General features: G+C 72.2%; 229 protein-coding genes, 1 tRNA gene and 1 pseudogene (2 of these 231 running past the window's edge). 156 read left to right on the top strand and 75 right to left on the bottom strand.

Annotated features, from left to right (window positions below; translation table 11 throughout):
* On the top strand, window positions 1-1270 hold the 3' portion of the coding sequence (locus BLV76_RS20855) for a hypothetical protein (protein ID WP_090971779.1). 107 nt of this gene lie to the left of the window's left edge; 1270 of the gene's 1377 nt are visible here — the last part of the coding sequence; the start codon falls outside the window, past its left edge; the stop codon is at window positions 1268-1270.
* Here BLV76_RS20855 and BLV76_RS20850 read toward each other — a convergent pair.
* Window positions 1255-2493, bottom strand: a complete 1239-nt coding sequence (locus BLV76_RS20850; RefSeq protein WP_090971777.1) for an ornithine cyclodeaminase, nickel-pincer nucleotide-dependent — start codon at window positions 2491-2493, stop codon at window positions 1255-1257. The two genes, BLV76_RS20855 and BLV76_RS20850, sit on opposite strands and share 16 nt — an antisense overlap.
* A gap of 117 nt (window positions 2494-2610) precedes the next feature.
* Window positions 2611-3198 (bottom strand): hypothetical protein, encoded by a 588-nt coding sequence (locus BLV76_RS20845; protein WP_090971775.1) that lies wholly within the window; start codon window positions 3196-3198, stop codon window positions 2611-2613.
* A gap of 91 nt (window positions 3199-3289) precedes the next feature.
* Between BLV76_RS20845 and BLV76_RS20840 the strand changes: the two genes are divergently transcribed.
* From BLV76_RS20840 to BLV76_RS20820, 5 genes are all read left to right on the top strand, one after another.
* Entirely contained in the window at window positions 3290-4102 is an 813-nt protein-coding gene (locus BLV76_RS20840) for an alpha/beta hydrolase (protein WP_245734818.1), read from the top strand.
* Between the two features lie 9 nt (window positions 4103-4111).
* The gene (locus BLV76_RS20835; RefSeq protein WP_090971773.1) at window positions 4112-4888 is read left to right on the top strand and encodes a lysophospholipid acyltransferase family protein; all 777 of its coding nucleotides are present in this window, start codon (window positions 4112-4114) and stop codon (window positions 4886-4888) included.
* Window positions 4885-6024 carry a MacS family sensor histidine kinase gene (gene macS / locus BLV76_RS20830; protein WP_090973065.1) on the top strand — a complete coding sequence of 380 codons (1140 nt, stop codon included), beginning with the start codon at window positions 4885-4887 and terminating at the stop codon, window positions 6022-6024. The genes BLV76_RS20835 and macS overlap by 4 nt, the downstream gene beginning before the upstream one ends.
* A 5-nt stretch (window positions 6025-6029) precedes the next feature.
* Entirely contained in the window at window positions 6030-6548 is a 519-nt protein-coding gene (locus BLV76_RS20825) for a flavin reductase family protein (protein WP_090973063.1), read from the top strand.
* Between the two features lie 68 nt (window positions 6549-6616).
* Window positions 6617-7270 (top strand): response regulator, encoded by a 654-nt coding sequence (locus BLV76_RS20820; protein WP_245734816.1) that lies wholly within the window; start codon window positions 6617-6619, stop codon window positions 7268-7270.
* 58 nt (window positions 7271-7328) lie between these two features.
* Here the strand turns inward: BLV76_RS20820 and BLV76_RS20815 are convergent, their stop codons facing one another.
* From BLV76_RS20815 to BLV76_RS20805, 3 genes are read right to left on the bottom strand one after another with little or no spacing between them, the layout of a single operon-like run.
* Entirely contained in the window at window positions 7329-8567 is a 1239-nt protein-coding gene (locus tag BLV76_RS20815) for a hypothetical protein (protein WP_090971769.1), read from the bottom strand.
* A complete protein-coding gene (locus BLV76_RS20810) occupies window positions 8564-9181 on the bottom strand; it encodes a class F sortase (RefSeq protein ID WP_139306653.1) in 618 nt (205 codons plus the stop codon). Before BLV76_RS20810 ends, BLV76_RS20815 begins: the two co-directional genes overlap by 4 nt.
* A gap of 26 nt (window positions 9182-9207) precedes the next feature.
* Window positions 9208-10083 (bottom strand): DUF4397 domain-containing protein, encoded by an 876-nt coding sequence (locus BLV76_RS20805; protein WP_090971765.1) that lies wholly within the window; start codon window positions 10081-10083, stop codon window positions 9208-9210.
* Between the two features lie 170 nt (window positions 10084-10253).
* On the opposite strand from BLV76_RS20805, the gene BLV76_RS20800 reads away from it, so the two are divergent.
* The 6 genes from BLV76_RS20800 to BLV76_RS20775 all read left to right on the top strand — a co-directional run bounded on the left by BLV76_RS20800 (window position 10254) and on the right by BLV76_RS20775 (window position 14397).
* Window positions 10254-11150 carry an arylamine N-acetyltransferase family protein gene (locus BLV76_RS20800; protein WP_090971763.1) on the top strand — a complete coding sequence of 299 codons (897 nt, stop codon included), beginning with the start codon at window positions 10254-10256 and terminating at the stop codon, window positions 11148-11150.
* Complete coding sequence (locus BLV76_RS20795; RefSeq protein ID WP_090971761.1) at window positions 11147-11602, top strand: GNAT family N-acetyltransferase; 456 nt, start codon at window positions 11147-11149, stop codon at window positions 11600-11602. The genes BLV76_RS20800 and BLV76_RS20795 overlap by 4 nt, the downstream gene beginning before the upstream one ends.
* Window positions 11603-11661: 59 nt before the next feature.
* Window positions 11662-12555, top strand: a complete 894-nt coding sequence (locus tag BLV76_RS20790) for a coiled-coil domain-containing protein (protein ID WP_090971759.1) — start codon at window positions 11662-11664, stop codon at window positions 12553-12555.
* A 101-nt stretch (window positions 12556-12656) separates the two neighbouring features.
* Window positions 12657-13265, top strand: a complete 609-nt coding sequence (locus BLV76_RS20785; protein WP_090971757.1) for a sulfite oxidase-like oxidoreductase — start codon at window positions 12657-12659, stop codon at window positions 13263-13265.
* 13 nt (window positions 13266-13278) lie between these two features.
* Entirely contained in the window at window positions 13279-13989 is a 711-nt protein-coding gene (locus BLV76_RS20780) for an FAD-binding oxidoreductase (protein ID WP_245734814.1), read from the top strand.
* 21 nt (window positions 13990-14010) lie between these two features.
* Window positions 14011-14397 carry a cupin domain-containing protein gene (locus tag BLV76_RS20775; RefSeq protein WP_090971755.1) on the top strand — a complete coding sequence of 129 codons (387 nt, stop codon included), beginning with the start codon at window positions 14011-14013 and terminating at the stop codon, window positions 14395-14397.
* Window positions 14398-14434: 37 nt separating this feature from the next.
* On the opposite strand, the gene BLV76_RS20770 is transcribed toward BLV76_RS20775, so the two are convergent.
* The gene (locus tag BLV76_RS20770; protein WP_175539773.1) at window positions 14435-15667 is read right to left on the bottom strand and encodes an HNH endonuclease signature motif containing protein; all 1233 of its coding nucleotides are present in this window, start codon (window positions 15665-15667) and stop codon (window positions 14435-14437) included.
* A 335-nt stretch (window positions 15668-16002) separates the two neighbouring features.
* Between BLV76_RS20770 and BLV76_RS20765 the strand changes: the two genes are divergently transcribed.
* Window positions 16003-16950 carry a hypothetical protein gene (locus BLV76_RS20765; RefSeq protein ID WP_139306652.1) on the top strand — a complete coding sequence of 316 codons (948 nt, stop codon included), beginning with the start codon at window positions 16003-16005 and terminating at the stop codon, window positions 16948-16950.
* A gap of 22 nt (window positions 16951-16972) precedes the next feature.
* Here the strand turns inward: BLV76_RS20765 and glpK are convergent, their stop codons facing one another.
* Both glpK and BLV76_RS20755 read right to left on the bottom strand, forming a co-directional pair.
* Entirely contained in the window at window positions 16973-18442 is a 1470-nt protein-coding gene (gene glpK, locus BLV76_RS20760; protein WP_090971749.1) for a glycerol kinase GlpK, read from the bottom strand.
* Complete coding sequence (locus BLV76_RS20755) at window positions 18439-19290, bottom strand: DUF1028 domain-containing protein (RefSeq protein ID WP_090971747.1); 852 nt, start codon at window positions 19288-19290, stop codon at window positions 18439-18441. Before BLV76_RS20755 ends, glpK begins: the two co-directional genes overlap by 4 nt.
* A 60-nt stretch (window positions 19291-19350) precedes the next feature.
* On the opposite strand from BLV76_RS20755, the gene BLV76_RS20750 reads away from it, so the two are divergent.
* Window positions 19351-20580, top strand: coding sequence for an MFS transporter (locus tag BLV76_RS20750; protein ID WP_217630413.1), 1230 nt, complete (start codon window positions 19351-19353; stop codon window positions 20578-20580).
* Between the two features lie 58 nt (window positions 20581-20638).
* On the opposite strand, the gene BLV76_RS20745 is transcribed toward BLV76_RS20750, so the two are convergent.
* Window positions 20639-21835, bottom strand: coding sequence for a pyrophosphate--fructose-6-phosphate 1-phosphotransferase (locus tag BLV76_RS20745; RefSeq protein WP_217630412.1), 1197 nt, complete (start codon window positions 21833-21835; stop codon window positions 20639-20641).
* A gap of 158 nt (window positions 21836-21993) precedes the next feature.
* Between BLV76_RS20745 and BLV76_RS20740 the strand changes: the two genes are divergently transcribed.
* The 3 genes from BLV76_RS20740 (at window position 21994) to BLV76_RS20730 (ending at window position 26278) form a co-directional block, all read left to right on the top strand.
* Window positions 21994-23442 carry an APC family permease gene (locus BLV76_RS20740; RefSeq protein ID WP_090971743.1) on the top strand — a complete coding sequence of 483 codons (1449 nt, stop codon included), beginning with the start codon at window positions 21994-21996 and terminating at the stop codon, window positions 23440-23442.
* Window positions 23443-23503: 61 nt separating this feature from the next.
* Window positions 23504-24883, top strand: coding sequence for a metallophosphoesterase family protein (locus BLV76_RS20735; protein WP_139306651.1), 1380 nt, complete (start codon window positions 23504-23506; stop codon window positions 24881-24883).
* A gap of 57 nt (window positions 24884-24940) precedes the next feature.
* Window positions 24941-26278, top strand: a complete 1338-nt coding sequence (locus BLV76_RS20730) for a class II 3-deoxy-7-phosphoheptulonate synthase (RefSeq protein WP_090971740.1) — start codon at window positions 24941-24943, stop codon at window positions 26276-26278.
* Between the two features lie 15 nt (window positions 26279-26293).
* Here BLV76_RS20730 and BLV76_RS20725 read toward each other — a convergent pair whose 3' ends face one another.
* On the bottom strand, window positions 26294-27460 hold the full coding sequence (locus BLV76_RS20725; protein WP_090971738.1) for a hypothetical protein: 1167 nt from the start codon (window positions 27458-27460) through the stop codon (window positions 26294-26296).
* 65 nt (window positions 27461-27525) lie between these two features.
* On the opposite strand from BLV76_RS20725, the gene BLV76_RS20720 reads away from it, so the two are divergent.
* The gene (locus BLV76_RS20720; RefSeq protein WP_090971736.1) at window positions 27526-28527 is read left to right on the top strand and encodes a threonine aldolase family protein; all 1002 of its coding nucleotides are present in this window, start codon (window positions 27526-27528) and stop codon (window positions 28525-28527) included.
* Here the strand turns inward: BLV76_RS20720 and BLV76_RS20715 are convergent.
* From BLV76_RS20715 to BLV76_RS23490, 4 genes and pseudogenes are all read right to left on the bottom strand, one after another.
* A complete protein-coding gene (locus BLV76_RS20715; RefSeq protein WP_139306650.1) occupies window positions 28505-29719 on the bottom strand; it encodes an NADase-type glycan-binding domain-containing protein in 1215 nt (404 codons plus the stop codon). The two genes, BLV76_RS20720 and BLV76_RS20715, sit on opposite strands and share 23 nt — an antisense overlap.
* An 82-nt stretch (window positions 29720-29801) precedes the next feature.
* A complete protein-coding gene (locus BLV76_RS20710; RefSeq protein ID WP_090971732.1) occupies window positions 29802-30698 on the bottom strand; it encodes a DMT family transporter in 897 nt (298 codons plus the stop codon).
* Window positions 30699-30715: 17 nt separating this feature from the next.
* Complete coding sequence (locus tag BLV76_RS23495; protein ID WP_090973058.1) at window positions 30716-31771, bottom strand: Stk1 family PASTA domain-containing Ser/Thr kinase; 1056 nt, start codon at window positions 31769-31771, stop codon at window positions 30716-30718.
* Between the two features lie 204 nt (window positions 31772-31975).
* A pseudogene (locus tag BLV76_RS23490) lies at window positions 31976-32935 on the bottom strand (protein kinase domain-containing protein); the annotation flags it as partial.
* Between the two features lie 128 nt (window positions 32936-33063).
* Here BLV76_RS23490 and BLV76_RS20695 point away from each other — a divergent pair.
* Genes BLV76_RS20695 through BLV76_RS20685 form a run of 3 tightly spaced genes read left to right on the top strand, consistent with a single transcriptional unit; the run spans window position 33064 to window position 34407 of the window.
* Window positions 33064-33435, top strand: coding sequence for an Rv2175c family DNA-binding protein (locus tag BLV76_RS20695; protein WP_090971730.1), 372 nt, complete (start codon window positions 33064-33066; stop codon window positions 33433-33435).
* Entirely contained in the window at window positions 33435-33962 is a 528-nt protein-coding gene (locus BLV76_RS20690) for a guanyl-specific ribonuclease (RefSeq protein WP_090971728.1), read from the top strand. Before BLV76_RS20695 ends, BLV76_RS20690 begins: the two co-directional genes overlap by 1 nt.
* Window positions 33963-33972: 10 nt before the next feature.
* On the top strand, window positions 33973-34407 hold the full coding sequence (locus tag BLV76_RS20685) for a barstar family protein (RefSeq protein WP_090971726.1): 435 nt from the start codon (window positions 33973-33975) through the stop codon (window positions 34405-34407).
* Between the two features lie 53 nt (window positions 34408-34460).
* Here BLV76_RS20685 and BLV76_RS20680 read toward each other — a convergent pair whose 3' ends face one another.
* On the bottom strand, window positions 34461-35549 hold the full coding sequence (locus tag BLV76_RS20680) for a polyprenyl synthetase family protein (RefSeq protein WP_245734810.1): 1089 nt from the start codon (window positions 35547-35549) through the stop codon (window positions 34461-34463).
* Between the two features lie 64 nt (window positions 35550-35613).
* Here BLV76_RS20680 and metF point away from each other — a divergent pair, with 64 nt between their 5' ends.
* Together metF and BLV76_RS20670 are read left to right on the top strand one after the other, a co-directional pair.
* Window positions 35614-36516, top strand: a complete 903-nt coding sequence (gene metF / locus BLV76_RS20675; protein ID WP_217630411.1) for a methylenetetrahydrofolate reductase [NAD(P)H] — start codon at window positions 35614-35616, stop codon at window positions 36514-36516.
* Window positions 36517-36551: 35 nt separating this feature from the next.
* Window positions 36552-37163, top strand: coding sequence for an SIMPL domain-containing protein (locus tag BLV76_RS20670; RefSeq protein WP_090971723.1), 612 nt, complete (start codon window positions 36552-36554; stop codon window positions 37161-37163).
* A 22-nt stretch (window positions 37164-37185) separates the two neighbouring features.
* Here BLV76_RS20670 and BLV76_RS20665 read toward each other — a convergent pair whose 3' ends face one another.
* From BLV76_RS20665 to BLV76_RS20655, 3 genes are read right to left on the bottom strand one after another with little or no spacing between them, the layout of a single operon-like run.
* Entirely contained in the window at window positions 37186-38490 is a 1305-nt protein-coding gene (locus BLV76_RS20665; protein WP_090971722.1) for a phytoene desaturase family protein, read from the bottom strand.
* 20 nt (window positions 38491-38510) lie between these two features.
* Window positions 38511-39101 carry a DUF4126 domain-containing protein gene (locus BLV76_RS20660; protein ID WP_090971720.1) on the bottom strand — a complete coding sequence of 197 codons (591 nt, stop codon included), beginning with the start codon at window positions 39099-39101 and terminating at the stop codon, window positions 38511-38513.
* Between the two features lies 1 nt (window position 39102).
* Window positions 39103-39576 carry a YbaK/EbsC family protein gene (locus BLV76_RS20655; protein WP_090971718.1) on the bottom strand — a complete coding sequence of 158 codons (474 nt, stop codon included), beginning with the start codon at window positions 39574-39576 and terminating at the stop codon, window positions 39103-39105.
* 60 nt (window positions 39577-39636) lie between these two features.
* On the opposite strand from BLV76_RS20655, the gene BLV76_RS20650 reads away from it, so the two are divergent.
* The 7 genes from BLV76_RS20650 (at window position 39637) to BLV76_RS20620 (ending at window position 47490) form a co-directional block, all read left to right on the top strand.
* The gene (locus BLV76_RS20650; RefSeq protein ID WP_090971717.1) at window positions 39637-40104 is read left to right on the top strand and encodes a hypothetical protein; all 468 of its coding nucleotides are present in this window, start codon (window positions 39637-39639) and stop codon (window positions 40102-40104) included.
* Window positions 40105-40269: 165 nt separating this feature from the next.
* Window positions 40270-40602: a DUF6504 family protein gene (locus BLV76_RS20645; protein ID WP_090971715.1), complete on the top strand. Its 333-nt coding sequence runs from the start codon at window positions 40270-40272 to the stop codon at window positions 40600-40602.
* Window positions 40603-40612: 10 nt separating this feature from the next.
* Window positions 40613-41059 carry an SAV_6107 family HEPN domain-containing protein gene (locus BLV76_RS20640; protein WP_245734808.1) on the top strand — a complete coding sequence of 149 codons (447 nt, stop codon included), beginning with the start codon at window positions 40613-40615 and terminating at the stop codon, window positions 41057-41059.
* Between the two features lie 11 nt (window positions 41060-41070).
* Entirely contained in the window at window positions 41071-44925 is a 3855-nt protein-coding gene (locus BLV76_RS20635) for a DNA polymerase III subunit alpha (RefSeq protein WP_090971713.1), read from the top strand.
* 43 nt (window positions 44926-44968) lie between these two features.
* A complete protein-coding gene (locus BLV76_RS20630; RefSeq protein ID WP_090971712.1) occupies window positions 44969-45706 on the top strand; it encodes a class I SAM-dependent methyltransferase in 738 nt (245 codons plus the stop codon).
* Between the two features lie 33 nt (window positions 45707-45739).
* Window positions 45740-46921, top strand: coding sequence for a DNA polymerase IV (gene dinB, locus BLV76_RS20625; protein ID WP_090971710.1), 1182 nt, complete (start codon window positions 45740-45742; stop codon window positions 46919-46921).
* A 122-nt stretch (window positions 46922-47043) separates the two neighbouring features.
* The gene (locus tag BLV76_RS20620) at window positions 47044-47490 is read left to right on the top strand and encodes a DUF3040 domain-containing protein (protein ID WP_090971708.1); all 447 of its coding nucleotides are present in this window, start codon (window positions 47044-47046) and stop codon (window positions 47488-47490) included.
* 248 nt (window positions 47491-47738) lie between these two features.
* Here the strand turns inward: BLV76_RS20620 and BLV76_RS20615 are convergent, their stop codons facing one another.
* Genes BLV76_RS20615 through BLV76_RS20605 form a run of 3 tightly spaced genes read right to left on the bottom strand, consistent with a single transcriptional unit; the run spans window position 47739 to window position 52399 of the window.
* Window positions 47739-50111: a transglutaminase TgpA family protein gene (locus BLV76_RS20615; RefSeq protein ID WP_139306649.1), complete on the bottom strand. Its 2373-nt coding sequence runs from the start codon at window positions 50109-50111 to the stop codon at window positions 47739-47741.
* Complete coding sequence (locus BLV76_RS20610; RefSeq protein ID WP_090971704.1) at window positions 50108-51376, bottom strand: DUF58 domain-containing protein; 1269 nt, start codon at window positions 51374-51376, stop codon at window positions 50108-50110. Before BLV76_RS20610 ends, BLV76_RS20615 begins: the two co-directional genes overlap by 4 nt.
* A 9-nt stretch (window positions 51377-51385) precedes the next feature.
* Complete coding sequence (locus tag BLV76_RS20605; protein ID WP_175539772.1) at window positions 51386-52399, bottom strand: AAA family ATPase; 1014 nt, start codon at window positions 52397-52399, stop codon at window positions 51386-51388.
* Window positions 52400-52934: 535 nt separating this feature from the next.
* Between BLV76_RS20605 and mraZ the strand changes: the two genes are divergently transcribed.
* The 27 genes from mraZ (at window position 52935) to BLV76_RS20470 (ending at window position 82665) form a co-directional block, all read left to right on the top strand.
* On the top strand, window positions 52935-53363 hold the full coding sequence (gene mraZ / locus BLV76_RS20600) for a division/cell wall cluster transcriptional repressor MraZ (RefSeq protein WP_090971700.1): 429 nt from the start codon (window positions 52935-52937) through the stop codon (window positions 53361-53363).
* Window positions 53364-53640: 277 nt separating this feature from the next.
* Window positions 53641-53802 (top strand): hypothetical protein, encoded by a 162-nt coding sequence (locus tag BLV76_RS22725; protein WP_165355172.1) that lies wholly within the window; start codon window positions 53641-53643, stop codon window positions 53800-53802.
* Window positions 53803-53804: 2 nt separating this feature from the next.
* Window positions 53805-54794: a 16S rRNA (cytosine(1402)-N(4))-methyltransferase RsmH gene (gene rsmH, locus BLV76_RS20595; protein WP_090971698.1), complete on the top strand. Its 990-nt coding sequence runs from the start codon at window positions 53805-53807 to the stop codon at window positions 54792-54794.
* A complete protein-coding gene (gene ftsL / locus BLV76_RS20590; RefSeq protein ID WP_090971696.1) occupies window positions 54791-55396 on the top strand; it encodes a cell division protein FtsL in 606 nt (201 codons plus the stop codon). The genes rsmH and ftsL overlap by 4 nt, the downstream gene beginning before the upstream one ends.
* A gap of 98 nt (window positions 55397-55494) precedes the next feature.
* Window positions 55495-57261, top strand: coding sequence for a peptidoglycan D,D-transpeptidase FtsI family protein (locus BLV76_RS20585; protein WP_245734806.1), 1767 nt, complete (start codon window positions 55495-55497; stop codon window positions 57259-57261).
* A gap of 17 nt (window positions 57262-57278) precedes the next feature.
* Window positions 57279-58805, top strand: a complete 1527-nt coding sequence (locus tag BLV76_RS20580; RefSeq protein WP_175539771.1) for a UDP-N-acetylmuramoyl-L-alanyl-D-glutamate--2,6-diaminopimelate ligase — start codon at window positions 57279-57281, stop codon at window positions 58803-58805.
* A 5-nt stretch (window positions 58806-58810) separates the two neighbouring features.
* Window positions 58811-60214 carry a UDP-N-acetylmuramoyl-tripeptide--D-alanyl-D-alanine ligase gene (locus tag BLV76_RS20575; protein WP_245734965.1) on the top strand — a complete coding sequence of 468 codons (1404 nt, stop codon included), beginning with the start codon at window positions 58811-58813 and terminating at the stop codon, window positions 60212-60214.
* A complete protein-coding gene (gene mraY / locus BLV76_RS20570; protein ID WP_090971688.1) occupies window positions 60211-61323 on the top strand; it encodes a phospho-N-acetylmuramoyl-pentapeptide-transferase in 1113 nt (370 codons plus the stop codon). Before BLV76_RS20575 ends, mraY begins: the two co-directional genes overlap by 4 nt.
* 70 nt (window positions 61324-61393) lie before the next feature.
* Complete coding sequence (gene murD, locus BLV76_RS20565; protein ID WP_090971686.1) at window positions 61394-62857, top strand: UDP-N-acetylmuramoyl-L-alanine--D-glutamate ligase; 1464 nt, start codon at window positions 61394-61396, stop codon at window positions 62855-62857.
* A 36-nt stretch (window positions 62858-62893) separates the two neighbouring features.
* Complete coding sequence (ftsW, locus tag BLV76_RS20560) at window positions 62894-64183, top strand: putative lipid II flippase FtsW (RefSeq protein ID WP_090971684.1); 1290 nt, start codon at window positions 62894-62896, stop codon at window positions 64181-64183.
* Between the two features lie 23 nt (window positions 64184-64206).
* The gene (gene murG / locus BLV76_RS20555; protein WP_090971682.1) at window positions 64207-65289 is read left to right on the top strand and encodes an undecaprenyldiphospho-muramoylpentapeptide beta-N-acetylglucosaminyltransferase; all 1083 of its coding nucleotides are present in this window, start codon (window positions 64207-64209) and stop codon (window positions 65287-65289) included.
* Window positions 65286-66698 carry a UDP-N-acetylmuramate--L-alanine ligase gene (murC, locus tag BLV76_RS20550; protein ID WP_090971680.1) on the top strand — a complete coding sequence of 471 codons (1413 nt, stop codon included), beginning with the start codon at window positions 65286-65288 and terminating at the stop codon, window positions 66696-66698. The genes murG and murC overlap by 4 nt, the downstream gene beginning before the upstream one ends.
* Window positions 66699-67472 carry a cell division protein FtsQ/DivIB gene (locus tag BLV76_RS20545; protein WP_090971678.1) on the top strand — a complete coding sequence of 258 codons (774 nt, stop codon included), beginning with the start codon at window positions 66699-66701 and terminating at the stop codon, window positions 67470-67472.
* Between the two features lie 213 nt (window positions 67473-67685).
* Window positions 67686-68888: a cell division protein FtsZ gene (gene ftsZ / locus BLV76_RS20540; RefSeq protein WP_090971676.1), complete on the top strand. Its 1203-nt coding sequence runs from the start codon at window positions 67686-67688 to the stop codon at window positions 68886-68888.
* Window positions 68885-69577, top strand: coding sequence for a purine nucleoside phosphorylase YfiH/LACC1 family protein (locus tag BLV76_RS20535; protein ID WP_090971675.1), 693 nt, complete (start codon window positions 68885-68887; stop codon window positions 69575-69577). Before ftsZ ends, BLV76_RS20535 begins: the two co-directional genes overlap by 4 nt.
* Window positions 69574-70302 (top strand): YggS family pyridoxal phosphate-dependent enzyme, encoded by a 729-nt coding sequence (locus tag BLV76_RS20530; RefSeq protein WP_090971673.1) that lies wholly within the window; start codon window positions 69574-69576, stop codon window positions 70300-70302. The genes BLV76_RS20535 and BLV76_RS20530 overlap by 4 nt, the downstream gene beginning before the upstream one ends.
* Window positions 70303-70363: 61 nt before the next feature.
* Window positions 70364-70849, top strand: a complete 486-nt coding sequence (locus tag BLV76_RS20525) for a cell division protein SepF (RefSeq protein WP_090971671.1) — start codon at window positions 70364-70366, stop codon at window positions 70847-70849.
* 24 nt (window positions 70850-70873) lie between these two features.
* Window positions 70874-71167, top strand: a complete 294-nt coding sequence (locus tag BLV76_RS20520) for a YggT family protein (protein WP_090971669.1) — start codon at window positions 70874-70876, stop codon at window positions 71165-71167.
* Between the two features lie 123 nt (window positions 71168-71290).
* Window positions 71291-72058 (top strand): DivIVA domain-containing protein, encoded by a 768-nt coding sequence (locus BLV76_RS20515; protein WP_090971667.1) that lies wholly within the window; start codon window positions 71291-71293, stop codon window positions 72056-72058.
* Window positions 72059-72217: 159 nt separating this feature from the next.
* The gene (locus BLV76_RS22285; protein ID WP_139306648.1) at window positions 72218-73294 is read left to right on the top strand and encodes a TraR/DksA family transcriptional regulator; all 1077 of its coding nucleotides are present in this window, start codon (window positions 72218-72220) and stop codon (window positions 73292-73294) included.
* Window positions 73267-73866: a signal peptidase II gene (gene lspA, locus BLV76_RS20500; RefSeq protein WP_090971663.1), complete on the top strand. Its 600-nt coding sequence runs from the start codon at window positions 73267-73269 to the stop codon at window positions 73864-73866. The genes BLV76_RS22285 and lspA overlap by 28 nt, the downstream gene beginning before the upstream one ends.
* Window positions 73863-74801, top strand: a complete 939-nt coding sequence (locus BLV76_RS20495) for an RluA family pseudouridine synthase (RefSeq protein ID WP_090971661.1) — start codon at window positions 73863-73865, stop codon at window positions 74799-74801. The genes lspA and BLV76_RS20495 overlap by 4 nt, the downstream gene beginning before the upstream one ends.
* Window positions 74791-75537 carry a GNAT family N-acetyltransferase gene (locus tag BLV76_RS20490; protein WP_090971659.1) on the top strand — a complete coding sequence of 249 codons (747 nt, stop codon included), beginning with the start codon at window positions 74791-74793 and terminating at the stop codon, window positions 75535-75537. The genes BLV76_RS20495 and BLV76_RS20490 overlap by 11 nt, the downstream gene beginning before the upstream one ends.
* 136 nt (window positions 75538-75673) lie before the next feature.
* Window positions 75674-76648, top strand: a complete 975-nt coding sequence (locus tag BLV76_RS20485; RefSeq protein ID WP_090971657.1) for a DUF2332 domain-containing protein — start codon at window positions 75674-75676, stop codon at window positions 76646-76648.
* 148 nt (window positions 76649-76796) lie between these two features.
* Window positions 76797-80345: a DNA polymerase III subunit alpha gene (gene dnaE, locus BLV76_RS20480; protein ID WP_090971655.1), complete on the top strand. Its 3549-nt coding sequence runs from the start codon at window positions 76797-76799 to the stop codon at window positions 80343-80345.
* Window positions 80342-80860 carry a hypothetical protein gene (locus BLV76_RS20475; protein WP_090971654.1) on the top strand — a complete coding sequence of 173 codons (519 nt, stop codon included), beginning with the start codon at window positions 80342-80344 and terminating at the stop codon, window positions 80858-80860. The genes dnaE and BLV76_RS20475 overlap by 4 nt, the downstream gene beginning before the upstream one ends.
* Before the next feature lie 71 nt (window positions 80861-80931).
* A complete protein-coding gene (locus tag BLV76_RS20470) occupies window positions 80932-82665 on the top strand; it encodes a DUF3352 domain-containing protein (RefSeq protein ID WP_139306647.1) in 1734 nt (577 codons plus the stop codon).
* 18 nt (window positions 82666-82683) lie between these two features.
* Here BLV76_RS20470 and ybaK read toward each other — a convergent pair whose 3' ends face one another.
* Together ybaK and BLV76_RS20460 are read right to left on the bottom strand one after the other, a co-directional pair.
* The gene (gene ybaK / locus BLV76_RS20465) at window positions 82684-83199 is read right to left on the bottom strand and encodes a Cys-tRNA(Pro) deacylase (protein WP_090971650.1); all 516 of its coding nucleotides are present in this window, start codon (window positions 83197-83199) and stop codon (window positions 82684-82686) included.
* A gap of 8 nt (window positions 83200-83207) precedes the next feature.
* Window positions 83208-83873: an LON peptidase substrate-binding domain-containing protein gene (locus BLV76_RS20460; RefSeq protein ID WP_090971648.1), complete on the bottom strand. Its 666-nt coding sequence runs from the start codon at window positions 83871-83873 to the stop codon at window positions 83208-83210.
* A gap of 78 nt (window positions 83874-83951) precedes the next feature.
* On the opposite strand from BLV76_RS20460, the gene hisD reads away from it, so the two are divergent.
* From hisD to BLV76_RS20435, 5 genes are read left to right on the top strand one after another with little or no spacing between them, the layout of a single operon-like run.
* Window positions 83952-85286 (top strand): histidinol dehydrogenase, encoded by a 1335-nt coding sequence (gene hisD, locus BLV76_RS20455; RefSeq protein ID WP_217630410.1) that lies wholly within the window; start codon window positions 83952-83954, stop codon window positions 85284-85286.
* On the top strand, window positions 85283-86446 hold the full coding sequence (locus BLV76_RS20450) for a histidinol-phosphate transaminase (RefSeq protein ID WP_090971646.1): 1164 nt from the start codon (window positions 85283-85285) through the stop codon (window positions 86444-86446). Before hisD ends, BLV76_RS20450 begins: the two co-directional genes overlap by 4 nt.
* Window positions 86443-87051 carry an imidazoleglycerol-phosphate dehydratase HisB gene (gene hisB, locus BLV76_RS20445; protein WP_090971644.1) on the top strand — a complete coding sequence of 203 codons (609 nt, stop codon included), beginning with the start codon at window positions 86443-86445 and terminating at the stop codon, window positions 87049-87051. The genes BLV76_RS20450 and hisB overlap by 4 nt, the downstream gene beginning before the upstream one ends.
* A 32-nt stretch (window positions 87052-87083) precedes the next feature.
* Window positions 87084-87716: an imidazole glycerol phosphate synthase subunit HisH gene (hisH, locus tag BLV76_RS20440; protein ID WP_090971642.1), complete on the top strand. Its 633-nt coding sequence runs from the start codon at window positions 87084-87086 to the stop codon at window positions 87714-87716.
* A gap of 19 nt (window positions 87717-87735) precedes the next feature.
* Complete coding sequence (locus BLV76_RS20435) at window positions 87736-88368, top strand: hemerythrin domain-containing protein (RefSeq protein WP_090971640.1); 633 nt, start codon at window positions 87736-87738, stop codon at window positions 88366-88368.
* On the opposite strand, the gene BLV76_RS20430 is transcribed toward BLV76_RS20435, so the two are convergent.
* Window positions 88365-88865, bottom strand: coding sequence for a polyketide cyclase (locus BLV76_RS20430; protein WP_090971638.1), 501 nt, complete (start codon window positions 88863-88865; stop codon window positions 88365-88367). The genes BLV76_RS20435 and BLV76_RS20430 overlap by 4 nt on opposite strands.
* 114 nt (window positions 88866-88979) lie before the next feature.
* On the opposite strand from BLV76_RS20430, the gene BLV76_RS20425 reads away from it, so the two are divergent.
* From BLV76_RS20425 to BLV76_RS20385, 10 genes are all read left to right on the top strand, one after another.
* On the top strand, window positions 88980-90692 hold the full coding sequence (locus BLV76_RS20425; RefSeq protein WP_090971635.1) for an alkaline phosphatase family protein: 1713 nt from the start codon (window positions 88980-88982) through the stop codon (window positions 90690-90692).
* Window positions 90693-90756: 64 nt separating this feature from the next.
* Window positions 90757-91509: a bifunctional 1-(5-phosphoribosyl)-5-((5-phosphoribosylamino)methylideneamino)imidazole-4-carboxamide isomerase/phosphoribosylanthranilate isomerase PriA gene (gene priA / locus BLV76_RS20420; protein ID WP_090971633.1), complete on the top strand. Its 753-nt coding sequence runs from the start codon at window positions 90757-90759 to the stop codon at window positions 91507-91509.
* A 6-nt stretch (window positions 91510-91515) separates the two neighbouring features.
* Window positions 91516-91974, top strand: a complete 459-nt coding sequence (locus tag BLV76_RS20415; RefSeq protein WP_090971631.1) for an NUDIX hydrolase — start codon at window positions 91516-91518, stop codon at window positions 91972-91974.
* Complete coding sequence (gene hisF / locus BLV76_RS20410) at window positions 91971-92732, top strand: imidazole glycerol phosphate synthase subunit HisF (protein ID WP_090971629.1); 762 nt, start codon at window positions 91971-91973, stop codon at window positions 92730-92732. Before BLV76_RS20415 ends, hisF begins: the two co-directional genes overlap by 4 nt.
* Window positions 92733-92760: 28 nt before the next feature.
* The gene (locus tag BLV76_RS20405) at window positions 92761-93666 is read left to right on the top strand and encodes an ABC transporter substrate-binding protein (RefSeq protein WP_090971627.1); all 906 of its coding nucleotides are present in this window, start codon (window positions 92761-92763) and stop codon (window positions 93664-93666) included.
* A gap of 6 nt (window positions 93667-93672) precedes the next feature.
* Window positions 93673-94329: an ABC transporter permease subunit gene (locus tag BLV76_RS20400; RefSeq protein WP_245734804.1), complete on the top strand. Its 657-nt coding sequence runs from the start codon at window positions 93673-93675 to the stop codon at window positions 94327-94329.
* On the top strand, window positions 94329-94550 hold the full coding sequence (locus BLV76_RS23240) for a hypothetical protein (RefSeq protein ID WP_245734802.1): 222 nt from the start codon (window positions 94329-94331) through the stop codon (window positions 94548-94550). Before BLV76_RS20400 ends, BLV76_RS23240 begins: the two co-directional genes overlap by 1 nt.
* A 92-nt stretch (window positions 94551-94642) precedes the next feature.
* Window positions 94643-95350 carry an amino acid ABC transporter ATP-binding protein gene (locus BLV76_RS20395; RefSeq protein WP_342712307.1) on the top strand — a complete coding sequence of 236 codons (708 nt, stop codon included), beginning with the start codon at window positions 94643-94645 and terminating at the stop codon, window positions 95348-95350.
* A gap of 144 nt (window positions 95351-95494) precedes the next feature.
* The gene (locus BLV76_RS20390) at window positions 95495-97309 is read left to right on the top strand and encodes an ABC transporter ATP-binding protein (RefSeq protein ID WP_245734800.1); all 1815 of its coding nucleotides are present in this window, start codon (window positions 95495-95497) and stop codon (window positions 97307-97309) included.
* Window positions 97306-99126, top strand: coding sequence for an ABC transporter ATP-binding protein (locus BLV76_RS20385; RefSeq protein ID WP_090971625.1), 1821 nt, complete (start codon window positions 97306-97308; stop codon window positions 99124-99126). Before BLV76_RS20390 ends, BLV76_RS20385 begins: the two co-directional genes overlap by 4 nt.
* A gap of 47 nt (window positions 99127-99173) precedes the next feature.
* Here the strand turns inward: BLV76_RS20385 and BLV76_RS20380 are convergent, their stop codons facing one another.
* The gene (locus BLV76_RS20380; protein WP_175539770.1) at window positions 99174-99608 is read right to left on the bottom strand and encodes an SsgA family sporulation/cell division regulator; all 435 of its coding nucleotides are present in this window, start codon (window positions 99606-99608) and stop codon (window positions 99174-99176) included.
* 242 nt (window positions 99609-99850) lie between these two features.
* On the opposite strand from BLV76_RS20380, the gene BLV76_RS20375 reads away from it, so the two are divergent.
* From BLV76_RS20375 to BLV76_RS20365, 3 genes are all read left to right on the top strand, one after another.
* Complete coding sequence (locus BLV76_RS20375) at window positions 99851-100354, top strand: PGPGW domain-containing protein (RefSeq protein WP_090973046.1); 504 nt, start codon at window positions 99851-99853, stop codon at window positions 100352-100354.
* Window positions 100355-100422: 68 nt separating this feature from the next.
* A tRNA-Val gene (locus BLV76_RS20370) sits at window positions 100423-100494 on the top strand.
* An 82-nt stretch (window positions 100495-100576) separates the two neighbouring features.
* Window positions 100577-101254 (top strand): NUDIX domain-containing protein, encoded by a 678-nt coding sequence (locus tag BLV76_RS20365; protein ID WP_090971620.1) that lies wholly within the window; start codon window positions 100577-100579, stop codon window positions 101252-101254.
* Window positions 101255-101258: 4 nt separating this feature from the next.
* Here BLV76_RS20365 and BLV76_RS20360 read toward each other — a convergent pair whose 3' ends face one another.
* The 13 genes from BLV76_RS20360 to BLV76_RS20300 all read right to left on the bottom strand — a co-directional run bounded on the left by BLV76_RS20360 (window position 101259) and on the right by BLV76_RS20300 (window position 116014).
* Window positions 101259-104648 (bottom strand): error-prone DNA polymerase, encoded by a 3390-nt coding sequence (locus BLV76_RS20360; RefSeq protein ID WP_425433738.1) that lies wholly within the window; start codon window positions 104646-104648, stop codon window positions 101259-101261.
* Between the two features lie 222 nt (window positions 104649-104870).
* The gene (locus BLV76_RS20355; RefSeq protein ID WP_090971616.1) at window positions 104871-106448 is read right to left on the bottom strand and encodes a Y-family DNA polymerase; all 1578 of its coding nucleotides are present in this window, start codon (window positions 106446-106448) and stop codon (window positions 104871-104873) included.
* 7 nt (window positions 106449-106455) lie between these two features.
* On the bottom strand, window positions 106456-107121 hold the full coding sequence (locus BLV76_RS20350; RefSeq protein ID WP_090971614.1) for a hypothetical protein: 666 nt from the start codon (window positions 107119-107121) through the stop codon (window positions 106456-106458).
* Between the two features lie 61 nt (window positions 107122-107182).
* Window positions 107183-107785 (bottom strand): isopentenyl-diphosphate Delta-isomerase, encoded by a 603-nt coding sequence (gene idi, locus BLV76_RS20345; RefSeq protein ID WP_090971612.1) that lies wholly within the window; start codon window positions 107783-107785, stop codon window positions 107183-107185.
* Complete coding sequence (locus BLV76_RS20340) at window positions 107782-108639, bottom strand: phosphatase PAP2 family protein (protein WP_090971610.1); 858 nt, start codon at window positions 108637-108639, stop codon at window positions 107782-107784. The genes idi and BLV76_RS20340 overlap by 4 nt, the downstream gene beginning before the upstream one ends.
* Window positions 108636-109136 carry a glycosyl-4,4'-diaponeurosporenoate acyltransferase CrtO family protein gene (locus BLV76_RS20335; protein WP_090971608.1) on the bottom strand — a complete coding sequence of 167 codons (501 nt, stop codon included), beginning with the start codon at window positions 109134-109136 and terminating at the stop codon, window positions 108636-108638. The genes BLV76_RS20340 and BLV76_RS20335 overlap by 4 nt, the downstream gene beginning before the upstream one ends.
* Window positions 109136-110296: a glycosyltransferase family 2 protein gene (locus tag BLV76_RS20330; protein WP_090971606.1), complete on the bottom strand. Its 1161-nt coding sequence runs from the start codon at window positions 110294-110296 to the stop codon at window positions 109136-109138. Before BLV76_RS20330 ends, BLV76_RS20335 begins: the two co-directional genes overlap by 1 nt.
* Window positions 110293-111669: a cytochrome P450 gene (locus BLV76_RS20325; RefSeq protein WP_090971604.1), complete on the bottom strand. Its 1377-nt coding sequence runs from the start codon at window positions 111667-111669 to the stop codon at window positions 110293-110295. Before BLV76_RS20325 ends, BLV76_RS20330 begins: the two co-directional genes overlap by 4 nt.
* Window positions 111666-112037, bottom strand: coding sequence for a lycopene cyclase (locus BLV76_RS20320; protein ID WP_090971602.1), 372 nt, complete (start codon window positions 112035-112037; stop codon window positions 111666-111668). The genes BLV76_RS20325 and BLV76_RS20320 overlap by 4 nt, the downstream gene beginning before the upstream one ends.
* Window positions 112034-112399: a lycopene cyclase domain-containing protein gene (locus tag BLV76_RS20315; protein WP_090971601.1), complete on the bottom strand. Its 366-nt coding sequence runs from the start codon at window positions 112397-112399 to the stop codon at window positions 112034-112036. The genes BLV76_RS20320 and BLV76_RS20315 overlap by 4 nt, the downstream gene beginning before the upstream one ends.
* A complete protein-coding gene (gene crtI, locus BLV76_RS20310) occupies window positions 112396-114036 on the bottom strand; it encodes a phytoene desaturase family protein (RefSeq protein ID WP_217630409.1) in 1641 nt (546 codons plus the stop codon). The genes BLV76_RS20315 and crtI overlap by 4 nt, the downstream gene beginning before the upstream one ends.
* Window positions 114033-114917, bottom strand: a complete 885-nt coding sequence (locus BLV76_RS20305) for a phytoene/squalene synthase family protein (protein ID WP_090971599.1) — start codon at window positions 114915-114917, stop codon at window positions 114033-114035. Before BLV76_RS20305 ends, crtI begins: the two co-directional genes overlap by 4 nt.
* Window positions 114914-116014: a polyprenyl synthetase family protein gene (locus tag BLV76_RS20300; RefSeq protein WP_090971597.1), complete on the bottom strand. Its 1101-nt coding sequence runs from the start codon at window positions 116012-116014 to the stop codon at window positions 114914-114916. The genes BLV76_RS20305 and BLV76_RS20300 overlap by 4 nt, the downstream gene beginning before the upstream one ends.
* Before the next feature lie 127 nt (window positions 116015-116141).
* On the opposite strand from BLV76_RS20300, the gene BLV76_RS20295 reads away from it, so the two are divergent.
* The 5 genes from BLV76_RS20295 to BLV76_RS20275 all read left to right on the top strand — a co-directional run bounded on the left by BLV76_RS20295 (window position 116142) and on the right by BLV76_RS20275 (window position 122513).
* Complete coding sequence (locus BLV76_RS20295) at window positions 116142-116987, top strand: DICT sensory domain-containing protein (RefSeq protein ID WP_090971595.1); 846 nt, start codon at window positions 116142-116144, stop codon at window positions 116985-116987.
* A gap of 29 nt (window positions 116988-117016) precedes the next feature.
* Window positions 117017-118819: an ABC transporter ATP-binding protein gene (locus BLV76_RS20290; protein ID WP_090971594.1), complete on the top strand. Its 1803-nt coding sequence runs from the start codon at window positions 117017-117019 to the stop codon at window positions 118817-118819.
* Window positions 118820-118903: 84 nt separating this feature from the next.
* Window positions 118904-120895 carry a threonine--tRNA ligase gene (gene thrS / locus BLV76_RS20285; protein WP_090971592.1) on the top strand — a complete coding sequence of 664 codons (1992 nt, stop codon included), beginning with the start codon at window positions 118904-118906 and terminating at the stop codon, window positions 120893-120895.
* Window positions 120896-120902: 7 nt separating this feature from the next.
* The gene (locus tag BLV76_RS20280) at window positions 120903-121343 is read left to right on the top strand and encodes a hypothetical protein (protein ID WP_090971590.1); all 441 of its coding nucleotides are present in this window, start codon (window positions 120903-120905) and stop codon (window positions 121341-121343) included.
* 12 nt (window positions 121344-121355) lie between these two features.
* Window positions 121356-122513 carry a MalY/PatB family protein gene (locus tag BLV76_RS20275; protein ID WP_090971588.1) on the top strand — a complete coding sequence of 386 codons (1158 nt, stop codon included), beginning with the start codon at window positions 121356-121358 and terminating at the stop codon, window positions 122511-122513.
* Between the two features lie 507 nt (window positions 122514-123020).
* Here the strand turns inward: BLV76_RS20275 and BLV76_RS20270 are convergent.
* Window positions 123021-123422, bottom strand: coding sequence for a hypothetical protein (locus BLV76_RS20270; protein WP_090971586.1), 402 nt, complete (start codon window positions 123420-123422; stop codon window positions 123021-123023).
* A gap of 196 nt (window positions 123423-123618) precedes the next feature.
* On the opposite strand from BLV76_RS20270, the gene BLV76_RS20265 reads away from it, so the two are divergent.
* Entirely contained in the window at window positions 123619-124164 is a 546-nt protein-coding gene (locus BLV76_RS20265) for an HNH endonuclease signature motif containing protein (protein WP_090971584.1), read from the top strand.
* Window positions 124165-124202: 38 nt separating this feature from the next.
* Here the strand turns inward: BLV76_RS20265 and BLV76_RS23435 are convergent, their stop codons facing one another.
* The 3 genes from BLV76_RS23435 to BLV76_RS22930 are packed head-to-tail and all read right to left on the bottom strand — an operon-like array spanning window position 124203 to window position 125658.
* On the bottom strand, window positions 124203-124454 hold the full coding sequence (locus tag BLV76_RS23435; protein WP_090971582.1) for a hypothetical protein: 252 nt from the start codon (window positions 124452-124454) through the stop codon (window positions 124203-124205).
* Window positions 124455-124463: 9 nt separating this feature from the next.
* On the bottom strand, window positions 124464-125081 hold the full coding sequence (locus tag BLV76_RS22935) for a transposase (RefSeq protein ID WP_217630408.1): 618 nt from the start codon (window positions 125079-125081) through the stop codon (window positions 124464-124466).
* 25 nt (window positions 125082-125106) lie between these two features.
* Complete coding sequence (locus BLV76_RS22930) at window positions 125107-125658, bottom strand: IS110 family transposase (protein ID WP_217630407.1); 552 nt, start codon at window positions 125656-125658, stop codon at window positions 125107-125109.
* A 616-nt stretch (window positions 125659-126274) separates the two neighbouring features.
* On the opposite strand from BLV76_RS22930, the gene BLV76_RS20250 reads away from it, so the two are divergent.
* Entirely contained in the window at window positions 126275-126817 is a 543-nt protein-coding gene (locus tag BLV76_RS20250; RefSeq protein ID WP_090971580.1) for a P-loop nucleotide/nucleoside kinase family protein, read from the top strand.
* Window positions 126818-126831: 14 nt separating this feature from the next.
* Here the strand turns inward: BLV76_RS20250 and BLV76_RS20245 are convergent, their stop codons facing one another.
* Window positions 126832-127416 (bottom strand): LOG family protein, encoded by a 585-nt coding sequence (locus tag BLV76_RS20245; protein WP_217630406.1) that lies wholly within the window; start codon window positions 127414-127416, stop codon window positions 126832-126834.
* 62 nt (window positions 127417-127478) lie between these two features.
* On the opposite strand from BLV76_RS20245, the gene BLV76_RS20240 reads away from it, so the two are divergent.
* Window positions 127479-128801: a hypothetical protein gene (locus BLV76_RS20240; protein WP_090971578.1), complete on the top strand. Its 1323-nt coding sequence runs from the start codon at window positions 127479-127481 to the stop codon at window positions 128799-128801.
* Here BLV76_RS20240 and BLV76_RS20235 read toward each other — a convergent pair.
* Window positions 128783-129280 carry a GNAT family N-acetyltransferase gene (locus tag BLV76_RS20235; protein ID WP_090971576.1) on the bottom strand — a complete coding sequence of 166 codons (498 nt, stop codon included), beginning with the start codon at window positions 129278-129280 and terminating at the stop codon, window positions 128783-128785. The two genes, BLV76_RS20240 and BLV76_RS20235, sit on opposite strands and share 19 nt — an antisense overlap.
* A gap of 23 nt (window positions 129281-129303) precedes the next feature.
* Here BLV76_RS20235 and BLV76_RS20230 point away from each other — a divergent pair, with 23 nt between their 5' ends.
* Entirely contained in the window at window positions 129304-129801 is a 498-nt protein-coding gene (locus BLV76_RS20230) for an HIT family protein (RefSeq protein ID WP_090971574.1), read from the top strand.
* 12 nt (window positions 129802-129813) lie between these two features.
* On the opposite strand, the gene BLV76_RS20225 is transcribed toward BLV76_RS20230, so the two are convergent.
* Both BLV76_RS20225 and BLV76_RS23405 read right to left on the bottom strand, forming a co-directional pair.
* Window positions 129814-130956 (bottom strand): N(5)-(carboxyethyl)ornithine synthase, encoded by a 1143-nt coding sequence (locus BLV76_RS20225; protein ID WP_217630405.1) that lies wholly within the window; start codon window positions 130954-130956, stop codon window positions 129814-129816.
* Window positions 130953-131087, bottom strand: a complete 135-nt coding sequence (locus BLV76_RS23405) for a hypothetical protein (protein ID WP_281246175.1) — start codon at window positions 131085-131087, stop codon at window positions 130953-130955. The genes BLV76_RS20225 and BLV76_RS23405 overlap by 4 nt, the downstream gene beginning before the upstream one ends.
* A 71-nt stretch (window positions 131088-131158) precedes the next feature.
* On the opposite strand from BLV76_RS23405, the gene BLV76_RS20220 reads away from it, so the two are divergent.
* From BLV76_RS20220 to BLV76_RS20200, 5 genes are read left to right on the top strand one after another with little or no spacing between them, the layout of a single operon-like run.
* Window positions 131159-131959, top strand: coding sequence for an inositol monophosphatase family protein (locus BLV76_RS20220; RefSeq protein ID WP_175539769.1), 801 nt, complete (start codon window positions 131159-131161; stop codon window positions 131957-131959).
* A gap of 9 nt (window positions 131960-131968) precedes the next feature.
* A complete protein-coding gene (gene pgsA / locus BLV76_RS20215) occupies window positions 131969-132592 on the top strand; it encodes a phosphatidylinositol phosphate synthase (protein WP_090971572.1) in 624 nt (207 codons plus the stop codon).
* Window positions 132593-132646: 54 nt separating this feature from the next.
* The gene (gene pdxS, locus BLV76_RS20210; protein WP_090971570.1) at window positions 132647-133555 is read left to right on the top strand and encodes a pyridoxal 5'-phosphate synthase lyase subunit PdxS; all 909 of its coding nucleotides are present in this window, start codon (window positions 132647-132649) and stop codon (window positions 133553-133555) included.
* A gap of 48 nt (window positions 133556-133603) precedes the next feature.
* A complete protein-coding gene (gene pdxT, locus BLV76_RS20205) occupies window positions 133604-134212 on the top strand; it encodes a pyridoxal 5'-phosphate synthase glutaminase subunit PdxT (protein ID WP_090971568.1) in 609 nt (202 codons plus the stop codon).
* A 34-nt stretch (window positions 134213-134246) separates the two neighbouring features.
* Window positions 134247-135032, top strand: coding sequence for a YebC/PmpR family DNA-binding transcriptional regulator (locus tag BLV76_RS20200; protein WP_090971566.1), 786 nt, complete (start codon window positions 134247-134249; stop codon window positions 135030-135032).
* Between the two features lie 149 nt (window positions 135033-135181).
* On the opposite strand, the gene BLV76_RS20195 is transcribed toward BLV76_RS20200, so the two are convergent.
* Entirely contained in the window at window positions 135182-136180 is a 999-nt protein-coding gene (locus BLV76_RS20195; RefSeq protein ID WP_090971564.1) for a type IV toxin-antitoxin system AbiEi family antitoxin domain-containing protein, read from the bottom strand.
* 382 nt (window positions 136181-136562) lie between these two features.
* On the opposite strand from BLV76_RS20195, the gene ruvC reads away from it, so the two are divergent.
* From ruvC to BLV76_RS20165, 6 genes are all read left to right on the top strand, one after another.
* Window positions 136563-137114, top strand: coding sequence for a crossover junction endodeoxyribonuclease RuvC (gene ruvC / locus BLV76_RS20190; protein WP_090971562.1), 552 nt, complete (start codon window positions 136563-136565; stop codon window positions 137112-137114).
* Window positions 137111-137710 (top strand): Holliday junction branch migration protein RuvA, encoded by a 600-nt coding sequence (gene ruvA, locus BLV76_RS20185; protein WP_090971560.1) that lies wholly within the window; start codon window positions 137111-137113, stop codon window positions 137708-137710. The genes ruvC and ruvA overlap by 4 nt, the downstream gene beginning before the upstream one ends.
* A gap of 7 nt (window positions 137711-137717) precedes the next feature.
* Window positions 137718-138803, top strand: a complete 1086-nt coding sequence (gene ruvB / locus BLV76_RS20180; RefSeq protein ID WP_090971558.1) for a Holliday junction branch migration DNA helicase RuvB — start codon at window positions 137718-137720, stop codon at window positions 138801-138803.
* Between the two features lie 109 nt (window positions 138804-138912).
* Window positions 138913-139203, top strand: a complete 291-nt coding sequence (gene yajC, locus BLV76_RS20175) for a preprotein translocase subunit YajC (protein ID WP_090971556.1) — start codon at window positions 138913-138915, stop codon at window positions 139201-139203.
* Window positions 139196-139744: an adenine phosphoribosyltransferase gene (locus tag BLV76_RS20170; RefSeq protein ID WP_090971554.1), complete on the top strand. Its 549-nt coding sequence runs from the start codon at window positions 139196-139198 to the stop codon at window positions 139742-139744. The genes yajC and BLV76_RS20170 overlap by 8 nt, the downstream gene beginning before the upstream one ends.
* Window positions 139745-139773: 29 nt before the next feature.
* Window positions 139774-142056 carry a RelA/SpoT family protein gene (locus BLV76_RS20165; RefSeq protein WP_217630404.1) on the top strand — a complete coding sequence of 761 codons (2283 nt, stop codon included), beginning with the start codon at window positions 139774-139776 and terminating at the stop codon, window positions 142054-142056.
* Between the two features lie 206 nt (window positions 142057-142262).
* Here BLV76_RS20165 and BLV76_RS20160 read toward each other — a convergent pair whose 3' ends face one another.
* Window positions 142263-143525, bottom strand: a complete 1263-nt coding sequence (locus BLV76_RS20160) for a DUF349 domain-containing protein (RefSeq protein WP_090971552.1) — start codon at window positions 143523-143525, stop codon at window positions 142263-142265.
* A gap of 113 nt (window positions 143526-143638) precedes the next feature.
* Between BLV76_RS20160 and BLV76_RS20155 the strand changes: the two genes are divergently transcribed.
* The 24 genes from BLV76_RS20155 to BLV76_RS20040 all read left to right on the top strand — a co-directional run bounded on the left by BLV76_RS20155 (window position 143639) and on the right by BLV76_RS20040 (window position 169620).
* Entirely contained in the window at window positions 143639-144349 is a 711-nt protein-coding gene (locus BLV76_RS20155; RefSeq protein ID WP_090971550.1) for an MBL fold metallo-hydrolase, read from the top strand.
* An 11-nt stretch (window positions 144350-144360) separates the two neighbouring features.
* Window positions 144361-145713: a histidine--tRNA ligase gene (hisS, locus tag BLV76_RS20150; RefSeq protein ID WP_090971548.1), complete on the top strand. Its 1353-nt coding sequence runs from the start codon at window positions 144361-144363 to the stop codon at window positions 145711-145713.
* Complete coding sequence (gene aspS, locus BLV76_RS20145; protein WP_090971546.1) at window positions 145710-147518, top strand: aspartate--tRNA ligase; 1809 nt, start codon at window positions 145710-145712, stop codon at window positions 147516-147518. Before hisS ends, aspS begins: the two co-directional genes overlap by 4 nt.
* A 294-nt stretch (window positions 147519-147812) precedes the next feature.
* The gene (locus BLV76_RS20140) at window positions 147813-148847 is read left to right on the top strand and encodes an ABC transporter permease (RefSeq protein ID WP_090971544.1); all 1035 of its coding nucleotides are present in this window, start codon (window positions 147813-147815) and stop codon (window positions 148845-148847) included.
* An 80-nt stretch (window positions 148848-148927) separates the two neighbouring features.
* Complete coding sequence (locus tag BLV76_RS20135; RefSeq protein ID WP_090971542.1) at window positions 148928-150706, top strand: ABC transporter substrate-binding protein; 1779 nt, start codon at window positions 148928-148930, stop codon at window positions 150704-150706.
* Window positions 150707-150888: 182 nt separating this feature from the next.
* A complete protein-coding gene (locus BLV76_RS20130) occupies window positions 150889-151896 on the top strand; it encodes an ABC transporter permease (RefSeq protein ID WP_090971540.1) in 1008 nt (335 codons plus the stop codon).
* Window positions 151897-151907: 11 nt separating this feature from the next.
* Window positions 151908-152996, top strand: a complete 1089-nt coding sequence (locus BLV76_RS20125; protein WP_090971538.1) for an ABC transporter ATP-binding protein — start codon at window positions 151908-151910, stop codon at window positions 152994-152996.
* A 149-nt stretch (window positions 152997-153145) separates the two neighbouring features.
* The gene (locus BLV76_RS20120) at window positions 153146-154318 is read left to right on the top strand and encodes an ABC transporter ATP-binding protein (protein ID WP_090973034.1); all 1173 of its coding nucleotides are present in this window, start codon (window positions 153146-153148) and stop codon (window positions 154316-154318) included.
* 50 nt (window positions 154319-154368) lie between these two features.
* Window positions 154369-155739: a replication-associated recombination protein A gene (locus tag BLV76_RS20115; RefSeq protein WP_245734798.1), complete on the top strand. Its 1371-nt coding sequence runs from the start codon at window positions 154369-154371 to the stop codon at window positions 155737-155739.
* A gap of 47 nt (window positions 155740-155786) precedes the next feature.
* Window positions 155787-157517, top strand: coding sequence for an ABC transporter substrate-binding protein (locus tag BLV76_RS20110; protein ID WP_175539768.1), 1731 nt, complete (start codon window positions 155787-155789; stop codon window positions 157515-157517).
* A gap of 25 nt (window positions 157518-157542) precedes the next feature.
* A complete protein-coding gene (locus BLV76_RS20105) occupies window positions 157543-158064 on the top strand; it encodes a hypothetical protein (protein ID WP_090971532.1) in 522 nt (173 codons plus the stop codon).
* The gene (locus tag BLV76_RS20100; protein ID WP_090971530.1) at window positions 158064-158339 is read left to right on the top strand and encodes a DUF6167 family protein; all 276 of its coding nucleotides are present in this window, start codon (window positions 158064-158066) and stop codon (window positions 158337-158339) included. The genes BLV76_RS20105 and BLV76_RS20100 overlap by 1 nt, the downstream gene beginning before the upstream one ends.
* A complete protein-coding gene (gene alaS, locus BLV76_RS20095; protein WP_090971528.1) occupies window positions 158339-161041 on the top strand; it encodes an alanine--tRNA ligase in 2703 nt (900 codons plus the stop codon). The genes BLV76_RS20100 and alaS overlap by 1 nt, the downstream gene beginning before the upstream one ends.
* Window positions 161042-161051: 10 nt before the next feature.
* A complete protein-coding gene (gene ruvX, locus BLV76_RS20090; RefSeq protein WP_090973032.1) occupies window positions 161052-161519 on the top strand; it encodes a Holliday junction resolvase RuvX in 468 nt (155 codons plus the stop codon).
* Entirely contained in the window at window positions 161512-162696 is a 1185-nt protein-coding gene (mltG, locus tag BLV76_RS20085; RefSeq protein WP_090971526.1) for an endolytic transglycosylase MltG, read from the top strand. Before ruvX ends, mltG begins: the two co-directional genes overlap by 8 nt.
* A 10-nt stretch (window positions 162697-162706) precedes the next feature.
* Window positions 162707-163534, top strand: a complete 828-nt coding sequence (locus BLV76_RS20080; protein ID WP_090971524.1) for a shikimate dehydrogenase — start codon at window positions 162707-162709, stop codon at window positions 163532-163534.
* Window positions 163531-164259, top strand: coding sequence for a prepilin peptidase (locus BLV76_RS20075; RefSeq protein ID WP_090971522.1), 729 nt, complete (start codon window positions 163531-163533; stop codon window positions 164257-164259). Before BLV76_RS20080 ends, BLV76_RS20075 begins: the two co-directional genes overlap by 4 nt.
* Before the next feature lie 12 nt (window positions 164260-164271).
* Window positions 164272-165450: a chorismate synthase gene (aroC, locus tag BLV76_RS20070; RefSeq protein WP_090971520.1), complete on the top strand. Its 1179-nt coding sequence runs from the start codon at window positions 164272-164274 to the stop codon at window positions 165448-165450.
* Window positions 165447-165956 carry a shikimate kinase gene (locus BLV76_RS20065; protein WP_245734796.1) on the top strand — a complete coding sequence of 170 codons (510 nt, stop codon included), beginning with the start codon at window positions 165447-165449 and terminating at the stop codon, window positions 165954-165956. Before aroC ends, BLV76_RS20065 begins: the two co-directional genes overlap by 4 nt.
* The gene (gene aroB, locus BLV76_RS20060) at window positions 165953-167047 is read left to right on the top strand and encodes a 3-dehydroquinate synthase (RefSeq protein WP_090971518.1); all 1095 of its coding nucleotides are present in this window, start codon (window positions 165953-165955) and stop codon (window positions 167045-167047) included. The genes BLV76_RS20065 and aroB overlap by 4 nt, the downstream gene beginning before the upstream one ends.
* Entirely contained in the window at window positions 167044-167841 is a 798-nt protein-coding gene (locus BLV76_RS20055; protein WP_090971517.1) for a ribonuclease FAU-1 family protein, read from the top strand. Before aroB ends, BLV76_RS20055 begins: the two co-directional genes overlap by 4 nt.
* Entirely contained in the window at window positions 167838-168269 is a 432-nt protein-coding gene (locus tag BLV76_RS20050) for a type II 3-dehydroquinate dehydratase (RefSeq protein ID WP_090971515.1), read from the top strand. The genes BLV76_RS20055 and BLV76_RS20050 overlap by 4 nt, the downstream gene beginning before the upstream one ends.
* Complete coding sequence (locus BLV76_RS23235; protein ID WP_245734794.1) at window positions 168266-168781, top strand: hypothetical protein; 516 nt, start codon at window positions 168266-168268, stop codon at window positions 168779-168781. The genes BLV76_RS20050 and BLV76_RS23235 overlap by 4 nt, the downstream gene beginning before the upstream one ends.
* Complete coding sequence (locus tag BLV76_RS20040) at window positions 168778-169620, top strand: PhzF family phenazine biosynthesis protein (protein WP_090971513.1); 843 nt, start codon at window positions 168778-168780, stop codon at window positions 169618-169620. Before BLV76_RS23235 ends, BLV76_RS20040 begins: the two co-directional genes overlap by 4 nt.
* Here the strand turns inward: BLV76_RS20040 and BLV76_RS20035 are convergent.
* The gene (locus BLV76_RS20035; protein ID WP_090971511.1) at window positions 169617-170153 is read right to left on the bottom strand and encodes a GNAT family N-acetyltransferase; all 537 of its coding nucleotides are present in this window, start codon (window positions 170151-170153) and stop codon (window positions 169617-169619) included. The two genes, BLV76_RS20040 and BLV76_RS20035, sit on opposite strands and share 4 nt — an antisense overlap.
* 121 nt (window positions 170154-170274) lie before the next feature.
* Here BLV76_RS20035 and BLV76_RS20030 point away from each other — a divergent pair, with 121 nt between their 5' ends.
* Both BLV76_RS20030 and BLV76_RS20025 read left to right on the top strand, forming a co-directional pair.
* Entirely contained in the window at window positions 170275-170610 is a 336-nt protein-coding gene (locus BLV76_RS20030; RefSeq protein ID WP_090971509.1) for a hypothetical protein, read from the top strand.
* Window positions 170611-170677: 67 nt separating this feature from the next.
* On the top strand, window positions 170678-170878 hold the full coding sequence (locus tag BLV76_RS20025) for a hypothetical protein (protein WP_090971507.1): 201 nt from the start codon (window positions 170678-170680) through the stop codon (window positions 170876-170878).
* A 99-nt stretch (window positions 170879-170977) separates the two neighbouring features.
* On the opposite strand, the gene BLV76_RS20020 is transcribed toward BLV76_RS20025, so the two are convergent.
* The gene (locus tag BLV76_RS20020) at window positions 170978-171628 is read right to left on the bottom strand and encodes an SDR family oxidoreductase (protein ID WP_090973026.1); all 651 of its coding nucleotides are present in this window, start codon (window positions 171626-171628) and stop codon (window positions 170978-170980) included.
* An 18-nt stretch (window positions 171629-171646) separates the two neighbouring features.
* On the opposite strand from BLV76_RS20020, the gene BLV76_RS20015 reads away from it, so the two are divergent.
* From BLV76_RS20015 to BLV76_RS20000, 4 genes are all read left to right on the top strand, one after another.
* A complete protein-coding gene (locus BLV76_RS20015) occupies window positions 171647-172462 on the top strand; it encodes an aminoglycoside phosphotransferase family protein (protein WP_175539767.1) in 816 nt (271 codons plus the stop codon).
* 63 nt (window positions 172463-172525) lie between these two features.
* A complete protein-coding gene (gene efp / locus BLV76_RS20010) occupies window positions 172526-173089 on the top strand; it encodes an elongation factor P (protein ID WP_090971503.1) in 564 nt (187 codons plus the stop codon).
* A 6-nt stretch (window positions 173090-173095) separates the two neighbouring features.
* Complete coding sequence (gene nusB / locus BLV76_RS20005; protein WP_090971501.1) at window positions 173096-173506, top strand: transcription antitermination factor NusB; 411 nt, start codon at window positions 173096-173098, stop codon at window positions 173504-173506.
* Window positions 173507-173580: 74 nt separating this feature from the next.
* Window positions 173581-174402, top strand: coding sequence for a DUF1206 domain-containing protein (locus BLV76_RS20000; protein WP_090971499.1), 822 nt, complete (start codon window positions 173581-173583; stop codon window positions 174400-174402).
* Between the two features lie 18 nt (window positions 174403-174420).
* Here the strand turns inward: BLV76_RS20000 and BLV76_RS19995 are convergent, their stop codons facing one another.
* Together BLV76_RS19995 and BLV76_RS19990 are read right to left on the bottom strand one after the other, a co-directional pair.
* Window positions 174421-175125 carry a TetR/AcrR family transcriptional regulator gene (locus BLV76_RS19995; protein ID WP_090971497.1) on the bottom strand — a complete coding sequence of 235 codons (705 nt, stop codon included), beginning with the start codon at window positions 175123-175125 and terminating at the stop codon, window positions 174421-174423.
* A gap of 10 nt (window positions 175126-175135) precedes the next feature.
* Window positions 175136-176671: an ATP-dependent DNA ligase gene (locus tag BLV76_RS19990; protein WP_090971495.1), complete on the bottom strand. Its 1536-nt coding sequence runs from the start codon at window positions 176669-176671 to the stop codon at window positions 175136-175138.
* Window positions 176672-176731: 60 nt separating this feature from the next.
* Here BLV76_RS19990 and BLV76_RS19985 point away from each other — a divergent pair, with 60 nt between their 5' ends.
* From BLV76_RS19985 to BLV76_RS19960, 6 genes are all read left to right on the top strand, one after another.
* On the top strand, window positions 176732-177358 hold the full coding sequence (locus tag BLV76_RS19985; RefSeq protein WP_245734792.1) for an FMN-binding negative transcriptional regulator: 627 nt from the start codon (window positions 176732-176734) through the stop codon (window positions 177356-177358).
* Window positions 177355-177975, top strand: coding sequence for a hypothetical protein (locus tag BLV76_RS19980; protein WP_090971493.1), 621 nt, complete (start codon window positions 177355-177357; stop codon window positions 177973-177975). The genes BLV76_RS19985 and BLV76_RS19980 overlap by 4 nt, the downstream gene beginning before the upstream one ends.
* 255 nt (window positions 177976-178230) lie before the next feature.
* On the top strand, window positions 178231-179586 hold the full coding sequence (locus BLV76_RS23230; RefSeq protein ID WP_090971491.1) for a sensor histidine kinase: 1356 nt from the start codon (window positions 178231-178233) through the stop codon (window positions 179584-179586).
* Window positions 179486-180109 (top strand): response regulator, encoded by a 624-nt coding sequence (locus BLV76_RS19970; RefSeq protein WP_342712414.1) that lies wholly within the window; start codon window positions 179486-179488, stop codon window positions 180107-180109. Before BLV76_RS23230 ends, BLV76_RS19970 begins: the two co-directional genes overlap by 101 nt.
* A gap of 125 nt (window positions 180110-180234) precedes the next feature.
* Complete coding sequence (locus BLV76_RS19965; protein ID WP_090971487.1) at window positions 180235-181452, top strand: serine hydrolase domain-containing protein; 1218 nt, start codon at window positions 180235-180237, stop codon at window positions 181450-181452.
* A gap of 232 nt (window positions 181453-181684) precedes the next feature.
* A complete protein-coding gene (locus tag BLV76_RS19960) occupies window positions 181685-182044 on the top strand; it encodes an iron chaperone (RefSeq protein WP_090971485.1) in 360 nt (119 codons plus the stop codon).
* A gap of 39 nt (window positions 182045-182083) precedes the next feature.
* Here the strand turns inward: BLV76_RS19960 and BLV76_RS19955 are convergent, their stop codons facing one another.
* A complete protein-coding gene (locus BLV76_RS19955; RefSeq protein WP_090971483.1) occupies window positions 182084-183211 on the bottom strand; it encodes a CDP-glycerol glycerophosphotransferase family protein in 1128 nt (375 codons plus the stop codon).
* 121 nt (window positions 183212-183332) lie between these two features.
* On the opposite strand from BLV76_RS19955, the gene BLV76_RS19950 reads away from it, so the two are divergent.
* Window positions 183333-184547 (top strand): FAD-dependent monooxygenase, encoded by a 1215-nt coding sequence (locus BLV76_RS19950; protein ID WP_175539766.1) that lies wholly within the window; start codon window positions 183333-183335, stop codon window positions 184545-184547.
* Between the two features lie 16 nt (window positions 184548-184563).
* On the opposite strand, the gene BLV76_RS19945 is transcribed toward BLV76_RS19950, so the two are convergent.
* Genes BLV76_RS19945 through BLV76_RS23395 form a run of 3 tightly spaced genes read right to left on the bottom strand, consistent with a single transcriptional unit; the run spans window position 184564 to window position 188049 of the window.
* Window positions 184564-186132 carry an AbgT family transporter gene (locus BLV76_RS19945; RefSeq protein ID WP_217630402.1) on the bottom strand — a complete coding sequence of 523 codons (1569 nt, stop codon included), beginning with the start codon at window positions 186130-186132 and terminating at the stop codon, window positions 184564-184566.
* Entirely contained in the window at window positions 186107-186742 is a 636-nt protein-coding gene (locus BLV76_RS23400) for a CocE/NonD family hydrolase (protein ID WP_217630401.1), read from the bottom strand. Before BLV76_RS23400 ends, BLV76_RS19945 begins: the two co-directional genes overlap by 26 nt.
* Window positions 186739-188049 (bottom strand): CocE/NonD family hydrolase, encoded by a 1311-nt coding sequence (locus tag BLV76_RS23395; RefSeq protein WP_217630400.1) that lies wholly within the window; start codon window positions 188047-188049, stop codon window positions 186739-186741. Before BLV76_RS23395 ends, BLV76_RS23400 begins: the two co-directional genes overlap by 4 nt.
* A gap of 78 nt (window positions 188050-188127) precedes the next feature.
* Here BLV76_RS23395 and BLV76_RS19935 point away from each other — a divergent pair, with 78 nt between their 5' ends.
* Window positions 188128-189195: an ArsR/SmtB family transcription factor gene (locus tag BLV76_RS19935; protein WP_139306645.1), complete on the top strand. Its 1068-nt coding sequence runs from the start codon at window positions 188128-188130 to the stop codon at window positions 189193-189195.
* A gap of 178 nt (window positions 189196-189373) precedes the next feature.
* A complete protein-coding gene (locus BLV76_RS23390; protein WP_281246174.1) occupies window positions 189374-190201 on the top strand; it encodes a resuscitation-promoting factor in 828 nt (275 codons plus the stop codon).
* 21 nt (window positions 190202-190222) lie between these two features.
* Here the strand turns inward: BLV76_RS23390 and pepN are convergent, their stop codons facing one another.
* The 3 genes from pepN to BLV76_RS19915 all read right to left on the bottom strand — a co-directional run bounded on the left by pepN (window position 190223) and on the right by BLV76_RS19915 (window position 194046).
* Window positions 190223-192655, bottom strand: coding sequence for an aminopeptidase N (gene pepN, locus BLV76_RS19925; protein WP_090971477.1), 2433 nt, complete (start codon window positions 192653-192655; stop codon window positions 190223-190225).
* A 105-nt stretch (window positions 192656-192760) separates the two neighbouring features.
* Window positions 192761-193114, bottom strand: coding sequence for a YciI family protein (locus tag BLV76_RS19920; protein WP_090971475.1), 354 nt, complete (start codon window positions 193112-193114; stop codon window positions 192761-192763).
* Window positions 193115-193179: 65 nt separating this feature from the next.
* The gene (locus BLV76_RS19915; protein WP_090971473.1) at window positions 193180-194046 is read right to left on the bottom strand and encodes a tryptophan 2,3-dioxygenase; all 867 of its coding nucleotides are present in this window, start codon (window positions 194044-194046) and stop codon (window positions 193180-193182) included.
* A gap of 41 nt (window positions 194047-194087) precedes the next feature.
* On the opposite strand from BLV76_RS19915, the gene BLV76_RS22720 reads away from it, so the two are divergent.
* Window positions 194088-195029: a DNA-3-methyladenine glycosylase family protein gene (locus BLV76_RS22720; protein WP_090971471.1), complete on the top strand. Its 942-nt coding sequence runs from the start codon at window positions 194088-194090 to the stop codon at window positions 195027-195029.
* A 4-nt stretch (window positions 195030-195033) separates the two neighbouring features.
* On the opposite strand, the gene BLV76_RS19905 is transcribed toward BLV76_RS22720, so the two are convergent.
* The 4 genes from BLV76_RS19905 to BLV76_RS19890 are packed head-to-tail and all read right to left on the bottom strand — an operon-like array spanning window position 195034 to window position 197985.
* The gene (locus BLV76_RS19905; protein ID WP_090971469.1) at window positions 195034-195246 is read right to left on the bottom strand and encodes a hypothetical protein; all 213 of its coding nucleotides are present in this window, start codon (window positions 195244-195246) and stop codon (window positions 195034-195036) included.
* 6 nt (window positions 195247-195252) lie between these two features.
* On the bottom strand, window positions 195253-196482 hold the full coding sequence (locus BLV76_RS19900) for an MFS transporter (RefSeq protein ID WP_175539765.1): 1230 nt from the start codon (window positions 196480-196482) through the stop codon (window positions 195253-195255).
* Complete coding sequence (locus BLV76_RS19895; protein ID WP_245734789.1) at window positions 196479-197723, bottom strand: phospholipase D-like domain-containing protein; 1245 nt, start codon at window positions 197721-197723, stop codon at window positions 196479-196481. The genes BLV76_RS19900 and BLV76_RS19895 overlap by 4 nt, the downstream gene beginning before the upstream one ends.
* 37 nt (window positions 197724-197760) lie before the next feature.
* Entirely contained in the window at window positions 197761-197985 is a 225-nt protein-coding gene (locus tag BLV76_RS19890) for a hypothetical protein (RefSeq protein WP_090971466.1), read from the bottom strand.
* 59 nt (window positions 197986-198044) lie between these two features.
* Between BLV76_RS19890 and BLV76_RS19885 the strand changes: the two genes are divergently transcribed.
* Complete coding sequence (locus tag BLV76_RS19885) at window positions 198045-198629, top strand: dihydrofolate reductase family protein (RefSeq protein WP_090971465.1); 585 nt, start codon at window positions 198045-198047, stop codon at window positions 198627-198629.
* Here BLV76_RS19885 and BLV76_RS19880 read toward each other — a convergent pair.
* On the bottom strand, window positions 198607-198807 hold the full coding sequence (locus tag BLV76_RS19880) for a hypothetical protein (protein WP_090971463.1): 201 nt from the start codon (window positions 198805-198807) through the stop codon (window positions 198607-198609). The genes BLV76_RS19885 and BLV76_RS19880 overlap by 23 nt on opposite strands.
* Window positions 198808-198863: 56 nt before the next feature.
* Window positions 198864-199667, bottom strand: coding sequence for an aminoglycoside phosphotransferase/kinase family protein (locus tag BLV76_RS19875; protein ID WP_217630399.1), 804 nt, complete (start codon window positions 199665-199667; stop codon window positions 198864-198866).
* 166 nt (window positions 199668-199833) lie between these two features.
* Here BLV76_RS19875 and uvrB point away from each other — a divergent pair, with 166 nt between their 5' ends.
* Complete coding sequence (uvrB, locus tag BLV76_RS19870; protein WP_090971461.1) at window positions 199834-201963, top strand: excinuclease ABC subunit UvrB; 2130 nt, start codon at window positions 199834-199836, stop codon at window positions 201961-201963.
* 114 nt (window positions 201964-202077) lie between these two features.
* On the opposite strand, the gene BLV76_RS19865 is transcribed toward uvrB, so the two are convergent.
* Window positions 202078-202608 (bottom strand): DUF1707 SHOCT-like domain-containing protein, encoded by a 531-nt coding sequence (locus tag BLV76_RS19865; protein ID WP_090971459.1) that lies wholly within the window; start codon window positions 202606-202608, stop codon window positions 202078-202080.
* 73 nt (window positions 202609-202681) lie between these two features.
* Between BLV76_RS19865 and BLV76_RS19860 the strand changes: the two genes are divergently transcribed.
* On the top strand, window positions 202682-203245 hold the full coding sequence (locus BLV76_RS19860) for a hemerythrin domain-containing protein (RefSeq protein ID WP_090971456.1): 564 nt from the start codon (window positions 202682-202684) through the stop codon (window positions 203243-203245).
* Between the two features lie 16 nt (window positions 203246-203261).
* Window positions 203262-203627, top strand: a complete 366-nt coding sequence (locus BLV76_RS19855) for an MmcQ/YjbR family DNA-binding protein (RefSeq protein WP_090971454.1) — start codon at window positions 203262-203264, stop codon at window positions 203625-203627.
* Window positions 203628-203631: 4 nt separating this feature from the next.
* On the opposite strand, the gene BLV76_RS19850 is transcribed toward BLV76_RS19855, so the two are convergent.
* Window positions 203632-204288, bottom strand: a complete 657-nt coding sequence (locus tag BLV76_RS19850) for a potassium channel family protein (protein WP_245734787.1) — start codon at window positions 204286-204288, stop codon at window positions 203632-203634.
* 63 nt (window positions 204289-204351) lie between these two features.
* Here BLV76_RS19850 and BLV76_RS19845 point away from each other — a divergent pair, with 63 nt between their 5' ends.
* From BLV76_RS19845 to BLV76_RS19820, 6 genes are read left to right on the top strand one after another with little or no spacing between them, the layout of a single operon-like run.
* A complete protein-coding gene (locus tag BLV76_RS19845; protein ID WP_139306643.1) occupies window positions 204352-204855 on the top strand; it encodes a hypothetical protein in 504 nt (167 codons plus the stop codon).
* A complete protein-coding gene (locus BLV76_RS19840; RefSeq protein WP_090971451.1) occupies window positions 204852-205376 on the top strand; it encodes a hypothetical protein in 525 nt (174 codons plus the stop codon). Before BLV76_RS19845 ends, BLV76_RS19840 begins: the two co-directional genes overlap by 4 nt.
* A gap of 56 nt (window positions 205377-205432) precedes the next feature.
* A complete protein-coding gene (locus BLV76_RS19835) occupies window positions 205433-206404 on the top strand; it encodes an NAD(P)/FAD-dependent oxidoreductase (protein WP_090971450.1) in 972 nt (323 codons plus the stop codon).
* 56 nt (window positions 206405-206460) lie between these two features.
* A complete protein-coding gene (locus BLV76_RS19830; protein ID WP_090971448.1) occupies window positions 206461-207726 on the top strand; it encodes a glycosyltransferase family 4 protein in 1266 nt (421 codons plus the stop codon).
* Window positions 207713-208459, top strand: a complete 747-nt coding sequence (locus BLV76_RS19825) for a class I SAM-dependent methyltransferase (RefSeq protein WP_090971446.1) — start codon at window positions 207713-207715, stop codon at window positions 208457-208459. Before BLV76_RS19830 ends, BLV76_RS19825 begins: the two co-directional genes overlap by 14 nt.
* On the top strand, window positions 208456-209550 hold the full coding sequence (locus BLV76_RS19820) for a prenyltransferase/squalene oxidase repeat-containing protein (RefSeq protein WP_090971444.1): 1095 nt from the start codon (window positions 208456-208458) through the stop codon (window positions 209548-209550). Before BLV76_RS19825 ends, BLV76_RS19820 begins: the two co-directional genes overlap by 4 nt.
* Here the strand turns inward: BLV76_RS19820 and BLV76_RS19815 are convergent.
* On the bottom strand, window positions 209500-210156 hold the full coding sequence (locus tag BLV76_RS19815; protein WP_090971442.1) for a class I SAM-dependent methyltransferase: 657 nt from the start codon (window positions 210154-210156) through the stop codon (window positions 209500-209502). The two genes, BLV76_RS19820 and BLV76_RS19815, sit on opposite strands and share 51 nt — an antisense overlap.
* A 63-nt stretch (window positions 210157-210219) precedes the next feature.
* Between BLV76_RS19815 and BLV76_RS19810 the strand changes: the two genes are divergently transcribed.
* Together BLV76_RS19810 and BLV76_RS19805 are read left to right on the top strand one after the other, a co-directional pair.
* Window positions 210220-210822 carry a DUF1349 domain-containing protein gene (locus BLV76_RS19810; RefSeq protein WP_090971440.1) on the top strand — a complete coding sequence of 201 codons (603 nt, stop codon included), beginning with the start codon at window positions 210220-210222 and terminating at the stop codon, window positions 210820-210822.
* Between the two features lie 100 nt (window positions 210823-210922).
* Window positions 210923-211261, top strand: a complete 339-nt coding sequence (locus BLV76_RS19805; RefSeq protein WP_090971438.1) for a VOC family protein — start codon at window positions 210923-210925, stop codon at window positions 211259-211261.
* A gap of 10 nt (window positions 211262-211271) precedes the next feature.
* On the opposite strand, the gene BLV76_RS19800 is transcribed toward BLV76_RS19805, so the two are convergent.
* The gene (locus BLV76_RS19800) at window positions 211272-212573 is read right to left on the bottom strand and encodes an alpha/beta hydrolase (protein ID WP_090971436.1); all 1302 of its coding nucleotides are present in this window, start codon (window positions 212571-212573) and stop codon (window positions 211272-211274) included.
* Between the two features lie 38 nt (window positions 212574-212611).
* Between BLV76_RS19800 and BLV76_RS19795 the strand changes: the two genes are divergently transcribed.
* From BLV76_RS19795 to BLV76_RS19785, 3 genes are all read left to right on the top strand, one after another.
* Window positions 212612-213502 (top strand): aminoglycoside phosphotransferase family protein, encoded by an 891-nt coding sequence (locus tag BLV76_RS19795; protein WP_217630398.1) that lies wholly within the window; start codon window positions 212612-212614, stop codon window positions 213500-213502.
* An 87-nt stretch (window positions 213503-213589) separates the two neighbouring features.
* Window positions 213590-214123, top strand: a complete 534-nt coding sequence (locus BLV76_RS19790; RefSeq protein ID WP_090971432.1) for a SigE family RNA polymerase sigma factor — start codon at window positions 213590-213592, stop codon at window positions 214121-214123.
* Window positions 214116-215297: a hypothetical protein gene (locus tag BLV76_RS19785; protein ID WP_090971430.1), complete on the top strand. Its 1182-nt coding sequence runs from the start codon at window positions 214116-214118 to the stop codon at window positions 215295-215297. The genes BLV76_RS19790 and BLV76_RS19785 overlap by 8 nt, the downstream gene beginning before the upstream one ends.
* A 10-nt stretch (window positions 215298-215307) precedes the next feature.
* Here BLV76_RS19785 and BLV76_RS19780 read toward each other — a convergent pair whose 3' ends face one another.
* Complete coding sequence (locus BLV76_RS19780) at window positions 215308-215901, bottom strand: DUF6518 family protein (protein ID WP_139306642.1); 594 nt, start codon at window positions 215899-215901, stop codon at window positions 215308-215310.
* A gap of 153 nt (window positions 215902-216054) precedes the next feature.
* On the opposite strand from BLV76_RS19780, the gene BLV76_RS19775 reads away from it, so the two are divergent.
* Window positions 216055-217077 carry a MerR family transcriptional regulator gene (locus BLV76_RS19775; RefSeq protein WP_090971426.1) on the top strand — a complete coding sequence of 341 codons (1023 nt, stop codon included), beginning with the start codon at window positions 216055-216057 and terminating at the stop codon, window positions 217075-217077.
* Window positions 217078-217081: 4 nt separating this feature from the next.
* On the opposite strand, the gene BLV76_RS19770 is transcribed toward BLV76_RS19775, so the two are convergent.
* A complete protein-coding gene (locus BLV76_RS19770) occupies window positions 217082-217873 on the bottom strand; it encodes a DNA/RNA non-specific endonuclease (protein ID WP_090971424.1) in 792 nt (263 codons plus the stop codon).
* 34 nt (window positions 217874-217907) lie between these two features.
* On the opposite strand from BLV76_RS19770, the gene BLV76_RS19765 reads away from it, so the two are divergent.
* Together BLV76_RS19765 and BLV76_RS19760 are read left to right on the top strand one after the other, a co-directional pair.
* A complete protein-coding gene (locus BLV76_RS19765) occupies window positions 217908-218693 on the top strand; it encodes an LLM class flavin-dependent oxidoreductase (RefSeq protein ID WP_090971422.1) in 786 nt (261 codons plus the stop codon).
* Window positions 218694-218746: 53 nt separating this feature from the next.
* Window positions 218747-219256: a hypothetical protein gene (locus BLV76_RS19760; protein WP_090971421.1), complete on the top strand. Its 510-nt coding sequence runs from the start codon at window positions 218747-218749 to the stop codon at window positions 219254-219256.
* On the opposite strand, the gene BLV76_RS19755 is transcribed toward BLV76_RS19760, so the two are convergent.
* From BLV76_RS19755 to BLV76_RS19745, 3 genes are all read right to left on the bottom strand, one after another.
* Window positions 219250-219564 (bottom strand): hypothetical protein, encoded by a 315-nt coding sequence (locus BLV76_RS19755; protein WP_139306641.1) that lies wholly within the window; start codon window positions 219562-219564, stop codon window positions 219250-219252. The two genes, BLV76_RS19760 and BLV76_RS19755, sit on opposite strands and share 7 nt — an antisense overlap.
* A 121-nt stretch (window positions 219565-219685) precedes the next feature.
* The gene (locus BLV76_RS19750; RefSeq protein ID WP_139306640.1) at window positions 219686-221125 is read right to left on the bottom strand and encodes an HNH endonuclease signature motif containing protein; all 1440 of its coding nucleotides are present in this window, start codon (window positions 221123-221125) and stop codon (window positions 219686-219688) included.
* Between the two features lie 194 nt (window positions 221126-221319).
* Complete coding sequence (locus BLV76_RS19745) at window positions 221320-222075, bottom strand: dienelactone hydrolase family protein (protein ID WP_245734785.1); 756 nt, start codon at window positions 222073-222075, stop codon at window positions 221320-221322.
* A gap of 54 nt (window positions 222076-222129) precedes the next feature.
* On the opposite strand from BLV76_RS19745, the gene BLV76_RS19740 reads away from it, so the two are divergent.
* Window positions 222130-222825, top strand: coding sequence for a sulfotransferase family protein (locus tag BLV76_RS19740; RefSeq protein ID WP_175539503.1), 696 nt, complete (start codon window positions 222130-222132; stop codon window positions 222823-222825).
* On the opposite strand, the gene BLV76_RS19735 is transcribed toward BLV76_RS19740, so the two are convergent.
* Entirely contained in the window at window positions 222819-223460 is a 642-nt protein-coding gene (locus BLV76_RS19735) for a sulfotransferase family 2 domain-containing protein (RefSeq protein ID WP_090971412.1), read from the bottom strand. The two genes, BLV76_RS19740 and BLV76_RS19735, sit on opposite strands and share 7 nt — an antisense overlap.
* Before the next feature lie 54 nt (window positions 223461-223514).
* Between BLV76_RS19735 and abc-f the strand changes: the two genes are divergently transcribed.
* Both abc-f and BLV76_RS19725 read left to right on the top strand, forming a co-directional pair.
* The gene (gene abc-f / locus BLV76_RS19730; RefSeq protein ID WP_090973008.1) at window positions 223515-225152 is read left to right on the top strand and encodes a ribosomal protection-like ABC-F family protein; all 1638 of its coding nucleotides are present in this window, start codon (window positions 223515-223517) and stop codon (window positions 225150-225152) included.
* Window positions 225152-225571 carry the 5' portion of a cytochrome b/b6 domain-containing protein gene (locus tag BLV76_RS19725; protein WP_090971410.1) on the top strand. 147 nt of this gene lie beyond the right edge of the window, so 420 of the gene's 567 nt are visible here — the first part of the coding sequence; it begins with the start codon at window positions 225152-225154; its stop codon lies off the right edge, out of view. The genes abc-f and BLV76_RS19725 overlap by 1 nt, the downstream gene beginning before the upstream one ends.

The following is a 225571-nucleotide window of genomic DNA, read 5'->3' as shown; positions in this document are numbered from 1 at the left end:
CGCGCTCGCCGCCGCCACCGCGTGCTGCCTGGTCGTCGTGCTCCGGGCGCAGGCCCCGACGACCGCGACGGGGGGCACGCCCGGGGCCGTGCCCCTCCGCGACCGGCTCGTCATCGTCCTCGTGGTCCTGTCGGCCACCTCCTGCGGGATCCAGGTCGGGTCACGGCTCCTCGACGGCGTGGCGCCCCTCGGCGTCGCTGCCGGCTACGGCGCGCTCGCCTGGTGGGCCGTCCGGGCGAAGTCCGTCGGCCCGCTGGCGCTGCTCGCGGTCGTGCACGCGACCGCGCTGGTCGTGGGCGTGCACGCACTCGACGTACGCATCGACGTGGCGGAGTTCGTCAACGGCGGGATCCGCGCGCTGCTCGACGGCGCGAGCCCCTACGGGATCACGATCCCCGACGTCTACTCGCCCGAGGAGTCGCTCGCCTACTTCGGCCCGGGCGTGGTCGTCGACGGCCGGGTCCTCTACGGCTACCCCTACCTGCCGACGCCGCTCCTGCTCGACGTGCCCGGCTACCTGCTGGGCGACGTGAGGTACGTCCACGTGGCCGCCCTCGTCGGGTGCGCGGTCGTGGCGCGCGCCGTGGCGTCGGACGCGCTCGGCCGGGCGCTGGCGGTCGCGGTCCTGACCGCACCCACCTCCATGGTCGTCGTGCTCGCGCACGCGGTCGAGCCCGTGATGGCGCTCCTGCTCTGCCTCGGCGCCGTCGGCCTGCTCCGGGGCTCACGGGCCGTCGGTGTGCTGCTGGGCCTCTACCTCGCCTCGAAGCAGTACCTCGTCGTGGTGCTGCCTGCCCTGTGGGTGGTCCGCAGGGCGGTCGGTTGGCGCCGGGTCGTGGAGGCGTGCGCGGTGGCAGCCGTCGTGATCGGCGCCTTCCTCCTGTGGGATCCGCGCGGCTTCGTGCGGTCGGCGCTGCTCCTCCAGCTCCGCCAGCCCTTCCGTGACGACGCCGTCTCCCTGCTGCCGCTGGTGGCGGGCGTGGCCGGCCCGCTCCCGGGATGGCTGCTCGCCACCGTTCCCCTGGCCGTCGGTGGCGCCGTGTCGGTGCTGCTCGTACGACGACTGCGTCCGGGTGCCACGACGTTCCTGCTCGCCTGCTCGCTCCCGCTGACCTGCACCGTGCTGGTGTCGAAGCAGTCGTTCGCCAACTACTTCGTGCTGCTGGGCACGGGGCTCCTGCTCGCGGCCGTGACCTGGGCCGTCGACGACCCGGTCGCCGACGAACCGGACCGGCTCGGCGCCCGGGACGTTCCTCAGCCGCGTCGGTAGTCCGGCACCAGCTCGAGGGCGAGCTGCTCCAGGAAGAGGCCCACGTCGGTCACGATCCCGCGGCCGTGGCTGGTGCCGCGGTCGGCCAGCTTGGTCACGGTGGCCGGGTTGAGGTCGACGCACACCAGGGGCACGGTCGCGGGAAGGATGTTGCTCGTCGCGACCGAGTGCAGCTGGGTCGCCAGCATCAGGCAGTAGCCCACGTCGTGGATCTCGGCCCGCATCGCGCGCTGTCCCTCGATCACGTCGGTGTGGACGTCGGGCAGCGGCCCGTCGTCGCGCACGGAGCCGACGAGGACGTAGCGCCTCTCGTGGGTCACGAGCGCGTGCATGATGCCGCTGGTGAGCGTGCCGTCGGCGACGGCGGCACCGATCGAGCCGGACCGGCGGACCGTGTTGAGCGCCCGCACGTGGTGCTCGTGGCCGTGCTCGACTCCCTGGGCGGTGTTCATGTCGATGCCGAGGGCCGTGCCGTAGAGCGCCGACTCGATGTCGTGGGTCGCGAGGGCGTTGCCGGCGAAGAGGACGTCGACGAACCCGGCCTCGATCAAGGCCACCATCGCCGGCACCGCGCCGGTGTGGACGATCCCCGGACCGCCGACCCACAGGACCCGCCGGCCTCCCGCGCGGGCCTGCCGCATCGAGTCGGCGACCTGGCGCACGAGCACGGTCTGGGGCCGCTCGGTCGCCGAGTCACCGGACGTCGGGAAGGCCTCGGCGCGCTGGTCGGGTGCTGGCACGGTCACCCGGACACCCGAGGCGCCGACCACGACCTGCATCCCGGTGCGCACGTCCGACATGGGGACGGTGCGCACGCGCGGCTGGTCGGTGTCGGAGCCCGCGACCATCAGGCCGCAGTCCATCTCGGGGTTCTCGACGTCGAACCAGCGCCCCTCGAGGCGGACCCTGGTCTCGAGGTTGGTGGTCGAGTAGAAGCCGTCGGGGAGCACGCCGTCGCGGGGGGCAGCGACGAGGACCGCGTCACCGGTCGTGAGCTGGTTGACGCCGCGGGTCTGGAGCCGCATCAGCAGGCGCTGGAGGCACTCGTCGTCCTCGGCCTCGATCGAGATCCGCGCGCTGCTGGGGTCGTGGGTCTCGTGACCGACGTCGAACTTCTCGATCACGTAGTCGCCGCCGTAGTCGCGGATGTCGTCCAGGATGCGCGACAGGATCCCGCTGTCCATCAGGTGCCCCGTGACCTCGACCGTCTCCTTCGCACCCACGCGCCGACCCTATCCAAGCCCTGCATCCAAGCCCTGCATCCAAGCCCTGCGCGACCCACTGCGCGGGTGCCGGCGGAGTCGCCGGGCGCGTCCCACGCCCGGTGAGCTCGCTCGTCCTCAGACGCGGGAGCCGTCGTCCCAGGGGTCACGCGGTGAGCGGGGCATCTCGAGGACGAGGTAGAGGAAGCCACCGACGAACCAGAGGACCAGGAGCCACCCGACCAGCGGGTTGACGTAGATCGAGAACAGCGCGATCACGAGTGCCAGCACGGGCGCGAGGAAGATGCCGGACCAGGCCAGGCCGCGCTGCCAGGTCTGCGGGACCGGGAACGGCGGGGCCGGCGGGGGCTTGAACCGCTCCGACTCCGCGACCGCGCGCTGGCGGACCTCGACCTCGTCGTCGTCGAGCAGCCGGTCGGGCAGCTCGCCGGTCAGGTCGGCGGGGAGGTCGGCCGGGCGGTCGGTGGGGTCTGCCGAGCGGTCGGCCGTGCGATCGGTCGGGCGGTCGGTCGGGAGGTCGCTCGCACGCTCGTCACCGACCTCGGGTCCGGACGTGGTCAGGCTCTCCGCAGCCGGGTCCGGACCGGTGTCCACGGCGGGTCGCGTCGGGGTGCGCTCGTCGGGCAGCACGGCGCGCTCGCCGTAGTTCTCGACGATCTCGCGCCACGCCAGCTCGGTGCTGCTCTCGTCCTCCGGGCGGCTCACGCCACCACGGTAGCCCTCGGGTGGTGCACGTGTCCGGACCCGCGTCCCGACCAGCGGTCAGGGAGGGCTGGGGTGGTGCACACTGTCGCCTGTGAAGATCCCCTTCCTCGGTGCCCCCGCGGCGCCCCTCGACCCGGCCCTCGTCGCGCCGATGTCCACGGCGGCGCGGCCCGAGCTGACCGGCGGGAGGCGCGTCGGCGTGCTCGTGCAGCACGGCTTCACCGGCAACCCGGTCTCGATGCGGCCGTGGGCCGAGGACCTCGCGGCACGCGGGTACGCCGTCGAGATGCCGCTGCTGCCCGGCCACGGCACGCGGTGGCAGGACATGAACCGGACGTCGTGGGCCGACTGGGTCGCCACCGTCGACCGGGCCGTCGAGACGCTCGTCGCGGAGAACGACGTCGTGGTGGCGGTAGGCCTGTCGATGGGCGGGGCGCTGTGCCTGCGGATGGCGGCCGACCGGGGCGACGACCTGGCCGGCCTGGTCCTGGTCAACCCCGCCGTCGACACGTTGCGCAAGGACGTGAAGCTGTTGCCGGCGCTCCAGCACGTCGTCCCGGCGATGCCCGGGATCGCGAACGACATCAAGAAGCCGGGCGCCGACGAGCACGGCTACCCGATGACCCCGCTGAAGGCTGCCGCGTCGATGTTCGCGGGCTACGCCGAGCTGCGGAAGGACCTGCCGCGGATCACCATCCCGGTGCTCTACTTCCGCTCGGCCGAGGACCACGTCGTCGACATCTCCAGCTCGCGTGCGCTCAACGCAGGGCTGTCGTCGAAGGACTTCGAGGAGCGGGTGCTCGAGGACAGCTTCCACGTCGCCACCCTCGACAACGACGCCCCGCGCATCTTCGCCGAGGCGGCGGAGTTCATCGAGCGGGTCACCGGCCAGCAGCAGGGCTAGGCTCAGTCCGTGCTCTATTGGTTCCTGAAGTGGATCGCCCTCGGGCCGGTGCTCCGCCTGGTCTTCCGGCCCAAGGCATTCGGCGTCGACAACGTCCCGGAGACGGGGCCGGCGATCCTGGCGAGCAACCACCTGTCCTACGCCGACTGGCTCTTCATGCCGCTCACCCTCCAGCGCCGGGTGACGTTCGTGGCGAAGGCGGAGTACTTCACGAGCCCGGGCATCAAGGGCTGGTTCCAGAAGAAGTTCTTCACCGGCGCCGGCCAGGTGCCGATCGACCGCTCCGGCGCCAACGCCGCCGAGGGAGCGATGAAGTCGGCGATGCGGATCCTCGGCGAGGGCGACCTGTTCGGGATCTATCCCGAGGGCACCCGCTCGCACGACGGCAAGCTCTACCGCGGCAAGACCGGTGTCGCCCGGCTCGCGCTCGAGTCGGGTGCCCCGGTGGTGCCGTGCGCCGTGGTCGGCACCGACGTGGTCGCCCCCAACGGCAAGGTCTACGGCAGCTGGACCCGCCCGGTGGTGCGCTTCGGCCCGCCGCTCGACTTCTCCCGCTACGCCGGGATGGAGAACGACCGCTACATCCTGCGCTCGATCACCGACGAGATCATGTACGAGATCATGCGCCTGTCCGGCCAGGAGTACGTCGACCTCTACGCCAGCAAGGCCAAGGAGCTCGACAAGGAGGCGCGCGAGGCCGCCAAGCAGGAGGCGGCGAGGCAGGCCGCTGCCGAGCAGGCCGCGGCCGACGAGGCCGGCGACGACCGGGAGCAGAAGGCGTCCTGAGCACCTCGCCGTCCCCGCGCGCGGACTCCGCCCTCGCCGTCGAGGACCGCCTCTACTCCGCCCTCGCCATCGTGCGGGTCGTGGTGACCATCAACATGGTCGGGCTCAACGCCTACCGGCGGGACAACTTCTCCCACCCCGACGTCGCCCTCGCCCTCGTCGCCGGCCTCGTCGCCTGGACCGGCGTGGCCATCTGGCTCTACCGCGACCACGCACGTCGTACGCCGTCACTGCTGGTGGCCGACCTCGCGATCGTGCTGGCCGCCATGGCCGCGACGCCGTGGCTGAAGTCCGAGCACTTCAACGCCACCATCCCGGGCTTCTGGGTGATGGGCGCGCTGCTGGCGTGGGCGATCCACTGGCACTGGCGCGGCGGCCTGGTGGCGGCGGCGCTGATCTCGGCGGCCGACCTGCTGCCGCGCGCCGAGGTCGACCAGGGCAACTACGGCAACGTCTTCCTGATCCTGATCGGCGGACCGGTCGTCGGCTTCATGTGCGAGTCGCTCCAGCGGATGGCGCGCGAGCGCGACGCGGCCGAGCGCGCGGCGGCGGCTGCCGAGGAACGGACCCGGCTGGCCCGGGCCGTGCACGACGGGGTGCTCCAGGTGCTCGCGATGACGCAGCGCCGCGGCGCGGCGGCCGGTGGCGAGTGGGCCGACCTCGGTCGCCTCGCGGGCGAGCAGGAGCGCAGCCTGCGCTCGCTGATCCGCCAGCAGGACACCGTGCCGACCGGGGCGGGCGCGCAGGTCGACCTCGCCGGGGCGCTCGAGGCGATGGCGAGTGCCCATCCGGTCCGCGTCGAGGTGGCCACCCCCGGCGGGGCGGTGCTCGTCGACGCACGGGTGGCGCAGGAGACCGTCGCCGCGGTCCGCGCCTGCCTCGACAACGTCCTCACGCACGTCGGGCCCGACGCGAACGCCTGGGTGCTCGCGCAGGCCGCTCCGGACTCGATCACCGTGTCGGTCCGCGACGACGGGCCCGGCATCGAGGCCGGGCGGCTCGAGCAGGCCGCGGCCGAGGGCCGGCTGGGCGTCGCGTCGTCGATCCGCGGCCGGGTCGAGGAGCTCGGCGGCACCGCCGTGATGGAGAGTGGGTCGTGGGGCACCGAGTGGGAGCTCACCGTCCCGCTAGCGTGAGCCCGGTGACGATCCACACGACGCACCCGTTCCTCGAGCCCGAGGGCGACCGTGACCCCGTACGACGACTCCGCGGGCGCCTCGGCAGCACGGTCTCGCTGTGGACTGCCGGGGTCGACGAGGGTGGTCGCGCGGGCCTGACGGTCTCGTCCTGGCTGGTCGCCGGCGGCGAGCCCGGGCGGGTGCTCGCGCTGCTCGACCCCGACGCCGACCTCACCGACGTGCTCCTCGAGACCGGGCGCGGCGTGCTGCAGCTGCTCTCGTGGGCCGAGCGCGACCTCGCCGACGCCTTCGCCGGCACGGCCCCGGCGCCGGGAGGCCCGTGGCGGATGGCGACGTGGACACCCACCGACCACGGCCCGCGGCTCGCGCAGGCCGGCACGTGGGCGAGCCTGGAGGTCGAGACGGACGTCGAGGTCGGCTGGTCCCGGCTGGTGACCTGCCGGCTGGTCGAGGTCGTGGTGGGCGACGAGCGCGACCCGCTGGTGCACCGGCGGGGTCGCTACCAGCCGCCGGCGGGGTAGGCGGACTACGATCCCCCCAGCTCGTGGGACACGCTCGGGCGAACGGGGGACTGGCGATGGTGCGGTTGATGGTGGTGGACGACCACCCGATGTGGCGTGACGCGGTCGAGCGCGACCTGCAGGCGGCCGGGCACGACGTCGTCGCGGTGGCGTCCAACGGGCGCGAGGCGATGGCCAGGTTCCCCGCCGCCGCCCCGCAGGTCGTGGTGCTCGACCTCCAGCTGCCCGACCACAGCGGCGTGCAGGTCACGACCATGATGCTGGAGCACGACCCGACCGCCCGGGTCCTGATCCTGTCGGCGAGCGGCGAGCAGGGCGACGTCCTCGACGCCATCAAGGCCGGCGCCACCGGCTACCTCGTGAAGTCGGCGTCGAGCGCGGAGCTCGTCGACGCCGTCAGCCGGGTGGCGGACGGCGACACCGTCTTCACGCCGGGCCTGGCCGGGCTGGTGCTCGGGGAGTTCCGTCGGATCGCCGACGGCCCCGCCGACGACCCGCGCGACCAGCTCACGGAGCGGGAGACCGAGATCCTCCGGATGGTGGCGACCGGGATGAGCTACAAGCAGATCGCGACGCGGCTGGTGCTCTCGCACCGCACCGTGCAGAACCACGTCCAGAACACGCTGCGCAAGCTGCAGATGAACAACCGCGTCCAGCTCACCCGGTGGGCCATCGAGCACGGCCTGGACGAGGGCGGGGACGGGGACGACGCCAAGGCCTGAGCTCCGGGGGGCGGTCCTCCCAGGACGGCACGTCAGGAGGGCAGGTCACGAGGGCAGGTCAGGAGGGCACCGTGACGGCGGCGACGACCCGACCGCCGGCGCTCGTGCCCGTCAGCTGCACCTTCCACTCGCCGGTGCCCTCCGCCTCGCCGCAGGGCGCCAGCTCCGCGGCAGCGGTCGCCGCGCACGACAGCGAGAGCACCGCCGCCGAGCGGATCACGCGGACGTCGCGCGGCTGGGTCGCCGAGACGTCGAGCGAGGTGGTCGTCGCCAGCCCGCGGCCCACCGCGGAGGTGCTGCGCTGGACCGCGCCCTTCAGCTCGTAGGTCACCCGGATCAACGTGGCGGAGTCGAAGACGTAGGTCGCGCGGCTGAACGTGATCTCGGTCGGGCCCGAGGCCGGTTCGCCGTCGGCGGTGACCCGGACGTCCGTCGCCGCGACCGCGGAGCCCTCGCCCGACTCAGGCAGGGAGACGTCCACCTGGTCGAGGGGCTCGTCGGTGTGGATCCAGTGCGTCACCTCGAGCACGCCGCCGGCCTCGACGCGGGTCAGGGTCCGCGACGCGCCCGCCTCCGGCCAGCCCGACGGCAGCTGTGCGGTGGGGGTGTCGGTGGGCGTGGCCTCGTCACCACGCCCGAGCAGCCAGGCGACCACGCCGCCGCCGACGGCGGCGGAGAGCAGCGCGAGGAGCACCAGCCCGGCCACCTTGCGGCCCGAGGCCCGGTCGGGCTCGGCGGACGGTGACGGTGGCCTCGGCGGAGCGGGTCGTACGGCCGGTGGGGCCGGCTTGCTCGCCGACGGCTTGGTCGCGGCCGGTTTGCTCGGGGCCGTCGTGCTGGCCACCGGTTTGCTCGCCACCGGCTTGCGCGCGGCCGGTTTGATCGGGGCCGTCCTGCTCGCGGCCAGCTTGCTCGCGAGGGTCGGGGCCCTCGCAGGGCCGGCGGCCCTGGCGGTCGGAGCAGCCTGGGCGGTCGGAGCAGCCGGGGTGGTCGGGGGCGTCTTCCGGGTCGGAGCCTGGGGGGCGGCGTCGGGTGCAGGTGCGGCGTCGGGAGGCGTCTCGCCGTCGAGCTCGCTGACGAGCTGACGGATCGCCTGGCGGACCTGCTCCAGCTCGGGTCCGGGTGCCTGGACGGGAAGGAGCGACGCGGCGGCAGGGGTGCCGGCCTCTCGCTCGACCTCTCCCTCGACCTCCCGCTCATCCTCCTGCCGGGACTCGGGTCGAGGAGCGGGCGCGCGCCGCGGCTTCGGCGGCATCGCCGCCGGCAGCTGCTTCTTGTACTGCTTCTTCTTGGTCACGAGGTCTCCGGTGGTCCGAGCGGGAGGGCGGTGAGGACCGCGAGGTTCTGGTAGCCGCCGCGCGAGGCGTCGTAGGGCGGCGCACAGGTGACGAGGGTCAGCCGGAGGTCGCCGGACGCGTCGAAGATCCACGAGTCGTCGACCAGGCTGCCCTGCGGCACCAGCCGGCGCTCCCGGATCACGAACTCCTGGTGCAGGTCCCCGGACTCGACGCGCAGGCGGGAGCCGCTCGTCGCCGTCAGCAGCTCCGCGAACGGCCCCAGCCCCTGCGTCGTCGAGTCGACGTGGGCGGCGACCAGCACCGACCCGAAGGGGTCGCCGATCCTGGCGCCCCCGCGCCACCACCCGGCGACGTCGATGTCGTCCGGGACGGCGAGCAGTCCCGCCGGGGTGGTGCCGACGGCACGCACCGGGACCCTGCGGCCGCCGGGCAGGACCACGAGCGACGGGGCCCGGGGTCGTACGACGGTGTCGGCGCGGGTGGCGGGCGCGACGCTGCTGGGGTCCGCGGTCGGGGAGGGCGCGGTGGTCGTGCTGCTGCTCGCGCCCGTGGTGGCGGGTGCGTCCGGTGCGGTGGTCCCGGCGCAGCCGGCGGCCAGCACGGAGAGTGCCACGACCAGTCCCAGCGTCCGCGCCGGCGTCATCCGAGCCGCGAGCGCGACGTCGTACGCCGGAAGCGGCGTACGACGGGGGCACCGGCCGCGGCAGGCACGAGCAGGGCGACGAGCACCGCCCACCACGCCAGCGAGCCACCGGAGCCGGACCCGCCCGCGAACGTGCTGACCGGGTCGCGGACGAGCCCGGCGGACCCGGTGTCGATGCGCGAGGGCTCGACCGAGCCGTCGGAGGACAGGGCCTCGGTGTGGGCGATGACGTTCATCGACCCGTCCTTCGGGTTGCCGTAGGCGTAGATCATCGAGAGCGTGCTGCCGGCCAGGCTGACGTCGAGCGGGCCCAGGATCGGGTCGCCGGTCGTGCCGGAGGGGAGCAGTGCCACCGAGATCGTTCCCTCGGGCACGTCGGCGTCGGCGAACTCGCCGTTGGCGATGTTGGTGAAGACGGTCTTGCCGTCGACCTCGACGTCGGCCGGTGCCACGGTCGCGGTGTGGGCGAGCAGGACGCGAGCCTTGCCGGGGCCGATGGGACCGGTGGGCGCGGCGTAGGAGTGGACCACGGGGTCGCCGCCGACGGCGGCCGGCAGGTGGAGCACCACGTCGCTGGCGGCGCCCGCCGTGACGTCGAGCGTGGAGTCGACCTTCATCCCGTCGCCGCTGAACGTGACGTCGTGGGTGCCGGGAGCGAGGTCGAACGGGCCGAGCACGTCGCCCACCTCGGCGCCCTGGGCGACCTGGTCGCCGTCGATCGAGATTTCGACGGTGGCGCCGGGCACGGCCTGGATCACCGTCACGCGCGCGGGTGAGGCGGACGGTCCTGCGGTCGCCGAGCCGGGTGCGGCCGGTGCGACGACGAGGAGCGCGAGTGACGCGGCGAGTGCGGTCGGGAACAGTCTGAGCATGTGTGTTTCACCCCCATGAAACGACCCCGGGAGGAGGGCCGGTCCTCACGACAACACCGCGTCTTCTCCCGTTCAACCCTGATATTGGGTACCCCGGACCAGACCGGTACCCGTGGGGGTAGGTTTCGGCAACGACAGGTCCACGAGAGCAGTACGGAAGGGGTCAGGAGGTGCCTGACGAGGGTGCGGGGGTCGACCGGTACCTGGCCGCGCTCGGTCTCGCGGAGCGGCCCGCCGCCACGCTCGACGGGCTCCGCGAGGTGCACCGCGCGCACGTCGCGCGCATCCCCTACGACAACCTCTCGATCATGCTCGGACGCCCCGACCCGGTCGATCCCCGGGCCGGTGTCGCGCGGGTGGCGGCCGGCGGCCGGCTCGGCTACTGCTTCCAGCAGAACGGCGCCCTCGAGTGGCTGCTCACGCGGCTGGGGTTCGCGGTCAGTCGCCGGCACGGGCACGTGTGGATGCATCCCGAGGGGCAGCTCGCCTCCGACCTCAACCACCTCGTGCTCGTCGTCTCGGGGCTCCCGACCGACGAGAACCCGGGCGGGCACTGGTGGGCCGACGCCGGCCTGGGGGAGGGCTTCGCCGAGCCCCTCCCGCTCGTCCGGGGCGAGCACGACGTCGACGGCTGGTCCTACGGCATCGGCGCGGGCTACGGCGCCCAGGCGGCGGGACGCCCGACCGGACCCGCCGCGTGGACCTACCGGCACCTGCCCGGCGGCGTGCTCAGCGGCATCGTCGTCACCTCGCGCGACCACTCGTCCGACGCGGTCGCGGCCGCCCACGTCGCGCTCAGCCTCGGCGAGGGCTCGCCCTTCCGCCGCGTGCTCGTCGCCCAGCGGATCGACGGTCCCCAGCAGCTGACCGTCCGCGGCCTGGTGCACCAGGTGCTGACGCCCGGGTCGCGCGACCAGCGCGACCTGGTGTCGTACGACGACTGGCGCAGCGCGCTCGCCGACGACCTCCTGCTGCCGGCCGACGACGTCACCGACGACGAGTGGACCTCGCTCTGGGAGCGGACGCGGGCGTCGCACCGGGTCTGGGACGAGGCGGGACGGCCGTGAGCACCTCCGACGTGCAGTGGCGGCGGGCCACCGCGGACGACGTCGTGGCCCTGCGGGACCTCGAGCGCGCCGCCAGCCGGGCCGGGCTGGCGCACGTGTTCGGCGACCTGCCCTACCCCGACGACGACGTCCTCGCCCGGTGGGCGCTGCTCCTCGACGACCCGGAGGTGGTGGTCGACGTGGTCGAGGACCAGCACGGGCTGGTGGTGCTCGCCGCGCACGACGGCAGCAGCCTCCGGCACCTCGCCGTGCGGCCCGACCACTGGAGCGCGGGCCTCGGTCGCGAGGGCTTCGCCAGGGCCGAGGCGGCAGGCGCCCGCCGGCTGTGGGTGCTCGAGCTCAACGCCCGTGCGCGATCGCTCTACGAGTCGCTCGGCTGGGCGCCGACCGGTGTCACGCAGGAGTGTCCGTGGCCGCCGTACCCGACGGAGATGGAGTACGCCGCCCCCTGACCGCGGCTGGTGCTGCCCGCAGCGCGACGGCGGCAGCCGCCGCTCCCTAGGATCACTGCATGGCCGACCCGCTGCTGGAGATCGCCGACGAGCTGTACGCACTGCCGCTCGCGGACTTCACGCCCGCACGCGACGTGCTGGCCAAGGAGCACAAGGCCGACAAGGCGCTGGCCGCCTCGATCAAAGGTCTGAAGAAGTCCTCGCTCGCGGCATGGGTGGTGAACCTGCTGGTGCGCCGCGACCCCGACCAGGTCGAGCAGGTGCTCGCCGTCGGTGAGGCGCTGCGCGAGGCGCAGGACAACCTCGACGCCGCGCAGCTGCGCGAGTTCACCAAGCAGCGCCGCCAGCTCACCGCGTCCGTCACCACCGCGGCCCGGCGGCACGCCCGGGCTGAGGGCGTGAAGACCACCGACTCGGTGGCCGACCAGGTCGAGGCGACGCTCACCGCCGCGATGCTCGAGCCCGACGCGGCGAAGGCGGTGCGGTCCGGGCTCCTGGTCACTGCCCTCTCGGCGACCGGTCTCGGAGACCTCGACCTGAGTGGCGCCGTCGCCCTGCCCGGGGCGCTCGGCTTCAGCGCGACCGCCCGCCCCATCGGCCCGCCCAACCCCGACGAGCGACCCCAGCTGCACGTCGTACCGGACCCGGACGCCGACAAGAAGGCGCGCGCCGCCGCGGAGGAGCGGGTCGCCGACGCCAAGGTCGTGCTGGGCGAGACCGAGAAGGAGCAGCGCGCGGCGCGGCGCAAGGTCGAGAAGCTCCAGGCGAAGACCCTGCAGGTCCAGTCGGAGCTCGACGAGCTGCGCAGCCGGGTCGCCGACCTCGAGAACACGCTCGAGGAGATCGACGACGACCTCGGCGAGGCCGAGGCGGCGCAGGCCGACGTCGAGGAGGCCGTCGACGAGGCCCGTGCCGAGGTCGAGGCGGCCAAGGAGGCGCGGGACAGCCTCTGAGGGGCCGTGTCGTCCTGTCGCCGGGCGTGCCGGTCCGGCTGAGGAGCAGCGGGGGACCGTGGTTCCTTGCCCGTTCGTGGACACCACGGAAGACTGAGCCCATGCCGGTGACCAGAGGGTTCGTCCGTCGTCGCCCGGAAGGACCGGAAGGACGGCTGCCTCCCGGCCAGTACGACACCGGCAGCGGCTGGCCGGTCCTGACCGCCGAGGCCACCCCGCGAGTGGTGCCCGAGGCGTGGAAGATCACGGTGGACGGGCTGGTGGAGCGTCCGACCACCTGGACGTGGGACGAGGTGCACCAGCTGCCGCGGTCGACCTACCGGGGCGACATCCACTGCGTGACGACGTGGTCCAAGTTCGGCGTCGCCTTTGCGGGCGTGAGCGTCGACGTGCTGCTGGAGGCCGCTGCGCCTCGGTCCGACGCGGCCTTCGTCATGGCGCACTCGAGCACCGGCTACACGACCAACCTCCCGTTGAGCGACGTCACGGGCGGCAAGGCATGGGTGGTCTGGGACTACGACGGCAAACCGCTCGCCCGCGAGCACGGCGGGCCGGTGCGCCTGCTGGTCCCGCACCTCTACTTCTGGAAGTCCGCGAAGTGGATCAGCCGCCTCGAGCTCATGTCCCACGACCAGCCGGGCTTCTGGGAGCGCAACGGCTACCACGATCGTGGGGACCCGTGGCTCGAGCAGCGCTACCAGGGCGACTGAGGAGGGCCCTGCGTTGAGCATCGACGACGTGGCGCCGACCGCGACCACCTGGACGACCGGCCGGATCATCACCAAGGAGCTGCCCACCCCGAGCACCGTCCGGCTGCGCATGCACGTCGAGGACCGGCTGCGGCACTGGCCGGGCCAGCACTACCTGCTCCGGCTGCGCGCTCCCGACGACTACACCGCGCAGCGCTCCTACTCGGTCGCCTCCGACGACAGCGATCCACTCCTGGAGCTGCTCGTCGAGAAGCTGCCGGGCGGCGAGGTGTCGGAGTTCCTGGCCGACGTCGCCGAGGTCGGCGACGTGCTGGAGATGCGCGGCCCCATCGGTCGGTGGTTCACCTGGGACGTGCGCACGCCTGCGCTCTGCCTGGTCGGCGGCACCGGCGTCGTCCCGGCGATCTCGATGAGCCGCGCCGCTCGACACGCGGGGAGACCCGACCTCCTCCGGATCCTCGCGGTGGGTCGCAGCCCCGACGAGCTGCCCTACGACGACGAGCTCCACCGGTCCGGCGCCACCGTCGCCTACACGCGGCACTCGACGGGCACCCGACCTCCGGGGCCACCGACCGCATCGGAGGTGGCGCCCCTGCTCGACGGGATCGAGCTCGCCTTCGTCTGCGGGTCCTCACGGTTCGCCGGACTCGCGGAGGCACTGCTCGTGGAGTGCGGGCTCGCGCCGGACATGATCCGGGTCGAGCAGTTCGGCGCCACCGGCTGACACCTCTGGCACCCTGAAGGCATGACCCGTGAGCTTCCTCGGCCCGTTCGGACGTTCATACCAGCCGACCTGGCTCCGGCCGACCCGACGCCCGGCATGAACCGGGCCCTGGCCTTCGAGCTGCCGATGCTGTGGGCCGGACAGGTCGAGACCGAGCCGGGCGCGGTGTCCGGGTGGCACCACCACGAGCGCAACGAGTCGAGCCTCTACATCGTCCGAGGCGTGCTGCGCATCGAGTTCGAGGGGCACGAGGGCTACCTCGATGCAGGCCCCGGCGACTTCGTGCACGTGCCGGCGTGGACCGTCCACCGTGAGTCGAACCCTGCTCGTGTGCCGTCCCTGGCCGTGATCGCCCGGGTGGGTGGCGGCATTCCGACCGTGAACGTCGAGGGTCCGGCGAAGCACTGATGCCCTGACGCGTCTGTGTGCCCTGCGGTCCACCGGCCTAGGTCCGCATGACGAAGGTGAGGGTGTTGTCGGCGTGGATGGTCGTGACGTAGCGGCTGCTGTGGGCCAGGCGGTGGTGTCGTGGGCACAGCAGTCTGCCGTTGGTCAGGTCGGTGGGCCCGCCTCTGGACCAGGGGTCGTCGTGGTGGGCATGACAGCCCGACGCGGTGGTTTCGCAGCCGCGGGCGGTGCAGCCACCGTCCCTGATTCCGAGCGCGATCCTCTGCGCCTTGGTGTGCAGGCGGCGGGTGCGGCCCAGGTCGAGCGGCACCGACGTGGATCCGAGGACGGCGGGGATGATCCCGGCCTCGCAGGCCCACCGGCGCGCCTGACCCGCGCTGATCCGGGTGCCGTCGTCCAGGACGGCAGTGGCTGAGTCGCCGAGCAGCTGCTCGAGGGTCATCGTGACCACCACGGTGGCGTTCACTCCCGCGGTCTGCGGCGTGGCGTCGACCGGGTAGCGCTCGACGTACTCGATGAACGCCTCACCCAGGCGCCGGCGCAGCGGCTTCCACGCACCGTCCTCGTCGCAGTTCTTGTCCTTGAGGTCGGCTTCGGTGTGGCGGGCGGGGTTGGCCAGGGCGAGGAGGTGGCGCCGGAGCATCTTCGCGACGTGGGAGGGCACCACGAATGTCCCACGGCAGCGGCCTTCTCCGTCGTCGGTGAGGGTCAGCTCGGCGTCGGTGAACGCCCGCGCCTCCTCGGCCTCGAGGACCACCTCCTCGTGGGACTCCCCGACCTCGGGGGCCACGACGTCGAGGATCCGCTTCCCGAGCACCTTCAAGGCCTTCGCGTCGTGCTGCCTCGCGTGGTCCAGCAGCACTGCCTCGGCCTTCGACCGGACGTCGCGGTCAACGTGCTTCGGCAGGGCGTCGACCGCGTCCACGATCACCCGCGCCTGGTCCACCCGGAGCCCACCACCCGCCAACGCGGAGGCCGTGGGCGCGTGCTGCTCCCTCGCGAGCGCGACGCCGAGCCTGGTCAGCCGGTTCGCCTCCGCGCGAGTCAACCCGCTGCGGACGGCCCACCACTGGTGGGTGTGCCGAGCACCCATGCTGTCGCCGAGCCGTCGCCGGTCAGCGTCTGCAGCTGTGCGGCACTGGATGCTCGTGAGCCGGCCCGACGCGGACGTGGTCGCATCCAGCAGCCGCACCACGTCTGCGTCCGACAACCCACCCAGCGTCAGGTCGCGCAGCTCACCCAGCACCCCGTCCAGACGACGCAGCAGCACGGCCACCAACGGTGAGGCCCCGGCATCGACACCGGGCGCACGCCACGGCCTCGAGTCCTCGAACGGTTGGGCACTCACGACGACACAGACCTCTCCGCGCACAGGCGCGGTCGACGACAGGAAACGGGGTCTGTGTCTGAGGTGTGTACGGCCGGAGAACGGCTATCTGGAGGACCCGAGCACGCTCGCTCGAAACTGTCTCCAGACTAGACGCGACCACCGACAACGGACCGGCCTCGGCAGTCGGTGCTGACGGAGGAGCGGGTTCGTGGATGCGCAGGCAGGAGAAGGGTCCGTTCCCAGCACGACGACGTCCGCCGACTAACGTGCGCGGCGTGGAGCCAGTGCGGATCGACCTCGGCAGCGCCGTCCTCGACGGGTTGGCCAAGGTGTGGGGTGGCCGGGTGACGGCCTTCGGGTCGAAGGACGGCGCGCCCTTCATCGTCTCGTTCTCCGACGCCGGGGATCCCTTCGAGGCCGTCCTGCCTGGGCGGGGAACGGTCACGAGCGTCGCCGGGTGGGAGCGGTCCCTGGTCGTGACCCACGACGGCCAGCGCGCGCACCGCTTCGAGGCCAGCACTCCCGACAGCGGTCCGCTCAGCGTGGAGCCGGAGGACATCGACCACGTGGCGGACGCGCGCCGCGGGCTCGAGGCCGCGAAGTGGATCTGGGCGGTCTGCGGTGATGAGGACCCGCTCTACGCGGTCCTGGACGAAGGAGGCTGGCTCCGAGCACTGGACTTCAACAGCGGCGACTGGATGCCCGACAGCTCTGGCCTCCGGCTGGCCTCGCCGGACCAGCTTCCGCTGGTCAACCAGGGTGACAGCACGCTCTACATCGCCGGCCGCTTCTCGTCCCAGGGCGCCGATCCGGCACTCCCCACGATGTGGATGCTGAACGAGTACGGCACGAAGCAGCTGAATCCGCACGTCCGGTTCACCGAGATCTCCGACGTCAGCGACTACGACGACGCCTGGTTCGCCGGGAGCCTGGACGGGCGACCGCAGCTGGTCACCACCGAGGGAGACCTCGGCCCGGTGCCAGACGTGGACCTCGATCCGATCGCCCCGACCGTGCTGGTCGCCTCACGCCAGTACCAGTACGACACTGTCGGCATCCGGCTCGTGCTCCAGACCGTCCACGGGATCCAGCTGTGGACGTCCACCGCGGACGGCTGGCTGCGCGAGGACCTTCCCGGCAACGTCCTGCAGGCCGCTCGCTGCGACAGCTCAACCTCGCTCTGGTACGTCGCCGACCACGAGCTCAGGCACGTGACCCTCTGACTTCCTGCAGCGAAGCGCCGGGCTAGCCGTCCCAGCCCTTCGAGCGCTCGACGGCGTCGGACCAGCGGGCGTACGCCGCGTCGAGGGCGTCGCGGTCGCCGCCGGGCTCGAACCGCTGGTCGAGCGCCCAGGTCTCCCGCAGGTCGTCGGTGGAGTCCCAGGCCCCGGTGCCGAGGCCGGCGAGGAAGGCAGCGCCGAGCGCGGTTGTCTCGACGATCTCCGGCCGCTCGACCGCGCGGCCGACCTGGTCGGCCTGGAGCTGGCAGAGGAAGTCGTTGGCCGCGGCGCCGCCGTCGACGCGCAGGGTGGAGAGCTCGGGCAGCGTCTCGAGGACGTCGCGCACCTCGAAGGCGATCGCCTCCAGCGTCGCGCGGACGATGTGGGCGCGGGTGGTCCCGCGGGTGATGCCGATGATCATGCCGCGGGCGTGCGGGTCCCAGTGCGGGGCACCGAGACCGGTCAGGGCGGGCACGAAGACCACGCCGTCGGTGTCGTCGACGGTGGCCGCGATCGCCGCCGTCTCGGCCGCGTTGCCGACGATCTGCAGCCCGTCGCGCAGCCACTGCACGGCCGACCCGGTCACGAAGATCGCGCCCTCGAGGGCGTACGTCATCTCGCCGCCGGGGGAGCGCCACGCCGCGGTGGAGAGCAGGCCGGCGTCGCTGCGCACGACCTCGCTGCCGGTGTTGGTGAGGATGAAGGAGCCGGTGCCGTAGGTGCACTTCGACTCGCCCTCGTCGAAGCAGGTCTGCCCGAAGAGCGCCGACTGCTGGTCACCGGCGATGCCCGCGATCGGGAGTTCGAGGCCGAGGAAGACCCGCGGGTCCGTCGGCGCGACCTCGCCCCAGTTGGGCACGAGGTCGGGGAGCGCGTCACGCGGCACCCCGAAGAGCCCGCACAGCTCGTCGGACCAGTCGCCCGCCTCGAGGTCGAAGAGCAGGGTGCGGCAGGCGTTGGAGACGTCGGTGACGTGCCACGTGCCGCGCGTCATCCGGGCGATGAGGTAGGAGTCGACGGTGCCGACGGCGTACCTCCCGGACTCCACCAGTGCCCACGTGTGCGGCTCGTGCTCGGCGAGCCAGGCGAGCTTGGTGCCGGAGAAGTAGGGGTCGAGGCGGAGCCCGGTGAGCTCGGCGACGCGGTCCTCGTGGCCCTCGGCGCGGAGTCGCTCGCAGATGTCGGCCGTCCGCCGGTCCTGCCACACGATCGCCCGGCGCGGCGAGCCCAGGGTCTCGCGGTCCCAGAGCACGACCGTCTCGCGCTGGTTGGTGATCCCGAGCGCGGTGAGCTCGGACCGGTCGACCTTGTCGAGGACCTCACGGGTCGCCTCGATCGTGGCCTGCCAGATCTCCTCGGGCGAGTGCTCCACCCAGCCCGGGTGCGGGAAGTGCTGGCGGAACTCCTGGTAGCCCTTGGCCTGGATCCGGCCGTCCGGGGTGACGACCACGGCCGTCACGCCCGTCGTGCCGGCATCGATGGCCAGGACGCTCACGACTGCTGCTCCGGAGAGGTGCCCCGGATGATGTCGAGGATCCGCTGGTCGATCCACGCGGGCCGGGCCCCCTCGCCGACGCGCATCTCGTAGTTCTCCGAGCCGACCCACATGTGGAAGCTCTCCTTGCCGTCGGCCTTGGCCAGCGTCTCGAGCTCGAACATGAGGGTGTCGTCGATCGGCACCTGCTCCTCGGGCGTCGAGGCGGTCAGGTAGAGCTCGTTGAGGTCGACCAGGCGCGCGAGCTCGGTGACCGGGGCCTCGTGGTCGTCGACGCGGAGGTCGACCGCGACGTCGTCGTGGCCGCCGTATCCCGCTCCCTCGCGTACGACGAGGAGGCCGGCGCTCTGCCGACCGCGACTGTCGCCTCCCGCCTCGTCGCCGGCCGCGAGGGCGGCGAGCAGCCGGCGTTCGAGCGACTGCTCGCCGCTCGTGAGCCAGGCCCGCTCCATCGCCTCGACCACCTCGGGACCGGTGAGGATGTTGCCCTGGATCGCGTAGCCGCCGCGCTCGCCGCTGCGACCGGTCGTGCCGCCCGCCCACGCGAAGCACTCCGAGCCGGTCCAGGTGGCGGCGTTGCCGTCGGAGTCGACGATGCCAGCCTGCCGGTGCTCACGGCCGTCGTCCTCCTCGACCAGGCGGTCGAGCGCGACCTGGGCGGTGGCGCCCTCGTCGAGGTGGGCGAGGCCGAGGTACTTGTAGGCGATGTTGGCGTCGGCCTGGGTGGCGATCGCGCCGACCCCGGCCGCCGCGGCCGGCACCGCAGAACCGACCGCCAGGAACTTCGAGGCGACGGCGACGCCCCAGGACTCGCCGTCGTCGGACCGGGCCACGATGGAGAAGGTCATACCGCGAAACATAGCGGCCGTCGGGAGATGCCCCGGGACACGAGCCTCTAGTGTCTTCGTGTGCTGACGAGACTCGGGTTCCCGCAGGTGGGTGAGCACCGGCGGTTCGTGACGGCGATCGTCGCCGACACCGTCGGCAGCGGCCTCTTCATGCCGATCACGCTGCTCTACTTCCTCGCGATGACCGACCTGTCGCTGGTGCAGATCGGGTCGGCGCTGTCGCTCTCCGCGCTGCTCACCATGCCGGGTGCCTTCGTGATCGGCAGCCTGGTCGACCGCTTCGGCCCGCGGAAGATGATGCTCGTCGGCAACCTCGTCCAGGCCGTCGGGATGATCGCCTACCTCTGGGCCGACGCGTTGCTCGTCGTCGCGCTGTGGACCGCGCTGCTCAACCTCGGCCGGCAGGCGTTCTGGGGGTCGTTCGGCAACGTCGTCACCGCGATCTCCGCACCGGGGGAGCGGGAGCTGTGGTTCGGCTTCCTGCAGGCCGTGCGCAACCTCGGCTACTCCGTCGGCGGCGTGCTCGCCGGGGTCGCGCTCCAGATCGGCACCGACTCGGCCTACGAGGCGGTCGTGATCGTCAACGCCGTCACCTTCATCGTCGCCTTCGGCCTGCTCCTCGACGTCCCCGACCACCGCGTCGCCCGTGACGCGGACGCGCCGGCCGAGGGCTGGGGCGTGGTGCTCCGCGACGGCGCCTACCTCCGCCTCGTGCTCGGCCAGATGGGCTTCGTGGTCGGGATGATGGTCCTCAACTTCGCGCTGCCCGTCTACGCGGCCGAGACGATCGACCTGCCCGGCTGGGTGGTCGGTGCGATCTTCACGCTCAACACCGCGCTCGTCGGGCTGGGCCAGGGGCTCGTCGTCCGCCGGATGACCGGGCAGGTGCGGGCCCGGATGATGGGGCTGGCCCAGCTCGTGTTCGTGGCGAGCTACGTCCTGTTCGTCGTCGCCGGGTGGCTGCCGGTCTGGCTGGCGGTCGTGGCGATGCTGGTCGGCGCCGCCGTCTACACCCTCGGCGAGCTGACCGGCGGCCCGGTCTTCAGCGCCACCGCGGCCGAGGCCGCACCCGACCACCTGCGCGGGCGCTACCTCGGGCTGTTCCAGCTGAGCTGGGGGCTCGGCGGTGCGGTGACACCGGTGGCCTTCACCTGGCTGCTCGCCCACGGGGAGACCACGCTCTGGTGGGTGCTGACGATCATCGCCCTCGCGAGCGCGGCGTACCTCCAGGTGCTCCCGCGCGTCCTGCCCGCCTCGGGCCTCCGGGTCACCCAGAAGTCGGAAGCCTGACGTCCGGGCCTGACGCCGAGGCCTGATGCCGAGGCCCGACCCCCGGCGACGGCGCCGCTCAGGCCTGGCCGGTCTTCTCCATCAGCTCGGCGAACCACGCCTGCGACGGGTCGAACGGCTTGTGGCCGGCGATCCGCTCGAACTCGATCGCACGCAGCTCGTCGCCGCGGTCCTCGTCGTGGCCGATGACGCCGGGCGTGCCCTCGAGCGCGCACGCGACGGCAAGCTCGGCCATCTCGCGGATCAGCCGCAGGTCGGTGTCGTTGGCGGCCGCGGAGCGGGAGTAGTAGCCCGACTTCTGGACCATCTTCTTCTCGGCGCCGATCGCCTCGGAGAAGCGATCCGCGAAGTAGCGACCGGGGTTGATCGTGTCGATCTTGACGTGGCCGAAGGGGTCACGGCCGACCTCCTCGCCCGCGGCCTCGAGCTCGACGACGATGTCGTCGATGCCGGCGCCCTCGGCGAGGAAGATGTTGACGCAGCCGACCTCGTCCATCACGGCGCGCAGGCGCGACGCCTCCTCGGCCAGGTCGATGCTGCGCTCGGGGACGTAGACCGCGTGGATCGCCCAGCGGCGCGGGTCGAGGCCGATCCCGGGCAGCCACTGCTGCTCGCCGTGCCAGTCCATGTAGTCGCGCGCCGCGGCCGCGGTCAGCCAGCCGCTGGCCCGGCCCATCACCTCGTGGACGATGAGCATCCGCGGGTTCGAGCCGTGCTCGGCGAGCACGTGCTGGGCGAAGCGCGAGGCCTCCTGGGCGGCCGTGATCGCGCCGAGGCTCTGGCGGATCGGCACGATGTCGTTGTCGATGGTCTTCGGCAGGCCGACCACGGTGAGCTCGGAGCCCAGCTCGCGGAGGTACGCCGCCAGGTCGGCCGCCGCGGTGTTGGTGTCGTCCCCGCCGATGGTGTGCAGGACGTCCACGCCGTCGGCCTGCAGGCGGCGTGCCGCGACCTCGAGGGCGGTCTCGGCCTGGCCGATCAGGCCACGCCTGCGGCAGTCCTCGTCGTTGGTGAGCTTCACCCGGCTGTTGCCGATCGGGCTGCCGCCGAAGCGGTGGAGCAACGCGGCGCCCGCCCGCTCCTCGGGCCCGATCTCGACGCTGGTGCCGGTGAGCAGGCCGTGGTAGCCGTGCTGGTAGGCCAGGAGCTCGATGTCGGGGTCGGTGGCGGTGTAGGTCTCGATCAGGGCCCCGACGGCGGAGGAGAGGCACGGGGCGTAGCCACCGGCCGTCAGGAGCGCAACACGCTTCGGCATGGTCAGCACAGTAGTGATGAACGTTCCAACGCCGGAAGGGTGCTCACTTTCGGGCCCGGAGATCGCCACGCTGGGCACGGAGGTTGCCGAGCCACGCCGAAGCGCGACAGGGTGAGGGCATCTCCGTGCCCGGGCACGGACCGACGACGGGAGTCACGATGAGCGCCACCGAGGCCACGCAGGAAGACGTCAACGGTCCGGAGGACCCCGATCTCAAGCGGGTCCTCGGCCCCAAGCTGCTGCTCCTCTTCATCGTCGGCGACATCCTCGGCGCGGGCGTGTACGCCGTCACCGGCAAGCTCGCCGGCCAGGTCGGCGGCATCGCGTGGCTGCCGTTCCTCGTCGCCTTCGCGGTCGCCACGGTGACGGCGTTCAGCTATCTCGAGCTGGTCACGAAGTACCCGCAGGCGGCCGGTGCGGCGCTCTACACGCACAAGGCGTTCGGCATCCACTTCATCACCTTCCTGGTGGCGTTCACCGTGGTGTGCTCGGGCATCACCAGCGCCTCGACGTCGTCCAACCTGCTCGCGGCCAACCTCCTGATCGGCTTCGGCAACGACGAGCCGAGCTCGGCAGCGGTGCTGATCACCGCCCTGCTCTTCATGGTCCTGCTCGCCGCGATCAACCTGCGCGGCGTCGGGGAGAGCGTGAAGTTCAACGTGGTCCTGACGATCGTCGAGATGACCGCGCTCGCCATCGTCATCGGCATCGGCTTCTTCGTCATCGCGAGCGGTGACGGCGACCTCAGCAGGATCACGGTCTTCGAGAGCCCGGACGACAAGGGCCTATTCATGGCGGTCACCATCGCCACCGCCATCGCCTTCTTCTCGATGGTCGGCTTCGAGGACTCGGTCAACATGGTCGAGGAGACCAAGGACCCGATGAAGATCTTCCCGCGCACGATGCTCACGGGCCTCGGCATCGCGGTCGTGATCTACATGCTGGTCGCGATCTCCGTGGTCGCGGTCATCCCGGCGGGCCAGATCGCCGAGCCCACCAACGCCGAGGCCGGCATCCTGCTCGACGTGGTGAAGATCGGTGCACCGAACCTGCCGATCGACACGCTCTTCCCGTTCCTCACCGTCTTCGCCGTCGCCAACACCGCGCTGATCAACATGCTCATGGCCAGCCGCCTCATCTACGGCATGGCCCAGCAGGACGTCCTGCCCCGCGCGCTCGGCAAGGTCCTCCCGGCCCGTCGCTCGCCGTGGACCGCGATCGTCTTCACCACGCTGCTTGCCCTCGCGCTGATCAGCGTCGTCACGCTCGACTCGGAGTCGTCCGTGGTCTCCGCGCTCTCCGGCACGACGGCCCTCCTGCTGCTGGCGGTCTTCACGATCGTCAACGTCGCCTGCCTGGTCCTGCGCCGCGACGCCACCCCCGACGGCGCCTTCCGGGCGCCCGCGGGGCTCCCCGTCGTCGGTGCCGTGCTGTGCGCCTACCTGCTCGGCCCCTGGGCCCGCCTCGAGGCCGACATGGTGCAGTACAAGATCGCCGGCGGCCTGCTTGCGGTCGGCGTCGTCCTCTGGGCGCTCACGTGGCTGACCAACCGCGGCGTGCGGGCCAAGAAGACGGGTTTCCGCGACATCGAGCACCTCGAGGACTGAGGCGGCGACACGGGCGGGGCCTACCCCAGAAGGGGTAGGCCCGCCCTCTACGGTGGGGCGAGTGACACGACGACGCCTGGGCCGACGAGGGGGCCCGCTCCTCGCCCTCCTGGTCGCCACTGCACTCGGCTGCTCGGCGGTCACCCCGCCCCACCCGCGGGCGAGCGCCACCCCGGGCGGTGACCTCCCGGCCCCCACGCTGACCGGGGCACCTGCGACTCCGGACCCGGCCACCGACCTCGAGCGCCGCGGCCCCCGCGACCGACCCCCGGTGCCGGCGGCACCCGACCTGCCGGGGGCGTACCGCTTCGTCTCGGCGCCCGACTTCCTCAACCAGGACGTCGCCGACCTGACCGCCGGCGGTCGCAAGCCCTACATCGTCAAGAAGACCGGCCAGGTCGCCAACTCCACCAACGCGGAGTACGACGCCGCGCTCGACCACGTGATCGGCGAGATGGCCTCCCACGGCACCGACGACGTGCTCGTGGCGGGCGACCTCGTCGAGGGCCGGTGGGGTCGCGACGACTCCAGGACCGGGGTGTTCGGGCCGGTGCGGACCGAGGCCCAGCGCATGCGCGCCTGGCGCCGGGCGGCGGAGGTCTACTACCCGGCCTACCGCCAGCGCTTCGCGGACCACGGCCTGACGACGTACACCGCCGTGGGCGACCACGAGATCGGCGACGACTCGTGGTCGAGCCGCCGGCGCGACCCGTGGATCGACTTCAAGCGTCGCCACATCCCGCAGTTCAAGGAGATCTACGCCGACCAGATGCTGACCCGCGCCGACGGGGAGCGACGCTTCACCGACCGGCCGCGCCGCGGGCCCGCGCAGGACACGGCGTACGCCGTCCGCCTCGACGCCAACGTCCTGCTCATCACGATCGACGTGTTCCAGCGTCGTGGGGGAGACGTGCACGTCTCGGTCGACCCGGCGCAGCTGAGGTGGGTCAAGGGCGTGCTGCGGCGCGCAAAGAGGGACGGCGTGCCCTGGGTCATGGTGCAGGGCCACACCCCCATGACCGGCAAGGTCCGCACCCGCAACTCCAGCCACCTCGTGTACGAGAAGGGCACCCGCTCCGACCTGTGGAGGGCGATGGTCCGGGGAGGCGTCGACGTCTACCTGAGCGGCGAGGTCCACGACCAGACCGTGCACCAGCGCGACGGGATCCTCGAGGTCTCGCACGGCTCGCTGTTCTACCGGGGCGAGGCGTCCTACGTCGTGGGGCAGGCGACCGCCGACCGGCTGGTCCTGGAGAACCACCAGTTCCGCGGCGAGGTCGGCTTCGAGGACCGGCTCTGGACAACCTCGCGCGAGGGCGCGCCCGGCCACATCCGCTACCCCTACCCCTCGATCGTCACCGGCACGCTCGAGGCGAGCCGCACCCCGTCCGGCGGGATCCGCCTCGACGAGGCCGACGGGATCCTCACGCCGGGCATGTGAGGACCACCGCTCGGTCACGGTTCGGGTCAGGGCACGCGCTCGCCGTACCCTTGAGGGGTGAGTGCCATCCCCACCCTCGAGCAGTTGCACGCCCTCGAGCCCCAGCAGCAGCCGACCTATCCCGATGCCGGGGCGGTCGACGCGGCGGTGGCTCGACTGAGGACCGCGCCGCCGCTCGTCTTCGCGGGCGAGTGCGACGACCTCACCGAGAAGATCGCCGCCGTCACGCGCGGCGAGGCCTTCCTGCTCCAGGGTGGAGACTGCGCCGAGACCTTCGCCGGCGTCACCGCCGACAACGTCCGCAACAAGCTGCGCGTGCTGCTCCAGATGGCGGTCGTCCTGACCTACGCCGCCTCGGTGCCCGTCGTGAAGCTGGGCCGCCTCGCCGGCCAGTACGCCAAGCCGCGCAGCTCCGACATGGAGACGCGCAACGGGGTGACGCTGCCGGCCTACCGCGGTGACGCCGTCAACGGCTACGACTTCACCGCCGAGGCCCGGATCCCGGACCCACAGCGACTCGTCGACGTCTACAACAACTCCGCCGCGACCCTCAACCTGGTCCGCGCGTTCGTCACCGGCGGCTACGCCGACCTGCGCCAGGTCCACACCTGGAACACCGACTTCGTGCAGAACTCGCCCTTCGGCCAGCGCTACGAGGCCGTGGCCGACGAGATCGAGCGCGCGCTGACCTTCATGAAGGCGATCGGCGCCGACCCCGACGAGTTCCACCGGGTCGACTTCCACTCCAGCCACGAGGCGCTGCTGCTCGAGTACGAGCAGTCCCTCACCCGCATCGACTCGCGCACCGACGCCCCCTACAACGTCTCGGCGCACTTCGTGTGGATCGGCGAGCGGACCCGTCAGCTCGACGGCGCCCACGTCGAGCTGCTGTCGAAGATCAGGAACCCCATCGGCATCAAGCTCGGGCCGACGACCACCCCCGACGACGCGCTGGCCTACGCCGCGCGCCTCAACCCCGACAACACCCCGGGCCGGCTCACCTTCATCACCCGCTTCGGCGCGGGCAAGATCCGCGACGGCCTCCCGGCCCTCGTGGAGAAGGTCACCGCCGAGGGGCTCAACGTCGCGTGGGTCTGCGACCCGATGCACGGCAACACCTTCGAGGCCTCCTCGGGCTACAAGACCCGCCGCTTCGACGACGTCATCGAGGAGGTCCAGGGCTTCTTCGACGTGCACCGCAGCCTGGGCACCTGGCCCGGCGGCGTCCACGTCGAGCTCACCGGCGACGACGTCACCGAGTGCATCGGCGGCGGCGAGGAGATCGACGAGGCCGGCCTGGCCAACCGCTACGAGTCGGTCTGCGACCCCCGCCTCAACCGGGTCCAGTCCCTCGAGCTCTCCTTCCTCGTCGCCGAGATGCTGCGGAAGGCCTGAGGCAGCGGTCCGACCTCAGGGTGCGCCCTCGATCCAGTCGTCGGTGCGCACCCAGAGCCAGTCGATCCACGCCGCCTGGGCCACGAGCCCGATCACCACGACGACCGAGACCAGGGCGACCCGGGCGCGCGTGGAGCGCACCCGGGCCGACACGTCCGGGAACGGCCACGCGGTCGTCGAGGTGAGGGCGAGGTAGCGGAACACGCTCGTGGTCGGACGGCTCACCGCGAGGATGTAGAGCGGGTAGAGCAGCACCCACGCGCGCAGCTCCGGGCCCCAGGCCGCGGACGCCCGGCGCAGCGCCAGCCAGGCGAACCAGAGCACGACCGGCACCGACAGCACGAGGATCGCGAGGTCGCGGCCGGTGACGGCCGGGCTCAGCCAGGTCGCCCATCCCGACGCCCCGCCGTCGATCCAGGCTCGCTGGGTCTGGGCGTAGGCGTCGAGCTCTCCCGTGACGAGTCCGCACACGAGCGGCCACGCCGCGAAGGAGGCGGCGCTCCCCAGCGCGAGAGCGGCGTGGGTGACCATCTCCCGCGGTGGGAACGGGTCGTCGTGGCGCGCCCGCAGGCGCAGCAGCCACGTGACGCCGAGGACGGCCGCGACGGGCAGCGCCACCGGCCGCGTGAAGGCGAGCGCGGCGAGGAGGAGGGCGGCGTACGCATAGCGCTTGTGCCGCATGGCCACGAAGACCCCGAGGATCACGAGCAGCGCCATGCTCTCGGTGTACGCCGTCTGCAGCACGAGGCTGGTCGGGCCGAAGGAGAACGCCACGACGGTCAGCGCCGCGGTGAACCGGCCGGCGAGCGGGGCGAGGATCGTCCAGAGCAGCACGACGGCCGCTGCGCCGCACGCGGTGCTCACCAGGGTGGCGGCCAGGGGGAGCGGGATGCCGGTGCGGCCGAGGAGGCCCACCGTGCCGGGGTAGAGCGGGTAGAACGCCCACACGTTCTCGACGACGGCGCCGTCCACCCGGGGCAGGGCCCCGGGATAGCCGTGCGCGGCGATCTGGAGGTAGTAGCCGCCGTCCCAGTTCGACAGCAGGTCGAGGAACGACGCCCGCGGGCCGCCGGTCCCGGTCAGGCCGTGCTGGTCGCGGCCGAGCACCGCCAGGAGGACGGCGCTGGTGCAGCGGCCGAGCAGGTAGATCCCCAGCGGGAGGAGCCAGGCGCGGCGGTGCACGACCGCATGGTGTCATCCCGGAGGTCGCCCGGGAGCCGAAACCACGCGGCTGGTTGGATGAGTGGGTGATCGACCTGCGCTCCGACACCCTGACCAGGCCGACCGACGGGATGCGCGAGGCGATGGCCCGCGCGGAGGTCGGTGACGACGTCTACGGCGAGGACCCGACGGTCAACGCGCTGCAGGAGCGGGTGGCGGAGATGTTCGGTCACGAGGCCGCGCTCTTCACCCCGACCGGGTCGATGGCCAACGTCCTCGCGGTCGCCTCCGTGGTGGCTCCGGGCCAGGAGGTCCTCTGCGAGTCCTCGGCCCACATCGCCCGCGCCGAGCTCGGGGCGCACGGCGCGATCAGCGGCATCACCATGCGCACCTGGACCCACGCCCGCGGGCAGGTCGACCTGCCCGCGATCGAGTCGATGTTCGCCCCCGACATGGGGATGTACTTCGTCCGCACCGCCGCCATCTCGGTCGAGAACACCGGCAACTTCGCCGGTGGCGCGATCCTCCCGATCGAGGACCTGCGGGCCCTGCGGACCTGGGCCGACTCGGTGGGCACCCGGGTCCACGTCGACGGCGCCCGGCTCTGGAACGCGCACGTCGCGACCGGCACGCCGCTGGCCGACTACGGCCGCGTCGCCGACGTCCTCGCCGTCTGCCTCTCGAAGGGGCTCGGTGCGCCCGTCGGCTCACTGATGGTCGGATCGGCCGGCGCGATCGCGGAGGCCAAGGTGCGGCGCAAGCGGATGGGCGGCGGCATGCGCCAGGTCGGCGTGCTCGCGGCAGCCGGGGCGTACGCCCTCGACCACCACGTCGACCGGCTGGCCGACGACCACGTCCACGCCCGCCTGCTCGGCGAGGCCCTCGGCCTCGACCCGGCGAGCGTCGACACCAACATCGTGGTCGTCGAGCACCCGGACGCCGCGTCCTTCGTCGCCCGTGCCGCCGACGAGGGGGTGCGGATCTCCGCCGTGGGCCCGCGCGCCGTGCGCCTCGTCACGCACCTCGAGGTGAGCCGCGCCGACGCCGAGCGCGCGGCCTCCGTGCTCAGCCGGCTGCGCGGCCGATGACGGAGACCTCGCTGATCGCGGTGTAGTCGCGCCCGAGGTTGCCGCTGCCCGGCGGTGACACCGAGTCGAGCGTGATCTTCACGGTGCTCGTCTCGACCGGCGGCACCTTGAGCATCTGCAGGCCGGGGCGCTCGGCGAAGGTCTGGGTGGCCGTGCTGCCGTCGTCGAAGGTCCAGGTGACCGCCAGGATCCGACGGTTGTTGGGGTACCAGTCGACGCCGGCGACCTGCTTGGAGTAGCCGTTGACCAGGCCGACCCGGTAGACGACCGCCGGCTCCGGCAGCGCGACCGTGATGGTCTGGCCGGTGGCGTCGCCCTCGCTGCGCCACGTCGTGCTGGGGTTGCCGTCACCCATCTGCGAGGCCTCGTAGGCGACCATGTTGCCGTCGAAGTCCTGGGTCGGGGGAGCGGTGTCGGGCACCAGGAAGGTCGCCCCCGTGGCCAGCTGGATCCGCGGGCCCGTGCCGCTCGGCGCCTCCGTGGACGCGGGCGTGGTCTCCTCCGAGCCCGGGTCGGGGGCGGAGGTGTCGCCCGGCGCCGAGGTCTCCCCGGCGGTGTCGGTGGCAGTGGGGTCGGCCGAGAGGTCGTCGTCGGTGGCGAAGGCCCGGAGGAGGACGAGGACGAGGGCCACGAGCAGGGCGGCACCGGCCACCCACACGATCCAGGCGCGGCCGCGCACGGGGTAGTCGGGCTCGAGGTCGTCGACCTCCTCGTAGGGCAGCAGCTCCTCCTCGGGGTCCCAGGCAGTACGACGCCGGGCCGGGCGCTCGCGCGTGGCGCCCTTCGCCGCCCGGGTCCGCAGACGGGGCATGGTGGGCCGCTTCGGGCGCGCAGGCTTGCCGGGGGCTTCGGGCGCCGCCGGGGTCGCGGCGGGCGCCGCCACCGGGTCGGCGGCCTGCGCGGGGATCGCCGGCGCCGGCTGGACGGGCTGGACCGGCGCGGGCTGGACCGGCTGGGCGGGCGCCTGCCGCGGGGGCTCGGGTTGCGGGGTGGGCCTGGGTGCCGGCATCGGCCGCAGCGGCGCGGGCCGTGCCGCCGGGGCCTTCGGTGCCGGCTGGGGTGCGGGCTGGGGTGTGGGTGCGGGCTCGGGTGCGGGTGCCGGCTCGGGCGCCGGGGCGCCGACGGGGTGGCCGCAGTTGAGGCAGAACCGGCCCACTCCGAGGTCGGCTCCGCACGCCACGCACCTGTCCACAGGCCACACGATAGGGGGCGGGACCCACGTCGCGCCGCCGTCCCGCCCCGCGACGACACCCGTGCGGGGTCGGGGGCGGTCCTCAGACGGCGATGTGCGGGACCTCTCCCTCGACCACGCGACGGGGTGCGAGCTCGACGGTGAGCATCGCGACGAGCACCATCGCGCCACCGACGAGGAGCCGCGCGGTGAGGTTCTCGCCACCCAGCCAGACGGCGAAGAACGAGGCGAACACCGGCTCCATGCTCATGATGATCGCGCTGCGGGTCGGTGGCAGGTGGGCCTGTGCCCACGTCTGGCCGAGGAGGCCGAGCGCGCCGACGATCACGGCCATGTAGAGCACCGACATCCAGTCGGAGGTGCGGTCCGGCAGCACGATCCCGTCGGGTGCGGTGGCCAGGGTGCAGACCACGGCGATCACCATGACCTGCAGGGTCGTCATGCCGATCGCGTCCCGGGCGTTCGACCAGGCGCCGAGGCCGACGATGTGCAGGGCGTAGAGCACGGCCGAGGCGAGCGTGATGAGCTCGCCGTAGCCGATGCTGAAGCCGTTGAGCGCGAGCACCCCGAGGCCGACGGTCGCGAGCGCGACGGCCGCCCAGGTGATCGGCGGGATCCTCGTCCGCAGGATCACCGCGGCCAGCAGCGGGGTGCAGACGACGTAGAGCCCCGTCACGAAGCCGCTGATGCTGGCAGGCGTGTGAGCGAGGCCCGCGGTCTGGAGGATCTGCGCGACGCCGTAGAGCAGGCCGAGGACGGCGGAGTGGCGGCGCACCACGGGGGACAGGCGGCCGATCGCCCGGGGCGCCACGACGAGGAGCGCGAGGGAGGCGATCGCGAACCGGACGGCGAGGAAGTCGAGGGTCGGGACCCGGTCGAGCATGTCCTTGATGAGGAAGAACGTGCTGCCCCAGCAGGCCGCCAGGGCCAGCAGGGCGAGCGCCGCGAGCAGGGTCGTACGTCGGGTCTGCTCGGTCACCGCGAAATGCTAGGGCCTCAGATCAGGAACAGCGTGATCGTCGAACCCTTGGGGACCTCGTCGCCCTGCGCGGGGTCGGAGCTGTAGACGAAGCCGAGGCCGAGGTAGCTGTCGGCCTGCTCGGTCTCGACCACGAAGCCGAGGCCCTCGAGCAGCTCGGTGGCGGCCTCGACGCCCATCGCCCGCACCCGCGGCACCTCGACCAGCTCCGGCCCGAGGGAGACGACGAACGAGACCGTGTCGCCCTTGTAGAGGGTGCCGGTGGCGGGGTCCTGGGAGATGACGTCGCCCTCGGCCACGGTGTCGCTGTACTGCTGGTCGGCGACGGTGACCTGCAGCTTGCGGGCCTCCAGCGCGGCCTTCGCGTCGTCGAACGACTTGCCGGTCCAGTCCCGGATCGGCAGCGGCTTGCGGCCGCGGCTCAGCACCAGGTCGACGCTCGCGCCGGGCTTGAGCGTCGTGCCGACCTTGGGGGAGGTGCGGATGACCTGCCCCTCGGGCACGGTCTCGCTCCACCGGCCGACGCTCTTGCCGAACGCCAGGTTGGTCGCGGCCAGCGCGTCCTGCGCCTGGTCCTCGGTGCGGCCGGACAGGTCCGGCACGTCGTAGCGCTCGGGGCCGAGGGACAGCACGAGCGTGACCGTGCCGCCGCTCAGCACCTTGCCGCCCGGTCCGGGGTCGGTCGAGATGACGAGGCCGGGGTCGACGTTCTCGGAGTAGGCGGGGTCGCCGAGCGCGACGTCGAGCCCCGCGTCCTCGAGCTTGGCGGTCGCCGCCGCCTCGTCGAGCGTCAGCACGCCCGGCGTCGTCGTGTAGCGCGCCCAGCCGAACCAGTAGGCGCCGCCCGCGACCCCGGCGAGGAGCAGGACGGCGAGCAGCAGGACCAGCGGGCCCTTGACCGAGCGGCGGCGCGGGGCCGTCGCGACGGGCGCGACCTTGCTGGGGGACTTGCCCGGGGACGTGCCGGGGGACCTGCCGGAGGGCGTCGCGGGAGCACGGACGGGGGCGGGCGCCACCGGCACGGCGGAGGTCGGGACGTCGTCGCGGGGCGCGTCCGTGGGCGTCGTCCGCATCGGCTCCGTGACCGGGCCGCCGGCACGCTCGGGCGCCCCGGGCGGGACGAGGTGCCGCTCGAGCGCGGTCGTGCGGTCCGGCGTGCCGTCGTCGACGAGGCCGGAGTCGCGCGGGTCGACCTCGGTGAGCAGCGCCAGCGCGCTCGCGTCGAAGGGCTCGGGCGTCGTGTCGTTGCCCGGGTCGTCGTACTCCGACTGCGTTTCGGGCACCGGGCGCGGCCGCAGGTCCGCGGCGAGCTCGGGGTCGGCTGCCAGTCCCTCGCGCAGCGCCTGCTCGACGCGGTGCACGTGGTGGAGCAGCACGGTCGCGTCGGCCGGGCGCTGGTCGCGGTCGCGCGACGTGGCACGCGCGACGAGGGCGTCGACGTAGTCGGGGATCGCGGGCTGGAGGAGCGAGGGGAGGGGTACGTCGTGGTGCACGTGGCGGTAGGCGACCTGGATCGGCGACTCGCCCTCGTGCGGCTTGCGACCGGTGAGCAGCTCGTAGAGCACCACGCCGGTGGCGTAGACGTCGGCGCGGGCGTCGGAGCGGCCGTCGACGACGAGCTCGGGAGCGAGGTAGGACACGGTGCCGATCAGGACGCCGCCGGTGGCGGTGTGCTGGGTGTCGGCGCTGACCGCCTTGGCGAGGCCGAAGTCGGCGACCTTCACCTGGCCGCCGTGCGCCTCGTCGGCGATGAGCACGTTCTCGGGCTTCACGTCGCGGTGGATCAGGCCCGCCCGGTGGGCGGCGGCGAGCGCGGACACGACCGGCTCCAGCACGGCCAGCGCCCGGGTCGGCGGCATCGGCGACTCCTTGCGGACCACGTCGCGCAGCGTGTGGCCGGGGACGTACTCCATGACGAGGAAGACGGTGTCCTGGCCCTCGGAGGTGTCGTCGCCCTGGTCGTAGACCCCCACGACGTGCGGGTGGTTGAGCCTGGCCGCGGCGCGCGCCTCGCGCACGAAGCGGGCCGCGAACTCCTGGTCGTCGCCGAGACCGGGGTGCATCACCTTGACTGCCACGGTGCGGTCGAGGCGGGTGTCGGTGGCCTCGTAGACACTGGCCATGCCACCGCGCGCGATGCGGGGGCCGATGCGGTAGCGGCGGTCGAGGAGGCGGCCGACCAAGGGGTCGCCAGAGGCGCCGGGCGCTCGCGCGCGGGCGTGCTCGGGTGGCTCCACTGCTCGACCTCCAGCGCCGGACCATGGAGAGACGGGGAAGGATCCGGCGCTCCCACTCTACGGAAGTCCCACGCGCGGCCGCGCTCACGCGTGCGTGACCGGCGTGGCGCCGTGCCAGAATTCCGACCATGAGCAACGCCCCCCTCGCCGACCGTGACCTCGCCGCCCTCGTCCCCGAGTGGCTCGACTGGACCCAGGTGGCGGAGCTCCTGGGCGTGACGCCGAGCAAGGTCCGCAGCATGATCCGCGACCACGAGCTCGCCGCCGCGGTGCCCGAGCCGGGCGCCGGGTCGCGGGTGCCCGCCGACTTCATCCAGGACGGACTCGTCGTCAAGGGCCTGCCCGGGCTGCTGACCCTCCTGCACGACCACCGCTTCGACGACCGCGAGTGCATCGCCTGGCTCTTCACCGACGACGACCTCCCGGGACGCCCGATCGACGCGCTCCGCGAGAACCGCGGCAGCGAGGTCAAGCGGCGCGCGCAGGTGCTGGAGTACTGATGGCGGCGTCCGTGGGCCGGCAGCGCTACCGCTGGCTGGTGCTGCTGGTCTCGGCCGTCCTGCTGGTCATCTGGTTCCTCACCCCGGCCGGTCAGGACGACCCAGGCACCACGTCCACCGGCTCCGGGACCAGCTCCGACACGTCGACCGACGTGCCGCGCGACACCTCGTCCACCGCGCCGGGGTCGGCCGAGGAGACCACGACCTTCCCCGAGACCGGGCCTGCGGGCTCGGAGGACCCCGACAGCGGGCTGCCGATCGTGCGGGTCGACGACCTGCCGGCGCAGGTGGCCGAGACGATCGCGCTGATCGCGAAGGGCGGTCCCTATCCCGAGGGCCGCGACGGGATCACGTTCGAGAACCGCGAGGGGCTGCTGCCCGACCGGCCGCGCGGCTACTACAGCGAGTACACCGTGGCGACGCCGGGCTCGGACGGCCGCGGCGCGCGTCGCGTCGTGGCCGGTGACGGCGGCGAGCTCTACTACACCGGTGACCACTACGGGTCGTTCTCCCGGATCGCGTCGTGAGCGGGGCGGCATGAGCGGGCTGGCCGGTCTCCTCGCGGGTCACGAGCCGCCCGGGACCCACCTCTGGCACAGCGCGCTGGAGGCCGACGACGTGCGCCACACGGTGGAGCACGCCGGCTGGGCGTTCGGGCACGTCGACGGCTGGACCGGCGCCGACACCAGGGCGACGTTCCTCGCGGCGGTGGGTCGGGCCCTCGCCTTCCCCGCCCACTACGGGCAGAACTTCGACGCGCTCGCGGACTGCCTGTACGACGTCGGCAGCGGTGTCGACGGGGCCATCCTGCTCTGGGACGGCTGGGGCACCCTCGCCCGCGCCGACGAGCGCGCGTTCAGCGTCGCGCTGAGCGTCCTCGGCTCACGGTCGTACGCCGACCGCGGCGCGCCGTTCTCGGTGCTCCTCCGCGGCGAGGGACCCGACCTGCCGGGGATCACCAGCCTGGACTGACCTCCAGCGCGGCTGGGACACGGCGAGCGGAGCGAGCCCATCTATGGCGAGCCCTATACAGTCCGCTGCGTCGCGGCGGCGGCGAGCTCGGTGAGCACGTCGCGGGCGAGGGGGTCGACGTCGGCTGTGTCGAGGGCGGCGACAGCCCGGTCGGTGAGGTGGCCGATGACCTCCTCGACCTGGGCACGGGCGCCGGAGTCGTCGATGATGGCGCGCAGGTCGTCGACGTCGGCGGGGGCGAGCGGCGTACCGAGCGCGGCGTCGAGGCGCTCGGCCGCGGTGCGCGGGGCGGCGTCGAGGGCCAGGGCGACCAGCACGGTGCGCTTGCCCTCCACCAGGTCGTCGCCGGCGGGCTTGCCGGTCTCGGCGGGGTCACCGAACACGCCGAGCAGGTCGTCGCGCAGCTGGAACGCCTCGCCCAGGGGGAGGCCGAATCGTGAGAGCTGGTCGAGCTGCTGCGCCGTCGCGCCCGCGAGGCCGGCGCCGATGTGGATGGGCCGCTCGATGGAGTACTTCGCGGACTTGTAGCGCAGCACCGTCATCGCGGTGTCGACGTCGGCGCGGCCGCGGGCCTGCACGGAGACGTCGAGGAACTGCCCGGCGATGACCTCGGTGCGGCACAGCTCGAAGAGCGTGAGGCCGGGCGCGGTCGCCTCGGCGTCGAACCCGCTGTGGCGCAGGAGGTCACCGGCCCAGCCCAGCAGGAGGTCGCCGAGCAGGATCGCGGCCGCGGCGCCGTACTGCTCCGGGTCGCCGCGCCAGCCCGACGCGCGGTGCTCGGCCTCGAACGCTCGGTGCGTGGCCGGCCGGCCACGGCGGGTGTCGGAGGCGTCCATGTAGTCGTCGTGGACCAGCGCGCTCGCGTGCAGCAGCTCCAGCGAGGCGCAGGCCCGGGCGAGGGCCGCCAGGGCGTCGGGTGAGTCGGCCACGGCGGGATCGATCGCGCGGTGGCCCCAGTGGCAGAACGCCGCGCGGAACCGCTTGCCGCCGCGCACCGCCGTGCGCGCCTCGGCGACCAGCCGCCCCGCATCGGGACCCAGCGGCGCGAGCTCCGCCTCCCGCTCGTCGAGGAACACGTCGAGGGCCTGCTGGACCTGGTCGCGGAAGGGGGCGGGATCCCAGGTCGGCACGGTCCTCGTCACGGTGGCGAGCCTAGCCAGTGGACGGATTGCGGGAGACGGCGGATTCCTCCGTAGGCTGTTGCGCATGACGCACAGCCGGGACGTGGACCGGGACCTGAGCATGCGCGAGCTCCTGGCGCAGGGCGGCCGCTCCTTCTCGTTCGAGTTCTTCCCGCCGAAGGACGAGGCGGGCGAGGAGCAGCTCTGGCAGGCGATCACCGAGCTCGAGCCCTACGGCCCGACGTTCGTGTCGGTGACCTACGGCGCGGGCGGCACCACGCGCGACCGCACGGTCGCCATCACCGCGCGGATCGCCCGCGAGACCGACCTCCTCCCGGTCGCGCACCTGACCTGCGTCGGGCACACCACCCACGAGCTCGACGCGATCCTCGACGACATCAGCGAGGCCGGAGTGCGCCACGTGATGGCGCTGCGCGGCGACCCGCCCGGCGGCCCCGGATCGCCGTGGACACCGACCGAGGGCGGGCTGACCTACGCCGACGAGCTGGTCGCGCTGGTGCGTGAGCGCCACGGCCTGCGGGTCGGCGTCGCTGCCTTCCCCGAGGGCCACGTCGACGCCGTCGACCTCGAGCAGGACGCCAAGGTGCTGAAGTCGAAGCAGGACGCCGGGGCGGAGTTCGCGGTCACCGACATGGTGCTGCGGGCCTCGGACTACGTCGGGCTGGTCGAGCGGGCCCGGGCGGTCGGCGCCGACCTCCCGATCATCCCGGGGATCATGCCGATCCTGAACCTCCGCTCGATGGAGCGGATGGTCGAGTTCTCCCGCCGCGAGCTGCCGGAGGAGACCGTGGCCCGGCTCCAGCCGCTGGCCGACGACCCCGGGGCGCTGCGGGCGGAGGGCATCGCGATCGCCACGGAGCAGTGCGAGCAGCTGCTCGACGCCGGCGCACCCGGCCTGCACTTCTACACGCTCAACCGGTCGAAGGCGACGCGCGAGATCTTCGCGAACCTGAGCATCACGGTCTGATCGTTCCTCGGGGCCCGCGCGGCTACGGTGAGGCCATGAACTCCGTCACCGTCACCGGGACCGGCACCAGCCTCGTCGCGCCGGACAGCGCGGTCGTCCGGCTCGCGGCCGTCGCCCGCGGCGCCGGCGTGGCCGAGGCCTACGAGGCGATGTCGACGGCTGCGGCGTCCGTCGTCGAGGTGGCGCGGCGCCACACCGAGGAGCGCCGGGTCGCCTCGACCGGCATCACCGTCTGGCCGACCCACGACCGGGAGGGCCGGCAGGAGGGCTACGAGGCCCGCCACTCCTACGCCGTCGGCTGTGCCGACCTGGCCGGCGCGGGCGCCCTGCTGGGCGAGCTCGCCGCCGAGGTCGGCGACGCGCTGGCGATCGACAGCGTCGGGCTCGAGGTCACCGAGGACCACGGTGCCGCGGGCAAGGCCCGTGAGGCCGCCTTCCAGGACGCGCGCGAGCGGGCCGCCCAGCTCGCCCGGATGGCCGGCGCCGCGGGCCTCGGGCCGGTGCAGACGATCGTCGAGGGCGGGGCCGCCGGCGGACCCTCGCCGATGCCGAAGCTCGCGATGGCAGCCGACTCCGGCGGTGGGCTCGCGCCGGGCGAGACGACGGTCAGCGTGACCGTGACGGTCGTCTTCGAGCTGCTGCACTGACCGACCCGCTTGCGACACCGCGTTACAGCGCCCGGCCGACGATCTCGGCGACCAGGGCGGCGCTGAGGCCGGCGAACGGCAGCCCCGAGCCAGTGGTCGCATGGGCACCGGCGGTGAGCACTCCGGCGATCGGCGTACGCGGTCCGAGGCGGGTGCGGGCCGACCGCGGACCCTGCCACAGCACGCCGTGGGGCGACCCGCCCCAGGCCTCGACGAGGTCGCGTGGGGTGCGCTCGACGCGGGTGACGACCTGCGTGCGGACGTCGATGCCGCGCCGGGTGAGGGCGACGAGCACGTCCTCGTAGACCCGGCCGCGGGTGAGCACGGTCCACGCGGCGGCGCCGTCGGGTGCGCGGCCGCCGGTGCGGACGACCATCAGCGGCTCGCCGTGCACGACCACCTCGTGCGGCAGGTCGGGCACGTCGCCCTCGAGCCCGAGGTGGGTCACGACCGGCGGGAAGGCAGGCATCGTCCGGGCGGCGTACGACGCCAGCGCGGGGAGGCCGCGCGGGTCGATCGCGACGACCGCGAGGTCGGCCACGACCTCACCGCCGGCGACCGCCACGGCCACGACCCGGCCGTCGCGGACGACGAGGTCGGTCGTGGCCGTGCCCGTGTGGACGGTGACGCCGCGCAGGGCGAGCCGGTCGGCCATGGCCGTCCCGAGCGCGGCGAGCCCGCCGGGGACGGTCCACGCGCCGAAGCGCTGCTCGAGGTAGAGATCGACCCCCGCGAACACCGGGACGTCCCGCAGGCCGTGGCCGTCCATCACCAGCCGGTGGCCGGCGACGAGGCGCAGCCGCTCGTCGCGGAAGGTCCGGCGCAGCCGTTTGTGCAGTGACTCGCGCCGGTCGAGCAGCGCGGTCAGCTCACGCGGCGCGACGTCGGGGTCGTAGGGCCGCTCGAACCACTCCTTGCGCAGGAGCTCCCACGTGTCGGCGTACGACGCCACGTGCTCGACCCACTGCTCGCCGAGGCCCGGGCCGAGCTCGTCGACGGCCGCGAGCTGGGCCGCGCGCGACCCGCCGGGGAGGCGGAGGACCGTGTCGTCGGCGAAGCGGTGCTCGCGGACGAGGTCGAGCGGCTGCAGGTCGAGCTCGCGCTCCAGCGGCCGGCCGGACTTGCGGAAGAGGTCGCGCACGACGGCCGGGAGGAGCGTGCTCGTCGGCCCGGCGTCCCAGGCGAAACCGTCCTGCTCGACGCTGCCCAGCGCGCCACCGAGCCGGGCCGAGCGCTCGAGCAGCGTCACGTCGTGGCCCAGCTTGGCCAGCCGTGCGGCCGCGGCCATGCCGCCGAACCCGCCGCCGACCACCACCACTCGAGCCACGGGGGAACCCTAGGGCGTGGTCACGCCCTCTGGTGGAGAGGCTCCTTCTGCTTCCACCGCCGCCAGCCCCGGCGGACGAGGCGGCCGACGAGGAGCAGCATCACCAGGCCGAGCAGGAGCAGGACGCCGGCGGCGGCGGCCGCCGCCTGCGGGTGCTGCAGGGAGAACCAGACGACGCCGAGGACGGCGGCGTCCTCGGTGAGGCTCGCGACGACGTTGGTCACGGGCTCCGGGGAGGAGTTGAGCGCGAGCCGGCCGCCGGCCTTCGCGAGGTGGCTGAGCAGCGCGGTGCCGCCACCGACGACACCGAGCACGGCCTGGTCGAGCGAGGACGCGTCCCCCGCGAGCAGCACGCCGATCACCGCACCGGCGGTCGGGCGGATGGCAGTGGAGATCGCGTCCCAGGTGGAGTCGATGTAGGGGATCTTGTCGGCGATGAACTCCATCGCGTAGAGGAAGCCGGCCGCGGCCAGCACGTCCCACCGCCCCAGCACGTCGGGGATCTCGCTGAAGGAGCCGGCGCGGTCCGCGATGCCCAGCACCAGGACCACGAGGTAGGTGTTGATGCCGCTCGCCCACCCGCTCGAGAAGGTCAGTGCCAGGGCGTCCACGTCAGTCGACCTGCACCTCGACGGCGCCCGTCATCGACAGCAGCTCGTCGTACGTCGACGAGAACACGGCGGCCGGGTGGCCGGCGGCCGCCCAGACGACGTCGTGCTGCCGCAGCCACGGGTCGATCCAGGTGCGGACCGGCGCGGGGTGGTCGAGGGGGGAGACGCCGCCGATCACCTGGCCGGTGTGGCGGCGCACGAAGTCGGGGTCGGCGCGCTTCAGCCGGGCCACGCCGATCCGCTCGGCGACCGCCTTCGTGTCCACCCGGTGGGCGCCCGAGGTGAGGATCAGGACCGGCTCGCCGTCGCTGTCGAAGAGCAGGCTGTTGGCGATCGCGCCGACCTCGCAGCCGAGTGCCACCGCGGCGAGTGCCGCAGTGTGGGCGCTGTCCGGCAGGATGACCACGTCACCGGTGCCACCACGCCGGGTGAGCTCATCTCGAAATGAGGTGATGGACGCGTGCTCGGTCGACATGATGTGAGCGTAGCGACGACGACGACGAGCACCGACAACCACTACAGGGGAGTTTCCACGATGGCGCGCGACCTGCCCGGATCCGTGGTCAACAGCGTGCGGGTGCTGATGCTGATCGTCGCCACCGCCGCCGTGATCACCGTGCTGATCTGGCTGCTGCGCGACGACGTGATCCTCGGCTGGGCGCGGGGCAACCCGTCCGCCCAGGAGATCCTCGCCCAGGGCGGGATCGACCAGCTTCGCGACAGCCCGATCGTGCCCGGCTTCGTCGCACTGTCGGTCGTGGCGTTCGTCGGCTTCACCCTGCTCGCCATGGTGCTCGGGTCGTTCCTCCTCGGGGGCCACGGCTGGGCGCGGATCGTGCTGACCGCGACGGCCTTCGTCGGCGTGCTCGTCGGCGCGGTGGCCCTCAAGTCGCACCTGCCGGCGATCTTCGTCGTGCTCTCGGCGCTCGTCATCGTCGAGGGACTGGTGCTCTCGTTCCTGCTCTGGCGGCGCGAGACCACGGTCTTCCTGCGCGACGTCTGACCCGTTCTTCGGGATCCGGTCCGTCTCCCTTGACGGGCTGTCGGTGCCGGGTAGTACCGTTCTCGGTGTTCGAACAAATGTTCGATGCGACCCGGGTGGCGGTGACCTCGACCCCCACCTCCGCCCGGGTCGGCCCGGGGTCGACGGATGTGCTGAGGAGGCGCGATGAGGCAGTACGACGACCCCGTCGAGGTGCGACGGGACGACGCGGAGGACCCCGAGCAGTTCCTGTGGCGTGGCCGGCTCTGGAAGGTCCGCGCGGTCGTCGCGCACTGGATCGAGACCGGTCCGTGGTGGCAGGGCGCGAGCGGCCGCGCCGAGGAGGAGGCCGGCGGCTCGCTGGTCGACCTGGTCACCGAGCGCGAGCTCTGGCGGGTCGAGGCCGGCCGCGGGATCCCGGTCGACGAGCGGGAGAGCCAGCGGGAGACCTACGGCGTCTTCGACCTGTCCTTCGACTGGACCGACGGGCGCTGGCAGCTCGTCGGCTGCCAGGACTGAGGGCCGCGACGTGACCAACCACCTGGACCAGGCGGGCGCACCCCAGACCCTCTTCGCCAGCCCGCACATGCTGCCGGCCACCGCCCACTCCTACCTCGAGCGCTCGGCGACCTCGCTGCGCGACTCGATCACGGCACGCGACGTGCCCACCCGCTACGCCTGTGCCCACGTCGCCGCGCTGTGTGCGGCGGCGGCGCTCCTCGCGGCCCGGGCGAGGCCGGCACCGCGGGCGCGGCGCCAGAAGAACGCGTGGGTGCTCCTCGCCGAGGTCGCGCCCGAGCTGACGGAGTGGGCGAGCTTCTTCGCCGCGGGGGCCGCCAAGCGGGCCGCCGCGGAGGCGGGCTCGACGCGCGCGGTCACCGAGCGCGAGGCCGACGACCTCGTGCGCGACGCCGACCGGTTCCTGGCGGTGGTCGAGCAGGCGCTCGGCCTCGTGCCCCACGCCAGCGTCGCCTGAGCGCGGTCGAGGTGTCGGACCCGTTCGTCCACCTCCACGTCGCCTCGGGCTTCTCCTTGCAATACGGCGCCTCCCACCCGCACACGCTGGTGGAGCGGGCCGCGGAGCAGGGGATGGACACCCTGGCCCTCACGGACCGCGACGGCGTCTACGGCGCCGTCCGGTTCGTGCGGGCCGCCCAGCGTGCCGGCATCCGGCCGGTGCTCGGCGTCGACCTCGCGGTGGCGTCGACGGGTGCGCTCGGAGGTCCGGGTCGCGATGGCGGCGGCGCCGCCCGTCGTCGTACGCCGGCGCGGGGCGGGGCCCTGCGCGACACCTCACCCGAGCAGGGCGGCCATCCCCGGGTGACGTTCCTGGCCAGCGGGCGGGCCGGGTGGGCGGCGCTGTGCCGGATGGTGTCGGCCGTCCACCTGTCCGGCGAGCGCGGTCGTCCCGTCGCGACGCTCGAGGTGCTGGCGCCCTGGCTCGGCGGCGGCGACGTGCTCGTGCTGCTCGGCCCGTCCTCCGAGCTCGGCCTCGCCGCCACCCGACGGCGCGACGACCTCGGGCTCGCGGCGATCGCGCCGTGGCTCACCGTCGCGCCGGCCGGCAACGTCGTCGTCGAGCTGGTCTCGCACCGACTCGGCGGTCGCCGCGGGGAGTGGGGACCGGGCACCGCGCCGCACGCCGCCCGGATGGCCGGCATCGCCCGGACGGCCGGCCTCACGACCGTGCTGACCAACGCCGTCCGCTACGCCGACCGCCTCGACGCCCCGACCATCGACGTCCTCGACGCCGCCCGGCGGCTCGTGCCGATGGGCTCGGCCAGCCTCCGCGACGTTGGTCCCGCGGGTGTGCGCGGCAACGCCGAGGGCTTCCTCAAGTCCGGCAAGCAGATGCAGGAGGTCGCCGAGGAGGTCTGCCGTCTGGCCGGGCTCGGTGACGGCGAGGTCGAGGCCGGGCGCCTTCTCGCCCGCACCCGGCTGGTCGCCGACCGGTGCGCGCTCGACCCGCGCGCCGACCTCGGCATCGGCGAGGTGCACCTCCCCGAGCTCGAGCTGGCGCGAGGGGCGAGCCTGCTCGCGTCCCGCGATGACGGGCGAACGACGTCTCGACAGCAGCGCGCCGATGCCCTGCTGCGCCACCGGTGCGAGGCGGCGATCGGGTGGCGCTACGGCAACGGCCCGATGCAGGTCGTGTGGAAGCGCATCGACGACGAGCTCGAGATCATCGCGACGCTGGGCTACGCGTCCTACTTCCTCACCGTGGCCGACGTCACCGACCTGATCGGCGCGATGGGCATCCGGCGCGCGGCGCGGGGGTCGGGTGCCGGCAGCGTCGTCAACTACCTCCTCGGCGTCTCCGGGGTCGACCCGATCCGCCACGGGCTGCTGATGGAGCGGTTCCTCTCGCCGTTGCGGGTCTCGCTGCCGGACGTCGACATCGACGTCGAGTCCGCGCGGCGCGAGGAGGTCTACCGCGCGATCCTCGACCGCTTCGGGGGCGAGCGGTGCGCGGCGGTCTCGATGATGGACACCTACCGCGTGCGCCACGCCGTCCGCGACGTCGGTGCCGCGCTCGGCATGCCGCCCGGCGAGGTCGACGCGATCGCCAAGGCCTTCCCGCACATCCGCGCCCGCGATGCCCGGATGGCGCTGCGCGACCTGCCCGAGCTGCGGGCCAGCGGACTGGGTGACGGAGCGCTCGACCACTTCTTCGGCCTCGTCGAGCGGCTCGACGGACTGCCCCGCCACATCGCCATGCACCCGTGCGGCGTGCTGCTCTCCGACGCCACACTGCTCGACCGCACGCCGGTCGAGGCCTCGTGGGCGGGCTTCCCGATGAGCCAGTTCGACAAGGACGACGTCGAGGACCTGGGCCTGCTCAAGCTGGACGTCCTCGGCATCAGGATGCAGTCGGCGATGGCCCACGCCGTCGCCGAGATCTCCCGCGTCGACGGCGTCGAGCTCGACCTCGACGACGAGGTGCAGGTGCCCTTCGACGACACCACGACCTACGACCTGATCAGCTCGGCGAAGACCCTCGGCGTCTTCCAGATCGAGTCACCGGGCCAGCGCGAGCTCGTCGGCAAGTCCGGCATCGAGTCCTTCGACGACATCATCACCGACATCTCGCTGTTCCGGCCCGGCCCGGTCCAGAGCGACATGGTCACCCCCTACCTCGAGGCCAAGCACGGGTGGACCGAGCCCCACTACCTCCACGACGACCTGCGTCCGATCCTCGCGGGCACCCGCGGCGTGGTCGTCTTCCACGAGCAGGTCATCGAGATCATCGCCCGGTTCGCCGGGGTCCTCAACGACGAGGCCGACGAGGTGCGCCGGACGCTCGGCACGACCTCGGGGATGGCCACCACGAAGACCTGGTTCTTCGCCCGCGCCGCCGCGCGCGACTACGCCGAGCCGGTCGTCGCGCAGGTCTGGACGATCCTGGAGGCGTTCGCGTCGTTCGGCTTCTGCAAGGCCCATGCGGCTGCGTTCGCGCTCCCGACCTACCAGTCCGCCTGGCTCAAGGCGCACTGGCCGGCCCACTTCCTGGCGGGCGTGCTCACCCACGACCCGGGCATGTACCCCAAGCGCCTGATCCTCGACGACGCGCGCCAGCTCGGCGTGGGAGTGCTCGGGCTCGACGTCAACGCCAGCGGGTCGCACTACGCCGTCGAGCGCGGCGCCTCCGAGGAGGGGCACGCGATCCGGCTCTCGCTCACCGACGTCAAGGGGATCAGCGAGGCCGAGGTCGCGCGGATCGTCGAGGCCCGCGACGGCGCCCCCTACGTCTCGCTGTCCGACTTCTTCCACCGGGCGCGGGTGTCGCGGCCGATCCTCGAGCGGCTGGTGCTGGCGGGCGGGTTCGACGGGGTCTACGGCATCGGCTCCGGCGATCGCACGCTCACCCGCCGGGGCAGGGTGACCCGGCGCGACCTGCTGCTCCAGGTCGCCGAGCTCGACCTGCACGCGCGCTCGCTGGAGCGGGCCTCGCGCGCCCGCGGCCTGTCCCGTGGCCGCGCTCCGCTCCCGGCCACCGTCACGGCCGCCGAGGCCGCGCGGCGCAACAGCTCCGACCCCACGACGCGGGCCGCCGCCGACTCCACGGAGCGGCACGCGCTGGCCGACGGAGGTGTCTGGGCACGAGCCGCCGCACAGTCGCGGGCGAGCCGCCCGGTCGTCGAGGCCGAGTCGGTGCAGCTCACCCTCCGCCTCGGCGACGAGCCCGGCGAGCCGGGGGAGCGGCCGACGGGGCTGCCGGAGATGACCAGCGTGGAGCGGATGCGCGCCGAGCTGGAGATCCTCGGCCTCGACGTCAGCCAGCACGCTATCGCCGGCTACGACCCGTTCCTCGACGCGCTCGGCGTCACCCGCAGCCGCGACCTGCTGCAGCGCCGCAGCCGGTCCGAGCTGCTGGTCGCGGGGGTCAAGGTCGCCACCCAGACCCCGCCGATCCGGTCCGGGCGCCGCGTGGTCTTCCTGACCGTCGACGACGGCACCGGCCCGGTCGACGCGACGTTCTTCGAGGACGCCCAGGGTCCCTACGCCGCCACCGTCTTCTCGTCGTGGCTGCTGCTCGTGCGCGGCGAGCTGCGCCGCACGGGACGCCGCGGCGTCTCCGTCCGGGCCACCGGCGCCTGGGAGCTGCCGCTGCTCCACGCGCTCTGGCAGCGCGCCCGCACGACCGAGGAAGGCGTCGACCTCGTCCGCGCCGAGCTCACGCGTCGCCACGAAGCGGTGGCCGAGGAGCCGCCGCACCGTCGCGTGCTGGTCCACAGCAGCGGCTTCCAGCTCTCGCCCTACGCCGACGTCCGGCCCGCCGGCGACGCGGTGCGGGACGTCGCGCGCCACCTGTGGCACCGCAGCCCTGGGAGCCCGGGATGACGGCCTGCCGGTCGCGCACCGGCCTGCCACTAGGGTTGCCCGCATGGCCCAGCCCTCTGCCAGCGACCGTCGCCAGTCCGTCCGCGCCGGCGTGGTCTGGGACGGCGTGCGCCAGCTCCTCGAGGCCGACGGCAGCGAGCACGCCCGCATCGTCGACATCGGCGGCGGCACCGGAGGGTTCGCCGTTCCGCTGGCCGAGCTCGGCCACACGGTCCAGGTCATCGACCCCAGCCCCGACGCCCTCGCCTCCCTCGACCGCCGCGCCCGCGAGCGGGGCGTCGCCGACCGGGTCACCGGACAGCAGGGCGACCTCTCCGACCTCGCCACGCTCGTCGACGAGGCCGACCTCGTGCTGTGCCACGGCGTGCTCGAGATGGTCGACGACCCGGCGGCCTCGCTGGCCTCGATCGCCGGAGTGCTGCGCCCGGGCGGCCACCTCAGCCTGCTCGTCGCCCAGCGGCACGCCGCGGTCGTCGCGCGCGCCATGGCCGGGCACTTCCAGGCCGCCCGCGAGCTGCTCGAGGGCGAGGCGACCGAGGGGGCCGCGGGCCGGGGCGGACGGCGGTTCACCCACGACGAGCTCGTCGGCCTGCTCGGTGCCGCGGGTCTCGACGCGTCCTCGGTCCAGGCCGTCCGGGTCTTCGCCGACCTCGTGCCCGGCAGCCTGCTCGACCTCGAGCCCGGTGCGACCGCCGCGCTCGTCGAGCTCGAGCGCGCCGTGGCGACCCGTGCGGAATACCTCCCCCTCGCCACGCAGCTGCACGTCATCGCCACGCGCTGAGTCCGGGCGACGCCCGGCCGACCGGGGTGCGGCATGACCGACACCCCGATCCTCCACGTCGACATGGACGCGTTCTACGCCTCCGTCGCGCTGCGCGAGCGCCCCGACCTCGTCGACCAGCCGGTCGTGGTGGGCGGCAGCGGGCGGGGTGTGGTGCTCGCCGCCAATTACGTCGCCCGGCGCTACGGCGTGCGCTCGGCGCTGCCGATGACCCGCGTACGCCGCCTGTGCCCGCACGTCGTCGTGCTGTCACCCGACTTCGACACCTTCACCAGCGTCTCGGCCTCGGTGATGGAGACCTTCCGCGAGGTCACGCCGATCGTGCAGGCGGTCTCGCTCGACGAGGCGTTCCTCGACGTCCGCGGCTCGACCCGGCGGCTCGGTCCACCGGCCGTCATCGCCGAGCAGCTGCGCTCGACGGTCCACGACGAGCAGGGCATCACCTGCTCGGTCGGCGTCGCCGCCACCGTCTCGGTGGCCAAGCTGGCCAGCCGGCGGGCCAAGCCCGACGGCGTGATCGTGGTGCGCCCGGGCGAGGTGACGACGTTCCTCCATCCGCTCGACGTCGGCGAGCTCTACGGCGTGGGGGAGAAGACGCAGGCGCTGCTGCAGCGCTTCGGCCTGCTCACCGTCGGCGACGTCGCCCACACGCCGCTGCGGACGCTCCAGCGCGCCGTCGGCCACCACCTCGGGAGCCACCTCCACGACCTGGCGTGGGGCACCGACAGCGCCGACCTCACCCCGTCCGCCGGACCGCACGAACCCGAGCGGTCGATGGGTGCCGACGAGACCTTCTCCCGCGACACCGACGACCGTGAGGTGATCGTCCGCGAGCTGCTCCGCCTCTCGGCGCGGGTGGCGGGCCGGATGCGGTCCGCCGGCGTCGCCGGGCGCACGATCACCCTCAAGGTCCGCTTCGCCGACTTCACCACCATCACCCGCTCGCGCACGATGCCCGAGGCCACGGACGTGACCGTCGAGATCCACCGAGCCGTGACCCGTCTCTTCGACGCGCTCGGTCTCCAGCGCGCCCGCCTGCGCCTGGTCGGCGTACGCGTCGAGGGGCTGGTGCCACGCTCCACGGTCCACCGCCAGCTGGTGCTCGGCGAGCCCGAGCACGGCTGGGCGGAGGCCGACCGGGCCGTCGACCTCGCCACCCGGAGGTTCGGATCGGCGGCCGTCCGGCCGGCGAGCCTGGTCGTGGAGAGGGCGTGAGAGGTGTCTTGGGGGTCCTGCCGAGGAAACCTGATGCACCCGCAGGGGGTGAATTTTCGGAGGACGCCTACCGTACGCACGACAGCGTGCCTAGACTTGCCCGAGAGAGGTGAGGAGGAACGATGGAGCTCTCCGAGGAAGAACTGCGACTGCTCGAGCAGATGGAGCGCGCTCTCGTCGAGGAGGACCCGAAGCTGGCCTCCACGCTGCGCGGCACGTCGTTCCAGCGAGCCGCCCGTCGCCGCGTCGTCCTCGGTGCCGCCATCCTCCTCGTCGGCATCGGCCTGCTGATCGTCGCCGTCCTCATCGACGTCAGCACGATCCTCCAGACCGTCGTCGGCGTCCTCGGCTTCGTGGTGATGCTGGGCGGTGCCGTCCTGGCCCTCACCTCGGCCCGCCACCCCGGTCACGCCAGCCCGACGGTCCGCGCCTCCGGCAAGTCCGGTCTTGGCGTCGTCGACGGTGGCCGCCAGCACCGCCCCGGCCGGATGTCGCGCCAGCGCTCGGGCAGCCCCTTCATGGAGCGCATGGAGGAGCGGTGGCGCCGCCGCCGCGAGCGCGGCCTCTGAACCGCTCATCCCCACTCCTCCACCCCACCTCGTCCGAGGCCTTCACGTCATCGTGGAGGCCTCGTTCCGTCTGGTGGCTCGCCGAGTCGGCAGGAACTGGTCGCCACCACCGCTGAGTCGGCAGGAAGTTCGCGCCAAGTCGACGGGGGACTACGTCAGCTCGCGCCGACCCGGCGGGCGCCGACGTCAGTTCGCGCCGAGTCGGCGGGGGACTGCGTCAGCTTTCGCCGACTCGGGGCGGGGACGGATCAGCCGACGAGCTCGTCGACCGTCCGGCTGGTCTCGTGGTCGGAGGTCTCGGTCTGGCTCGACCGGGAGCGGGGACGCCAGGACGTACGCCGTCCCGCGACGGAGGCCGGCCACCAGGCGGCACGCCGTGCCTCGCGCGGCGTGACACCCGCGGCGAGGGACTCCTCGACGAGGGCGAGGTCGGCGGTGAACCGCTCGGCGGTGAAGGTCTCGGGGTCACGGGAGTAGCGGCTGCGCTCCAGCGCCTGGACGAGCCGGTCGAGGGCGGCAGCTGCCTCGGGCGCCTGGTCGCGCCCGCGACGCGGACGGTCGGGGCGCTCGCCCCCGGCGGCCGGCGTGGCGAGCAACCGCCCGAGCCAGTCACCGGCCCGGCGCGGTGAGCGGCCGGCGGGCCAGGCGTGCCCGAGGTCCCGGGCGACGTCGCGCAGCTCGGCCCACAGGTCCTCGATGTCGCCGCCGAGGCGACGGCGGCGCCGCGCACCGCGCACGAGTCGAGGCGTCATCAGCAGCAGCGCCAGCACGAGCAGTCCGAGCAGGCCGGTGAGCACCGGGACCCACGGGATCGAGCTCGTGTCGTCGGTGGTCGTGTCGGCCGCGGGGTCCGCGGTCTCCCCGCGGTCGGGCAGCAGCTCGGTGGAGCGGCTGGCGCTGGGCGAGGGCTCCTCGGTGACCGGCGCGAACTCGGCAGCGGTGTAGTCGGGCACCCCGGACGCGCGGGCTGCGGGGGTCGGCTCGAAGCGGACCCAGCCGGAGCCGGGGAAGTAGAGCTCGGGCCAGGCGTGGAGGTCGTGCGCGGAGAAGACCCACGACCCGTTGGTCGACTTCTCGGGCTCGAGGAAACCGACCGCGACGCGGCTCGGGATGCCGATGACGCGCGCCATGATCGCGAACGACGCGGCGAACTGCTCGCAGTAGCCCACGCGGTCGTTGAGGAAGGCGAGCAGGTCGGCGCCGCCGTTGCCGGCCGACTCGACCTGGTTGAGGTCGTAGCGGAAGCCGCCGTCCTGGCGGAACCACTGCTGGAGGAGCTGCGCCTTCTGGAACCGGGTCGGCGCGTCGGCGGTGACGCTGGCCGCGAGTCGGCGGATCTCGTTGTTGAGGCTGGGCGGCACCTCGCTGAAGATGCCCGCCACGGAGCCGGCGCCCGACACGGCGCTGTTCATCGCGTCGGCGTTGTAGGTCAGCTCGGCGCCGGTGAAGTCGTAGGTGCGGTCGGCGGTGGTGACGTCGTCGTCGGCGCCGATGAAGTCGCGCGTGTTCACGTCGTAGCGCCAGTCGGTGCCCGCCGAGATCCGGGTGACCTGCTCGGTCGTCGGCAGCCAGGTCGAGGCGAAGTCGGACCCGACGCGCACGTCGTACTGGAACTCCTTGCGCGGCACGTCCGGCGCCACGCCGTCGAGGGCGGGCATCGGTCCGGTGGCGGTCTGCGTCTCGGGGATCTCGCGGTCGCCGGGCGTCCACGACGACCCGTTGAAGCGGGAGAGCACCGAGATCCGGAAGTACGACGGCTTGGGGCCGGGCGTGGTGACCCACAGCAGCGGGACGTCCTGGCCGCGCTGGAGGTCGCGGCGCAGGTCGATCATCGGGTCCTTGACCTCGACCTCGCGGGTGCCGGGACCGTTGCCGTCGAAGACGCTCATGCTCATCGTCGGGACCGCGACGGGCACGACGACGGCGAGGGCGATCGCACCGGCGCCGAGCGCGAGGGCGGTGTTGCCGATCGCGCCGGTCCGGACAGAGAAGGAGCCCCTCTCGCCGTCGGGCGCGCGACCCCAGCTCGTGACGTGGTCGCTGTGCTGGAGGAAGACGGTGGCGAGGAAGAGGCCGGCGATGACCACGAAGAGCCACCACGAGACCGCCTCGCCGGTCACCGCGACCGGGAGGGTGTACGCCGCCAGCAGCGCAAGACCGGCCACGGGTGCGCGGCGCAGGGTGCAGGTGAGGACGTCGACGAGCCAGATCACGAGCGCGCCGCCGACGAGCAGCAGCGGGTGGACCGGTGGGACGCCTGCCTGCACCGGAGCGGCGTAGTTGCGCGAGGTCTCGAGCGCGTCCTGCACCGCGAGGACGAAGGCGTCGATCGTGCCGGGCGTCGGGACCGGCGAGCCGGTCACCGTGCCGAGCACGAGCAGGGCGCCGACGACGAGCTGACCGGCGACGATCGCGACGGCGGGCAGCCGGCTCCACCGGGCGACGGCGCCACCACCGGCGAGCACGACGCCGATGAAGAGGAGCGGGATGCCGACCTCGGCGAAGCCCTCGGTGAGCACCCGCCACGACAGGACGGTGGTCCAGGCGGCGAGCATCGCGATGCCGGCCACCCGCAGCTGGTGGGGGAGCGAGCTCCAGGAGGACGCCAGCGACGACTTCATCGTGCCGCCCCCGCCGACGCCGTCGCCCGGCTCGCCATCATCCCGAGCTCCTGCCACGCCGTGTCGAGGCGGTCGCGCGGACCGAGGGTGACCGAGCGCCAGCCACTCGAGGTCAGGTGCGTCGCGGCGCCGCGACCGGGCTGCACCGGCAGGTGCGGCGCCCACGCGTCGACGTCGAGCGCGATCGCCAGGCTCGACGAGGCGTGGTGCTGGAGCCGGCGCAGGAACGGCAGGTCGGTGTCGGCGAGCGAGCCGAACACCCCGATCGTGAGGCCGCCGTGCCCCGGCTCGGCCAGCCACTGGGTGTCGGGCGCAGGGGAGTGGTCGAGCTGGACGATCGCCAGCGCCTCGAGCAGCGGGACGGTGCTCGCCTCGGCGGTCTGCGAGTGCCACTGCGTCTCGCGGCTGTCGCCGGAGGCGGTGACGAGGCGGACGGTGTAGCCGTGGTGGGCGAGGTGCACCGCGATCGAGGCGGCCGCCGACACCGCTCCCTCGAGCGAGCTCGCCGCGCCCTGCCCCCGGTGGGAGGTGCCGCGGTTGTCGAGGAACACGGTCGCGCGTGACTGCCACGGCTGCTCCTCGCGGCGCACCATCAGCTCGCCGAGGCGCGCCGAGCTCCGCCAGTGGACCCGCCGCAGGTCGTCGCCGCGGCGGTACTCGCGCACGGTGACGTCCTCGGCGCTGCCGGTCGCGAAGGCGCGCGGCCGGTTGTCGCCCGAGCCGGTCCAGGCGCCGCCGAGCGGGATGCTCGGCAGCGAGATCGTGCGCGGGGTGACCGTCAGCCGTGAGGTCGCGTGGAACGTGCGGCCGAGCTCGACGAGGCCGAAGGGGTCGGTGACGCGCACCGACATCGGCCCGATGTCGAACTGTCCGCGCAGCTCCGAGCGCACCTGGTAGGTCGCGTGCCGGCGCCATCCGTGGCCGAGGCCCTCGAGCACGAAGCGCGGCCGGGTGCCGAGCACGTAGGGCAGGCGCTCCTCCAGCAGCAGCACGCCGGTCGGCGTGCGCGACTCGTTAAATACCGACAGCTCGACGGTCGACGGCTGTCCGGCGACGACGAGCTGCGGTGACACCGTGCGCACCAGGGCGAGGCGGTAGCGCGCGCGCCCCACCCACCAGGCGGTCAGCAGCGGCAGCACGGCGACCAGCACCCCGATGCGGACGACGGAGGAGTGGCCGACCACGATCGCGGCGACCACCGTCGTGATGCCGGCAGCCAGGAAGGCCCGCCCGCGGGTGGTCAGGGACGCGAGCGCCTCACGCACGTCGGGTCCTCACCCACGGCTGCTGGAGTCGGAACCCGACGGGACCGGCACCGACTCGACGAGGGCGGACAGGATCGAGCCGGTGGTGCGCCCGCTCATCGTCGCCTCGACGTTGGGGAGCAGGCGGTGCGCGAGCACCGGGAGCGCGATCCCGTGGATGTCGTCGGGCAGGACGTAGTCACGGCCCTGGGTGGCGGCGACGGCCTTCGCGGCGCGGACCAGGTGGAGGGTCGCGCGCGGCGACGCGCCGAGGTGGAGGTCGGCGCTCGTGCGGGTCGCGGTGGTCAGCGCGACGGCGTACCGGTGGACCGCCGACGACACGTGCACGCGGCCGACGATCTCGATGACCTTGCGGATCTCGCCGGCGTCGGTGACGGGCTCGAGGTCGTCGAGCGGGTTGTGCGCGGTGTGGCCCTCGAGCATCGCGATCTCGGCGGACTCGACCGGGTAGCCGACGGAGACGCGCGCCATGAAGCGGTCGCGCTGCGCCTCGGGCAGGGCGTAGGTGCCCTCCATCTCGATCGGGTTCTGCGTCGCGATGACCATGAACGGCTTCTCGAGCATGTAGGTCGCGTTGTCGACGGTGACCTGGCGCTCCTCCATGCACTCGAGCAGGGCGGACTGGGTCTTGGGCGAGGCACGGTTGATCTCGTCGCCGACCACGATGTTGGCGAAGACGCCGCCCGGGCGGAACTCGAACTCCCGGGTGTCCTGGTTGAAGATCGACACGCCGGTGACGTCGCTCGGCAGCAGGTCGGGCGTGAACTGGATGCGCCGCACCGACGAGTCGATGCTGCGGGCCAGCGCCTTGCTCAGCTGGGTCTTGCCGACGCCCGGGACGTCCTCGATGAGCAGGTGGCCCTCGGCGAGCAGCACGACGAGTGCGGCGTTGACCACGTCGGGCTTCCCGGCGATCACCCGCTCGATGTTGTGGCGGACCGCTCCGGTGACCCGGTGCACGGTGTCCAGGTCGGGCGCCTGTCCGGCCACACCGCTGATTGGCCCAGTCGTCACGTCTCGCATCCCCTCGTCGAACGGCTGTCGTCCCAGCCTGGCGCTCGCCACCACGTTATGTGGTCCGCGCAACATACCCGGCTCCGAAGTCCGGACCGAGAGCTCGATCGCGACCGTTACCGGACCGTTCTGAGCGGCCTTTGCACCCGGGACTCCCGCTTGTCGGCCCAGATCTCGGCCGACAAGCGGGGCGGTCACCGGATATCCGGTGACCGCCCTCCGCAACGAGCCCACCCCTCTCCCACCCCATTCCCCACCTCTTCCCCCACTTCGCTCCACCACCGCACGCCGTTTTCCCCCACCGGCGCTCCCCGGAGGCCTCGAGACGGGGCTCCTGAGCGTGGATCGGGCCGGTTCCACGCTCAGCGGCCGGCCGGGGCGGACCAGCCCAGGGAGGACGGCGTACGCCCGAGGTCGGCGCGAAACGGCCGAAATTCAGGCGTGAGACACGCGGAATCTGGTTGACGGTGGAGCAATGTGGAGTACTGTGGGGCGAAGTGGGGGACAGGGTCGAACTTTCCCGCCGAGCAAGGGGAGGTGCCGCATGTTCTTCGGCACCTACACGCCCAAGCTCGACGAGAAGGGACGCCTCTTCCTCCCCGCCAAGTTCAGGGACGAGCTGACGGAGGGACTCGTGGTGACCAGGGGGCAGGAGCGCTGCCTCACCGTCTGGTCGCTGGAGGACTTCGGGAGGCTCACCGACCGGCTCCGCGAGGCGCCGGTCACGCAGAAGGGCACCCGCGACTACGTCCGCATGCTGTTCGCCGCCGCCAGCCAGGAGGTGCCGGACAAGCAGGGACGGATCAACATCCCGGCACCACTGCGGGAGTACGCGTCGCTCCGCAAGGAGTGCGTGGTCATCGGGTCGATGAACCGGATCGAGATCTGGGACCCCACGGCGTGGGCGACCTACTCGGAGGAGCAGGAGCAGAAGTTCTCCGAGCTCAGCGACGAGGTCTTCCCGGGGATCTGACCCCGAGCAGCACCACCAGAACCACCACCACCAGAACCGGCACCACAACTCCACACCTGACATCGGACCCGCATCACCAGGTCTCGAGCCCGCTCCCTCGCGTGGCCATCTGGGGCACTTCCCCGGCACCAGAGGGCCTTCCCATCGCAACGGGGAGCGGGCAGGGACCTGGTGCGGCGGCTCACCCCGGGCCCACGAGAGCACGGGGGGCGTCAGTCGCACCGCCAGCCAGACCAACCAGCCAGCACGTCGAACAGCTTCCAGTGGGGTCGAGACCATGAGCACCAGCCAGCCCTTGGCACGCACCGCAGCGGCACCGCCGCTCCGGGTGCGCGACCAGGCGCGCGAGGCGCTCACGCTGGTCGTCTTCTCCGCCGCCACCGCCTCGGCGCTGGCCCTGGGCCTGCTCGTGCTGACGCACCTGGGCCGCCAGGGCTGAGCATGGTGACTCCCAGCCACGCCCCGGTGCTCCTGGACCGGGTCGTCGCCCTGCTGGCGCCTGCCCTCGAGGCACCCGGCTCGGTCTACGTCGACTGCACGCTCGGCCTCGGCGGCCACAGCGAGGCGGTGCTCGAGCGGATCCCCGGGGCACGCGTGATCGGCATCGACCGCGACCCGACCGCCCTGCAGATGTCGCGCGAGCGGCTCGCCGCCCACGGCGGCCGGTTCACCGCCGTCCACGCGGTCTACGACGAGGTCCCCGAGGTCATCGGCAGCCTCGGGCTCGACCACGTCGACGCGATCTTCTTCGACCTCGGCGTCTCCTCGATGCAGCTCGACGTGCGCGAGCGCGGCTTCGCCTACTCCGAGGACGCGCCCCTCGACATGCGGATGGACCCGACCACGGGCCAGACCGCGGCCGAGCTCCTCAACACCGCGTCGGCGCAGGACCTCACCCGGATCCTGCGCGACTTCGGCGAGGAGAAGTTCGCCAGCAAGATCGCCCGCGAGGTCGTACGACGTCGCGAGTCGACGCCGTTCACCACCAGCGCCGGCCTGGTCGAGCTGCTCTACGCCACCATCCCGGCGCCGGCCCGGCGCACGGGCGGCCACCCCGCCAAGCGCACGTTCCAGGCGCTCCGGATGGCCGTCAACGACGAGCTCGACGTGCTCCGCCGCGCGATCCCCGCGGCCATCGACGCGATCGGCGTCGGCGGCCGGGTGGTCGTCGAGTCCTACCACTCGCTCGAGGACCGCCTCGTCAAGCGCGCCTTCACCGAGGCCACGAAGCTCGACGTCCCGCCCGACCTGCCGTTCGTGCCCGAGGGCGCCGAGCCGGCCCTGCGCCTGGTCACCCGCGGCGCCGAGCAGGCCGACGAGCAGGAGATCGCCGAGAACCCCCGGGCGGCATCCGTCCGGCTGCGCGCCGTCGAGCGCGTGCGCCCCGCATCACCGTCCACGTCCCGCCTTCCCCAGGGAGCCACCCGATGAGCAGTCCCGCTCTCCAGCCCAGGACCCGGGTCACCCGGATCGCCCAGGAGGCCGTCGACAAGGCACGCCTCTCCGTCGTCCCCCGGGTGCGCACGCGCGCGCCGCGGGTGCCGTTCGTGACCCTGGTCAGCCTGGTGCTGGTGGGCGGCATCGTCGGCCTGCTCCTGTTCAACACCTCCATGCAGCAGGCCTCCTTCGCCGCGTCGTCCCTGGAGAGCGAGGCGAACACCCTCGCCGCCCGCGAGCAGACGCTGCGCATGGAGCTCGACCAGCTCCGCGACCCGCAGCGGGTCGCGGAGGCGGCCCAGCAGATGGGCATGGTCATCCCGCCGGCGCCGGTGTTCCTCGACCTCGAGACGGGCCGGACCAGCGGCGTCCGCACCCCCGCCACCCGGGAGAACGCGATCCGCCTCCAGGGCCCGGACCCGGTCAAGCCCAAGATCCTGCAGCCCGACCCGACGGTCGTGGTGGTCCCGCCCACGACCGACACCACCACCGACGCGACCACCGACACCACGACCGACCAGTCGGCGACGGCCGGCGCCGGGACGGGCAAGCAGAAGAACACCGACAGGCCGGGCAGGAAGAACCGCAACCGGTGACGGCGCGGTCGCGCGGATCCGCGGCCCCGCCCACCTAGATTCAGCGACAGGCGACCGCCGGGGACCGGCCCGGGCGGTGCCGGGAAATGAGGAGACCAGTGCCGAGCACCCGCACGAGGCCGAGCGCCTCCCGCGGCGCCCCGATGCTGCGCCTGCGCGTCGGGTTCGTCCTCATCGCGATCGTCCTCTCCTTCTTCGGCGCTCGGCTCGTGCAGCTCCAGGGCGTCGACCCGCGCTCGTACGCCGCCATGGCCGCCGCCGAGGGGTCGGCGCGCGTGACGCTGCCGGCCGAGCGCGGCGACATCCTCGACCGCAACGGCATCCCGCTCGCCGACTCGATCAAGGGCAAGATGGTCGTCGCCGACCCGACCCTGACCGCGGACGACGCACCCGCGATCGCGCGGCTGCTGTCCGACAGCCTCTCCATCGACTACTTCAAGACGCTCGCCGCGCTCAAGGGCCGCAAGGATGGCAGCAAGTTCGAGTACGTCGCGCGCCGCGTCCCGAGCACCCTCGCGAGCGACACGCTCGCCGAGCTCGAGCAGGCGGGCTACGAGGGCATCTCCCTCGAGGACGACCCGATCCGCGACTACCCCGCCGGCGACGTGGCGGCCAACCTCCTCGGCTACATGGGCACCGACGAGCCGCTCGGTGGCTTCGAGCGCACCTTCGACAAGCAGCTCGCCGGCGTCGACGGCGAGGCGACGTGGCAGTCGAACTCGCGCAAAGGCGTCCGCATCCCGTTGCGCGACAGCACCCTCAAGGCCGCCCAGGACGGCACGTCGCTGACGACCACCATCGACCGCGACCTCCAGTGGTTCGTGCAGAAGGTGCTCGCACAGTCGATCGAGCAGTACCAGGCCGAGAGCGGGGCCGCCGTCGTGCTCGACACGCGCACGGGCGAGACCCTGGCCCTCGCCGACTACCCGACCTTCGACGCCAACAAGCCGGGGGAGGCGAAGGAGGAGGACCTCGGCTCCCGCGCACTGAGCCTCGCCTACGAGCCGGGCTCGGTGGAGAAGGTGCTCACCGCCTCCTCGCTCATCGACGCCGGCAAGGCCTTCCCGCGCCAGAAGTTCAAGGTGCCCGGGAGCCTGGCCCGCCAGGACCGCGTGATCGGCGACTGGTTCGACCACGGCGACATCCGCCTGACGCTGGCCGGCATCATCGCCAAGTCGTCCAACATCGGCACGGTCCTCGCCGCCGACGCGTTCACCCCGGTGCAGCTCGTCGACTACCTGCAGAGGTTCGGGCTCGGCCAGCGCACCAACGTGGGTGTCCGCGGCGAGACGGCCGGCCTGCTCACCGCGGGCGAGGCGATGACCTCCCAGACCAAGGACCGCGTCGCCTTCGGGCAGTCGCTCTCGGTCAACGTCCTGCAGATGGCCGCCGCGGTCAACACCGTGGCCAACGGCGGGATCCGGGTCTCGCCGAGCCTGATCTCCGGCTCCGCGGTCACCGACGACGGCGTCACCGTCGGCACCGACACCTCCACCCGCACCCGGGTGATCAGCAAGAAGGCGGCGAAGGACACCGCGAAGATGATGGAGAAGGTGGTCGACCCCGAGGACGGCGTCGCACCCGGCGCGCAGGTGCCGGGCTACCTCGTCGCCGGCAAGACCGGCACCGCCCAGCGCGTGGTCGACGGCGTCTACGACGGCAGCACCTCGGTGTCCTTCGGCGGCTTCGCGCCGGCCGACAACCCGCGCTTCACCGTCTACGTCGTGATCCACGCACCCAAGGTCGAGGGCGGCGGTGGCTCGATCACCGGCCCGGTCTTCTCGCGGATCATGGGCTACGTCCTCGGCCGCTACGGCGTCGCGCCGACCAACGGCAAGCCGTCGCGTCTCCCCGTCGAGTGGTGAGTCGATACCCTCGGTCGGTGGATCAGGCAGTGAGCGCGACCCGGCCGCAGCAGGCCCCGTCGACCCCCGCCGCCGACCTGGCAGCGTGGTTGTCGGCACGCACGGACGTGACCGTGCACGGTGACCTCGCCGTCGCCGTCTCGGGGATCTCGCTGAGCACCGCGCGGATCCTCCCCGGTGACCTGTACGCCGCCCTGCCGGGCGCGCGCGCCCACGGTGCGGACTTCGCCGGGCAGGCGCTCGACGCGGGCGCGGTGGCGGTGCTGACCGACGCGGCCGGGCTCGACCGGCTGCCGGCCGGCGCGCCCGCGATCGTCGTACCGGAGCCGCGCCGCGTCCTGGGTGGCCTCGCCGCCCACCTCTACGGCGATCCTGCGAGCGACCTGCGCGTCATCGGCGTCACCGGCACCCAGGGCAAGACCACCACGACGCGGATCCTCGAGCAGGGGCTGACCGCGTCGGGGGTGACGTCGGCGGTGATCGGCACCGTCGGCACGCGCATCGCCGGCGAGGACGTGAAGACGCAGCTCACCACCCCGGAGGCGCCCGACCTCCACGGCCTGTTCGCGGTGATGCGCGAGCGCGGCGTCGACACCTGCGCGATGGAGGTCTCCAGCCACGCGCTGGTCCTCGGCCGGGTGGACGGGGTGGTCTTCGACGTCGCGACGTTCCTCAACCTCGGGCGCGACCACCTCGACTTCCACGAGACCGTCGAGGACTACTTCGCCGCGAAAGCCAGCCTCTTCACGCCCGAGCGTGCACGGGTGGGGCTCACCAACCTCGACGACGAGCTCGGCCGCCGCCTCCTCGACGTCGCCACGATCCCGATGTCGACGTTCTCCAGCGCCGGTGCCGATGCCGACTGGCGTGCGAGCGACGTCGTGCTCACGCCGTCCGGAGCGACCTTCACGGTCACCGGGCCCGGTGTCACGGTCGCGGCCGCGGTGAACCTGCCGGGGGAGTTCAACGTCTCCAACGCGCTCGCCGCCATCGCGTCGGCCGCGCTCGCCGGGCTCGACCCCCAGCAGGTCGCCGACGGCATCGCCCGCGTCGGCGGCGTACCGGGTCGCCTCGAGCAGGTCGACTGCGGCCAGGACTTCTCGGTCGTCGTCGACTACGCCCACAAGCCCGACGCGCTGGAGGCGGTCCTCACGACGCTGCGCCCGCTCACCGACGGCCGGGTCCTCGTCGTCGTGGGCGCCGGTGGGGACCGCGACACGCTCAAGCGTCCGGTCATGGGCGAGATCGCGGCCAGGCTGGCCGACGTCGTGGTGGTCACCGACGACAACCCCCGCACCGAGGACCCCTCGTCGATCCGCGCGGCGGTGATGGAGGGCACGACCGGCGGCACCGCGGAGGTGGTGGAGGTCGGCGACCGGCGGCTCGCGATCCGTGAGGCCGTACGACGCGCGCGCACCGGCGACGTCGTGCTGGTCGCCGGCAAGGGCCACGAGACCGGCCAGACCGTCGGCGACGTGGTGCACCCCTTCGACGACCGCGCGGTCGCCGCGGAGGAGATCCGGGCTGCCGGAGGTGCCGGGTGATCGAGATGACCCTGGCCGAGGTCGCCGACGTCGTCGGGGGTGTGGCCCACGGCGACGCGACCGTCACCGGCGGCGCGTTCCTCGACACCCGCACGCCCGAGGCGGGCGGGTTGTTCGTGGCGATCGCCGGCGAGCGCGTCGACGGCCACGACTTCGTCGCGGCCGCGGGGCAGGCCGGCGCCGTCGCGGTGCTCGGCAGCCGCCCGACGGAGCTGCCCACGGTCGTCGTCGACGACGTGACCGCCGCGCTCGGCCGGCTCGCGCGCCACGTGGTCGACCGGCTCCCCGACGTCACCGTCCTGGCGATGACGGGCTCGCAGGGCAAGACCGGCACCAAGGACTACCTCGCCCACGTGCTGTCCGAGGCCGGCCCGACGGTCGCGACCCGCGGCAACTTCAACAACGAGCTGGGTGTGCCGCTGACGGTCCTGCGCGCCACGCCCGAGACCCGCTACCTCGTCGTCGAGATGGGCGCGCGCGGCGTCGGCCACATCGCCGAGCTGTGCGCGATCGCGCCGCCCCACGTCGCGGCCGTGCTCAACGTCGGCACCGCCCACATCGGCGAGTTCGGGAGCCGCGAGGCGATCGCGCTCGCGAAGGGCGAGATCGTCGAGGCGCTCCCCGCCGACGGCACCGCGGTGCTCAACGCCGACGACGACCTGGTCGCCGCCATGGCGCCCCGCACCCGGGCGGCGGTGAGCACCTTCGGCAGCGCACGCCCCGCCGGGGCCGCCGACGTGTCCGTCAGCGAGATCACGACCGACGAGATCGGCCGCCAGTCCTTCGAGATGTCCCACCGCGGCTCCGGCGCGACGGTCCACCTGGCCCAGATCGGTGCCTTCCAGTGGCGCAACGCCGCGGCCGCCGCGGCGATGGCGCTCGCGGCCGGGCTCGACCTCGACGCGGTCGCCGACGCGCTGGGCGACGTCACGCCCGCCAGCCGCTGGCGGATGGAGGTCACCGAGCGCCCCGACGGCGTGGTGGTCATCAACGACGCCTACAACGCCAACCCCGAGTCGATGCGCGCCGCCCTCGAGACCCTCGGAGGCATCGGCGCGCGCAGCGGCCGGCGCACCATCGCGGTGCTCGGCGAGATGCGCGAGCTCGGCGACGGATCGGCCGAGGCGCACCACGGCGTGGGGGCCTACGCCGCCCGGGTCGGGGTCGACGTGCTCGTCAGCGTCGCCGCCGGAGGGATCGCCGACGGGTTCGCGAGCGTCGAAGGGACGTCCGGCAGCGGGGGAGTGACCATCCCCACGGCGGGGCGTGCCGAAGCCGTCGACTGGCTGCGGCAGAATGTCTCGGCTGCTGATGTCGTCCTCGTGAAGGCGTCACGGGGGGCCGCACTGGAACTGATCGCCGACGACCTCCTCACCGGGGCCGGCACCGAAGGGAGCACCGCCAGATGAGAGCCATCCTGTTCGGAGGAGGACTCTCCCTGCTGATCTCGCTGCTCGGCACGCGCTACGCGATCCGCTTCTTCACGCGCCAGGGGTTCGGGCAGCCGATCCGCGACGACGGCCCCACCTCGCACCACGTGAAGCGCGGCACCCCGACCATGGGCGGCGCTGTCATCATCATCGCGACCGTGGTCGGCTACTTCGCCGCCAAGCTGATCACCGGCCAGGCGCCGACCGCGTCCGCGCTGCTCCTGCTGTTCCTGCTCGTGGGGATCGGCGCCGTCGGCTTCCTCGACGACTTCCTCAAGGTCAGCCGCCAGCACAACCTCGGCCTGCGCAGCCGCGCCAAGATGATCGGGCAGACGGTGGTCGGCCTGGTCTTCGGCATCCTCGCCCTGTCGCCGGTCCTCGAGGACGAGCGCGGCTGGCGCCCGGCGTCCAACCACATCTCCTTCATCCGCGACCACCAGGGCTTCGCGCTCCCGATGGTGCTGGCCATCCTGCTGATCTGGCTGATCGTCACCGGCGCGAGCAACGCGGTGAACCTCGCCGACGGCCTCGACGGGCTCGCCGCGGGCTGCTCGATCCTCGTCTTCGCCGCCTACACGCTGGTCAACATCTGGCAGAACAGCCAGTCCTGCGCCCTCGAGGCCGGACCCAAGTGCTACGAGGTGCGCGACCCGCTCGACCTCGCGGTCGTGGCCGCCGCCATCACCGGCGCCTGCTTCGGCTTCCTGTGGTGGAACGCCTCGCCCGCCCAGATCTACATGGGCGACACCGGCTCCCTCGCGCTCGGCGCGGCGATGGCCGGCTTCGCGATCATGACCCGCACCGAGCTCCTCCTGGTCATCATCGGCGGGCTCTTCGTCGCCATCACCGTCTCGGTGATCATCCAGGTGTCGGTCTTCAAGATCAGCCGTGCCAGCGGGCTGTTCCGGGCGATCTTCAAGGTCCAGCCCGGCCACCGCGTCTTCCGGATGACCCCGCTGCACCACCACTTCGAGATGCTCGGCTGGGAGCAGGTCACCATCGTGATCCGCTTCTGGATCATCACCGGCCTCGCGGTCGCGACGGGGATCGGCATCTTCTACGCCGAGTGGGTCGCCGGCGTCGGATGAAGCACCCCGTGACGTTCTCCGCCTCCTCCGCTCCGCTCCTCCGGCGAACAACGCCCCGGGGACCCCGCGGATGAGCAACCACATCGACACCCTCGACCGCACCAGCGACTGGTCCGGCGTCCGCGTCGTCGTCGCCGGGTTCGGCGTCTCCGGCTTCGCCGCCGCCGACAACCTGCTGTTCCTCGGCGCGCAGGTCACCGCGCTCGACGAGACCACGAGCGAGGAGAAGGCCGAGAAGGCCCAGCTCCTCGAGACGCTCGGCGCCACGATCCGGCTCGAGCCGGGTGCGACCGCGGTCCTGCCCGACGACGTCGACCTGGTGGTCACCTCTCCCGGGTGGAGGCCGTCCGCCCCGCTCCTCGCCCAGGCCGTCGAGCGCGGCATCCCGGTGTGGGGTGAGGTCGAGCTCGCGTGGCGCCTGCGCGACCCGGACGCCGCCGCCCCCTGGCTGGCGGTCACCGGCACCAACGGCAAGACCACGACCGTCCAGATGCTCGAGTCGATCCTGCGCGCGGCGGGCCTGCGCGCGGTCGCGGTCGGCAACGTCGGCCTGCCGATCGTCGAGGCCGTGATGGACCCCGAGCCCTACGACGTGCTGGCCGTCGAGCTCTCCAGCTTCCAGCTTCACTACACGCACTCCATGTCGGCGGAGTCGGCCGTCGTGCTCAACGTCGCCGAGGACCACCTCGACTGGTACGACGGCCCCGACGGCATGCGCGACTACGCCGCCGACAAGGCCCGGATCTACGAGCGCGTCCAGCGCGCCTGCGTCTACAACCTCGCCGACCCTGCCACCCGGGAGATGGTCCGCGAGGCCGACGTGGTGGAGGGTGCGCGCGCCGTCGGCTTCACCCTCGGTACGCCGTCCTCCGGAGACGTCGGGCTGGTCGAGGACCTGCTGGTCGACCGCGCGTTCATCGAGGAGCGGGCCTCCAGCGCCGCCGAGCTCTGCACGCTGGCCGACCTGGCGTCGCCGGCCCCGCACTTCGTCGCCAACGCCCTGGCCGCCGCGGCCCTCGCCCGTGCCCACGGCGTCAGCCAGCAGGCCGTACGCGACGGACTGCGCGCCTTCCGGCCCGACGGGCACCGCATCGCCCACGTCGCCGAGGCCGACGGGGTGACCTGGATCGACGACTCCAAGGCCACCAACCCGCACGCCGCACAGTCCTCGCTGGCCGCCTTCGAGCCGGTCGTCTGGGTCGCCGGCGGGCTGGCCAAGGGTGCCCGGTTCGACGACCTGGTCGTCGCCGTCCGCGACCGGCTGCGAGGCGTCGTGCTCCTGGGCCGCGACCGGCAGGTCGTCGCGGACGCACTTTCGCGACACGCGCCCGATGTGCCGGTCATCGATGTGGGCGACGACGAGACTGGTGACCCCATGGGGCGTGTCGTCGACGCGGCTGCCGGGCTCGCGAGGTCCGGGGACACCGTGCTGCTGGCGCCGGGATGCGCGTCCATGGACATGTTCACCAACTACGGCGCGCGCGGCGACGCGTTCGCCGCGGCCGTCCACCGCAGGATCGCCGACCACACCTGACCCGCACCTGACCCGCAGCCGACCGGAGGGGGACCGATGACCACCGTGACCCCCGACGACACGCAGGTCGTGCCGGGCACCGTCGTCGCCACCACGCCGGCGGTCGAGGTCAAGGCGCGCGCTCCGCTCGGCTCCGGGATCGTCGCCGGCTGGCGGTCGGTCCGCGAGGCGCTCGACAAGCCGCTGGCGTCCTACTACCTCCTGCTCGGCGCGTCCGCGCTGCTGCTCACCATCGGGCTGATCATGGTGCTGAGCGCGTCGAGCGTGCGGTCCTTCACGAGCACCGGCGACTCCTACGCAGTCGTGAAGCGCCAGCTGCTGTGGGTCGCGATCGGCCTGCCGTGCGCGTGGGTCGCCTCGCGGCTGCCGATCAAGCACATCCGGCGCCTGGCCTACCCCGGCTTCCTCTTCGCGCTCGTCCTGCTCGCGCTCGTCGCGCGCTTCGGCGTGCTGATCAACGGCAACAAGAACTGGCTGGCCATCGGCCCGTTCACCATGCAGCCCGCCGAGGTCGCCAAGCTGGCGATCGTGCTGTGGGCGGCCAACATCTACGCCCACAAGGAGCGTCGCCTGCGCGAGCTCCACCACCTGCTGGTGCCGGTCGTGCCGGGCCTCTTCGCCGTCATCGGCCTGGTGCTGGTCGGCCGCGACCTCGGCACCGCGCTGGTCCTCGTCGCGATCCTGCTCGGCATGCTGTGGGTCGTCGGCGCGCCGCTGCGGCTCTTCGCGCTGAGCATGTCGGTCCTCGGCGCCGGGGCGCTGGCCCTCGCCGCGACCAACCCCGAGCGGCTCAAGCGCATCACCAACTTCACCGACCCGTTCAAGGACTTCACCGATGCCGGCTGGCAGCCCGCCCACGGGCTCTACGCGCTCTCGAGCGGTGGCTGGTTCGGCCAGGGCATCGGTGCCTCCACCCAGAAGTGGGGCGACCTGCCCGAGGCACACACCGACTTCATCTTCGCCGTGCTGGGCGAGGAGCTCGGCCTGGTCGGCACGCTCCTGGTGATCGGCCTCTTCTTCACCATCGCCTACGCCGCGATCCGCGTCGCGCTCAGCACCGAGGACCCCTTCGTCCGCTACGCCACCTTCGGCATCGTGGTGTGGATCCTGGGCCAGATGATCATCAACGTGGGCATGGTGCTCGCGGTCCTGCCCGTCATCGGCATCCCGCTGCCGATCGTGTCCTACGGCGGCTCCGCGCTGCTGCCCTCGTTGGTGGCGCTCGGCCTCGTGATCGGCTTCGCCCGGCGCGAGCCCGAGGCGGCTGCTGCCCTGGCGGCGCGCCGGCGCAACCGTTCCGCCGGGCTGTCCGCCTCCACCCGATAGCCCACTCGATAGATTCGGCTCCGATGCGCGTCCTTCTCGCCGGCGGCGGCTCCGCCGGCCACACCTCGCCCCTGCTCGCCACCGCCGACGCCCTGCGTCGCCTCGACCCGGCGACCGAGATCACCTGCCTCGGCACCCGCGAGGGCCTCGAGTCGCGCCTGGTGCCGGAGGCGGGGCTGCCGCTCGAGTTCGTGCCCCGCGTGCCGCTGCCGCGCCGGCCCAGCGCCGACCTGCTGCGGACGCCGACCCGGTTGCGCGCCGCGCGCTCGGCCGCGCTGGAGGTGGTCGACCGGGTGCGCCCCGACGTGGTCGTCGGCTTCGGCGGCTACGTCTCCGTGCCGGCCTACCTCGCCGCGCGCAGCCGCGGCCTGCCGATCGTGGTCCACGAGGGCAACGCGATCCCCGGCGTGGCCAACAAGCTCGGCGCGCGGATGACCACGCACGTCGCGACCAGCTTCCCCGACACCGTGCTGCCGCACGCCGTCGTCACCGGCCTGCCCATCCGGCGGCTGATCTCCACGCTCGACCGCGCGTCGCTGCGCGCGGAGGCGCTGAGCACCTTCGGGCTCCGCGACGACCTGCCGACCCTGATGGTGACCGGCGGCTCCCAGGGCGCCGCCCGGATCAACGCCGCCGTCTCCGGTGCGGCCGCCGACCTGGCCGCAGCCGGTGTGCAGGTGCTCCACATCGTCGGGCCCAAGCACGAGCTCACGGTGGCCTCCGGCGACGTCCCCTACGTCGTGCTCAACTACGTCGACCGGATGGACCTCGCCTACGCGGCCGCCGACGCCGTGCTCTGCCGCTCGGGCAGCAACACCGTCACCGAGGTCTCCGGCGTCGGCCTGCCGGCGATCTACGTCCCGCTGCCGATCGGCAACGGCGAGCAGTCGCTCAACGCCCGTCCGGTGGTCGACGCCGGCGGCGGCCTCATGGTCGCCGACGGCGCGCTGACGCCGGAGTGGGTCACGGCCAGCGTGCCCGGCCTGCTGACCGACGCCGCGCGGCTCGCCGAGATGGGAGCCGCCGCCCGGGGGGTCATCCCGCTCGACGCGGACGAGAAGCTGGCCCGGATGGTCCTCGACGCCCGTGAGGTCGGCCCGGCGTGAGGATCCCTGTCCCCGACGAGATCCTGCCCGCCGACCGGCTCGGCCGGGTCCACTGCGTCGGCATCGGCGGCGCGGGGATCTCCGCGATCGCCCGGATCATGGCCCAGCAGGGCGTCGTGGTCAGCGGCAGCGACGACAACGACACTCCCTTCCTCCCCGCGCTGCGCGAGCTCGGCGTCACCTGCCACCTGGGCTACGACGCCGCCCACGTCGCGGACGCCGACACCCTGGTCGTGACCACCGCCGCCCGCGAGGACAACCCCGAGGTGCTCGAGGCCCGGCGCCGCGGCCTGCGGATCCTGCCGCGCTCGGCCGGCCTGGCCGCCGTGATGGCCGGCTCCCGCGTCCTCGCCGTGGCCGGCACGCACGGCAAGACGACGACCACCGGCCTGCTCACCTCCGCGCTGCTCGCGGCCGGCCGCGATCCGTCGTACGCCGTCGGGGGCGTGCTGAGCGCCACAGGCCGCAACTCCGACGCCGGCAGCGACGACCTCTTCGTGGCCGAGGCCGACGAGAGCGACGGCGCCTTCCTGCACTACCGCCCGCACGCCGCGATCGTCACCAACGTCGAGGCCGACCACCTCGACAACTGGGGCACCGAGGAGGCCTACCACCGCGCCTTCGAGGAGTTCACCGACACGATCGACCGCGACGGCTTCCTGGTCTGCGTGCTCGACGACCCCGGTGCCGCCGACCTCGCCCGGTTCGCCCGCGACGCCGGCCTCGACGTCGTCACGGTGGGGGAGTCCGCCGACGCCGACGTGCGCATCCACGACCTCTCGCTCGCCGGCTCCACCTCGACCTGCCGCGTCTCCCGCGCCGGCGCCGACCTGGGTGAGCTGCGGCTGCGGATCCCCGGTCGCCACTACGTCCTCGACGCCGTCGCCGCGCTGGCGATGGGCCTGCGGCTGGGCTGCGCCTTCGACGCCCTGGTCGAGGGGCTCGGCGGGTTCACCGGCACGGGACGCCGGATGGAGCTCAAGGGCGAGGTCGACGGCATCCGCGTCTACGACTCCTACGCCCACCACCCCGTCGAGATCCGGGGCGACCTCGAGGCCGCGCGCGCCCTCGCCGGCGCGGGCCGGGTGGTCGCTGCGTTCCAGCCCCACCTCGTCTCGCGCACCCGGATCTTCGGCGAGGCGATGGGCGTCGCGCTCGGTGCGGCCGACGAGGTCGTCGTGCTCGACGTCTACGTCGCCCGCGAGGACCCGGACCCGGCCGTCACCGGTCGCCTCGTCGCGGACGCCGTGCCGCTCCCGGCGGCGCAGGTGGCCTACGTCGACGGGCTCCCCGCCGCTGCCCGTGCCCTCGCCGACCGGGCCCGCCCGGGCGACCTCGTCATCACCCTCGGCGCCGGCGACGTCACGACCGTGGGACCGCTCGTGCTCGCGCTGCTCGGGAGCGCCTGAGTGGACCCGGCAGGGCAGGTCCGCGCCGACCCGCGCGACGCGAAGTCCGCACGCAGCGCGCTGCGCACGCGCAAGCGGTTCGCCCGACGCCAGTGGGCCCGGCGGTGGCTCTCGCTGCGCTACGTCCTGGCCCTGCTGCTCGTCCTCGCGCTCGTCGGCGGGGGCATCTACCTCGTGTTCTTCTCCAGCGCGCTGCAGGTCAAGAAGGTGCAGGTCGTGGGCAACTCCCTGCTCAGTGACGACCGCGTGCGCGAGTTCGCCGACGTCCCGATGGGGGAGCAGCTCGCCCTCGTCGACCTGGACCGGGCCTCGGCCCGGGTGGGAGCACTGGCCGAGGTGAAGTCGGTCGACGTCACGCGCTCGTGGCCCGACGGCGTACGCATCGAGGTCGTCGAGCGCACCCCCGTCGCGGTCGTCGAGCTGGGCGGGCGACTCCGCGGCCTCGACGCCGACGGCGTCGTCTTCCGCGAGTACAAGGCGGCCCCGAAGGGGATGCCGCGCATCCGGCCCGGCGCCGCCGCCGGCACCGACGCGCTGAAGGAGGCCGCGACCGTCGTCTCGGCCCTCCCGAAGGACCTCGCCGCGCGCGTCGACCACGTCGAGGTCGCGACCGTCGACCAGATCACCCTCGTCCTGCGCGACCAGCGCCAGGTGCTGTGGGGGAGTGCGGAGGACTCCGCCACCAAGGCCGAGGTCCTCGACGGCCTGCTCGCCGCCGTCCAGGCGCAGTCCTACGACGTCAGCGTCCCTGGCAACCCGACCACCCGCGGCTGACGCGGAATTTCTTTGCCGACACGCCCGCGATGGGCGTGTCCGGCGGGGTTTCGTGCTGCGCGGCTCCTAATCTCTAGCGAAAGGCGAGGTTGACATAACTATAACCCTCAGGTTCACCGTTAGGGTTCACGGTTCGCCGAGGGCAGCAGCTCGACCTCCTCGTCCTTCCCCTCCTTCTCGCACCAGTCGTCCCACATCGAAAGGCCCCGAGCCGTGGCAGCAGCGCAGAACTACCTGGCGATCATCAAGGTCGTGGGCATCGGCGGTGGCGGCGTCAACGCCGTCAACCGGATGATCGAGGTCGGCCTCAAGGGCGTCGAGTTCATCGCGATCAACACCGACGCCCAGGCACTCCTCATGAGCGACGCCGACGTCAAGCTCGACATCGGCCGCGAGCTCACGCGTGGCCTCGGTGCCGGCGCCAACCCCGACGTCGGGGCGAAGGCCGCCGAGGACCACGCCGACGAGATCGAGGAGGTCATCAAGGGCGCCGACATGGTCTTCGTGACCGCCGGCGAGGGTGGCGGCACCGGCACCGGCGGCGCGCCCGTCGTGGCCCGCATCGCCCGCTCGCTCGGTGCGCTCACCATCGGCGTCGTCACCCGTCCGTTCGCGTTCGAGGGCCGGCGCCGCGCCAACTCCGCGGAGGAGGGCATCAGCCAGCTCCGCGAGGAGGTCGACACCCTCATCGTGATCCCCAACGACCGGCTGCTGTCGATCACCGACCGCAACGTGTCGATCCTCGACGCCTTCAAGCAGGCCGACCAGGTGCTGCTCCAGGGCGTCTCGGGCATCACCGACCTGATCACCACGCCCGGCCTGATCAACCTCGACTTCGCCGACGTGAAGTCCGTGATGGCCAACGCCGGCTCCGCCCTCATGGGCATCGGCTCGGCCCGCGGCGAGGACCGTGCGGTCGCCGCCGCGGAGATGGCGGTCTCCAGCCCGCTGCTCGAGGCGAGCATCGAGGGCGCGCACGGCGTGCTGCTCTCGATCGCCGGTGGCTCCGACCTCGGCCTCTTCGAGATCAACGAGGCCGCCGCCCTCGTGTCGCAGTCCGCGCACGCCGAGGCCAACATCATCTTCGGCGCCACGATCGACGACGCCCTCGGCGACGAGGTCCGCGTCACCGTGATCGCGGCCGGCTTCGACGGCGGGATGCCCAAGCGCCGCTCCGACGGCAACGTGCTGGGACGCACGGCGGCCCCGGCGCAGACCCAGGAGCAGACCCGCGCCGCGGCCCAGCAGATCGCGACCAAGGCCCCTGCCCCGGCCTCCGCGTCCGCGGAGCCCGCGCCGACCACGTTCGCCCCGTCCTCCTCGTCCGGCGCCGAGGCCCAGCCGACACAGCCGAAGCCGGCCAGGCAGGTCCAGTTCGACGACGACGACCTGGACGTGCCCGACTTCTTGAAGTGAGGTTCCTCCACCGCGACTCCCTGGCCACGGCGCACGGCGCCGTGGCCGTGGGGTTCACCGACCAGCTGCCGATCGTCCCCGACGTGGGTCAGGCGCGCGCCACCGTGCTCGCCGGACTCGCGGAGGAGACGGGCCTCACCCCCTTCGTCATGCACCAGGTCCACGGTGCCGACGTGCACGTCGTGCGCGCCGGCGACGTGGCCGACCAGCCGGTCCTGTCCGTCGACGCGTTGGCGACCACACGCACCGACGTGGCCCTGGTGGCACGCGCCGCGGACTGCGTGCCCCTCGTCCTGGCCTCACCCGAGGGGGCGATCGCCGCGATCCACGCGGGTCGGCGCGGGATGGCCCTCGGAGTCGTGCCGGCCGCCGTGGAGCAGGTGCGCGACCTCGGCGCGATGGAGGTGACGGCCTGGGTCGGACCGCACATCTGCGGCCGCTGCTACGAGGTGCCGCAGGAGATGCAGGACGACGTCGCGGCGCAGGTGCCGGCGTCGCGGTCCACGACGTCCTGGGGCACGCCCGCGCTCGACCTCGGCGCAGGCGTCACCGCCCAGCTCGAGGCCGCCGGGGTCACCGACGTGCGGCTCCTGGACGCCTGCACGCGCGAGGACCCCCGCTGGCCGTCGTACCGCCGCGACGGCGCCGCTTCCCTGCGCTTCGCCGCCGTCGTGTGGAGCGAGTCGTGACCGACTCCGACTCCGACTTCGGCTCCGACGCGAGGCGCGACGAGCTCACTGCCCACCTCGACCTCGTACGACGCCGCATCGCCGCCGCGTGCGCCGAGGCGGGGCGCGACGCCGGCGAGGTGCAGCTCGTGGTCGTCACCAAGTACTTCCCTGCCTCCGACGTGCGCTTGCTCGCCGGGCTCGGGGTCACCGACGTGGGTGAGAACCGCCACCAGGAGGCGGAGGCCAAGGCCGCCGAGTGCGCCGACCTCGGCCTGCGGTGGCACTTCATCGGCGGGCTCCAGTCCAACAAGGCCGGCGCCGTGGCGTCCTACGCCGACGTGGTGGAGTCGGTCGACCGCGCCAAGCTGGTCGGCCCGCTCTCGCGCGGCGCCCACGGTCGCGGACACGAGGTCGACGTGCTCCTGCAGGTCAGCCTCGACCCGCCCGGGGCCGACCACCGCTCCGGCGTCGACTCGGCCGGCCTCGCCGAGCTCGCCGCCAAGGTGGAGGAGGCCGGGATGCTCCGGCTGCGCGGCCTGATGGCCGTCGCACCGCTGGGTGAGCAGCCCGAGGCCGCCTTCGACCGGCTCGCCGGCATCCGCTCGTCCTTCGTCTCCGACCACCCGGGGGCGACCGTGCTGTCCGCGGGGATGAGCGGCGACCTCGAGGCGGCGATCACCCGTGGCGCGACACACGTGCGTGTCGGCTCCGCGGTCCTCGGTCCGAGGCCTGCGGTCCAGTAATGTCCACAACAGTCAACAGGCGTCCCATGAGGGGCGCCGGGTCTAGCGGAGGATCTGTCTCATGAGCGGCGCGATGCGCAAGATCGGCGAGTACCTCGGCCTGCTCGAGGACACCGGCCACTACGACGAGTACGACGGCGACGCCGAGACCTCGACCCAGGAGGCTGTCGACCAGCGTCCGGTCCAGCGTGAGCGCCGCCCTGCCCCTGTGTCCGACCTTGCCGAGCGCCGCCGACCGGCCTCGGTCCAGACGGGAGTCGTGGCCGAGTTGAGCCGCATCACCACCCTGCACCCCCGCAACTACAACGAGGCGCGCCTCGTCGGCGAGAACTACCGCGACGGCACGCCCGTGATCATGAACCTCAGCGAGATGGACGACAACGACGCCAAGCGCCTCGTCGACTTCGCCGCCGGCCTCATCTTCGCGACCCGCGGATCCATCGAGCGCGTGACCAACAAGGTCTTCCTGCTCTCGCCGCCCAACGTGGCGATCTCGGCCGAGGACAAGGAGCGGATGGTCGAGGACGGGTTCTTCAACCAGTCCTGACCAGCCCTCCGCGATACTGACGACGTGTACGCCATCGGCCTGACGCTCTACTACGTCCTCTTCTTCTTCATCGCCCTGCTCTGGATCCGGTTCATCGTCGACTGGGTCCAGGTGTTCGCCCGGCAGTGGGAGCCGAGGGGGCCGCTGCTCGTCGCGCTCGAGGGCGTCTACTCCGCCACCGACCCGCCCATCGTGGCGTTGAGGCGCGTGATCCCGCCGCTGCGGATCGGTCAGGTGGCCCTCGACCTGAGCTTCCTGCTGGTGATGGTGGCAGCATGGCTGCTGCTCCGAGTGGTCGCGACCATCTTCTTGCAGTAGTACTGGAACCAGTACTGGAACCATCCGTCACATGGGTCACTGTGCCCCGTGGCATTCCGGGCGCTATTGTCTTCTGACAGCAGAGCCACCGAGTAATCGAATCGTGAAAGTTTGGGTGACGTCATGCCGCTGACGCCTGAGGACGTGAGCAACAAGCGTTTTACGCCTGTCCGGCTCCGTGAGGGTTACGACATGGGCGAGGTGGACCAGTTCCTCGACGAGGTCGAGGCCGAGCTCGCCCGCCTCACCAAGGAGAACGACGACCTCCGGTCCAAGCTGTCGGCTGCCCAGTCCGGCGGCTCGTCGACCCCGGCGCCCGCCCCGGTGTCGTTCGCGCCTGCTGCCCCCGAGCCGGAGCCCGAGCCGGAGCCCGAGCCCGAGCCGGTCGCCGCCCCGGCGCCCGTGCCGGCCGCCGCGCCCGCCGCCCCCGTGCAGACGGTGCGCGTCGAGACCGTCGCAGACGCGTCCAACGCTGCCGCCCGCCTCCTCGAGATCGCGACGCGCAACGCGGACGAGCTCGTCGAGGACGCCAAGAACGAGGCCGACCGCATCGTCGGCGCCGCGCGCACCAAGGCCGAGCGCCTCGAGGGCGAGTCGAAGACCAAGGCCGACCGCATGGAGGCCGACGCCCGCCAGCGTTCGCAGATGCTCGACTCCGAGACCGCCGAGCGCCGCCAGCAGATGTTCGGCGACCTCGAGAAGGAGCGCGACAAGCTCAACGGCGACGTGGAGACGCTGCGCCAGTTCGAGCGCGAGTACCGCTCCCGCCTCAAGACCTACTTCACCCAGCAGCTCGAGTCCCTCTCCACGGGGGCCGAGAGCCAGGCGCCGGTCGACAGCGGCACCGCGCCGAAGCGCCTGCGCTCCGTGCTCGGCGACGACGAGGGCTGACCCCTTCGAACAGGCCTGTGAAAAGCGAGGACGACCGCCCGTGAGGGTGGTCGTCCTCGCTTTTCGGCGTGGCTGTGTTGGCTGGCCCTCCGACAGCGGCTACTGTCCCTGCCACCGTGTGGCTCGAGCCACACCCGACGCTCCTGGGGGTCCTCGGAGATGGCAGGCACAACGCGCAAGTCCCTGGCCGGTACGGCCGCTGCCGCCGCCCGTCGCGTGATCGGGCGCTCGGGGAGCGCGTCCAAGGCCGCTCCGGCGAAGAAGGCAGCGCCGGCCGCGAAGAAGGCTGCGCCCGCCAAGAAGGCTGCGCCCGCCAAGAAGGCTGCGCCTGCCAAGAAGGCTCCCGCGACGAAGGCCGCTCCGGTGGCGAAGGCTCCTGCGAAGAAGGCTCCCGCGAAGAAGGCCGCTCCGGTGGCGAAGGCTCCTGCGAAGAAGGCTCCTGTCAAGAAGGCCGCTCCGGCGGAGAAGGCTCCCGCGAAGAAGACTCCAGCAAAGAAGGCTCCGGCGAAGAAGGCCGCGCCCGCGACGAAGAAGGCCGCGCCCGCCAAGAAGGCCGCTGCGAAGAAGGCCGCGCCCGCCAAGAAGGCCGCTGCGACGACGGCCGCTCCGGCTGCGAAGGCTCCCGCGAAGAAGGCCCCCGTCACGAAGGCTGCGCCTGCCACGAAGGCCCCCGCGAAGAAGGCCCCCGCCGCCGGGAAGAAGACCGCGGCCACGAGGGTTGGAGCGGCCAGCAACACTGTTGCCACCCAGACCGCGACTACGAAGAAGGCAGCCCCCGTGACGAAGGCCGCTACCGCGCCCGACAAGTCGGTCGCACCCAAGAAGGTCAAGAAGGCCACCCCCAGCACGCTCGTCGTGCTCGAGGGCGAGGACGCCTGGACGAAGGCGGAGCTCAACGAGGTCGTCAAGGAGCTCACCGAGCACCAGGAGCGCCTCACCACGATCATCGGCCAGGCCGAGGAGGAGCTCTCCGGGCTGATGCGCGACGCCGGGGACGGCGCCGGGCAGGACCAGGCCGACGTCGGTGCGACGAGCTTCGAGCGCGACCACGAGTTCACCGTGCTCGCCAAGGAGCGCGAGACGCTGGCCGAGATCGAGCGCGCCCTCGCGCACATCGACGACGGCTCCTACGGCGTCTGCGACTCCTGCGGCAACCCCATCGGCAAGAATCGGTTGATGGCTCGGCCCCATGCCACACTGTGCCTGTCATGCAAGCAGCGCGAGGAGCGTCGCTGAACCCCAGCGACCAGGTCGATCAGCAGCAGGTCCGTCGACGCATCGACGCCCGGCTCGTCTTCGCCGCCGTGGCGCTGGTGGCCTACGCCGCCGACCTCGGCACCAAGGAGTGGGCGCTGTCCGCTCTCGCCGACGGCGACGTCCCGCTGGTCGGTGACTGGTTCACGCTGCACCTGACCTTCAACCCGGGAGCCGCGTTCAGCACCGGCACCGGGTTCACGATCGTCTTCACCTGCCTGGCGATGGTGGCCGTGGTCGTCGTGCTGTGGCTGAGCCGCCGCCTCGGCAGCACGGGCTGGGCGATCGGCCTGGGCGTGCTGCTCGGCGGCGTCAGCGGCAACCTCACCGACCGGATCTTCCGCGAGCCGGAGCCGTTCCACGGGCACGTGGTCGACTTCCTGATGCTGCCCAACTGGCCCGTCTTCAACCTCGCCGACGTCTGCATCAACATCGCCGCGGGCGTGATCATCCTCCAGACCTTCCGGGGCATCCGGATCGACGGCACCCGCGAGGGGCAGCACGCCGACGGGGAGCCCGCGCAGGATCCCGAGCAGAATCCCGGGCCGGCGTGACCACCCACGCCGAGCAGCGCACGGTCTTCGTCCCCGACGGCCTGGCGGGCGAGCGCGTCGACGCCGCGATGGCGAGGATGTTCGGCTTCTCCCGCACCAAGGCCGCCGACCTGATCTCGCAGGGCCTGGTCCACCTCGACGGCACCGCGGCCGGCAAGAGCGACCGGGTCGACGCGGGCGCGATGCTCGACGTGACCATCCCCGCCGAGCGCGACCCGCTCGAGGTGAAGCCCGAGATCGTCGAGGGCATCCGGATCGTCCACGACGACGACGCCATCGTCGTGATCGACAAGCCCGTGGGCGTGGCGGTGCACCCGTCCCCGGGCTGGCGCGGGCCCACCGTCGTCGGCCACCTCGCCGGCGCGGGCTTCCGGATCTCGACCTCCGGGGCCAAGGAGCGCGAGGGCATCGTCCAACGCCTCGACGTCGGGACCTCCGGCGTCATGGTGATCGCGAAGTCCGAGCACGCCTACTCGGTGCTCAAGAACGCCTTCCGCCAGCGCACGGTCGACAAGACCTACCACGCGCTCGTCCAGGGGCACCCGGACCCGCTCGCGGGCACGGTCGACGCGCCGATCGGCCGCCACCCGAACCACGACTACAAGTTCGCCGTGATGGCCGACGGCCGCCACAGCGTCACGCACTACGAGACGCTCGAGGCACACCGCTTCGCCAGCCTCCTCGAGATACACCTCGAGACCGGTCGCACCCACCAGATCCGCGTCCACATGAGCGCGCTCAAGCACCCGTGCGTCGGCGACCTCACCTACGGCGCCGACCCGACCCTCGCCAAGCGCCTCGGCCTCGAGCGGCAGTGGCTGCACGCGATGCGCCTCGGCTTCGAGCACCCCGAGACCGGTGACTACGTCACCTACGAGTCCTCCTACCCCGACGACCTCGCCCACGCGCTCGAGGCCATTCGAGATGAACACTGACGCGACGCCCACGGACAGGCGGGTGCAGACCATCGACCTGGCCCTCCGCCCGGCGACGGCGGCAGACCTGCCGGCGATCGCGGAGGTGCACCTCGCCTCCCGCGCCGGCGCGGGAGAGGCCTTCCCGCCCGACGTGCACAGCGCCGACGAGGCCAGGTCGTGGGTCGCCGGCTGGGACCTGACGTCGTACGACGTCCACGTGGCCGAGCTGGACGGGCGGGTCGTCGGCTACACGCGAGCCACGCCGACGTGGCTCGACGACCTCTACGTGCTGCCCGACGCGCAGGGGAGCGGCGTCGGCTCCGCGCTGCTGCTGCGGGTCCTGGCCGACCACCCGGACGGCATCGGGCTGTGGGTCTTCGAGTCCAACCTCCCGGCCCGGGCGTTCTACGCCCACCACGGCTTCCTCGCGCTCGAGCGGACCGACGGCTCCGTCAACGACGAGAAGGCGCCCGACATCAAGCTGGTCTGGCCGGGCCGGGACCCGCTCGCCTTCCTGCGCTCGATGATCGACGAGGTCGACCTCGTGCTCGGCGACGTGCTGGCACGCCGCACGGCCCTCACGCGCGTCGTGCAGGGCCTCAAGCCGTCCACCGAGCGCGACCCCGTGCGCGAGGCCGAGATCGCGCACCGCGTCGCGCAGGTGGTGCCCGAGCTCGGTGACGAGCGCGTGGCCCGGATCGTCGACCTGATCATCACCGAGTCCATCGCCGCCGCGACCGACGACCAGCGCTGACCGTGCTGCCGACAGGCGTGCGCGAGCGTGGCCTCGAGTTCTCCGGCATCCGGATGGGCAACGCCGGCATCGGCCCGGGCGGAGCGTTCCCGACCCGCCGCTGACGCGACGCCCGCAGAGGCGGAGGATGGGTCGCATGCTGCTCCATGGCGACCTGATCGAGGAGTACCGCGACTTCGCCACCTACGCCGCGGGCGACTCACCCTGCTTCGAGGAGTGGGCCCTCGGCGTCGTCGGCGACGAGGAGGTCCTGGCGTGGCTCGCCGGCCTGCCGCCGATCAAGCGGCAGCCGAACCTCGTCTTCGCGGCCGCCCGCTGGCACGGCGCACCCGCGCCGGGGTCGTACGCCGGACTGCGGGAGGTGCTGCTGGAGCAGGAGCCGGCGGTCAGGGCGACGATCCTGGCGCGCGCGACCCAGACCAACGAGGTCGGCCGGCTGGCCACCCTGGCGCCGGTGCTCGGGCTGGTCGGCGAGCAGGCACAGGGGCCGCTCGCCCTGGTCGAGGTGGGGGCGAGCGCCGGACTCTGCCTCCATCCCGACCGCTACGACTACGCCTGGCCGCCACTGGGCGAGCTGCGGGGGAGCGGCGGACCGCTCCTCACAGCCACGGCGACCGGGCCGGTGCCGGTCCCCGCCGCGCACCCGGAGGTCGCGTGGCGCGGGGGCGTCGACCTGAACCCGCTCGGCGTGACCGACCCCGACGCCATGGCCTGGCTGGAGAACCTGGTGTGGCCCGAGCAGGACGAGCGCCGCGAGCGGCTGCGCGCCGCGATCGAGGTGGCGCGCCGCGAACCGCCCGTGCTGAGGCGGGGCGACCTGTTCGACCACGTGGAGGACCTGGTCGAGGAGGCTTCGCCCCACGGCGTGCCGGTGGTGTTCCACTCCGCGGTCATCGCCTACCTCGAGCCGCACGACCGCGAGCGGTTCCACGACCTGATGACCGGCCTGGTGGCCGCCGGCCGGTGCCGGTGGATCAGCAACGAGGGGCGGCGGGTGCTGCCCCGCGTGACGGGTGACCTGGAGGTGCCGAGCGGCCGGTTCGTGACCGCTCTCGACGGCGTACCGGTGGCGTGGAGCCACGGCCACGGGCACGCCCTCGACTGGCGGTGAGGGTTGCCGCGGGCGGGCCGTGTCCTGTCGGTGGGGCCGGGCACACTGTCGTAGGCTGACTGCTCTTCCCCCTCTCCGCTGCGCAGTCAGCATCCTCCCGATAGAAACAGCTCCGTCAGCGACCCCGAAAGGTGCGGAAGTCTCCTCCATGTCGGCCGGCGCCACAGACAACTTCGTGCATCTCCACGTGCACACCGAATACTCCATGCTGGACGGAGCCTCGCTCCTCGACGGCCTCTTCACCCGCACGGCCGAGCTCGGCATGCCGGCGATCGCGATGACCGACCACGGCAACCTGCACGGCGCCTACGACTTCTACAGCAAGGCCAAGCGCCACGGCGTGAAGCCGATCATCGGCATCGAGGCCTACCTCACGCCCGGCACGCCGCGCGGGGAGCGCCGGCGCATCCGGTGGGGCAAGGGCGACCTGGCCGAGGAGGGCGGCAAGGACGTCGCCGGTGGCGGCGCCTACACCCACATGACGATGTGGGCCGAGACCACCGAGGGGATGCACAACCTCTTCCGCCTCGCCAGCCTGGCGAGCATCGAGGGCTACTACTACAAGCCCCGCATGGACCGCGAGCTCCTCCAGCAGTACTCGAAGGGCATCATCGCCAGCACCGGCTGCCTGTCGGGCGAGATCCAGACCCGGCTGACGCTGGGCCAGTACGACGAGGCGCTGAAGGCCGCGGGCGAGTTCCAGGACATCTTCGGCAAGGACAACTTCTTCCTCGAGCTGATGGACCACGGCATCGCCGCCGAGCGGGCCACCCGCGAGGACCTGGTCAAGATCGCGAAGACGCTCGGCCTGCCGACGATCGTCACCAACGACACCCACTACACCAACCCCGAGGACGCCGACGGCCAGGACGCCCTGATCTGCGTCGCCTCCGGCAAGCGGCTCTCCGACACCAACCGGCTCAAGTTCGACGGCGGCGGCTACTACATCAAGTCCGCGGCCGAGATGCGCGAGCTCTGGTCGGAGTTCCCCGACGGGTGCGACAACACCCTCGCGATCGCGGAGCGGTGCAACGTCGAGTTCACCGAGTCCACCGGCGGCTACATGGCGCGCGCCGACGTGCCGGCGGGGGAGACCGAGGAGAGCTGGTTCCGCAAGGAGGTGTGGCGCGGCATCGAGGCCCGCTACCCCGGCGACCGGCTCGACCAGCAGGTCAAGGACCGCGTCGAGATGGAGCTCGGCGTCATCTCGCAGAAGGGCTACTGCGGCTACTACCTCGTGGTCGCCGACTTCATCCAGTGGTCCAAGCGCAACGGCATCCGCGTCGGCCCCGGCCGCGGCTCCGGTGCCGGCTCGATCGCCGCCTACGCGCTGAGCATCACCGACCTGTGCCCGCTGGAGCACGGCCTGTTCTTCGAGCGCTTCCTCAACCCCGAGCGCCCCTCGATGCCCGACTTCGACATCGACTTCGACGACGCGCGACGCGGCGAGGTCATCAAGTACGTCACCGAGAAGTACGGCACCGAGCGCGTCGCCCAGATCGCCACCTTCGGCCGGCTGAAGTCCAAGGCCGCGATCAAGGACGCCGCCCGCGTGCTCGACCACGGCTTCGCGATCTCCGACCGCATCACCAAGGCGCTGCCGCCCGACGTGATGGGCAAGGGCGTCGCGCTCAAGGACATCTTCAACACCGAGCACAAGCGCTACGGCGAGGGCGGCGAGTTCCGCGCGCTCCACGACTCCGAGGCCGACGTCCGCACGATCTTCCACACCGCGCTCGGCCTCGAGGGCCAGATCCGCAACTGGGGCGTCCACGCGGCCGGCGTCATCATGTCGAGCGCGCCGATCATCGACGTCGTCCCGATCATGGCGCGCCCGCAGGACGGCGCGATCATCACGCAGTTCGACTACCCGATGTGCGAGTCGCTCGGCCTGGTCAAGATGGACTTCCTCGGCCTGTCCAACCTCCGGATCCTCGAGGACGCGCTGGCCAACATCAAGGTCAACCGCGACCTCGACGTGGTCCTGGAGGAGCTGCCGTTCGACGACCGGCCGACCTACGAGCTGATGGGCCGTGGCGACACGCTCGGCGTCTTCCAGCTCGACGGTTCGGGCATGCGCTCGCTGCTGCGCTCGATGCAGCCCGACGTCTTCGCCGACATCACGGCCGTCTCCGCGCTCTACCGGCCCGGACCGATGGGTGCCGACTCCCACAACAAGTACGCCCGCCGCAAGAACGGTCGCGAGGCGATCGAGCCGATCCACCCGGCTCTCGCCGAGGCGCTCGAGCCCGTGCTGGGAGAGACCTACGGCCTGATCGTCTACCAGGAGCAGGTGATGGCGATCGCCCAGGTCCTGGCCGGCTTCACCCTGGGCGCCGCCGACAACCTCCGCCGCGCGATGGGCAAGAAGAAGAAGGAGGAGCTCGACAAGCAGTACGCCGGGTTCCAGGCCGGCATGCTCGAGCGCAACTTCCCGCAGGTCGCCATCGACAAGCTCTGGGAGATCCTGCTCCCGTTCTCCGACTACGCCTTCAACAAGTCCCACTCCGCGGCCTACGGCGTCATCACCTACTGGACCGCCTACCTCAAGGCCAACTACCCGACGGAGTACATGGCCGCGCTCCTCACCTCGGTGAAGGACGACAAGGACAAGATGGCGATCTACCTCAACGAGTGTCGCCGGATGAAGATCCAGGTCCTGCCGCCCGACGTCAACGAGTCGCACGCCGACTTCACGCCCGTCGGCCAGGACATCCGCTTCGGCCTCACCGCCGTGCGCAACGTCGGGCACAACGTCGTGGCCGGCATCGCCGCCGCGCGCGAGGAGAAGGGCCGCTACGCCGACTTCAACGACTTCATGGAGAAGGTCCCCGCGCTGGTGTGCAACAAGCGCGTCGTGGAGTCGCTGATCAAGGCCGGCGCCTTCGACGACATGAAGCACAAGCGCCGCGCGCTCGTCGCGGTCCACGAGACCGCGGTCGACCAGTTCGTCGACCTCAAGAAGAACGAGGCGATCGGCCAGGACTCCCTCTTCGGCGGGCTCAGCGAGGACGACGGCGGCTTCGGGGTGAGCGTGACCATCCCCGACATCGACGACTGGGACAAGATGACGCTGCTGAGCCACGAGCGGGAGATGCTCGGGCTCTACGTCTCCGACCACCCGCTGCTCGGCCTGGAGCACGTGCTGTCGCAGGGCACCGACTGCACCATCGGCCAGCTCATGCTCGACGAGGACCGCCCGCACGGCTCGACCCTCACCGTCAGCGGCCTGATCACCTCGGTCGCCCGTCGCATCACCAAGCGGGGCGACCCGTGGGCCACGATCACGCTCGAGGACCTCGACGGCGCGATCGACGTGCTGCTGTTCCCCAGCTCCTACTCGCTCGCCTCGACGCTCCTCGTCGAGGACAACATCGTGCGGATCAAGGGCCAGCTCTCGCGTGACAAGGACCAGCCCGAGCTCCGGGCGCAGGAGGTCACCGCGCCCGACCTCACGCAGGGGCCGACCGGTCCGGTCGTCATCAGCCTCCCGTCGACGCGGTGCACGCCGCCCGTCGTGGCGCAGCTGCGCGACGTGCTCGGCACGCACCCCGGCATGACCGAGGTGCAGCTGCGGCTGCTCACCCGCAGCTCGACCAAGGTGCTGAGGCTCGACGACAACCTGCGGGTGAGCCCGAGCCCGGCCCTGTTCGCCGACCTCAAGCAGCTCCTCGGGCCGGGGTGCCTGGCCGGATGAGCGCACTGCGCCGCGTCGGTCTCGTGACCGCGCTGTTCCTCCTCGCCGGAGCCGCCGCGGGCGTGCTCTGGGAGTGGCTGTGGGACCCGACGACGGGCCTGACCTACCAGGGCCAGTGGTACCTCGAGCCCGCCGGCCCCGACCGGTCCTTCAGCAGCATCGCCCTCTTCGTGGTGATCGCCGTGCCGCTCGGGCTGGTGCTCGGCGTGCTCTGCGGGATCTGGCGTGGGCACGAGGTCGTCACCACCGTGAGCGTGCTGGTCGCCGCGGTCGCCGCCGGCTTCCTGATGTACGCCGTGGGCCACGCGCTGGGACCGGCCGACCCGCAGGTGCTGGCGGCTGCGAAGCCCGACTACACGAAGCTGCCGGGGGATCTCGGCCTCACCGCTCCCGACGCCGACCGCGTGGCCTGGCACTCCAGCGCGCTGCTCGCCCTGCCGGCGGGCGCGATGGCTGGTCTGGTCGGCACGTATCTCTTGGGGAAGCAGGGGTTGGCCCGCCGTTCACGTGGGTAGGCTGAGTCCCGACCAGACGGGGTGGTCCCGACCTTCTTCGGGGCGTGTGTGACGTGGGGGAGCAGATCGAGATGAGCACGACGCCGGGCGGACCGAACGGTCCCGAATACCTGGACAGCACGGGGCCGGCGATGCCCGCCCCGGCCAACGACAACAAGAAGCGGCTCGTCGCGCTCGGTGCCCTGGTCGTCGGCGGCGCCGTCGTCGCCGGCGGTGCCTGGGCCGCCACCAGCTTCTTCTCGACCGGCGCCCAGCCTGCCGAGGCCCTCCCGGCCTCGACGATCGCCTACGCCAGCGTCGACCTGGACCCCTCCGGCGGCCAGAAGATCGAGGCCATCAAGACGCTGCGCAAGTTCCCGGCGTTCACCGACGAGATCAACCTCGACACCGACGACGACCTGCGCGAGCGGCTCTTCGAGGAGATCACCAAGTCCGGCGAGTGCGAGGGCCTCGACTACGCCGACGACGTGAAGCCCTGGCTCGGCTCGCGGGCCGCCATCGCGGCGATCGACCTCGGCGAGGAGGAGCCGACCGCGGTCGGTGTCGTCCAGGTCACCGACGCCGGCAAGGCCGACGACGGCATGGCCAACCTGGTCGAGACCTGCGGGGGCACCACCGACGGCGAGGCCGGCGGCTGGGTGGTCGACGGCGACTGGATGGTCGTCGCCGAGACCGAGGAGCTCGCGCAGAAGGTCGTCGACGCGACCGACAAGGGCACGCTCGCGGCCGACTCCGCCTTCGGGGAGTGGACCGGCGAGGCCGGCGACGACGGCTTCATGTCCTTCTACGTCTCCAAGGAGGCCGCCAAGTACGTCGGCGACCTCGCCGCCTCCCCGCTCGGCATGGCCGCCAGCCCGCTCACGGGTGGCAGCTCCACGAGCGGCAGCGGCAGCTTCGACGAGGAGTGCTTCGCCGACGCCACCACGGCCGAGGAGATGGACGCCTGCTTCACCACCGACGACAGCACCAGCGCGGACCCGGGGTCCGACGCCGGCTCGGAGGAGATCCCGCCGGAGCTGCAGCAGATGATCAACGACTTCGACGGCGCCGCGGCCACGGTCCGCTTCAACGACGGCTCGGTCGAGATCGAGTACGCCATGAGCAACTACCAGAAGGACCTGACCAAGTTCCTCACCAGCGAGGAGGGCGTCGACATGGTCTCCGACCTCCCCGAGGACACGGTCGCCGCGTTCGGCTTCTCGCTCGGCGACGGCTGGGCCCAGGGCCTGCTCGACTACGTCAAGACCCTCGCGCCCGACGAGGCCGCGACGATCGACGACCAGCTCGCCCAGTTCGAGACCGAGACCGGCCTGTCGTTCCCCGAGGACGTCGAGACGCTCCTCGGCGAGGGCGTGACGGTCTCCGTCGGCAGCGGCATCGACCCCGACGCGATCGCCAACGGCGGACCGCAGGAGATCCCGGTCGGCATCAAGATCAAGGGCGACGCCGGCGACATCCAGGCCGTCCTCGACAAGATCAGTGCTATCGCGGGTCCGGAGGCCGAGCAGTACCTCCAGGTCTCCGAGGGTGACGGCTACGCCGTGCTCGCCCTCAGCGACGACTACCGCGGCACGCTCGAGAGCGACAGCGGCCTCGGTGGCAGCGACGTCTACTCCCAGGTCATCGACGGCGACGCCCAGACCGTGCTGTTCGTGAACTTCGACGCCGACGACGACTGGCTGGTCCGGCTCACGAAGGACGAGCCCGAGCTCAGCAAGAACCTCGAGCCGCTCTCGTCGTTCGGGGTCAGCGGGTGGGTCGACGGCGACGTCGTCCACGGCATGCTCAAGCTGACGACCAACTGATCCGACAGGCCGCCAGACCTAGCGACCGATGGTGGCGGTCACCGCTCCGGTGATCGCCACCAGGTCGCGTGGTGCGAGCGCGATGTCGAACCCGCGCCGCCCACCCGAGACCAGGATGGTGTCGTGGTCGAGGGCGGAGGCGTCCAGCACGGTCGGGTGCGCGCGCTTCTGCCCGATCGGGGAGATGCCTCCCGCGACGTAGCCGGTGGCGCGCTCGGCGGCGGCGACCTCGGCCATCACGGCCTTGCTCCCGCCCAGGGCCCGCGCCAGCGCCTTGAGGTCCAGCTGCCCGGTGACCGGCACGATCCCGACCACGAGCGTGTCGCGTCGCCCTGAGCCCGTCGACGGGTCGAGGGAGGCGAGCAGCGTCTTGAACACCGTGGCCGGGTCGGCGTCGAGGGCCTCCGCGGCCTCCAGCCCGTAGGACTCCGCGTGAGGATCGTGCTCGTAGGCCCGCACCTCGAACGCGATGCCGGCGGCGCTCAGCGCCACCGTGGCCGGCGTACCCCCGACGGTCTTCGACTTCTTCGCCATCAGCGGATCTAGTTGGGGGACCACGCGGTGCGGGCGACCTGCGTGGCGGGCAGCGACGGGATCACGTTGATCGCCCGGAGCTCCTCGGTGAGGAGACGGGTGACCAGCTCGAGGCGCTCGGTGGCGTCCTCCGCCTCGAGCAGCGACTGCCGCTCGGCCATCGGCAGCGGGGTGAGTGCCGAGAGCGTCCAGGCGAGGTAGTCGGGGTCGCGGGGGAGCGTGCCGCTGAACGGGTCGCCCTGGAGTGCGGTCATCGCCGCGCGGAAGGCGGTGAAGGTCGAGCGCGCACGGTCGAGCACCTCGGTCGGCACGTCGACCTCCGGCTCGCCGAGCTTGGCGACCACGCCGTGCGGGAACTCCTCGCCGCGCTGCATCTCCTCGAGCATCATCCGCTCGCGCGCGACGGCCACGATGTCGAACGTGCCGTCGTCGCGGCGGTCGACCTCGGTGAGCTGGAGGACGCACCCGACGCGGTAGACCGACTGGGCACCGTGGTCACCGACCTCGTAGCCCTCCCGGATCGCGACGGTGCCGAAGACACGCTGGGCCGGGTCCTCCACGGTGAGCAGGTGGCGCACCAGGAGGCGGTAGCGGTCCTCGAAGACGTGCAGCGGCAGGCTCATCCCCGGGAACACCACGGTGTTCAGCGGAAACATCGGCAGCTGCTCGCTCACCCTCCGACCCTAGCCGGAGGCTGTCCACGCCGGGCCCGCGATGCCGGTCGACCCGCCGGGTGAAACTAGGATCGGACCATGTCCCTGATCCGCCGCATCGACCTGAGGGGCGCCGACCCGGCGTCCGTCGACTACCGCGCGAGCGTGCCTCGCGCCGAGTTCGACGTCGAGGCCGCCACGCATCAGGTGCAGCCCATCATCGACGCCGTCCGGGCCCGTGGGGTCGAGGCGATCACCGAGCTGTCCGCCCGGTTCGACGGGGTCGAGAGCGATGAGATCGCCGTGCCGCGCGAGGCCATCACCACCGCTCTGGAGACCCTCGACCCGGCCGTCCGGGCCGGGCTCGAGGAGTCGATCCGGCGCCTGCGGATCACCTGTGCCGCCGAGCTCGAGCACGACGTGACCAGCGAGCTCGCGCCGGGCGCCGTCGTCACGCACCGCAAGGTGCCGATCGACCGCGTCGGGCTCTACGTCCCCGGCGGGCTCGCCCCTTTGGTGAGCAGCGTCGTGATGAACGTCGTCCCGGCGCAGGTCGCCGGCGTGCGCTCGATCGCGCTGGCCAGCCCCCCGCAGAAGAACAGCGGCGGGCTGCCCGAGCCGACGATCCTGGCCGCGTGCGCGCTGCTCGGCGTCGACGAGGTGTACGCCGTCGGCGGTGCGCAGGCGATCGCGATGTTCGCCCACGGCGCCGGCCCGTGCGAGCGGGTCGACCTGGTCACCGGTCCCGGCAACGTCTACGTCGCCGCCGCCAAGCGGCTGCTGCGCGGCGTGGTCGGCATCGACTCGGAGGCCGGGCCGACCGAGATCGCCATCCTGGCCGACGACAGCGCCGACGCGGCGTTCGTCGCCGCCGACCTGATCAGCCAGGCCGAGCACGACCCCATGGCCGGTTCGGTGCTCGTCACCGACTCGCTCGCGCTGGCCGACGCCGTCGAGGCCGAGCTCGACAAGCAGGTCTTCGCCACCCGCCACACCGAGCGGATCCGGACGGCCCTCGACGGCCGCCAGTCCGGGATCGTGCTGGTCGACGACATGGACCAGGGCGTCGACGTCGTCAACGCCTACGCCGCCGAGCACCTCGAGATCCACACCGCCGACGCGCGCGCGCACGCCGCCCGGGTGCGCAACGCCGGTGCCGTGTTCATCGGCCCGTGGGCACCGGTCTCCGTCGGCGACTACTGCGCCGGCTCCAACCACGTGCTGCCCACCGCGGGCTGCGCCTGCCACTCCAGCGGGCTGTCGGTGCGCGCCTTCACGCGGTCGATGCACGTCGTCGACTACTCGCAGGCCGCGCTCGCCGAGGTGGCCGACCACGTCGTCGCGCTCGCCGAGGCCGAGGACCTGCCCAGCCACGGCCAGGCCGTGACGGTCCGCTTCGACGCCTCCCGCTCCGAGACGCGAGCCGAGTCGTGAACGCCGCGTTCCCACCCCTGCGCGAGGAGCTGCAGGGGATCGAGCCCTATGGCGCGCCGCAGCTCGACCTCCCGGTCCAGCTCAACGTCAACGAGAACCCCTACGGGCCCTCGCCGGAGGCTGCTGCCGACATCGCCCGGTCCGTGGGCGAGGCGGCGGCCTCCCTCAACCGCTATCCCGACCGAGAGTTCTCCGAGCTGCGCGCCGGGCTGGCGGCGTACCTCGAGGGCGACGGCGGCACGGGCATCACCCCCGAGATGGTGTGGGCGGCCAACGGCTCCAACGAGGTGATGCTGCAGCTGCTCCAGGCCTTCGGCGGGCCCGGGCGCGTGGCACTGTCGTTCGCGCCGACCTACTCGATGTACCCGGAGTACGCCCGCGACACCCTCACCGAGTGGGTCGCCGGCCACCGGGCGGACGACTTCTCCCTCGACCTCGACGCGGCGCGTGACCTGGTGCTGGAGAAGCAGCCGACGGTCGTGCTGCTGCCGAGCCCCAACAACCCGACGGGCACGGCGCTGCCGCCCGAGGCGGTCACGATGCTGTGCGAGGCGGCGGCGTCCTACGAGCCGGCCGGGATCGTCGTGGTCGACGAGGCCTACGTCGAGTTCCGCAGGACCGGGACGCCGAGCGCGCTGGAGCTGCTGCCCGTCCACCGCAACCTGGTGGTCACCCGCACGATGAGCAAGGCGTTCGCCCTGGCCGGTGCGCGGCTGGGCTACCTCGCCGCCGACCCGGCGATCTGCGACGCGATCCGCGTGGTGCGCCTGCCGTACCACCTCTCCGCCGTCACGCAGGCGACCGCCCTGGCCGCCCTGCGGCACGCACCGGAGCTGCTGGGCAAGGTCGAGGAGCTCCGCGTCGAGCGCGACGCGACCGTGGCCTGGCTGCGCGAGCAGGGGTTCGAGGTGGCCGACTCCGACGCCAACTTCGCGTTGTTCGGACGGTTCGCCGACCGGCACGCCGTGTGGCAGGGGATGGTCGACCGCGGGGTGCTGATCCGCGAGACCGGGCCGGACGGCTGGCTGCGCGTCTCGATCGGCACGGCCGCGGAGATGGCAGCATTCAGGCAGGCACTCCTGGAGACCGTCCAGGACACGCCCCAGCAGACGACCCAGCAGACGCCCCAGGACACGTCCGAGCAGAAGGACCTCGCATGAGCCGCACCGCGAAGATCGAGCGCACCACCAAGGAGTCGCAGGTCGTCGTCGAGGTCGACCTCGACGGCACCGGCCGCTCCGAGGTGTCGACCGGCGTCGGGTTCTACGACCACATGCTCGACGCGTTCGCCCGCCACTCGCTCGTCGACCTCGTCGTCCGGACGAGCGGCGACACCCACATCGACGCGCACCACTCCGTCGAGGACACCGCCATCGTGCTCGGGCAGGCGCTGCGCGAGGCGCTGGGCGACAAGTCCGGCATCCGCCGCTTCGGCGACGCGACCGTGCCGCTCGACGAGGCGATCGTCCAGGCCGTCGTCGACGTGTCCGGTCGTCCGTTCTGCGTGCACAGCGGCGAGCCCGAGGGCCAGCAGTACGTCGCGATCGGCGGCACCGGCGCGGCCTACATGGGCTCCCTGACCCGCCACGTCTTCGAGTCGATCTCGTTCCACGCCCACCTCGCCCTGCACGTGCGGGTGCTCGGCGGGCGCGACCCGCACCACATCGTCGAGGCGCAGTACAAGGCGTTCGCGCGGGCGTTCCGCGACGCGACCGCGCTCGACCCGCGCGAGACGGGTGTGCCGTCGACGAAGGGCGCCCTGTGAGCGAGCCTGCGAGCTCACCACCCGGCGCCGCGATGCCTGACGTCGTCGTCCTCGACTACGGCTCGGGCAACGTCCGCTCGGTCGTCCGCGCCGTCGAGCGCGCCGGTGCGTCGGTGACGCTGACCGCCGACTTCGACACCGCGCTGGCGGCCGACGGGCTCGTCGTCCCCGGGGTGGGGGCCTACGCTGCCTGCATGGCGGGGCTGCGCGCCATCAAGGGCGAGCGGATCATCGGGCGACGGCTCGCGGGAGGTCGCCCCGTGCTGGGCATCTGCGTGGGCATGCAGATCCTCTTCGCCGGTGGCGTCGAGCACGGCGTCGAGACCGACGGCTGCGACGAGTGGCCCGGCCTGGTCACCCGGCTCGAGGCCGACGTGGTGCCGCACATGGGCTGGAACACGGTCGAGGCGCCGACCGGGACCCGGCTGTTCGCCGGGGCGGAGGACGAGCGGTTCTACTTCGTGCACTCCTACGCCGCGCGCTCGTGGGACCTCGTCACCAACGACCGCACCGCCGCCCCGCTGGTCACCTGGTCCGAGCACGGGGGCGACCGGTTCGTCGCCGCCGTGGAGAACGGACCGCTGTGGGCGACCCAGTTCCACCCGGAGAAGTCCGGTGATGCCGGTGCGAAGCTGCTCCGAAACTGGGTCGAGACCTTGGCCTGATCGGGGCTAGCGTCCCGGCATGGGTGAAGAGATGAGCATGAACCAGGTCATCCATGCCGCGGTGCGCAGGGACGTGGCACGGACGGAGCAGGCGTTGCGCGAGCTCGCCGACGGCGATGCGGGCCGCGCCCGCGAGGTGCGCACGGCGTGGCGCAACCTCGCGCGCGAGCTGACGCACCACCACGAGGCCGAGGACGAGCACATGTGGCCGTTCCTCGAGTCGCGCGGCTTCGACGTCGGGCTGCTGGAGGAGATGGAGGCCGAGCACGGGGCCATGAAGGCGGCGCTCGCCTCGGTGTCCGCGAGCCTGGACGCCCTCGTCGCCTCGCCGACCTCCGCGAACGCAGCGGCGGCGGCCGACGAGGTCGCGCGGGCCCGCGTGGTCGTCAACGGGCACCTCGACCACGAGGAGCGTGACGTCGAGGGCCTGATGGACTCCATCAAGGAGGACGAGGACTTCAAGGCCCTGACCAAGAAGCTGCGACCGGCGAGCACGGTCGACGCCGCCAACGCGCTGGCCTGGATGCAGGACGGGGCGGGGGAGCGGGAGCTCGCCGCGCTGCGTGCCGCAGTGCCAGCGCCGGTCGTCGCGGTCCTGACCCGGTTCGTCGCCCGCCGCTACCGCCGCGAGGTCGCCCCGGTCTGGCGCTAGGGCGCGCGCTCGTCGGCCTCGGCCAGCCGCTTGAGGTTGAGCAGCTGCCTGCGGGCCATGACCAGGTCGCCGACCGAGACGGCGGGCGACAGCCACCTGCTCGTCCGCGCCACGACCTTGAGCACCAGCCGGGTGTCCGCGCCCGCGAGGACGGCGTACGACATGTGGGCGCCGACGATCGTCGCGGTCAGCTCCTGCCCGGGCACGACGGCCCGCACGCGCCCCTGCGGTCGACCGAACGCGTGCGTGAACGGGTCGCCGACCTCCGGCTCCGGGACCTCCCGCAGCTCACGCGGTGAACGTCGCCCGAGGTTGTCGACCAGGTCGTAGGAGTACGGCGCCAGCCGGACCTGCCGCACGCGGGCCCAGACCGCGGCGGGCGTGGCGTGGACGGTGACGCCGCGCCACGCCTCGAGCGTCGGGTGCGCGACGAGGTCGTCGCACCCGTAGCGCCGCCGCACCTCCTCGTCCGTGACGCCCCACCGGTCCCCGATCATGGCTCGACGCTAGCCCGGGACGTACCCCGGCTGTGGGATACCGCTCGGCGGGCAGTGGGTCTACGTTCGGAGGCCACGGTTCGCGGCAGTGCAGCCGCGCCGGGAGGGATCACCATGCCCCAGCGTCGTACCCGCGTGCTCGCCGTCGCCTCCGCAGCCGTGGTCGCCCTCGCCGTGCTCGGGACCCAGTCGGGTGCCGAAGCCGGTGGGCGCGGCGGCCACGGCCCGAAGCCGGTGCCGAGGCCGACGAAGGTCGTCGTCATCGTCGTGGACGCGCTCAGCAAGGAGATCGTGCAGAAGTACGACATGCGCCACGTGGAGGCGCTGATGAAGGAGGGCGTGGACAGCCCCCGCTCCTACCTCGGCCACACCGGCTCGGTCACCGTCGTCACCCACAACGTGATCACGACGGGGGCCCAGCCCAAGCACATGGGCTGGACGACGGAGGGCTACCGCGACGTCGCCGGGCTGCTCGGCGCGCCCGGCGGGCTCTACCTCACCAGCAACTTCGGGCTCGCGCAGATGGCGCCGCTGCAGCAGGCGGCCGGCTACCCCCACCTGTCCGACTACCTGGACGACACCGGCAAGGTGTTCACCGTGAGCCCGAAGGGGTACGCCGCCTACGGGCTCAGCGGCCCCGGCTCGGCCAACACCTCGACCATCACCTTCGGCAGCGGCCCGACCTGCGGCAACCCCGACGGCACCACGACGCGCTACCGCCAGCCGACCGGCGTGAACGTGCCGGCCTACTTCTCCACGGCCTGCGGCTCGCGCTGGCTGGTGCGTCGCGACACCATCTACGACACCGGCCAGTTCCCGGCGCAGCTCTACCCCGCGACCGACAACCGCTACGTCGTCGGCCACGACCCTGCCCAGCAGGGTGGTGACGTGTGGGCCACCGACGCGGCCCTCGAGATCATGAAGCAGGAGGGCGACGGCTGGAGCGGTCTCTTCGTCAGCCTGCCCGGCGTCGACAAGGCGGCGCACATGTGGGGCGGCGTCAACGACCCGGAGGCGGCCACTCCGGGCTACGACCCGATGACCCACATGAAGTACGCCACCGCGACGGCCGACGCGCAGGTCGGCCGGATCATGCAGGCGCTCGAGGACAGCGGCCAGCTCGACGACACCCTCGTCGTGCTCACCGCCGACCACGGCTCGGTCGCGGCCGACGAGGGCCACTTCCACGGTGACGTCCAGCCGGAGAACGACTACGGCTACTACAACTGGTACTACGGCGCGCCGGTCAACGACGTGCCCTACCAGCGGCCGCAGGACGCGCTGCTGCCGCTCATCGAGGGCACCGACGACGGCACCGGCGCCACCAACGTCGGCTTCTCCTACAGCGACTCCTCGCTCAACGTGTGGCTGAAGGACCAGTCGGCGGGGGCCGTCTCCTCCGCCGCGGCGATCATGGAGGACCTGCCCGACGTGACGGCCGTGTGGAAGCGGCACGGCGACCACTACGACCGGGTCACCCCGGTGCGGTGGGACCGGATGTCCTCGTGGGGCGAGCGGATCTGGTTCGCGGCCAAGGCGCAGGAGCTCGTCGACACGCAGGCAGCCGACTACGGCCCCGACCTGGTCGCGACCCTCCCCGACGACACGACGTACTCCGTCCTCGGCGACCACGGCGGGATCCAGCGCGCGGCCCAGCAGGTCCCGATCGTCTTCGCCGGCGCCGGGCTCTCCAGCCAGGACCTGCGCGGCGAGGTGCGCTCGGTCGACATCATGCCGACCATCCTCCGGGCGATGGGGATCCGGGCGACCCACCCGATGGACGGCGTCGCCTACGAGCTCCCGGCGCGGAAGCGGGGCCACCGCTAGGGGCACTGTCTCGCGCGCGCGGCACCGACGTGGCCCGGGCGACGCCGGCTCCTAGGATCGACCCATGCCCAGCACCCCCGAGCAGCCGTACCTCGAGCTCCTGCCCGCCGTCGACATCAAGGGCGGCCAGGCCGTCCAGCTCGTGCAGGGCGTGGACGGGTCGGAGAAGCGCTTCGGCGACCCGATCGAGGCCGCGCTGCGCTGGCAGGAGGCCGGCGCGGAGTGGATCCACCTCGTGGACCTCGACGCGGCGTTCGGCCACGGCCACAACCGCGAGCTGCAGGCGAAGATCGTCGGCACGCTCGACATCCAGGTGGAGATGAGCGGCGGCATCCGCGACGACGAGTCGCTCGAGGCCGCGATGGCGGCCGGCTGCCGGCGCGTCAACATCGGCACGGCCGCGCTCGAGCAGCCCGAGTGGTGCGCGAAGGCGATCGCGACCTACGGCGACCGGGTGGCCGTCGGCCTCGACGTGCGGGGCACCACGCTGGCGGCCCGCGGCTGGACCCGCGAGGGCGGCGACCTCTACGAGACGCTCGCCCGCCTCGACCGCGAGGGCTGCGCGCGCTACGTCGTCACGGACGTCAACAAGGACGGCATGCTCCAGGGGCCCAACCTCCAGCTGCTCCGCGACGTGTGCGCGGCCACGGACAAGCCGGTCGTCGCCAGCGGCGGCGTCACCACGCTCGCCGACATCGAGGCGCTGATGGGCCTCGTGGGCGAGGGCGTCGAGGGCGCGATCGCCGGCACGGCCCTCTACGAGGGCCGCTTCACCCTCGAGGACGCGCTCGCCCTGACGCTGCCGGCGAACGGCTGACGCGAGATGGAGTTCACCGACTACCACGTCCGGCTGGCGGCGTACGCCCTGCTGGTGGACGAGGACGGCGAGGGGAACGACCGGGTGCTCCTCGCCTGGTGGAACGGCGAGGGGCACAGCGAGCCCGAGTGGTCGCTGCCCGGCGGCGGCGTCGAGTTCGAGGAGTCGATCCGCGACGGGCTGGTGCGCGAGGTCTTCGAGGAGACCGGCTACCACGTGACGCCCGGCCCGCTGCTGACCGACGACTTCTTCACCGCCCGGGGGCGGACCTTCGACGGCTGGATCCGCTCGCAGCGGTTCGTCTTCGACGCCACCATCACCGGCGGCGAGCTCGGCACCACCGAGGTCGGCGGGTCGACCGACCGCGCGGCCTGGGTGCCGCTCGCCGAGCTCGCGGGACAGCGACGCTCGTCCATCGTCGACGTCGCGCTGGCCGCCCGCGCGGCCAGGGAGGAGCAGGCATGAGCCTCGCGATCCGCGTCATCCCGTGCCTCGACGTCGACGGCGGTCGGGTGGTGAAGGGCGTCAACTTCACCGAGCTCCGCGATGCCGGCGACCCCGTCGAGCTGGCGCGCCTCTACGACGCCGAAGGCGCCGACGAGCTCACCTTCCTCGACATCTCCGCCTCCCACGAGGGCCGCGCGACGACCATGGAGGTCGTCTCGCGCTGCGCCGAGGAAGTCTTCATCCCGCTCACCGTCGGTGGCGGCGTGAGCAGCGTCGACGACGTCGACCGGCTGCTGCGTGCAGGCGCCGACAAGGTCGCGGTCAACACCGCGGCGATCCACCGCCCCGAGCTGGTCGCCGAGATCGCCGACCGCTTCGGCAACCAGGTCCTCGTCCTCAGCGTCGACGCCCGCCGTGCCGAGGGCACCGACAGCGGCTTCGAGGTCACCACCCACGGAGGCCGCAAGAGCGCCGGCCTCGACGCGATCGGCTGGGCCGTCCGCGCGGCGGAGCTCGGCGCGGGGGAGATCCTGCTCAACGCGATGGATGCCGACGGCACCACCGACGGCTTCGACCTCGAGCTGATCCGCGCCGTACGCCGTGAGGTGAGCATCCCGGTCATCGCGAGCGGGGGAGCGGGGGCGGTCGAGCACTTCCCGCCGGCGGTCGACGCCGGCGCGGACGCCGTGCTGGCCGCGACGGTGTTCCACTTCGGGACGCTCAGCATCGGCGACGTCAAGGCCGGTCTGTCCGCGGCGGGTCGCCCCGTCCGCTGAGGCCCGGGCGGAGCCGTAGGATTCGCCCATGCTGAAGACCTCCCGGATGCGACCGGTCGCCGTCGCCGCGCTCGCCACCGCCACGATCGCCCTCTCCGCCTGCGCCCCGACCGACGAGGCCGACAGCGGCTCCGACGCCGGCACCTCGGAGAGCGCCGGCACGTCCGAGTCGGCCGCCGCCGACGAGTGCACCCCCGACACGATGGAGACCGTCGCCGACGGCACCCTGACCATCGCGACCGACGACCCGGCGTACTCGCCCTGGTTCGTCGACAACGACCCGACCAACGGCGAGGGCTACGAGTCCGCGGTGGCCTACGCCATCGCCGAGCAGCTCGGCTACACCACCGACCAGGTCGCCTGGGTGACGGTGCCCTTCAACAAGGTCGTCCAGCCCGGCCCCAAGGAGTTCGACTTCGACGTCAACCAGGTCTCGATCACCGAGGCCCGCCGCAAGGCCGTCGACTTCTCGTCCGGCTACTACGACGTCGTGCAGGCCGTCGTCACCAACAAGGGCAGCGCGATCGACGGCATCACGAGCATCGCCGACCTCGCCGACGCCAAGCTCGGCGCGCAGGTCGGCACCACGAGCTACAACGCGATCGTCGACCAGGTCCAGCCCTCGCAGGACCCGGCCGTCTTCGACACCAACGACCAGGCCGTCCAGGCGCTCAAGAACGGCCAGATCGACGGCATCGTCGTCGACCTGCCGACCGCCTACTACATGAGCGCCGTCCAGCTCGACGACGGCCTGATCGTCGGCCAGCTGCCGCTCGCCGGCGACGAGCCCGAGCAGTTCGGCGCCGTGCTCGCCAAGGACAGCCCGCTCACCGACTGCATCTCCGGCGCCGTGGACGCGCTGCGCACCGACGGCATCCTCGACCAGATCGGGCAGGAGTGGCTGGAGCAGCAGGGCGCTCCCGAGCTCTCCTGACCGTCCGTGACTGACCAGGTGGCGGCCGCCGAGGCACCCGAGGAGTGGGAGCCCTCCGAGGTCCAGCGCGAGCGCAACGAGTGGCGGCGACGCCGCACGCTGCGCAGCGCCGTGATCGCGGCGGGGAGCACCCTGCTCCTGCTCGGGGTCATCGGCGGGCTCGTCGTGTCCTCGCCCGGGTGGGAGCGGGTCCAGGAGACCTACTTCGACTGGGACAAGGCGGTCTCGTCGTTCCCCGCGGTCCTCGAGGGGCTCTGGCTCAACATCCGCGTGATGGTGCTCTGCGCCGTGCTGATCGTCGCCCTCAGCCTGACGATCGCGGTGATGCGCACCATCCGCGGACCCGTCGCGTTCCCTCTGCGCCTGGTCGGCACGGCCTACGTCGACATCTTCCGCGGCCTGCCGCTGCTGCTGGTGATCTTCCTGCTCGGCTTCGGCGGTCCGGCGCTGAGCCTGCAGGGGCTGCCCACGTCCGCGCTCTTCTGGGGCTGCTCGGCGCTCGTGCTGTCCTACTCCGCCTACGTCGCCGAGGTGTTCCGCGCCGGCATCGAGTCGGTCCACCCGAGCCAGCGGCTCGCGGGTCGCTCGCTCGGGCTGACCTACGGGCAGACCCTGCGCCACGTCGTGCTCCCGCAGGCCTGGCGCCGGGTGATCCCCCGTTGATGAACGACCTGGTCTCGCTCCAGAAGGACTCCGGCCTCATCGCCGTGCTCGGCGTCGTCGACGCGATCCGCGCCGCGCAGATCGAGACGGCCATCGACTTCAACTACACCCCCTACGTCGTGGCGGGCTTCCTCTTCTGCTGTCTCACCATCCCGATGGCCCGGCTGACCGACCGCTACGCCCGCAAGAAGGGCTACCACGGAGCAGGAGGCCACCTGTGAGACTCACCCCACGACGTTCTTCTCCTCCGCTGCGCTCCCCCGAACAACGCCGCGGGGACCCCGAGACCTCCGACCTCCTGTCGTTGAACGGCGTGCGGAAGTCGTTCGGCGACCACGTCGTGCTCCGCGAGGTCGACCTCACCATCGAGCCTGGCCAGTGCGTCGTGCTGATCGGCGCGTCGGGCTCCGGCAAGTCGACGCTCCTGCGCTGCGTCAACCTCCTCGAGGTCGTCGACGACGGCGTCATCACCTTCGAGGGCCGCGACATCACCGACCCGAAGGTCGACGGCGACGAGGTCCGCTCCCGGATGGGCATGGTCTTCCAGGCCTACAACCTGTTCCCGCACCTCGACGTCATCGGCAACGTCACGCTCGCCCTGCGGCTCGTGCACGGCGTCGGCGCCGACGAGGCCCGCACGCGCGGGCTGGCCATGCTCGACCGCGTCGGCCTGGCGGAGAAGTCGGGCGCCCGTCCCGACGACCTGTCCGGTGGCCAGCAGCAGCGCGTGGCGATCGCCCGCGCCCTCGTGGCCAACCCCCGGCTGATGCTGCTCGACGAGGTCACCAGCGCGCTCGACCCCGAGCTCGTCGGCGAGGTCCTCGACCTGCTCACCGAGCTCAAGGGCGAGGGCGTCACGATGCTGCTCAACACCCACGAGATGGGCTTCGCGCGCGACGTGGCCGACCAGGTCTGCTTCCTCCACGACGGCCGCATCCACGAGCAGGGCAGCCCCGACCAGGTGATCGGCGACCCGCAGCAGGAGCGCACCCGCGCCTTCCTCTCGCGTATCCGCGCCTGACCGTACGCCGGCAGCGAACGCGGCAGAGGTGATTCGCCCGCTGTCGGTGGCGAGGAATAGCCTGACTCGGCTGGTCGGTTGTGATCAGCAACCGTCCACCTCCGTGGGCGGTGGCAGGGCTGATCCAGGAGGCGGGCGACACAGGTGGGCGACGACGCGGAGCTGCGGGGCACCACCACACTCGACGGCTTCCGGGTCCTGAGGGTCGCCGTCAAGCGCGAGCCCAGGATCTTCGCGGTCTCCGTCGCCGGGGCGGTCCTCTTCGGGGTGCTCACGGTCGCCGACGCGTGGGTCCTCGGCTGGTCGACCCAGCACGTGCTGATCCCGGCGTTCGACGACGGCGAGATCGGCGCCGGCATGCTGGTCTGGGTGGTCGCGCTCTTCATGGGCGTCGCGCTGCTGCGGGCCGTCGGCATCGTCGCGCGACGCCTCGGGGGCGGCATCATGTACTACCGGATGCAGTCGCACACCCGGCGCGGGGTGACCCGCCAGTACCTCGCCCTGCCGATGGAGTGGCACCAGCGCCACCCGACCGGCCAGCTGCTGTCCAACGCCTACTCCGACGTCGAGGCCGCCTGGGCGCCGATCATGCCGCTGGCAATGGCGCTCGGCACCGTGGTGATGATGGTGATCGCCGTCATCCAGATGTTCGTCGCCGACGTCGTGATGGCGATCGTCGGGCTGCTGGTCTTCCCCGCCGTCGTCCTCGCCAACCTGCTCTACCAGCACTACTCCTCGCCCCTCATGACCCGGGCGCAGGGCCTGCGCGCCGAGGTCAGCGAGATCGCCCACGAGTCCTTCGACGGCGCCATGGTCGTGAAGACGCTCGGCCGCGAGGTCGAGGAGACCAGCCGGTTCCGGGTCAAGGTCGACGAGCTTCGTGACGTCAACGTCCGCGCCGGTCGCATCCGTGCGGTGTTCGACCCCGCGCTGGCCAGCCTGCCCAACCTCGGCGTCCTCGTCGTGCTCGCCGTCGGCGTCGCCCGGGTGACCAGCGGTGCCACCGACGCCGGCGACGTCGTGACGATCGCCTACCTGCTCACCATCGTCGCCTTCCCGATCCGGGCCATCGGCTGGCTGCTCGGCGAGTTCCCCCGCTCCGTCGTCGGCTACCGCCGCGCCCAGGCCGTGCTCGACGCGCAGGGCAACATGGCCTACGGCGACGACACGCTGCCCCGCACCTCGACCGGCGCCCTGCTCGAGGTCGACGGCCTGCACTACTCCTACGACGCCGACACCCCGCTGCTGCGCGGCGTCGAGTTCGACGTCACGCCGGGCCGCACGGTCGCCCTCGTCGGTGCCACCGCGTCGGGCAAGAGCACGCTCACCAGCCTGATGACCCGCCTGGTCGACCCCGACGCAGGGGAGATCCGCATCGACGGCCACGACCTCAAGGGCCTGCGCCGCGGCGAGCTGCCGCGCGACGTCGCCCTCGTGCCGCAGACCGCCTTCATGTTCGACGACACCGTCCGCGGCAACGTCACCCTCGGCGCCGACGTCCCCGACGACGTCGTCTGGGACGCGCTGCGCACCTCGCAGGCCGACGGCTTCGTCGCCGCGCTGCCCGGGGGACTCGACACCCGGTTGGGGGAGAGGGGCACGTCGCTCTCCGGGGGGCAGCGCCAGCGGCTGTCCCTGGCGCGCGCACTCGTGCGTCGGCCGCGCCTGCTGATCCTCGACGACGCCACCTCCGCCGTCGACCCCGAGGTGGAGGCGCGGATCCTCGCCTCGCTGCGCGAGGAGCGCGACGACGCCGCAGCGGCCTCGCTGCTGGTCGTCGCCTACCGCAAGGCGACGATCTCGCTGGCCGACGAGGTGCTCCACCTCGAGGACGGCCGGATCGTGGGGCGCGGCACCCACGAGGACCTGCTCGCCACCAGCCCGGCCTATGCGCAGCTGGTCAACGCCTACGAGACGCCGGCCGAGGCTGCCGAGACCACCGAGGGGAGCGCCCGATGAGCACCACGTCGACCGAGCCGACGGCCACCGCCGGCACGACGATGGACTCCGGCGAGGACATCGGCGCCATGGCGACGATCCGCCTCGGGATGAAGTACTCACCGGAGCTCCGCGAGGGACTCCGCCTCACGCTGGTCCTCGCCGTGCTCGCCTCGTGCGGCCAGGTCGTCGTCCCCATCGCGGTGCAGCAGACCCTCGACAAGGGCCTCGGTGCCGCAGGCGGGCCCCGCCTCGACTACGTCCTCTGGATGGGCGTGCTCGCGGCCCTCGCGATCGCGGTGACCAGCTATGCGTCCTACGCCATGACGCGCCGGCTCTTCACCACCTCCGAGCGGGGCCTGGCCACGCTGCGCGCGAAGGCGTTCCGCCACGTCCACGACCTGCCCCTGCTCACGCAGAACACCGAGCGACGCGGAGCCCTGGTCTCCCGGGTCACCACCGACGTCGACCAGGTCAGCCAGTTCCTCGTCTTCGGCGGCCTGATCTTCGTGGTGAGCATCGGCCAGATGCTGGTCGCCACCGTGCTGATGCTGGTCTACAGCTGGCAGCTCGCCGCGGTCGTGTGGATCGCCTTCGCCCCGCTGTTCCTCTCGATCCGCTGGTTCCAGAAGAAGCTGTCGGCCGCCTACACCGTCGTACGCCACCAGGTGGGCGTGCTGCTCGGCGCGATCTCCGAGCCCGTGGTCGGCGCCGCGGTGGTCAGGTCCAACGGGGTCGAGGACCGCACCCAGGCGCGCATCGACACCGCGATCCAGGACTGGCAGGACGCCTACATCAACGCCCAGAAGTACACCGTCACGTCGTTCTCGCTCGGTGGCATCTCGGCCGGGCTGGCCAACGCCGGCGTCATCGTCATCGGCGTCTGGCTCGGCTTCACCGGTGACATGACGCCAGGCAAGGTGCTCGCCTTCGCGTTCCTCGTGTCGCTGTTCGTCGGCCCCGTGCAGATGGGCACGCAGATCCTCACCGACGCGCAGAACGCCATCTCGAGCTGGCGCCGGGTGCTCGGCATCCTCGAGACGCCGGCCGACCTGGTCGACCCCGGCCCCGAGGGCGAGGCGCTCCCGCGCGGCCCGATCGACGTCCGGTTCGCCGACGTGACGTTCTCCTACCCCGGCGGTCCGCCGGTGCTGCGCGACGTCGACCTCGCCATCGACGCCGGCACCCGCATCGCGATCGTCGGCGAGACCGGCTCCGGCAAGTCGACCTTCGCCAAGCTGCTGACCCGCCTGATGGACCCCGTCGAGGGTGCGGTCATGCTCGACGGCGTCGACGTGCGCCGCATCGACGCGCGCTCACTGCGGCGCAGCGTGGTGCTGGTGCCGCAGGAGGGCTTCCTCTTCGACGACACGATCGCCGCCAACGTCCGCTACGGCAAGCTCGAAGCGACCGAGGACGAGATCCGGGCCTCGGCGACCGAGCTCGGCCTGGACGAGTGGCTGGCCGGCCTGCCGCGCGGGCTGCACACAGCGGTGGGCCAGCGCGGCGAGTCGATGTCAGCGGGGGAGCGGCAGCTCGTGGCCCTGCTGCGGGCGCACCTCGCCGACCCCGACCTGCTGGTGCTGGACGAGGCCACCAGCGCCGTCGACCCCGCGCTGGAGATGCAGATCGGCCGGGCGCTGGAGCGGCTGATGCAGTCGCGCACCTCGGTCACGATCGCGCACCGGTTGTCGACGGCCGAGAGCGCCGACGAGGTGATCGTCGTCGACAAGGGCCGGGTCGTGCAGCGTGGGCCGCACCGTGAGCTGGTCACCCAGGACGGCAGCGTCTACGCCGGGCTCCACGCGAGCTGGATCGCGCAGCACTCCCGCGCCTGAGGCGCGGAGGCCGGGCGAGCGGGTCCAGAGGAAGACCAGGCGGGCTCTCAGGCGGAGAGGACCTGGCTGATGAGCAGGTCGGCGTCGAAGAAGTCGGACTCGGCGCCCGGCGCGACGATCGCGGCGGTGCGGTCGAGGAAGTCGTTGATGTCGGAGGAGCGGGCCAGCAGGACCAGGTGGCCGTCGGGCGAGCTGAGCTCGATGCTGACCATGGCGCGACCCGACAGGCCGATGGCGGGTGCCACGTGCACGTCGCCCTCGCCGGTGGGCTTCTCGGTGCCCCGGATGAGGAGATCGCGACCGAACGTCCACACGAGGTTGCCGTCGGCGGTGACGAAGGTCATCGCCACGGCGAACGGGTCGCCGCTGCGGTAGCCGAGGACCGTGTCGATCTCGTGCCGGATGCCGCGGTCGTCCATGCACTCGACCGTGATGTCCAACGCGACGTCGGACAGGGTGTGGCCGCCTCCGGACATGTTCATCGGGTCTCCTAGGTGTCTCCCGGGGCGGGGGCTCCCGGGTTGGTGTTGCTCATGAGACGGCATGCGAACCCCCTGATGATGCGAAACGGCCAAATATGACCCGGGCCGGTCTGGACCGGCCCTTCGTGATGACTCGTGCGAGTCTTGAGAATTGCTTAACGATTCGGAGACGGCCGGGATACGGATTGCCCTCATCCGACTGGTCCAGACGGGTGTGGGGAGCCTCTGGATAGGTTGTGGCCATGACAGGCGCAGCCAGGCGGATCGTGTTCGAGGGTCTCGGGTGGCTCCTGCTGCTCCTGGGCGTGGCGATGATCTTCCTGCCCGGCCCCGGGCTGCTCGGGATCTTCGGTGGACTGGCCCTCCTGTCCCAGCAGTACGACTGGGCCGAGCGCCGCGTCGAGCCCGTCCGCCTGCGCGCCCTCAAGGGCGCGGCCGAGGGCGTCGAGTCGTGGCCCCGGATCATCGCCTCGTGCCTGGGAGCGCTCGCGCTCGTCGCGTGCGGCGTGCTCTGGATCGTCTACCCGCCCGCTCCCGGCTGGTGGCCCCTCTCCGACTCCTGGTGGCTCCCGGGCGGCATGTGGACCGGCATCACGCAGATCGGGTCGGCGATCATCGCTGCCGCGCTGATCGTCTACAGCTACCGCCGCTTCCACGGCAAGCCCGAGGCGCTCGAGGAGCTGACGCGCGAGATCGAGACCGCTGACCACGACCGCGGCGACCGCGAGCGACAGGGCCGCCGGTGACCCGCACCCGGCCGGGCCGACCCGATTCCTGCTCGGCCGACCCCATGCGTTAACGTTCACCCGAGCTCGGGCGATTGGCGCAGTGGTAGCGCGCTTCGTTCACACCGAAGAGGTCACTGGTTCGAACCCAGTATCGCCCACCCGAGTGCAGGCCCCGGATCGCTGGTCCGGGGCCTTTCACATGCCTGACAACCGCTCACCCGCCGACCGCGTCCCAGAGGCATGAGCAACGACATCCCCGGCGCCGGCACCCCTGGCGCCGACGTTCCCGACGGCCGCGGTCGCACCGGCCTGCACCTCACTGGCCGCGACCTGGACCGCAACCCCGCCGTCGTGGTGCGCGACGTCGAGCTGCTGAGCTCGGACTGGTATGTCCTGCGGGCGACGACGTACGACATCCAGCGTGCCGACGGCACCTGGCAGACCGAGCGGCGCGAGACCTACGACCGCGGCGACGGCGCGACGATCCTGCTCCACGACGTCTCCCGCCGCACGGTCCTGCTGACCCGGCAGTTCCGTTTCCCGGTCTACGTCAACGACCACCCGGACGGGATGCTGCTCGAGACGCCGGCCGGGCTGATCGAGGAGGAGGACGGCGAGAGCGCGATGCGCCGCGAGACCCTCGAGGAGACCGGCGTCGAGGTCGGTGAGGTCGAGCACCTCTTCGACGTCTACATGAGCCCCGGGTCGGTCACCGAGAAGCTGCTCTTCTTCGCCGCGCCCTACACGCGCGGCGACCTGTCGGGCACCCGGCACGGGGTCGAGGCGGAGGGTGAGCACATCGAGACCGTCGAGCTCGACTTCGACGTGGCGCTCGACGGGATCGGCACGACGATCCTCGACGCCAAGACCGTGATGCTGCTCCAGTGGGCCGCGCTGCGGGGTCCCTTCGCCCGCTGAGCCGTCATCGGAAGTCGCGCGACGACGCGCGCGCCTGGAGCACGGCACCGGCGCCGGGGACGACCACGTCGATGCCCTCGACCTTGTCGGCGACGAGGTTGGTGACGCCCTCGTTGCGCTCGAGGCGGCCGCGGATGACGACGGCGACGCGGTTGCGAGCCGCCTGGCGGTGGGCCTTCATCACGCCGACCGAGACCACGACGTTGAGCATGCCGGTCTCGTCCTCGAGGTTGAGGAAGGTGACGCCCATGGCCGTGCCGGGTCTCTGGCGGTGCGTGATCAGCCCGCCCACGTGGACCCGGCGACCCGACTCCGCCGTCTCGAGCTCGGCGATCGAGCGGACCCCCGCCCGGCGGAGGTCGTCGCGCAGGTGCTCGACCGGGTGCCGCTCGGGGGAGACCCCGGTGGCCCAGAGGTCGGCGAGCGTGATCTCGGGCGCGCTCATTCCCGGGAGCATCGGCGCGGCGGGGGCCGGGGTCGTGCCGGGGAGGTGGTCGGCGGCCTCGGAGAAGCCGGCGGTCCACAGCGCCTCGCGGCGGTCGAGGCCCCACGGCTCGAACGCCCCCGCGGTCGCCAGCGCCTCCAGCTGGGTCGTGGTCAGCCCCGCGCGACGCGACAGGTCGGTGACCCCGGTGAAGGGGGCCTCCTCGCGCGCCGCCACGATCCGGCGCCCCACGTCGAGGCCGATGCCGCGCACGGAGTCGAGCCCGAGGCGTACGGCGAGCATCCCGTCGCGGCGGTGGACGGGCACCGGGTCGGGGGTGCCCGGCACCCACTCGACGCGGGAGTGGTGCGGTTCGCAGCACGCTGCGGGCCCGGTCGGCGCGACCGGCCCGACCACGACGGGCTCGAGGTCGGCCTGGGCCGCCGATCGCGTGATGTCGGGACGGCGTACGTCGACCCCGTGCCGGCGCGCGTCGCCGACCAGCGACTGCGGGGAGTAGAACCCCATCGGCTGGTTGCGCAGCAGCCCGGCCAGGAACGCCGCCGGGTAGTGCAGCTTGAACCACGACGAGGCGTAGACCAGCAGGGCGAAGGACAGGGCGTGCGACTCGGCGAAGCCGAAGTTCGCGAAGGACAGGATCTTCACGTAGATGGAGTCGGCGAGGTCGCCGGTGATGCCGCGCTTGGCCATGCCGGTGTAGAGGGTGGCCTTGACCGACTCGATCCGCTCCACGCCGCGCTTGGAGCCCATCGCCCGTCGGAGCAGGTCGGCGTCGTCACGGCTGCAGTCGCCGAGGGTCACCGCCATCGCCATCAGCTGCTCCTGGAAGAGCGGCACCCCCTTGGTCCGCTCCAGCACCGGCACGAGCTCTGGGTGGTCGTAGGTCACCTCCTCCTGCCCGGTCGCGCGCCGGACGTAGGGGTGTACGGCACCTCCCTGGATCGGGCCGGGACGGATCAGCGCGATCTCGATGGCGAGGTCGTAGAACTCGCGGGGACGCAGGCGGGGGAGCGTGCCGATCTGGGCACGGCTCTCGACCTGGAAGACGCCGATCGAGTCGGCGCGGCAGAGCATGTCGTAGACGGCCGGCTCCTCCTTCGGCATCGTCGCGAGGTCCCACCGCTCGCCGAGGTGGTCTCCGGCCAGCCGCATCATGTGGTCGAGCGCGCCCAGCATCCCGAGCCCGAGCAGGTCGAACTTCACCAGCCCCATCGACTCGCAGGCGTCCTTGTCCCACTGGAGCACGGTGCGCCTGTCCATCCGGGCGCGCTCGATCGGGCAGACCTCGCCGATCGGCTGCTCGGTGAGCACCATCCCGCCCGAGTGGATGCCGAGGTGGCGCGGAGCGCCCATCAGCTCCTCGGCGAGCGCCACGACAGGAGCGGGGACGTCGTGGGCGCTGGTGTCACCGGCGTCACCGGCCACCACCGACGACCAGCCGTCGATCTGCTTGGACCACGCGTCCTGTTGGCCCGGGGAGTGGCCGAGCGCCTTGGCCGCGTCGCGCACCGCCATCCGCGGCCGGTAGGCGATCACGTTGGCGACCTGCGCGGCGTTGCGCCGACCGTAGGTGTCGTAGACCCACTGGATCACCTCTTCGCGGCGGTCGGAGTCGAAGTCGACGTCGATGTCGGGCTCCTCGTCGCGGTGCGCGGAGATGAACCGCTCGAAGGGGAGGTCGTAGAAGACGGCGTCGACGGCCGTGATGCCGAGGGCAAAGCAGACTGCCGAGCTTGCCGCCGACCCGCGCCCCTGGCACAGGATCCGGCGGCTACGTGCGAAGGCGACGATGTCGTGGACGATCACGAAGTAGCCGGCGAAGTCCTTCTCGCCGATGACCCGCAGCTCGTGCTCCATCCGCTCGCGTGCCGCGGCCTCGTGGGGCACGCCGGCGTACCTCTCGGCGAAGCCCTGCTCCGCCAGCACGCGCAGCCACGAGTCGGCCGTGTGTCCCTCCGGGATCTGCCGCTTGGGCAGTGCGGGCGAGGCCTTGCGCAGGTCGAAGGCGAGCTCGTCGGCGAGGGTGACGCTGCGCGCGACGGCCCGGTCGCCGATGCTGTCGGGGTACGACGACAGCGCGGCGGCCGTCTCCGCGCCGCTGCGCAGGTGGGCCGAGGCCGACAGGTCGAGCCAGCCGTCGAGGTCGGCGAGGCTGCGACGCGAGCGGATCGCGGCCATCGCGGAGGCCAGCCGGTGCTGCCGGGGCGTCGCGTGGTGGACGTTGCCGGCGGCCACCACGTCGAGCCCGTGCACGCCCGCGAGTCGCACGAGGGCGGCGTTGGTCGCGTCGGCACCCGGGCGGGGGGACAGCTCGACCACGACGTGCTCGAGACCGAAGAGCGACGTCAGCCGGTCGAGCTCCTCCGCCGCGGCGGGCTCGCCGCCGTGGGCCAGCGCCTGGCGGACGGTGCCCTTGCGACACCCGGTCAGCACCACCCAGTGGCCCCGCCCCTGCTCGCCGAGCTCGGCGAGGTCGTAGACCGGACGCCCCTTCTCGTCGCCGCGCAGGTGCGCGTCGGTCATCGCGGCGGCCAGCCGGTGGTAGCCCTGGACGCCACGCGCGAGCACGAGCAGGTGGCTGCCCTCCGGATCGGGTACGCCGTTCTGCGGACCGCGGAGGCCCAGCGAGAGCTCGGCTCCGAAGACCGTGGTCAGGCCGTGGACGGCCGCGGCCTCGGCGAGCAGCGGGGCGCCGTAGAAGCCGTCGTGGTCGGTGATCGCAAGGGCGTGCAGGCCGAGCCGCACCGCCTCCTCGACCAGCTCGACGGGTGAGCTCGCGCCGTCGAGGAAGCTGAAGTTGCTGTGGCAGTGCAGCTCGGCGTAGGGCGTCACGTCGGCCGGACGCTCGATCGCCCGGGCGTCGGGGGGTGCGTGCTTGCGGCGTGACACCGGGGCGTCGTCGGCACCGGGCAGGCCGCTCAGCCTCCGCTCGAGCTCCTTCCAGTGCATGGCCGGGTTGTTCCAGCCCACTATGTGGCGCCTCCGCTCGTTCCTCGCTCCGGCGCGTGCTCGCTGCCCCGGAAGCGATCGTCTTCCCCCCTGCGCGCGAACGCTCCGCTCGTTCCTCGCTCCACGCCCGTGCTCGTCCGCCCAGACGATCGCGGGCACCGAGCGCTGTCCCACACGGGGAGGTGCCCACGTCGGGCCCGCGTTCCGAGCTCACGAGATCGCTCAGTCATATGCCGCCTCCAGCGACCAGCCCTCGGGGGCGCGCACCAGCAGCCACGCGCGCCCGTCCGCGCCGACCACCTGGAAGCGTGCGGTGATCCCGGAGCCGCCGGCCCACCAGCCCTCGTCGATCGGCCACGGTCCTGCCCAGGCCGTGACCGGCTGCCACGGGAGGACACCGGAGCCGACCCGGAAGCGCCGCGGGTCCCCGGTGACGACGCCCCGGTCGGTCAGCCGCACCTCGCGCCCGGTCTCGTCGACCACCTCGGCCGCGGGCGGCGTGGCGAAGACCCGCACCGGGGCGGGTCCGGGCACCCGTCCCGGCCAGGGCCGGTCGACGGGCCGGAGGTCGACGGCGCGCTCGCCCCACGGCACCAGCGCCTGCCGCGCCGCGGGGCTGCGACCGCCCTGCAGCACGGGTCGGCGCACGGCGTCGAAGCCGACCATCCCCTGCACCCGCGCCACACCGCGCTCGACGAGGTCGTCGGACGCGGCGCCCCACAGGGCCTCGCCGTGCGCGGCTGCCGGCTCGACGACCTCGGGGACGAAGCGGATCCGGTCGATCGGTGCCCGCACGCGCCCGACGGACTTGCGGGCCCGCATGCTGCCGGCACCGCTCGTCGTCCCGGCGGACTGGAGCTGCCAGTGCACCCGGTCGACGAGGTCGCGGGCGGTGAAGTGGCGCGGGTGCAGCCACACCCGCGACGAGCAGACCACCGCGTCGGTCTCGGCGACCACCTGCACGCCGGTCGCGACCAGCTGGTGGTGGGCGAGCCGGTCGAGGAAGGCCTCGGCCGTGGTGCGGACGCTGAAGGTGATCGCCTCGACCGAGTCGAGCGGCGGCTCGAAGACGACGTCGGCCTCGAGCTCGGGCGGCGGGGTGCGCGCGGCGAAGAGGGTCGGGTCCTCGCCGCGAGCCCGGCGTCGTACTGCCGCGCCGTAGGTGCCGAGCCGGTGCTCGACGGCGTCGCCCGGCAGGTCGGCCAGGTCGCCGAGCGTGCGGAGCCCCAGCCGCTGGAGCAGGCTGACCAGGTCGCGACCGGGCGCGCCGTCGCCCTGCAGGACGTGCACCGGCAGCACCCGCAGGAAGGCCGCCGACCCTCCCGCCGGGACGACCTCCCACGCCTGCACCTCGGCCGTGCGGGCTGCCTGCTCGGCGGTGAAGAGGTCGTCGGCGATCCCGATCCGCACGTCCCACACGCCGCTCTCGACCAGCGCCTGGCAGACCGTCGCCGCGGCGTCGGACTCCGTGCCGTACCAGCTGCCCGGCGCGCGGACGGCGAGCAGACCGGGACGCAGGGCGGCTACCCCGGGCCGCAGGTCCTCGACCACCGACAGCACGGGCTCGAAGGCACGGGCGTCGCGGTCGGCGTTGGCCGGCAGCAGCACCAGTTTCGGGCAGCGGGACTGCGCGTCGCGGCGCCGCTGCCCACGGCGCACCCCCTCGGACCGGGCGGGCCCGTTGCAGACCTCGACGACGTTGGCGGAGAGCACGGCGGCGGGGGAGCGGGGCGAGCGCTCCGCCTCGTCGAGCGCGGCGACCACCGACCAGTCGGGGCACCACACCACCATCACCCTCATCCGACCCTCACCCGGATGCCTGGCGCAGCTCACGGACCGGTGCCTCGAGCCGGCGCAGTCCGGGCCAGGTCAGGTCGGCGTGCTGCGCGGGCCGTGCCCCGCGGCGTACGACGACGCGTGCCCGGCGCTCCTCCAGCTGTCCGGTGCCGGCCACGGGACCGGTCCACGCAGATCCCTCCACGGACACCCGTGCGGTCGCCCGCGGCCAGTCGCCGTGCACCACGAGCACCGACGAGCGCGTGCGCAGCCGCGAGTCGAGGATGCCGGCGGTGCGCTCGTCGACGGAGGCGGGTGGGCGCAGCACGACCACCCGGAGCACGTCGACGAGGGCAGCCGCGACCTCGAGCCAGTGCTCGCCGGGGTCGGGCACCAGCACGGTGCGGGAGAGCTCGACGCCCAGCTCCGCGGCCGCCTCCGCACCGAAGTCGGCACAGCCCGCGAAGCCGACCCACTCGCCCGCCTGCGAGGCGCCGGCCGCCAGTGCGAGCGCCAGCGACGCGCTGTCCACGGCATAGGTCTGTCCCGCGTGCAGGGGGACCAGGTCTGCGAGACCGGGCAACGTCGGCACCGGTTGTCCGGCAGGCTTGTCCTCCATCTGGGCGACCCGCTCACGCAGCTGCTCGACCACCGATCGCCGCGGATCGAGCGCTGCGACGGACCGGCTGGACGACATGCACCCATGATCGAACACGTGTTCGAACCACGTCAAGCGGGGAGGCGCCCGCGGGGGGTGGTCAGGCGCGAGCAGCCGGGGGCAGGTCGTCCGGAGAGGCCGGTGCAGCGCTGCGCGGGTCCTCCGGGAGCTGGGCGACCTGCTCGCGGCACCACACCGAGACCTGCCGGGAACCGTCCAGGACGGCGGCGCGGAACTGCGCCCACGGCTCCCACGCGACGTCGCCCACCTCGTCCGGGTCCGGGACGACCGGGCCATCTGTGGTCGCGACGAAGACCGGGCACATCTCGTTCTCGACGACCCCGTCCTGCTCGGCGCGGTAGCGGAAGCGGGGCAGCAGCAGGCGCAGGCCGGAGATCGAGGTGCCGAGCTCCTGCTCGACCCTGCGGCCCACCGCCTCGGAGATCGACTCGCCCGGGGCGGGGTGGCCGCAGCAGCTGTTGGTCCAGACGCCGGGGAAGGTCGCCTTGTGCAACGCCCTCTGGGTGACCAGCACCCGCCCGTCGGCGTCGAAGAGGTAGCAGGAGAAGGCGAGGTGCAGGGGGGTCGCCGCGTGGTGCACGGTGGCCTTGTCCGCGGTGCTGATGGACCGGCCCTGCTCGTCGAGCAGGACGACCTGCTCGGGCTCGAGCGTCGTCGTCGTGGGGTCGGTGTGCGAGGTCATGAGGTCCTCCTGCGGGACGGACGGGGTGGGTGAGGGGGACGAGTGGCGGAGCGCACGAGGTGTCCTGCCGCCGCCCCGATCGCGGCGACGGTCCAGCCGGCGACCACGTCGACGACGTAGTGCTCGCCGGTGTAGACCAGCGTCAGCGCCATCGCGAGGGCGTACGCCGCCAGGGTGATGCGCCAGGCCGTGCCGACCGAGCGCCAGAGAAAGAGCGCCGCGAGCAGCGCCGCCGCCGCGTGCAGCGACGGCATCGCGGCGACCGGGTTGCTGCCGGACTGCCCGGACTCGACCAGCCGCGCGACCGGGTCGAGGCCGAGCGAGTGCCACCCGAGCGAGGAGATGCGCTCCACCGGCCCGACGGCGCCGAGATCGGCAGCCAGCCACGGCGGGGCGGCGGGGTAGGCCAGGTAGACGGCGATGCCGAGGACCGACATCGTGAGAACGGCCGTCAGCCACTCCCCGAAGCGGTCGCGCAGCCGGAACCAGGCCACGGCCGTGATGAGCGGGATGGTGAGGAAGTGCGTCACGTAGACGAGGGCGGCCAGTGCGTCCCACCAGTGGGCCGTCCCGTCGACCACCTGCGCCTGCAGCCACACCGTCGGCACCGTGCCGAACAGGGCCTCGTCGCCCCGCGCCGGCCCCAGGACGTGCAGGCCGGCCCCCAGGCGGTTGGTGTCGGCGGCGTCACCGGTGCCCAGCGGGGCCGTGACCCACTGCGCGACCCAGTAGCAGACCAGGATCAGGCTCAGCGGGGACCAGGCGATGAGCAGCTGGGCGATGGGTCCGTGCCGCGAGGGCGCCTGCTCGGCGGGTGGCGAGGGGCGTGGTGGTGCCTCGTCCCGGGTGGTCATGCGCGCGTCCGACGCTGCTCGAGCCGCTCGATCAGCGCCTGGGTGCGGAAGCGGTTGTGACGCTGGATGGCGATGAAGGGAAGGTTGACCAGCACGCCGTAGGTGACGAGGAGCGCCGCGGGCAGCGGCGGGTTCCACAGCACGAAGAGCGGACCGCACCAGAGCGCCCACCAGTGCGCGAGCTCGGCGCGCCGGGTCTCGCGCACGAAGACCCGGAGCCCGTCCACGTCGAGTGCCGGCAGCTCGCGCTTGCTGATGCCGCCGGCGAACAGTGCACCGGCCTCCGGCAGCCGGTCCTTCCACCGGTGGATCCGCAGCCGACGGCGGTACCACCGGCCGCCGTCCTCGAAGCGGCGCTGCCGGAGGCCCCAGCCGTCACGGGCCAACCGACGGTCCGGCAGCCGGTGCGCGGCGTAGCCGGTGAGCGCGTGGAAGAGACCCCACGCGATCACGTCGACGACGACGGTCCAGGTCTGCGGCATCACCAGCTGCAGCATCAGGCGGCCTCCTCGGGCGACCGGCGGAGGTCGACCTCGCGCCCGCGCCACCGCACCGAGCGACGGACTGTCGTGTCCACGAGGGAGCGCGCGAAGACGAGGTCGAAGGCGAGCAGCGGCACCGGGAACAGCAGCCACGTCCACCAGCGGAAGGTGCCGACGCGGTGCAGCAGCCTGCGGACGTCCAGTGCCGTGGCGGCGTAGGCGATCGCCCACAGGGCGGGGCTGCCGACAGGTTCCGCGGAGGTCACGGGGGCCAGCAGGGCCAGGACGGCGCCGACGGCGACGGCGTGGTGCGTCGCCACCCAGGCGACAGTGGTCACCGCCGCCCGCGGGTCGGCGGCGGTCGCGCCGGACGCGATGTTCTTCGACCACCCCGCCACGAGGCGGCGCAGTCCGCCCGGGTAGCTGCGCATCCGGGCGGCGTCGCCGCCCACAGCGCACCAGACCGGCAGGCCGACCCGGTCGTAGGCACCGGCGAGGGCGGCGTCGTCGAGGATCGCGCCGCGCACGGCCTCGTGGCCGCCGCTGCGCGCGAGGTCGTCGCGGGAGGTCAGGAGGCACGGCCCGAAGGCCATCGGGGTGCCGCGCGGTGTGCGGGTGAAGGCGCCGCTCGCCATCACGGCGACCAGGTTGAACCAGGCGGACAGCTGCTCGTAGGGCCGCACCACGCGGTGGTGCGGCTGCACGGACACCAGTCCGCCGTGCCGTCGGTGGGCCTCCAGCAGGCGTGCGGTCGCGTCGGGCGCCAGCGTCACGTCGGCATCGAGGAAAAGCAGCAGATCACCCGTGGTCGTCGCGGCGCCGACGTGGCACGCCCACGCCTTGCCCGTCCAGCCCGCGGGCGGACGCCCGGCCGGGACGACGCGGGCGCCGAGGTCGCGGGCGACCGCCGCGGTGTCGTCGCTCGACGCGTCGTCGACGACAACCACCTCCGCCAGCGGCACGGACTGCTCGGCCAGGGCACGCAGGAGGCGGGGCAGCGCGAGCGCCTCGTCGCGAGCCGGCACGACCACCGACACCGAGGGGGCGGGCCCGACCGCCGGAGCGGGCGTCGGCGGCAGGGTGCGGAGGTCCGCCACCCAGCGGTGCGCCGCGGCCGCCACCGCGACCAGGACGGCGAGCAGGACCAGGTCGGTGGCCAGCGCGACGGCGCTCATGCGGCTCCGCGATGACGTACGACGAGTGGCATCCCGCCGCGGGGATGCACCGCAGCGTGCGCCTGGGGCTCGGGTCGCACCCAGCCCGGCGGGGTCTCGAGGCGGGACCCGCGCAGCAGCTCGGCGAGCACGACGACCATCTCGCCGAGCGCGAACTCGCGACCGATGCACAGCCGTGGCCCCTGTCCGAACGGGAGGTAGCCGGTGCGGACAGGTCCGTCGACGAACCGCTCCGGGCGGAAGGCGAGGGGGTCGGGGAAGAGGTCGGCGCGACGGTGCACGAGCCACGGGCTGATGATCGCGAGCGTGCCGGCCGGCACCTCGCGACCGGCGAGCACGTCGGGCTCCCGCGAGCGCCGGGAGATCACCCACGCCGGCGGATAGAGGCGCAGTGCCTCGTCGACCACGGCGCGCGTCCAGGGCAGCTGCTCGCGGTGTCCGACGAGGGAGACCGGGCCGGGGTGCGCGGCGAGCTCGGCGGCGACCCGCTCCTGCTCGACGGGGTGCTCGGCCAGCAGCATCAGCGTCCACGCCAGCGCCGCGGCCACCGTCTCGTGCCCGGCGATCACCATCGTCACCAGCTCGTCGCGGATGCCACGGTCGTCCATGCCGCTGTCGAGCATGAGGCCGAGGAGGTCGTCGCCGTGGGTGGTCGTCCCGCCGGTCCGGTGCCGGGCGCGGCGCTGGGCGATGATCTCGGCCGCCCCGCGGTCGAGGCGGCGTCGCGCGGAGCGGAGCCGGAGGTTCGTGCGCGAGGGTGCCCACTCGGCCGTCGGCACGATCGAACGGCCGAGCCGGACGACGATGTCGGCCGACGAGCTCGTGGCCGCGAGCAGGTCCTGGGCCTGGCCGGAGAGGTCGGCGCCGAAGAGCGCGCGACCCACCGCGTCGAGCCCGATGGTGTGGGTGAGGGCGGCGACGTCGACCACGTCACCGTCGCGGACGTCGCGCAGCCGGGACTCGATGCTCTCGCGCGCTGCCGCTCGCACCTGGTCGCCCACGGCCGCGAGGCGCTCGTGGTGGAAGGCGGGGGCGGCCACTCGCCGGTGCTCGATCCAGCTCGGCTCGGCGGACGCGAGCAGGCCGGGACCGGTGACCCGCGCGAGGGCGGCGTACTGCACCGTCTCCTTGGACCAGCTGCGCGCCGAGGTCTGGAGCACGCGCTTGACGTCGAGGGGGTCGGTCAGCAGCAGCGCGGGTGGTCCCGGGACCGGGAAGGAGACGGTGTCGCCGTGGAGCTCGCGCGCGGCGACGAGGAACGACAGCGGGTCGGCGCGCACGGACCGGAAGGCACGTGCCATGTCGAGGGGCGTGGGACCGGGGACACCGACGTCGGTGGGCTGCATCGCCTGCAGCCGGGTGGCGAGGCTCATCCGCGCGGCTGTCCCTGTCGGTATTCGTCGCCGCGTCCGGCCACGGCCGTACGTCGCCCGCCCAGCCAGGTCCACGCGACGCAGCTCGCGAGCACCAGCCCGAAGCCGAAGCCGAGGTCCTCGACGGGGGCGAAGAAGAGCCTGCCGTCACCGATGAAGGCCCGGTCTCCGCTGCCGATGATCGCGTCGCCGGAGTACTGCACGATCCCGCGTCCGGTGAGCCAGCCGTTGGTGAGCAGCTGGAAGAACACGATGATCGCGTAGGCGGCCCACCAGTCCCCGCTCGACGTCAGCCGGGTGCGAGCCACCCAGCGGTCGAGCACGACCGCGAGCGGCACGCACAGCACGGCGATGGCGGTGTAGCTCATCGGGCCGCCTCGCTGTCGCGCGCCGCTGCGCGCCGGGCACCCGGACGTACGCCGCTCCTGGCGGCACGGACGCCCTCGAGGGTCAGCACCGACACGACGGGGATCACCACGAAGAAGGCCACCTCCTCCAGCGGCAGGCCGGCGACCCGCCAGGGCAGCGTCTGGTCGGCGTCGAACCACCAGTGCCCCTCGTGGGTCGCCCACACGTCCCAGAGCAGGAAGGGGGTGCCGGCGAGCAGCACGGTCAGCAGCAGCCGCCCGGGCGAGCGCAGCACCGTCAACCGGAACGCGGGCACCAGCGGCAGCGTCCCCGCGAGGCAGAACGCGAGCATCGCGACGTAGGCCAAGTGCTCCGGGCTCATGGCACCGTCCGCGGTGGCACGGGGAGGCTGGAGAGGTCGCCGGTGACCCGCTTGAGCACCAGCTCGGCGCTGATCAGGCACATCGGCAGGCCGACGCCGGGCACGGTCGTGGAGCCGGCGTAGAGCAGCCCGTCGACCTTCGCGCTCGCGTTGCCGGGCCGGAGGAACGCGCTCTGGCGGAGCGTGTGCTCCAGGCCCAGCGCGCCGCCGCGCCAGGCGTGGTAGCCGGTCTCGAAGTCGCGCGGGCCGATGGTGCGGCGCACGCGGATGCGGTCGCGGAGGTCGGGGATGCCGGCCCACGCGGCGACCTGGTCGATCGCCCGGTCGGCGGCCTGCTCCACGGCGGGTGAGCCGCCGCCGTCGTCACCGCCGTGACCGATGCCGGGGTCGGCGGGCACGGGTACGAGCACGAAGAGATTCTCGCAGCCCTCGGGGGCGACGGTCGGGTCGGTCTCGGACGGCTTGCACACGTAGATCGAGGCGGGGTCCGGAACCCGGGCGCGGGAGCCGAAGATGTCACCGAAGTTCTGCGCCCAGTCGGCGGTGAAGAACAGCGAGTGGTGGGGCAGCTGCGGCAGGCGGCCCTCCACCCCGAGCAGCGCCAGCACCGCGCCGGGACCGGGGGAGCGCTTCTTCCACGCCGGCTCCGGGTGGGTCCGGTGCTCCGGGTCGACGAGCGCCGTCTCGAGGTGGTGCAGGTCGGCGGCACCCACCACGAGGTCTGCGGTGACCGTGCTGGTGCCCTCGTCGGCGCGGGTGTGCTCGACGCCCGCCACCCGGGCGCGCCCGCGGGCGTCGGACCGGGTGAGGATCCGCGTGACCTCGGTGCCGGTGTGCAGTCGGGCACCGTGCCGCCTGGCCAGGGAGGCCAGGACCTCGACGAGGCGGGTGAAGCCGCCCTGCGGGTAGAGCACCTGGTCACCCAGGTCGAGGCGGCTCATCAGGTGGTACATGCTCGGCGTCCGGTCCGGGGACGAGCCGAGGAAGACGGCCGGGTAGCCGAGGACCTGCCTCAGCCGGTTGTCGCGGAACGAGGCGGCCACGTGCTTCTCCAGCGACCGGGTGAGCAGCCGGCCCAGCCGCGGGGCGCGGCGCAGCACGTCGGGGTGCAGGAAGGCGCCGGGGGAGTCGAAGCTGGTGTAGAGGAACCGGCGCAGCGCCATGTCGTAGGTGTCCTCGGCCGAGCGCAGGTAGGCGTCGAAGGCATCGCCGGCGCCGGGCTCGATCGACTCGAAGAGCGCCCGGTTGTGCTCGCGGTCGGGGCGCAGGTCGACCGGGTGGGGGTGACCCTCGAAGAAGACGCGGTAGCTCGGGTCGAGCACGGTCAGCTCGAGCTCGGCCGCGACCGTCGTGCCCAGGAGCTCGAAGAAGTGCTCGAACACCTCGGGCATGAGCCACCAGGACGCACCGGTGTCGAACCGGTAGCCGTCGCGCTCGACGCTGCCGACCCGGCCACCGAGGTCGGCGTTCTTCTCCAGCAGGTCGACCTGGTGGCCGCGCGAGGCGAGCAGGGCGGCCGTGGCGAGCCCGGCGACGCCGCCGCCGACGACCACGACGTGGCGTGGACCGCCCGCGCCGGCGGGTGCGTTGCGGCGCGAGACCACGTCGGCCATGCGCTCGGGGAGGCGGATCGTCACGCGGCGCCTCCGTGCAGCGCACTCGCGACGAGCCTCAGCTTCACTGCTGCCGGCACGCGGACGCGGGTACGCCGGATCTGCTCCGCGGGCGTCGCGCGCAGCCGCGTGGCGAGCTCGGCGAAGGTCGCGTGGGCCGCGAGGACGGCCCGGCGGCTGCTCGAGGGCAGCCGTGGTACGACGGCCGCAGCGGCGGCGAGGTCGGCGTCGATGTCGTCGAGGATGCGGTCGCGGTCGGTGTCGCAGAACGTCTCGACGTCGAGGCCGGGGAAGTAGTCGCGCCGGAGCAGGTCGTGGTCGTCGGTGAGGTCGCGGACGAAGTTGAGCTTCTGGAAGGCAGCGCCGAGACGGCGGGCGCCGGGGGCCAGCTCGTCGTAGGACGCGGTGGTGGGCCCCTGGGCGTCGGGAGCGGCGAGGAACGCCCGCAGGCACATCAGTCCCACGACCTCTGCCGAGCCGTACACGTAGCGGTCGAAGGACTCCTGCGTGTGACTGCGGGTGTCGAGGTCCATGCGCATGGAGTCGAAGAACGGGGCGACGACGTCGTCCTCGATCCCGACGTCGATGGCGGTGCGTGCGAACGCGTGCACCACGAGGTTGCCGCTGTAGCCGGTCGCGAGGGCGTGGCGCACGTCCTCCTGGAGCCAGTGGAGCATCGTCGCGCGAGCCTCGCGCGCCAGCCCCTGGTCGGGGTTGTCCACGATCTCGTCGGCCACGCGGACCAGGGCGTAGATGTTGCGCACCTGGGTGCGGACCGGCTCGGCGAGCAGCCGGGAGGCCAGCCCGAAGGAGCTGGAGTAGCGGCGGATGACCACGGCCGAGCTGGCCTCGGAGACCGAGTCGTAGAGGGTGCGGGTGCCGGACCGGCTGACGAACAGCGTCATGCCGCGACCTCGCCGTCGTCGCCCGCGGTCAGCGGCCGCGTGCTCACCCGGTCCAGGATCTCGACCGGGAGGCCCGCGGAGCGCAGCACCGAGCGCGCCTCCTCGAGGTAGTGGTCGGCGAGGTCCTCGACGAAGTCCCGCGAGCCGGACTCCACGAGCAGCGCGCGTACCTCGTCGAGCTCGTCGTCCCGCAGCTGGCGACCGAGGTAGGAGCTGATCCGGCCCCACTGCAGCGTCTCTCGCGCGTGGACCATCAGCGGTGTCTGCTTCCCGGTGCGCAGGTCGCAGGTGGCGCTCTTGCCGGACCGGGCGGGGTCGCCGAAGACTCCGATCAGGTCGTCGGCGAGCTGGAAGGCCACGCCCATCGCCCGGCCCGCGCGGCCGAGCCGCTCGACCGTCGAGGCATCGGCGCCGGCGAGGACCGCACCGGCCTGCAGCGGGAGGGAGAAGGAGTAGGCGCCGGTCTTGAGCGCCTCCATCTCCACGCTCTGGGCGAGCGAGGCCTGCGACACCCCCAGCGCCAGGCGTACGTCCGCCAGCTCGCCGGCCGCGGTGGCGTGCAGGGCGGCGTCGAAGAGGTCGAGGAGGTGCTCGACCACGCCACGCTCGGCGCCGCAGGTGGCGACCGTCCGCACCGCAGCCGCGATCGCGAGGTCCCCGGCGAGCACACCGGCGGTCAGCCCGTAGCCGTCGACGCCGGCCGCTCCGGCGCCGTCGACGCGGGCCAGGGCGCGGAAGGTGCCGCTCACGTTGGGGCGGCCGCGACGCACGTGGTCGGCGTCGATGACGTCGTCGTGCACCACGAACGCGGTGTGGAGCAGCTCGACCGCCGCGGCGACCTCGGCGGCAGGCCCGGGGGCAGTGCCGCCGAGCGCGTCGTGCGTCGCGACGAGGAGGGCGGGACGGAACCGCTTGCCGCCCGCGGCGGCGCGGACCAGCGACTCCCAGAGCAGCGCGTGGTGGGGGTCGATCGCGCCGGCGCGACGCCGGCCGGCGGCCAGCACGCGCTCGAGCGCCTGGTCGGGCCCGTTCCTGGGGGAAGGGGTCCGGATGTCGACGCTGATCTCGGTCCCGCTCTCGGTCATCGTGCCGGTCATGTGGTCCTCCCGCAGTCCAGTGGTGGCGTGGATTCGTGGTGGGGTCGTGCAGGCGTCCTGTTGATGCCGATGAATCTATGCAACACTTCCAACTAAATCTAGGCAAGGTGCAAAGGAGACTCGATCCGTGGACACCAGCTCTCGCGTCTCCCTCACCATCGGCGACCTGGCCACCAGGACAGGGGTACCCGTCGCGACGCTGCGCAGCTGGGAGAAGCGCTACGGCTTTCCGCGCCCGAGTCGCCAGCCGGGCGGGCACCGCCGCTACTCGGAGTCCGACGTGGACGCGGTGCACGCGGTGCTGGAGCGGCGCCGCAGCGGGTTGTCGCTCGCAGCGGCCGTGCAGCGCGGCGTCGAGCCGCCGACCCGGTCGGGCTCGCTCTTCGCCGAGCTGAGGAGGCGCCACCCGGTGCTGCGTCCCCAGCTCCTCTCGCGCCGGACCCTGGTCTCGATGAGCCACGCGATCGAGGACGAGTGCTGCGCCCGGGCCGCCGACCCGGTGCTGTTCGGCGGCTTCCAGCGCGAGACCTTCCTGCGCCCCTCCTACGCCCGGTGGCGCGAGCTGGCCCGCACCGCCCGCCTCACCACCGTCTTCGTCGACCTCCACGGCGAGGCCCCGGCGGACGAGGTCCTCGTCGAGATCCCGCTCCCGCACGAGTCCCCCCTGCAGCGGGAGTGGTTCGTGGTGTGTGACGCGGCCGACCTGCCGGCGTGCCTGGTCGCCGTCGAGCGGCCCGGGCAGCCGGCCGACGGCGAGCGCGTGTTCGAGGCCGTGTGGTCGGTCGACCCCGTCGTCGTGCGCGACGCCAGCACCCTGTGCGGCGCCCTGGCCGACGAGCTCCGCACGGACTGGCGCGAGGGTGCGGACCCGGAGCCGCTGGGAGAACCGGTCCCGGCCTCCGACGACCTGCGGCGCGTGAGCGATCTCTTCGACCGGATGATCGACTACCTCGACGCGACGGCGATGCGCTGAGACAGGTGAGGGTCACCTAACCTCCTCGTGTGCCCGAGGACCTCCCCGCCGCCGTCCAGCCGTTGCGCTCGCTCTGGCAGCGCTATGGCGCCTACCGCTCCCGCTTCGTCGGCGCCGTCGTCGCCTCGACGGTCAACAAGGTCGCCGACGTGGTGCCCGAGCTGCTCATCGGCGCCGCCGTCGACGTCGTGGTGCGTGGCGACCAGTCGCTGGTCGGCGAGGTGCTCGGCGTCGAGTCGCGCTTCGCCCAGCTCGGCTGGCTCGCGGTCATCAACGCGGTCGTGTGGATCATCGAGTCGCTGAGCGAGTACGTCGCCAGCGTGCTGTGGCGCGGCCTGGCCCAGGGCGTCGAGCACGACATGCGCGTCGAGGCCTACGACCACGTGCAGCACCTCGACCTCGGCTGGCACGAGAGCCGGCCGGCCGGGTCGACGCTGGCGACCCTCAACGACGACGTCAACCAGCTCGAGCGCTTCCTCGACGTCGGCGCACCGGCGATCCTGCAGACCACGCTCAACGTGCTGCTCGTCGGCGCCGTCTTCGCCGCGGCGTCCGGCCAGCTGCTGCTGTTCGCGTTCCTGCCGATCCCGGTGATCGTGGTCGGCTCGCTGGTCTTCCAGAGGCGCCTCGAGCCGCTCTACGACCGGGTTCGCGTCGCGGTCGCGGACCTCTCGAGCACCCTCTCGTCCAACATCTCCGGCATCGCGACGATCAAGGCGTTCACGGCCGAGGACCGCGAGCGCGACCGCGTGGCCGCGGTGTCGCAGGCCTACCGCGAGGCCAACACCGCCGCCATCCGCTCCTCGGCGGCGTTCGTGCCGCTGGTGCGGGTGGCGATCCTCACCGGCTTCACCTGCACCCTGCTGCTCGGCGGCTGGGCGACCCTGCGCGGCGACCTCGCGATCGGCCTCTACTCCGTGCTCGTCTTCATGACCCAGCGCCTGCTCTGGCCGCTCACCGAGGTCGCCGAGGTGCTCGACCTCTACCAGCGGGGCCGCGCGTCGGCCGCCCGCATCCTCGGCCTGCTCGAGGTGCCGGTCACGGTGCCGGCCGGCTCGACCGCCCTCGAGCGGCCGGTGCGCGGCCGCGTCGAGCTGCGCGGCGTACGGGCCGGCTACGCCGACGGTCCCGACGTCCTCCACGCCATCGACATGGTCGTGCCGGCGGGGGAGACCCACGCGATCGTGGGGTCGACCGGCTCCGGCAAGTCGTCCCTCCTCCGGCTCGTGCTGCGCTTCGACGACCCGCGCGCCGGGACCGTGCACTTCGACGGCCAGGACGTCCGCGACCTCGACTGGGACTCGCTGCGCGGCTCGCTCGGCTACGTCGCCCAGGACGTCTTCATGTTCGCCGGATCCGTCGCCGACAACATCGCCTACGGCCGCCCCGGGGCCACCCGCGAGGAGATCCTCGCGGCGGCGGAGGGCGCGGCCGCCCTCGACTTCATCGAGGCGATGCCCGACGGCCTCGACTCCTGGGTCGGCGAGCGCGGGGTCACCCTGTCCGGCGGCCAGCGCCAGCGCCTCGCCCTCGCGCGGGCGCTGCTGCGCGACCCGGCGGTGCTGGTCCTCGACGAGGCCACCAGCGCCGTCGACAACGAGACCGAGGCGGCCATCCAGCGCTCGCTGCGCAAGGCCACGGCCCGGCGCACGGCGATCGTGGTGGCCCACCGCCTCTCGACCGTCCGCCACGCGCACCGCATCTGGGTGCTCGACGCCGGCCGCGTCGTCGAGGCGGGCACCCACGACCAGCTGCTCGAGCACGACGGGGCGTACGCCGCCCTCTGGCGCGTGCAGACCGGCGAGCTCACCGAGCAGCCGCAGGCCGGGTGAAACCGGGGTGAGTCGACCGGCGGGCGGCCGATAGGCTCGCGGTGACATCCGCCCCATCTCTCACCACCACTCACAGGAGCTCTCGTGTCCGACATCAAGGTCGTCCGCATCCACGCCGATCAGCGTGCGGAGACCACCGTCACGACGGGCACCAAGGCCTGGGAGCTGTTCCGCGACGACGCCGACGTGGTCGCGGCTCGCGTGGCGGGCAGCCTGAAGGACCTGGCCTACGAGCTCTCCGACGGTGACGAGGTCGAGGGTGTCGCCATCGACAGCGCCGACGGCCGCGACATCCTGCGCCACTCGACCGCGCACGTGATGGCCCAGGCCGTCCAGCAGATCTGGCCGGAGGCCAGGCTCGGCATCGGTCCGCCGATCGACAACGGCTTCTACTACGACTTCGACGTCGAGACCCCGTTCGTGCCAGAGGACCTGGTCAAGATCGAGTCCGCGATGCGCAAGATCATCAAGGAGAACCAGCGCTTCGAGCGTCGGGTCACCACCGACGCCGAGGCGCTCGACGAGCTCAAGGACGAGCCCTACAAGATCGAGCTCATCGGGCTGAAGGGCGGTGCAGGCACCGCGGACACCGAAGGTGCCAGCGTCGAGGTCGGCGCCGGCGAGCTCACCATCTACGACAACATCGGCCGCAACGGCGAGGCGAAGTGGTCCGACCTGTGCCGTGGCCCGCACCTGCCGACCACCAAGCGGATCCCCGCGTTCAAGCTCATGCGGAGCGCGGCGGCCTACTGGCGCGGTGACGAGAAGAACAAGCAGCTCCAGCGCATCTACGGCACCGCCTGGGAGTCGAAGGAGGCGCTCGACGAGCACCTGCACCGCATCGAGGAGGCCGAGCGCCGCGACCACCGCAAGCTCGGCCGCGAGCTCGACCTGTTCTCGTTCCCCGACGAGATCGGCTCCGGTATGGCCGTGTTCCACCCCCGCGGCGGCGTGATCAAGCGGGAGATGGAGGACTACGTCCGCCGTCGGCACCTCGAGGAGGGCTTCGACTACGTCGGCACCCCGCACATCAGCAAGGACGGGCTGTTCCACACCTCCGGGCACCTGCCCTACTACGCGGACACCATGTTCCCGCCGATGGAGATGGAGCACGCTGAATACCGCCTCAAGGCGATGAACTGCCCGATGCACAACCTCATCTACCGCTCGCGGCAGCGCTCCTACCGTGAGCTGCCGCTGCGGTTCTTCGAGTTCGGGTCGGTCTACCGCTACGAGAAGTCCGGTGTCGTGCACGGCCTGACCCGCGTCCGCGCGATGACCCAGGACGACTCGCACTCCTACGTCACCCCGGAGCAGGCACCGGCCGAGGTCGAGCACCTGCTGACCTTCGTCACCGGCCTGCTCAAGGACTTCGGCCTCGACGACTACTACTTCGAGCTGTCGACCCGCGACGACTCCAAGCCCGACAAGTTCATCGGCTCCGACGACCAGTGGGAGACCGCCACCTCGGTGCTCGAGACCGCCGCGCGCAAGTTCGGCGTGGACCTCGTCCCCGACCCGGGCGGTGCCGCCTTCTACGGCCCGAAGATCTCGGTGCAGGCCAAGGACGCCATCGGCCGGACCTGGCAGATGTCGACCATCCAGTACGACTTCAACCAGCCCGCCGTCGACCGCTTCGACCTCGAGTACGTCGCCGCCGACGGCACCCGCAAGCAGCCGGTGATGATCCACTCCGCGAAGTTCGGCTCCATCGAGCGGTTCATCGGCGTGCTCGTCGAGCACTACGCCGGCGCCTTCCCGCCCTGGCTCGCCCCGGTCCAGGTCCAGGGCATCCCGATTGCGGAGCGCCACAACGACTACCTGTTCGACATCGCGAAGCAGATGAAGTCACAGGGGCTGCGCGTCGAGGTCGACGACTCCGACGACCGGATGCAGAAGAAGATCCGCAACGCGCAGCTCTCGAAGGTGCCGTTCATGCTGATCGCCGGTGACGACGACGTCGAGAAGGGCGCGGTCAGCTTCCGCTACCGCGACGGCCGCCAGGACAACGGCGTACCCCTCGCGGAGGCGATCGAGCGGGTCGCCGCCGCCGTGGCGAGCCGCGAGCAGGTCTGAGCCGCGCGTGCCCCCGTCCGACGACCAGGTCACCTACGACTGGCCCGAGGGCGGGGGTGCGCCGTTCGACGCGGCCGCCGACGAGACGCGCTGGGTGCTGGTGGCGGGCATGCGCTTCGGGCGCACCTGGCCGGCCGGCGACCGGCGCGACTTCGGTGACTGGGGCGACTTCGAGAAGCGCGTGCCGATGGGCTACAAGGTGATCCAGCTGGCCGAGCGACTGGCCGTCGTCGACCGCGGCACCGTGGTGCGCGAGTGGGCCGGGACCAGTGAGGCGGTGGACGGCCCCTACGCCGCCCTCGACGGCAACGGCAGCGAGCGCGGGCCGGACGGCCACTGGATCAGCCACGAGCACGACTCCTACGCAGGAGCGCTCGCCGAGGCGCGCGACATGCAGGACCGCGAGGTGCTGGTCGTCAGCATCCTGCAGACCGTGAACTGGCACTGAGGAGACGAGTTCGTGACAGACCTGGGACGCCGGCCGATCGTCGACCTCACCGACGAGGAGGCACGCCGCAAGCTGCCGCTGAAGTGGGGCGTGCCGGCCGACGTGCTGCCCGCCTGGGTCGCGGAGATGGACTACGCCGTCGACCCGGTGGTGCTCGACGCGCTGGCGCGGATGGTGGCCGACGGGATCACCGGCTACCCGCTCTTCGGGTGGGACCCCGAGCTCGCCGAGTCGTACGCCGGCTGGTCGGCGCGGCACTTCGGCTGGGCGCCGGAGCCCGAGGCGGTGCACCCCGTCGTGGACGTGACGGCCGGGGTGCGGATCGCGATCGAGGTGTTCAGCGGACCGGGCGGCGTGATCCTCCCGATCCCGGGCTACAACGCCCACCACGGGCTCGCCTCGGTCACCGGTCGCGAGGAGGTCCACCTCGAGGTCCCGGCCTCCGCCGACCGTGCGGAGATCGACCTCGACCGGCTCGACCGCGCCTTCGCCGACGGCGCGCAGACGCTGATCCTCACGCAGCCGCACAACCCGTGGGGCCGGGTCTTCACCCGGGCCGAGCTCGAGGGCATCCGCGACGTGGTGGTGCGCCACGGAGCCCGGGTCGTCTGCGACGAGATCCACGCCCCGCTCGTCCTGCCGGGTGCCGAGCACGTCTCCTACCTGTCGATCGAGGGCACCCACGACCACGCGATCGCCGTGGTCGCCGCGTCGAAGGCGTTCAACACCGCCGGCCTGCGGTGTGCCCAGCTCGTCGTCCCCGACCCCGACGCCCGGCAGCGGCTCCTCGACCAGCCGATGTCGCGCAACGAGTCCTACTCGAGCGCCGGCATCGTCGCGGCGAAGGCGGCCTACGACGACGGCGACCCGTGGCTCGCCTCGCTCGTCGAGCGGCTCGACCAGCAGCGCGCGCTCCTCGGCGACCTGCTCGAGGCGCACCTGCCCGAGGTGCGGATGCGCCCGCTGGAGGCGACGTACCTCGCCTGGCTCGACGCCTCCGCCTACGGCCACGACGACGCGGCAGCCGTCGCGCTCGAGCGCGGCCGCGTCATGGTGAGCGCCGGGACCTCCTACGCCCCTGGCGCCGGCAGCCAGGTCCGCCTCAACATCGCGACCTCGCCCGACCGGCTCACGGAGGTCATCGAGCGGCTCGCCAAGGCCTGGACCTGACGACCCGTCACGCGCCCCGCCAGCCCGCCGCTGGTTGAGCCCCGGCCGCTGGTTGAGCAGCGAGCGCCAGCGAGCGTGTCGAAACCAAGGCCGATCAATTATCCACCGTTGGTCGAGGAGGGCGCCCGCGCTCGTCCCGAGACCAGACCTCCTCTTGACCGAACCTCGCACCTCCGTCCGTGGCCACTGTCGGACCCGTCGCCTACAATCGAACACATGAGCGAAGCGCTAGCAGTGGTCGAGCAGGCGAAGGTTGACGACCTCACCGCCTCCGACCTCCTGCGCCACGCACGCTCGCAGAATGCAGCCGAGAACCGGGCCGCAGCCGACCTGCTGGTGACCTCCGCCCGCTGGGCCGACCTCCACCCGCCCGAGTCGACCCACCTCGCCGCAGCGTTCACCACCCCCGGCTCCGAGCACGAGGAGCCGATCGCTGGGGACGGCTGCCCGCTGGTGGCCGAGTTCTGTGTGGCCGAGCTCGGAGCCGTTCTCGGGATCTCCACCACGTCAGCGAAGAAGCTGATCGGGCACGCCCTCGAGCTCCGCCACCGCCTCCCCAGGCTGTGGGGTCAGGTCCACGTCGGCACGGTTCCGGCGTGGCGTGCCCGGTCCATCGCGGAAGCGACGATCCACGCGGTTCCTTCGCTGACGCGTGAGGCGGCCGGGTGGGTCGACGACCAGGTCACGGCTGTCGCGGGAAAGGTCGGTGTCGCGCAGCTCGACCGCCTCGTCGCAGAAGCCATCAAGAGGTTCCAGCTCGCTCAACCGGATCGGGCGGCTGACCCGGAGGACGGGTACCTGTACGTCGACCCGCGGCACGTCACCGTCCTGGATCAGGACGTGCACTTCGCCGGCACCGTCCACGTCGAGGCCGACCTCGACCTCGCCGACGGCATCGACCTCGACCACGCCCTCAGCCGTGACGCCGCGACGCAGAAAGCCCTCGGCTCCACCGAGACCCTCGACGTGCGCCGCGCCAAGGCCCTCGGCAACCTCGCCCGCACCCAGACCGCCCTCGACCTCTCTTCAGGTGGTCGAGTGGCCGACGAGGAACGAGGAGGCGTATCGAGACCCGACCTCCCCAACCTTCCCGCCGGCGCGAGAGGTGGTCCTCCACGCCCACTTCGACGCAGACATCACCGCCGAGGGCACGGTGTTCGGGCCCACCGGACGGATGGAAAACCGGCAGAAGCTCCTGCTCCTCGAACAGCTTCAGTCCTGGTGCGGCGACAGCCGGACGAAGGTGACCGTGAAGCCGGTCATCGACCTCAACCACAACCTCGCCACGCCCGGCTACGACATCCCCGACCGCATCCGCGAACAGGTCATCCTGCGCGACCGCACCTGCGTCTTCCCCCACTGCACCCGACCCGCCCGTGGCTGCGACATCGACCACGTCACCGCGTACGACCATCACGCCGAAGCAGAAGGCAGACCACAACCCGGACCCACACGGTCCGACAACCTCGCCTGCCTGTGCCGCTCCCACCACCGGCTCAAGACCTTCACCACCTGGCACTACCAGATGGTCGCGCCCGGCGTCTTCGAATGGACCAGCCCCCACGGCCACCAGTTCCGACGCGACCGCACCGGCACCACGCAGATCAACCCGATGAACCCGGCCGAGCCCGAGCCACCCGAACGACCATGACCCGCCCCCCGCCAGTCACCACGATGGCGGGGCCGCGGTCACGTCCAGGCCTCGCCAGAACGGAGGCGGGTCTGCTCTTCAAACCGACACGCGCGCAGCGCAGCCTCAGCGGTGGCCGCCTGGTTGAGCAGGCCGAGACCGTTGGAGATGGTCGCGATCACCAGGCCGCCGATGACGGCGTCGATCGCCCGGCCCCGGCCACCGAAGAGGCTGGTGCCACCGATGACGGCGGCCGCGACGGCGTAGAGCAGGACGTTGTTCCCGCCCGTGGCAACGTCCGGATCTGGCACCCCTCTGTGTCAAGGAGCGGCTTTGGTGAGGGTCTTCCGGCCGGCTGATGGTCGGCGTAGCGTCGGCTTCGCGGGTCCGGGAAGTGGCTGATCCGAAGTGTCGATGAGCGGGTGTGAGTCGGCCGCGCTGGATTGAAGTGTCGCCCCGCAGTGCCCTCCCGGACCCGCTCCAGCGAGTTGCTGGGCGTCGGCGACGAGCTGGCGATAGACGACGTCGGACAGGCGTCGTTTCAGGCACCGCAGTGCTTCCATCGGTGTCTTGCCGGCGGCGAGTTTGCGTCGGTAGTAGGCGCGGCCCTCGGTGTCGTGACGGATCTGCACGATCGCCGCGACGTGCAGGACGTGGTTCATCCGCCGGTTCCCCGCACGTGAGAGTCGGTGGCGGTTCTGCTCACCGGACGAGGCGTCCAGGGGCGCGGTCCCGGTCCAGGACGCGAACCGGTTGCGATCAGCGAACCGGGCCACGTCACCGACATCAGCCAGGACCCGGGCCGCACCAGCCGGTCCTACTCCGTAGAGGTCCATCAGGTGTGAGCCGCGAGCAGTGACCGCGGCCTTCAACTCGGCCTTAATGCGCTTGAGCTTGGCGTCGACCGCGACCAGGTCCGCGACCTCTTCGGCAGCCATCCGCCGTCGGGTCTTGCCTGCGATGTCACGAGGCCTGATGGTGGCGAATGGCTTTGGCCTGCGTGGCGGACAGGTCGCGTTTGCGCTGGCCAGGCAGCAGTTCGCTGAGCAGGCGCTGCAACCGGTTGACGGTCTGGACGCGCTGGTGGGCCAGCTCATCGCGGCGGTCGGTGAGCATCCGCAGCGCTTCGAGCTCACCGTCCTCGGTCAGCTCCCGCAGTCCGTCGGTGCGGACCGCGACGACGGCGACGGAGTGGGCGTCCAGGGCGTCGGTCTTGCGGTTGTGGCCGGTGTCGAAGAGCCGCACCCGCGCCGCGAGCTTGGCCGGGACATCGACCACTTGCTCCCCGGCGGCAAGGAGCCGTTGAGCCAACGGACGGCCGGCACCGTTGGCTCCCTCGACCGCCCACAGCCGGGCAGGCCACTGCTTCACATAACGGCACATCGCGGCATACCCGGCCTTGTCGGTGTCGAACCGAGCCCTACCGAGCAACCGTTCGCGGGTGTCGACGACCTCGATCGTCACCGACATCTTGTGGGGATCAACCCCGATGATCACTGCCTTCGTGCTGCTCATGTGCTCACCTCGTCCTCGCTTGGAAATCGGAAGAGTCGACGAGGTGGGCATTGCTACTACGAGCTGGGCAGACCCCTCTGGAGCCACTCCTCGTCACGGTGGTCGACGGGTCGCAGTCCAGATGAGAGCCACACCAGCCGGTGGGCAGCCGATAAAAGAGCGTCCCGCCGATCACCTAGACCAGAGTCTGGCCAGACACCGATCCTGCAGGGAAGTCTCCTAGTAGCCGATGAGCGGTTGTGCGCGATTCCGACGTTGCCGCCGGACGGTGCTGCGATCCTGTCGGGATGGAGCGCGACGAATGGATCGAGATCGAATGGCTCGAAGGGCCAGATGCGCGGTCACGAGACTGGGGAAGGTACCTGCGCGAGAAGCATCCAGACCTTCGCGAGTACCGCGAGGAAGACTTTCGGATCGACGTCGTGTGTGGACGGGACGGAGTCGATCGCGTGCGGCTGATGAGGCGGCCGGAGCCCACTGAACGACCGCCAAGAAGGAAGCCTCGGCACTGACCGCCCACGCGCCCTGAACGTCCGGATCTGCCGCGATGCGTCTGCGCCTCACGGAGTGAGGCTCTGTCCGCCCGCACGGCCGAACCACCTGCCAAGATGAGACCGTGCAGGCTCGACTCGTCGTGATCTCGGGTCTTCCGGCGAGTGGGAAGACGAAGGTGGGCACGGCTCTCAGCGAACGACTGGGCCTGCCGCTCATCGACAAGGACGCGATCCTCGAAGCCTTGTTCGACAGTCTCGGGTGTCCCGATCGGGACGAGCGGCACCGGCTCAGCCGGGCGAGCGACGAGGTGCTGTACGCCCTCGCCGCGGCATCTCAGGCGGCGGTCGTCGTGAACTGGTGGGACCACCGCGCGTCACCAGCGAGGTTGCGCGGCATCGCCTCGTCGATCGTCGAGGTGTTCTGCGAGTGTCCGGTCGAGGTCGCGACGGCGAGGTTCGCGGGTCGGAGCCGTCACCCTGGCCACCACGACCCGGTCCGGTCGCCGGATGAGCTGGCGGAGGGCGTTCGAGCCATGCGCGAAGCGTTCCGCGGCCCGCTGCGCGTCGGTGAGCTGGTCCGCGTCGACACGGAGGAGCCACTCGACGCCGACTCGTTGGCCGGACAGGTGCTCGCGCTGCTGGAGGGCGGCCGTCCTCGGGCCTAGCGGCCGACCTCGACTCACCCTCGCAGCTTGTCGCCGAACGCAGCCCCGAGCCGGGAGGTGAGCCCCGCGAGCGCGGTGTCGACGTCGTCGGCGACCACAACGTCCTCGAGGACCTCGGGCCGCATGAAGCCGGCATCGGCGAGGCCGCGGAGCGAGTCGAGGAACGGCGTCCAGGTGCCGCCGAGGTTGAGGAAGCCGACCGGGTCGTCGTTGAAGCCGATGTAGCGCCAGCTCCACACCTCGATGATCTCCTCGAGCGTGCCGAGGCCGCCGGGCAGGCACAGGAACGCGTCGGCGAGCTCGGCCATCAGGGCCTTGCGCTCGTGCATCGTGTCGACGACGTGCAGCTCGGTGAGGTCGTCGCGACCCCACTCGCGCGCGACCATCGAGTGCGGGATCACGCCGATCACCTCGCCACCGGCGTCGAGGGCACCCTGCGACACCTCGTGCATCAGCCCGTGCCCACCACCGCCGTAGACCAGCCCGATGCCGCGCTCGGCCAGCGCCCGCCCGACGTCGTACGACGCGCGCGCGAGGGCCGGGTCGACGCCCGGGCTGGAGGCACAGAAGACGGCGACGCGCCGGATCGTTCGACTCACGCGCCGAGTCTAGGAAGCGGTGACGAGTACGGTCGAGGACCACCGTGCTTGGGAGGTCCGCAGTGCCGCAGCTCCGCCACCTGTCCGTCGCGCTCGCCGCGGCGCTGGTCGTCGTACCGGTCCGGGCGGACGCCGCGGAGGGCTGGGCCACCCTCGAGGAAGCGGGTGGACACGCCCTGGCAATCGCGGTCGGCGACGGGACCACCGCGCTGGTCAGCGTCGGCGGACCGGACGAGGCGACGGTCTACGACCAGCGGCGCGCGCCCGACGGGACCCTCGGTCCGGTCACCGAGGTGCTGACGGTGCCCGACGCCGACTACTGCCGCCCGGTCGAGGCGGCGGCCGCCGCCGGCAGCCTCGCCGTGGCAGTCGAGTGCCAGCAGCAGACCGACTTCGAGGACCCGCCGACCACGCTGGCCGAGCTCGTCTGGACCGGTGACGGCGGCTGGGCCTGGCACGTCCGCCGGGAGGGGGTCCTCGGGTCCTTGGACTTCTCGCCCCGCGGAAAGTTCGTCGCCTTCACGAGCAACAGCCAGTACGGCCGCCCGCACCACGTCACGAGCTACCACCCCGACCTCGGGTGGCGCGACGTCCGACGCCGCGAGCGCGGCGTCAACGGCGACACCATGGTCGCCGCGATCGACGACCGGGGTGACGTCGTCGCCCTGCGGGGCGCCGGCTTCGAGGACGAGCCCGGCTACTGGTTCGGCGGCCGCCTCGCCCTGGAGTCGTACGACGGCGACACCGGACGCTGGACCGAGCGGTTCGCGCAGCGGTTCCCCGACGGCGGCATCCGTCCGGCAGCCATCGACCTCGTCGGCCAGCGCCTCGCCGTGACCCTCGTCGAGACTCGCTCGACCGGCAAGGTCAACGGCGTCGACGAGCGGGTCGTCCTGCTCAGCGGCAGGGCCGGTCACCCACGCACCTGGTCCTCGCGCTGGACCCGCGGCGTGCTGACGGCCGACGCCGCGATCACCGGCGCCGGTGTCGGGCTCGCGTCGTGGCAGGCGCTGGTCGAGCCGCGGGTCGCGACGCCCCGGTTCGCGACCTGGCCGCCCTCGCGGAGCAGGCCCCGGGTGCACGACCTCGCGTGGCGTACGACGACCACGACGGCGGCGGCCGCCGGCGAGGCCATGGACCTCTCCGTCGCCACCAACGGCCGGGGCGTCATCGCCTGGACCAGGCACGGACCGGGAGACGACCACACCGATGTCGCCGGGGCCACCTTCCGCGTCCACCGGAGCGGCCGGATCAGCGACCAGGTCGACGTCACCTGGTCGCAGCCGGTCGGCGTCACGGTCGAGGTGGCTGCGAGCGGCCGGGGGAGCAGCGTGACGCTGGGCTCCCTGAGCCGACCCGGGGTCTCCTACAGCCTCGGCCCCTGAGCCCCGACCGCCTTCTCGTAGCGGCGGCACGGCGAGACGAAGACCTCACCCGCGGCCGTGACCGAGTAGGGCAGCTCGCCCCCGTCACGCCAGCCACGCTTCTCGTAGAACGCCCGGGCGCGGGCGTTGCCCTCGACCACCGCGAGCCAGGCGACGTCGTGGCCGGCCGCTGCAACCTGCCGCTCGCCCTCGTCGAGCAGCACGCCGGCGACCCCGCTGCCGCGCGCACCGCGGCCGACGAACACCTGCTCCACCTCGTCACCGGCGACCATCACGAAGCCGAGCAGCTCACCGGAGTCCGACACGGCGACAGTCGTGTCGGCCACCCGCGAGGGCGTGCGCTCGTGGAAGGCCTCCATCGTCCGGGCCGCGGTGAGGCCCTCGGGCACCCGACCGGCGTGCCCGTCGTGCCAGCCCTCGTGCCACAGGTCGGCCACAGCGGCCATGTCGGCACCACTGGCCGGTCGGATCGACGTCATGCGACCACCCTAGGATCGTCGGCATGGACAACGACGGGCTCGAGCGGATCTGGACGCCGCACCGGATGGCCTACGTCCGCACGTCCGCGGACGACGAGGGCTGCCCGTTCTGCGCGATCCCGGGGCACCCCGACGACGAGTCGCTCGTCGTGGCGCGGGGCGAGTCGACCTACGTCGTGCTCAACCTGCACCCCTACAACCCCGGCCACCTCATGGTGCTGCCCTACCGGCACGTCGCCGACCTGGCCGACCTCACCGAGGCCGAGTCGAGCGAGCTGATGGCGATGACCCAGCGTTCGCTGCGCGCGATCCGGGCGGTCAGCAGCCCCCACGCCTTCAACATCGGGCTCAACCTCGGCCGCTCGGCAGGCGGCTCGCTGTCCGAGCACCTCCACCAGCACGTCGTCCCGCGGTGGACCGGGGACGCCAACTTCATCACGGTCGTCGGCGGCACCAAGATGCTGCCCCAGCTGCTCGAGGACACCCGAGACCTCATCGCGGGGGCGTGGGCCGACGCCTGACCCGTCGCGGGCTCAGGCGATGGGGTGGGGGTGCTCCGCGCCGCGCCCCTGGAAGGCCAGGATCGCGGGGTTGCGGATCCGCCCGTCCTGGATCTCGATCGCCCGCGTGATCGTCTCGTCGTCGGCCCACGCCTCGGGGCCGCCCACCACGGTGTCGATGAACGGCAGCAGCGCCTCGCTGTTCTCCCAGGTCGCCGAGCTCCACAGGTAGGACGGACTGTGGTCGACCGCGTAGTAGTGGACGCCGTCGCCAACCGTGAACATCGGCTCGTCGAAGGTCGTCGGCACCGCCCACGAGAAGCCCATGCCCTCGTCGCACGAGACGTCGACGATGAGGCTGCCCGTCCGGAACCCCGCGAGGTCCTCGGTGCGGAGGTAGGTCAGCGGCGCCGCGGTGTCCTGCAGCGTGCAGTTGACGACGATGTCGTTCTCGGCGAGGTACGCCGCCAGCGGCTCGCGGCCGCGGTCGGTGATCACCATGCTGGCGCCGGGGTCGTCGGGGTCGTGGTCGAACTGGCGGATCAGCACCGAGTGGATCGGCGAGCCCACCGCCGCCACACCACGGGTGGTGAGGACCGCGACGTCACCGACGCCGTGGGCCTTGAGGGCGGTGACGGCCCCGCGGGCGGTCGCCCCGAAGCCGATCACCACCGCGCTCAGCCGGCGCCCGTAGTCGCCGGTGATGCCGACGAGCTCCATGGCCTGCAGCACCGAGCAGTAGCCAGCCAGCTCGTTGTTCTTGTGGAAGACGTGCAGCCCGACGTAGCCGTCGCGGGTCCAGTGGTTCATCGCCTCGAAGGCGATCAGCGTCAGCTCGCGATCGATGGCCAGCTGCGTCAGCTCGGTGTCCTGCACGCAGTGCGGCCACCCCCACAGGACCTGCCCGGCGTGCATCGCGGCCACGTCCTCGTGCTGCGGCTTCGGCAGCACGACCACGTCCGCGGTCGCGATGATCTCCTCACGCGAGGCGAAGCCCGCGACGTGTGCCGCGAGGTCGGTGTCGTCGATGCCGAAGCGGGCGGCGTAGCCGTGCTCGAGCGTGGTCCTCGCGGCCACCTCGGGCGCGAGCCGGTGCAGGTGCTCGGGGTGGAGGGGGAGACGGTGCTCGTTCTCCTTGGCCGAGGTCCCGACGATGCCGAGGCTGAGCGGGCTCACTTCTTCTTCGGCATGAACGGCTCGGTGGAGTCGCCCTTCCCGGCGGCCTTCGCGTGCTTCTCGGCACGCTTCTCCTTGATGGACTTGCCGGACTTCTTGGACATGCCTTGCCGCGGCGACTTGTCGCTCATCGGGGCTCCCTCGTCGGAAGCCTGGATGGCTCCGTCTCGCCACACTACGCGCTCCCACTAACGTGGCTCCCGTGGACGACACCTCCCTGTCCGACGAGTCCCTCGCAGCCGACGCCGCCCTCGCGGCCGACCTGGTCCGTGAGGCCGCGACGCTCGCAGCCCGGATCCGCGCCGAGGGCCTCGACATCGACTTCAAGTCCAGCGGCTCCGACATCGTGACCCAGGCCGACACGTCCGCCGAGCGGCTGATCGTCGACCGGCTGGCGGCCGAGCGACCGGACGACGCGATCGTGGGGGAGGAGGGCACGTCACGACCCGGCACCTCGGGACGCACCTGGGTGATCGACCCGGTCGACGGCACCTACAACTTCTCCCGCGGCAGCGACTGGTGGTGCAGCGCGATCGCGCTGACCGGCGAGGACGACGTGCTGCTCGGCGCGGTGCACCACGCCGCGACCCACCGGACCTGGGTCGGCGGGCCCGACCTGCCCAGCACCTGCGACGACGTACGCCTCGCCGACCTGCCCGACACGGCCACCGGGTCGCGGTGCGCCACGACCTACCTGCACCCGCCGTTCTTCGGCAGCGAGGTCGGTGACGCCTTCTCCCGGGCGCTCGGGCAGGTCGGCACGCTGCGGATGCTCGGCTCCGGGACGATGGACGCGATGGCGATCGCCTCGGGCCAGTGGGACGTGCTCTTCCAGCACTCCGTCGCCGACTGGGACCGGCTCCCGGGAGCGGCGATCGTCCGCGGTGCGGGCGGCGAGTCCGTCGTCGTACCCGCCGCCGGCGTGGACTGGACGGTGACCGGGGCGCCCCGGGCCGTCGCGGACGTCCGAGCCGCGCTGATCGACGAGCCCGGCGCCCGGTAGCCTTCGGCCGTGCTCGATCGGTTCAAGCAGTTCTGGCAGGGCGTCATGCTCGCGCCCTTCATCAACCTCTTCATCCGCCTGGGCATCAGCCCCGACGTGGTGACGCTGGTCGGCACGCTCGGCGTCAGCTTCGGCGCGCTGTTCTTCTTCGCGCAGGGCTGGGTGTGGCAGGGCGTCCTGTTCATCACCGCCTTCGTCTTCAGCGACCTGATCGACGGCGCGATGGCCCGCAAGACGGGGCGCAAGGACGACTTCGGCGCCTTCCTCGACTCGACGCTGGACCGCATCGCCGACGGCGCCCTCTTCGGTGGCCTCGCCCTCTTCTTCGCCTGGCACCGCGAGAGCCACCTCTACCTCGTGCTGTGCCTCGTCATCCTCGTGATGGGCGCCGTGACGTCCTACGCCCGCGCCAAGGCCGACCACCTCGGCTACGACGCCAAGGTCGGCATCGCCGAGCGCCCTGACCGCCTCGTCGGCATGCTCGTGCCGGCCTTCTTCGCCGACCTGCTCGACCTGTGGTGGCTGCTCTACGTCTCGCTGTGGGCGCTCGCCGCGGCGGCCACCGTGACGGTGGTGCAGCGCATCTGGGTCGTACGCCGCCAGGCGCTCGCCCGCGCGGCCGCGCAGGCCTGATCGAGCACCGGTCCCGGTGCCTCCTTTCGGATGAGTCCGCACTACGATCGGACCATGGCTGAGCAGACTGCAGAGACCCCCCTCGAGCACGGCACCAGCCGCGTGAAGCGCGGCATGGCCGAGATGCTCAAGGGCGGCGTGATCATGGACGTGGTGACCGCCGAGCAGGCGAAGATCGCCGAGGACGCCGGGGCCGTCGCCGTCATGGCCCTCGAGCGCGTCCCCGCCGACATCCGCGCCCAGGGCGGCGTGTCCCGGATGAGCGACCCCGACATGATCGACGGCATCATCGAGGCCGTCTCCATCCCGGTGATGGCGAAGGCCCGGATCGGCCACTTCGCCGAGGCGCAGGTGCTCCAGTCGCTCGGTGTCGACTACATCGACGAGTCCGAGGTGCTGACCCCGGCCGACTACACGAACCACATCGACAAGTGGGCGTTCACCGCCCCCTTCGTGTGCGGCGCGACCAACCTCGGCGAGGCCCTGCGCCGGATCACCGAGGGCGCGGCGATGATCCGCTCCAAGGGCGAGGCCGGCACCGGTGACGTGTCCAACGCGGTCACCCACATGCGCACCATCCGCGCCGAGCTCAACCGCCTGCACGGCATGGCCGAGGACGAGCTCTACGTCGCGGCCAAGGAGCTGCAGGCGCCCTACGAGCTGGTCAAGGAGGTCGCGGTCGCGGGCAAGCTGCCGGTCGTCCTCTTCACCGCCGGCGGCATCGCCACCCCGGCCGACGCCGCGATGATGATGCAGCTCGGCGCCGAGGGCGTCTTCGTCGGCTCCGGCATCTTCAAGTCGGGCAACCCGGCCCAGCGCGCCGAGGCGATCGTCAAGGCGACGACCTTCTTCGACGACCCCGACGTGGTCGCCAAGGTCTCGCGCGGCCTCGGCGAGGCGATGGTCGGCATCAACGTCGACGAGCCCGCCCGGTCGATCCAGTTCGCCGAGCGCGGCTGGTAGTCCGTACCCCTCGCCCGGCCCGAGCCGCGCAGGTCCTACCCTCCGGGTGTGCCTGCAGCCCACCCCACCATCGGCGTGCTCGCCCTCCAGGGCGACGTCCGCGAGCACCTCGCAGCCCTGCGCTCGCTGGGCGCGGACCCGGTCTCCGTACGCCGACCGGGTGAGCTCGCGGCCTGCGACGGCCTCGTCGTCCCGGGCGGGGAGTCCACGACGATGGCCAAGCTGGCCCGGATTTTCGAGCTGCTCGAGCCGCTGCGCGAGGCCGTCGCCGGCGGGCTGCCGGTCTTCGGGACCTGCGCCGGGATGATCATGCTGGCCGACCGGATCGAGGACGGTGCGCCGGGCCAGGAGACCATCGGCGGGCTGCACATCACGGTGCGCCGCAACGCCTTCGGCCGCCAGGTCGACTCGTTCGAGGAGGACCTCGACGTCGACGGCCTGGCCGACCCGGTGCGGGCGGTCTTCATCCGTGCGCCGTGGGTCGAGTCGGTCGGCGACGACGTCGAGGTGCTGGCTCGGGTCGGCTCGGGACCGGCCGTGGGTAGGATCGTCGCGGTGCGTCAGGGCCCCCTGATGGCGACCTCGTTCCATCCGGAGGTCGGCAGCGACGACCGGGTCCACGGCATGTTCGTGGACCTGGTGCGCTCGGTCCGGTGACCGCACCTCACGACACGCGACAGATAGAGGACCCATGTCAGGCCACTCCAAGTGGGCAACGACCAAGCACAAGAAGGCCGCGATCGATGCCAAGCGCGGCAAGCTCTTCGCCAAGCTGATCAAGAACATCGAGGTCGCGGCGAAGCAGGGCGGCGGCGACCCCGCCGGCAACCCGACCCTCTACGACGCCATCCAGAAGGCGAAGAAGAGCTCGGTCCCCAACAAGAACATCGACTCCGCCCTCAAGCGCGGCTCCGGTGCGGAGTCGGGCGGCGTCGACTACAAGACGATCTCCTACGAGGTCTACGGCCCCCAGGGCGTCGCCTTCCTCGTCGAGTGCCTCACCGACAACACCAACCGTGCCGCCATGGAGGTCCGCACCGCGGTCACCCGCAACGGCGGCACGATGGCCGACCCGGGGTCGGTCTCGCGCCTGTTCACGCGCAAGGGTGTCGTCGTCGTGCCGAAGACCCAGGACCACGACGGCACCGTGCGTGAGGTCACCGAGGACGACGTCCTCGAGGCGACCCTCGACGCCGGCGCGGAGGAGGTCAACGACCTCGACGAGGCCTTCCAGGTGCAGAGCGAGGCCACCGACGTGGTGGCCGTGCGCACCGCGCTCCAGGACGCCGGGATCGACTACGACTCCGCCGACGTGGAGTTCGTCGCCAGCCTCGAGATCCCGGTCGACGCCGCCGGCGCCGGCAAGGTGCTCCACCTCCTCGACGCGCTCGAGGACCTCGACGACGTGCAGGACGTCTTCACCAACGTCGACATCCCCGCCGACGTGATGGCCGAGCTCGAGGAAGCCGACGCCTGAGCGTCCGGCTCGCCGCTGTAACGCCGGGTTAGTGCTTGTTCTACCCATCTCCGGAGGGGGTGCCTACAAGCGGCAACCCGGCGTTACAGCGCGTGCTGCCGCCAGACCGCCAGTAGGAGGGTCGGCGAGTCGGCGCGGAGGTACGCCTCTCAGGCGGAGCGCCGGCGCTCGGGCGCGAGGATGTAGGGGGCAAGGTCGTCGATCGCGGTCCCGAACAGACGGCACGTCTCGGCATGCTCGCGCCGCAGCCGCGCCAGTGCGGCAGCCCGCCCCGGGCCACAGTCGTACGCCGTGATCCGAGCGACGCCCAGCTTGAAGCCGCTGATGAAGTCCTGGCGGTCCTTCTCCTTGCGCAGCGCGGCTCGCGCTTTCGCGGGATCGTCGGGGTACTTCCCGAGCCCGTCGACCTCGAACATCTGCCGACCCACGTGGAAGTCGACCCACACCTCGCGACGACCGTCGCCGAGTCCGAGCTGGGTGCGCGGCCGACCGATGCCGAGCTCGAGAACGAGCTCGCGGCCCTGCGACTCCAGATAGCTCTCGGCGCCGGGGTCGGCATGCTCGGTGCACCACCGCATGACAGTGGAGCCCGGCCAGCACGACATCTCCTCGAGCACGTTCCGCAGCTGTTGGCGGGTCACCCCGCGCCTCAGCGCGGCGTCGCACGCGGCCAGTCCCGCCGCGCGGCCGTGCTCACGAGCCATGTCCAGCGCCGTACGAGCAGGCCCGAGGATCCGCAGTCCCTCGACGTCCAAGGTGTCCTGGTCCTGGAACGGCGCCCGGTGGTGCTTGACCCCTGCTCGCTCCGCGTCGCCGTGCACCTTGCGGCGCGTGACGTGGACCAGTGCCGTGGTCGGGGAAGGAGCACCCATCTCCAGCGCGATGCTCGACGAGTCGTGGCTGAACGCGTAGGCAGGTGCTTGCAGGCTGATCGCGGCTGCGCGCACTCGCAGCAGGGGACGTGCTCGATACGGCTCAGCCGCTGCCCACGCCTCGCCATCGGCGTACACGCCGCGTCGGACCCGGACGAGTCGCCCCGAGCGGACCAGCCGCTCGATGTCGCTGCGGACCAGTCCGAGGATGGCCAGCTGGCGGTGGCTGACCAGGCCGTGTTGGCGGTGCATCAGTGCGAAGGCGGGCAGGTACATCGCACGACGATGACCTGCCGCGCCGCCACCACGCGCTCCCGCACGTCCGGCCCTGTGGAGAACGCGTCGGGCTGCGCTCCTGTGGATGATTCCTGGCCCGCTCCTGGCCCGCTCCTGGCCCGCTCCTGGGTCGATCGCCCAGAGCCAGCGCCCGCTGCAACGCCCGGTTGTTGCTTGTTCTACCCATCTCCGGAGGGGGTGCCTACAAGCGCCAACCCGGCGTTACAGCGGCTCGGCGCCCGGCACGGGGCTGGCGGGCGCTGACCGCGCCAGCCGCGCCGCGCCGCGTGTCGTACGCCGTCCCGCATCCGCCGCGGGATAGCGTGACCGCACGAACACATGTTCGGACGGACCGGTCAGTGCGAGGCGGAGGGTGAGGCGCGTGCGGGTGCTCGGCATCGACCCCGGCCTGACCCGGTGCGGCGTCGGCGTGGTCGACGGCAGCGTCGGGCGCCCGCTGTCGATGGTCGACGTCGGCGTGATCCGCACGAGCTCCGACCTCCCGGTCGCGGAGCGGCTGGTCACCATCGAGAAGGGCCTCGACGCCTGGCTCGACGAGCACCGGCCCGACGCGGTGGCGGTGGAGCGGGTCTTCGCCCGGTCCGACTCGAGCACCATCATGGGCACCGCCCAGGCGAGCGGCATCGCCCTGGTGGTCGCGGCCCGGCGGGGGCTGCCGATCGCGATGCACACGCCCAGCGAGGTCAAGGCCGCGGTGTCCGGCAACGGTCGTGCCGACAAGGCGCAGGTCGGGGCGATGGTGGTGCGGATCCTGCGGCTCACCGAGCTGCCGAAGCCCGCCGACGCCGCCGACGCGCTCGCGCTCGCCATCACCCACGTCTGGCGCGGCTCGGCCAGCAACCGGCTCGAGGCCGCCGTGGCCCAGCAGCAGGCCCTGGTGAGGGCCCAGAAGCAGAAGATGAGGACCCGATGATCGCCTTCGTCCGCGGCGAGGTCGCCGCCGTCACCCTCAACAGCGCCGTCCTCGAGGTCGGGGGAGTCGGGCTCGAGCTGATGTGCACGCCCGGGACGCTGGCCACCCTGCGCGTCGGCCAGCCGGCGACGCTGCCCACCAGCATGGTCGTGCGCGAGGACAGCCTGACGGTCTTCGGCTTCCTCGACGACGACGAGAAGTCGATCTTCGAGATCGTGCAGACCGCCTCCGGGGTCGGACCCAAGGTCGCCCAGGCGATCGTCGCGGTCATGAGCCCCGACGACGTGCGCCGGGCGATCACCACCGAGGACGTCAAGGCGCTCACCCGGGTCCCGGGCATCGGCCAGAAGGGTGCGCAGCGGATCATCCTCGAGCTCAAGGACCGCATCGGGCCTCCGGTCGGCGTCCACCAGCCGGCCGCGAGCCTCCCGCATCACGACGCGTGGCGCGACCAGGTCCAGCAGGGGCTCGTCGGCCTCGGCTGGTCGGCCAAGGAGTCGGAGAAGGCCGTCGAGGCCGTGGCCCCCGACGCGGGCGACCGGCCCGACGTGGGCGCCCTCCTGCGCGCCGCGCTGCGCACCCTGAGCAAGGCGTGAGCCAGCGATGAACTGGGACGACACCGACGAGGACGTCGAGCTGACGGCGGCCGAGCACGCCCACCTCCAGCGGCTCACCGACGCCGACGCCGACAACGACGAGCGCGCGGTCGAGGCGGCGCTGCGCCCCAAGACGCTCGACGAGGTGGTCGGGCAGGTGCGCGTGCGCGACCAGCTGGGGCTGGTCCTCGAGGCCGCCCGTCGTCGTGGCCGGGCGCCCGACCACGTCCTGCTGTCCGGCCCGCCGGGGCTCGGCAAGACCACGCTGGCGATGATCATCGCCGCCGAGATGAGCACCCCGCTCCGCCTCACGAGCGGACCGGCCATCACCCATGCCGGCGACCTCGCCGCGATCCTGTCGGGCCTCAACGAGAACGACGTCCTCTTCGTCGACGAGATCCACCGGATGTCGCGCCCCGCCGAGGAGATGCTCTACATGGCGATGGAGGACTTCCGGGTCGACGTCGTCATCGGCAAGGGCCCCGGGGCCACCGCGATCCCGCTGGAGATCCCGCCCTTCACCCTCGTCGGCGCCACCACCCGCGCCGGCCTCCTGCCGGGCCCGCTGCGCGACCGGTTCGGCTTCACCGCCCACCTCGAGTTCTACGAGCCCCACGAGCTCGACCGCATCGTCCACCGCAGCGCCGGCCTCCTCGGCGTGCACCTCACGGCCGAGGGGTCGAAGGAGATCGCCGGTCGCTCGCGCGGCACGCCCCGCATCGCCAACCGGCTGCTGCGCCGCGTCCGCGACTACGCCCAGGTCCGCGCCGACGGCGTCCTCACGCTGCCGGTCGCGCAGGCCGCGCTCGAGCTGTTCGAGGTCGACGAGTCCGGCCTCGACCGCCTCGACCGGGCCGTGCTCGACGTGCTGTGCCGCCGTTTCGGCGGGGGACCGGTCGGCGTCTCCACCCTGGCCGTCGCCGTGGGCGAGGAGCGCGAGACCGTCGAGGAGGTCGCCGAGCCGTTCCTGGTCCGCAACGGCTTCCTCGCCCGGACGCCGCGGGGTCGCGTCGCGACGCCCGCTGCGTGGCACCACCTCGGGCTGACGCCTCCGCCGATGCCCACGGTCGACTCCACGCTCTTCGACGACTGAGGGCGACCGACGGAGGATGGGCCGGGCGCGGGCCGCCCCGTAGACTCCACGGGCTCAGGCACACGCCGACCAGACCCATGATCTCCCCCGACCCCTAGGAGACCCTGCCGTGAACGACCTCGCCGCGCTTCTGCCCCTCGCCGCCATCCTCGCCCTCTTCTACTTCGTGGGGATCCGTCCCCAGCAGCGCCGGGCCAAGGAGGTCGCTGCCCTGCAGAGCAGCATCGAGGTCGGCCAGCGGGTCATGATGTCGTCCGGCATCTTCGGCACCGTCACCTCGATCGACGACGACCGGGCGACGCTCGAGATCGCCGCCGGCACCCGGATCGAGATCGCCCGCGCGGCCATCGCGAAGGTCGAGTCCGCGCTGCCCGGGATCGAGGAGCCCGGCGATGCCTGATCGCTCCGCAGCGCAGGAGGCGCTGACCCGCCTCACCGTCGACGTCCCCGACTGGCCCGAGCCCGGCGTCACGTTCAAGGACATCACCCCGGTCCTCGCCGACCACCACGCCTTCTCAGCCGTCATCGACGCGCTGGCCGCGGCCGGCCGCGACGACCACGGCAACGTCGCGGTCGACAAGGTCGTCGGCATGGAGGCGCGGGGCTTCATCCTCGCCGCCCCGGTCGCGCTGGCCCTCGGCATCGGCTTCGTCCCGGTCCGCAAGGCGGGCAAGCTGCCGCGCGCGGCGCACGCGGTGTCGTACTCCCTGGAGTACGGCGAGGCGACCCTCGAGGTGCACCGCGACGCCATCGCACCGGGGGAGCGGGTGCTCCTCGTCGACGACGTGCTCGCCACCGGCGGCACCGTCGTGGCCACCCGGGAGCTGGTCGAGAGGTGCGGCGGCGTCGCGACCGGAGTGGCCGTGCTGATGGAGCTGGGCTTCCTCGACCCGCGCAAGGTCACCGGTGACCTCCCGGTCAGCACCCTGCTGACGATCTGACCCGCACAGCCGACAACTAGACTCGGTCCATGGCAGAGGAGCAGGCACCCGCCCAGGAGGCGAAGGCGCCCCTGACCGCGCGCGGCATGCGTGCGCGCCTCGCCCGCGTCGGCACCCGCCCGCCTGCCCAGAACCCGGTCCTGGAGCCGCTCTTCCGCGCGGTCCGCGCCAACCACCCCAAGGCCGACCTCGCCCTCCTCGAGCGCGCGTACGCCGTGGCCGACAAGTGGCACACCGGCCAGATGCGCAAGAGCGGCGACCCCTACATCACCCACCCGCTCGCGGTGACGACGATCCTCGCCGACATCGGCATGACCGAGCCGACGCTGGTCGCGGCGCTGCTCCACGACACGGTCGAGGACACCCCCTACACCCTCGACGAGCTGCGCGGCGACTTCGGTGACGAGGTCGCGCTCCTGGTCGACGGCGTGACCAAGCTCGACAAGGTGCAGTACGGCGCCTCGGCGCAGGCCGAGACGATCCGCAAGATGATCGTGGCGATGTCGCGCGACATCCGGGTGCTGGTCATCAAGCTCGCCGACCGGCTGCACAACATGCGCACGCTGCGCTACGTCCCGGCCGCCTCGCAGGAGCGGTCCTCGCGCGAGACCCTCGACATCTACGCGCCGCTGGCGCACCGCCTCGGCATGAACACGCTCAAGTGGGAGCTCGAGGACCTCGCCTTCGCGACGCTGCACCCCAAGATCTACGACGAGATCGTCCGCATGGTCGCCGAGCGGGCGCCCTCGCGCGACCAGTTTCTCGCCGAGGTCGTGGACGAGATCGAGCAGGATCTCAAGACCGCGCGGATCAACGCGAAGGTCACCGGCCGGCCGAAGCACTACTACTCGATCTACCAGAAGATGATCGTCGGCGGTCGCGACTTCTCCGACATCTACGACCTCGTCGGCATCCGCATCCTCGTCGACGAGGACCGTGACTGCTACAGCGCGCTCGGCGTCATCCACTCGCGCTGGAACCCGGTCCTGGGCCGGTTCAAGGACTACGTCGCGATGCCGAAGTTCAACATGTACCAGTCGCTCCACACGACGGTCATCGGTCCGCAGGGCAAGCCGGTCGAGGTGCAGATCCGCACCTTCGCCCAGCACCGCCGGGCGGAGTACGGCGTCGCCGCGCACTGGAAGTACAAGGAGAACTCCAAGGCCGGGGTCGACACCGACCGCCTCGGCGACAAGGACGACCTCACCTGGCTGCGCCAGCTCCTCGACTGGCAGAGCGAGGTCGAGGACCCGGGCGAGTTCCTGGAGTCGCTGCGCTTCGAGATGAACCAGCAGCAGGTCTACGTCTTCACCCCGCGCGGTGACGTGATCCCCCTGCCGATGGGTGCGACCCCGGTCGACTTCGCCTATGCCGTCCACACCGAGGTCGGCCACCACACGATCGGCTCGCGGGTCAACGGCCGCCTGGTGCCGCTGGAGTCGCGGCTCGACAACGGCGACGTCGTGGAGGTCTTCACCTCCAAGTCGCCGACGTCCGGGCCGTCGCGCGACTGGCTCAACTTCGTCCAGTCACCGCGCGCCCGCTCGAAGATCCGCCAGTGGTTCACCAAGGAGCGGCGCGAGGAGGCGATCGAGCACGGCAAGGACCAGATCGCCAAGCTCATGCGCAAGGAGGGCCTGCCCCTCACCCGCCTGATGACGCACGACGTGCTCGCGCTCGTGGCCGAGCACTTCCACCACGCCGACGTCTCCGCGCTCTACGCGGCGGTCGGCGAGGGCAACCTCAGCGCCCAGGCCGTCGTACGGCGCGTCATCGACCTGCACGGCGGCGACGAGGGAGCCCAGGAGGACCTCTCCGAGGGCGTCACCATCACCGGCCGGTCCCGCGCCAAGCGGGCGCCGACCGACTCCGGCGTGATCGTCCCCGGCGTCGACGACCTGTGGGTCAAGCTGGCCAAGTGCTGCACCCCGGTGCCCCCGGACCCGATCCTCGGCTTCGTCACCAAGGGCGGGGGAGTCTCGGTCCACCGCAAGGACTGCACCAACGCCGCCAGCCTGCTCGGCCAGCCCGAGCGGGTGCTCGAGGTCGAGTGGGCGCCGACCTCGCAGTCGACCTTCCTGGTCAACATCCAGGTCGAGGCGCTCGACCGCGCCCGGCTGCTCTCCGACATCACGATGGCGCTCTCCGACGCCCACGTGAACATCCTCAGCGCGACGCTCTCCACCACCCGCGACCGCGTGGCCAAGAGCCGGTTCTCCTTCGAGATGGCCGACGCCGCCCACCTCGACGGCGTGCTCCGCGCCGTGCGCGCCGTGCCCGGCGTCTTCGACGCTTACAGAGTCACTGCTTGAATGGCGCTCGCTCCGCTCGCCTGACCGGGTGCTCGACCGAGGCCGGCCAGCCGAGCGCCCCGCTCAGTCACCGCGCTCGCCGCCCGACGTTGTCGTGACGACGAGCGAGCAAGCGTGACGAGCGCAGCGAGGCAGCGCAGGTCGAGCGAGGAGGAAGGACGACGTCCTCAGGGGCGGTGAGCACGCGCGAGCGGAGCGAGCGCCATTCAACTGAAGTCGGCTGCGGCCTTCTTCGCCATGTCGAGGAACGCCTGCTTGTTGGCGAGCTCGCCCTCGAGGTCCTTGGCCTTCCGCGCGTCGCCCGCGGCCGTCGCCTTGTCGAGGCGCGCCTGCGTCTCCGCGATGCCGGCCTCGAGCTTGCCGATCATGTCGTCGGCGCGCGCGGACTTCTCCGGGTCGCTCCTGCTCCACTGCTCGTCCTCGACCGCGCGGATCGCCTGCTCGACGCTGCGCATCCGGCCCTCGAGGTCCTTCATCCGGTCGCGCGGGACCTTCCCGGCAGCGTCCCAGCGGTCGGCGAGGTCGCGGAAGGCCTTCTTGGCCGCGTCGAGGTCGGTGACGGGCACGAGCGCCTCGGCCTCGACCAGGATCGCGTCCTTGACCTCGGCGTTGGCGGTGAACTCCTCGTCGAGGGCGGCGTTGGCCGCGTCGCGGGCACCGAAGAAGGTGTCCTGGGCGCCGCGGAACCGCTGCCAGAGCTGGTCGTCGACCTCGCGGGGCGCAGGACCTGCGGCCTTCCACTCGCGCATCAGGTCGCGGTACTTGCCGGCGGTCGGACCCCACTCGGTGGACGCCGAGATCGCCTCGGCCTCCTTGACGAGCCGCTCCTTGACGACCCGGGCGCTGTCGCGGCGCTCGTGCTCCTCGGCGAAGTGCGCCTTGCGGTGGCGGGTGTAGGTCGTCCGGGCGGTGGAGAAACGCCGCCACAGCGCGTCGTCGGTGGCGCGGTCGAGTCGCGGCAGCTCCTTCCACGTCGAGAGCAGCTCGCGCAGGCGGTTGGCGCCGTTGCGCCAGTCGGAGCTCTCGGCGAGGCGCTCGGCCTCGGCGACGAGCTTCTCCTTCTCCGCCTTCGACTCCGCGGTCTTCTGCGCGCGCTCCTCCTTGCGGGCCGAGCGCTGCACGGCGATCACCGGGGCCAGCGCGTCGAGGCGGGCCGCGAGGCTGACGAGGTCACCGACCGCGTGCGCGTCGACGACCTGCTCGCGCAGCGCCTTCGACGAGGAGGTCGCCTCCTCGGGGGCGAGGCGGCCCGAGGCCACGCGCTGCTCGAGCAGGTGGACCTTGCCCTCCAGCTCCTCGAATCGCTTGGTGAAGAACTCCAGGGCCTCGGCCGGCGTGCCGGCCTCGTAGGACCCGACGGATCGCTCACCCTCGGCGGTGCGGACGTAGACGGTGCCGTCCTCGGCCACCCGCCCCCACGGCGTCGCCGCCTGGGCCGAGTCGTCTGGGGACTGCTGGTCGGCGCTCATGGTCGCCCATCGTAGTCATGGCCGCGACCGGCCTCGGTAGGCTTCCCTCCTGAGGAGATCCGACCGGAGATCTGACCCGAGCTCCAGCACGAGACAAGCAAGGACTGACGCCTGTGTTCATCGCCGGCTTCCCCGCCGGGCCGTGGGGCACCAACTGCTACGTCGTGGCGACCGGTCCCGGCACGGAGTGCGTCGTCATCGATCCGGGCAAGGACTCCGCCGGCGGCGTCGCCGACGTCGTCCGCGAGCACCGGCTCAAGCCCGTCAGCGTCCTGGTCACGCACGGGCACGTCGACCACATGTGGTGCGTGGCGCCGGTGGCCGGCACCTACGACGCCACGGCCTGGATCCACCCCAGCGACCGGCACCTCCTGACCGACCCGATGGCCGGCATGAGCAAGGAGTCCACCCAGATGCTGCTGGGCGGCGACTACTCGTGGGCCGAGCCCGACGACGTGCGCGAGCTCTCCGACCTCGCCGAGCTCGAGCTCGCCGGGCTGAGGTTCGTCGTCGACCACACGCCGGGGCACACCGAGGGCTCGGTGACCTTCCGGACGCCCTACGCGCAGCAGGACGTCTCGGAGGTGATGTTCTCCGGCGACCTGCTCTTCGAGGGCTCCATCGGCCGGACCGACCTGCCCGGCGGCGACCACGCGACGATGCTGCGCAGCCTCACCGACAAGGTGCTGACGCTGCCCGACGACATCGTCGTGCTGCCCGGCCACGGCAACCAGACCTCCATCGGGCGCGAGCGCGCCACCAACCCCTACCTGCTCGAGCTGCTGGACGGCGGCGGAGCAGGCCGGGTGACCCGCGGACTCTGAGGAAAGAAGAGATGAGCAAGATCGCCCCGCTGAGCGGGTTCCCCGAGCTGCTGCCTGCGCAGCGCACCGTCGAGCGCGAGGTCGTCGCGTCGCTGTCGCGCACCTTCGAGCTGCACGGCTTCGCCAACATCGAGACGCGCGTCGTCGAGCCGATCGACCGGCTGGCCAAGGGCGGCGAGGTCGACAAGGAGATCTACGTCCTCCAGCGGATCAACGCGGAGGCGGACGCCCGGGCCGAGCTCGGCCTCCACTTCGACCTGACGGTGCCGTTCGCCCGCTACGTCCTCGAGCACGCCGGTCACCTCGAGTTCCCGTTCCGCCGGTTCCAGGTCCAGCCGGCCTGGCGTGGCGAGCGCCCGCAAGAGGGCCGCTACCGCCAGTTCACGCAGGCCGACGTCGACATCGTCGGGCGCGACGAGCTGCCGTTCCACCACGACGTCGAGGTGATGTCAGTGATGGTGGACGCCCTCGGCCGGCTGCCCATCCCGCCGGTGTCGTTCCAGTTCAACAACCGCAAGCTGATCCAGGGCTTCTACCGCGGCCTGGGCATCGACGACGTCACCGACGCGATCCGGGTGATCGACAAGCTCGACAAGCTCCCGGCCGACGAGGTCGCGACGATGTTGGTCGAGCGCGTCGGTACGACGCCGGAGCAGGCCCAGCGGTGCCTCGAGCTGGCCACCATCCGGGTCGCCGACACCTCGTTCGTCGAGAAGGTCCGCGCGCTCGGCGTCACCGACGAGCTGCTCGAGCAGGGCCTCGAGGAGCTCGCCGCCGTCGTCGACGGCTGTCGCGCCGTCGCGGGCGACCGGGTGAGCGTCGAGGCCAACCTCCGCATCGCGCGCGGCCTCGACTACTACACCGGCACCGTCGTCGAGATCTTCATGGCGGGCTACGAACGGCTCAAGTCGGTCGGCGGGGGAGGGCGCTACGACGCGCTCGCCAGCGACGGTCGTACGACCTATCCCGGCGTCGGGGTGTCCTTCGGCGTCTCCCGCACGCTCGTCCCGCTGATCGCCGACGGCGTGCTGGCGGGCAGCCGGCCGGTGCCCAGCGTGGCGCTCGTCGCGCTCAACACCGAGGACGACCGGGCCGCCAGCACGGCGGTCGCCGCCGCTTTGCGGTCCCGCGACGTCGCGTGCGAGGTCGCCCCCGCTCCTGCGAAGTTCGGGAAGCAGATCCGCTTCGCCGAGCGGCGCGGCATCCCCTATGTCTGGTTCGTCCAGGCCGACGGCAGCCACCAGGTCAAGGACATCCGCTCGGGGGACCAGGTCGAGGCCGACCCGGCCACCTGGACCCCACCTCCGGCCGACCTCCGTCCGATCATCGTCACCACCCAGAACACCATCGAGGAGAACCAGTGATCCGCACCCATGACGCCGGCGCCCTGCGCGCCACGGACGTCGGCCAGACCGTCACGCTCGCCGGGTGGGTGGCGCGGCGCCGCGACCACGGCGGCGTCGCGTTCCTGGACCTCCGCGAGGCCAGCGGCGTGGTGCAGGTCGTCGTCCGGGACGAGGAGGTCGCCCACAGCCTCCGCAGCGAGTACTGCCTGAAGGTCACCGGGGAGGTCGTCGCCCGCAAGGAGGGCAACGAGAACCCGAACCTGGCCACCGGCGAGATCGAGGTCGTGGCCACCGACGTCGAGGTGCTCTCCACCTCCGACCCGCTGCCGTTCCCGATCGACGACGCGTCCGGCCACAAGGGCGGCGAGGTCGGTGAGGAGGCGCGCCTCAAGCACCGCTACCTCGACCTGCGCCGCTCCGGCCCCAACGCCGCCCTGCGCCTGCGCTCGAAGATCAACAAGGCCGCGCGCGACGTGCTCGACGAGCGCGCGTTCGTCGAGATCGAGACGCCCACCCTGACCCGCTCGACGCCGGAGGGTGCCCGCGACTTCCTGGTGCCCGCCCGGCTCGCGCCCGGCAGCTGGTACGCCCTGCCGCAGAGCCCGCAGCTGTTCAAGCAGCTGCTGATGGTCGGCGGCATGGAGCGCTACTACCAGATCGCGCGCTGCTACCGCGACGAGGACTTCCGCGCCGACCGGCAGCCCGAGTTCACCCAGCTCGACATCGAGATGAGCTTCGTGGACCAGGAGGACGTCATCGAGCTCATGGAGAGCGTCCTCGAGGCGATGTGGGCGCAGGCCGGCAAGACGATCCAGCGGCCCATCCCGCGGATGACGTACGCCGAGGCCATGGCGAGGTACGGCTCCGACAAGCCCGACCTGCGCATGGGCCTGGAGCTCGTCGAGTGCACGGAGTACTTCAAGGACACCACCTTCCGCGTGTTCCAGGCCGACTACGTCGGTGCGGTCGTGATGCCCGGCGGCGGCAGCCAGCCGCGCCGCCAGTTCGATGCCTGGCAGGACTGGGCCAAGCAGCGCGGCGCCAAGGGCCTGGCCTACGTCACGGTCGCCGAGGACGGCGAGCTCGGTGGCCCGGTCGCGAAGAACCTCACCGACGCCGAGCGCGAGGGCCTCGCAGCGCACGTCGGCGCGGCTCCCGGCGACTGCATCTTCTTCGCCGCCGGCCCGGTCAGGAGCAGCCGCGCGCTGCTCGGCGCGGCCCGTCTCGAGATCGGCCGCCGCGGAGACATGCTGGACGACGCGGAGTTCGCGTTCACCTGGGTCGTCGACGCGCCCCTGTTCGAGCCCAGCTCCGACGCTGTCGCCAGCGGCGACGTGGCCGTCGGCGCCGGCGCCTGGACGGCGGTGCACCATGCCTTCACCAGCCCGAAGGCGGAGTTCCTCGACACGTTCGACACCGACCCCGGCAGCGCCCTGGCCTACGCCTACGACATCGTCTGCAACGGCAACGAGCTCGGCGGCGGGTCGATCCGTATCCACCGCGGCGACGTCCAGAAGCGGGTCTTCTCCGTGATGGGCCTCGGCGAGGAGGAGGCCCAGGAGAAGTTCGGGTTCCTGCTCGACGCCTTCAAGTTCGGCGCGCCCCCGCACGGTGGCATCGCGGTCGGCATGGACCGGATCGTGGCGCTGCTCGCCGGCACCGACTCGATCCGCGACGTCATCGCCTTCCCGAAGTCCGGTGGCGGCTACGACCCGCTCACCGCCGCGCCCGCGCCGATCACCCCGGAGCAGCGCAAGGAGGCCGGCGTCGACGCCCGGCCCGAGCCGAAGGGCGACCCGGCAGCCGCTGCGGCCGAGGCCTGATCCCACGCACGGAAGGGGCGGTGACCACCGATTCGGTGGTCACCGTCCCTTCGTCGTACGCCGATCACGCGGGAAGGGACGTCGCCGAGGAGGCCTCGGGCGCGGAGGACATCCCGAATATCACGAGATCCTCCGGAGGTTTGCCGGGGGTTCCAGGTGAACCGGTCGTAACTGGATCGTTACGCGGCAGTGATCGTTCCCGCGTCGCAGGTCACATAGAGTCCGTTTCCGGCGACGGCCCCGGGAGACCTCCGGAGCGGCCGCCGGGACAGTCCCGAACCAGATGGGGAGAGCATGTCGGCAGACACCGCAGGGCCGGAGACGCTCGGCTCGTTGACTGACGAGCCGGAGCACCAGGATCCCAACAGCCAGCAGGCGAAGGAGATCTCCGGCAAGTCTCCGCTCCGCATCGCCCTGGGCCGCCTGGCCAAGGACAAGATCGCGGTCGTCTGTGCGCTCGTGGTGCTGTTCTTCATCGTGTGCGCGGTCTTCGCCGGCCCGATCAGCCACCTCTTCGGCGTCAGCCTCGAGACCCCGCTCGCCAGCGAGCGCGTCGACGGGCTCAACAACAACATGCCGAAGCCCGAGATGGGCCCGCCCTTCGGTCCCTTCACCTGGGACCACCCGCTGGGCGTCGCGCCGCAGACGGGCAACGACAACCTGGCCTACTGGCTCTACGGCTGCCGCACCTCGCTGCTCATCGCGACGGTCGCCACGGTGGTCGCCAGCGTCGTGGGCGTCGTGATCGGCCTGCTCGCCGGCTTCCTCGGCGGCGCGGTCGACAAGATCCTGTCGTTCTTCATCGACATGTTCCTCACGATCCCGTTCCTGCTCGCCGCGCTGACCCTGGCGCCGATCCTCAACGAGCGCTTCAACCTCTACGACAGCTACCAGACCATCCAGAAGTTCAGCCTGGTCGCCGTCCTGGCCCTCTTCGGCTGGATGGGCACCGCCCGGCTGATCCGTGGTGAGGTGCTCGCGCTGCGCGAGCGCGAGTTCGTCCAGGCGGCCCGCGTGATGGGCATGCCGACCTCGCGCATCCTGTTCAAGGAGCTGCTGCCCAACCTCGCCGCGCCGATCATCATCAGCGTCTCGCTGATGCTGCCGACGTTCGTCGCGCTCGAGGCGGGCCTGGCCTACCTCGGCATCGGCGTCACCGACGGCATCTCGTGGGGCCAGGTGATCCTCAAGGCCGCGACGCCGACCTACTTCCGCGAGTACCCGCAGTTCCTGTGGGCGCCGCTCCTGGGCATCGTCGCGCTGGTGCTCTCCCTCAACCTCCTGGGTGACGCGATCCGCGACGCCCTCGACCCCAAGACCCGGCGCTGAGCACCAGCTCGGCCCCAGGTTCCACGCACGTCGCCGGAGACGCCGTCCTCGGTGAGAACAAAAAGGAAAGGCTGGACAGCATGAAGCGGAACAAGCCGCTCGCACTCATTGCTGGTGCCGCGCTCCTGACCCTCGCCGCCTGTGGCGGCGGGTCGTCGGACAACAGCGGCAGCAGCGGTGGCACGGACAGGGAGTTCGGCGACCAGACCGGTGGCACCAAGGACGCCGAGCGTCAGGGCCCCGCCGCCGACATCGACGGCGCCGCCGCTGGTGGCACCATCACGGTCTACCTCCCCGGCGACCCCGGTCCCGACTCGCTCGACCCGACGGCCGGCTGGTCCGTCACGGGCAACTCGATCCAGCAGGCGCTCACGAGCCGCTCGCTGACCCAGTACGCACGCGACGAGGACGGCCAGCCGGTGCTGGTCCCGGACCTCGCGACCGACCTGGGCACCCCCAACGACGACTTCACCGAGTGGACCTTCACCATTCGTGACGACGCGACGTGGGAGGACGGCAAGCCCGTCACCGCCGAAGAGGTCGCGTTCGGCATCTGCCGCTCGCTCGACTCCGAGGCGTTCCCGTCCGGCCCCGGCACGGAGTACTCCAAGACGTACTTCGACGGTGCGGCCGACTACGACGGCCCCTACACGGGCAAGGACCCCAACTGCGAGAAGTACACGGGCATCTCGGTCGACGGCCAGGACGTCACCATCAAGATGGCCAAGCCGTTCCCGGACATGGACTACTGGGGCGCCTTCATGGCGATGGGCCCGGCCCCGCTCGGCAACGCCTCCAAGCCGCCGAACTACGGCAACAAGCCGCTGTCCAACGGCCCCTACAAGGTCGACAGCTACAAGCCCAACGAGGAGCTCGTCCTCGTCAAGAACGACCAGTGGTCCGCTGACTCCGACCCGGCCCGTCACCAGTACGCCGACGAGTTCGTGTTCAAGTTCAACCAGGACCAGGCCAAGGTCGACGAGATCATGCTCTCGGACAACTCCGACAGCCAGACCGCCGTCTCCACCGGCCTCGGCTCGGACAAGTACAACGACGCGAACGGCCAGCTCGGCGACCGCCTCGTGCAGCAGACCTCACAGTGTGTCTCCACGCTGACGCCTGACTACACGAAGATCACCGACATCAACGTCCGCAAGGCGCTCGCCTACGCGTACCCGTACCAGGACGTCTGGATCGCCACCGGTGAGGTTCCCGGCGTGACCCGGGTCCCGGCCAACTCGGTCATGCCCCCCGGCATGGCGGGCAAGGTCAACGACTTCCAGGTCGACGGTGAGCAGATCACCTACGACCCGGAGAAGGCCAAGGAGCTGCTGGCCGAGGCCGGCTACGGCGACGACAACCCGTACGAGATCACGATGGTCTACTACGAGGTCGACCCGCTGGCCAAGGCCGGCCAGGACCAGATCACCAAGGGCTTCGAGGCCTCCGGCTTCAAGGTCAAGGCCATCCCGGTCCAGGAGTCGCCCTACAACATCTGGCTCGACCCCGACAACAAGGTCAACAAGACCCTCAACCTCCGTGGCGTCAACTGGTGCTCGGACTGGCCCGCCGGTTCGACCATGCTCCCGCCGCTGCTGAAGGGTGGCGCTGTCTACAACACCGCCTACTTCGACGAGGCCTCGGTCAACGACGAGATGGACAACATCGCGACGCTGCCGCTCGAGGAGCAGGCTGACGCCTGGGGTGCGCTGGACGAGAAAATCATGACGGACTACTTCCCGATCATCCCGACCGCGTTCCGCAACGACCTGTTCGTCTTCGGCACGAAGGTCGGCAACCCGACCGGCGACGGTTCCATCGGTGCGCCGAACTACAAGGACCTGTACGTCATGCAGTGATCCTGGTGACCACCCGGGCTCGGGCCCGGACCACCACGTAGTACCCAGTAGCAACCACTGACGAGTGGGGGCTCCCTGACCGGGGGCCCCCACTCGCCAGCCCGGACCTTCCACCGCGGCGACGAGTAGTCTGTCTGCCCGGGGGTTCCGACTCATCCACCATCCCCGGAGAGTGACCTGCGATGTTCGCGTATGTCGTGAAGCGCCTGATCTCGGGAGTCCTCGTCGTGACGCTGGTCTCGATGGCGATCTTCCTGCTGTTCTGGTTCGGCCCGTCGAGTCCCGCGCAGCCCATCTGCGACCGAGAGACCAGCAACCGCTGCACCGCGGCCAAGCTGGACATCTACGAGAAGACCCTGGGCTACGACAACCCCGTCTACGAGGAGTACGGCAAGTACGTCAAGGGCATCTTCGTGGGCCGCACGCTCACCATCGCCTCCAACGAGTACCAGTGCGACGCGCCGTGCCTCGGCGTCAGCTACCGCACCAAGCAGCCGGTCAAGGAGGAGCTGGTCTCGCGCATGCCCGCGACCTTCTCCGTGGCCATCGGCGGTGCATTCCTCTACCTCCTGTTCGGTGTCCCCATCGGCGTCGCCGCTGCGCGACGGCGTGGCACCGTGGCCGACAAGGCCCTGGTCTCGAGCTTCCTGTTCATCAGCTCGATCCCCTACTACCTCTTCGCGCTGCTGACCTGGCTCTACCTCACGATCACCTACCCGCTGCCCGTCGTGGGCGACACCGGCTACTTCAAGCTCACCGACGATCCCGTCAAGTGGTTCACCGGGCTGTTCCTCGCCTGGGTCGCGCTCGGCATCTTCGGGTGCACCCAGTACACGCGATTCACGCGTGGTGCGATGGTCGAGGCCCTCAGTGAGGACTACATCCGCACCGCGAAGGCCAAGGGCCTCCCCGCCCGCACCATCGTCTACAAGCACGGCCTGCGCGCGGCGCTGGTGCCGGTCGTGACCATCTTCGGCATCGACTTCGGCACCCTGCTCGCCGGCACCATCTTCACCGAGCGGATCTTCGAGATCCAGGGCATCGGCTACTGGAGCCTGCAGGCGGTCCAGGGCCGTGACCTGCCCGTCGTCCAGGCGACCGCCCTGTTCAGTGCCGTCGTGCTCATCATCTCCAACCTGCTCGTGGACGTCGTCTACAGCGTCCTCGACCCGAGGGTGAGGCTCTCGTGACCAGTGTTCCCATGACCCCGTCCTCTGCTGCTGCCGACGACCAGGCGTCCGGTCCCTACCTCCAGGTCGAGGGCCTGAAGGTCACCTTCCCGACCCAGGACGGTCCCGTCACCGCGGTGAGCGGCCTGAGCTACACGGTCGAGAAGGGCAAGACCCTCGGCATCGTCGGCGAGTCCGGCTCGGGCAAGTCCGTCTCGAGCATGGCCGTGATGGGCCTGCACGACGCGAAGTCGGCGCAGATCGAGGGCTCGATCCGCGTCGGCGGCACCGAGGTCGTCGGCCTCAGCGAGTCGCGGATGCGTGCCCTGCGCGGCAACTCGATGGCGATGATCTTCCAGGACGCCCTCGCGGCGCTCCACCCGTTCTACAAGATCGGCAAGCAGCTGGAGGAGGCCTACCTGGTCCACCACTCCAGCGCGTCGAAGCGGGACGCCCGCCGCAAGGCCATCGAGATGCTCGACCGGGTCGGCATCCCGCAGCCCGACCGTCGCGTCGACGACTTCCCGCACCAGTTCTCCGGCGGCATGCGGCAGCGCGCGATGATCGCGATGGGCCTCATCAACGACCCCTCGCTGCTCATCGCCGACGAGCCCACCACCGCGCTCGACGTGACCGTCCAGGCGCAGATCCTCGACCTGCTCCAGGACCTCCAGCGCGAGTTCAACTCCGCGGTCATCATCATCACCCACGACCTCGGCGTGATCGCCGAGATGGCCGACGACGTGCTCGTGATGTACGCCGGTCGCTGCGTGGAGTACGGCACCGCCAAGCAGATCCTGACCTCGCCGGAGATGCCCTACACGTGGGGCCTGCTCTCGAGCATCCCGGACGTCCACGCCTCGACCGACGCGCGGCTGATCCCCATCCCCGGCAACCCGCCCAGCCTCCTGCGGCCGCCGTCAGGATGTTCCTTCCACCCGCGGTGCGTGCACTCCGACAAGGTCGCCGGCGACCTGTGCAGCACCGAGCGACCCGAGCTGCTGCCGGCGAGCTCCGGCACGGCGCACCTCAAGCGGTGCCACCTCGCCGACCCCGTGGGGGTCTACCGCACCGAGGTGCTGCCCGAGATCGCCCCCGAGCTCGTCGAGGAGACCCGATGACCCAGGACCCCAACGCCCGCGCCGAGATCGAGCCCACCGAGATCGGCGCCAACGCGGCCGAGTCGGGGGAGCGGCAGCTGGTCGACGAGCACGACGTCACGGCCGACCACGAGGTGCCGGTCGACCTGGACTTCGCCTCCGTCGCCGAGATGGGCCACGTCGCGTCCGAGCTCGACCCGGACGCCCCGGCGGTGCTGACCGTCGACAACCTCAAGATGTACTTCCCGGTGAAGTCGTCCGGGGTCGTGCGCCGCACGGTGGGCCACGTCCAGGCGGTCGACGGCATCTCGTTCGAGGTCCCGAAGGGCGGCTCGCTCGGCCTGGTCGGCGAGTCCGGGTGCGGCAAGTCGACCACCGGCCGGCTCATCACCCGGCTCTACAAGCCGACCGGCGGCTCGATGATGTTCGAGGGCCAGGACCTCGCCAAGCTCTCGAACGGCCAGATGAAGCCGCTGCGGCGCGACGTGCAGATGATCTTCCAGGACCCCTACACCTCGCTGAACCCGCGCCACACCGTCGGCACGATCGTCGGTGCGCCCCTCGAGGTGCACAAGATCGTCCCGAAGAACAAGGTCCTGTCGCGGGTCCAGGAGCTGCTCGAGGTCGTGGGCCTCAACCCGGAGCACTACAACCGCTACCCCAACGAGTTCTCCGGCGGCCAGCGCCAGCGCATCGGCATCGCCCGGGCGCTGACGCTCAACCCGAAGGTCCTCGTCGCCGACGAGCCGGTCTCCGCGCTCGACGTGTCGATCCAGGCGCAGGTGGTCAACCTGCTCCAGGACATCCAGTCCGAGTTCGACGTGGCCTTCCTCTTCATCGCCCACGACCTCGCGATCGTTCGCCACTTCTGCCCCGAGATCGCCGTGATGTACCTCGGCAAGATCGTGGAGATCGGCGACCGCGAGACGATCTACGGCAAGCCGCACCACCCCTACACGCAGGCCCTGCTGTCCGCGGTGCCCGACGTGAAGCAGGCCGCCATCGGTGGCCGGCGCGAGCGGATCCGGCTCGAGGGCGACGTGCCGAGCCCGATCAACCCGCCGTCGGGCTGCCGCTTCCGCACCCGCTGCCAGTTCGCGCAGGAGATCTGCGCCAAGGTCGAGCCGCCGCTGCTCCAGATCGGCAAGCGCCACAAGGTCGCCTGCCACTTCGCCGGCGAGCTCGGGGCGCACCCGGCTACCCCGGTGACGACCGAGCTGCTCGGCGTCGACGACCAGGGCAGCTCGGTGCCGGGAGTCGTGCCCAGCAACACCCAGCTCACGATCCCCGGCTACGAGAAGACCTGGTACGACCTCACGACCAAGCAGACCACCGGCGTCTGACCCCGAGCCTCCTGCCGCCGCTGTCGGCGGGGCGGGAGATACTCACCGACGTGGACGGCTTGTTCGAGATTCCGGGCGCGGGGCAACCCGCGCCCGGCGTCGTACCCGGGGGCGGATCGCTCGGGGCCAACACGCATGCCTCGGCACCGCTCGCGGTCCGGATGCGTCCGCGCACCATCGAGGAGCTCGTCGGCCAGCAGCAGCTGCGGGCCGCCGGCTCGCCGCTGCGCCGGCTGATCGAGGGCGACCAGTCGATGTCGCTGCTGCTGTGGGGTCCGCCCGGGACCGGCAAGACCACCATCGCCGCGATCGTGAGCCAGCAGACGAGCCGCCGCTTCGTCGAGGTCTCGGCCGTCTCGGCCGGCGTGAAGGAGGTGCGAGCGGCGATCGACGGCGCCCGCGCCGAGCTCGTCCGCAGCGGGCAGGAGACGGTGCTGTTCGTCGACGAGGTCCACCGCTTCAGCAAGGCCCAGCAGGACGCCCTGCTGCCCGGGGTGGAGAACCGCTGGGTGACGCTCATCGCGGCCACCACGGAGAACCCGTTCTTCTCGGTGATCAGCCCGCTCCTCTCGCGCAGCCTGCTGCTCCGGCTGCAGTCGCTCACCGACGACGACGTGGCCGAGGTGATCGACCTGGCGCTCACCGACGAGCGCGGCCTGGCGGGCGCGACGGGACTCGATGACGAGGCGCGCGACCACCTCGTGCGCCTCGCCGGCGGTGACGCGCGGCGGGCACTGACCTACCTCGAGGCGGCCGCGGGCGCCGCGGCGAGCAACGGGCTCGACGCGATCGACCTCGCCACCGCGGAGACCGCCGTCGACCAGGCGGCCGTCCGCTACGACCGCCAGGGCGACCAGCACTACGACGTGATCTCGGCGTTCATCAAGTCGATCCGCGGATCCGACCCCGACGCCGCCCTGCACTACCTCGCCCGGATGATCGAGGCGGGGGAGGACCCGCGCTTCATCGCCCGTCGCCTGGTCGTGCACGCGAGCGAGGACATCGGGCTGGCCGATCCGACCGCGCTCCAGGCCGCCGTCGCCGCCGCGCAGGCCGTGCAGCTCATCGGCATGCCCGAGGCCCGGATCAACCTCGCCCAGGCCACGATCCACCTCGCGATCGCGCCGAAGTCCAACGCGGTCATCGTCGGCATCGACGGCGCCATCTCCGACGTGAAGGCCGGCAAGATCGGCCAGGTGCCCCCGCACCTGCGCGACGCCCACTACGGAGGCGCCAAGGACCTCGGCCACGGCAAGGGCTACCGCTACCCCCACGACGAGGCCTTCGGCGTCGCCGAGCAGCAGTACCTCCCCGACGTGCTGGCCGACGCGGCCTACTACGTGCCGACCACGCTCGGCGCCGAGGCCGGCGTCAAGGAGCGCTGGGAGCGGATCAAGCGGATCGTCAGGGGCAGGGCCTGATCATGCGCGACGCTCGAGGACTGGCCTGGGGGGCCAGCGTCCTGTTGGTGACCCTTGCCGCCTGTACGGCCAGCCCGGGTGCGCCCCACCCGCGGGTGGAGGACGACCCGCCGGCCTCGTTCGGCGCCCCGGTCGCAGGAGCCAAGGACCCGGGACGCACCGGCCCGGCGGCGCCCATCGAGGGCGCCGAGGTCGGCGGGACCCTCACGGTCTACCTGCCGGCGGCGCCGGGCCCCGACACGCTCGACCCGACCGGCGCGTGGTCCGCGCCCGGCAACGCGATCCAGGGCTCGCTGGTGAGCCGCTCGCTGACCCAGTACGCCCGCGGCCCCGACGGAGAGTCGGTGCTGGTGCCCGACCTCGCCACCGACCTCGGCCGCCCGAACGACGACTACACCGAGTGGACCTTCACCATCCGCGACGACGCGACGTGGGAGGACGGCAGTCCGGTGACCCCGGAGGAGGTCGCCTTCGGCATCTGTCGCTCCCTCGACACCGAGGTCTTCCCCGCAGGCCCGGGAGCGGAGTACTCCACCCACTTCTTCGCCGGCACCGACGACTACGACGGTCCCTACACCGGCGACGACGCCGCGTGCGAGGACTGGGACGCGATCTCGGTCGAGGGTCGCGACGTCGTCATCGAGATGGCCGTCCCGTTCCCCGACATGGACTACTACGCCGCGGTGATGGCGATGGGACCCGCCCCGCTGGGCGACGCCTCCGAGCCGACGCGCTACCGCCAGCGCCCGATGGCCACGGGCCCCTACAAGGTGGCGAGCTGGACCCCGGACGAGGAGCTCGTCCTCGTGCGCAACGACGCCTGGGACGCCGACTCCGACCCGGCGCGCCACCAGTACGCCGACCGGTTCGTGTTCAAGTTCAGCCAGGACCAGGCCAAGGTCACCGAGATGATCCTGTCGGGCCGCGACGCCGGTCGCACGGCGCTGACGACCTCGCTCGGCGTCGACCGCTACGTCGAGGCGGACGAGGTGCTCGGTGACCGGCTGGTGCACCAGGCGTCGCAGTGCGTCGGGACGGTGACCCCCGACTACCGCAAGATCACCGACATCCGGGTCCGCAAGGCGCTCGCGTACGCCTACCCCTACGAGGACGTCTGGATGGCCGGGGGCGACGTCCCGGGCGTGACCCGTATGCGTGCGGGGTCGCTGATGCCACCCGGGATGGTCGGTCGCAAGGACTTCCACGTCGACGGTGAGCCGATCACCTACGCACCCGAGCGGTCCCGGGCGCTACTCGCCGAGGCCGGGTTCGCCGACGAGCCCTACGAGATCACGATGGCCTACAACCAGACCGACCCGCGCGCCACCGCGATGCAGGAGCAGGTGGAGAAGGGCCTTCAGGCGGGCGGGTTCTCGGTGCGGAGCATCCCGGTGCACCAGTCGATCTACAACGTCTGGCTCGACCCCGGCAACGAGGTCAACCAGCAGCTCAACCTGCGCGGCGTCCTCTGGTGCCCACCGTGGCCGGCCGGCTCGGCGCTGCTGCCGCCGCTCCTCGCCGCTGACGCCCCCTTCAACACCGCGCACTTCGACGAGCCGTCGGTGGACGCCGAGATGGACGACATCGCCCGCCTGCCGATGGACCGCCAGGCCGACGCGTGGGGCGCGCTCGACGAGCGGATCCTCGACGACTACTTCCCGATCATCCCCGTCGGCTACCTCAACCAGCTCTTCGCCTTCGGTGACCGGGTCGGCAATCCCACCGGTGACGGCGCCGCCGGTGCTCCCAACTACAAGGACCTCTTCGTCGTCCCGTGACCCGGGCGGCTTATAGGGTGTCCCGGTGACGACGCAGCAGGAGTGGGTGCAGGTGGGCCTGGTCGCGGCCGGCCTGGTGGCCCTCGCCGCGCTCGTGCTGGCCCTGCTCGCACGCCGTCGCGCGCGCCACGCCGAGTCGTCCCTCGCCGAACTCGCCGACCGGATCGCCGTCCTCGAGTCGCCCGCCGCGGTGCCGCCCACGCCGGCCCCGGACGCCGCTGCGACGACCTACGTCATCACGGGGATCGGCGTCGACGACGACACCGACCGCGTGCCCGACCCCGTCGCGCGACCGATCGACGGCCGCCTGTTCGCCGACATCGTGGCCCGCGAGACCGTGGTCAAGGCGGCGTCGTGGACCCACGGCGTGCGGCGCGCGCTGTCGCCCGAGAGCCGCAACCGCATCCGGTTCCAGGTGCGCCAGGAGAGCAGGCAGGCCGGGCGCGAGCGCCGCGCCGAGATGAAGCAGGCGCTGCGCGAGTTCCGCGCCCGCGAGCGCGACGCCGGACGCACCGTCACCACCAAGCCCGCGGAGGACGTCGCCTGATGGGTCGACCACTCTGGTTCGTCGCCGGGGCGGGGGTCGGGGTCTACGCCGCCGCCCGCGCCCGCCGTGCCGCCGAGTCCCTCACCGCCGACGGCATGCGGGACCGCCTCCGCGGGTGGCAGGCCGGCGCCCGGCTCTTCGCCGAGGAGGTCCACCAGGGCCGCACCGAGCGCGAAACCGAGTTGCGCGAACAGCTGGGCCTGCGGCCCCATGTGACCAGGGACGGACGTCCCCAACTGACCAGCTCCACCGATCCCCAGAAGGACCAGCACTGATGGACACCGCCGAGATCCGCCGCCGCTTCCTCGCGCACTTCGAGGCCGCCGGACACGCCGTGGTGCCCTCCGCCTCGCTGCTCGCCGACGACCCGAACCTGCTCTTCGTCAACGCCGGCATGGTGCCGTTCAAGCCTTACTTCCTCGGCCAGGAGACGCCGCCCTACGACCGCGCCACGAGCGTGCAGAAGTGCATCCGCACGCCTGACATCGAGGACGTCGGCAAGACCACGCGGCACGGCACCTTCTTCGAGATGTGCGGCAACTTCTCCTTCGGCGACTACTTCAAGGAAGGCGCCATCGAGCTGGCGTGGACGCTGATCACGAAGCCGGTCGAGGACGGCGGCTTCGGCCTGGAGGTCGACCGGCTCTACCCGTCGGTGCTCGCCGGCGACGACGAGGCGATCGAGCTCTGGATGAAGGTCACCGGCCTGCCGCGCGAGCGCATCGTCCAGCTGGGCAACAAGGAGAACTACTGGTCGATGGGCGTGCCCGGCCCGGGCGGTCCGTGCTCGGAGATCCTCTACGACCGGGGTCCGGACTTCGGCCCCGACTTCGACCCGACCACGCTCGGCCCGGACATGCCGTTCGAGCTCGAGGACCGGCTCCTGGAGATCTGGAACCTGGTCTTCATGCAGGACGACCTCAGCGCGGTCCGCTCCAAGTCCGACTTCGACATCGCCGGCTCGCTGCCGAAGAAGAACATCGACACCGGCATGGGCCTCGACCGCGTCGCGCTGCTCCTGCAGGGCAAGAAGAACATGTACGAGATCGACGTCATGTACGGCGTGATCGCCAAGGCCGAGGAGATGACCGGCAAGAGCTACGGCGACGACCCCGGCGACGACGTCCGCTTCCGGGTCATCGCCGACCACGTGCGCTCCTCGATGATGCTGATCGGCGACGGCGTGACGCCCGGCAACGACGGCCGCGGCTACGTCCTGCGCCGCCTGCTGCGCCGCGCGGTGCGCTCGATGCGCCTGCTCGGCTGCGAGGACCGGGTGCTGCCCGAGCTGATGCCGGTCTCGCGTGACGTGATGGGTCAGACCTACGACAACCTCCTCACGGACTGGGCGCGCATCTCGCAGGTCGCCTTCGCCGAGGAGGACGCCTTCCGCAAGACGCTGCAGGCGGGCACCCAGATCTTCGACACCGCCGCGACCGAGGTGAAGCAGTCGGGCGGCTCGGCCCTGTCCGGCGAGCGTGCCTTCGCGCTCCACGACACCTACGGCTTCCCGATCGACCTCACCCTCGAGATGGCGGCCGAGGCCGGTCTCTCCGTCGACGAGCAGGGCTTCCGCGGGCTGATGGCCGAGCAGCGCGAGCGCGCCAAGGCCGACGCCCGCGCCAAGAAGGGCGCCCACGGCGACACCGCGGTCTACCGCGGGATCTTCGACGAGCACGGTCCCACCGAGTGGCTCGCCTACGAGACGCTCGAGACCGAGTCGCGCCCGCTCGCGCTCCTCAGCGGGGGCGCGTCCGTCCCGCGCCTGGCGCAGGGCGAGATCGGCGAGGTCGTGCTCGACCGCACGCCCTTCTACGCCGAGTCCGGCGGGCAGGTGGCCGACGCCGGCACGATCGTCTTCGACGGTGGCCAGCTCGAGGTCATCGACGTCCAGCGCCCGGTGAAGGGCCTCGTGGTGCACCAGGTCCGGGTGCTCGACGGCGAGCTCGACGCGAGCAGCCGGGTCCACGCGCGCGTCGACCCCGAGTGGCGCATCGGCGCCCGCCAGGCCCACTCCGGCACCCACGTCGTGCACGCCGCGCTGCGCGAGGTGCTCGGCCCGACGGCGCTGCAGTCCGGCTCCTACAACCGACCGGGCTACCTCCGCCTCGACTTCGGCTGGACGCAGGCGCTCAGCCCGGAGCAGGTGCGCGACATCGAGCTGGTGTCGCAGCAGGCGCTGCGCGCCGACCTCGCCGTCTCGTGGGACTACATGACCCTCGACCAGGCCAAGGACTGGGGCGCGATCGCGCTGTTCGGCGAGACCTACGACAACACCAAGGTGCGCGTCGTCGAGATCGGCGGTCCCTGGTCGCGCGAGCTCTGCGGTGGCACGCACGTCGACCACTCCTCGCAGATCGGCACCGTCGTGGTGACCGGCGAGACGAGCGTGGGCTCGGGCAACCGGCGCATCGAGGCGCTCACCGGCGTCGAGGGCTTCGGCTACCTCGCCCGCGAGCGTGACGTCGTCTCCCAGCTGACGACCCTGCTCAAGACCCAGCCCGACGACATCGTCGAGCGGGTGCAGGGCCTCACCGAGCGCCTCCGCGCGGCCGAGAAGGAGCTGGAGAAGGCGCGCCTGGCCCAGCTCCTCGGCGCGAGCGCGGACCTGGCGGCCGGTGCGACGCAGGTCGGGCCGGTCAAGGTCGTGGCCCACCGCGCCGACGGCGCCGGCGGGGGCGATGTACGCAACCTGGCCATGGACGTGCGCGGCCGGCTGCCCCAGGGCGAGCCCGGCGTGGTCGTGATCATCGGCAACGCCGACGGCAAGGTGTCCGTCGTCGCCGCGACCAACGACGAGGCACGGAGCCGCGGCCTGTCCGCCGGCGACCTCGTCAAGGCCGTCGGCCCGCTGCTCGGCGGCAAGGGCGGTGGCAAGGACGACGTCGCGCAGGGCGGCGGCACCGACGCCTCCCGGATCGACGAGGCGCTGGCGCTGGTCGCCTCCGAGGTCGGCCGAGTCGCGGTCCAGGCCTGAGCGGGACGTGATGCGGTCCGGCGTGCGGCTCGGCATCGACCCGGGTGATGCCCGGATCGGTGTCGCGAGCAGCGACCCGTCCGGCTTCCTCGCCACGCCCGTCGAGACGGTGCGGCGCGGCAAGGGAGACGTACGCCGCCTCGCGCAGCTCGTGACCGAGCTCGAGGCGGTCGAGGTCGTGGTCGGCCTGCCGAAGTCCCTCAACGGGACCGAGGGCCCGGCGGCGGAGAAGGCGCGCGACCTCGCGGTCCGGCTCGCGCGCCGAGTTGCCCCCACACCCGTCAGGATGTGTGATGAACGACTGACCACGGTCTCGGCCGAGTCGATCCTGCGCGAGCAGGGCCGGCACGGACAGAGGCGACGCGCCGTGGTCGACCAGGCAGCCGCGGTGCTGATCCTGCAGACTGCCCTCGACACGGAGCGGTTCAGCGGACAGGCACCGGGGGAGATCGTCGAGGTGACGGAGACAGATGAGTGAGCACGAGGCCCACCCCGACGAGGTGGGACCCGACGAGGTCGAGTCGGAGCGGGACTACGAGTACGTCCCCGGCGGCAAGCGGCGCAAGGGCCGCGGCGGCAAGGGGTGCCTCGCCGTCATCGTCGCGCTCGCCGTCCTGGCCGGCGGCTTCTACTTCGCCCTGACCAAGGGTGTCTCCGTCCTGGCCGACCAGTTCCAGGGCCCCGAGGACTATCCCGGGCCCGGCACGGGCAAGGTCGAGTTCGCCGTCAACGAGGGCGACACGATCGCCCAGATGGGCCGCAACCTGAAGGACCAGGGCATCACCAAGTCCGTGCAGGCCTTCATCGACGCCGCCAACGGCGAGCCCGACTCGAGCGGTATCCAGGTCGGCGACTACGAGCTCCAGAAGGAGATGAAGGCCGCCGACGCCCTCGACGTCCTCATCGACCCGGACAACCTCATCACCTTCCCCACCGTCACCATCCCGGAGGGCCTGCGGCTCACCGAGATCGTGTCGACGCTCGCGAAGAACACGAAGTTCTCCGAGGCGCAGTTCGACAAGGCGCTCGACCAGCCCGCCAAGCTGGGGCTGCCCGACTACGCAGGAGGCAACGCCGAGGGCTACCTCTTCCCGGCCACCTACGAGATCAAGCCGGGCATGAAGCCGGTCGCGATCCTCAAGGCGATGGTGACCCGCTGGCAGCAGGCGGCCGACGCCGCCGGGCTCGAGGAGAAGGCCGCCGCGCTCGGCCACACGCCGGGCGAGCTGATGATCATCGCCTCGCTCATCCAGGCCGAGGGCCGGGGCAGCGACATGCCGAAGATCTCCCGGGTGATCTACAACCGGCTCGACGGCCCGGGGGACAAGGGCGGCACCAACGGCACGCTCGGCATCGACGCGGCGATCGCCTACGGCCTGGGCCTCTCCCCGGGCTCGACGGAGCTCACGCCCGACCAGCTGGCCGAGGACACGCCCTACAACACCAGGATCAACGCCGGGCTGCCCCCGACCCCCATCGAGGCGGCCGGCGACGACGCGATCGCCGCTGCGGCCAACCCGGCGGAGGGCGGCTGGTACTACTACGTCACCGTCGACCTCTCCACCGGCGAGACCAAGTTCTACGAGACCTACGACGGATTCCTCGAGGGCCGCGACGAGTACAAGGCCTATTGCGAGACGTCCGACCGATGCTGAGCCGACTGAGGTGAGCAGCGCGCGGCGCTGTGGGGTGCTCGGCGACCCCATCGCGCACTCGCTGTCCCCGGTCCTGCACCGCGCCGGCTACGCCGCGCTCGGGCTCGACTGGGCCTACGACGCCCACCGGGTGCCGTCGGGCGGGCTGGAGGAGTTCCTCGGCGGCCTCGACGACACCTGGCGGGGCCTGTCGCTGACGATGCCGCTCAAGCGTGAGGTCCTGCCGCTCGTCGACCGGCTCACCGACCGCGCGCGGCTCGCCGGTGCCGTCAACACGCTGCTGCTGGAGGAGGCGGGGGAGCGGGTCGGCGACAACACCGACCTGCCCGGCGCGGCCGCCGCGATCCGGGAGCGTACGACGATGCCGCTGTCGTCGGCCGCGATCCTGGGCGGCGGTGCGACCGCGGGCTCCGTCGGGCTGGCGCTGGCCGACCTCGGGGTGACCTCGATCGAGGTACGGGTGCGCGAGGCGTCCCGCGCGGCCGGGACGGTCGAGGTGCTCCGCACGCACGCGGCGGGCGTCGACGTCCGCGTGACCACGCTCGACGGAGAGCCGGTCCGTGCCGACGTCGTGGTGTCGACGATCCCCGCGGCTGCCCAGATGCCCGACCTCGTCGACGCGTGCCGCGGCGTGCCGGTCGTCTTCGAGGCGCTCTACGACCCGTGGCCCACGCCGCTGGCGGCGTCGGTGACCGGGGAGCAGGTGCTGGTCAGCGGTCTCGACCTCCTCGTGCACCAGGCCGCGCTCCAGTTCAGCCTCTTCACCGGCGTCCAGGCGCCGCTCGAGGAGATGCGCGAGGCCGGGCGCCGCGCGCTGGCCGCGCCGGGGCCGGCATGAGCGACGCCGGCCTGGCGATCGTGCTGGGTGCGGTCCTCGCCGGGCTGGGCGGGCTGCTGGTCCCGCTGCTCGTCGGGCGGCTCCCGGAGCCGGACCCGGTCGCCGAGGACAAGCGGGTCGAGGGCGAGCCGGAGAAGGTGCCCTACGTCGAGCTGGCCGCGCGCCCCGGTCTCCGGTGGCGCAGCGCGGCGGTCGCCGCAGCGGCCGGTGGGCTGCTCGGCTGGAGCATCGGCCTCGACTGGCCGCTGCTCTGGCTCGTCCCCCTCACGCCCGTGGCCGTCGCCCTCGCGGTGGTCGACTGGCACACGCGCCTGCTGCCCAAGGTCGTCGTCGTACCCGCGACGCTGGCTGCGATCGTCCTCGTCGTGGTGGTCGGGCTCGCGACGGGCGAGCGCGACGCGGTCATCCGGGCACTGGTCACGATGCTGCTCGCGCGGTCGTTCTTCTGGGTCCTGTGGTTCCTCCGCTCGGCCGGCATGGGCTTCGGCGACGTGCGCCTCGCGGCGCCGGTCGGCCTGGTGCTCGGCTGGTTCGGGTGGGAGGCGGTCGTCCTGGGCCTCTGGGTCGGTTTCGTCGCGTTCTCCGTCGTGATGGTCGGCCTGGCCGTCGCGCGGCGCGACCGCACGGTGCTGAAGAAGGCCTACCCGTTCGGGCCGTTCATGCTCGTGGGCGCCCTCGCGGGTCTCGTCTGGGGGACTGCGCTCACGGGCTCCCTCGGGGGCTGAGAGACTTCAGCCATGCTCCGATGGCTCACTGCAGGCGAGTCCCACGGTCCCTCGCTGGTCGCGATCCTCGAGGGGCTGCCCGCCCACGTCCGCGTCACCACCGACCACCTCGCCGACTCGCTCGCCCGGCGTCGGCTCGGCTACGGCCGTGGCGCGCGGATGAAGTTCGAGCAGGACCAGGTCCGGGTGCTCGGCGGCGTCCGCCACGGTGAGACCCAGGGCGGCCCGGTCGCCATCGAGGTCGGCAACACCGAGTGGCCCAAGTGGGAGAAGGTGATGTCGGCCGACCCGGTCGACCCCGTGGAGCTCGAGGCGCTGGCCCGCAACGCCAAGCTGACCCGGCCCCGGCCCGGCCACGCCGATCTCGTGGGCATGCAGAAGTACGACTTCGACGAGGCGCGCCCGATCCTCGAGCGGGCCTCGGCCCGTGAGACCGCCGCGCGCGTGGCCCTCGGCCGCGTCGCGTCCAACTTCCTCGAGCAGGCCGTCGGCGCGCGCATCGTGTCGCACGTCGTCTCGCTCGGCGGCGTCAAGGCGCCCGCGGGCGTCGTACCCGGCCCGGACGACGTGGCACGGCTCGACGCCGACGAGGTGCGCTGCCTCGACCCCGAGGCCAGCGCCGCGATGGTCACCCGCATCGACCAGGCCCACAAGGACGGCGACACGCTCGGCGGTGTCGTCGAGGTGGTCGTCCACGGCCTGCCGCCGGGCCTCGGCTCGCACGTCCACTGGGACCGGCGCCTCGACGCGAAGCTCGCGGAGGCGCTGATGGGCATCCAGGCGATCAAGGGTGTCGAGGTCGGCGACGGCTTCGAGCTCGCCGACACGCCCGGCTCGCTCGCACACGACGAGATCGTGTCGACCGACGAAGGCCTGCGCCGCACGTCCGGTCGCTCCGGTGGCACCGAGGGCGGCATGTCGACCGGCGAGGTCCTCCGGGTCCGTGCGGCCATGAAGCCGATCGCCACCGTGCCCAAGGCGCTGCGCACCGTCGACGTCTCGACCGGCGAGGCGACCGTGGCGCACCACCAGCGCTCCGACGTCTGCGCGGTCCCGGCCGCCGGCATCGTCGCCGAGGCGATGGTCGCGCTCGTGCTGGCCGACGCCGTCGTGGAGAAGTTCGGCGGCGACTCGGTGCAGGAGACGCGCCGCAACGCGCAGTCCTACCTCGACACCCTGCGCTTCCGGTGACCGCCGTGGCTCCGCGCGTGGTGCTGGTCGGCCCGATGGGTGCCGGCAAGACGACCGTCGCCGAGATCCTCGCCGGGTCGTGGGGTGTCGCGGTGCGCGACACCGACCACGACATCGTCGCCGGCACCGGGCGCGAGATCTCCGACATCTTCGTCGAGTCGGGGGAGGACGTCTTCCGCGACCTCGAGGCCGCGGCCGTCGCGGCGGCCCTCGCCGAGCACGACGGCGTCCTCGCCCTGGGCGGGGGCGCGGTGCTCCGGCCCGAGACCCGCGAGCTGCTCGCCGACGTCACCGTGGTGTTCCTGCGGGTCGGGCTCACCGACGCCGTGAAGCGGGTCGGCCTCGGCACCGGTCGCCCGCTCCTGCTCGGCAACGTCCGCGCCCGGATCAAGGCGCTGCTCGACGAGCGCTCGCCGATCTACGAGTCGGTCGCCACCCACGTCGTCGAGACCGACGGCCGCACGCCCGACGAGGTCGCGGGATCGATCCGGGAGCTCGTCGCATGAACGACACCGTCATCCACGTCGGCGGCGCCTCGCCCTACGACGTCGTCGTCGGCCACGGCCTGGCAGCACGACTGCCGGAGGTGCTCGGCGACTCCGTCGAGCGCGTCGCGGTGCTCTACGCCGGCACGCTCGGGGCGCTGGCCGACCCGATCGTGGACACCCTCGTCGAGCACTACGACGTCCTGGCCCTCGGGCTCCCCGAGGGTGAGCGCGCGAAGACCGCACCCGTCGCGGCCGACTGCTGGGAGGCGCTCGGCGAGGCCGGCTTCACCCGTTCGGACGCGGTCGTGACGATCGGAGGCGGCGCGAGCACCGACCTCGGCGGCTTCGTGGCCGCGACCTGGCTCCGTGGCGTACGCGTCGCCCACGTCCCCACGACCGTCCTCGCCATGGTCGACGCCGCCGTCGGCGGCAAGACCGGCATCAACACCGGCGCCGGCAAGAACCTCGTCGGCTCCTTCCACGAGCCCGCTGGCGTGCTGTGCGACCTCTCGCTGCTCGCCACGCTCCCGCGCGAGGAGCTCGTCGCCGGGCTCGGGGAGGTCGTCAAGTGCGGCTTCATCGCCGACCCGGCGATCCTCGACCTCGTCGAGCGCACCGATCCCGCGGCGCTGACCGTCGACTCGCCGGAGCTGCGCGAGCTCGTCGAGCGCGCCATCCGCGTCAAGGTCGACGTGGTGGTCGACGACCTCAGGGAGACCGGCGGCACGGACGGCCACCCCGGCCGCGAGGTGCTCAACTACGGCCACACGCTCGCCCACGCGATCGAGCGCACCAGCGACTACTCCGTCCGCCACGGCGAGGCCGTCGCCATCGGGTGCGTGTACGTCGCCGAGCTGGCCGCGCGCGCGGGCTCGCTCGACCCGGCGGTGGTGGAGCGGCACCGCGCCGCGTTCTCCCGCGTCGGGCTGCCGACGTCGTACGACGCCCCCTTCGAGGCCCTGCACGAGGCGATGAGGATCGACAAGAAGGCCCGCGGCTCGCAGCTGCGGTTCGTCGTGCTCGACGAGCTCGCCAGCCCGCGCATCCTCGCCGGGCCGAGCGAGGAGGACCTGCGCGCGGCCTACGCCGCGCTAGCCTCCGACGGGTGACCGACTCCTCGTCCGATCCCGACGTCCGGGTCTCCGGCTCCGGAGGCACCATGACCCGGCTCGTCGGGTCGGCGCATCCGCGCGAGGTCGACCTGGCCGCCCTGGCGTCGCTCCGGCAGGCGGAGGGCGACGGCCCGTGGTCGGCCGCCGGCGCGGCCCCGTTCCTCGCCGAGGGCGACGTCGTGCAGTGGCGTTACGGGCGCCGGTGCGACCCGATGCGGGTGGTCCGGGACGACGAGCGCGGGCTCGTGGCGTGGCTGGCCGCCGACACCGCGATCCTCGCCTCCGCACCCGACGACGGACGTGCGCTGCGGGAACTGCCGCTGGCCGAGCGGTTCACCGGGAAGCGCGTCGCGACGATCGGCACGTGGTTCGGAGGCGGCGTGGTCCGGATCGCGCCGACGGGCCGGCCGTGGTCGGTCTGGGTGTTCCGGGAGGACGACGGCTCGCTGGCCGGGCACTACGTGAACCTCGAGCTCCCGCACCGCAGGCACGGTGACGAGACCAACACCCGCGACCTGGTGCTCGACCTCTGGATCGAGCCCTCCGGCGAGGCGTGGCTCAAGGATGCCGACGAGCTCCAGGCGGCCGTAGACGTGGGACGCCTGACGTCGGTCCAGGGCGACGAGATCCGGGCGATGGGGGAGTGGGCACGCGCCGAGCTGGTCGAGGGTCGCGACTGGCCGCTCCACGAGGAGTGGACCCGCTGGCAGCCGCCGGCCCACTGGGCCACGCCGGCGCTCCCGGACACCCCGCTCGTGCGCGAGGCGCGCGCCACTACGCTGCCGACATGACGAAGGTCCTCGTCCTCAACGGTCCCAACCTCGGACGCCTCGGCCGCCGGCAGCCGGAGATCTACGGCCACACCACCCACGCCGAGCTCGCGCACCAGTGCGTCGAGTGGGGCGCCGGTCTCGGCCTCGAGGTCGAGGTGCGCCAGACCAACCACGAGGGCGAGCTGCTCGATTGGCTCAACACCGCTGCCGACGACGGCACCCCGGTCGTGCTCAACGCTGCCGCGTGGACGCACTACTCGCTGGGCCTCTGGGACGCCTGCGCCCAGCTCACCGCGCCGCTCGTCGAGGTGCACATCTCCGACCCGAAGCAGCGCGCCGAGGAGTTCCGCCACACCTCCGTCGTCGAGCCCCATGCCGCCGCCACGATCGCCGGGCAGGGGATCGACGGCTACCGCCAGGCGCTCGAGCTCCTCGCCTCGCGGTGACCCCCTCCGCCCGGCCTGCGCTCCTCGCCGCCGGACTGCTCGGCAGCGTGCACGCCGCGTTCAGCCTCTACTGGGGGTTGGGCGGGACCTGGCTCGTCCGGACGTTGGGGAACCGCATGGTCGACGCGTTCGCCGGGTGGGAGTGGCTGCTGGTGCAGAACTGCGGCCGCACGACGGTCGTAGGCCCCGCCGGGTCGTCGTACGGCCGCAGTTCCACGACCTCGTGCGACGATCGGCGGATGGACGTCGAGCTGAGTGCCCTCGCGATCAACGTCGCGATCCCCGAGGACCTGCGGTGGCGCGACAGCCGGCGCGACGAGGAGTTCGAGCTCCAGTCGCTGACCATCCGGATGCTGCCGGACGGCTCGCTCGCGGCGAAGGCCTACGGCAAGCCCGTCGCGGGCGGGCGCGGGGCCTACACCTCGTTCCCGGTCCCCGACCGGCCCGAGCTGGCCGCGCTCGTCTCCGCCGCGGCCGCCGAGGCGGCCCGCAGGTGGGGTGCCCACTCATGACGCGCACCTTCAGCCAGGTCGACGTGTTCAGCGCCGAGCCGTGGCTCGGCAACCCGCTCGCCGTCGTCCACGACGCCGACGGGCTGACGGACGGGCAGATGGCGCGGTTCGCGCGCTGGACCAACCTGTCGGAGACCACGTTCCTCTGCGCGCCCACCGACCCCGCCGCCGACTACCGGGTCCGGATCTGGACGACGGCCGGCGAGCTGCCGTTCGCCGGGCACCCGACCATCGGCAGCGCGCACGCGTGGCTGGAGGCCGGGGGAGTCCCGCAGGGCGAGGTCGTCGTCCAGGAGTGCGGCGCCGGCCTCGTCGACGTACGCCGCTCGCCGCGGCTCGGCTTCGCGGCGCCGCCGCTGCAGCGGTCGGGGCCGGTCGAGGGCGAGCTGCGGGCGCGGATCATCCACGCGCTGGGGATCGGCGCCGCGGAGGTCGACGACATGGCCTGGATCGACAACGGCCCCGGCTGGGTCGGCGTCGACCTCGGGACGGCGGAAGCGGTGCTCGCCGTCGTGCCGGACATCGCGTCCTTCACCGACCTCAAGGTCACCGTCCTCGGGCGCTGGTCGTCCGTGCGTGCCGCCGAGCTGGGCGCCGACGTCGAGGTGCGGGCGTTCTTCGCCGACGGCCGCGAGTTCGCCGAGGACCCGGTCACCGGGAGCGCCAACGCCGGGCTCGCGCAGTGGCTGGTCGGCAGCGGCGCGCTGCCGTCGGCGTACACCTCCCGCCAGGGGAGCGTGATCGGCCGCGAGGGCCGGGTGCGGATCGAGGCCGAGGCCGACCAGGTGTGGGTCTCCGGCGACGCGGTCACCCGGATCACCGGCGAGGTCGATCTCTAGAGCGCCCGCTCGCGGACGTTGTCCTGCTCCCAGGCGTCCCCGATGTGGAAGCGCTTGGTGCCGACGACCTCGAAGCCGTGGCGTCCGTAGAACGCGTTCGCCCGGCTGTTCTCCTCGCTGACGCCCAGCCAGACGCCCCGCGCACCGGTCGCCCGCGCCGCCTCCAGAGTCGCCTCCATGAGCAGGATCGCGACGCCCGAGCCGTGGTGGTCGGGATGCACGTAGCACCGCTCCAGCGCGACTGTCGGGCGGAGCCGGATCGCGTCCTGGACGTCGGGGTCGTCCGGCTCACCGGCGATCAGCATCGTGTAGCCGACCGGGTCCTCGCCCGGCGCCGGCTCGGCCACCAGCACGGCGTACGACGGGTGCGCCAGCTGGGTCCGGAAGGTGGCCGGGTCGAGCCGGGTGGCGATGTGGGCGGTGAGGACCTCCTCCGAGGTCTGCGGTGTGCAGGCGAGCGGGAAGGTCAGCGCGGCCAGCCGGGAGAGCGCCCCGGCGTCGTCCTCGCCGGCTCGGCGGATGGTGACGGTCACGGCACGAGCCTAGGAGAGATCGGTAGGACTACGGATGTGGCGCCGACACCCCGGCGGCGAGACTCGACGCAGAGACTGACCAGGGCGTCGTCAGTCCGGTCGGACGTGAGGAGGCAGCGCGATGATGGTGCGCGACGGTGCAGTGGGGGCGGGCAGCGGGAGCCGCGTGCCGAGCTCGGTGATGAGCGTGAGCAGGGCGGACCGGCGTGCGGCCGCGCGGGGGCGCGCTGCGCTCGAGTACGGCGCCCACGCGGAGGCCGCGCTCGACGTCGTCGAGCTGCTCGAGCTCGCGTGGCACGACGCCTACGGCGAGGTCCTCCCGCCCGCGCAGCTCGTCGACGACCTCTGGTGCGTCGCCGGGGGAGACCTCGCCCGGCTCGTCTCGTCCGCCCGGCTCGCCGTCACGGACTGGCGCGACCTGCGGGTCGCCGCCGACGGACTCCGGGCGGAGCGGTAACGCGATGGGACGCGCGGACGCTGTCCCGGTGACAGGTCACGTGTCCGGTCCGCCGGAGGAGGTAGCCATGCAGAGCACCCTGGTCCGCAGCGCGCACGCCGACGAGGTCGAGGCCCAGGTCCAGCGCGCGACGTGCTGCACCGCCCTTGCCCGGTGCCGGCGGTGTCGCGGCAAGCTCGCCGCCGTGCGGGCCTGGCGACGCGACGCCCTCGTCCACTCCCTCTCGAGCTCCCTCGCCAGGTCGAGGCCGCGCCGGCCCGCCTGGTGAGGGTTGCCGGTCACGTGGGGTGACCGGAGATGTCGAGCAGCCGTGGGGCAACCACCTGTGGTCAGCCGGCCCCGCGGCTGCTCGTCCGCCAGGCGCGGGTCAGAGCTGGTCGAGCCAGGCGTCGATCGGCACGGCGCCGTCGCCGAAGACCAGCGTCTGACGCAGGGCGCGCGGGTCGTCCAGCACCGCCAGCGCCACCTGGGCGACGAGCTCGCGCGAGGTGGTGTCACCGTCGTTGAAGCCGGCCTCGGGGTTGACCGTGCCGGTGCCCGGCTCGAGGGTCAGCGTGCCCGGGCCGAGGATCGTCCACTGCAGCTCGGTCGTGCGCAGGTGCTCGTCGGCCGCGATCTTGGCGTCCTGGTAGTGCCGGAACGGGTTGTCCTCGGGCACCAGCACCTCCTCCGACGACCCGGAGAACGACACCATCACGTAGCGCGTGGCACCGGCTGCCGCGGCGGCGTCCATCGAGCGGATCGCGGCGTCGCGGTCCACGGCGTAGGTGCGGTCCGGGTTGCCGCCGCCGGCGCCCGCCGACCAGATGACGGCGTCCTGGCCGTCGAGCATCGCCCGCAGGCTGTCGGTGTCGGCGTCCTCGACCGACGAGACGAGCGCCGTCGCGCCCGTCGCCTCGATGTCGGCGACGTGGTCGGGGTTGCGGACGACCGAGGTGACCTCGTGTCCCGCCCCGACGAGCATCGGAGCCAGGATGAGCGCGATCTTGCCGTGTCCGCCGAAGATGGTGACTCGCATGTGTGCCACCGTAGCCCGGTGCCGTCCTCGACCCACGCCGTGACCATCGGCAGGACCGAGGTCCGCAAGCACTACGTCGCCGATCACGAGGTGCAGGCCGAGCGCGAGTGGGCCTGCCTGACGCTCCTCGCCGAGCACGCTCCGGGCCTCGCGCCCCGACCGGTCCGCCGGGAAGGCGGTGCCGAGCCGGTGGTCGTGATGGAGCGGCTGCCGGGCTCGCCGCTCGCCCCGCGGCCGCTGACGACCGAGCAGGTGCTGGCCCTCGGCCGTGCGCTGCGCCGGCTGTACGACGTACCGCTCGCGGCGGTGCGCGACGCCGGGATCGGCCCGCGCGGGATCGGTGCGGCGGCCCTCCCGCCGGCGCTCCTCGAGCGGTTGTCGGACGGGCACGACCTGTCGGCGTGCCGGGACCCCGCGCTCGTCCGTGACGCACGGTCCGTCGCGCGGGAGTGGCTCCGGGACCCGCCTCTGCCGGAGCCGCGGACCACGGTGCTCGGCATCGCCGACCTCAACCCGCCCAACGTGCTGTGGGACGGCGTGCGCTGCCGGCTCGTCGACTTCGAGGACGCCGGCCTCAGCGACCCGGCGTACGAGGTCGCCGACCACGTCGAGCACCTCGGCAGCCGCCTCCCGGGGGTGTACGACGTCCACGCACTGGCCGACGCGGTCGGCCTGGACGCGGAGGCACGCGAGCGGATGGGGGCCTACCGGCCCTTCTGGGCAGCCTTCTGGCTCGCCATGCTCACGCCGGGCAGCCGATCGTGGCACCGCAACCCGCCCGGCACGCTCGAGGGGCAGGCCGCGCATTTCATGGCTCTCGTGACGCGCGACTAGACTCCTCTGTCGGCGCACGCGCCACGGATTCCTTGACAACTCGACGAAGGCGGACACACGCACATGGCAAGCACCAACGACCTCAAGAACGGCATGGTCCTCCGGATCGAGGGTCAGCTCTGGGCCGTCGTCGAGTTCCAGCACGTGAAGCCGGGCAAGGGCCCCGCGTTCGTGCGCACCAAGCTCCGCAACGTCGAGTCGGGCAAGAACGTCGACAAGACCTTCAACGCCGGCACCAAGGTCGAGACGGCCAACGTCGACAAGCGCACCATGCAGTACCTCTACAACGACGGCTCGTCCTACGTCTTCATGGACACCAGCACCTACGAGCAGCTCGAGGTCGCCCCGGAGATCGTCGGCGACGCGAAGAACTTCATGCTGGAGAACCAGGAGGCGATCGTCGCCACCAACGACGGCCGCGTGCTCTTCATCGAGCTCCCCGCCTCCGTCGAGCTCCTCGTCGCCGAGACCGAGCCGGGCCTCCAGGGCGACCGCTCCACCGGTGGCACCAAGCCCGCGACCCTCGAGACGGGCCACGTCATCCAGGTGCCGCTCTTCATCACCACCGGCGAGAAGCTCAAGGTCGACACCCGCGACTCGTCCTACCTCGGCCGCGTCAAGGCCTGACACCAGGTGGCTGCCCGTTCGAAGGCGCGCAAGCGCGCGCTGGACATCCTGTTCGCCTCCGAGCTCCGCTCGGAGGACCCCGTCGTCGCGCTCGAGCGCGCCATCGAGGCCGGTGAGGGCCCGACCAACGACTACACCGGCACGCTGGTGCGGGGCGTGGTCGAGCACCAGGAGCGCATCGACGAGGTGCTGACCACCTACAGCAAGGGTTGGACGCTCAGCCGGATGCCCGCGGTCGACCGCAACGTGCTCCGCATCGGCGTCTACGAGCTGCTGTGGGGCGACGCCGACGTCCCGGAGACCGTCGCGGTGAGCGAGGCGCTGCACCTGGTGCAGGACCTCTCGACCGACGACTCACCAGCCTTCGTCAACGGGCTGCTCGGCTCGATCCAGCGCGACCGCGCCTCGCTCGCCTGACCTCACTCGCCTGAACTCACCCCCACGGGTCACCCGGCTCGCCCGCGGACGCGCCTTCGCCCTAGGTTGGCAGCATGACTGACGCCGGCAGGACCGCGGAGAAGAAGGCCGAGCAGGCCCACGAGAGCGACTGGCTCGACCACGCGATCCGCGCCGGACTGGTGGCCTACGGGGTCGTCCACCTCCTGGTCGCGTGGCTGGCCGTCCAGCTCGCCCTCGGCGAGAAGGAGGACCAGGCCTCCAACGCCGGAGCGATGCACTACCTCGCCCAGCAGCCGATGGGCAAGGTGCTGGTCTGGCTGATCGCGGCGGGCATGTTCCTGCTCGTGGTCTGGCGGCTGCTCGAGGCGGCCCTGGGCTACCCCGAGGAGAGCGACGACAAGAAGCGCTGGGTCAAGCGCGCAGGCTCGCTCGGCAAAGCGGTCATCTACGGCGCGCTCGGCTGGAGCGCGGTGAAGACCGCCACCGGGAGCGGCTCGGGTGGCGGCACGGACACGACCACGGCCAAGCTGATGGACCTGCCCGCGGGCCAGGTGGTCGTCGCCGTCGTCGGCCTGGCGATCATCGGCTACGGCGGATCGCTCGTCTACCGCGGCTGGACCGAGAAGTTCCGCGAGCACCTCGACGCGCAGGGGCAGGCCGGCAACGACGGCTCGGCGTACGTCCTCGCCGGCAAGATCGGCTACATCGCCAAGGGCGTCGCGATCGCGATCGTCGGCGGACTGTTCCTCTACGCCGGCATCACGCACGAGGCCAAGAAGTCCGGCGGCCTCGACCAGGCGCTCCAGCGCGTGCTCGAGGTGCCCTTCGGCCAGGTGCTGCTCATCGCGATGGGCATCGGCATCGCCGGCTACGGCGTGTTCTGCTTCGCGCGGGCCAAGCACCTCTCGCGCTGAGCCTCCGTCGAGGGTGGTTCAGCGTCGGGTTGGTACGCCGCCCGCGACCGCCAGCGCGGACGTCACCATGTGGTCGCGGACCTGCTCACCGGTGATCCGGCTGATCCGCGGCACGCCCGGCGCCTCCTCGGAGACGAGCATCGCCACCCGGCCGAGCTGGAGCGTCCCGAGGCCGCTGGCGTAGAGCATGTTGGCCAGCAGCCCGGGGTCCTCGACGTGGAACTCGCCCTTCTCGACACCGGACTCGATCGTGCGCGTGAGCACTGCGAGGCAGCCGCTGATCGCCTGGCCGAGGCGATACATCGCGCTCTCGCTGACCTCCTCGAGGAGGTTGTCACCGGGGCGTCGCATGATCGACTGCGCGCAGTCGACGAACGCGGGGTGGGCGAGCCCGTAGTCGACGAACGCCTCGACGAGCCGCTCGAGCTGGAGGGCGGGGTCGTCGGTGGTCTCGGCCGCGCCCGAGAGCGCGAGGCGGAGCTCGTCGAGATACTGCACCAGGGTGAGGCTGAAGAGCTCCTCCTTGCCGGTGAAGTGGCGGTAGATGATTGCCCGGTTGATGCCGACGGCCCGCGCGATGTCCTCGATCTGGGCGTCGCGCACCCCGCGCTCGTCGAACAGGGCCCGGGTCGCGGCGATGATCTCCGCCTCGCGCAGCCGCCGGCGTGCGGCCGCCGTGCCCCCGCGGGCGCGGCCGGTCGTGGTCGCCGGCTCGGTGCTCATGGCGGCCAGTCTAGGGAGAGCCAGCGGCGAGGTGGGTGCGCACCGCCTCGATGGTGTCGGCCTCGGCGGCGGACTTGTCGTCGCGGTAGCGGATGACCCGGGCGAACCTCAGCGCGACGCCGCCGGGATAGCGGGTCGAGCGCTGGAGTCCGTCGAAGGCGATCTCGACGACCTGCTCAGGACGGACGTGGACGACGTAGGAGCTGCCGTCGACGGGCGACGTCGCCAGCTCGGTGAAGCGCTCGGTCTGCCACGCCAGGATCTCGTCGGTCATCCCCTTGAAGGTCTTGCCGAGCATCACGAAGCCGGACTCGGACGACTCGTCGCGGGCGCCGAGGTGGATGTTGGAGAGCCAGCCCTCGCGGCGGCCCGAGCCCCACTCCACGGCGAGGACGACGAGGTCGAGGGTGTGGACCGGCTTCACCTTCACCCACGCCGAGCCGCGGCGGCCGGCGGCGTAGGGCGCCGACAGGTCCTTCAGCACGACGCCCTCGTGCCCGCTGGCGACCGTCTCGGTGGCGAAGGCGTCGGCGGCGGCGGCGTCGGTCGTGACGAGGCGGCGGACCCGGTGCTGCTCGGGCACCAGCGCGTCGAGGGCGTCCAGCCGCTCCCGGCCGGGGGAGTCGAGGAGGTCGCGGCCGTCGACGTGGAGGAGGTCGAAGAAGTAGGGAGTGATCGCGACCCCGGCGTCCTGGGCGGTGCGGCTCGCGGTGTCCTGGAAGGCCATCGGGCGGCCGTCGTCGGACAGGGCCAGCGCCTCGCCGTCGAGCACGAAGCGCTCGGCGGGCAGCGACCGCGCGACCGCGACGACCTCGGGCAGCCGTGCGGTGATGTCGTCGAGCGACCGCGTCACCACGAGCACGTCGTCGCCGTCGCGGTGCACCTGGATCCGGATGCCGTCGAGCTTGGCGTCGACGGCGACCTCCGAGGTGCCGTCCGGCGACAGGCCGGCCATCGCGCTCGCCACGTCGGGTGCGCTGGAGGCGAGCATCGGCATGATCGGGCGACCGACCTCCAGGCCGATCGCAGCGAGCGTCTCCTCGCCCTCGAACGCGGCCCCGGCGGCCGCGACCGTGGAGCCCGCGAGCATGGCTGCGCGGCGTACGGCGGCCAGGGGCACGTCGGCCACCTGGGCCACGGCCTCCTGGGTGACAGCGTCGAGCGCACCCTGGCGGAGGTTGCCCGTGACGATGGCGCGCAGCCAGGCCTGCTCGGCCTCGGTCGCGCGGCCGAAGAGATCGGCCACCGCGTCCTTGCGGGAGTTCTGCGACCCGGGGCCGGAGAGCTGCGACATCGCCTCGAAGGCCTCGTGGACCTCGCGCACCGACAACGTCGCGTCGTCGGCCGGCGCGGGCAGGGCGCTGACCCCGCGCCACCCCAGGCCCGTGCGGCGCTGGCGCAGCGCGCCGCCGAGGTAGGACACGACGACCTCGAGCTCCTCGGGCTCGACGCGGCCGAGCAGCTCCGCGAGCAGCGCGACCTTGGTCTTGCGGGATCGGGTGGCGGCGACCTCCACGGAGGTGGCGACGAGCTCGGCGAGCAGCATGCGCCCATCCTGCCGCCCTGCACCGACAGCCGCCGCGCCCGAACGGGCAGGATGGGGCACGTGAGCAACACCTCGGCGGATGCCTCCCTCTACGTCCCGCGCTTCAATGTGATGGACCCCGACGACGTACGCCCCTTCGTCGCGGGGGTCGCGACGGCGCAGCTGGTGACGGTGGGGGACGACGGGCTGCCCGACGCGACGTTCCTGCCCGTGCTGTGGGAGGGCGACCGCCTCGTCGGGCACCTCGCCCGCGCGAACGTCCACTGGCGGCGCATCGTCGACGGCTCGCCGGCGCTGGCGATCGTGACGGGGCCTGACGCGTACGTCTCCCCGTCCTGGTACGCCACCAAGGCCGAGCACGGCAAGGTCGTGCCGACGTGGAACTACTCCGTCGTGCACCTGCGTGGGCAGGTCGCCGTCCACGACGACCCCGAGTGGGTCCGCGGGCTGGTGACCCGGCTGACCGAGCGGCACGAGTCCGCCCGCGACGAGCCGTGGGCGGTCAGCGACGCCCCACCTGACTACGTCGACAAGAACCTCCGACCCATCGTCGGCGTCTCGCTGCTCGTCGAGTCGGTCGAGGCCAAGGCCAAGCTCAGCCAGAACCGGTCCGACGAGGACCGCTCGGGCGTCGCATCGGGTCTCGCCGCAGACGGTCGTGACCCCTCCGCGCTGGTGGCCCCGTGAGGCCCGGCCGCGTCCGCGAGCGCTTCACCGGCCGGATCGCCGGTGTCGGGAGCACGTCGGGCGTGCGGGTAGTGGTGGGTCGCTGGGACGCCTCGCCCTGGGGCGGATTCGCCGACGTCATGCTCGAGGACCCCTCCGGCCACCGTGTGCTGCTCGCCCCGACCGAGCGGGTGCGCGACTTCGTGGCCGCCACCTACTCCTTCGACGAGCAGGTGATCGAACCCGTGTCGGTCACCGACACCCCCGACGGCTGGCAGGTCACCACGCCCTCGCTTTCCCTGCGCTTCGTGGTCGGGGGCCGTACGCCGCTGGGTGCGGCCCTCGGCCTGGTGCCGGCCCGCATCGCCACCTCGCCCGCCTGGTGCGGGCTGGTCGATCCCGTCGCCCGGGTCGTGATGCGCGGCGTGCGCACGCGCGGGACCGCCGGTGGCGACCGCCGCGAGTGGTACGGCGCCACCTCGATGTCATCTGTCACCGCGGCCTCGGGCTCGTGGCGGGGGACTGACCTCGGTCGTCTCGCACCCGTCGACCCGCCCTGCCGCTTCGGCTTCTCCAGCACCCCGAAGCGGCCGTCGGTGACGAGCGTCGTGACGACGATCGAGCGCCCGGCCGACTGAGCGGGGCGGCTCGCCCGGCCGCTGGTTGAGCAGCGAGCGCCAGCGAGCGTGTCGAAACCAGGGCCACATGACTCGCCGTTGGTCGAGGAGGTCGCGCCAGCGACCGTCGCGAGACCGAGCGTTCGCTCGGCGTTGGACGGGACATCCCTGTGGCGTCCGGCCCAGCTGGCGCCCAGTCCGCCTCTGTCTGCAGACAGAGGCCGAGGGGCCTGCAGACGGGCGTGCGAGGCTCCCACGCTGGCGTAGCCTGCGGACGTGACAGGTCAGTTGGCCGAGCGGCCCCTCGACGCCGGGGGGTGGTCCACTCTGACCCGGCGCTTGTCGCCCTTCCTCGACCTTGCCATCGGGCTCGTAGCCGGAGCCCTGGCCGTTGCGTCCCTGCTCCTCGCCGACGTCGCCGGCGTCGACCCGCGACTCGAGTCGGCCGACCCACTGGCCGTCGCTGCCACGTGCGTCGCCGGCCTGTCACTGGTGTGGCGTCGCTCGCGTCCGTCGGCGTCCTTCGCGGTGTTCGTGGCGGGCTGCCTCGTCGTGACGCTGACCGACCACTACATCGGGCTTCTCTCGGTGCTGCTGCTGGTCAGCCTCTACTCCCTGGCAGCGCACGGTCGACGCAGGAACGGCGTGGTCGGCCTGGTCGCCATTCTTCTCATCTTCGTCGCCCTCGCCCTGCTGGACGTTCCCGATCTGGGGACGGCCGACCTCCTGCAGGCGTGCGCGCTCCTGCTTGCGGCGTGGGCCCTCGGCGATGCGATCCGTTCGCGCCGCACCCAACAGGCGGAGCGTCTGCGCATCGCGGAGCAGGAGGCGGTCACCGCACGCGAGCTCGCAGCCCGGTCGGTCGTCGAGGAGCGGTTGCGCATTGCCCGGGAGCTGCATGACGTGATCGCGCACAGCATGTCCTTAATCGCCGTCCAGGCCGGTGTCGGAGGCCACGTCATTCGGTCCGACACCGCTGCCGCCGAGCACGCGCTCGAGATCATCGCCGAGACCAGTCGCAACGCCCTGACCCAGACGCGGTGGATGCTGGGTCTGCTCCGTGGCGAGGACGCGGAGGGTCCGGCTGCGCCGCTGCACTCGATCCGCGACCTGGACGGTCTGGTCCGCGACATGCGTGAGGTCGGCATCACGGTCGTCCTGAGCGTCGCAGGGCCTGCGCGCCCTCTTGACGACGCCATCGAGCTGGCGGCCTATCGGATCGTGCAGGAGTCGCTGACCAACGTGCTCAAGCACTCGGGGGCGACCCGGGCGCAGGTCAACGTGACCTACGGGGAGGGCGGGCTCGACGTCGAGGTGAGCGACCTGGGTCATGGCAGGTCCAGGGGTCGGGGGGTGCTCGGTGCCGCCGGCGGGCACGGGTTGGTGGGACTGCGCGAGCGTGCCAGGCTGCTGGGTGGCGACTTCGAGTGCGGACCCTCGGGGCACACGGATTCACGGTGGCAGCCCACCTGCCGTCCTCGGTGGGGGTGGTGTCGTGATCCGCGTCGCCGTGGTCGACGACCAGGAGCTGGTGCGGTCCGGGTTCGTCGTGCTGCTCGGATCGAGCGACGGCATCGAGGTGGTCGGCGAGGCCGGGGACGGCGCGGAGGCGTGGGAGCTGTGCCGACGTAAGGCCCCGGACGTCGTCCTGATGGATGTCCGGATGCCTCGGATGGATGGCCTGGAGGCGACGCGACGGATCGTCGCGGACCCTCGGTGCGCCCGCACGCACGTGCTCGTGCTGACGACCTTCGACGACGACGAGCTCGTCCACGAGGCCCTGCGCGCCGGCGCGAGCGGGTTCCTCCTGAAGGACACCCGGCCCACCCAGCTGCTCGAGGCGATCGCCGTGGTGGCCGCTGGCGACGCCCTGCTCGCGCCGTCGATCACCCGTCGTCTGATCGCACAGTTCGCCGCGCTGCCGAGCCATCCGACCCGGTCCGGCGACGACGGCCTGACCGACCGCGAGCGCGAGGTCCTCGTCGCTGTCGCGCGCGGTCTGTCGAACCAGGAGATCGCCGACGCGCTGCACATGGGCTACGGGACCGTGAAGACCCACGTGAGCCACCTCCTCACCAAGCTGGCGCTGCGCGACCGCGCGCAGCTGGTGATGCACGCGTACGAATCGGGCCTGAGCGTCCCGGGGAGCAGGTGAGCATCCCTCCCGAGGTGGAGGTGGCGGCGCCACGTCGAGACCTGGGAGCGAAGCCCGGAGCCGGCCGGCCGACCACTGTGGGACCACGGCCACTCCGGGCCGCTCAGGTCCATGGAAGGTTCCTCATGTCCCCCATCACCACGACTCCCACGAGTGCTTGGCTCCGCGGCTCGCGACGTACGGCGACGCTGGCTGCTGCGGCCCTCGTGGCAGGCCTCGTCCTCAGTGCCCCGACGGCGTCGGCCGCCACCGCAGACGCTCCGCCGGCCAATCCGCGGACCGCTACCGACACGGCCGCGTCCGACAGCGCGCGCCTGCAGCGGGCGCTCGACCAGATCGTCGAGGCCGGCGTGCCCGGCGCCCTGCTCTACACCTACGACAAGGGTGTCGAGACGGCCCTGCAGAGCGGGATCGCCGACCTCGCGACCGGTGCGCCCATGGGTCCGTCGACCACGTATCGCATCGGCAGCCAGACGAAGACCTACGTGTCGACCGCGGTCCTCCAGCTGGTCGCACGGCACCGGATCCGCCTCGACGCCCCGGCGCGCCACTACCTCCCGAGCCTGCTCGCCAACGCTCCGCGCGTCACGGTGCGGCAGCTCCTCAACCACACGAGTGGCATCTACGAGTTCAACGAGGACCCCCGGGTGCTGGCTCCGTACTTCGGAGGGGACCTGGGGCACGTCTGGAGGCCGCGTCAGCTCGTGCACATCGCACTGAGCAACGCCCCCGTCTCGAGGCCCGGTGGGGTCTACCACTACTCGAACACGAACTACGTCCTGCTGGGACTGATGATCCAGGCGGTGACGGGCCGACCGTTGGGCGACGTGCTTCGCGACGGTGTCTTTGCTCAGGCCGGTCTGGACTCGACGACCTTCACCGCCTCCAGGACGCTGCCCTCACCGGCGGCGCACGGCTACTACGTGGCGGCGGGCGACAAGGCCGGCGACTTCACCGACCTCACCAGCCTCTACCCCTACCCGTGGGCGTCCGGGGCAGCCGTCTCGACCGCACCCGACGTCGCCCGGTTCTACCGCCAGCTCCTCTCCGGCGAGATGCTGCCGCGACACCTCATGGCCGCGATGAGGAAGACGAACGACGCGTCGGGCGAGGACGGCGTGGGAACTGCGTACGGTCTCGGCCTCGAGAGCTTCCAGACGCGCTGTGGGAAGGCGTGGGGTCACGGTGGCAACTTTCCCGGCTACATCACCTACGTCTACTCCTCGCCCAGTGGCGGCCGACAGACCGTCGTCATGCTCAACGAGGACCCAATGTCCCTGCCGAAGAAGGAGATCGGGCCGACCTTCCTCCGGCTGCTGGACCGGGCCTACTGCGGTTCATAGGTCGCAGCAGCCTCGGACCGCGGTCCAGGCTGCTGAGAGTCCTGCCACCACGACACGGTGACTCCAGCACTGCTCGAACCACTGGATCGTGACGTGGGCGCTGACAGCCTGCCCACTCCGCCGCAATTGCCTTGGGCAAACGGGGTCGCGAGCGCGGCGGAAGTGAGGACCGCCATCACCTCGGGGCGCAGGACGAGGCTCCTTGTCGGCGGGACGGGGCGATACTGCGGTCATGCCGAAGTTCGCATCGGTCGACGACTACCTCGCCTCCCTGCCTGCTGAGCAGAGGGAGGTGATCGAGGAGGTCGAACGACGCGTGCTGGTCGTCGCGCCCGACGCAGAACGCGTGATCCGTTACGACATGCCGACCTGGCAGGTCGAGGGCGCCTCGCTCGTCCACGTGGCGGCGTGGAAGAAGCACCTCTCCCTCTATCTCGTGCCACCGGCGGGCGACCTCGACCTGGATGCGGACCTCGTGCCCTACGCAGGTGCCAGGGGCACGCTCAAGCTGCCGTACCCCGACGTCGACCACGACCTCGTCGAGCGGGTCGTACGCCGGCTGTTCGAGACCCGCGCGACGCCGCGACCGTGACCCGAAAGGCCGGGGCCAAGGCCAATCGCACAGCCTGGGTCAGGCCGTGATCGCGCTGTCCTCGCCACCCGCGAGCAGGCGGTCGCGGAGCGCCACGAGCTCGGACACCGAGGTCAGGAAGCGGCCGGTGCTGTCGCCGACCTGGAGGTCGTCGAAGTAGTGGTGCCGCATCGCCACCCGGGCCAGGTGGTGCTCGTCGTGCGCGAGGCGCTCGGCGAGGAGGCCGGTCAGGTGCGCGACGTTGTCGGCGTCGACGACGTCAGCGCACCGGCTGATCGGCGCCTGGTGGCGCAGTGCGGCGAGGTCGCCGACGGGGTCGGTGATGAGGATCGGCTTGTCGGTGTGGAGGTAGAGCCAGTCGAGGCCCACGGACGACACGTCGGTGACCATCGCGTCGCACCCGGGCATCACCGCGAGGATGTCACCGCTCAGGACGGCGGTGTGCCCAGCGGCTCCGTCGGCCGCGTCGATCAGCTGCAGGATGGCGAGGTGCGCCTCGGCGACGGACGGCGTGAGGCTGGTCGTCACCTTGGGGTGCGGCTTGTAGACGAGGCGGACGTCCGGGACGTCGAGGATCACCCGCACGATCCGCTCGCCGAGCGCGACGATCGAGGTGTAGTCGTTGTAGTCCGCGTCGCCCTCCCACGTGGGGGCGTACATCACGGTCCTGCGCTGGCTGGGCTCGAGCAGGGGAGTGCGCGGCAGGTCGAGCTGCGGGCGCCCGATCCGGACGAGCTTGCTGGCGTCGAGCTCGAGCAGCCCGGAGACGTACCTCTCCACGGCGGCGTCACCGGCGACGAACACCCGGTCGTAGGCCTTGGCGTTGTTGCTCGCCATCGACTGCTTGTCGCTCTCGCCGTGGTTGATGTGGATGTGCAGCATCCGGCTGTCGAGGAGCGACTGGAAGTTCATCGACGAGTTGTTGCAGTAGAGGACGACGGCCGCGTCGAGCTCGGCGTAGAGCTCGGCGAGGTCCGAGAACGACGGGGCGAGGTGGACGCGCAGCCGGGTCCGCGACTGGAGCAGCTCGGCCGAGTCGGCGTCGCGCGTCACCACGGCCACGTGATGGAGGTCGTCGAGGATCTCGAGGACCTCCAGCCACTGGATGAGCTGGTAGGTCCGCGTCGGGTCGTCGGCGAAGTAGGCGATCACGCGGGCGTCGTTCATGGAGAGATTCTAGGTGGCCGCCTCGTGTCGTAGTGCGGGGATCCCGTTCGTCGTCATGCTGAGGGGCCGGCCACCGGGCCGGACCACGAGTTCCGTCGGTCGACGGACGAGAGGAGCTCCCGTGAGCAACGTCAACGTGCTGGTGTCGGGCGCGAGCATCGCAGGGCCGGCACTGGCCCACTGGCTGCACCGTCGAGGTGCGCAGGTCACCGTGGTCGAGCAGGCGCCCGGCCTCCGCCCCGGCGGGCAGGCCGTCGACGCGCGCGGGGTGGCCAAGGAGGTCATCCGGCGGATGGGGCTCGACGAGGCGGTCCGCGCGGTGTGCACGAACTCGCGCGGGGCGTACTCGGTCGACGCCGACGGCAACGTGCTCGAGACCTTCAGCGCCTCGGACGACGACGGCGACGGGTACGTCTCCGAGATCGAGGTGCTGCGCGGGGACCTCGCGCAGGTGCTGTACGACGACACCCGCGCCGGCGTGGACTACGTCTTCGGTGACCGGATCGCCGAGCTCACCCAGGACGCGGACGGTGTCGACGTCACCTTCGCGAGCGGTCGGCGCGAGCGCTTCGACCTGGTGATCGGCGCGGATGGGCTGCACTCGGCGCTGCGCGGCATGGTGTTCGGGCCGCGGGAGGAGTTCGTACGCCACCTCGGGCTGGTGCTGGCGTTCTACACCGTGCCCAACGTGTTCGGCGTCGACGGCTGGCTGCTCGACCACCAGCAGGGCGGTCGGTGGGCGGGCCTGCGACCGGTGCCCGACCCCGACCGGGCGATCGCGATGCTGTCGTTCCCCGCCCGGGACTTCGACGTGGACCATCGTGACGTCGACGCCCAGAAGCGGTTGCTGCGCGAGCACATGGCCGGCTTCGGGTGGGAGACCCCGCGCATCCTGGAGCACCTCGACAGCGCGCCCGACTTCTACCTCGACCAGGTCGCCCAGGTCGTCATGGAGCACTGGTCGAGGGGCCGCGTCGGGCTGCTCGGCGACGCTGCGTTCAGCGCCTCCCCGATGTCCGGGGCCGGCACGGGGCTGGCCCTCGTCGGGGCGTACGTGCTGGCCGGCGAGCTCGCGGCCGCCGACTGGGACCCGGCTGCGGGGTTCGCCGGCTACGAGGCACGGATGCGCGACTACGTCGAGGCCAACCAGGAGATCGGGCGGATGCACGTGGGGATGCTCACGGCGGACGCCCCCGGGGCCGAGCCGACCGGAGAACCGGCCGGGGCACCGGCCGCCGAGCCCGACATGGACGCCATCACGGCGTTGGTCGAGCGTGCGGTCGGCGGCCCGGAGCTGCCCGACTACGCAGGCGTGACCGACCTCCGCAGGCCCTGAGTCGGCGAGTGTGCCGTCACCGGACCGGGGCGCCGGGTCCGAGCGGGAGCCCGACGGCGTACCAGAGCGCGAAGAGGGCGGTCCATGCGACGAGCATCGCGAGGGCGGCGGGCAACGTGTAGGACACCAGCGTCCCGATGCCGGCCGACTTCCGGTAGGTCTGGAGGTAGCCGACGGTGAGGATGAAGGTCGAGCTCATCGGGGTGATGGAGTTCGTGCACGAGTCGGCGATGCGATAGACAGCCATCACCGTCGCCGGGTTGGCGCCGATGAGCTGTGTCATCGGGATGATGACCGACGCGAGCAGCGCCCAGAGGGCTGATCCGCTGGTGATGAGCAGGTTGAGCAGCGCGATGCCCCCGATCAACATCATGAGGACGACGAAGATCGGAGCGTCCAGCCTTTCGAGGACGTCGGCGCCGTTGACGGCGACCACCGTGCTGATCCCGGTCCACGAGAACAGTGCCAGGAACTGCGAGATCGCGAAGAACAGGACCAGCAGCGGTGCGACGGAGCGCAGGCCGTCCGCCATGAAGAGCGGCAGGTCGGCCGACCCGCGCAGCTGTCCGGTCAGCTGGGCGAAGGTCGCGCCGACGCAGAAGAAGAACAGGCTGATGAAGACGGCGATGCCGCTGAACAGCGTCGACTCGAGGATGCCGCCGTCCTCACCGCGCAACGGTGACCCGGCCGGCACCATCGCGAGGACCAGGGATCCGAGGAAGGCGACCGCGACGAGACCGGTCGCGCGCAGCGCGCGCTTCTCGACGGCCTCGGAGATGTCGAGCCGTGGCGCGACGCTCGGGCCGGTCGCGCCCGGGTCGGGCACGAGCTCGTGCTCGCGGCGGGCCAGGACCCTCTCGGTGACCAGGGTGAGCACGCCGGCCAGGACGAGGGCCGACACCGTCGTGAAGTAGGTGTTGTCAGTCGGGCGCACCACTGCGCTCGGGTCGACGATCCGCGCCGCCTGCGTCGCGATGTCGGCGAAGATCACGTCGCCCGGAGCGATGAAGGGGTTGGCGTCACCGGCCGCGTTGATCGACAGGAACGCCACGATCATGCCGAGCATGGGAGAGCGCCCGACCTGGCGGAAGGCGATCGCGGCGAGCGGGATGACGACGACGTACGCGCTGTACTCCAGGATCTTCGACATCGCGCCGACGATGCACACCGCGAAGACGACCCAGCCCGGCCTCACCCGGGCGAGGGACCGGCGGACGACGGCCTCGAGGAGCCCGGAGCGGTCGGCGACCGCGAGACCGAGCATCGTGATGAGCACCGTGCCGACCGGTCCGAACGCGAGGTAGGACTCCTGGGTGCCCGAGACCAGCTCGCGGATCGAGTCGGCGGAGAGGGCGTTGCGGACGGTCACCGCGTCGCCGGTCGCGGGGTCCGCGACGCTCACCCCTGCCGCCGACAGCACGGCGCTGGCGACGGCGAGGAGGACGAAGAGCACCCAGAACAACCAGAACGGGTGGGGGAGCCGGTTGCCGACCCGCTCCACGCGGGCGAGGAACGCCGTCATCCGCGTCCGCGGTGGGGTGGGTCCGGCCAGCTGCGCGTCAGTGGTCATGGTGGTGCTCCTCATGGTGGTGCTCCTCATCGTGATGGTCGTCGACCGGAGTCGCCACGTCCGGGTCCGTGGGCCGTTCGACCCGCAGCTCCAGGTGCGACGTGCCGAGGTGGAGGGTGTTGGTGGCGACGACGGACCGGCGTGAGCCGGCGACCTGACCGCCGGTGCCGGGGTTGACGTCGAAGCGCGGGAAGCTGCTCGAGGCGACATCGACCCGGATGCGGTGGCCCGCAGCGAACAGGTTGGCGGTGTCGGGAGCCACCACCTCGATCTCGTAGACCTCCCCGGGCTCCATCGGGATCGGGGTGTCGAAGCCGTCGCGGTAGCGGCAGCGGAGGATGCCCTCGGTGACGTTCATCGCGAAGCCCGCCGGGTGGTGCGGCGTCGGGGGGTGGACGTCGACGAGCTTGACGGTGATGTCCGTGTCGACGGCGGTCGACGAGACGCTCAGGCGCGCGACGACGGGTCCGGCCACGACGACGGCCTCGTCGAGCGGCTCGGTCTGGAAGACCAGGACGTCGGGGCGTGATGCCAGGGGGAGGGTCGTGGGCCGGACGACGAACGTGTCGGGGCCGGGGCGCTGGTCGTACGCGCCGCCGGACATCACCGGCTCACCGGAGGTCACCTGCCCCCGATGGTCGGGACGGGATCGGCCGGGTCGTGGTCCCAGCTGATGCTGTGGCCCGGCGCGGGGGGTGCCTCGGCGAGCACCCCGTCGGGGTGCAGGTGGAACTGCCGCGGGGCCGTCGACCCCGGCGGCCAGGTGTCGGCCGTGCGCCAGCGGCCGCCGTGGCGCAGGCGCCCCTGCGCGTCCACGTCGCCGGGCCCGCCGCCCATCAGGAACCAGCGGACCGGTGGGGCGCTGTCGGGCACCCCGGCCAGGCGTGCGGTGAACCAGTCGGCCCGCATCGCCACGTAGTCCTCGGCGAGGCTGCCCTCGAGCGCGGCCTCGGGGCCGAGGTCGACGTCGCCGGCGAACGTGTCGCTGCGCCGGCCGTGTGTCCAGGGCCCGAGCACGAGCCGTACCGGAGCCTCGCCGAGTCGGCTGAGGGTCTGGAAGTTCTCGACCGCGGTGCGGACGTAGGGGTCGTACCAGCTGCAGAGGTGGAGGCTCGGCACGTCGGGGAAGCGGTGTGCGTGGCCGCGGGCGTAGAGCGCGGGCTGGGTCCACCAGGGGCCGAAGTCCTCGTGCTCCCACTGGTCGAAGAAGTAGTCCTCGTAGGCCGGGACGTGCCGCAGGGGCGAGTGCCCGCGCCGCCACGGCAGGCGGCGGAACCACTCCTCGACTGGCTCGTCCGCGACGGCCTGGCGAGCAAGCGAGTCACCGTCCCGCGCGTCCCCCGCTGCCCGCCGCAGTGCCCACGTGGCCTGCTTGAGCTCGAAGGCGCCGCCCATCCGCACCCCGGACTCGTACGCGCTCGCGAAGCCGCCCGAGTCGACGAACATCGCGACCAGCGCCTCGGGGTGCAGCGCGGCGAGGGCGGTCTGGGCGTGCGCTGAGTAGGACACGCCCATCGTCGCGACGCGACCGTCGCTCCAGGGTTGCGCGGCCGCCCACGCCACGGAGTCGTAGCCGTCCTCGGCCTCGTCGACATACTTGGTGAAGCGGCCCTCGGAGTCGCCGCGACCGCGGCAGTCCTGCCGCACGACGACGAATCCGCGGGCGACGAACCGGGCCGCGACCACCTCCGGCGACGCCGGGTCGGCGCCGTCGAGCACGGCGTCGGAGGGACGTGCCTTCCGGCGGCCGTACGGCGTCCGCTCGAGGAGGACGGGTCGCCGCACTCGGCCGGCGTCGCCGGCGTAGACGTCGGCGACCAGCATCGTGCCGTCGCGGGTGCGCATCGGTGCGACGGCTCGCCAGACCCCGTCGGCCACCGGCTCCCAGGCGAGCTCGCTGGCGGACGTGCGGAGGTGTGTGGCGTGCGTCATAGCGGTGGACCCTAGGTTCGCGATCCGGGCTCCTCCGCGATGTTTGACGCACATGCGTCAACTGTCTAGCGTGGCGAGGTGCCGGTGACGCTGGACCTGTCCGGGGTCGTGCTCTCCCAGGTCACGGTGGCCGTCTCGCCGCTGGCCGAGCTCCAGGCCTGCCTGCACGCCCTGGCCGAGCCCGACCACCACTTCGGTGCACGCGTCTGGCTGGAGCGGGTCGGTGGCGGCCTGTCCGGCGGGTTGCGCTCGGACCTGAGGACGTTCGCGCCCCTCTGGGCGCGGCGACGCAGCCGGGTGCTGCTGCCGCTGGAGCGGCCCGTCGACGTCCCGCTCGACGTCGAGCTCGCGCGCGTGGCTGCCATCCCCGACGGGGAGTTCCTGGCGAGCGTCGCCGGCACCGTCCACGGAGCGAGCGAGGCCGGGGACGCCCTCCTGGCCGGCGGCGAGGAGGCCTACGTCCGCGCCTGCGACGCGAGGTCCTTCACGCGCGGCGAGCTGGCCCGGCGGCTCGTCGCCGACCCGGTAGCGTTCCGCGACGACCTGCTGCACCTGCTGGGGAGGTGCCGCGAGGAGTTCTTCGACGCGGAGTGGCGCCACCTCGCTGTGCGCCTGGGCGACGAGGTCACCCGCATCACGCGGCAGCGCCCGGCGACCCCCGTCGACCTGCTGTGCATCGTGAGTCCCGGTGCCCGCGCGATCGGGGACACCTCGACCGTCCGCTTCGACAAGCTGCAGCAGCTGCGGCTCGCGCCGCAGCACCGCCCGGTGCTGCTCGTGCCGACCGTGCTCGGCCGACCGCACCTCATCGTGCGCGGGGAGCCGCCGTTCCCGGTCGTGGTGCAGTTCCCGGTGCTGGGGCAGGAGTCGCCCGAGCACGTCGTGGAGGTACGCCGTCGACTGTCCGTGATCTCGGACGCCAACCGCCTCGAGCTCTGCCGCCACCTCGTCAACGAAGCGATCACCACGACCGACCTCGCGCACCGCACCGGGATGCCGGTGTCGCAGGTCTCCCGGCACCTCGCGAAGCTGCGCAGCGTGGGGTTGCTGACCTCGGAGCGCGACGGTCGCCACGTGCACCACCGACTCGACGTGGCCACGCTGATGCAGCTCGGACCGCAGGTGATCAGCTCCATCGTGCAGTAGCCCTCGATTCGACATGTCCGGGCCAACATGTTCTGGTGGTGGCGCCGCAGGCAGTGCCCTCGCCCTGGACGAGGCGCCTCCCATCGTGAGGTGAACGTGCGCCGCGGCCTCGACGCCTGACGAGACGGCGTCGCGTCCGAGCGCCACCCCGGCGCGCAACCAGTGAGGTCTGAAGCACGTGCGTGCCACCACCACACCCACCCCCTTCCACCGAGCCCGAACCATCGGCCCGCGCGGCATCGCCGCCGGCGTCGCGGCCGCCGCGCTCGCGCTGACCCTCGTGCCCGGCGCAGCCGTCGCGCAGCCCGCGCGTGAGCAGGCGCCCGTCGACGTGAGCCTGAAGGTCGCCGACCAGCCGCCCGTCGAGGTCGTCACCGTTCCGCAGGTGTGGCCGACCAAGGTGCTCGAGGCGCACGGCGTCGCCGTCGGTTCGCTGGACCTCGTCGACGTCGTCCGCGACGGCCGCACCGTGTCCGGTCCGAGGAAGCGGCTGCGTGAGGGCGACGTCGTACGCCTGACGCAGGTCGCCAAGGAGCGCAAGGTCAAGCGCGTGAAGATCCGCAAGGGCACCGTGGAGGTCTTCACGACCAGGCTGAAGCCCGGGAAGCGCAAGGTGGTCAGCACCGGTCGCGCAGGCGTGCGCAAGGTCGTGGCGGTGAAGACGCTGCACAACGGCGAGCCCGTGAAGTACCGCGTGGTCAGGACCGACGTCGTCAAGGAGTCGCGCCCGCGTCGCGTGCTCGTCGGCCGTGAGGCCTGGTCCGTGCCGGGCGCCGACGGCCTCAACTGGGCCGCGCTCGCCGGCTGCGAGTCCGGCGGCAACCCGAAGGCCGTGAACCCGGCCGGCTACTACGGGCTCTACCAGTTCGACATCGGCACCTGGCGCAGCGTCGGCGGCTCGGGCGTCCCCACCTCGGCCTCCGCCGCCGAGCAGACCTACCGCGCCAAGCTGCTCTACCAGCAGCGCGGACGCTCGCCGTGGCCCACCTGCGGCCGTCTCCTCTGAGGGACCCCGAGCAGCGCTGCCTCAGAGCGCGCGGGCGCGCATCATCCTCAGCACGGCCTCGGAGCGCTCGGTGAGCGAGCCGACCACCACCGGCGCGGCGTGGGCGGCGGCCACCTCGCGCGCCCGACCGACCCACGCCTCGTCGACGGCGTGGACGGGGAAGAGCGCGGCCGTGAGCGCGAGCCCGGGGATCATCCCGCCCTCGTGGAAGTGGGGGAGCGCCTCGAGGTAGCGATCGGCGTAGGGAGCGAGGACGTCGTCCTGCCCGGGGCGCCAGAAGGCGGCGGCGACGGTGCGGGCACTCTGGATGGGCACCTCGCGGCTCACGAGCGCTGTCCACGCGTCCAGCTTGGCCTCCGCGGAGGGCGATCCCGCGCGCACGGTCAGGGCGCGGATCCAGGCGTCCGGATCGGGGTCCTGCTCCTGCAGGGCCTGCACGGCCGCGGCGTCGAGCTCGCCCAGCTCGGCGCGGCGCTGCAGGACGTACCACTGCAGGTCCACGTCGTCACCCGCCTCGCGTCGTACGGCTTCGAGGTCGTCGTCGCCGGCCGCGGTCCGAGCGAGCGCGCGCAGCGCCGACGTCCGCGACACCCCCGCCTCGAGGAGGTGGCGGGCGGCCTCGCCCACCCGCGCCTCGAGCCCGGCGCGCTCCGCCTCGGGCGACCACGCCTGGGCCGCCGTGACGGCCAGCTGGAGCACCGGCTCCGCGACCGTCTCCACGGTCTCGACCGACAGCACGTCCGTCAGTGCGCCCACGGCCTCGGCCGCGGTCGCCTCGCCGTTGCTGAGCATGTCCCACACGGTCGCGATCGCCACCGCGCGGGTCAGGGTCGTCGGCAGGCCCGACGGGCGCCCGACCAGGACCTCCCGACCGGTCGCGTCCGGCCGGGTGGTGGCGAAGGTCGTGTCGTCGTGGTTGACGAGGTAGAGGTCCGCGTGGGGCAGGCCGTCGATGGTGGTGCGCTCACCGCTCACCTCGACATGCACGGAGCCGACCTCCTCGAGCGTGTCGCCGGCACGGCGGTAGGCCCCGACGCCGACGACCTGCGGGTGCGGGGCACCGTGGGCGCCGGCGGCGGTCAGGACGAGCCCCTGGTCCGACTGCTCGACACCCAGCCGGTCGACGCCCGCGGTCTCGAGCCAGGCCGTACGCCACGGCTGGAGGTCGCGGCCGCTGGCCTGCTCGAGGGAGCCGATGAGGTCGTCGAGGGTGGTGTTGCCCCAGGCGTGCTCGGCGAAGTAGGCGGTCATGCCGGCGCCGAAGGTGTCCTCGCCCACGAAGTGCATGAGCTGCTTGAGCACCGCGGCGCCCTTCGGGTAGGTGATCGAGTCGAAGATCGACTCGGCATCGGCCACCGACGGCACGGGCATGCGGATCGGGTGCGACGCCGGCCCCTGGTCCGCGAGGTAGGCGTTGAGCTTGTCCTCGACCAGGTTGTTGGCGGCCGTGTCGCCGTAGGCGGTGGCCCGCTCGGCCGCCCACATGCAGGCGAACTCGGCGAACGCCTCGTTGAGCCACAGGTCGTCCCACCAGCGCATCGTGACGATGTTGCCGAACCACATGTGGGCCATCTCGTGCAGCAGCACGGTCGCGAAGACCTGCCACTCGCCGGTGGTCGGCTCGCTGCGGCGGAGCACGGTGTCGGCCCACGTGACGCACCCGTAGTTCTCCATCGCCCCGCCGAAGTCGGGCAGGAACACCTGGTCGTAGGACCGCTGCGGGAAGGGCATGCCGAAGCGCTCGCCGAAGAAGCCGAGCCCCTGCTCGGTCAGCGTGAACAGCTGCTCGGCGTCACGCTCCAGCGCGGAGGCGAGCGTGCGGCGGGCGAAGAGCCCGAGGTCGTGGCCACCGGCCTGCTTGCGCTGCTCGACGAACGGCCCGGCGACGACCACGGGGTTGTACGTCGACAGCGGCGGCGTCGGCTCGAACGTCCAGCGCCTGCCACCTTCGACGTCCTCCACCACCGGGTCACCGGAGTTGCTGACCACGGTCCAGCCGGCCGGCGCCGTGACGGTGAAGGCGTGCGGCGCCTTGAGGTCGGGCTGGTCGAAGCAGGCCCACGCGTAGCGCGCCTCGTCGGGCTCGAAGGTGGTCCACACGTAGACGTTGTCGTCGCCCGGGTCGACGGCGCGGTGCACCCCGCGCCCGTGCGTGGTGTCGGCCTGCACCGTGGCCACGACGAGCTCGTTGTCCTCGGCGAGGTCGGGCAGGGTGATGCGGCCCTCCTCCGCCTCCGGGAGCGGCACGCCGTTGAGCGTCGCCGACTCGACCTCGGCGCAGCAGTCGACGAACGTCGTCGCGCCCGCCCGCCCCGAGAACCGGATGGTGCTGACCGCCCGGAACGGCGGCCCGTCCACCATGTCGGTCAGGTCGATCCTGATGTCGTAGGAGGTGACGGAGACGAGGGCCGCGCGTTCGACGGCCTCCTCCTGACGAAGGCTGCGGACGGGCACGGGTGGTCCTCACTCGCTGTTGGTGCTGGGAGTGCCGCCCGGTCGGGACGACACCTGCAGCCTAGGCACGGAGGACCCGGGCGGGCGAGGGCCCCGGCCACGTGCTCAGCCGTTGTCGACGGGGCGGATCTCGACCACCGGGTGCGCCTGCGTGAGCACCTGCGCGGCTCCGACCAGGTCGTCGTAGCTGTCGCAGGTGACGAGGTAGAACCCCGAGACCTGCTCGACCGTCTCGGCGTAGGGCCCGTCGGTGACCATCGCCCCGGACTCCGTACGGCGGAGGGTGCGGGCGGTGCTGCTGGGCGCGAGCCCCGCGCCGCCGGTGATCGCGCCGCCGATCGCCTTCAGCCGCGCCGCGAACTCGGCGTCGGTGTCGTGGGTCCGCTGGTGGTCGGCGTCCGTGCCGGCCGCCCATGCGGCCTCGTCGTCCGCGGGGAACAGCACCACGTAGTCGCTCATCGCATCTTCCTCTCGTCCGGGTCTCACGGGGATGACGGCCGGCCCACCCCCACATCGACAGCCGCTCACTGGCCGATGCGCGTGCGCACCTCGTAGAGCTCGGGGAAGAAGGTCAGCGACAGCGCGCGACGGAGGAAGTCGACGCCGGACGACCCGCCCGTGCCGACCTTGTGCCCGATCACCCGCTGGACGACCTGGAGGTGGCGGAAGCGCCACTGCTGGAAGGCGTCCTCGATGTCGACGAGCTCCTCGCAGGTCTCGTAGACGCCCCAGTGCTCGGACGGCGCGGCGTAGACCGTGGCGAAGAGGTCCACGAGCTCGGAGTCAGAGGTGTGCGGCAATGACCAGTCGCGGTCGAGCAGCCGGGCCGGGACGGCGTACCCCTGGCGGGCGAGGTGGGCGAGGAACTCGTCGTAGAGCGACGGCTCGTGCAGCAGCTCCTCGAGCACGGAGCGGGTCTCGGAGTCGTGCGCGAAGACGTCGACCATGTCGGCGTTCTTGTTGCCCAGGAGGAACTCGACCTCGCGGTACTGCGCGGACTGGAAGCCCGAGCTCGTGGCGAGGAAGGGGCGGATCTCGGCGTACTCCGACGGGGTCAGCGTGGCGAGCACGGACCACTGGTCGGTGAGCGTGTGCTGGATGTGCTTGATGCGTGCCATCCGCTTGAGCGCGGGGGAGAGGTCGTCGGCGCGCAGCAGGGCGCGCGCGGAGCGCAGCTCGTGGAGGAGCAGCTTGAGCCACAGCTCGCTGGTCTGGTGCTGCACGATGAAGAGCAGCTCGTCGTGCTGCGGCGGGTCCGACAGGGGCTGCTGGGCCGAGAGCAGCACGTCGAGGCGGAGGTAGTCGCCGTAGGACATCGAGCGCGAGAAGTCCTGCTGGATGCCGGCCTCGAGGTCGCGCTTGTTCGGGGTGCCGCCGGTGGTTTCTGCCATGCCCCGCAAGGTAGTCGGTGGCCTCGTCTACCGTCGCTTCCATGGCCCACCCGACCAGCGCCGACGCGGGACACTCCCGCACCTGGGTGCCCGGCTGGCCCTGCGCCGTCGGCCAGGTGCTGCGTCCGCAGCGTCGCGGGGCGGGCGACCCGACCCAGAAGCACCTCGACGACGGCCGCGTCTGGAGGGCGATGCGTACGCCGCTCGGGCCGGCGTCGCTGTGCATCGAGGGCCGCCCCTCGAGCGGCGAGGTCCTCGGACGCGCGTGGGGCCCCGGGGCCGAGTGGGCCCTCGACCGGCTGCCCGGCCTGTTGGGCGCCGACGACGACCCGACCGGCTTCGAGGCCCACCACCCGCAGGTGGCCGAGGGGCTCAAGCGCCACCCGCACTGGCGCATCGGCGGCACCGGCCTGGTGATGGAGTCGCTCGTCCCGTCGATCCTCGAGCAGAAGGTGACCGGCAAGCAGGCGTTCGGCTCGTTCCGGGAGCTGGTCCGCCGGCACGGCGAGCCCGCCCCCGGCCCGGTCGCGGCCCTGCGGCTGATGCTCCAGCCCACGCCCGAGGTGATCGCCGCGATCCCGTCGTGGGAGTGGCTCCGGCTCGGCGTGCAGCCGGCCCAGTCGCGCACGATGGTCACCGCCTGCCGCCTCGCGAGCTCGCTCGAGCGGGTCGGTCAGGTGTCGGGCGAGGAGGCCGACAGGCGGCTCCGGACGGTCCGGGGGATCGGGGTGTGGACCAGCGCCGAGGTCCGCCAGCGGGCACTCGGTGACGCCGACGCCGTCAGCTTCGGCGACTACCACCTCGCCAACTGGGTCGGCTGGGCACTCGTCGGCCACGACATCACCGACGACGAGATGGCCGAGCTGCTCGAGCCCTACCGGCCCCAGCGCGGCCGCGCCGCCATGCTCGCGATCGCCGGTGGCCAGTCACGCCCTCGGCGCGGCCCGCGGATGAGCATCCCCACGCACCTGCCGACGCACTGAGCGATCAGCCGCCGACGCGCCTGCCGTGGCGGTCCATCCGGCAGCCGCACGCCTTGCACGTCCAGCCGCCCTTCATCGCCTGCGCTCCGCTGTCGGGCCACCGGATCCGCGCGACCCGCTGCCCGCACTCGGGGCAGTCCGGCACCGGTTTCGCCGCGCCGAGCAGGACCACCACGACGCCTGCGGTGGCCATGCCGAGGAGGATCGAGGTGAGCATGGCGGGTCAGGCCAGCTCGGGTGGCGGAGCCCCGGTGAGCCGGAGGTCGGTGAGCACGCGGCGGGTCAGGGCGAAGCACGCGACCAGCACCGCGACGACGAAGAAGCCGATCTCGACGCCGGTGGCACCGAAGGCGCCGACGAGCGGGCCGACGGCGATCTGGCCGATCGGCGTCGCGACGAAGGAGAAGAACCCGTCGATCGCCATGATCCGCGACAGCATCGCCTCGGGCACCTTCTCCTGCACGAGGAGGTTCCACGACAGGTCGAGCAGGCTGAGCGCGGCGCCGGCGACGAAGAAGGCGATCGCGAGCAGCCAGAGCTCGACGCGCGTGCCGAGCACGAGCATCGGGACGCACCACAGGACGAAGGCGACCATGATCGCCTTCATCGGGCGGGAGAGCTTCGCCTTGGCGAGGAAGAACGCGGCGACGAAGACGCCGACCGCCTGGGCGGAGGTGGCCAGGCCCCAGCCCTTGCTGCCGATCGTGTCGTGGGCGATCACGGGGCCGAGGACGAAGATCCCACCGCTCACCAGCGCGTTGAAGACCAGGGCGCACGAGGCGCCGGGGATCACCCAGCCGAGCTTGCGCGCGAACGCCCAGCCGGCCGCGACGTCCCCGAGGACGCTCGCCCTGGCGGTGCTGCGGTCGCCCGGCGGAAGGCGTACGAGCACCAGGAGCGAGGCGGCGATGAGGTACGACGACGCGTCGATCGCGAGTGCCCAGCCCGGCCCCGCGGTCGCGACGAGCACCCCGGAGAGCGCAGGCCCGACGATGCTGACGGCGCTCGTGGCCTGCCCGATCAGCAGGAACGCCGACTGGCGCTCTCCTGCCGGCAGCAGGATCGGGACCATCCCGAGGAACGCCGGGTAGCTGACGGCGAAGACGACGCCGGCGACGGCCTGGAGCACGATGAGGTGCCAGATCTCCGCCCGGCCCGTGATGACCAGGAGCGCGGTGATCGACTGGGCGACGCCCTGGATGTAGTTGCAGCCGCGCAGCACGACGGCGCGGGGGAGCCGGTCGGCGATCGCGCCACCGAGCAGCATGAACACGACCATCGGGATGCTCGACGCCGCGACCACCCACCCGAGCGCGGACGCGGAGTCGTCGATCTCCAGCACGGCGAAGGCCAGCGCGACGCCGGCCATCGACCCGCCGAGCCGGTTGACGACCTGCCCGATGAAGAACCAGCGGAAGTTGGCGGTCGCGAGCGGCGACAGGCGGCTGCTCACAGGAGTGGGCGCAGCGGAGCGAGGAAGCTCTCGGTGAACTTGCGGTTCAGGTCGCGGGCCTCCCACTCGTCGAGCGTGAGCTCGAGGCAGTTGGACTCGTCGGTGCGGAAGACCTTCTCCATCACCGCGGCGAAGGCGGGGTCGATGACCTCGAGGTTGATCTCGTAGTTGCCTTGGAGGCTGAGCCGGTCGATGTTCGCGGTGCCGACGGTCGACCAGCTGCCGTCGATCGTCGCGGTCTTCGCGTGGACCATCGCGTCCTTGAACCGCACGATCCGGACGCCCGCGCGGAGCAGCTGTCCGTAGTAGCCGCGGGAGATCCAGTCGGCCACGATGTGGTTGGACTTCAGCGGGAGCAGGATCCGGACGTCGACCCCGCGGCGGGCGGCGTCGGCCACCGCGTCGACGAAGTCCTGGTCGGGCAGGAAGTAGGCGGTGGTGAGCCAGACGTTCTTGCTGGCGCGCTGGATCGCCTCGAGGTACATGCTGCGGATCGGGAACGACCACTGGCGCGGGATGTTCTTGTGGATCCGGATCTGCGGGTCCCAGTCGGACGCGGTCTCGAGCAGCAGCGGCCGCTCGTTGCGCTTGATCCGGTGGCGGCGGTTGAGGTTCCAGAAGTCGGCGAACGCGCGCTTCATGTCCCACACGCCCGGGCCGGTGATCCGCACGTGCGTGTCACGCCACTCGGTGGCGTACGCCGAGCCGATGTTGTAGCCGCCGAGGAAGGCGACCTCCTCGTCGACGATCAGCATCTTGCGGTGGTTGCGGCCGTAGAGGCGCAGGTTCCAGAACTTGAGCCCGGCCGTCCACACCGGGTAGCGCAGCACCTTCAGCGACGGCGAGAACCGCTTGAAGGCCGGCGAGACCACGACGTTGGCGAAGCCGTCGTAGATGCAGTGCACGTCGACCCCGCGATCGGCGGCGGCGGTCAGGGCGGTCTTGAACTTCCACCCGATCTCGTCGCCCTTCCAGATGTAGGTCTCGAAGAGGATCTGCTTCTTGGCGCCGTCGATGGCGGCCAGCATGTCGTCGTAGAGGTCGCGCCCGAAGGTGTAGGTCGTGATCTCCCCACCGCCGACCGGCACGGTCTCGGGCGCGGAGACGGGAAACGGCTTGGGCTTCTTGCCGCGGCGGCGGTAGGAGTCGACGAGCGACAGTGCGACGGCGAGCCCGACCTGGAGGCCGAGCAGCGTGAGCAGCGTCCGGCGCAGCGAGGTCAGCAGGCGTCCGGCGGTCACGCGGACAACCTACCCAGCGAGCCGCTGTCCCCGCCGCTCACTTCCGTCGGCGGAGTGGCGCGTGGAGGATTGCCGCGGCACGAGGCGACACGAAGGCGGCCACCATCAGGGCGGCGAGGGCGAGCTGGAACACCGGCAACCAGACGTCGCCGGTGGCGAAGCCCCAGATCGCGAGCCCGACCCAGGCGCCCGCGATGAGGACGCCCCAGCGCCGGGCGCCGTCGTGGCTCCCCGCCAGCGCGTCAGCCTCGGTGCCTCCCATCCCCGCATCCTGCGACAACCCGGTGGAGGCGGCAAGTCCCGCGCTGGCAGGATCGCGGCATGCGCCGCCTCGTCTACTTCGTCGCCGTCACGCTCGACGGGTTCATCGCCGGCCCGGAAGGGGGCGACCCGAGCGGATCGGACTTCCTGCCCGTCACGCCCGACCTCGTCGAGCACCTCGTCACCGAGTGGCCGGAGACGCTGCCGGCCCCCGCCCGCGAGGCGCTGGGCGTCGAGGGCCCGGGGCAGGCCTTCGACACCGTCATCGAGGGGAGGGCGTCGTACGACATCGGGCTGGCCGCCGGTCTCACGGATGCCTACCCGCACCTGCGCCACCTCGTCGTCTCGCGCACGCTCGCCGACCGCACCGACCTGCCGGTCGAGGTCGTCGCGGGCGACCCGGTCGCACGGGTGCGCGAGCTCAAGGCGGAGGACGGCCTCGACATCTGGCTCGTCGGCGGCGGCACGCTCGCGCACTCCCTGCTGCCCGAGATCGACCGGCTGGTGCTCAAGGTCAACCCGTCGGTGATCGGCGAGGGCAGGCGGCTCCTCGAGGGCCCGTTCGCCCACGCACGCTTCGAGCCGGTCGGTCAGGTCGACCTCGCCGGCGGGGTCCGGGTCGTCACCCTCGACCGGGTCCGCTGAGCTTCTCGGTCTTCCTCCGCCGGAAGATCGGCTTCTGCGCGAAGCGGCTGACCGCCGACTCGGGCCAGAGGTACATGGACCCCCAGAGGGCGCCCAGTCCGACGGTGACGGCGCCGCGCCACATGTCGCCGTCCTCGATCGCCGAGAAGCCGAGCGCGACCCAGCCGACGGCGATCACGACGTCGGCGCGACGACCCCGCGTCCTGGGTTCCCCGAACCGTCCATGGGCCGAGCCTACGCCCCGACCAGGCCGAGTGCCTCGTAGCGCGCGACGTCGCACGGGTCGTCGGACAGCACCCGGAAGAGCGTCGCGCGGAGCATCGCCTGGCGTGGCGCACCCGTCCGCCAGTCGTCGAGCGCCTCGACGGGGGCACGCAACCACAGGACGGCGTCGAGCACGCAGACCGCCTCGGCCCACAGCGGCGAGCGCCACGCGGGGGAGAAGTCGATGACGAACGGGTTGCCCCCGGCGTCCAGCAGGACGTTGCCGGCGAGGTCGGCGTGGACCAGCTGCTCGCGACCGAGGTCGGTGTCGTCGAGGCCCTCGACCAGCGAGCGCACGAGCTCGTGGAGGTGGGGACGGTCGGCGGCCGCCTGCTCGGCGGTGCCGTCGTACGCCGCCCGGTCCGCGACGGCCCACCGGTCGACGCGCGCCTCGAGTGCGGCCGGCTTCTCCGGGACGGCGGTGGCCAGGTGCGCGTGGAGGAGGTGCGCCGTGGCTCGCAGGGTCGGCAGGTCCCGGCAGGGCGTCGTACCGGGCTCGAAGCGGGTCGCTGCCCAGCCGTCGGCGGTGAGGCTGCCGTCGCGGGCCGGCACGGGCAGCGCGAGCCGCAGGGAGCGGGGCGAGGCCTCGTCGAGCCGCACCGCGAGGCGCGCCTGGACCGGCGCGATCCAGGCCTCCGACTCGTCGTGGCCCGGGGAGAGGACGAGGTCGCCTGCCCGCCAGCTCGTCCCGCGTCCGCCGGGGAGCGGCTCGAGCACGCCCTCGGCGGCGAACAGGTCGAGGACGCGGTCCGGCGGCTGTGACGGGTGGGGCACGAGGTGAGCGTAGGACGGCAGCAGCCGCACCATGAAGGCAGTTCGCGTCGGTTGTGGTGCGGGCCACGCCCAGGTCCACCGGCGAGCCGGCGAACTGCCTTCACCGTGCGCGCCGGACCTCTCCCGCCCGGGACCCACTGTCGGTGGCGGCCCGTAGGCTCGACGCATGCGTCCGATCACCGATCTTCAGCGCCGTGTCGCGCCCTTCGAGGTCGTCTCCGACTACGAGCCGTCGGGTGACCAGCCGGCTGCGATCAAGGAGATCGTCGAGCGGGTCAACGGGGGCGTCCAGGACGTCGTCCTGCTCGGCGCGACCGGCACCGGCAAGACCGCCACGGTCGCCTGGGTCGCCGAGCAGCTCCAGCGCCCGGTCCTCGTGCTGCAGCCCAACAAGACGCTGGCCGCGCAGTTCGCCAACGAGCTTCGGCAGCTGTTCCCCGGCAACGCGGTGGAGTACTTCGTCTCCTACTACGACTACTACCAGCCCGAGGCCTACGTCCCCCAGACCGACACCTACATCGAGAAGGACTCCTCGATCAACGAGGAGGTCGAGCGGCTCCGGCACAGCGCGACCAACAGCCTGCTCACCCGCCGCGACACGATCGTGGTCTCGACGGTGTCCTGCATCTACGGCCTCGGCACCCCGCAGGAGTACGTCGACCGCATGCTGAGGCTCAAGGTCGGCGAGGAGCACGATCGCGACTCGGTGCTCCGCCGGCTCGTGGAGATCCAGTACACCCGCAACGACATGTCCTTCACCCGCGGCACCTTCCGGGTCCGTGGCGACACGCTCGAGATCTTCCCCGTCTACGAGGAGCTCGCGATCCGCGTCGAGTTCTTCGGCGACGAGATCGAGCGGCTGATGACGCTGCACCCGATCTCCGGCGAGGTGATCTCGGACGACACCGAGCTCCACGTCTTCCCGGCGACCCACTACGTCGCAGGTCCCGAGCGGATGGAGCGGGCGATCAAGGGCATCGAGCTCGAGCTCGACGACCAGCTCGCCGCGTTCGAGAAGCAGGGCAAGCTCCTCGAGGCCCAGCGGCTGCGGATGCGCACGACCTACGACCTCGAGATGATGCGGCAGGTCGGGTCGTGCTCGGGCATCGAGAACTACTCGATGCACATGGACGGCCGCACCCGCGGCAGCGCTCCCAACACGCTCCTCGACTACTTCCCCGAGGACTTCGTGCTCGTCGTCGACGAGTCCCACGTCGCGGTGCCGCAGATCGGCGGGATGTACGAGGGCGACATGTCGCGCAAGCGCAACCTCGTCGACCACGGCTTCCGGCTGCCGAGCGCGATGGACAACCGGCCCCTGCGCTGGGAGGAGTTCCTCGACCGGATCGGCCAGACGATCTACCTCTCCGCGACCCCCGGCAACTACGAGCTCGACAAGGTCGGCGGCGCCGACAACGCGGTCCAGCAGATCATCCGCCCGACCGGCCTGGTCGACCCCGAGGTCGTGGTCAAGCCGACCAAGGGCCAGATCGACGACCTGATCTACGAGATCCGCACCCGCGCCGAGAAGAACGAGCGCGTCCTGGTCACCACGCTCACCAAGAAGATGTCCGAGGACCTCACGGACTACCTCCTCGACGCCAACATCCGCACCCGCTACCTCCACTCCGAGGTCGACACGCTCCGCCGCATCGAGCTGCTGCGCGAGCTGCGGATGGGGGAGTACGACGTCCTCGTCGGCATCAACCTCCTCCGCGAGGGCCTCGACCTGCCCGAGGTGTCGCTGGTGTCGATCCTCGACGCCGACAAGGAGGGCTTCCTGCGCTCCGACAAGTCGCTCATCCAGACCATCGGCCGCGCGGCGCGCAACGTGTCGGGCCAGGTCCACATGTATGCCGACAAGATCACGCCGTCGATGGAGGCCGCGATCGACGAGACCAACCGTCGTCGTGCGATCCAGGTCGCCTACAACACCGAGCGCGGGATCGACCCCCAGCCGCTGCGCAAGAAGATCGCCGACATCACCGAGATGCTCGCGCGCGAGGACGAGAACACCGAGGAGCTGCTGCGCACCTGGGCCGACGTGGGCCAGAAGGGTCGCGCCGGAGGGGTGAAGGCCGGCAAGTCGCCGACTCCGGCCCTGTCGCGGATCCACTCCGAGGCGCCCGACACCGCCGGCATCCCGAGCGCCGACCTCGCCGAGCTGATCCAGGGCCTCACCGACCAGATGAAGACCGCGGCCGCCGAGCTCCAGTTCGAGGTCGCCGCCCGCCTCCGCGACGAGATCTCCGACCTCAAGAAGGAGCTCCGCCAGATGATGGAAGCGACGAAGTGAGGAGAGAGCCCCGAGCGAGGAACGAGCTCGAGGGGTTCTCGACGAGCGAGGAGCTGCGAGCGAGCGAAGCGAGCACGCCGGCCACGAAGTGAGCGCCTCACACGCGGTGGGCAGTCAGATCCCGTCGACGTGCTTGCGGATCGACTGGCGCTCGATCGCCTTGCGCTCCTTCTTCTCCAGCTCGCGCACGTGGTCGTCGACGATGTCGTCCTTGCGAGCGACGATCCGCAGCAGGTTCATCAGGGCGAAGCCCGTCGGGAAGAGCGGCCACGGGAAGTCACCGAACATCGTGATGGCCCAGATCGTCCACAGGAGCGCGGACAGCCCCACGAACCCGAGCAGCGCCTCACGACGCTGGCCCTGCCACCTGCGCAGGGCCTGACGCTGCAGGTCCTCGTCGCTCGTCCGGGGCGCCCGCGAGACCGGCAGGTCCTTGACGAGGTGGACCAGGTCGCCGAGCACCCGGCTCGTGAGTGCCGCCTCGGCGCGTTCGTCGTACTCGGCGCGCGTGATCCGTCCCTCCGCGAAGGCGTCTGCCAGGACGCTCTCGATCACGGCACGATCGCGGTCCGAGGCGCGCATGCCCGCGTTCACGGGATTGCGGGGGTCGTGGTCGAACTGTCGCCACACCTCGATGTCGGGCACCTCGCCAGCATAGGCACGCGCTCACCTCCGCATGGGTGTGGTGTGTCACGGATCAGCGCGGCACGGTCTGGCCATGAGCACATCCATCGACCTCGGCCGCCCCCTCTCCGGTGACGTCATCGACCTGATCCTCGAGGACCACCGCCGCTTCGAGTCCCTCATGCGACAGCTGCGCGACAGCAGCAGCGACCGCGACGCCGTACGCCAGGCGCTGGCCGCCCTCCACGTCGCGCACGCGGAGGCGGAGGAGAAGCACGTCTACCCGAAGCTGCGACGCAAGGACGCGATCACCGAGCACGAGGCGGAGCACGGCGAGGAGGAGCACGCCGAGGGGCACGAGGCGATGCTCAAGGTGCTCGAGCTCAAGGGCACCGACACCCAGGCCTTCGACGACGCGGTCGAGGACCTCGCGACCGCGCTCAACCACCACCTCACCGAGGAGGAGCTGACGATCCTCAACCCGGCGCGCGACGAGGTCGGCGAGCAGGTGCGGGCAGAGCTCGGCAAGGCCTTCGCCACCGAGCGCAACAGGCTGCTCGACGAGGACTGCGGCAGCATCGACAACGTCCGGCGGATCGTGCAGGCTGCCGAGGAGGAGGGCCTCCTCGACGAGGACGACGAAGGGTCCGACGACTGACGGGACGGAGCACGGCGTGAGGGTCGAGGAGATGCACGCCCTCTGCGCCGACTTCCCCGGCGCCTGGCCGGACAACCCGTGGGACCACGAGCACCCCGTGTTCAAGGTCGGCCCCGGCGAGCGCGGCAAGATCTTCGCGTTCCTGTCGGCCGACAAGGTCGGGGTCAAGGCCGGCGCCACCCGCGAGGTCGCCGACGAGTGGCTCGACCGCTACCCCGACGACGCGAGCGTGATGGCCTACATCGGCCGCTCCGGGTGGAACGACCTCGCGCTCGCCGGCACGATCCCGGACGACGAGCTCGAGGAGGCGGTCGAGGAGTCCTACCGGTTCGTGGTCTCGCGGCTGCCCCGCAAGGACCGCCCGGCGGGCTGGGAGCGCTGACCGGTCACCGGCGGCGCATCATGGTGAGCCCGACCATCCGGGCCACGACCATCGCGACGTAGAACACGCCGACCATCATCTCCACCATCAGCACCGACCGCGCCTGCGCCCCGACCGCGACGATGTCGGACAGACCGACGCTCGTGAGCGTCGAGAACGACAGGTAGAGCAGCTCGAAGAACGTGTGGTCGAAGCCGCCGGCGTTCGAGAACGAGTCGGGCCACACGACCTGCACGGCCGCGAAGACGTAGGCGAAGCCCCACGCCACGACCGTGAAGGCCGCGCCCGTCGCGAAGTACTCGTCGGTGGTCACCTCCTCGTCGTGGAAGAGGTAGCGCAGCTGCGCGTAGGAGACGTAGAAGTAGAACGGCGCGTGCAGCAGGCCCGACATGAGCACGACCGGGTCGCTCGTCGGGAAGATCGGCTCGAGCAGCGTCAGCACCATCGCCGGGACGCCGAGGAAGAACACCACCCGGCTCACCACCGGCGTACGCCGCACCGCGAGGACGGCCGAGCCGACGGCGAGCATGCCGATGACGCCGAGGAACGCGCCACCGACCCTCGAGCCGCCGAGGAACGGCCAGGCCAGCACCTGGAGCAGCTGTGCGGCGAGCAGGATCGCCGACGGGTGCGCCAGCACCTGGTCCAGACGTCGCTTCACGCCCGCGAGTCTAGGGAAGCCGATGAACGCGACGGGGAGGCTCGGCTGGGCTAGGTTCGCGACGTGGGAGCGCGTAGCGGGAGGTGGGTGGTCGGCGGCCTCGTCGTCGTCCTCCTCGGCCTGCTGGTCGCGATCGGCCTGGTCGTCACCTCGCGGGACACCGTCGACGAGGGCCTCACCGCGCGGCAGCAGGAGGTCGCGGAGGCGGCCCGCGCCGAGGCCGTCGCCTTCCTGACCGTCGACCACACCGACATGGACCCGCTCATGGACGCCGTGCTGGCGGGGGCGACCGGGGACTTCGCGCAGCAGTACGCCGACCAGCGCGCGACGCTGGAGAAGCAGGCCCGGCGGAGCGAGGCCACTTCGGTCGGCGAGGTCGTGTCGCTCGGCGTGGGCGACCTCGACGAGACGTCGGCCACCGTGCTGGTCGCCGCGAACACGTCGGTCACCAACAAGCTCACCGAGGGGGAGGCGCAGACGCGCTACTACCGGATGCAGCTCGACCTCGTCCTCGAGGACGGCCGGTGGCTCACCAGCAACCTCGAGTTCGTGCGGGACCCCCGATGAGCGGCACCCTGCAGAAGCGCGTCGCCTGGGCGCTCGCCCTCCTGGTCGTCGTCTGCGCCGGCACGCTCGCCTGGCTGGTCCGCAGCGACGCGGAGGAGGCGCCGACCACGACGAGCGCCGCCTCGGCCGACGCCGAGGTCGCCTCGACGGCGGTGAAGGAGGCGGCCCGCACCGTCGCCGCCGACGCCGCGTCGGCCGCCTACGGCTACTCCTGGAAGACCGTCGCCGAGGACAAGGCGGCGGCGCGGGCGATGATGACGCCGGCCATGCAGCGGCAGTACGACCGCACGACCGCCGGTGTCGTCACCGAGAGCCAGCAGGTCCACACCGTGGTGACCGCCCAGGTCGCGGGCACCGCGCTCGTCACCGCGACGACGTCGTACGCCCGGGTGCTGGTCTTCGTGAACCAGGAGACCACCGACGACACCCTCGAGAAGCCGCTGCTCGACCTCGACCGCGTGCTGGTCACCCTCCAGCACGACGGCGAGGAGTGGAAGGTCAGCGAGCTCGACGCCCTCTGAGACCCAGCCCCTTGACCCGCCCCTGACACAGGACCGACAACCGGAAGGACCGCGCCGTGGACGACGTGACGACCGACCTGCTCATCATCGGCGCGGGGCCGACGGGGCTCTACTCCGCCTACTACGCGGGCTTCCGCGGGATGAGCGTCGCCGTGGTCGACTCGCTCCCCGAGCTCGGCGGGCAGATCACCGCGATGTACCCCGAGAAGGCGATCCTCGACGTCGCGGGGTTCCCGAGCGTCAAGGGCCGCGACCTCGTGGAGGGTCTGGTCGAGCAGGCCGCGTCCGCCGATCCGACGTACGTCCTGGACCGCACTGCCACCACGCTCGAGCACGGTGACGACCACGTCGTCGTCACGCTCGACGACGGCACGCGCGTCACGGCCGGAGCCGTCCTCATCACCTCCGGCATCGGCAAGTTCAGTCCGCGCCCGCTCCCGGCCGGCGACGGCTGGGTCGGTCGGGGCATGGAGTTCTTCGTGCCCAGCTTCGCGCCGTACGCCGGCAAGGACGTGGTGATCGTCGGGGGAGGCGACAGCGCCTTCGACTGGGCCGAGCACCTCGAGCCGATCGCCGCGTCGGTGGCGCTGGTGCACCGCCGGGACGCCTTCCGCGCCCACGAGCGGACCGTGGCCAAGGTGAAGGCGTCGAGCGTGGAGATCATCACCAGCGCCCAGGTGACCGAGCTGCGCGGCGACGGACACCTCGAGCAGGTCGTCGTCGCCGTCGACGGCGAGGAGCCCCGCACGCTGGAGGCGCAGGCGCTGGTCGCAGCGCTCGGCTTCGTCGCCGACCTCGGGGCGATCCAGCAGTGGGGCCTCGAGACGTCGAAGCGCCACGTCGTCGTCGACTCCGCGATGCGGACCAACCTCCCGCGGGTCTTCGCCGCCGGCGACATCACCGACTACCCCGGCAAGGTGCGGCTGATCGCGGTGGGCTTCGGCGAGGCCGCCACTGCTGTCAACAACGCCGCCGTGGCCATCGACCCGACCGCCCACGTCTTCCCGGGCCACTCGAGCGAGGGGTGAGGCCCGACGACCCCGTCGGGCGAGGCGGCCTACCGGCGAGTAGGCATAATGGCCCGGTGCGTATCGCCATGCTGTCCTACCGGAGCAAGCCGCACTGCGGCGGCCAGGGCGTCTACATCCGCCACCTGAGCCGGGAGCTGGTGAGGCTCGGGCACGAGGTCGAGGTGTTCTCCGGGCAGCCCTACCCCGACCTCGACGAGGGCGTCAAGCTCACCAAGGTCCCCAGCCTGGACCTCTACCGCGAGCCGGACCCGTTCCGCGTCCCGCGGCTGGGGGAGTTCCGCGACCGGATCGACGTCGAGGAGTTCCTGACGATGTGCACGGCCGGGTTCCCCGAGCCGAAGACCTTCAGCTCGCGCATCTCGCGCCTGTTCCGCGAGCGTGCCGCCGACTTCGACGTCGCGCACGACAACCAGGTGCTCGGCACCGGGATCCTGGACCTCGAGGACTACGGCCTGCCGGTCGTCGCGACGATCCACCACCCGATCACGATGGACCGCCGGATCGACCTCGAGACGGCACCGACCTGGCGCAAGCGGCTCACGCTGCGCCGGTGGTACGGCTTCCTGCGGATGCAGACGAAGGTGGCCAAGCGCTACCGCAAGGTGCTCACGCCGTCGGAGTCCTCGACCCGCGACATCGCCCGCGACTTCGGCGTCGACCCGGCCCGCATGCAGACGATCCTGCTCGGCGTCGACGACGTGTTCGCGCCGCCGACCACGCCCCGCGTGCCCGGTCGGATCCTCGCCATGGCCAGCGCCGACGCCCCGATGAAGGGCATCGCCACGCTGCTCGAGGCGTTCGCCAAGCTCCGCATCGAGCGTGACCTGTCGCTGGTCCTCGTCACCCGCCCCGAGCCGGGCGGGCGCACCGAGCAGCTCATCGACCAGCTCGGCATCACCGACCACGTCGAGTTCGTCAATGGGGTCTCCGACGAGGAGCTCGTGCGGGTGATGGGCTCGGCCGAGGTCGCCTGCGTGCCCTCGCTCTACGAGGGCTTCTCGCTGCCGACCGCCGAGCTGATGGCCTGCGCCACCCCGCTCGTCGTCTCGCGCGCCGGCGCGATCCCGGAGGTCGTCGGCCCCGACGGCCTCTGCGCCGACCTCGTGACCCCCGGCGACGTCGGCGAGCTGGAGCAGGCGCTCGCAGCGCTGCTCGACGACCCGGAGCGGCGTACGACGATGGGTGCGGCCGGCCGCGCCCGCGTCGAGGAGCTGTTCAGCTGGCGTGCCGTGGCAGAGGCCACCGCCGCCGCCTACGAGGAGGCCATCGCCTCCTTCGCGACCGAGCGTGACCAGGAGACCCACCGTGCTGACCGTTGACTTCGACCGGCTGGGGCTGCGCCCGGGCGACCGCGTCCTCGACATGGGCTGCGGCGCGGGCCGCCACGCCTTCGAGATGTACAAGCGCGGCGCCGACGTCATCGCCTTCGACCAGGACGCCGACGAGCTGGCCACGGTGCGCGAGTGGTTCACCGCGATGCGCGAGGCCGGCGAGGTGCCCGCGGGTGCCGAGGCCGACGTGAAGGAGGGCGACGCGCTCGCCCTGCCCTTCGCCGACGGGGAGTTCGACCGCATCGTCGCCGCCGAGGTCCTCGAGCACATCCACGCCGACGTCGACGCCATCAAGGAGCTCGTCCGCGTGCTGCGCCCCGGCGGCACGCTCGCCGTCTCGGTGCCGCGCTGGCTGCCCGAGGTGATCAACTGGAAGCTGTCCGACGACTACCACAACGCCGAGGGCGGCCACGTCCGGATCTACACCGACCACGAGCTCATCGACAAGGTCACCAAGGCCGGCCGCTCCAACGACGGCACCCCCGGCGACGCGATGGTCTTCACCGGCAAGGACCACGCCCACGGCCTCCACACGCCCTACTGGTGGATCAAGTGCGCGGTCGGCGTCACGAACGACGAGCACCCGCTCGCGAAGGGCTACCACAAGCTCCTCGTGTGGGAGATCATGAAGAACCCGAGGGCGCTGCACTACGCCGGCAAGGTCCTCGACCCGCTCATCGGCAAGAGCATGGTGCTCTACTTCGAGAAGCCCTTCGCGTGACCCTCTCCCGCGCCCAGGTCGAGCAGACCGCCGCAACGATCGTCGCGATGCAGGAGCCGAGCGGCGCGATCCCCTGGACGCCGGGCGAGCACACCGACGTGTGGAACCACCTGGAGTCGGCGATGGCGCTGGTCGTCGCCGGCGAGCACGGGGCGGCCGACCGCGCCTTCGCCTGGGCGCGCGCCACGCAGCGGGCCGACGGCTCGTGGCCGATGAAGATCGTCGTCGGGGAGGTCGAGGACCACTCCGGCGAGAGCAACATGTCGGCGTACGTCGCCGTGGCGGTGTGGCACCACTGGCTGGTCGTCCGCGACGAGGCGTTCGTCCGCCGCATGTGGCCGACCGTGCGGCGAGCGCTCGACTTCGTGGTGTCGCTCCAGCTGCCGTTCGGCGGGGTCGCGTGGTCCCAGGAGTGGCGCGACGGCTCACCGGGTGCGGTCAACGAAGAGGCCCTGCTCGCCGGGTCGTCGAGCATCCACCACTCGCTGCGCGCGGGTGCCGCGATCGCCGACCTGGTGGGGGAGCCGCAGGTCGAGTGGGAGCTCGCCGGCGGGCGGCTCGGGCACGCGCTGCGCGAGCACCGTGACCTGTTCCTGGACAAGTCGACGTTCTCGATGGACTGGTACTACCCGGTGCTGGGTGGCGCCGTCCGGGGCCGCGCCGCGCACGACCTGATCGCCGAGCGCTGGGACACCTTCGTCGAGCCGGGCGTCGGCATCCGCTGCGTCTCCACGAACCCGTGGGTCACCGGCGCCGAGACGGCCGAGCTCGTCCTCGCCCTCGAGGCGATCGGCGACCGGGAGCGCGCGGCCCGGCTGCTGGAGGACATGCAGCACCTCCGCACGGCCGAGGGCTCCTACTGGACCGGCTACGTCGTCCCGGACGACGTCAACTGGCCGGGGGAGCAGACCACCTACACGGCCGCCGCGGTCATCCTGGCCGTCGACGCGCTCACCGACGGCACGCCCGGCGCCGACATCATGCGCGGCACCACGCTGGTGCCGGACTTCGCGGAGATCGCTCTCGAGTGCGGCTGCCCGTCAGCCGACTCGGTCGAGCGGATCGCCGGCGTCTCCGGACGTCCGGCGTAGGACCCGCATCGACCCGACCGCCTCGACCTCGGTGAAGGCGCCGCTCGCGAGAGCGGGGAGGTAGATCTCCTCGTACGGCGGCCTGCCGCCGTCAGCCGGGTCGGGGAACACGTCGTGGACGAGCAGCACGCCGCCGGCCATCACGTGGTGCGGCCAGCCGCGGAAGTCGGCGCGGGCCGGCTCGACGCCGTGGCCCCCGTCGATGAACAGCAACGCCAACGGGGTGCGCCACCAGCGGCTGACCGTCTCCGACCGGCCGACGACCGCGACGACCTGGTCCTCGAGACCGGCGTCGCGGACGGTCCGCCGGAAGGTGGGGAGCGTGTCCATCACCCCGAGGTCGGTGTCGACGAGGCTGCTGTCGTGGTGCTCCCAGCCGGCCTGGTTCTCCTCCGAGCCGCGGTGGTGGTCGACGGTGAACACGGTCCCGCCGACCTCGCGGGCGGCCGCACCGAGCCAGATCGCCGACTTCCCGCAGTAGGTCCCGACCTCGAGCGCCGGACCGTGGGGCAGCTGCTCGACGGCCCAGCGGTGCAGGACCTCTCCCTCGTCCTCGGGCATGAAGCCCTTCGCGGCGCGGGCGTGGGCGAGCAGCTCGTCGGACATCACGGGAGCGACCCTAGTTGCGTCCGCAGTCGCGTCACCCGGCAGACGTGGGACGGTGGGTCCGTGACCGATCGAGCAACGGCTGACGGATGGCGCACGGGGTGGCGGCACCGTGACTGGCTGAACCCACCCCTGCAGGTCGTCCGCGACCAGGACGACCTCCTGGTCACCGCGGCGGAGGGGAGCGACTTCTGGCGAACCACCTCCTACGGCTTCATCCACGACACGGGTCACACCCTGCTCGGCGACTTCCCGGACGGGACGGCCGCCGAGGTCCGGTTCGTCGCCGACTTCTCGGCCCAGTTCGACCAGGCGGGCCTGCTGATCCGTGCCGAGGAGGAGCAGTGGATCAAGGCCGGCGTCGAGCTGTCCGACGGCGTCCTCCAGCTGGGCGCCGTGGTCACGCGGGGTGTCTCGGACTGGTCGGTCGCCCCCGTGCCGGAGTGGTCGGGCCAGGAGGTCGTCGTGCGGGCCAGTCGCGACGGCGACGCAGTCACGGTCCGGGCCCGCAGCGGCGACGAACCGTGGCGGCTCGTCCGGGTGGCACCTCTCCCGCCCGGACTCCTGCGCGTGGGCCTCATGTGCTGTGCGCCGACGCGCGCGGGCCTGGTCGTCCGCTTCACCGACCTGCGGCTCGTCGAGGCGGACGACTCCCTGCACCCCTGAGCAGATCCGGGGGATGCGTCTCGCGCTGAGCGGTCACACCTTCGCCCGTCGGTTCGTCGTACCAGTGGAAGCACCGGATCCACTCACCCGAGGAGCAGACATGAGCAACCACACCATCGCCGTCCCCGTCACCGACCTGGACGCGGCGACCGCGTTCTACACGACCGCGTGGGGCGTCGAGCCGCACACGGTGACGCCCTACTACGTGGGCTTCAACCTCGACGGCCAGGAGATCGGCCTGAACCCCAACGGCGCCGCGCAGGGCATGACCGGCACGGTCGTCTACTGGACGACCGACGACCTCGCCGGCAAGGTGGCCGAGGCCGAGGCAGCCGGTGGGAGCGTCGTGTTCCCCGTGACCGAGGTCGGCGGGGGCACGTCGCTGGCGATCGTGTCCGACCCGTCCGGCAACCAGGTCGGCTTCATCACCCAGGGCTGAGCGGCCCGGATCAGCCGGCGTCGCGGGCGTCGTGCTGGGCAGAGATCTGCTCGGGCTCGGCGCCGCTGTCGGCCTCGAGCCCGTGGCGCCAGGTGTTCCAGTGCCAGGTCAGCCAGCGGTCGACGGCCTTGACGGCGTACGCGCTCCGGATGGAGTGGAAGACGTCGAAGGCGTGCTGGGCGCCGGGGAGCTCGGCGTAGGTCACCGACTTCCCCGACTCGCGGCGCAGCGCCGCGGTGAACATCCGCGCCTGGTCGACGGCGACGAGCGTGTCGAGCTCGCCGTGGATGACGAAGAAGTCGGGCGCGTCCGGGGTGATCCGCAGGATCGGCGAGGCCGCCTCGAAGACCTCGGGCGACTCCTTCCACGTCGTGCCCATGACCTTCGGGCCGAGGAAGCCGTCGCGCATCCCGATGGCGTTGGACAGGCCGGTCGAGCCAGCGAAGTCGTAGACGCCGTAGAAGGGCACGGCCGCCTGGACGGAGGTGTCGGCGTCCTCGAAGCCGGGCTGATAGGCCGGATCGTTCGGGGTGAGCGCGGCGAGCGCCGTCAGGTGGCCGCCGGCCGAGCCCCCGGTGATCGCGAGGTAGTCGGGGTCGCCGCCGTAGTCGGCGATGTTGTCCTTGATCCAGGCGATGGCGCGCTTCACGTCGATGATGTGCGCCGGCCACGGGTCGCGCGGGGAGAGGCGGTAGTTGATCGCCACGCACACCCAGCCCTTGGCGGCCATCTGGTTCATCAGGGGGCGCCCCTGGTGCTCCTTGGCGCCGTACTTCCACGCGCCGCCGTGGACCTGCAGCAGGACCGGGGCGTCCGTGATCGTGTCCTCCCCGGCGGGCAGGTAGATGTCGAGGTGGCCGCGCTTGCCGGCCTCGGAGTAGGGCACGTCGCTGATCACCCGCACGCCGTCGTCGGCGAAGTTGAACGGCCGGGCCATCTTGCGCCACGGCGTCGCGAGGTCGGCCGGGGTCGGCACCTGGTCGAGCTGCTCCACGTAGTCGACGCCGAGGCCCGCGACCAGCGCGTCCTCGAAGCCGTCCTTCATCTGGCGGCTCTGCTTCACCATGTGGGCGAGCCCGAGCGCGCTGGCACCCGCGAGCGCGAGCCCGGCCTTGGCGCGGAATCCCTGGCGCCGCTTCCTCGTCAGGTGGGTGGCCGCGTCGAGCGCGGTGAGCGCCAGCACCTGCGGGGCGGTCTCGCCGAAGAGCCAGCCCGCCGCGAAGGAGGGCACTCCCGCCCGCTGGTTGCGCGGTGGGCGCAGCGCGTTGACGGTCAGTGCGGCGACGAGTGCTTGACGGCCGAGGAAACTCACGCGAACAAATCTACTCGCCGGTACTAACGTGCTGTCCGATGACTGGGATGCATGCCGACGAGATCACCATCGACGACGGGACCGTGCGCCGCCTCGTGGCCGCGCAGTTCCCCGACTGGGCGTCGCTGCCGCTGCGGCGACTGCCGCCGGTGGGGACGGACAACCAGCTCTTCCGCCTCGGCGACGACCTGCTCGTGCGGACGCCGCGCATCCACTGGGCCGCCGACTCCGCGGTCACCGAGCACGCGTGGCTGCCTCGGCTGGCGCCGCACCTGCCACTGCCGATCCCCGCGCCGATCGCGCTCGGGGAGCCGGGGGAGGGCTACCCGTGGCACTGGACGGTCGTGCCCTGGATCGTCGGCGAGACCCCGACGGAGCAGACGTTCGACCCCGAGGAGTGGGCGGTCTCGCTCGCTGCCTTCGTCCGCGCGTGCCGGGAGGTGCCGTCCCTCGACGGGCCGGTGAAGACCGAGGGCCGCGGCGCCCCGATCGAGCAGCTCGACGACTGGGTGCAGGAGTGGACGGCCAAGGCCGATCCGGCGCTCGTGGACCGCGACGCGGTGCTGGCGCTGTGGGCCGACGCCCTCGCCGCACCGGCGTACGACGGCGAGCCGCGCTGGTTCCACGGCGACCTGCACGAGGGCAACCTGCTCGTGCGTGACGGTCGCCTGGTCGCGGTGATCGACTGGGGCGCGGCGGGTCGCGGCGACCCGGCCATCGAGCTCAACGCCATGTGGGGCTACCTCCCCGCCTCGGTCGCCGAGCTCTACCGGGCCGAGGTCGGCCTCGACGAGGCGGCGTACCGTCGGGCGCGGGGCTTCGCGCTCGCGCCCTCGATCAGTGCGCTGACCTACTACCGCGACACCGCGCCGGAGATCGCCCGCGGCTCGCTCGGGACGGTCGAGCGGCTGCTCGCCTCGCTCGACTGACCACGTCGCGCGGGCGACGATGTCGCACCCAACCGATCCGCCGTTGGGCGCATCTTCAGGGGTGACAGGCCGATCGAAGGGGGACTGATGGTGCGGGTGCGAGACGGTTCGCCACGTGGGGACGACGACTTCGCCGAGTTCGTCCACGTGGCGTGGCCGGGCCTGTACAGGTCGGCGTACCTCCTGCTGGGGGATCGCGGTCTCGCCGAGGACCTCGCCCAGACTGCGCTCACGAAGACGTACGTTGCGTGGGCCAGAATCGAGGACCCGGGCGCCGCGCGCGCCTACGCCCAGCGCACCCTCATCAACACGGCCTCGTCGTGGTTCCGGAGACGCTCGTGGCGCAGCGAGCGACCCTCGGACGACCTGCCGGAGGCCTCCGACGGCCGGCATCCGGGTGCCCGTGTCGAGGTCATGGAGGCGCTCGCGTCGCTCCCGCCTCGGCAGCGAGCCGTCGTGGTCCTCCGCTACTACGAAGACCTCTCCGTCGCGGAGACGGCCGACGCCCTCGGGTGTTCAGCCGGCACGGTCAAGAGCCAGACGTTCGAGGCCTTCGCCAAGCTGCGCACGCTGCTCGGCGACGCCGCCGTCCCCGAGACCTTGGGAGCCCACCGTGGTTGACCAGCTGACCGACCTGATGCGCGCCGAGGCCGACGCGCTCGACATCCCTCACCCTCCGACCACCACCATCGTGCGCAAGGGTCGGCTGGCCCGCCGCTCGAGGGTCGTCGTCCCGGTTCTCGCAGCCGTCGCGGCAGCGTCCGTCGTAGGCGCCGTCGTGCTGCTGCCCGGGACGGGCGCTGCTCCGGGCGATCCGGTGGTTGCGCGCACGGAGCGCGCGCCGGCCGCCTTCACCAGTGCCGAGGCAGCCGAGGCGCGGACGGCGTACGCCGACAAGGGTGCGTACGCCGCCGGCCGGAGGGTCTGGTTCGGCGACCTCGACCGCGGCGTCGAGATCGACGACCCGGCAGTCCGCGGGCTCTACTACACCTCGGCGGGACTGCTCGTCCGGCACGGCAAGGACTACGTCATGGACGGCTCGAGCCGCGACGGCTACTCGCTCGTCGGCACGGACGGGAGCGTGGCGGACCTCGACATCTCCGTCGGTGACGTGTCGCCGTCGACGGACCCGACCCAGCCCTACTTCGCCTACGCGCAGCCGGACGGCGACGCGTGGCGGGTCGTCGTCCTCGACCTCCGGACCGGCGCGGCAGCCGCCGTCGTCCAGGTGGACGGCTCGTTCACGTGGGGAGGCTGGGACGCGCCGCCGGTGTCGCTGTCGGGCGACCGCGTCTACGTCGGGCTCGACGACGAGATTGCCGTCGTTGACTGGCGGTCGGGCAACGTGTCGTCGACACCGCTCGACGGCTCTCGCTATCCGGACATCAGTGCGGACCGCTTCCTCGACCTCGACAACGGCAGCGGCGACGCCAGCGTGCGGGTCGTGGAGGCGCTGACGGGGAAGGTGCTCCTCGACCTGCCCGACATCGGGGACAGGTGGGCGTCGCTGTCGCCCGACGGTAGCCACGTGCTGGTGCTGCCCTACATGCCGGTCGACGAGAACGGTCAGATCGGCTTCCTCGACGGCGCCGTGCTCTACTCGGTCGACACGGGGGACAGCAACGAGCTGCCGGCGTCGCCGGTGGGCGGCTACGGGTGGACTCCGGGCGGCGCCGTGATCAGCGTCAGCGGCGGCGAGCTCCGGGCGTGCGACCTCGCCGGCTGCAGCACGACGTCGATCGCCGCCGGTCCCGCCGGCACGATCCGGCTGGGCGGGGTGGTCAACGAGGCGTAGCGATGGTGCGTCACCACTCGCCGTTGAGCTTCGCGTAGCCCGCGCTCAGCACGCCTGTGGCAGCGGCTGTCGCCACGAGCAGCACGGCGACGGTGGTGACCGTGCGCAGGCGGACGGCAGTCGCGACGACCAGTGCGGTGCCGAGCACGAGGCAGATCGTCCAGTAGACCGGGCTGGTCGTGGCGTCGACGACGGTGAGCCCGTAGATGCCGTCGGCCACCAGCACGCCCGCGAGCGACCCGGCGCCGAGAGCGGCCCGAACGGGGTGCCGGCCGACGACCGCCGCGGCCGCGGCCCCGACGAAGGGCCCAGCGACGACGCCGATCGCCCCCCAGTAGACGGGGCTGTAGGTGAGGCCCCGCAGCTCGGACGCGATCGTGTAGCCGAGCACCAGGCTGACGAAGGACAGGACGCCGAGGACCGCGCCCCAGCCGAGCGAGGGACGTACCGCGGCGACGAGCAGCACGGTGAGGATCGTCCAGCCGGACGGCGAGTTCGCGAAGGACGACACCGCCTCGGGCAGGAAGCCCTGCGCCCAGGACGTCAGGCCACCCAGCAGGAGGCTCGCGGCGATCACGACAGCGGCGTGGCGGAGATGTGTCATGGGTCCATCGTGGTGGCTCCGGCTCTCGCGCACCCTGTCGGTCGTACCTGGGTACCGGAGGTCGGTACCCGGGTACGAGGGGGCTTGACCTTGACCCTGCGGCAACGCCCACGGTCGTCGCACCGGTGACCGTCACCGGGGAGGATGGGGACGATGACCGACGACCGGACGCCTGGGCTGCTCACCATCGGCGACTTCGCCCGTGAGGCGGGGCTGACGCCGAAGGCGCTGCGGCTGTACGACGACCTGGGCCTGTTGCGGCCCGCGCAGGTCGACGCGCACTCGGGCTACCGGCGCTACGCCGTCGGGCAGCTCGAGCGGGCGCGGCTCGTGGCCACGCTGAGGTTGGTCGGCATGCCGCTCGCCCGGATCGAGCAGGTCCTCAACGCGACGCCCGCCGAGGCGGCGCGCCAGGTCGAGGCCTACTGGCGCCAGGTCGAGCACGACACGGCCAGCCGGCGCAGCATCGTCACCACCCTCGTCCAGCAGATGAGGAACGAGGCACCCGCCATGAGCACCACCACCCACACCCTGCAGGCCGAGATCGGCACCAGCCACCGGACGGGAGCGCGTGAGCGACAGCAGGACGCGCTGCTCGCCACCCCCGGGCTGGTGGCGGTCGCCGACGGGTTCGGCGCCCGCGACGACCTCGCCGCCGCCGTCCTGGCGGCGTTCGCGGTCGACGGGTTCGACGGCGCGACCGCGGAGGTCGCCGCCGACCTCGGCACGACCCCGGCCGACGCGCCGACGTCGGGCACCACGCTCACCGCGGTCAGGTTCGACGGAAGCACCGCCCGCGTGGTGCACGTCGGCGACGGCCGCGCGTGGCTGGTCCGTGCCGGCACCGTCGAGCAGCTGACCCACGACCACACGGTCGTCGCAGCGCTCATCGAGTCGGGCCAGCTCACCCTCGACGAGGCCCGCTCCCACGCGCACCGCAGCCTGCTCAACCGGGCGGTCGTCCCGGGCGTCGTGCCCGACGAGGTCGACGTACCCCTCCGGGCCGGGGACCGGCTCGTGCTCACCACGGACGGCGTGCACGCGACCGTGGACGACCTCGCGCCCCTCCTGGCCTCGCCGCAGCCTGCACAGGAGGTCGCGGACGCCGTGGCCGACGCGGTCGCTGCAGCAGGTGAGGTCGACAACCACACGATCGTGGTCGTCGACCTCACCTGAGCGACTACCAGGCGACCTGCTCGGGATCGGTCACCAGGACCGGCGGCAGCGCCTCGCGCAGCTCGTCGGGCGCGGCGAGCGACTGGAGGCTCGGGAACGTGAGCCCGGTCTTCCCCTCGAGCAGGTCGAGCGGCACCAGCCAGGTGTCGAAGTCGTCGAGGAAGTCGATCGACTCGATGCCGTCGAGGTCCTGCGAGAGGACGAAGCACTTCGCGCGGACCTGGCCGGCCATCCGGTAGACGACGACCTTCCAGTGCTCGCGCGGCAGCCGCACGACGTCGCGGTAGAGCGGGTCGTCGTCGGCGAGCACCGGGCCGGCGAAGAGGGTGAGGCGCCGGTCCTCGAGGCCCTCCTGCGCGAGCACGGCGTTCTCGAGCAGGCCCCAGACGCCGCCGCGCCCGGACTGGTTGAAGTCCTGGTGCTGCGGCGTGATGTTGGTGAAGAAGAACGAGTCGTGGTTGGCCGCCCTCGCCTCCTCGAGCGTGCCCCACAGCAGGTCCGAGCGACGCGCGACGTGGCCGCGGTCGAGGTCGTTGTCGGCGTAGGCCGCCTCCCCGGTCTGCACGTCCGCCGGGATCCGCGGGTCGAGCCGGAAGTCCTCGCCCGAGCGACTGATGCTGTCGCTCGGGAAGAGCCGGAGGCCATCGATGTTCCACGCCACCCACGCCGCGAGCCGACGCTCGGGGTGCATCTGGAGGGTGAAGTGGGCGTAGTCGAGCAGGGCGCCCTCGTCGGGCGACTGCGGCGCGGACAGCGGCGTCCTGAGGAACGACGGGTCGTAGGCGAGCACTGCCATGCCCCGAGTGTGCGCCTCACGGCATGATCAGGCCATGCCTGCCCGCCGCGGACTCTTCGTCGCCCCGTTCGACGCCCTCGCCGACCCTCGCGTCGTCGGCGACCTCGCCGCCGAGGCGGAGGAGGCCGGCTGGGAGGGCTTCTTCGTCTGGGACCACCTGCAGTACGGGGACCGGGTGGCCGAGATCGCGGACGTGTGGACCTGCTGCGCGGCCGTCGCGATGCGCACCGAGAAGCTGCTCTTCGGCCCGATGGTCACTCCGCTGGCACGACGTCGCCCGCAGGTCCTCGCGCGCCAGTCGGCCAGCCTCGCCGTCCTGTCGGGCGGGCGCTTCGTGCTGGGGCTCGGGCTCGGTGACGACTGGGTGGGGGAGTTCGGCGCCTACGGCGACGAGCCCGATCCGAAGGTCCGCGGTCGGATGCTCGACGAGGGACTCGAGGTGCTCACCGGCCTCCTCGGTGGCGACCCGGTGGACCACGACGGCGACCACTACGCCGCGCGTGACGTGCGCTTCCTGCCGGCGCCTGAGGTGACGATCTGGATCGGCGGACGCTTCCCGAACGCCGCCCCGCTGCGGCGGGCGTCGCGCCACGACGGGTTCTTCGTCATCGGCCTCGACGGTCCTGGAGACCTCGACCGGGTCACCGCCGACCTGGCCCGCCACGAGCCGCGCAACGGCTTCGACGTGGTCGTCGACCTCCAGCCCGACCAGGACCCCGCTCCGTGGCTCGACGCCGGCGCGTCGTGGGTGCTGACCCGCGTCGGCCCCTACGACCTCGACCTCGACGCCGTACGACGACTCGTGCGCGCCGGCCCCTGACCTGCGGCTTCACGCCCTCCCAGACACGACGGATCGCGGGTTATGGTCCGGACGTGTCGACGCCACTCTCCGTGATGCTGGTCGCGCTGCCCGTGATGCTTGCGGTCCTGGTGGTGGTGCTCGTGCTGCGCCGGCGACTCGAGGGCACGACGTACGCCGGGACCGGCCTCGGCGACTGGCGGAAGGTCGCCGCGGGGCTCTCGTGGCCCGAGCGGTGGGCCATCTCCCGCGCGAACGCGTCAGGGCGTGCCGCCTCACCGGAGCTGGCGGCGCACGCTGTCCAGCGCGGAGAGGCGATGGCCGCGTGTGTCGAGGTCATGACCGCCAGGTCGTCGAACCTGCGGAAGGTGTGGCTCGTGCTCGGCGTCAGTGCGCTGGCGCTGTGCGCGCTCAACATCTCCCTGCTCGTCGCGGGTGAGCGTGAGTGGCACAACTGGCTGCAGGTCCTCACCCAGGGCGCCCTGGCCGTCATGTGGCTCTCCACGCCGGCGGTGCAACGTCGGCAGGTCGTCAAGCTCGAGCGCTCGGTCGAGCGCAACCGCGCGCTCGTCGCTGCTCAGTGAGCTCGTAGCGCCGTGGTGAGCGCTGCGCTGTGCCAGTGCTCCATCGCCATGAGGCGTTGCCGATCCGTTGCCAGGTAGCGGAAACGCACGAGACTGAGCGCGTGGAACGACACGTCACGGTGAAGTGACTGGCTGTTCTGGCCGACCCAGTCGACCAGTCCCGGTGCGTCGAGGATCGGCCCCGCACAGTGCACGATGCTGGAGTACGGCTCGGCCTGCACCATCACGCCGCCGATGGACATGGTCACGCCGGTCAGGCGCAGCGTGATCGGAGCCAAGGACCGTGCGACGTCGTCCAGAGCTGCCATCCACTCACCTGTGATGTCCGTGGCGGAGGCCGACTCTCGGTAGGGCTCGAGCGCGCGGACGGTGCAGGGCACAGGCCTGTGGCCTGCACCGTCGTGGTGACCGGCGGGGTGTGGGGCGGGGTCATGGTCGTTCGGGCGGCTCGGGCTCAGCCGGGTTGATCGGGGTGGTCCCGTCGCGGTCTCGCCTGAACTGGTGGCCGTGGGGTGAGGTCCACTCGAACACGCCGGGTTCGGTCATGGCGTAGCGCCAGGCGGTGAAGGTCTTGAGCCGGTGGTGGGAGCGGCACAGGCAGGCGAGGTTGTCGGACTGCGTCGGACCCGGTTGTGGTCTGCCTTCTGCTTCGGCGTGATGGTCGTACGCGGTGACGTGGTCGATGTCGCAGCCCCTGGCTGGTCTCGTGCAGTGCGGGAAGACGCAGGTGCGGTCGCGCAGGATGACCTGCTCGCGGATGCGGTCGGGGATGTCGTAGCCGGGTGCGGTGAGGTTGTGGTTGAGGTCGATGACCGGCTTCACGGTCACCTCCGTCCGGCTGTCGCCGCACCAGGACTGGAGCTGTTCGAGGAGCAGGAGCTTCTGCCGGTTTTCCATCCGTCCGGTGGGACCGAAGACCGTGCCCTCGTCGGTGATGTCGGCGTCGAAGTGGGCGTGGAGGACTACCTCTCGCGCGGCGGGAAGGTTGGGGAGGTCGGGTCTCGATACGCCTCCTCGTTCCTCGTCGGCCACTCGACCACCCGAAGAGAAGGCGGTGGCGGCGAGGTCGAGGGCGGTCTGGGTGCGGGCGAGGTTGCCGAGGGCCTTGGCGCGGCGGACGTCGAGGGTCTCGGTGGAGCCGAGGGCTTTCTGCGTGGCGGCGTCACGGCTGAGGGCGTGGTCGAGGTCGATGCCGTCGGCGAGGTCGAGGTCGGCCTCGACGTGGATGGTCCCGGCGAAGTGCACGTCCTGATCCAGGACGGTGACGTGGCGGGGGTCGACGTACAGGTAGCCGTCGTCCGGGTCAGCCGCCCGATCCGGTTGAGCGAGCTGGAACCTCTTGATGGCTTCGGCGACGAGGCGGTCGAGCTGCGCGACACCGACACGTCCGGCGACAGCCGCGACCTGGTCGTCGACCCACCCGGCAGCCTCACGCGTCAGCGAAGGAACAGAGTGGATGGTGGCCTCGGCGACCGACCGCGCCCGCCACGCCGGAACAGAGCCGGAGTGGACCTGGGACCACAGTCGGGGGAGGCGGTGGCGCAGCTCGAGGGCATGCCCAATGAGCTTCTTCGCCGCGGTCGACGAGATCCCGAGGACGGCGCCGAGCTCGGCCACACAGAACTCCGCGACCAGCGGACACCCCTCGCCCGCGATCGGCTCCTCGTGCTCGGACCCCGGTGTGGTGAACGCTGCGGCCAGGTGGGTCGACTCGGGCGGGTGGAGGTCGGCCCAGCGCGCGGAGGTCACCAGCAGGTCGGCTGCGGCCCGGTTCTCGGCTGCATTCTGCGAGCGTGCGCGGCGCAGGAGGTCGGAGGCGGTGAGGTCGTCAACCTTCGCCTGCTCGACCACTGCTAGCGCTTCGCTCATGTGTTCGATTGTAGGCGACGGGTCCGACAGTGGCCATGGTCGGAGGTGCGAGGTTCGGTCAAGGGATGGTCTGGTCTCGTGACGGGCGCGGGGCGCCCTCCTCGACCTACGGCGGCGGGGCGGGGTGGCCTTGGTTTCGACACGCTCGCTGGCGCTCGCTGCTCAACCAGCGGCGCGGCTCCAGAGCGCCCTGCTCAGCCAGCGCCGGGGGCGTGCAGCTTCTCGCCGAAGAACTCGAGCACGGCGTCGACGGCGACCTGCGAGCGCTGCTCGGTGACCGTGGAGTGGCCCTGGCCCTCGAGCTCGACCCGGATGAACGCGTCGCCGATGAGCGAGGTCAGGGTGTCGAAGCGGGTGCCGGGGAGCGGGTCCGAGGCGTAGCGGATGCCCAGCACCTGGCAGCCCTCGGCCGCCCGGCGGCGTACGACGTCCGCGTCGGCGGGGGAGAGGTTGAGGTCGGCGCCGCGCTTGGCGCCCGGGACGAACGGGGTGCTGGGCTGGCACACGACCGGCGCGACCGTGCTGTCGTCGACCATCATCGCGAGCGCGAAGCCGCCGGTGAAGCACATGCCGAGCGCGCCGACACCCGGACCGCCGAGCTCCTCGTGGAGCTCGCGGGCGAGGGTGCGCAGCCAGCCGGCGACGGGCGTGGTCACGCCGCGGCCGAGCTTGGTGAACTCGCGGCTGATGCAGATCTTCGGGAAGGTGCGGGCGACGTCGCCGTTGCTGAACTCGCGGCCGACCGGCCCGAAGAGGTGCGGCAGCACGACGGTGTAGCCGGCCTCGACGAGCTCCTCGCCGAAGCGCACGACACCGGCGGTGAGGCCCGGCATCTCGTGCACCACGACGACACCGGGCCCGGTGCCCTTGCGGTGGACGGGGTGCGTCGTCGGCCTCCCGTTGACGTCGGCGGTGTGCTCGGAGCGGGTCCAGGTGTCGAGTACGTCCACGGACCGAAGGGTCGCAGCCCGGGCGGCTGGGCGGAAGGCCGGACGGTGTGGCAGGTGCCGGCGACCGGTGCGACCTGGGGGATGATCGGGCGCGTGATGACGTTCCTCGGCCTCGGTCCCGGCCGCGACTTCGTGCTGCTCGCGCTGCCGAAGACCGCGAGCACGACCCTCGAGCGGACGCTGGCGCCGTACGCCACCGAGGTGGTCAGCGCGCCGCCGGGACAGAAGCACCTGCCCGCGCGGGGGTTCGTCCACACGAGGGCGCAGGCGCTCGCCGAGCAGGGCCACCCGCGCGACTCCTACGAGCTGGTCACCCTGTTCCGCGAGCCGATCGCCTGGCTGGAGTCGTGGTGGCGCTACCGCGGTCGCGAGGACTCACGTCAGTCGACGGCCGACATGGCCTTCGAGCAGTTCGCACGGCACTACCTCGCCGGCGACGACGACGCGCCCGTGCCCAGGGGCCGGCCGTCGAGGTTCGTGCAGGCGCAGGGAGGGGTCGCGGTCGACCGGATCTTCAGCGTGGACCGCCCCGACGTCTGGGAGCCGTGGTTCAGCGAGCGGGTGGGCGCGGCGCTCGAGTTCGAGCGCCGCAACGCCTCCGGCGCCGAGCGCGGCGAGCTGTCGTCCGCCACGCGCGATGAGCTGGCCGCGCACTTCGCCCCGGAGTACGACGTGTGGCGCCGGCTGGAACCGACCGGCGAGTGGGCCGGGGCGCGAGGCACCCAGCTGGCCGACGGACCGGCTCAGTAGGTGTAGCCGAAGAGCTCGATGTCCTCGGCGTAGACCTCGGCGATCTTCTTGCGGGTCTCGTCGGTGAAGTAGTCGTGGTAGGTCCCGTGCCGCGACTTGTTCTTGTGGACGGGAACGGACGGCTCGAGGCCGAGCTGGACCTGCACGCGCTGGAGGTCCACGGCGAAGTTCTCCGTGCGGCCGATGAAGTCGACCTCGCGGTCGTGCTTCGGGGCGCGGAGGTACTGGATCTGGGGGGTGCCGACGCGGGGGAGCTCCTCGGTGCCGCGCAGCACGAACTCGCTGAAGTCGGCGTAGGCGGCCGCCGCGCGCCACATCTCGTTGCCGTCGCGCATCGAGCCGTGCTTGACGTCCTGCGGCTTGCCGCTGGCCGGGCCGTGGCGCCGGTCCCACTGCGAGATCATCGAGTACCACGACACCATCCGCGCCCACGGGTTCCGGACGAAGCCGAACATCCAGTAGTCGGTGACCTGCGGCTCGTGCTTGAGGATCTTGCCGAGCGTCGCGTGGCGACCCAGCGCCGGACGCGCCTTGCGGGCGTCGGGACAGGCCTCCTTGACGGTGTCCTCGACCGAGACGCCGCCCGTCTTGGGGACGTGGACGAAGAGGACCTGCTTGGAGTCGCTGATCAGCACGCGGCGAGGTTATCCGATGCCGACGTGTCCGCCCGATCCCTCTACCCTGTGCCGGTGACCGGCACCCTCGTGGCGAAGGACCTGGCCGGTGGCCACGGGCACCGCACCCTCTTCGAGCACCTCGACCTCACCGTCGCCCCGGGCGACGTGGTCGGGGTCGTCGGTGCCAACGGCGCCGGCAAGTCCACGCTGCTGCGCCTCCTCGCGGGCGAGGCGGTGCCGATGGCCGGGTCGGTGACGACCGCACCGTCCGACGCCTTCGTCGGCTGGCTGCCCCAGGAGCACGAGCGGGTGCCGGGGGAGACGATCGGCGACTACCTCGGCCGCCGCACCGGCGCCACCACCGCGACCGAGGCGATGGAGGCGGCCGCGACCGCGCTCGAGACGGACGACGCCGGAGCCGGTGACGCGTACGCCGCCGCGCTCGACCACTGGCTCGCCACCGGGGCGCCGGACCTCGACGACCGCGCGCCCGCCGTCCTCGGCGAGCTCGGCCTCGACCTGGGCCTCGACGCCCTGATGACCACGCTGTCGGGCGGCCAGGCGGCACGGGTCGCGCTCGCCGCGCTCCTGCTCAGCCGCTTCGACGTGGTGCTCCTCGACGAGCCGACCAACGACCTCGACCTCGCCGGCCTCGAACGGCTCGAGTCCTTCGTGCGCGGCCTCCGCGCGGGCGTCGTGCTCGTCTCGCACGACCGCGAGTTCCTCGCGCGCTGCGTGACGCGCATCGTCGAGCTCGACCTCGCGCAGCACCAGGTGGCCGTCTACGACGGCGGCTACGACGCGTTCCTCGAGGAGCGCGCGGTGGCGCGCCGGCACGCGCGCGAGGCCTACGAGGAGTTCGCCGAGAAGAAGGCCGACCTCGTCGGTCGGGCGCGCACCCAGCGCGAGTGGAGCTCGCAGGGCGTGCGCAACGCGATGAAGAAGTCGCCGGACAACGACAAGATCCGCCGCCGCGCGCAGACCGAGTCGTCGGAGAAGCAGGCGCAGAAGGTGCGCCAGATGGAGTCGCGCATCGCGCGGCTGGAGGAGGTCGAGGAGCCCCGCAAGGAGTGGGTGCTCCAGTTCGACATCGCTGCCGCGCCGCGCTCGTCCAGCGTCGTCGCCACCCTCGACGGAGCGGTCGCCCGGCTCGGCGACTTCCGGCTCGGGCCGGTGTCGCTGCAGGTCTCCGCCGGCGACCGGATCGCGATCACCGGGCCCAACGGCGCCGGCAAGACCACCCTGCTGCGGCTGCTGCTCGGTCACCTCGCCCCCGACGAGGGTCGTGCCTCGGTGGGCGCCAGCGTGGCGATCGGTGAGATCGACCAGGCGCGCACGTCGCTGGCCGACGCGCTCCCGCTGGGCGACGCCTGCGAGGCCGTCGTGCCCGAGATGACCTCCGCCGAGGTCCGCACGCTCCTCGCGAAGTTCGGCCTCAAGGCCGACCAGGTCGCCAGCCTCGTCGGCCGGCTCTCGCCCGGCGAGCGCACCCGCGCGGCGATGGCGCTGCTCCAGGCGCGCGGGGTGAACCTCCTCGTCCTCGACGAGCCGACCAACCACCTCGACCTGCCCGCCATCGAGCAGCTCGAGCAGGCGCTGGAGACCTACGACGGCACCCTGCTGCTGGTCTCGCACGACCGGAGGCTGCTGGCCAACGTCGCGCTCGACCAGCGCTGGGAGGTCGACGGCGGCCGGGTGCGGACCGGGTGATGGCCGACCTCGACGCACCGCCGCGTGGCTACCGCACGTCGCAGAAGGTCCTGCACTGGCTGAGCGTCGGGGCGCTCGCGGCCCAGTTCGCCGTCGGCTACGCCCTGGACCTCGACGACGACTGCGACCCGCCGGGGGAGGACCGCAGCGGCGGCGACACCTCGGACGCCTTCGAGGACCGGCTCGACCGGCTCGAGGACGCCTGCGAGGCCCGTGCCGACGGCTACGACCTGCTCGGTGGCGGGTTCGACCTCGCCGAGGTGCACCTGCTCCTCGGGCTCGTGGTGCTCGCGCTCGGGGCCGTGCGACCGCTGTGGCGCCGGTACGCCGGCCTGCCACCGTGGTCGGAACACCTCTCGGCGGCCGACCGGACCCTCGTCCACTGGACCGAGCGGGCGCTGCTCGCCCTGCTCGTCGTC

Origin of the sequence: Nocardioides exalbidus, from assembly GCF_900105585.1 — a bacterium.
GTDB classification, from domain to species: Bacteria; Actinomycetota; Actinomycetes; order Propionibacteriales; family Nocardioidaceae; genus Nocardioides; species Nocardioides exalbidus.
This window is presented reverse-complemented; position numbering and strand designations above follow the sequence as displayed.

Excerpts from the sequence above, each read along its gene's own strand:
- BLV76_RS20685 (WP_090971726.1), top strand. The coding sequence starts at position 33,973 with ATGAGCGGGCTGGCCGGTCTCCTCGCGGGTCACGAGCCGCCCGGGACC.
- BLV76_RS20475 (WP_090971654.1), top strand. The coding sequence starts at position 80,342 with ATGAGCGCACTGCGCCGCGTCGGTCTCGTGACCGCGCTGTTCCTCCTC.
- BLV76_RS19815 (WP_090971442.1), bottom strand. The coding sequence starts at position 210,156 with ATGTCCGACGAGCTGCTCGCCCACGCCCGCGCCGCGAAGGGCTTCATG.
- BLV76_RS19955 (WP_090971483.1), bottom strand. The coding sequence starts at position 183,211 with ATGAACGACGCCCGCGTGATCGCCTACTTCGCCGACGACCCGACGCGG.
- BLV76_RS20135 (WP_090971542.1), top strand. The coding sequence starts at position 148,928 with ATGAAGCGGAACAAGCCGCTCGCACTCATTGCTGGTGCCGCGCTCCTG.
- BLV76_RS20690 (WP_090971728.1), top strand. The coding sequence starts at position 33,435 with ATGGCGGCGTCCGTGGGCCGGCAGCGCTACCGCTGGCTGGTGCTGCTG.
- hisS (WP_090971548.1), top strand. The coding sequence starts at position 144,361 with ATGAGCAAGATCGCCCCGCTGAGCGGGTTCCCCGAGCTGCTGCCTGCG.
- BLV76_RS20350 (WP_090971614.1), bottom strand. The coding sequence starts at position 107,121 with ATGTCGTCCAGCCGGTCCGTCGCAGCGCTCGATCCGCGGCGATCGGTG.
- BLV76_RS20360 (WP_425433738.1), bottom strand. The coding sequence starts at position 104,648 with ATGCACTGGAAGGAGCTCGAGCGGAGGCTGAGCGGCCTGCCCGGTGCC.
- BLV76_RS19775 (WP_090971426.1), top strand. The coding sequence starts at position 216,055 with ATGACCGACGACCGGACGCCTGGGCTGCTCACCATCGGCGACTTCGCC.
- BLV76_RS20755 (WP_090971747.1), bottom strand. The coding sequence starts at position 19,290 with ATGACCTTCTCCATCGTGGCCCGGTCCGACGACGGCGAGTCCTGGGGC.
- BLV76_RS19755 (WP_139306641.1), bottom strand. The coding sequence starts at position 219,564 with ATGGCAGCTCTGGACGACGTCGCACGGTCCTTGGCTCCGATCACGCTG.
- BLV76_RS20165 (WP_217630404.1), top strand. The coding sequence starts at position 139,774 with ATGGCAGAGGAGCAGGCACCCGCCCAGGAGGCGAAGGCGCCCCTGACC.
- BLV76_RS20200 (WP_090971566.1), top strand. The coding sequence starts at position 134,247 with ATGTCAGGCCACTCCAAGTGGGCAACGACCAAGCACAAGAAGGCCGCG.
- BLV76_RS19840 (WP_090971451.1), top strand. The coding sequence starts at position 204,852 with ATGAGCGGCACCCTGCAGAAGCGCGTCGCCTGGGCGCTCGCCCTCCTG.
- BLV76_RS20515 (WP_090971667.1), top strand. The coding sequence starts at position 71,291 with ATGCCGCTGACGCCTGAGGACGTGAGCAACAAGCGTTTTACGCCTGTC.
- BLV76_RS19945 (WP_217630402.1), bottom strand. The coding sequence starts at position 186,132 with ATGAGGAGCACCACCATGACCACTGACGCGCAGCTGGCCGGACCCACC.
- BLV76_RS19920 (WP_090971475.1), bottom strand. The coding sequence starts at position 193,114 with ATGAGCGACTACGTGGTGCTGTTCCCCGCGGACGACGAGGCCGCATGG.
- BLV76_RS22935 (WP_217630408.1), bottom strand. The coding sequence starts at position 125,081 with ATGGCTGCCGAAGAGGTCGCGGACCTGGTCGCGGTCGACGCCAAGCTC.
- BLV76_RS20655 (WP_090971718.1), bottom strand. The coding sequence starts at position 39,576 with ATGTCGACCGAGCACGCGTCCATCACCTCATTTCGAGATGAGCTCACC.
- BLV76_RS20615 (WP_139306649.1), bottom strand. The coding sequence starts at position 50,111 with ATGAAGTCGTCGCTGGCGTCCTCCTGGAGCTCGCTCCCCCACCAGCTG.
- BLV76_RS19915 (WP_090971473.1), bottom strand. The coding sequence starts at position 194,046 with ATGGCAGAAACCACCGGCGGCACCCCGAACAAGCGCGACCTCGAGGCC.
- BLV76_RS20140 (WP_090971544.1), top strand. The coding sequence starts at position 147,813 with ATGTCGGCAGACACCGCAGGGCCGGAGACGCTCGGCTCGTTGACTGAC.
- BLV76_RS19885 (WP_090971465.1), top strand. The coding sequence starts at position 198,045 with ATGCGCCGCCTCGTCTACTTCGTCGCCGTCACGCTCGACGGGTTCATC.
- BLV76_RS20630 (WP_090971712.1), top strand. The coding sequence starts at position 44,969 with ATGGCCCAGCCCTCTGCCAGCGACCGTCGCCAGTCCGTCCGCGCCGGC.
- BLV76_RS20365 (WP_090971620.1), top strand. The coding sequence starts at position 100,577 with ATGAGCAACGACATCCCCGGCGCCGGCACCCCTGGCGCCGACGTTCCC.
- hisB (WP_090971644.1), top strand. The coding sequence starts at position 86,443 with ATGAGCCGCACCGCGAAGATCGAGCGCACCACCAAGGAGTCGCAGGTC.
- BLV76_RS20820 (WP_245734816.1), top strand. The coding sequence starts at position 6,617 with ATGGTGGTGGACGACCACCCGATGTGGCGTGACGCGGTCGAGCGCGAC.
- BLV76_RS20380 (WP_175539770.1), bottom strand. The coding sequence starts at position 99,608 with ATGAACATGTCCGGAGGCGGCCACACCCTGTCCGACGTCGCGTTGGAC.
- uvrB (WP_090971461.1), top strand. The coding sequence starts at position 199,834 with ATGCGTCCGATCACCGATCTTCAGCGCCGTGTCGCGCCCTTCGAGGTC.
- BLV76_RS19890 (WP_090971466.1), bottom strand. The coding sequence starts at position 197,985 with ATGGGAGGCACCGAGGCTGACGCGCTGGCGGGGAGCCACGACGGCGCC.
- BLV76_RS19905 (WP_090971469.1), bottom strand. The coding sequence starts at position 195,246 with ATGCTCACCTCGATCCTCCTCGGCATGGCCACCGCAGGCGTCGTGGTG.
- BLV76_RS20415 (WP_090971631.1), top strand. The coding sequence starts at position 91,516 with ATGGAGTTCACCGACTACCACGTCCGGCTGGCGGCGTACGCCCTGCTG.
- BLV76_RS20050 (WP_090971515.1), top strand. The coding sequence starts at position 167,838 with ATGACGAAGGTCCTCGTCCTCAACGGTCCCAACCTCGGACGCCTCGGC.
- BLV76_RS20125 (WP_090971538.1), top strand. The coding sequence starts at position 151,908 with ATGACCCCGTCCTCTGCTGCTGCCGACGACCAGGCGTCCGGTCCCTAC.
- BLV76_RS20620 (WP_090971708.1), top strand. The coding sequence starts at position 47,044 with ATGGAGCTCTCCGAGGAAGAACTGCGACTGCTCGAGCAGATGGAGCGC.
- BLV76_RS20785 (WP_090971757.1), top strand. The coding sequence starts at position 12,657 with ATGCCGGTGACCAGAGGGTTCGTCCGTCGTCGCCCGGAAGGACCGGAA.
- BLV76_RS20325 (WP_090971604.1), bottom strand. The coding sequence starts at position 111,669 with ATGAGCCTCGCCACCCGGCTGCAGGCGATGCAGCCCACCGACGTCGGT.
- hisF (WP_090971629.1), top strand. The coding sequence starts at position 91,971 with ATGAGCCTCGCGATCCGCGTCATCCCGTGCCTCGACGTCGACGGCGGT.
- BLV76_RS20485 (WP_090971657.1), top strand. The coding sequence starts at position 75,674 with ATGCTGCTCCATGGCGACCTGATCGAGGAGTACCGCGACTTCGCCACC.
- BLV76_RS23240 (WP_245734802.1), top strand. The coding sequence starts at position 94,329 with ATGAACGACCTGGTCTCGCTCCAGAAGGACTCCGGCCTCATCGCCGTG.
- BLV76_RS20025 (WP_090971507.1), top strand. The coding sequence starts at position 170,678 with ATGCAGAGCACCCTGGTCCGCAGCGCGCACGCCGACGAGGTCGAGGCC.
- BLV76_RS19990 (WP_090971495.1), bottom strand. The coding sequence starts at position 176,671 with ATGCTGCTCGCCGAGCTCGTCGCCACCTCCGTGGAGGTCGCCGCCACC.
- BLV76_RS20805 (WP_090971765.1), bottom strand. The coding sequence starts at position 10,083 with ATGCTCAGACTGTTCCCGACCGCACTCGCCGCGTCACTCGCGCTCCTC.
- BLV76_RS22720 (WP_090971471.1), top strand. The coding sequence starts at position 194,088 with ATGGCCCACCCGACCAGCGCCGACGCGGGACACTCCCGCACCTGGGTG.
- ybaK (WP_090971650.1), bottom strand. The coding sequence starts at position 83,199 with ATGGCGAAGAAGTCGAAGACCGTCGGGGGTACGCCGGCCACGGTGGCG.
- BLV76_RS20375 (WP_090973046.1), top strand. The coding sequence starts at position 99,851 with ATGACAGGCGCAGCCAGGCGGATCGTGTTCGAGGGTCTCGGGTGGCTC.
- BLV76_RS20670 (WP_090971723.1), top strand. The coding sequence starts at position 36,552 with ATGAACTCCGTCACCGTCACCGGGACCGGCACCAGCCTCGTCGCGCCG.
- priA (WP_090971633.1), top strand. The coding sequence starts at position 90,757 with ATGCCCAGCACCCCCGAGCAGCCGTACCTCGAGCTCCTGCCCGCCGTC.
- BLV76_RS20030 (WP_090971509.1), top strand. The coding sequence starts at position 170,275 with ATGATGGTGCGCGACGGTGCAGTGGGGGCGGGCAGCGGGAGCCGCGTG.
- BLV76_RS20170 (WP_090971554.1), top strand. The coding sequence starts at position 139,196 with ATGCCTGATCGCTCCGCAGCGCAGGAGGCGCTGACCCGCCTCACCGTC.
- BLV76_RS19860 (WP_090971456.1), top strand. The coding sequence starts at position 202,682 with ATGAGCACATCCATCGACCTCGGCCGCCCCCTCTCCGGTGACGTCATC.
- BLV76_RS20040 (WP_090971513.1), top strand. The coding sequence starts at position 168,778 with ATGACGCGCACCTTCAGCCAGGTCGACGTGTTCAGCGCCGAGCCGTGG.
- BLV76_RS22930 (WP_217630407.1), bottom strand. The coding sequence starts at position 125,658 with ATGAGCAGCACGAAGGCAGTGATCATCGGGGTTGATCCCCACAAGATG.
- BLV76_RS20575 (WP_245734965.1), top strand. The coding sequence starts at position 58,811 with ATGACCCTGGCCGAGGTCGCCGACGTCGTCGGGGGTGTGGCCCACGGC.
- BLV76_RS20075 (WP_090971522.1), top strand. The coding sequence starts at position 163,531 with ATGAGCGACGCCGGCCTGGCGATCGTGCTGGGTGCGGTCCTCGCCGGG.
- BLV76_RS20405 (WP_090971627.1), top strand. The coding sequence starts at position 92,761 with ATGCTGAAGACCTCCCGGATGCGACCGGTCGCCGTCGCCGCGCTCGCC.
- BLV76_RS19750 (WP_139306640.1), bottom strand. The coding sequence starts at position 221,125 with ATGAGCGAAGCGCTAGCAGTGGTCGAGCAGGCGAAGGTTGACGACCTC.
- BLV76_RS20000 (WP_090971499.1), top strand. The coding sequence starts at position 173,581 with ATGACTGACGCCGGCAGGACCGCGGAGAAGAAGGCCGAGCAGGCCCAC.
- BLV76_RS19790 (WP_090971432.1), top strand. The coding sequence starts at position 213,590 with ATGGTGCGGGTGCGAGACGGTTCGCCACGTGGGGACGACGACTTCGCC.
- BLV76_RS20430 (WP_090971638.1), bottom strand. The coding sequence starts at position 88,865 with ATGATCGGGGACCGGTGGGGCGTCACGGACGAGGAGGTGCGGCGGCGC.
- BLV76_RS20020 (WP_090973026.1), bottom strand. The coding sequence starts at position 171,628 with ATGCGAGTCACCATCTTCGGCGGACACGGCAAGATCGCGCTCATCCTG.
- aroB (WP_090971518.1), top strand. The coding sequence starts at position 165,953 with ATGAACGACACCGTCATCCACGTCGGCGGCGCCTCGCCCTACGACGTC.
- ruvX (WP_090973032.1), top strand. The coding sequence starts at position 161,052 with ATGCGGTCCGGCGTGCGGCTCGGCATCGACCCGGGTGATGCCCGGATC.
- BLV76_RS20525 (WP_090971671.1), top strand. The coding sequence starts at position 70,364 with ATGAGCGGCGCGATGCGCAAGATCGGCGAGTACCTCGGCCTGCTCGAG.
- efp (WP_090971503.1), top strand. The coding sequence starts at position 172,526 with ATGGCAAGCACCAACGACCTCAAGAACGGCATGGTCCTCCGGATCGAG.
- BLV76_RS19995 (WP_090971497.1), bottom strand. The coding sequence starts at position 175,125 with ATGAGCACCGAGCCGGCGACCACGACCGGCCGCGCCCGCGGGGGCACG.
- metF (WP_217630411.1), top strand. The coding sequence starts at position 35,614 with ATGACGCACAGCCGGGACGTGGACCGGGACCTGAGCATGCGCGAGCTC.
- ruvA (WP_090971560.1), top strand. The coding sequence starts at position 137,111 with ATGATCGCCTTCGTCCGCGGCGAGGTCGCCGCCGTCACCCTCAACAGC.
- BLV76_RS23395 (WP_217630400.1), bottom strand. The coding sequence starts at position 188,049 with ATGACGCACGCCACACACCTCCGCACGTCCGCCAGCGAGCTCGCCTGG.
- BLV76_RS19805 (WP_090971438.1), top strand. The coding sequence starts at position 210,923 with ATGAGCAACCACACCATCGCCGTCCCCGTCACCGACCTGGACGCGGCG.
- mltG (WP_090971526.1), top strand. The coding sequence starts at position 161,512 with ATGAGTGAGCACGAGGCCCACCCCGACGAGGTGGGACCCGACGAGGTC.
- BLV76_RS20425 (WP_090971635.1), top strand. The coding sequence starts at position 88,980 with ATGCCCCAGCGTCGTACCCGCGTGCTCGCCGTCGCCTCCGCAGCCGTG.
- alaS (WP_090971528.1), top strand. The coding sequence starts at position 158,339 with ATGGACACCGCCGAGATCCGCCGCCGCTTCCTCGCGCACTTCGAGGCC.
- pdxS (WP_090971570.1), top strand. The coding sequence starts at position 132,647 with ATGGCTGAGCAGACTGCAGAGACCCCCCTCGAGCACGGCACCAGCCGC.
- dinB (WP_090971710.1), top strand. The coding sequence starts at position 45,740 with ATGACCGACACCCCGATCCTCCACGTCGACATGGACGCGTTCTACGCC.
- BLV76_RS20335 (WP_090971608.1), bottom strand. The coding sequence starts at position 109,136 with ATGCTGCAGCTGGTGATGCCGCAGACCTGGACCGTCGTCGTCGACGTG.
- BLV76_RS22285 (WP_139306648.1), top strand. The coding sequence starts at position 72,218 with ATGGCAGGCACAACGCGCAAGTCCCTGGCCGGTACGGCCGCTGCCGCC.
- BLV76_RS19770 (WP_090971424.1), bottom strand. The coding sequence starts at position 217,873 with ATGGCAGTGCTCGCCTACGACCCGTCGTTCCTCAGGACGCCGCTGTCC.
- BLV76_RS20740 (WP_090971743.1), top strand. The coding sequence starts at position 21,994 with ATGAGCGCCACCGAGGCCACGCAGGAAGACGTCAACGGTCCGGAGGAC.
- ftsW (WP_090971684.1), top strand. The coding sequence starts at position 62,894 with ATGACCACCGTGACCCCCGACGACACGCAGGTCGTGCCGGGCACCGTC.
- BLV76_RS20230 (WP_090971574.1), top strand. The coding sequence starts at position 129,304 with ATGGACAACGACGGGCTCGAGCGGATCTGGACGCCGCACCGGATGGCC.
- murD (WP_090971686.1), top strand. The coding sequence starts at position 61,394 with ATGAGCAACCACATCGACACCCTCGACCGCACCAGCGACTGGTCCGGC.
- idi (WP_090971612.1), bottom strand. The coding sequence starts at position 107,785 with ATGACCTCGCACACCGACCCCACGACGACGACGCTCGAGCCCGAGCAG.
- BLV76_RS20490 (WP_090971659.1), top strand. The coding sequence starts at position 74,791 with ATGAACACTGACGCGACGCCCACGGACAGGCGGGTGCAGACCATCGAC.
- BLV76_RS20650 (WP_090971717.1), top strand. The coding sequence starts at position 39,637 with ATGGCGCGCGACCTGCCCGGATCCGTGGTCAACAGCGTGCGGGTGCTG.
- BLV76_RS20235 (WP_090971576.1), bottom strand. The coding sequence starts at position 129,280 with ATGACGTCGATCCGACCGGCCAGTGGTGCCGACATGGCCGCTGTGGCC.
- BLV76_RS20435 (WP_090971640.1), top strand. The coding sequence starts at position 87,736 with ATGGGTGAAGAGATGAGCATGAACCAGGTCATCCATGCCGCGGTGCGC.
- BLV76_RS19960 (WP_090971485.1), top strand. The coding sequence starts at position 181,685 with ATGCCGAAGTTCGCATCGGTCGACGACTACCTCGCCTCCCTGCCTGCT.
- BLV76_RS19965 (WP_090971487.1), top strand. The coding sequence starts at position 180,235 with ATGTCCCCCATCACCACGACTCCCACGAGTGCTTGGCTCCGCGGCTCG.
- BLV76_RS20195 (WP_090971564.1), bottom strand. The coding sequence starts at position 136,180 with ATGTACCTGCCCGCCTTCGCACTGATGCACCGCCAACACGGCCTGGTC.
- BLV76_RS20340 (WP_090971610.1), bottom strand. The coding sequence starts at position 108,639 with ATGACCACCCGGGACGAGGCACCACCACGCCCCTCGCCACCCGCCGAG.
- rsmH (WP_090971698.1), top strand. The coding sequence starts at position 53,805 with ATGGTGACTCCCAGCCACGCCCCGGTGCTCCTGGACCGGGTCGTCGCC.
- BLV76_RS22725 (WP_165355172.1), top strand. The coding sequence starts at position 53,641 with ATGAGCACCAGCCAGCCCTTGGCACGCACCGCAGCGGCACCGCCGCTC.
- BLV76_RS19780 (WP_139306642.1), bottom strand. The coding sequence starts at position 215,901 with ATGACACATCTCCGCCACGCCGCTGTCGTGATCGCCGCGAGCCTCCTG.
- BLV76_RS20320 (WP_090971602.1), bottom strand. The coding sequence starts at position 112,037 with ATGAGCTACACCGCCATCGCCGTGCTGTGCGTGCCGCTCGCGGTCGTG.
- BLV76_RS20100 (WP_090971530.1), top strand. The coding sequence starts at position 158,064 with ATGGGTCGACCACTCTGGTTCGTCGCCGGGGCGGGGGTCGGGGTCTAC.
- BLV76_RS20315 (WP_090971601.1), bottom strand. The coding sequence starts at position 112,399 with ATGAGCCCGGAGCACTTGGCCTACGTCGCGATGCTCGCGTTCTGCCTC.
- murG (WP_090971682.1), top strand. The coding sequence starts at position 64,207 with ATGCGCGTCCTTCTCGCCGGCGGCGGCTCCGCCGGCCACACCTCGCCC.
- ftsL (WP_090971696.1), top strand. The coding sequence starts at position 54,791 with ATGAGCAGTCCCGCTCTCCAGCCCAGGACCCGGGTCACCCGGATCGCC.
- dnaE (WP_090971655.1), top strand. The coding sequence starts at position 76,797 with ATGTCGGCCGGCGCCACAGACAACTTCGTGCATCTCCACGTGCACACC.
- BLV76_RS23405 (WP_281246175.1), bottom strand. The coding sequence starts at position 131,087 with ATGAGCGACAAGTCGCCGCGGCAAGGCATGTCCAAGAAGTCCGGCAAG.
- ruvB (WP_090971558.1), top strand. The coding sequence starts at position 137,718 with ATGAACTGGGACGACACCGACGAGGACGTCGAGCTGACGGCGGCCGAG.
- BLV76_RS20330 (WP_090971606.1), bottom strand. The coding sequence starts at position 110,296 with ATGAGCGCCGTCGCGCTGGCCACCGACCTGGTCCTGCTCGCCGTCCTG.
- BLV76_RS20605 (WP_175539772.1), bottom strand. The coding sequence starts at position 52,399 with ATGCGAGACGTGACGACTGGGCCAATCAGCGGTGTGGCCGGACAGGCG.
- BLV76_RS20130 (WP_090971540.1), top strand. The coding sequence starts at position 150,889 with ATGTTCGCGTATGTCGTGAAGCGCCTGATCTCGGGAGTCCTCGTCGTG.
- lspA (WP_090971663.1), top strand. The coding sequence starts at position 73,267 with ATGCAAGCAGCGCGAGGAGCGTCGCTGAACCCCAGCGACCAGGTCGAT.
- mraZ (WP_090971700.1), top strand. The coding sequence starts at position 52,935 with ATGTTCTTCGGCACCTACACGCCCAAGCTCGACGAGAAGGGACGCCTC.
- BLV76_RS23495 (WP_090973058.1), bottom strand. The coding sequence starts at position 31,771 with ATGCGGACGACGCCCACGGACGCGCCCCGCGACGACGTCCCGACCTCC.
- BLV76_RS20300 (WP_090971597.1), bottom strand. The coding sequence starts at position 116,014 with ATGACCGGCACGATGACCGAGAGCGGGACCGAGATCAGCGTCGACATC.
- BLV76_RS20305 (WP_090971599.1), bottom strand. The coding sequence starts at position 114,917 with ATGACGCTGTTCGTCAGCCGGTCCGGCACCCGCACCCTCTACGACTCG.
- BLV76_RS20470 (WP_139306647.1), top strand. The coding sequence starts at position 80,932 with ATGAGCACGACGCCGGGCGGACCGAACGGTCCCGAATACCTGGACAGC.
- hisD (WP_217630410.1), top strand. The coding sequence starts at position 83,952 with ATGTCCCTGATCCGCCGCATCGACCTGAGGGGCGCCGACCCGGCGTCC.
- BLV76_RS20775 (WP_090971755.1), top strand. The coding sequence starts at position 14,011 with ATGACCCGTGAGCTTCCTCGGCCCGTTCGGACGTTCATACCAGCCGAC.
- BLV76_RS20385 (WP_090971625.1), top strand. The coding sequence starts at position 97,306 with ATGAGCACCACGTCGACCGAGCCGACGGCCACCGCCGGCACGACGATG.
- BLV76_RS20355 (WP_090971616.1), bottom strand. The coding sequence starts at position 106,448 with ATGAGGGTGATGGTGGTGTGGTGCCCCGACTGGTCGGTGGTCGCCGCG.
- mraY (WP_090971688.1), top strand. The coding sequence starts at position 60,211 with ATGAGAGCCATCCTGTTCGGAGGAGGACTCTCCCTGCTGATCTCGCTG.
- BLV76_RS20645 (WP_090971715.1), top strand. The coding sequence starts at position 40,270 with ATGAGGCAGTACGACGACCCCGTCGAGGTGCGACGGGACGACGCGGAG.
- aroC (WP_090971520.1), top strand. The coding sequence starts at position 164,272 with ATGCTCCGATGGCTCACTGCAGGCGAGTCCCACGGTCCCTCGCTGGTC.
- BLV76_RS20790 (WP_090971759.1), top strand. The coding sequence starts at position 11,662 with ATGGCCGACCCGCTGCTGGAGATCGCCGACGAGCTGTACGCACTGCCG.
- BLV76_RS19765 (WP_090971422.1), top strand. The coding sequence starts at position 217,908 with ATGCCTGCCCGCCGCGGACTCTTCGTCGCCCCGTTCGACGCCCTCGCC.
- BLV76_RS20745 (WP_217630412.1), bottom strand. The coding sequence starts at position 21,835 with ATGCCGAAGCGTGTTGCGCTCCTGACGGCCGGTGGCTACGCCCCGTGC.
- BLV76_RS20120 (WP_090973034.1), top strand. The coding sequence starts at position 153,146 with ATGGGCCACGTCGCGTCCGAGCTCGACCCGGACGCCCCGGCGGTGCTG.
- BLV76_RS19795 (WP_217630398.1), top strand. The coding sequence starts at position 212,612 with ATGACTGGGATGCATGCCGACGAGATCACCATCGACGACGGGACCGTG.
- BLV76_RS20695 (WP_090971730.1), top strand. The coding sequence starts at position 33,064 with ATGAGCAACGCCCCCCTCGCCGACCGTGACCTCGCCGCCCTCGTCCCC.
- hisH (WP_090971642.1), top strand. The coding sequence starts at position 87,084 with ATGCCTGACGTCGTCGTCCTCGACTACGGCTCGGGCAACGTCCGCTCG.
- BLV76_RS20160 (WP_090971552.1), bottom strand. The coding sequence starts at position 143,525 with ATGAGCGCCGACCAGCAGTCCCCAGACGACTCGGCCCAGGCGGCGACG.